124 protein-coding genes and 9 pseudogenes (1 of these 133 cut by a window edge) are annotated in these 201,866 nt (G+C 71.7%); 90 read left to right on the top strand and 43 right to left on the bottom strand.

The genetic code is table 11. The annotated features are described in order from the left end of the window. From ACFYY7_RS23705 to ACFYY7_RS23675, 7 genes and pseudogenes are all read left to right on the top strand, one after another. Window positions 1-3,171 (top strand): SDR family NAD(P)-dependent oxidoreductase (locus tag ACFYY7_RS23705; RefSeq protein ID WP_388664199.1); only part of this gene is annotated, 3,171 nt, incomplete at its 5' end. 116 nt (window positions 3,172-3,287) lie between these two features. Next, the gene (locus ACFYY7_RS23700) at window positions 3,288-18,956 is read left to right on the top strand and encodes a type I polyketide synthase (protein ID WP_388664197.1); all 15,669 of its coding nucleotides are present in this window, start codon (window positions 3,288-3,290) and stop codon (window positions 18,954-18,956) included. A 48-nt stretch (window positions 18,957-19,004) separates the two neighbouring features. Beyond that, a complete protein-coding gene (locus ACFYY7_RS23695; RefSeq protein WP_388664195.1) occupies window positions 19,005-29,912 on the top strand; it encodes an SDR family NAD(P)-dependent oxidoreductase in 10,908 nt (3,635 codons plus the stop codon). 105 nt (window positions 29,913-30,017) lie between these two features. Continuing rightward, the gene (locus tag ACFYY7_RS23690) at window positions 30,018-34,985 is read left to right on the top strand and encodes a type I polyketide synthase (RefSeq protein WP_388664193.1); all 4,968 of its coding nucleotides are present in this window, start codon (window positions 30,018-30,020) and stop codon (window positions 34,983-34,985) included. Between the two features lie 45 nt (window positions 34,986-35,030). After that, window positions 35,031-35,081: pseudogene (locus ACFYY7_RS23685) on the top strand (hypothetical protein); the annotation flags it as partial. A gap of 21 nt (window positions 35,082-35,102) precedes the next feature. Then, the gene (locus ACFYY7_RS23680; RefSeq protein ID WP_388664231.1) at window positions 35,103-44,558 is read left to right on the top strand and encodes a type I polyketide synthase; all 9,456 of its coding nucleotides are present in this window, start codon (window positions 35,103-35,105) and stop codon (window positions 44,556-44,558) included. A gap of 28 nt (window positions 44,559-44,586) precedes the next feature. Further along, a complete protein-coding gene (locus ACFYY7_RS23675; RefSeq protein WP_388664191.1) occupies window positions 44,587-48,606 on the top strand; it encodes a type I polyketide synthase in 4,020 nt (1,339 codons plus the stop codon). Between the two features lie 85 nt (window positions 48,607-48,691). Here the strand turns inward: ACFYY7_RS23675 and ACFYY7_RS23670 are convergent, their stop codons facing one another. From ACFYY7_RS23670 to ACFYY7_RS23660, 3 genes are all read right to left on the bottom strand, one after another. Next, a complete protein-coding gene (locus ACFYY7_RS23670; protein WP_388664189.1) occupies window positions 48,692-49,111 on the bottom strand; it encodes a hypothetical protein in 420 nt (139 codons plus the stop codon). A 317-nt stretch (window positions 49,112-49,428) separates the two neighbouring features. Then, window positions 49,429-52,452 carry an amino acid adenylation domain-containing protein gene (locus ACFYY7_RS23665; protein ID WP_388664187.1) on the bottom strand — a complete coding sequence of 1,008 codons (3,024 nt, stop codon included), beginning with the start codon at window positions 52,450-52,452 and terminating at the stop codon, window positions 49,429-49,431. Between the two features lie 41 nt (window positions 52,453-52,493). Continuing rightward, window positions 52,494-53,510, bottom strand: coding sequence for a TauD/TfdA family dioxygenase (locus ACFYY7_RS23660; protein WP_388664186.1), 1,017 nt, complete (start codon window positions 53,508-53,510; stop codon window positions 52,494-52,496). A 381-nt stretch (window positions 53,511-53,891) separates the two neighbouring features. Between ACFYY7_RS23660 and ACFYY7_RS23655 the strand changes: the two genes are divergently transcribed. Further along, window positions 53,892-54,806 carry a menaquinone biosynthetic enzyme MqnA/MqnD family protein gene (locus tag ACFYY7_RS23655; RefSeq protein ID WP_388664230.1) on the top strand — a complete coding sequence of 305 codons (915 nt, stop codon included), beginning with the start codon at window positions 53,892-53,894 and terminating at the stop codon, window positions 54,804-54,806. A gap of 167 nt (window positions 54,807-54,973) precedes the next feature. Continuing rightward, a complete protein-coding gene (locus tag ACFYY7_RS23650; RefSeq protein ID WP_388664184.1) occupies window positions 54,974-63,775 on the top strand; it encodes an SDR family NAD(P)-dependent oxidoreductase in 8,802 nt (2,933 codons plus the stop codon). Window positions 63,776-63,863: 88 nt separating this feature from the next. Here the strand turns inward: ACFYY7_RS23650 and ACFYY7_RS23645 are convergent, their stop codons facing one another. Then, window positions 63,864-64,124: a DUF5988 family protein gene (locus ACFYY7_RS23645; RefSeq protein WP_388664183.1), complete on the bottom strand. Its 261-nt coding sequence runs from the start codon at window positions 64,122-64,124 to the stop codon at window positions 63,864-63,866. 222 nt (window positions 64,125-64,346) lie between these two features. On the opposite strand from ACFYY7_RS23645, the gene ACFYY7_RS23640 reads away from it, so the two are divergent. The 6 genes and pseudogenes from ACFYY7_RS23640 (at window position 64,347) to ACFYY7_RS23615 (ending at window position 84,048) form a co-directional block, all read left to right on the top strand. Next, a complete protein-coding gene (locus tag ACFYY7_RS23640) occupies window positions 64,347-65,414 on the top strand; it encodes a helix-turn-helix domain-containing protein (protein WP_388664181.1) in 1,068 nt (355 codons plus the stop codon). Window positions 65,415-65,507: 93 nt separating this feature from the next. Then, complete coding sequence (locus ACFYY7_RS23635) at window positions 65,508-66,770, top strand: FAD-dependent oxidoreductase (RefSeq protein WP_388664180.1); 1,263 nt, start codon at window positions 65,508-65,510, stop codon at window positions 66,768-66,770. Window positions 66,771-66,916: 146 nt separating this feature from the next. After that, window positions 66,917-67,687, top strand: coding sequence for a thioesterase II family protein (locus ACFYY7_RS23630; RefSeq protein ID WP_383723892.1), 771 nt, complete (start codon window positions 66,917-66,919; stop codon window positions 67,685-67,687). A gap of 327 nt (window positions 67,688-68,014) precedes the next feature. Then, window positions 68,015-81,991, top strand: a pseudogene (locus ACFYY7_RS23625) (type I polyketide synthase); the annotation flags it as partial. 96 nt (window positions 81,992-82,087) lie between these two features. Beyond that, window positions 82,088-83,119, top strand: a complete 1,032-nt coding sequence (locus tag ACFYY7_RS23620) for an ABC transporter ATP-binding protein (protein ID WP_388664179.1) — start codon at window positions 82,088-82,090, stop codon at window positions 83,117-83,119. Window positions 83,120-83,202: 83 nt separating this feature from the next. Next, window positions 83,203-84,048, top strand: a complete 846-nt coding sequence (locus ACFYY7_RS23615) for an ABC transporter permease (protein WP_388664178.1) — start codon at window positions 83,203-83,205, stop codon at window positions 84,046-84,048. A 112-nt stretch (window positions 84,049-84,160) separates the two neighbouring features. Here ACFYY7_RS23615 and ACFYY7_RS23610 read toward each other — a convergent pair whose 3' ends face one another. Next, complete coding sequence (locus tag ACFYY7_RS23610) at window positions 84,161-84,907, bottom strand: ABC transporter permease (RefSeq protein WP_388664177.1); 747 nt, start codon at window positions 84,905-84,907, stop codon at window positions 84,161-84,163. Next, window positions 84,907-85,887: an ABC transporter ATP-binding protein gene (locus ACFYY7_RS23605; RefSeq protein WP_388664175.1), complete on the bottom strand. Its 981-nt coding sequence runs from the start codon at window positions 85,885-85,887 to the stop codon at window positions 84,907-84,909. The genes ACFYY7_RS23610 and ACFYY7_RS23605 overlap by 1 nt, the downstream gene beginning before the upstream one ends. 262 nt (window positions 85,888-86,149) lie before the next feature. Between ACFYY7_RS23605 and ACFYY7_RS23600 the strand changes: the two genes are divergently transcribed. Then, window positions 86,150-87,568, top strand: coding sequence for an FAD-dependent monooxygenase (locus ACFYY7_RS23600; RefSeq protein WP_388664173.1), 1,419 nt, complete (start codon window positions 86,150-86,152; stop codon window positions 87,566-87,568). A gap of 234 nt (window positions 87,569-87,802) precedes the next feature. Here ACFYY7_RS23600 and ACFYY7_RS23595 read toward each other — a convergent pair whose 3' ends face one another. Further along, a complete protein-coding gene (locus ACFYY7_RS23595) occupies window positions 87,803-89,251 on the bottom strand; it encodes an MFS transporter (protein WP_388664171.1) in 1,449 nt (482 codons plus the stop codon). 219 nt (window positions 89,252-89,470) lie between these two features. Here ACFYY7_RS23595 and ACFYY7_RS23590 point away from each other — a divergent pair, with 219 nt between their 5' ends. Next, complete coding sequence (locus ACFYY7_RS23590; RefSeq protein ID WP_388664170.1) at window positions 89,471-89,992, top strand: YbaK/EbsC family protein; 522 nt, start codon at window positions 89,471-89,473, stop codon at window positions 89,990-89,992. 25 nt (window positions 89,993-90,017) lie between these two features. Here the strand turns inward: ACFYY7_RS23590 and ACFYY7_RS23585 are convergent. Together ACFYY7_RS23585 and abc-f (ACFYY7_RS23580) are read right to left on the bottom strand one after the other, a co-directional pair. Next, window positions 90,018-90,321 (bottom strand): annotated as a pseudogene (locus tag ACFYY7_RS23585) (CGNR zinc finger domain-containing protein); the annotation flags it as partial. Between the two features lie 246 nt (window positions 90,322-90,567). Then, window positions 90,568-92,232, bottom strand: a complete 1,665-nt coding sequence (abc-f, locus tag ACFYY7_RS23580; RefSeq protein WP_388664168.1) for a ribosomal protection-like ABC-F family protein — start codon at window positions 92,230-92,232, stop codon at window positions 90,568-90,570. Window positions 92,233-92,672: 440 nt separating this feature from the next. Between abc-f (ACFYY7_RS23580) and pip the strand changes: the two genes are divergently transcribed. Next, a complete protein-coding gene (gene pip, locus ACFYY7_RS23575; protein ID WP_388664166.1) occupies window positions 92,673-93,632 on the top strand; it encodes a prolyl aminopeptidase in 960 nt (319 codons plus the stop codon). Between the two features lie 21 nt (window positions 93,633-93,653). On the opposite strand, the gene ACFYY7_RS23570 is transcribed toward pip, so the two are convergent. Then, window positions 93,654-94,505, bottom strand: a complete 852-nt coding sequence (locus ACFYY7_RS23570; protein WP_388664165.1) for an alpha/beta fold hydrolase — start codon at window positions 94,503-94,505, stop codon at window positions 93,654-93,656. A 77-nt stretch (window positions 94,506-94,582) separates the two neighbouring features. Between ACFYY7_RS23570 and ACFYY7_RS23565 the strand changes: the two genes are divergently transcribed. From ACFYY7_RS23565 to ACFYY7_RS23555, 3 genes are all read left to right on the top strand, one after another. Then, window positions 94,583-95,206 (top strand): sigma-70 family RNA polymerase sigma factor, encoded by a 624-nt coding sequence (locus tag ACFYY7_RS23565; RefSeq protein WP_388664163.1) that lies wholly within the window; start codon window positions 94,583-94,585, stop codon window positions 95,204-95,206. A 172-nt stretch (window positions 95,207-95,378) separates the two neighbouring features. Next, the gene (locus ACFYY7_RS23560; protein ID WP_388664228.1) at window positions 95,379-96,170 is read left to right on the top strand and encodes an NAD(P)H-binding protein; all 792 of its coding nucleotides are present in this window, start codon (window positions 95,379-95,381) and stop codon (window positions 96,168-96,170) included. 94 nt (window positions 96,171-96,264) lie between these two features. After that, window positions 96,265-97,260, top strand: a complete 996-nt coding sequence (locus tag ACFYY7_RS23555) for an AraC family transcriptional regulator (RefSeq protein ID WP_388664161.1) — start codon at window positions 96,265-96,267, stop codon at window positions 97,258-97,260. A 28-nt stretch (window positions 97,261-97,288) separates the two neighbouring features. Here ACFYY7_RS23555 and ACFYY7_RS23550 read toward each other — a convergent pair whose 3' ends face one another. Beyond that, entirely contained in the window at window positions 97,289-97,495 is a 207-nt protein-coding gene (locus ACFYY7_RS23550) for a DUF5988 family protein (RefSeq protein WP_388664159.1), read from the bottom strand. 139 nt (window positions 97,496-97,634) lie between these two features. On the opposite strand from ACFYY7_RS23550, the gene ACFYY7_RS23545 reads away from it, so the two are divergent. Genes ACFYY7_RS23545 through ACFYY7_RS23535 form a run of 3 tightly spaced genes read left to right on the top strand, consistent with a single transcriptional unit; the run spans window position 97,635 to window position 100,181 of the window. Then, a complete protein-coding gene (locus ACFYY7_RS23545) occupies window positions 97,635-97,967 on the top strand; it encodes a hypothetical protein (protein ID WP_351262368.1) in 333 nt (110 codons plus the stop codon). A gap of 51 nt (window positions 97,968-98,018) precedes the next feature. After that, window positions 98,019-99,611, top strand: a complete 1,593-nt coding sequence (locus ACFYY7_RS23540; RefSeq protein ID WP_388664157.1) for a helix-turn-helix transcriptional regulator — start codon at window positions 98,019-98,021, stop codon at window positions 99,609-99,611. After that, window positions 99,612-100,181, top strand: a complete 570-nt coding sequence (locus tag ACFYY7_RS23535) for a transcriptional regulator (protein ID WP_388664155.1) — start codon at window positions 99,612-99,614, stop codon at window positions 100,179-100,181. A gap of 58 nt (window positions 100,182-100,239) precedes the next feature. Here ACFYY7_RS23535 and ACFYY7_RS23530 read toward each other — a convergent pair whose 3' ends face one another. From ACFYY7_RS23530 to ACFYY7_RS23520, 3 genes are all read right to left on the bottom strand, one after another. Further along, the gene (locus tag ACFYY7_RS23530; RefSeq protein WP_388664153.1) at window positions 100,240-101,013 is read right to left on the bottom strand and encodes a methyltransferase domain-containing protein; all 774 of its coding nucleotides are present in this window, start codon (window positions 101,011-101,013) and stop codon (window positions 100,240-100,242) included. 97 nt (window positions 101,014-101,110) lie between these two features. Then, window positions 101,111-101,509, bottom strand: a complete 399-nt coding sequence (locus ACFYY7_RS23525; RefSeq protein WP_388664151.1) for a hypothetical protein — start codon at window positions 101,507-101,509, stop codon at window positions 101,111-101,113. 48 nt (window positions 101,510-101,557) lie between these two features. Then, the gene (locus ACFYY7_RS23520; RefSeq protein WP_388664149.1) at window positions 101,558-102,136 is read right to left on the bottom strand and encodes a YdeI family protein; all 579 of its coding nucleotides are present in this window, start codon (window positions 102,134-102,136) and stop codon (window positions 101,558-101,560) included. Window positions 102,137-102,429: 293 nt separating this feature from the next. Here ACFYY7_RS23520 and ACFYY7_RS23515 point away from each other — a divergent pair, with 293 nt between their 5' ends. Further along, complete coding sequence (locus ACFYY7_RS23515; protein ID WP_388664147.1) at window positions 102,430-103,809, top strand: MFS transporter; 1,380 nt, start codon at window positions 102,430-102,432, stop codon at window positions 103,807-103,809. 113 nt (window positions 103,810-103,922) lie between these two features. On the opposite strand, the gene ACFYY7_RS23510 is transcribed toward ACFYY7_RS23515, so the two are convergent. Beyond that, window positions 103,923-104,678: a helix-turn-helix domain-containing protein gene (locus tag ACFYY7_RS23510; RefSeq protein ID WP_388664145.1), complete on the bottom strand. Its 756-nt coding sequence runs from the start codon at window positions 104,676-104,678 to the stop codon at window positions 103,923-103,925. Between the two features lie 225 nt (window positions 104,679-104,903). Between ACFYY7_RS23510 and ACFYY7_RS23505 the strand changes: the two genes are divergently transcribed. The 4 genes from ACFYY7_RS23505 to ACFYY7_RS23490 all read left to right on the top strand — a co-directional run bounded on the left by ACFYY7_RS23505 (window position 104,904) and on the right by ACFYY7_RS23490 (window position 108,894). Next, window positions 104,904-105,572: a DUF4097 family beta strand repeat-containing protein gene (locus tag ACFYY7_RS23505; protein WP_388664143.1), complete on the top strand. Its 669-nt coding sequence runs from the start codon at window positions 104,904-104,906 to the stop codon at window positions 105,570-105,572. A 44-nt stretch (window positions 105,573-105,616) separates the two neighbouring features. Beyond that, window positions 105,617-106,426: an alpha/beta fold hydrolase gene (locus ACFYY7_RS23500; protein WP_388664142.1), complete on the top strand. Its 810-nt coding sequence runs from the start codon at window positions 105,617-105,619 to the stop codon at window positions 106,424-106,426. A gap of 256 nt (window positions 106,427-106,682) precedes the next feature. After that, entirely contained in the window at window positions 106,683-107,999 is a 1,317-nt protein-coding gene (locus ACFYY7_RS23495) for an amidohydrolase family protein (RefSeq protein WP_388664140.1), read from the top strand. A gap of 163 nt (window positions 108,000-108,162) precedes the next feature. Further along, window positions 108,163-108,894 (top strand): GntR family transcriptional regulator, encoded by a 732-nt coding sequence (locus ACFYY7_RS23490; RefSeq protein ID WP_388664138.1) that lies wholly within the window; start codon window positions 108,163-108,165, stop codon window positions 108,892-108,894. 96 nt (window positions 108,895-108,990) lie between these two features. Here ACFYY7_RS23490 and ACFYY7_RS23485 read toward each other — a convergent pair whose 3' ends face one another. Then, window positions 108,991-110,019 carry a GlxA family transcriptional regulator gene (locus tag ACFYY7_RS23485; protein WP_388664136.1) on the bottom strand — a complete coding sequence of 343 codons (1,029 nt, stop codon included), beginning with the start codon at window positions 110,017-110,019 and terminating at the stop codon, window positions 108,991-108,993. Between the two features lie 194 nt (window positions 110,020-110,213). On the opposite strand from ACFYY7_RS23485, the gene ACFYY7_RS23480 reads away from it, so the two are divergent. From ACFYY7_RS23480 to ACFYY7_RS23470, 3 genes are all read left to right on the top strand, one after another. Further along, entirely contained in the window at window positions 110,214-110,804 is a 591-nt protein-coding gene (locus ACFYY7_RS23480) for a cysteine hydrolase family protein (protein ID WP_388664134.1), read from the top strand. A 112-nt stretch (window positions 110,805-110,916) separates the two neighbouring features. Then, window positions 110,917-111,756: a DUF3626 domain-containing protein gene (locus tag ACFYY7_RS23475; RefSeq protein WP_388664226.1), complete on the top strand. Its 840-nt coding sequence runs from the start codon at window positions 110,917-110,919 to the stop codon at window positions 111,754-111,756. Window positions 111,757-111,884: 128 nt separating this feature from the next. After that, window positions 111,885-113,114: a PQQ-binding-like beta-propeller repeat protein gene (locus tag ACFYY7_RS23470; protein WP_388664132.1), complete on the top strand. Its 1,230-nt coding sequence runs from the start codon at window positions 111,885-111,887 to the stop codon at window positions 113,112-113,114. 54 nt (window positions 113,115-113,168) lie between these two features. Here the strand turns inward: ACFYY7_RS23470 and ACFYY7_RS23465 are convergent, their stop codons facing one another. Continuing rightward, window positions 113,169-114,164 carry a GNAT family N-acetyltransferase gene (locus ACFYY7_RS23465; RefSeq protein ID WP_388664130.1) on the bottom strand — a complete coding sequence of 332 codons (996 nt, stop codon included), beginning with the start codon at window positions 114,162-114,164 and terminating at the stop codon, window positions 113,169-113,171. A 52-nt stretch (window positions 114,165-114,216) separates the two neighbouring features. Here ACFYY7_RS23465 and ACFYY7_RS23460 point away from each other — a divergent pair, with 52 nt between their 5' ends. Next, window positions 114,217-114,825: a TetR/AcrR family transcriptional regulator gene (locus ACFYY7_RS23460; protein WP_388664129.1), complete on the top strand. Its 609-nt coding sequence runs from the start codon at window positions 114,217-114,219 to the stop codon at window positions 114,823-114,825. Between the two features lie 101 nt (window positions 114,826-114,926). On the opposite strand, the pseudogene ACFYY7_RS23455 reads toward ACFYY7_RS23460, so the two are convergent. Next, window positions 114,927-115,400, bottom strand: a pseudogene (locus tag ACFYY7_RS23455) (CorA family divalent cation transporter); the annotation flags it as partial. 166 nt (window positions 115,401-115,566) lie between these two features. Between ACFYY7_RS23455 and ACFYY7_RS23450 the strand changes: the two are divergent. Beyond that, window positions 115,567-116,988 (top strand): alpha/beta hydrolase family protein, encoded by a 1,422-nt coding sequence (locus ACFYY7_RS23450; RefSeq protein ID WP_388664127.1) that lies wholly within the window; start codon window positions 115,567-115,569, stop codon window positions 116,986-116,988. A 52-nt stretch (window positions 116,989-117,040) separates the two neighbouring features. On the opposite strand, the gene ACFYY7_RS23445 is transcribed toward ACFYY7_RS23450, so the two are convergent. Then, on the bottom strand, window positions 117,041-117,580 hold the full coding sequence (locus ACFYY7_RS23445; protein ID WP_388664125.1) for a L,D-transpeptidase family protein: 540 nt from the start codon (window positions 117,578-117,580) through the stop codon (window positions 117,041-117,043). 503 nt (window positions 117,581-118,083) lie between these two features. Here ACFYY7_RS23445 and ACFYY7_RS23440 point away from each other — a divergent pair. The 6 genes and pseudogenes from ACFYY7_RS23440 to ACFYY7_RS23415 all read left to right on the top strand — a co-directional run. Continuing rightward, window positions 118,084-118,743, top strand: coding sequence for a protein kinase (locus ACFYY7_RS23440; protein ID WP_388664123.1), 660 nt, complete (start codon window positions 118,084-118,086; stop codon window positions 118,741-118,743). Between the two features lie 24 nt (window positions 118,744-118,767). Then, entirely contained in the window at window positions 118,768-119,517 is a 750-nt protein-coding gene (locus tag ACFYY7_RS23435; protein WP_388664121.1) for a dienelactone hydrolase family protein, read from the top strand. Between the two features lie 250 nt (window positions 119,518-119,767). After that, window positions 119,768-120,178, top strand: a complete 411-nt coding sequence (locus ACFYY7_RS23430) for a VOC family protein (RefSeq protein ID WP_388664119.1) — start codon at window positions 119,768-119,770, stop codon at window positions 120,176-120,178. A 79-nt stretch (window positions 120,179-120,257) separates the two neighbouring features. Then, window positions 120,258-120,917: a glyoxalase gene (locus ACFYY7_RS23425; RefSeq protein WP_388664117.1), complete on the top strand. Its 660-nt coding sequence runs from the start codon at window positions 120,258-120,260 to the stop codon at window positions 120,915-120,917. A 55-nt stretch (window positions 120,918-120,972) separates the two neighbouring features. Next, the gene (locus ACFYY7_RS23420) at window positions 120,973-122,013 is read left to right on the top strand and encodes an aminoglycoside phosphotransferase family protein (protein WP_388664115.1); all 1,041 of its coding nucleotides are present in this window, start codon (window positions 120,973-120,975) and stop codon (window positions 122,011-122,013) included. A gap of 54 nt (window positions 122,014-122,067) precedes the next feature. Continuing rightward, a pseudogene (locus tag ACFYY7_RS23415) lies at window positions 122,068-122,241 on the top strand (TetR-like C-terminal domain-containing protein); the annotation flags it as partial. Here the strand turns inward: ACFYY7_RS23415 and ACFYY7_RS23410 are convergent. The 4 genes from ACFYY7_RS23410 to ACFYY7_RS23395 form a co-directional block, all read right to left on the bottom strand. After that, window positions 122,219-122,686 (bottom strand): BTAD domain-containing putative transcriptional regulator, encoded by a 468-nt coding sequence (locus tag ACFYY7_RS23410; protein ID WP_388664224.1) that lies wholly within the window; start codon window positions 122,684-122,686, stop codon window positions 122,219-122,221. The pseudogene ACFYY7_RS23415 and the gene ACFYY7_RS23410 sit on opposite strands and share 23 nt — an antisense overlap. Continuing rightward, window positions 122,626-122,928, bottom strand: a complete 303-nt coding sequence (locus ACFYY7_RS23405; RefSeq protein WP_388664113.1) for a BTAD domain-containing putative transcriptional regulator — start codon at window positions 122,926-122,928, stop codon at window positions 122,626-122,628. The genes ACFYY7_RS23410 and ACFYY7_RS23405 overlap by 61 nt, the downstream gene beginning before the upstream one ends. Window positions 122,929-122,942: 14 nt before the next feature. Further along, entirely contained in the window at window positions 122,943-123,125 is a 183-nt protein-coding gene (locus ACFYY7_RS23400; RefSeq protein WP_388664111.1) for a hypothetical protein, read from the bottom strand. Window positions 123,126-123,285: 160 nt separating this feature from the next. Continuing rightward, window positions 123,286-123,756, bottom strand: coding sequence for a hypothetical protein (locus ACFYY7_RS23395; RefSeq protein WP_388664109.1), 471 nt, complete (start codon window positions 123,754-123,756; stop codon window positions 123,286-123,288). A 142-nt stretch (window positions 123,757-123,898) separates the two neighbouring features. Between ACFYY7_RS23395 and ACFYY7_RS23390 the strand changes: the two genes are divergently transcribed. Continuing rightward, window positions 123,899-124,483 (top strand): GNAT family N-acetyltransferase, encoded by a 585-nt coding sequence (locus tag ACFYY7_RS23390; protein WP_388664107.1) that lies wholly within the window; start codon window positions 123,899-123,901, stop codon window positions 124,481-124,483. Window positions 124,484-124,506: 23 nt separating this feature from the next. Here ACFYY7_RS23390 and ACFYY7_RS23385 read toward each other — a convergent pair. Continuing rightward, window positions 124,507-124,671: pseudogene (locus ACFYY7_RS23385) on the bottom strand (arginine deiminase family protein); the annotation flags it as partial. 321 nt (window positions 124,672-124,992) lie between these two features. Continuing rightward, window positions 124,993-125,601: a TetR/AcrR family transcriptional regulator gene (locus ACFYY7_RS23380; RefSeq protein ID WP_388664105.1), complete on the bottom strand. Its 609-nt coding sequence runs from the start codon at window positions 125,599-125,601 to the stop codon at window positions 124,993-124,995. A gap of 162 nt (window positions 125,602-125,763) precedes the next feature. On the opposite strand from ACFYY7_RS23380, the gene ACFYY7_RS23375 reads away from it, so the two are divergent. The 3 genes from ACFYY7_RS23375 to ACFYY7_RS23365 all read left to right on the top strand — a co-directional run bounded on the left by ACFYY7_RS23375 (window position 125,764) and on the right by ACFYY7_RS23365 (window position 127,994). Then, the gene (locus ACFYY7_RS23375) at window positions 125,764-126,564 is read left to right on the top strand and encodes an alpha/beta fold hydrolase (protein ID WP_388664103.1); all 801 of its coding nucleotides are present in this window, start codon (window positions 125,764-125,766) and stop codon (window positions 126,562-126,564) included. Between the two features lie 76 nt (window positions 126,565-126,640). Further along, on the top strand, window positions 126,641-126,859 hold the full coding sequence (locus tag ACFYY7_RS23370) for a DUF4287 domain-containing protein (protein ID WP_388664101.1): 219 nt from the start codon (window positions 126,641-126,643) through the stop codon (window positions 126,857-126,859). Window positions 126,860-127,037: 178 nt separating this feature from the next. Further along, window positions 127,038-127,994: an N-acetylmuramoyl-L-alanine amidase gene (locus tag ACFYY7_RS23365; protein WP_388664099.1), complete on the top strand. Its 957-nt coding sequence runs from the start codon at window positions 127,038-127,040 to the stop codon at window positions 127,992-127,994. Here the strand turns inward: ACFYY7_RS23365 and ACFYY7_RS23360 are convergent. Next, entirely contained in the window at window positions 127,991-128,809 is an 819-nt protein-coding gene (locus ACFYY7_RS23360) for an SGNH/GDSL hydrolase family protein (RefSeq protein ID WP_388664097.1), read from the bottom strand. The two genes, ACFYY7_RS23365 and ACFYY7_RS23360, sit on opposite strands and share 4 nt — an antisense overlap. Beyond that, complete coding sequence (locus tag ACFYY7_RS23355) at window positions 128,796-129,365, bottom strand: PadR family transcriptional regulator (protein WP_388664095.1); 570 nt, start codon at window positions 129,363-129,365, stop codon at window positions 128,796-128,798. The genes ACFYY7_RS23360 and ACFYY7_RS23355 overlap by 14 nt, the downstream gene beginning before the upstream one ends. Window positions 129,366-129,461: 96 nt before the next feature. Between ACFYY7_RS23355 and ACFYY7_RS23350 the strand changes: the two genes are divergently transcribed. Together ACFYY7_RS23350 and ACFYY7_RS23345 are read left to right on the top strand one after the other, a co-directional pair. Next, window positions 129,462-129,911 (top strand): nuclear transport factor 2 family protein, encoded by a 450-nt coding sequence (locus tag ACFYY7_RS23350; RefSeq protein ID WP_388664093.1) that lies wholly within the window; start codon window positions 129,462-129,464, stop codon window positions 129,909-129,911. Window positions 129,912-129,948: 37 nt separating this feature from the next. Next, window positions 129,949-130,320, top strand: a pseudogene (locus tag ACFYY7_RS23345) (alpha/beta fold hydrolase); the annotation flags it as partial. A gap of 10 nt (window positions 130,321-130,330) precedes the next feature. On the opposite strand, the gene ACFYY7_RS23340 reads toward ACFYY7_RS23345, so the two are convergent. Beyond that, window positions 130,331-131,875, bottom strand: coding sequence for an FAD-dependent monooxygenase (locus ACFYY7_RS23340; RefSeq protein ID WP_388664091.1), 1,545 nt, complete (start codon window positions 131,873-131,875; stop codon window positions 130,331-130,333). Between the two features lie 121 nt (window positions 131,876-131,996). Beyond that, window positions 131,997-132,653, bottom strand: coding sequence for a TetR family transcriptional regulator (locus ACFYY7_RS23335; RefSeq protein ID WP_388664089.1), 657 nt, complete (start codon window positions 132,651-132,653; stop codon window positions 131,997-131,999). 354 nt (window positions 132,654-133,007) lie between these two features. Between ACFYY7_RS23335 and ACFYY7_RS23330 the strand changes: the two genes are divergently transcribed. From ACFYY7_RS23330 to trpD, 9 genes are all read left to right on the top strand, one after another. Next, on the top strand, window positions 133,008-133,310 hold the full coding sequence (locus ACFYY7_RS23330; protein WP_388664087.1) for a hypothetical protein: 303 nt from the start codon (window positions 133,008-133,010) through the stop codon (window positions 133,308-133,310). Between the two features lie 136 nt (window positions 133,311-133,446). Continuing rightward, window positions 133,447-133,644, top strand: coding sequence for an acyl-CoA carboxylase subunit epsilon (locus ACFYY7_RS23325; RefSeq protein WP_266737863.1), 198 nt, complete (start codon window positions 133,447-133,449; stop codon window positions 133,642-133,644). A gap of 10 nt (window positions 133,645-133,654) precedes the next feature. Next, a complete protein-coding gene (locus ACFYY7_RS23320) occupies window positions 133,655-135,274 on the top strand; it encodes an acyl-CoA carboxylase subunit beta (protein ID WP_388664084.1) in 1,620 nt (539 codons plus the stop codon). 351 nt (window positions 135,275-135,625) lie between these two features. After that, window positions 135,626-138,634, top strand: a complete 3,009-nt coding sequence (locus ACFYY7_RS23315) for a BTAD domain-containing putative transcriptional regulator (RefSeq protein ID WP_388664082.1) — start codon at window positions 135,626-135,628, stop codon at window positions 138,632-138,634. Between the two features lie 154 nt (window positions 138,635-138,788). Then, the gene (gene sbnB, locus ACFYY7_RS23310; protein ID WP_388664080.1) at window positions 138,789-139,823 is read left to right on the top strand and encodes a 2,3-diaminopropionate biosynthesis protein SbnB; all 1,035 of its coding nucleotides are present in this window, start codon (window positions 138,789-138,791) and stop codon (window positions 139,821-139,823) included. A 12-nt stretch (window positions 139,824-139,835) separates the two neighbouring features. Next, window positions 139,836-141,371 carry an anthranilate synthase component I family protein gene (locus ACFYY7_RS23305; protein WP_388664078.1) on the top strand — a complete coding sequence of 512 codons (1,536 nt, stop codon included), beginning with the start codon at window positions 139,836-139,838 and terminating at the stop codon, window positions 141,369-141,371. After that, window positions 141,368-141,958, top strand: coding sequence for an anthranilate synthase component II (locus ACFYY7_RS23300; protein ID WP_388664076.1), 591 nt, complete (start codon window positions 141,368-141,370; stop codon window positions 141,956-141,958). Before ACFYY7_RS23305 ends, ACFYY7_RS23300 begins: the two co-directional genes overlap by 4 nt. A gap of 198 nt (window positions 141,959-142,156) precedes the next feature. Next, window positions 142,157-142,579 carry a hypothetical protein gene (locus ACFYY7_RS23295; RefSeq protein WP_388664074.1) on the top strand — a complete coding sequence of 141 codons (423 nt, stop codon included), beginning with the start codon at window positions 142,157-142,159 and terminating at the stop codon, window positions 142,577-142,579. Between the two features lie 19 nt (window positions 142,580-142,598). Further along, window positions 142,599-143,702 (top strand): anthranilate phosphoribosyltransferase, encoded by a 1,104-nt coding sequence (trpD, locus tag ACFYY7_RS23290; RefSeq protein ID WP_388664072.1) that lies wholly within the window; start codon window positions 142,599-142,601, stop codon window positions 143,700-143,702. Between the two features lie 91 nt (window positions 143,703-143,793). On the opposite strand, the gene ACFYY7_RS23285 is transcribed toward trpD, so the two are convergent. From ACFYY7_RS23285 to ACFYY7_RS23275, 3 genes are all read right to left on the bottom strand, one after another. Continuing rightward, window positions 143,794-145,134: a cation:proton antiporter gene (locus ACFYY7_RS23285; protein ID WP_388664070.1), complete on the bottom strand. Its 1,341-nt coding sequence runs from the start codon at window positions 145,132-145,134 to the stop codon at window positions 143,794-143,796. Then, window positions 145,121-145,657 carry a flavin reductase family protein gene (locus ACFYY7_RS23280; protein ID WP_376313241.1) on the bottom strand — a complete coding sequence of 179 codons (537 nt, stop codon included), beginning with the start codon at window positions 145,655-145,657 and terminating at the stop codon, window positions 145,121-145,123. The genes ACFYY7_RS23285 and ACFYY7_RS23280 overlap by 14 nt, the downstream gene beginning before the upstream one ends. Before the next feature lie 86 nt (window positions 145,658-145,743). Then, window positions 145,744-147,357: a tryptophan halogenase family protein gene (locus ACFYY7_RS23275; protein ID WP_356086164.1), complete on the bottom strand. Its 1,614-nt coding sequence runs from the start codon at window positions 147,355-147,357 to the stop codon at window positions 145,744-145,746. A gap of 211 nt (window positions 147,358-147,568) precedes the next feature. On the opposite strand from ACFYY7_RS23275, the gene sbnA reads away from it, so the two are divergent. The 9 genes from sbnA (at window position 147,569) to ACFYY7_RS23230 (ending at window position 156,671) form a co-directional block, all read left to right on the top strand. Continuing rightward, window positions 147,569-148,618, top strand: a complete 1,050-nt coding sequence (gene sbnA, locus ACFYY7_RS23270; RefSeq protein WP_388664068.1) for a 2,3-diaminopropionate biosynthesis protein SbnA — start codon at window positions 147,569-147,571, stop codon at window positions 148,616-148,618. Window positions 148,619-148,740: 122 nt separating this feature from the next. Then, window positions 148,741-149,004, top strand: coding sequence for an acyl carrier protein (locus ACFYY7_RS23265; RefSeq protein WP_388591021.1), 264 nt, complete (start codon window positions 148,741-148,743; stop codon window positions 149,002-149,004). Beyond that, entirely contained in the window at window positions 149,001-150,293 is a 1,293-nt protein-coding gene (locus tag ACFYY7_RS23260; protein ID WP_266737841.1) for a beta-ketoacyl synthase, read from the top strand. The genes ACFYY7_RS23265 and ACFYY7_RS23260 overlap by 4 nt, the downstream gene beginning before the upstream one ends. 35 nt (window positions 150,294-150,328) lie before the next feature. Next, window positions 150,329-151,423: a beta-ketoacyl synthase N-terminal-like domain-containing protein gene (locus tag ACFYY7_RS23255; protein ID WP_388664065.1), complete on the top strand. Its 1,095-nt coding sequence runs from the start codon at window positions 150,329-150,331 to the stop codon at window positions 151,421-151,423. 56 nt (window positions 151,424-151,479) lie between these two features. Next, entirely contained in the window at window positions 151,480-152,223 is a 744-nt protein-coding gene (gene fabG, locus ACFYY7_RS23250; RefSeq protein WP_358944637.1) for a 3-oxoacyl-ACP reductase FabG, read from the top strand. Window positions 152,224-152,258: 35 nt separating this feature from the next. Continuing rightward, window positions 152,259-152,978: a 2-hydroxychromene-2-carboxylate isomerase gene (locus ACFYY7_RS23245; RefSeq protein WP_388664063.1), complete on the top strand. Its 720-nt coding sequence runs from the start codon at window positions 152,259-152,261 to the stop codon at window positions 152,976-152,978. Beyond that, window positions 152,975-154,438 (top strand): condensation domain-containing protein, encoded by a 1,464-nt coding sequence (locus ACFYY7_RS23240; RefSeq protein WP_388664062.1) that lies wholly within the window; start codon window positions 152,975-152,977, stop codon window positions 154,436-154,438. Before ACFYY7_RS23245 ends, ACFYY7_RS23240 begins: the two co-directional genes overlap by 4 nt. Continuing rightward, on the top strand, window positions 154,435-155,610 hold the full coding sequence (locus tag ACFYY7_RS23235; protein ID WP_388664060.1) for an FAD-dependent monooxygenase: 1,176 nt from the start codon (window positions 154,435-154,437) through the stop codon (window positions 155,608-155,610). The genes ACFYY7_RS23240 and ACFYY7_RS23235 overlap by 4 nt, the downstream gene beginning before the upstream one ends. A 152-nt stretch (window positions 155,611-155,762) precedes the next feature. Continuing rightward, window positions 155,763-156,671, top strand: coding sequence for an aminoglycoside phosphotransferase family protein (locus ACFYY7_RS23230; protein ID WP_388664223.1), 909 nt, complete (start codon window positions 155,763-155,765; stop codon window positions 156,669-156,671). A 164-nt stretch (window positions 156,672-156,835) separates the two neighbouring features. On the opposite strand, the gene ACFYY7_RS23225 is transcribed toward ACFYY7_RS23230, so the two are convergent. Beyond that, window positions 156,836-157,261, bottom strand: coding sequence for a hypothetical protein (locus ACFYY7_RS23225; protein ID WP_388664222.1), 426 nt, complete (start codon window positions 157,259-157,261; stop codon window positions 156,836-156,838). Here ACFYY7_RS23225 and ACFYY7_RS23220 point away from each other — a divergent pair. Further along, window positions 157,171-157,680: a transposase gene (locus ACFYY7_RS23220; protein ID WP_388664058.1), complete on the top strand. Its 510-nt coding sequence runs from the start codon at window positions 157,171-157,173 to the stop codon at window positions 157,678-157,680. The two genes, ACFYY7_RS23225 and ACFYY7_RS23220, sit on opposite strands and share 91 nt — an antisense overlap. Then, window positions 157,590-158,381, top strand: coding sequence for a class I SAM-dependent methyltransferase (locus ACFYY7_RS23215; RefSeq protein ID WP_388664056.1), 792 nt, complete (start codon window positions 157,590-157,592; stop codon window positions 158,379-158,381). Before ACFYY7_RS23220 ends, ACFYY7_RS23215 begins: the two co-directional genes overlap by 91 nt. On the opposite strand, the gene ACFYY7_RS23210 is transcribed toward ACFYY7_RS23215, so the two are convergent. Next, window positions 158,368-158,541 carry a hypothetical protein gene (locus tag ACFYY7_RS23210; protein WP_388664054.1) on the bottom strand — a complete coding sequence of 58 codons (174 nt, stop codon included), beginning with the start codon at window positions 158,539-158,541 and terminating at the stop codon, window positions 158,368-158,370. The genes ACFYY7_RS23215 and ACFYY7_RS23210 overlap by 14 nt on opposite strands. A 79-nt stretch (window positions 158,542-158,620) precedes the next feature. Further along, entirely contained in the window at window positions 158,621-159,205 is a 585-nt protein-coding gene (locus ACFYY7_RS23205; protein ID WP_388664052.1) for a DinB family protein, read from the bottom strand. A gap of 263 nt (window positions 159,206-159,468) precedes the next feature. Between ACFYY7_RS23205 and ACFYY7_RS23200 the strand changes: the two genes are divergently transcribed. From ACFYY7_RS23200 to ACFYY7_RS23180, 5 genes are all read left to right on the top strand, one after another. Beyond that, a complete protein-coding gene (locus ACFYY7_RS23200) occupies window positions 159,469-159,684 on the top strand; it encodes an MbtH family protein (protein WP_388664050.1) in 216 nt (71 codons plus the stop codon). A gap of 72 nt (window positions 159,685-159,756) precedes the next feature. Further along, window positions 159,757-164,832, top strand: a complete 5,076-nt coding sequence (locus tag ACFYY7_RS23195; protein ID WP_388664049.1) for an amino acid adenylation domain-containing protein — start codon at window positions 159,757-159,759, stop codon at window positions 164,830-164,832. Further along, window positions 164,829-171,506 carry an amino acid adenylation domain-containing protein gene (locus tag ACFYY7_RS23190; RefSeq protein WP_388664047.1) on the top strand — a complete coding sequence of 2,226 codons (6,678 nt, stop codon included), beginning with the start codon at window positions 164,829-164,831 and terminating at the stop codon, window positions 171,504-171,506. The genes ACFYY7_RS23195 and ACFYY7_RS23190 overlap by 4 nt, the downstream gene beginning before the upstream one ends. Before the next feature lie 4 nt (window positions 171,507-171,510). Then, window positions 171,511-172,515, top strand: coding sequence for an ornithine carbamoyltransferase (locus ACFYY7_RS23185; protein WP_388664045.1), 1,005 nt, complete (start codon window positions 171,511-171,513; stop codon window positions 172,513-172,515). Beyond that, entirely contained in the window at window positions 172,512-173,924 is a 1,413-nt protein-coding gene (locus ACFYY7_RS23180) for an MFS transporter (RefSeq protein WP_388664043.1), read from the top strand. The genes ACFYY7_RS23185 and ACFYY7_RS23180 overlap by 4 nt, the downstream gene beginning before the upstream one ends. Before the next feature lie 83 nt (window positions 173,925-174,007). On the opposite strand, the gene ACFYY7_RS23175 is transcribed toward ACFYY7_RS23180, so the two are convergent. After that, window positions 174,008-175,009, bottom strand: coding sequence for a hypothetical protein (locus ACFYY7_RS23175; protein WP_388664041.1), 1,002 nt, complete (start codon window positions 175,007-175,009; stop codon window positions 174,008-174,010). Between the two features lie 268 nt (window positions 175,010-175,277). Here ACFYY7_RS23175 and ACFYY7_RS23170 point away from each other — a divergent pair, with 268 nt between their 5' ends. The 11 genes from ACFYY7_RS23170 to ACFYY7_RS23120 all read left to right on the top strand — a co-directional run bounded on the left by ACFYY7_RS23170 (window position 175,278) and on the right by ACFYY7_RS23120 (window position 187,871). Further along, the gene (locus ACFYY7_RS23170) at window positions 175,278-176,069 is read left to right on the top strand and encodes a Tat pathway signal sequence domain protein (RefSeq protein ID WP_388664039.1); all 792 of its coding nucleotides are present in this window, start codon (window positions 175,278-175,280) and stop codon (window positions 176,067-176,069) included. 88 nt (window positions 176,070-176,157) lie between these two features. Further along, window positions 176,158-177,345 carry an inositol-3-phosphate synthase gene (locus ACFYY7_RS23165; protein ID WP_388664037.1) on the top strand — a complete coding sequence of 396 codons (1,188 nt, stop codon included), beginning with the start codon at window positions 176,158-176,160 and terminating at the stop codon, window positions 177,343-177,345. After that, window positions 177,342-178,373 carry an SCO3242 family prenyltransferase gene (locus ACFYY7_RS23160; RefSeq protein ID WP_388664035.1) on the top strand — a complete coding sequence of 344 codons (1,032 nt, stop codon included), beginning with the start codon at window positions 177,342-177,344 and terminating at the stop codon, window positions 178,371-178,373. Before ACFYY7_RS23165 ends, ACFYY7_RS23160 begins: the two co-directional genes overlap by 4 nt. Next, on the top strand, window positions 178,370-179,260 hold the full coding sequence (locus ACFYY7_RS23155; RefSeq protein ID WP_388664033.1) for a sugar phosphate isomerase/epimerase family protein: 891 nt from the start codon (window positions 178,370-178,372) through the stop codon (window positions 179,258-179,260). Before ACFYY7_RS23160 ends, ACFYY7_RS23155 begins: the two co-directional genes overlap by 4 nt. Next, a complete protein-coding gene (locus tag ACFYY7_RS23150) occupies window positions 179,257-179,916 on the top strand; it encodes an EboA domain-containing protein (protein ID WP_388664031.1) in 660 nt (219 codons plus the stop codon). The genes ACFYY7_RS23155 and ACFYY7_RS23150 overlap by 4 nt, the downstream gene beginning before the upstream one ends. Before the next feature lie 55 nt (window positions 179,917-179,971). Further along, window positions 179,972-180,829: a TatD family hydrolase gene (locus ACFYY7_RS23145; RefSeq protein ID WP_388664029.1), complete on the top strand. Its 858-nt coding sequence runs from the start codon at window positions 179,972-179,974 to the stop codon at window positions 180,827-180,829. A gap of 12 nt (window positions 180,830-180,841) precedes the next feature. After that, window positions 180,842-182,023 (top strand): metabolite traffic protein EboE, encoded by a 1,182-nt coding sequence (gene eboE / locus ACFYY7_RS23140; RefSeq protein WP_388664027.1) that lies wholly within the window; start codon window positions 180,842-180,844, stop codon window positions 182,021-182,023. Continuing rightward, complete coding sequence (locus ACFYY7_RS23135; protein ID WP_388664025.1) at window positions 182,020-183,396, top strand: alkaline phosphatase family protein; 1,377 nt, start codon at window positions 182,020-182,022, stop codon at window positions 183,394-183,396. Before eboE ends, ACFYY7_RS23135 begins: the two co-directional genes overlap by 4 nt. 35 nt (window positions 183,397-183,431) lie before the next feature. After that, window positions 183,432-184,220, top strand: a complete 789-nt coding sequence (locus ACFYY7_RS23130; RefSeq protein ID WP_388664023.1) for a 4'-phosphopantetheinyl transferase family protein — start codon at window positions 183,432-183,434, stop codon at window positions 184,218-184,220. 298 nt (window positions 184,221-184,518) lie between these two features. Beyond that, entirely contained in the window at window positions 184,519-185,304 is a 786-nt protein-coding gene (locus tag ACFYY7_RS23125; protein ID WP_388664021.1) for an ABC transporter ATP-binding protein, read from the top strand. Continuing rightward, window positions 185,304-187,871, top strand: coding sequence for an FtsX-like permease family protein (locus ACFYY7_RS23120; protein WP_388664019.1), 2,568 nt, complete (start codon window positions 185,304-185,306; stop codon window positions 187,869-187,871). Before ACFYY7_RS23125 ends, ACFYY7_RS23120 begins: the two co-directional genes overlap by 1 nt. Before the next feature lie 171 nt (window positions 187,872-188,042). Here ACFYY7_RS23120 and ACFYY7_RS23115 read toward each other — a convergent pair whose 3' ends face one another. Then, on the bottom strand, window positions 188,043-189,053 hold the full coding sequence (locus tag ACFYY7_RS23115; protein ID WP_388664017.1) for a TauD/TfdA family dioxygenase: 1,011 nt from the start codon (window positions 189,051-189,053) through the stop codon (window positions 188,043-188,045). Between the two features lie 244 nt (window positions 189,054-189,297). Between ACFYY7_RS23115 and ACFYY7_RS23110 the strand changes: the two genes are divergently transcribed. Next, window positions 189,298-190,137 carry a 4'-phosphopantetheinyl transferase family protein gene (locus ACFYY7_RS23110; protein WP_388664015.1) on the top strand — a complete coding sequence of 280 codons (840 nt, stop codon included), beginning with the start codon at window positions 189,298-189,300 and terminating at the stop codon, window positions 190,135-190,137. Next, entirely contained in the window at window positions 190,134-190,748 is a 615-nt protein-coding gene (locus tag ACFYY7_RS23105) for a hypothetical protein (RefSeq protein ID WP_388664013.1), read from the top strand. Before ACFYY7_RS23110 ends, ACFYY7_RS23105 begins: the two co-directional genes overlap by 4 nt. 35 nt (window positions 190,749-190,783) lie before the next feature. Here the strand turns inward: ACFYY7_RS23105 and ACFYY7_RS23100 are convergent, their stop codons facing one another. After that, a complete protein-coding gene (locus ACFYY7_RS23100; RefSeq protein ID WP_388664011.1) occupies window positions 190,784-192,622 on the bottom strand; it encodes a BTAD domain-containing putative transcriptional regulator in 1,839 nt (612 codons plus the stop codon). Between the two features lie 220 nt (window positions 192,623-192,842). Between ACFYY7_RS23100 and ACFYY7_RS23095 the strand changes: the two genes are divergently transcribed. Next, complete coding sequence (locus tag ACFYY7_RS23095; RefSeq protein ID WP_388590967.1) at window positions 192,843-193,496, top strand: cutinase family protein; 654 nt, start codon at window positions 192,843-192,845, stop codon at window positions 193,494-193,496. Window positions 193,497-193,581: 85 nt separating this feature from the next. On the opposite strand, the pseudogene ACFYY7_RS23090 reads toward ACFYY7_RS23095, so the two are convergent. From ACFYY7_RS23090 to ACFYY7_RS23075, 4 genes and pseudogenes are all read right to left on the bottom strand, one after another. Beyond that, window positions 193,582-194,641, bottom strand: a pseudogene (locus ACFYY7_RS23090) (BTAD domain-containing putative transcriptional regulator). Window positions 194,642-194,799: 158 nt separating this feature from the next. Next, window positions 194,800-195,159, bottom strand: a complete 360-nt coding sequence (locus tag ACFYY7_RS23085; protein ID WP_388664010.1) for a VOC family protein — start codon at window positions 195,157-195,159, stop codon at window positions 194,800-194,802. A 19-nt stretch (window positions 195,160-195,178) separates the two neighbouring features. Further along, a pseudogene (locus ACFYY7_RS23080) lies at window positions 195,179-195,619 on the bottom strand (ABC transporter permease); the annotation flags it as partial. 33 nt (window positions 195,620-195,652) lie between these two features. Beyond that, window positions 195,653-196,132, bottom strand: a complete 480-nt coding sequence (locus ACFYY7_RS23075) for a winged helix-turn-helix transcriptional regulator (protein WP_388664008.1) — start codon at window positions 196,130-196,132, stop codon at window positions 195,653-195,655. A gap of 115 nt (window positions 196,133-196,247) precedes the next feature. On the opposite strand from ACFYY7_RS23075, the gene ACFYY7_RS23070 reads away from it, so the two are divergent. Both ACFYY7_RS23070 and ACFYY7_RS23065 read left to right on the top strand, forming a co-directional pair. Then, window positions 196,248-197,465 (top strand): MFS transporter, encoded by a 1,218-nt coding sequence (locus ACFYY7_RS23070; protein WP_388664006.1) that lies wholly within the window; start codon window positions 196,248-196,250, stop codon window positions 197,463-197,465. Between the two features lie 97 nt (window positions 197,466-197,562). After that, window positions 197,563-198,249, top strand: a complete 687-nt coding sequence (locus ACFYY7_RS23065) for a lysophospholipid acyltransferase family protein (protein ID WP_388664220.1) — start codon at window positions 197,563-197,565, stop codon at window positions 198,247-198,249. On the opposite strand, the gene ACFYY7_RS23060 is transcribed toward ACFYY7_RS23065, so the two are convergent. Beyond that, on the bottom strand, window positions 198,240-198,929 hold the full coding sequence (locus ACFYY7_RS23060) for a TetR/AcrR family transcriptional regulator (protein WP_388664004.1): 690 nt from the start codon (window positions 198,927-198,929) through the stop codon (window positions 198,240-198,242). The genes ACFYY7_RS23065 and ACFYY7_RS23060 overlap by 10 nt on opposite strands. 153 nt (window positions 198,930-199,082) lie before the next feature. On the opposite strand from ACFYY7_RS23060, the gene abc-f (ACFYY7_RS23055) reads away from it, so the two are divergent. The 3 genes from abc-f (ACFYY7_RS23055) to ACFYY7_RS23045 all read left to right on the top strand — a co-directional run. Continuing rightward, window positions 199,083-200,702 (top strand): ribosomal protection-like ABC-F family protein, encoded by a 1,620-nt coding sequence (abc-f, locus tag ACFYY7_RS23055; protein ID WP_388664003.1) that lies wholly within the window; start codon window positions 199,083-199,085, stop codon window positions 200,700-200,702. Between the two features lie 154 nt (window positions 200,703-200,856). Then, window positions 200,857-201,447 (top strand): isochorismatase family protein, encoded by a 591-nt coding sequence (locus tag ACFYY7_RS23050; protein WP_388664001.1) that lies wholly within the window; start codon window positions 200,857-200,859, stop codon window positions 201,445-201,447. A 155-nt stretch (window positions 201,448-201,602) separates the two neighbouring features. Further along, window positions 201,603-201,866 carry the beginning of a DUF6879 family protein gene (locus ACFYY7_RS23045; RefSeq protein ID WP_388663999.1) on the top strand. It continues 801 nt past the right edge of the window, so the window shows 264 of its 1,065 coding nt (coding positions 1-264); its start codon is at window positions 201,603-201,605; its stop codon lies beyond the right edge, outside the window.

Genomic DNA, 201,866 nt, shown 5'->3' with positions numbered 1-201,866 from the left:
GTCTGCGCGGAGCTGGACCGGTATCTCGACCAGCCGGTCAAGGACATCGTGTTCGGTGGGTCGGAGCTGATCGACCAGACCGTCTACACCCAGGCGGGGCTGTTCGCTGTTGAGGTCGCTCTGTTCCGGCTGCTGGAGCACTGGGGAGTCACGCCCGACTACCTGCTCGGCCACTCGATCGGTGAGCTGGCCGCCGCCCACGTCGCGGGTGTCTGGTCCCTGGAGGACGCGGCAGCACTCGTTGCCGCCCGGGGCCGCCTGATGCAGGCGCTGCCGACCGGTGGCGCGATGGTTGCCGTCCAAGCGACGGAGAATCAGGTTCTGCCGTTGCTGGTCGACGGTGTCTCGATCGCCGCTCTGAACGGCCCGGACTCCGTCGTCATCTCCGGCGACGAGGACGCCGTACTCGCGATCGCGTCCGGTTTCGAGAAGACGAAGCGCCTCCGCGTCAGCCACGCCTTCCACTCGCCGCGCATGGAACCCATGCTCGCCGAGTTCAAGACGGTCGCGGAGGGCCTGACCTTCCAGGCACCGAAGTTCCCCGTAGTCTCCAACCTCACTGGGGAACTCGCCGGCGAGGAGCTGCTGAGCGCCGACTACTGGGTGGACCACGTCCGCCAGGCCGTCCGCTTCCTCGACGGGGTAAAGCAGTTGCAGACCCAGGGCGTGACCACCTACCTGGAACTCGGCCCCGGCGGCGTCCTCTCCGCCATGGGCCAGGACTGCGTCACCGACGACGAGGCCGACTTCGTACCCGCCCTGCGCAAGGACCGCGCCGAACCCGACGCCCTCACCACCGCCCTCGCCGAACTCCACGTCCGGGGCACCCGCATCGACTGGGCCGCGTATTACGCGAACACCGGCGCCCAGCGTGTCGACCTGCCCACCTACGCCTTCCAGCACAAGCACTACTGGCCCGAGGTGTCCTTCGGCAGCCCGGAAAGTCAGCAGAGCATCGGCAGCAGCACCGATGCCAATGCCGTCGATGCCGCCTTCTGGCAGGCCGTCGACCAGGCGGACCTGGCCGCGCTCACCGAGACGCTCGACCTCGGTGGCGACGACGCGCGGGTCTCCGCGCTCGGCGACGTACTGCCCCTGCTCTCCACCTGGCACCAGGAGAGCCGTGAGCGTTCGGCTGCCGACTCCTGGCGCTACAAGATCGTGTGGCGGCCGCTCACCGAGCTGACCGTGCCCACCCTCACCGGCACCTGGCTGCTCGTCGTCCCCGCTGCGGGCGCCGATGAGGAGCTGGTGCGGGCGTGTGCGGACGCGCTCACCGATCACGGAGCGGTGGTCGAGCTCCTCAGGCCCGCCGACGAGCCGGACCTCGCCGCTCGTCTTCGTACTGCGGCGGCGTCCGGGCAACCCCTCGGCGGTGTGCTTTCCCTGCTCGCCATGGACGAGCGCCCGCACACTGCGTACGAGGTGCTCCCGACGGGTCTCACGGAGGCCCATGCCCTGGTCAGGGCGATGGCCGAGGCGGAGTCGGTCGCGCCGCTGTGGTCCGTCACCCGGTCCGCCGTCGCGGTGACCGAGACCGATGGGCCCGCACGTCCCGTCCAGGCTCAGATGTGGGGCCTCGGCCGGGTCGTGGCCCTCGAACACGCCACGTTCTGGGGCGGACTCGTCGACCTGCCCGAGACGCCCGACGCGGGGGCCCTCGACCGGATGGCCTCCGTGCTGGCACAGCGCACGGCCGCCGCCGGTCCGCCGCGCGGCGGGGTCGAGGACCAGGTGGCCGTACGGGCCTCCGGGGTCTTCACCCGACGCCTGGTCCCCGCCTCCACCACAGGCGTGAAGGCGCGCCGTCAGTGGCGCCCCACCGACACCGTGATCGTCACCGGCGGCACCGGAGCCATCGGCGGGCACGTCGCCCGCTGGCTCGCGGCGAACGACGCCGAGCACATCGTCCTGACCAGCAGGAGCGGCGAACAGGCCACTGGTGCAAGGGAGTTGAAGGAGGAGCTGGAGGCCTCCGGTGGCAAGGTCACCGTTGCGGCCTGCGATGTGGCCGACCGGGATTCCGTCAAGGCGTTGCTGGACGGGCTGGCGGCGGACGGGTGCCACGTACGTACGGTCCTGCACGCCGCCGGTGTCGGCCTCCTGGCGCCGCTGACCGAATGCGGTCCGGAAGCGGCCGCCTACGTTGCGAACGGCAAGGTCTCCGGGGCCCGTCACTTCGACGAACTCCTCGACCCGGCCGGGCTCGACGCGGTGGTCTACTTCACCTCCGTCGCCGGTGTCTGGGGCGTGGGCGACCACGGAGTGTACGCCGCCGCCAACGCCTACCTCGACGCACTCGCCCAGCAGAGCCGGGCCCGCGGGATACCCGCCACGGCCGTGGCCTGGGGCCCCTGGGCCGAAGGCGGAATGGCCACGGGCGCCGACGAGAACAAGGGAGAGGGAGCGCTGACCCGGCACGGTGTGCTGGCGCTGCGGCCCGAACTCGCCATGATCGCCCTGCAGGAGGCCCTCGACCACGAGGATGCCGCGGTGGTCCTCGCGGACATGGACTGGGAGCGGTTCGCACCGGTCTTCACGATGAGCGGCGACCGCCCCCTCATCGGGGAGATCCCGCAGGTCAAGAGGGCCAACGAGCAGCAGGCAGCGGTGGTGTCCGAGGCATCGGGCTCGGTCCCCGCCCTGCGGGCGAAGCTCGCCGAGCTGCCCGAGGCCGAGCAGGACCAGCTGGTTCTGGACCTGGTACGGGAACACACCGCCGGGGTCCTGGGCCACGCGTCGGCCCAGGACATCGAGGCCCGCCGGGCCTTCCAGGACCTCGGGTTCGACTCGCTGACCGCCGTCGAACTGCGCAACCGGCTAGGCGCGGCCACCGGTCTCAAGCTTCCGGCGACCATGGTCTTCGACCACCCGACGCCGGTCGCGCTCGCGGCCCTCCTCAAGGCCGAGATCCTGCCGGCCGCCGCGGAACAGGTCCTTCCGGCGGTGGACGAACTCGACCGCCTGGAGCAGGCACTCGCCGCCCGCGACAGCGACGACATCGGCCGGGTCAGGGTCGTCATGCGGCTCGAAGCCCTGCTCTCGAAGCTCAGCCAGGACCGGCGTACGGACGAATCGGCGGCCGACCGGGACGGCGCTGTGGCGGGACTCGAATCTGCCACTAACGACGAGCTGTTCGATCTGATCGACAGGGACCTCGGGCTCTCCTGACCACACCGGACCACACCGGGCCGCGCCGGACCACACCGGACTGCTCCGGACCTCACCCTCCGACCCCGGCAGCACGCACTCATTTTTAGTTAGAACCCGACGGGAGCGACGTTTCGATGGCGGATGAAGAGAAGCTGCGGGAATACCTGACCCGTGTGGTTGCGGAGCTGCAGCAGACCCGCCAGCACCTGCGCAACGTCGAGTCCCAGGAAGCGGAGCCGATCGCGATCGTCTCCATGAGCTGCCGCTACCCGGGGGGCGTCGACACGCCCGAGGACCTGTGGGACCTCGTGTCCTCGGGCGGCGACGCCATCTCCGGCCTGCCGGCCGATCGCGGCTGGAACATCGAGGACCTGTACGACCCCGACCCCTCCGCCACGGGCAAGATCTACGCCCTCGAAGGCGGATTCCTGCACGACGCGGGCGAGTTCGACCCGGCCTTCTTCGGTATCTCGCCGCGCGAGGCCCTGGCGATGGACCCCCAGCAGCGGCTCCTGCTGGAGACCTCCTGGGAGGCGCTGGAGCGGGCCGGCATCGACCCGACGGCCGTCGGCGGCAGTGCCACCGGCGTGTTCGTCGGAGCGGCGGGCCAGGGCTACGGCGGCGACCTGAGCGGGGCCGCGGGCTCCGAGGGCTACATCCTCACCGGCACCGTCACGTCCGTGCTGTCCGGACGCATCTCGTACACCCTCGGCCTCGAAGGCCCGGCCGTCACGCTCGACACTGCGTGCTCCTCCTCCCTCGTCGCCCTGCACCTGGCCGCCCAGGCGCTGCGCAACGGCGAGTGCGCCATGGCACTGGCGGGCGGCGCCTCGATCATGCCGAGCCCCGCCGGACTCATGGAGTTCAGCCGTCAGCAGGGCCTCGCGCGCGACGGCCGCTGCAAGGCGTTCGCCGACTCCGCCGACGGCATGGGCATGGCCGAGGGTGTCGGCATGCTGCTGCTGGAGCGGCTCTCGGACGCCCGCCGCAACGGCCACGACGTCCTCGCCGTCATCCGTGGCTCCGCCATCAACCAGGACGGCGCCTCCAACGGCCTCACTGCCCCCAACGGACCGGCCCAGCAGCGCGTCATCCGTCAGGCCCTCGCCAACGCGAAGGTCTCGGCCGACCAGGTCGACGTCGTCGAGGCGCACGGCACCGGAACCTCGCTGGGCGACCCGATCGAGGCCCAGGCCCTGCTGGCCACCTATGGCCAGGAGCGGCCGACCGGACGGCCGCTGCTGCTCGGTTCGGTGAAGTCGAACATCGGTCACACGCAGGCCGCCGCCGGTGTCGCGGGCGTGATGAAGATGGTCCTGGCCATGCGGCACGGTGTGCTTCCCAAGAGCCTTCACATCGACGAGCCTTCCACGCACGTCGACTGGACCGCCGGCGCCGTCGAGCTCGTCACCGAGCACAGGGAGTGGCCCGAGACCGGCGCCCCGCGCATCGCAGGTGTCTCCTCCTTCGGAATCAGCGGTACCAACGCCCACGTGATCCTGGAGCAGGAGCCCTCTCCGGAGGCTTCGGAGGTCCCTGAGGCTTCGGATGCTGCGGGTCCGGTGGGGGTGGGGCTGTCGGCGGTTCCGTGGGTGTTGTCGGCGAAGTCGCCGCAGGCTCTGGCGGATCAGGCGGGGCGTTTGCTGGCTCGGGTTCGTGGTGATGCCGGGCTTTCGGTGGTTGATCTGGGGTATTCGTTGGCGTTGACCCGGTCTCGTTTTGAGTATCGGGCCGGTGTGGTGGCCGGTGAGCGTGGGGAGTTCGTTGCCGCGCTGGAGGCGATTGCTGCTGGTGGTCCGGCTCCTGGTGTGGTGCGGGGGGTTGCGGCGGACGCGGAGGTGCGTCCGGTGTTCGTGTTCCCGGGTCAGGGGGCTCAGTGGGCCGGTATGGCGGTGGGGCTGCTGGGGTCCTCGCCGGTGTTCGCGGCGCGGATGGCGGAGTGCGCTGCCGCGCTGGAGCCGTACGTGGAGTGGTCGCTGCTCGACGTCGTACGCGGCGCGGAGGGCGCGCCCGGTCTGGACCGGGTGGATGTGGTCCAGCCGGTGCTGTGGGCCGTGATGGTGTCGCTGGCGGAGGTGTGGCGGTCGTACGGTGTCGAGCCGGCGGCGGTGATCGGTCACTCGCAGGGTGAGATCGCGGCGGCCGCCGTCGCGGGCATCCTGTCGCTGGGTGATGCGGCGAAGGTGGTGGCGCTGCGCAGTCGGGCGATCATCGCGCTCGCGGGCCGTGGCGGCATGGTGTCGGTGGCCCAGCCCGCTGCCTGGGTGCGGGAGAAGATCGCGGCGTGGGACGGGCGGATCTCCATCGCCGCTGTCAACGGGCCTTCGTCCGTGGTGGTTTCGGGTGATCCGGAGGCTCTGGACGAGCTGGTCACCGACTGCCGGGCGAACGAGATCCGTGCCCGCAAGGTGGACGTGGACTACGCCTCCCACTCCGCCCACGTGGAAGAGATCGAGGCCGAGCTCGCGGAGCTCCTCGCGGGCATAGCACCGCAGACCGGTGGCACGACCCTCTACTCCTCCCTCACCGGGGGACTGCTCGACGGTACGGAGATGGGCGCCGGGTACTGGTACAACAACCTGCGCGAGACCGTCGAGTTCGAGCAGGCCACCCGCACCGCCCTCACCGACGGGCACACCGTCTTCATCGAGGTCAGCCCCCATCCCGTCCTCTCCCTCGGCCTCCAGGGCACCATCGGAGACGCCGACACGGACGCCGCCGTCCTCGGCACGCTCCGCCGCGACGAGGGTGGACTCGACCGGTTCCTGGCCTCGCTCACCGAGGCCCACGTCCACGGCACCACCGTCGACTGGACGGCCGTCTTCGCCGGCACCGGCGCCACCCGCACCACCCTCCCCACCTACCCCTTCCAGCGCACCCGCTACTGGCCCGAGTCCCCGGCCGTCGTGCTCGCCGAGACGGCTGCCCCGGATGATGCCGCCTTCTGGGAGGCTGTCGAGCAGGGCAACCTCGAAGCCCTCGTCGGCGCACTGGAGCCCGCCGACGCCGAGCCGCTGCGCGCAGCCCTTCCCGCGCTCGTCAGCTGGCGCCGCAGCCGCCAGGAGCGCTCGACCATCGACTCGTGGCGCTACCGCGTCACCTGGAAGCCCGTCGCCACACCTCTCGACGCCACCCTGTCGGGGCGCTGGCTGCTCGTCGTACCGGAGAACCCGGGCAACGCGGCGAACGCGGACGACGCCGCGACCGCCCTGGCCCAGACCCTCACCGCCGCCCTGACCCGGCACGGCGCCGAGGCCGTCCCCACCACCCTCGCGGAACTCGCCGACACCGAGGACCTCTCGGGCGCCGCGGGCTTCCTCTCCCTCCTTGCACTGGACACCGCGCAGCACCCGGGCCACCCGGGCGTGACCACCGGCCTGGCGGGCACGGTCGCACTCATCCGCGCCCTGGCCGACGCCGGGGCGACCGCACCGCTGTGGACCCTCACCCGGGGCGCGGTCTCCGTCGGTGCCTCCGACCGCAAGGTCGACCCCGCACAGAGCGCCGCGTGGGGCCTGGGCAGGGTCGCCGGACTCGAACTCCCCGAGGGCTGGGGCGGACTCGTCGACCTGCCCGCCGACCTGGACGACCGCGGCGCCTCCCGCCTCGCCGGCCTCATCGCGGGCGGTGACGAGGACCAACTCGCCCTCCGCGATTCCGGCGCGCACGCCTGCCGGCTGACCCGTGCCCCCCTCGGCAGCCGCCCCGGCACCCGCGACTGGACCCCGCACGGCACCGTACTGATCACGGGCGGCACCGGCGCCATCGCCTCGCACGTCGCCCGCCAACTGGCCGAGACCGGTGCCGAGCACCTCGTACTGACCAGCCGGCGCGGCCTCGACGCCCCCGGCGCGCCCGAACTGCGCGACGAACTCACCGCCCTGGGCGCCCGGGTGACCATCGCGGCCTGCGACGTCGCCAACCACGACAGCCTGCGACCCCTGATCGACGGGCTCCGTGCGGCGGGCGAGACGATCACCGCCGTCCTGCACGCCGCAGGCGTCGACCGCACCGGCGAACTCCTCACCCTCGACGCCGCCCAGCTCCACGAGGTCCTGGCCGCCAAGACCCTCGGTGCCGTCCACCTCGACGAGATCTTCGACGACGGATCGCTCGACGCCTTCGTCCTCTTCTCCTCCAACTCCGGCGTCTGGGGCAGCGGCGGCCACGCCGCCTACGCCGCCTCCAACGCCTACCTCGACGGCCTCGCCCTCAGCCGCCGCGCCCGCGGCCTGACCGCCACCTCCATCGCCTGGGGAGCCTGGGACGGCGGCGGCATGTCCGGCGGCGACGCCGGCGAGCAGCTCGCCCGCCGCGGTCTCGCCGCCATGCCCACCGGCCTCGCCATCGCGGCCCTGCGCCAGGCCGTCGAGCACGACGAAACCTGCGTGAGCATCGCCGACATGGACTGGGAGCGCTTCGCCCCCGTCTACGCCCTGTCCCGGCCGCGCCCGCTCATCGGCGACATCCCCGAGGCGGCACGCGCCCTCGCCGCGAAGGACGAGGCAGCAGACGGCACCGGCCAGGACGGCTCCGCGCTGCGCACCCAGCTCCGTGGACTCACCGCCGCCGAACAGGAGCAGCAGCTCCTCGACCTCGTACGCGGCGAGGCCGCGTCCGTACTCGGCCACCGGAGCACGGACGCCGTCCAGCCCGGCCGCGCCTTCAAGGAGCTCGGCTTCGACTCGCTGACCGCCGTCGAACTGCGCAACCGGCTCACCGAGGCCACCGGTCTCAAGCTGCCCACCACCCTCGTCTTCGACCACCCGAACGCTACCCGGGTCGCCGAGCTGCTGCGCACCGAACTCCTCGGCATCGACAGCGCCGCCCCGACCGTCGTGCGCGCGGCCTGGTCCGAGGACGACGAGCAGATCGCCATCGTCGGCATGAGCTGCCGCTTCCCCGGCGGTGTCGGCTCCCCCGAGGACCTGTGGCGGATCGTGTCCTCCGGCACCGACACCATGAGTCCCTTCCCCGCGAACCGCGGATGGGACATGGACGTCGTGTACGACCCCGACGGCCGCCCAGGCACCTCGTACATCAACGAGGGCGGATTCGTCGTCGACGCGGGCCACTTCGACCCGGGCTTCTTCGGGATCTCGCCGCGCGAGGCCCTCGCGATGGACCCGCAGCAGCGGCTGCTCCTCGAAGCCTCCTGGGAGGCCTTCGAACGGGCCGGCATCGACCCCGAAACGCTGCGCGGCAGCCTGACCGGTGTCTACGCCGGCACCAACGGCCAGGACTACGCACCGCTCCTGATGGCCTCCGCCGAGGCCGCCGACACCACCCTCACCAGCAACGCGGCCAGTGTGCTGTCCGGCCGCATCTCCTACACCCTGGGCCTGGAGGGCCCGGCGGCGACCATCGACACCGGCTGCTCCTCCTCGCTGGTGGCCCTCCACCTGGCGGCCCAGGCGCTGCGCAAGGGCGAATGCGACCTGGCGCTCGCGGGCGGCGTGACCGTCATGTCGACGCCGATGTCATTCACCGAGTTCAGCCGCCAGCAGGGCCTCGCCTCCGACGGCCGCTGCAAGTCCTTCGCGGACGCCGCCGACGGCACCGGCTGGGGCGAGGGCGTCGGCGTCCTGCTCGTCGAGCGGCTCTCTGACGCCCGCCGCAACGGCCACGAAGTCCTCGCGATCGTCCGTGGCTCGGCGATCAACCAGGACGGTGCGTCCAACGGCCTGACCGCCCCCAACGGCCCCTCCCAGCAGCGCGTCATCCGCCAGGCCCTCGCCGGCTCCGGCCTGAACGCCGCCGACATCGACGTCGTCGAGGCCCACGGCACCGGCACCCGGCTCGGCGACCCGATCGAGGCCCAGGCGCTGATCAACACGTACGGCCAGGAGCGCGCCGAGGACCAGCCGCTGTGGCTCGGCTCGGTCAAGTCGAACCTCGGCCACACGCAGGCCGCGGCGGGTGTCGCAGGCGTCATCAAGATGGTCATGGCCATGCGCCACGGTGTGCTCCCGAAGACCCTCCACGTGGACCGGCCGTCCACGAAGGTGGACTGGCAGGCGGGCGCGGTCGAGCTGCTGACCGAGCCCCGGGACTGGCCGGCCTCTGCCGAGCGACTGCGCCGTGCCGCCGTCTCGTCGTTCGGTGTGAGCGGCACCAACACCCACGTCATCCTGGAGGAGCCGCAGCCCGGACCCGAGTCGGCCGAAGCGGCGAATTCCCTTCTGCCGACGGTTCCTTGGATCCTGTCTGCCAAGTCGGAGAGCTCCCTCGCCGGCCAGGCCGAACGGCTGCTGGCGCTGGTACGGGAGAACGCCGCCCTGTCGCCGCTCGACATCGGCTACTCCCTCGCCCTGACCCGCACCGCTTTCGACCGCCGGGCGGCGGTCGTGGCCGGTGACACCGAGCACGTCCTGAGCCGGCTGGAGGCGATCGCCAACGGCACGGTGCGGGGTGTTGTGGGCGCGGCCGGTCGTTCGGCGTTCCTGTTCTCGGGGCAGGGTTCGCAGCGGTCGGGGATGGGCCGGGAGCTGTACGAGGCGTACCCGGTGTTCGCCGACGCCTTCGACGCGGTCTGCGCGGAGCTGGACCGGCATCTCGACCAGCCGGTCAAGGACATCGTGTTCGGCGGCTCGGAGCTGATCGACCAGACCGTCTACACCCAGGCGGGCCTGTTCGCGATCGAAGTCTCCCTCTTCCGGCTGCTGGAGCACTGGGGAATCACGCCCGACTACCTCCTCGGGCATTCCATCGGTGAGCTGGCCGCCGCCCACGTCGCGGGCGTCTGGTCCCTGGAGGACGCGGCAGCCCTCGTCGCCGCCCGGGGCCGCCTCATGCAGGCGCTCCCGACGGGCGGGGCGATGGTCGCCGTCCAGGCCACCGAGGCGGAAGTCCTGCCGCTGCTCACCGACGGCGTCTCCATCGCCGCCCTGAACGGCCCGGACTCCGTCGTCATCTCCGGCGACGAGGACGCCGTACTCGCCATCGCATCCGGCTTCGCGAAGACCAAGCGCCTCCGTGTCAGTCACGCCTTCCACTCGCCGCGCATGGAACCCATGCTCGCCGAGTTCAAGACGGTCGCCGAAGGCCTGACCTTCCACGCACCGAAGCTCCCCATCGTCTCCAACCTCACGGGCGAACTCGCCGGCGAGGAACTGCTGACCGCCGACTACTGGGTGGACCACGTCCGCCAGGCCGTCCGCTTCCTCGACGGCGTACGCCACCTCGAAGCCCAGGGCATCACGACCTACCTGGAACTCGGCCCCGGTGGCGTTCTCTCCGCGATGGGCCAGGACTGTGTCACCGAAGACGCCGTCTTCCTCCCCGCCCTGCGCAAGGACCGTACCGAGACGGAGGCGCTGACCACCGCCGTGGCGGAGGTGTACGCGCACGGCGCCTCCGTCGACTGGGCCGCGTACTACGCGAACACCGGCGCCCGGCGCGTCGACCTGCCCACCTATGCCTTCCAGAACGAGCACTACTGGCCCAAGAACTTCAACCGAACCGGTGACCTCACCAGTGTCGGTCTGAGCACGTCCGAGCACCCGCTGCTCGTGGGCTCGGTCGCGCTCGCGGGTGAGGACGTCTCCCTCTTCACCAGCCGGCTGTCACTGGACTCGCACCCGTGGCTCGCCGACCACGCAGTCCTGGGTTCGGTGCTGCTGCCCGGCACCGCCTTCGTCGAACTCGCGCTGCACGCGGGTGACCGGGTCGGCTGCGGAGTGCTGGAGGAACTGACCCTCCAGGCCCCGTTGGTGCTGGTCGAGCGCGGTGCCCGCATCCTGCAGATCGTCGTCGGCGCGGCCGAGGCCGACGGTCGCCGCACCGTCACCGTTCACTCGAGCGCCGTCGTCGCCGACGGCGACGACAACTGGATCCTGCACGCCTCCGGTGTCGTCGCCGAAGGCTCCGAGCGGGCCGGGGAGTCCGCAGCCGGACTCGTCGAATGGCCGCCGCGCGACGCGGAGGCCGTCTCCGTGGACGGCATGTACGAATTCCTCGGCGAGCTCGGCTACGGCTACGGTCCGGCGTTCCAGGGCCTGCGGGCCGTGTGGCGCCGTGACGGAGAGCTGTTCGCCGAGGTCGAGCTGGCGGGGGAGGCGGGGGAGCAGGCGGCCCGGTTCGGCCTGCACCCGGCGCTGCTGGATTCCGCCCTGCACGCGATCGGCCTCAGCGGCGGTCTCTCCGGCATGGAGGGGCCGGGTCTGCCGTTCGCCTGGACGGACGTCGAGCTGTTCGCCGTCGGATCGCCGGTCCTGCGCGTACGGATGACCGTGGGCGACGGCGGCAAGGTCTCGCTGGACCTCGCCGACGGCACGGGTGCGCCGGTGGGCCGGGTCGGCTCGCTGGTGCTCCGGCCGGTGTCCGCACAGCAGTTGGACGGTGCCGCGTCCGCGGAGGGCGCCGATTCCCTCTTCCGCCTCGAATGGGTCCAGACGACCGCTCCGGCCCAGGCGCCGGACGGTGCTGCCGAGCCGGCCGTTCTCGTCCTGGACGGTGCGGGCACGGACGTACGCGAGCACCTCACCCACGCACTGACCCGGTTGCAGGAGTGGCTGGCCGCGGAGCGTGACACGGATGCGCGTCTGGTCGTGGTGACCCGGGGCGCGGTGGCCGTGGGCGCCACGGACGGTGACCTCGATCGCGGGCCCGTGTGGGGTCTGGTCCGGTCGGCGCAGTCCGAGAACCCGGGGCGGATTGTCCTGGTGGACGTGGACGTGGACGTGGATATCGACGGTGATGGTGTCGATGTCGGTGGTGTGGCGGGGTTGGGTGAGCCGCAGGTTGTGGTGCGTGAGGGTCGGTTGTTCGTGCCTCGGTTGGTGCGGGCTGGTGCTGGTGGTGCTGGGGGTGGGTTGGTGGTTCCGTCGGGTGTGGCGGAGTGGTCGTTGCAGAGCACGGGCAAGGGCACGCTGGAGAATCTGGCGCTGTTGCCCGTCGAGGGGTCGGGGCTGGGGCTGGGCGAGGGTCAGGTGCGGGTGGATGTGCGGGCGGCGGGGGTCAATTTCCGTGATGTGCTGAACGCGCTGGGGATGTATCCGGGTCCTGAGGTGCCGATGGGTGCCGAGGGGGCGGGTGTGGTCGCGGAGGTCGGTCCGGGGGTGACGGATCTGCGTCCGGGTGACCGGGTGATGGGTCTGTTCTCCGGATCGTTCGGCCCGAGCGCGGTCACCGAACGCCGAATGCTCGCACCCATCCCCGACGACTGGTCCTACGCACAGGCCGCCGCCGTGCCGGCGGTGTTCCTGACCGCCTACTACGGGCTGGTCGAGTTGGCCGATGTGCGGCCGGGTGATTCGGTGCTGGTGCATGCGGCGTCCGGGGGTGTGGGGACGGCTGCGGTGCAGCTGGCCCGGCACCTGGGTGCCGAGGTGTACGGCACGGCGAGTGAGGCGAAGTGGCCGGTCCTGGCCGCGATGGGTATCCCAGCCGAGCGGATCGCCTCGTCCAGGACCCTCGACTTCGCCGAGGCCTTCGCCGCGGAGACGGGCGGGCGGGGCATGGACGTCGTGCTGAACTCCCTGGCCGGGGAGTTCGTCGACGCCTCGCTCGGTCTGCTGCCGCGCGGCGGCCGGTTCCTGGAGATGGGCAAGACCGACGTACGCCACCCCGAGCAGGTCGCCGAGACGCACCCCGGGGTCGACTACCGGTCCTTCGAGTTGCTGGATGCGGGTCCGGACCGGCTTCAGGGCATGCTGCTGGAGTTGCTGGGACTGTTCCGGGAGGGTGTGCTGAGCCTGCCTCCGGTGCGGGCGTGGGACATCCGTCAGGCCCCGGAAGCGCTGCGGTTCATGAGCCAGGCCCGGCACGTGGGCAAGGTCGTCGTGACGATGCCGCGCATCCCCGATCCCGAGGGTACGTACCTGGTCACGGGGGCCACCGGCACCCTGGGCGGCCTGGTCGCCCGCCACCTGGTCACCGCACGAGGCGTACGCAGCCTGCTCCTCCTCAGCCGCCGGGGCACCGCCGCCCCGGGCGCGGCCGAACTGGTCGCGGAGCTGGAAGCGGCCGGCGCCCGGGTCACGCTGGTGGCCTGCGACGCCGCCGACCGGGACGCACTGGCCGCCGCCCTGGCCACCGTCCCGGCCGAACACCCCCTCACCGGCATCGTCCACACCGCCGGAGTCGTGGATGACGGGGTGATCCCCGAACTCGACGCCGACCGCATCGACACGGTCCTGCGCCCCAAGGCCGACGCCGCCTGGAACCTCCACGAGCTGACCCGTCACCATCACGAACTCGCCGAGTTCGCCATGTTCTCGTCCACCGCAGGCATCTTCGGTGGTCCGGGGCAGGGCAATTACGCGGCGGCGAACGTGTTCCTCGATGTGCTGGCCCAGCACCGGCAGGCCCAGGGCCTGCCCGCCACGGCCGTGGCCTGGGGCATGTGGGAGGAGCGCAGCGGCATGACGGCGCACCTCGGCGACGCCGAGATCGCCCGCATGACCCGGGCCGGCATGCAGTCGCTGCCGAGCGCTCTCGGCCTCGCCCTGCTGGACGCGGCCACCGCAACCGGACAGGCCCTGCTGGTCGGCACCCGCCTGGACCTGACCGCCATCCGCAAGCAGGCGGACACCGAGGGCACGGGTGTGCTTCCGCTGCTGCAGGGCCTGGTCAAGGCCCCGGCCAGGAAGGCCCGGGGTGCGGCGAAGGCGGTCGAGGCGTCCTCGTTCGCCGAGCAACTCGTCGCCCTGCCCGCAGAACAGGCCGAACGCACCCTGCTCGACCTCGTCCGCAACCACGTTGCCGCCGTGCTCGGACACGCCTCCGCCGACACCATCGAAACCGGCAAGGCCTTCCGCGAACTCGGCTTCGACTCCCTGACCGCCGTAGAGATCCGCAACCGCCTCAACACCGCCACCGGCCTACGTCTCCCGTCCACTTTGGTTTTCGACTACCCGACACCCGAGGTGCTGGTCGACCATCTGCGCTCCGAACTGCTGGGGCTCGACGCGGGTGCGGCCACGGCCGGCGCTTCCGTCGCCGCGACCGCCGATGCGGACGACCCGATCGCCATCATCGGGATGAGCTGCCGGTTCCCGGGCGGGGTCCGTTCGCCGCAGGACCTGTGGCAGCTCCTCGCCGAGGGCCGCGACGCCATCGGCGGCGTACCGCTCGACCGCCAGTGGGACCTGATGGCCCCGCCCGTCTCCGACGACGAGCGGGCCGCGGCCCCCGTCCTCCAGGGCGGATTCGTCCAGGACGCCGGGGACTTCGATCCGGCCTTCTTCGGAATCTCGCCACGCGAGGCCATCGCCATGGACCCCCAGCAGCGGCTGCTGCTGGAAACCTCCTGGGAGACCTTCGAGAACGCGGGCATCAACCCGCGCAGCCTCAAGGGCACGCCCGCCGGAGTGTTCGTCGGCGTCAACACGCAGGACTACGTCACCCTGCTGGCCAAGGTCCCTGCGGGCGGCGAGGGCTACGTCGCGAGCGGCACCTCCGGCAGCGTCGCCTCCGGCCGTATCTCGTACACGTTCGGCCTCGAAGGCCCGGCCGTCACCGTCGACACCGCGTGCTCGTCCTCGCTGGTCGCCCTGCATCTGGCCGCCCACGCCCTGCGCAACGGCGAGTGCACGATGGCCCTGGCCGGTGGCGTCAACATCATGGCCACCCCCGGAACGTTCGCCGACTTCGACAAGCAGCAGGGTCTGGCGCCCGACGGCCGGTGCAAGGCCTTCGCGGACGCCGCCGACGGCACCGGCTGGGGAGAGGGAGCGGGCGTTCTGCTTCTGGAGCGGTTGTCGGAGGCGCGGCGTCTGGGGCATGAGGTGCTGGCCGTGGTGCGTGGTTCGGCGGTCAATCAGGACGGTGCGTCGAACGGTCTGACGGCTCCGAACGGTCCGTCGCAGCAGCGGGTGATCCGCCAGGCCCTGGCCAACGCGGGTCTGACCACCGCCGATGTCGACGTGGTCGAGGCGCACGGCACGGGCACGAAGCTCGGCGACCCGATCGAGGCCCAGGCCCTGCTGGCCACCTACGGCCGCGAACGTCCCCAGGACCAGCCCCTCCTCCTTGGCTCCATCAAGTCCAACATCGGCCACACCCAGGCCGCCGCCGGCGTCGCCGGCGTGATGAAGATGGTCCTGGCCATGCGCAACGGCCTCCTCCCACAGACCCTCCACATCGACACCCCCTCCACCCACGTCGACTGGACCGACGGCGACATCCAGCTCCTCACGGAGCACACACCGTGGCCCGAGACCGGCGCCCCGCACCGCGCGGGTGTCTCCTCCTTCGGGCTCAGCGGCACCAACGCCCACGTGATCATCGAGCAGGCCCCCGAGACCCCGGAGGCGAAGCAGCAGCCGAAGCCCGCCCCCTCCCGGGTCGCGGTGCCGTGGGTCCTGTCGGGCAAGTCGGAGACCGCGCTGCGCGCCCAGGCCGGGAAACTCCTTGACCGCATGCGCCAGGACACAAACACCTCCCTCACCGACATCGGCTACTCACTCGCCCTCACCCGAACCCACTTCGACCACCGCGCAGCCATCACAGCCACCCACCGGGACGACTACCTCACCGCCCTCGAAGCCCTCACCCACAACCACCCCACCACCAACACCACCACCGCCGAAACCCAGACCTCACCCCGCCCCGTATTCGTCTTCCCGGGGCAGGGAGCTCAGTGGGCCGGCATGGCCGTGGAACTCCTCGACACCTCACCCGCATTCGCAGCACGCATGGCCGAATGCGCCGCCGCGCTGCAGCCGTACGTGGAGTGGTCGCTGCTCGACGTCGTACGCGGCGCCGACGGCGCGCCCGGCCTCGACCGCGTCGACGTCGTCCAGCCCGTCCTCTGGGCCGTCATGGTCTCCCTCGCCGAACTATGGCGCTCCTACGGCGTCGAACCCGCAGCCGTCATCGGCCACTCCCAGGGCGAAATCGCCGCAGCCGCCGTCGCAGGCATCCTGTCGCTGAGCGACGCGGCCAGGGTGGTGGCGCTGCGCAGCCAGGCCATCACCGCCCTCGCCGGCCGCGGCGGCATGGTCTCCCTCGCCCAGCCCGCAACCTGGGTACGGGAGAAGATCACGGCCTGGGACGGCCGGATCTCCATCGCCGCCGTCAACGGACCCTCCTCCGTCGTCGTCTCCGGCGACCCCGAGGCCCTGGACGAGCTGGTCACCGACTGCCAGACCAACGAGATCCGCGCCCGCAAGGTGGACGTGGACTACGCCTCCCACTCCGCCCACGTCGAAGAGATCGAACCCGAGCTCGCGAAGCTCCTCGCAGGCATCGCACCGCAGACCGGCGGCACAACCCTCTACTCCTCCCTCACCGGCACCCTCCTCGACGGCACGGAAATGGGCGCCGGCTACTGGTACAACAACCTCCGCGAAACCGTCGAGTTCGAACAGGCCACCCGCACCGCCCTCACCGACGGCCACACCGTCTTCATCGAGGTCAGCCCCCACCCCGTCCTCTCCCTCGGCCTCCAGGGCACCACCGAGAACACCGGCACCGACGCCGCCGTCCTCGCCACCCTCCGCCGCGACGAAGGCGGACTCGACCGCTTCCTCACCTCCCTCGCCGAAGCCCACGTCCACGGCACCACCATCAACTGGACAACCGTCTTCGCCGACACCGACGCCACCCGCACCACCCTCCCCACCTACGCCTTCCAACGCACCCGCTACTGGCCCGAGCTGTCCGCCGAATCGGTCGGGTCGGGCACGGCCGCCATCGACGCCCGTTTCTGGGAGGCGGTCGAGCACGAGGACCTGGATGCGCTGTCGCAGGCGCTGGGTGGTGCCGACGCCGAGCCGTTGCGGGCGGCCCTGCCGACCCTGTTCAGCTGGCGGCGGCAGCAGCGTGAGCAGTCCGCGCTGGACAACTGGACCTACCGCACCACCTGGAAGCCGGCCGAGTCCGGCGGCTCCACTCCGCTGCTTCCGGGGCGCTGGCTGCTGGCCGTGCCGGAGAGCTTCTCCGTCGACGACAAGCTCGTCGACGCCCTTGCGACCGCGCTTGCCGAGCACGGTGCCGACGTCAGCCGGGTCGCGGTGGCCGAGCGTTCGGCACTCGCCGCCACCCTCGCCGGTCTGGAACTCGAGGGACCCGAGGGAATCGACGGAGTCGTCTCGCTGCTGGCGCTCGCGGAGACCGACGAGGCCGCTGCGGCCACGGAGCCGTTGGGTCTGCTGGGTACGGTCGTGCTCCTCCAGGCCCTGGGCGACGCGGGTGTCCAGGCGCCCCTGTGGTGCCTGACCCGGGGTGCCGTCTCGGTCGGTGCGGCCGATCGGCTCGTCAGCCCGGCGCAGGCGGCCGTCTGGGGCCTGGGCCGGGTCGCCGGGCTCGAACTGCCGCAGCGCTGGGGCGGTCTCGTCGACCTCCCGGCCGAGCTCGACGAGCGGGTCACGGCCCGCCTGTGCGGGATCCTGGCCGCGGGCGACAAGGCGGAGGACCAGCTCGCACTGCGCGAGCAGGGTGTGTTCGTACGACGACTTGTCCGCACCCGCCTGCAGACTGCCACCACCACTGCCACCGGCTCCGGCGGCTGGCAGCCCACCGGGACCGTGCTCGTCACCGGCGGCACCGGCGCCCTCGGCGGGCACGTCGCCCGCTGGCTGGCCGGTAACGGTGCCGAGCACCTCGTGCTGACCAGCCGGCGCGGTCTTGATGCTCCCGGCGCGGCCGAACTCCGCGACGAACTCACCGCCACCGGCGTACGGGTCACCATCGCGGCCTGTGATGTCGCCGACCGGGAAGCCCTGCGTGGCCTGTTCGACGGTCTCGACGTCGCCGGTACGCCCGTGACGGCGGTGCTGCACGCCGCCGATGCCACGGCCGACGGCCTCATTGACGGCCTGACCCCGGACGGGGTCGCGGAAGCGCTGAGGGCAAAGGTGACCGGCGCCGTTCACCTGCACGAGCTCACCGAGGACCGTGACCTGGACGCGTTCGTCCTGTTCTCCGCGTTCGCCGGCACCGTCGGCGGCATCGGCCAGGGCGGTTACGCCGCGGCCAACGCCCACCTCGACGCCCTGGCGGTCCACCGCCGGGCACTGGGCCTGGCGGGCACGTCGATCGCGTGGGGCCCCTGGGCCGAGGGCGGCACGGCGCACGGCGACCCCGGGTTCGCCGACCGCATGCGCGGTCGCGGGCTGCCGGTGCTGCCGACCGAGGCGGCCCTGACCGCACTCGGCCGCGTCGCGGCCGGCGCCGGGGCCCGCGACACGGCGGCCGTGCTGGTCGCGGACGTGGACTGGACCTCCTTCCTGAACGCTTTCCTCGCCGCCCGCCCGGCGGCCTGGCTGGGGGACATCCCGGAGGTACGGAAGTACGCCACGGAGTCCGCCGCCGGAGAGACGGAGGGCGGTTCCGCCGCCTTCACGGCCTCGCTCGCCGGGCTGTCGGACGCGGAGGCGGCACGGAAGCTGCTGGAACTGGTACGGACCGAGGCGGCCGTGGTGCTGGGCTACGAAACGGCGGAGCCGATCGGCGCCAAACGGCCGTTCCGGGACCTCGGATTCGAGTCGCTCACCGCCGTCAACCTGCGGAACCAGCTGAGCGCGAGGACGGGTCTAAGACTGCCCGTCACCCTGGTTTTCGACCACCCGACGCCCACCGCGCTGGCGGAATTCCTGCGCGGCGAGCTGGGGGGCGCGCAGGAGACGCCGGAAACGGCGGTGCTGTCGGAGCTGGACCGGCTGGAGTCGGGCCTGTCCGTTCTCGACGGCGACGAGGGAGCCCGCCAGCGGGTCACCTCGCGCCTGCGGGCCCTGGTGGCCCGGCTGGACGGGGCGCAGGCACCCGTCGAGGGGGGCGACAGCGTGGTGGACCAGCTGGATGCGGCGAGTGCCGAAGAAGTACTGGCCTTTATCGACAACGAGTTCGGAGAGGTCTGAAAAGCGTGTTCGTCGAGTGTGCGGAATTCTTGGAGGGGTTGGCGGGCCATGGCGGATGACAAGAAGGTCCTTGATTACCTGAAGCGGATGACCGCCGATCTCCACCAGACCCGGCAGCGCGTGCGCGAGCTGGAGGCGGGTGAGCACGAGCCGGTCGCCATCGTTTCGATGAGCTGCCGGTTCCCCGGGGGAGTGGGATCGCCGGAGGATCTGTGGCAGCTGGTGTCCGAGGGGAAGGACGCGATATCCGCGTTCCCCGAGGACCGGGGCTGGGACCTGGAGAAGCTGTACGACGCGGACCCCGACAAGCGCGGTTCGTCGTACGCGAGTTCAGGCGGCTTCCTCGGCGGGGTCGGTGACTTCGACCCGGCGCTGTTCGACATCAGCCCGCGTGAGGCGCTGGCGATGGACCCGCAGCAGCGGCTCCTGCTGGAGAGCACCTGGGAACTGTTCGAGCGCGCGGGCATGGCCCCGTCCTCGATGCGCGGCCGCCAGGTCGGTGTGTTCGCCGGTGCGTCCGGCGAGGACTACTCCACGATGCTCCAGTTCACCGAGGGCATCGAGGGCTACTACCTCACCGGCACCTCCGGCAGCGTGGTCTCCGGCCGCATCGCCTACACCTTCGGACTCGAAGGCCCGGCGGTCTCGGTCGACACCGCCTGCTCCTCGGCGCTCGTCTCCATCCACCTGGCGGCCCAGTCGCTGCGCCAGCGCGAGTGCACCCTCGCCGTCGCCGGTGGTGTGACGGTCATGTCCGCGCCCGGCATGTTCATCGAGTTCAGCCGCCAGCGCGGACTCGCCTCCGACGGCCGCTGCAAGGCGTTCGCCGATTCCGCCGACGGCACCGGCTGGTCCGAGGGCGTCGGCCTGGTCCTGCTGGAGCGGCTGTCCGACGCCCGCCGCAACGGCCACGAGGTCCTCGCCGTCATCCGTGGCTCCGCCGTCAACCAGGACGGCGCCTCCAACGGCCTGACCGCCCCGAACGGTCCGTCGCAGCAGCGCGTCATCCGCCAGGCCCTGGCAGGCGCCGGGCTGTCCGCCGCACAGGTCGACGCCGTCGAGGCGCACGGCACCGGCACGAAGCTGGGCGACCCGATCGAGGCCCAGGCGCTGATCAACACGTACGGCCAGGACCGACCGGAGGACCGGCCGCTCTGGCTCGGCTCGCTGAAGTCCAACCTCGGCCACACCCAGGCCGCCGCCGGTGTCGCCGGCATCATCAAGATGGTCATGGCCCTGCGCCACGGGGTCCTGCCGCGCACCCTGCACGTGGACGAGCCCTCCTCGCACGTCGACTGGACCGCGGGCAACGTCGAACTGCTCACCGAGGCCCGGGAGTGGCCCGGGACGGACGAGCCGCGCCGCTTCGGCGTCTCCTCGTTCGGCATCAGCGGCACCAACGCCCACACCATCATCGAGGAAGCGCCCGCCGTCGAGGAGGCGCCGGCTACGGAGCAGACGCCCGGCTCAGGTGAAGCGCCCGCCACCACGGCCCCCACCGGCCTCGCCTGGCTGCTCTCCGGCCGCACCGAGGCGGCCGTGGCCGCCCAGGCCGCCCGGCTCCTCGACCGGCTCGCCGCCGACCCCGCCGCCGGGGCGCTGGACATCGGCTGGTCGACCGCCGTCACCCGCTCCGCCCTCGACCACCGCGTCGCCGTACTCGGCAAGGACCGCGAGGAACTCATCGCCGGGCTGCGCTCCGTCGCCGACGGCACCGCCGCCCCCGGCGTACTCACCGGCACCGCCCTGGAAAACGGCCAACTGGCCTTCCTGTTCTCCGGCCAGGGCTCGCAGCGCGCCGCCATGGGCCGCGAACTGTACGCGGCCCAGCCGGTGTTCGCCGACGCCTTCGACGCCGTCTGCGCCGAACTCGACAAGCACCTCGACGAGCCCGTCAAGGACATCGTCTTCGGCGGCTCCGAGCTGCTGGACCAGACCGTGTACACCCAGGCCGGCCTCTTCGCCCTCGAAGTCGCGCTGTTCCGGCTGGTCGAGCACTGGGGCATCGCGCCCGACTACCTGCTCGGCCACTCCATCGGCGAACTGGCCGCCGCCCACGTGGCCGGTCTCTGGTCCCTGGAGGACGCCGCCGCCCTCGTCGCCGCCCGGGGCCGCCTCATGCAGGCCCTCCCCGCCGGCGGCGCGATGGTCGCCATCCAGGCCACCGAGGCCGACATCCTGCCGTTCCTCACCGACCGCACCGACCGCACCGACCGCACCGAGCGCACCGGTCGCGTCTCCCTCGCCTCCGTCAACGGCCCCGACTCCGTCGTCGTCTCCGGCGACGAGGACGCCGTGCTCGCCGTCGCCGCCCGCTTCGGGAAGACCAAGCGACTCCGCGTCAGCCACGCCTTCCACTCCCCGCACATGGACGGCATGCTCGACGACTTCGCCAAGGTCGCCGGAACCCTCACGTTCGACGAACCGAGGCTGCCGATCGTCTCCAACCTCACCGGCGACGTCGTCCCCGCCGACGAACTGCGCACCCCGGAGTACTGGGTCCGGCACGTCCGCGAGGCCGTCCGCTTCGCCGACGGGCTGCGCACCCTCGACGGCCTCGGCGTCACCACCTACCTCGAACTCGGCGCCGGCGGCACCCTCGCCGCCCTCGGCAGCGACACCGTCGAGACCGCCACCGCCGCCTTCGTACCAGCCCTGCGCAAGGACCGCCCGGAGACCGAAGCGCTGACCGGCGCCGTCGCCGAACTCCACGTACGCGGCGCCCACGTCGACTGGTCCGCCTTCTACGCCGGCAGCGGCGCCCGCACCGTCACCCTGCCCACGTACGCCTTCCAGCACGAGCGCTACTGGCCCAAGCTGCCCACCGGCTGGACCGGCGACATCTCCGCCATCGGCCAGCGCTCCGCCGGCCACCCGCTGCTCGGCGCCGCCGTCAGCCTCGCCGACGGCGACGGCATGCTCTTCACCGGCTGCCTCTCCCCGCAGACCCACCCGTGGCTCGCCGACCACGTCGTCCTCGGTACGACGCTGCTGCCCGGCACCGCCTTCGTCGAGCTCGCGATCACCGCGGGCGACGAGGTCGGCTGCGGCCAGGTCCGCGAACTCAACCTGGAAGCCCCCCTCGTCCTGCCCGAGCAGGGCGGCGTGGCCCTCCAGGTCTCCGTCGGCCCCGCCGACGACCAGGGCCTGCGCACCGTGACCATGCACTCCCGCCCGGCCACCGCCGACAGCGACGAGCCGTGGACCCGCCACGCCAGCGGCACCCTCGCCCCGACCGGCCCCGACGGGACGGCCGACGGCGACCTCACCGCCTGGCCGCCGCCCGGTGCCACCGCCCTGCCGCTCGACGGCTTCTACGAGAACCTCTCCGCGCAGAGCTACGACTACGGCCACGCCTTCCAGGGCCTGCACGCCGCCTGGCGCCGCGGCGAGGAACTCTTCGCCGAGGTCCGCCTCCCCGAGGACATCGCCGCCGAGGCCCGCTCCTTCGGCCTGCACCCGGCCCTGCTCGACATGGCCATGCACCTCAACGCCCTCAACGACTTCGACGGCGGCATGGGCGCGGGCCGCGGCAGGCTGCCGTTCTCCTGGAACGGCGTCACCCTGCACGCCGCCGGTGCCTCCTCGGTACGCGTCCGGCTCGCCCGCACCGCGGGCAGCGACGGCGTCACCGTCCGCCTCGCCGACGAGACCGGCGCACCCGTCGCCACCGTCGGGGAACTCATGTTCCGGCCCGTCTCCGCCGAACAGCTCGGCAACGGCCGGGGCAGCAGCGGCAACCAGTCCCTGTTCCGCGTCGACTGGACCGGGGTGCCCGCCACCGCCGCCCACGACACCGACGACTGGGTGCTGCTCGGCGACAACACCCTCAAGCTCCCCGCCGGCGCCCGCTTCGACAGCCTCGATGCCCTCGCCACGGCCGTCGACGAGGGGATGCCGCTGCCCGGCACCATCGTCGCGCCGCTGCACACCCGCCCCGGCACCCCACTCGCCACCGGCGCCCACGCCGCCGCGCACCGCGCACTGGAACTCGCCCAGGCACTCCTGGCCGACGAGCGGTTCGAACAGTCCCGGCTGGTCCTCGTGACCCGAGGGGCCGTCGCCGCCACCGACGACGAGGACCTCGACGACCTCGCCCAGTCCGCCGCCTGGGGCCTGATCCGCTCCGCGCAGAACGAGAACCCGGGACGCTTCGTCCTCGTCGACCTCGACGGGACCCAGCCCTCGCGCCGGGCACTGCCCCAGGCCCTCGCCGCCGGTGAGCCCCAACTCGCCGTCCGCGAGGGTGAGTTGTACGCCCCCCGCCTCGCCCGCGCCCCCCGCGCCGATGGCCCGGACGCCCCCCGCCCGCTGCTCGACCCCGAGGGCACCGTCCTGATCACCGGTGCCACCGGCGCCATCGGCACCCTCCTCGCCGAGCACCTCGTACGCACCCACGACGCCCGCCACCTGCTGCTGCTCAGCCGCCGCGGTGCCGACGCGCCGGGCGCCGCCGAGCTGACCGCCCGACTGGAGGAGCTGGGCGCCGACGTCACCTTCGCCGCCTGCGACGCCGGGGACCGCGACAGCCTGGCGCGGGCCCTCGGCACCGTACCGGCCGCGCATCCGCTCACGGCCGTCCTGCACGCCGCCGGCCTGTCCGACGACGGCATCCTCACCGCCCTGACACCCGAGCGCGTCGACGGCGTCCTCACCCCCAAGGCCGACGCCGCCGTCCACCTGCACGAACTCACCCAGGACCTGAACCTCACGTCCTTCGTGCTGTTCTCCTCCCTCGCCGCCACCTTCGGCGGCCCCGGCCAGGGCAACTACGCCGCCGCCAACCTCTTCCTCGACCAGCTCGCCCAGTGGCGCCGGCAGCGCGGACTGCCCGCCGTCTCCCTCGCCTGGGGCCTGTGGGCCGAACGCAGCGGACTCGCCGCCAACCTCGACGAGTCCCACCTCCAGCGCATCAACAGCTCCGGCGTCACCGCCATCGCCTCCGAGGACGGCCTCGCCCTCTTCGACGCGGCGACCGCCCGCCCCGAAGCGATGGTCATCCCCGCGCACATCAACCTGCCGTCGCGGGCCGAGAGCCCCGAGACGGTGCCGCCGATCCTGCGCGGCCTGATCAGGGCCACCGCCCGCCCGTCCGCCGCCACCGCCGGCACCACCGTGGTCTCCTCGCTCGTCCGGCAGCTCGTCGAACTGCCCGAGCCGGACCGTACGGCCTTCGTCCTGGACGTCGTACGCGACGCCGCGGCCGCCGTGCTCGGCTACCGCTCCGCGAACGACATCCAGGCCCAGCGGGCCTTCAGCGACCTCGGCTTCGACTCGCTCACCGCCGTCGAGATGCGCAACCGGCTGAGCCTGGCCACCGAACTGCGGCTGCCCGCCACCCTGGTCTTCGACTACCCGACCCCGGCCGTCCTCGCCGACCACCTCTGCGCCGAACTCCTCGGCAGCCCAGCCGCCGTCGCCGAGTTCGCCGCCGCCACCGCAGGGGACGACGACCCGATCGCCATCATCGGCATGAGCTGCCGCCTGCCCGGCGACGTCCGCTCGCCCGAGGACCTGTGGCAGCTGGTCCGCGACGGTGTCGACGCCATGGGCCCCGTACCGTCCGACCGCGGCTGGAGGATCAACGGCCTGCCCGGCGTCGAGACCGGCCCGGACGGCGGCCCCTTCGAACTGCGCGGCGGCTTCGTCGCCGACCCGGCGGGCTTCGACCCGGCCTTCTTCGGCATCTCGCCGCGCGAGGCCACCACCATGGACCCGCAGCAGCGACTGCTCCTGGAAACCTCCTGGGAGGCCTTCGAACGGGCCGGAATCGACCCGGCCACCGTCAAGGGCACCAGCGTCGGCGTCTTCGCCGGCTCCAGCGGCCAGGACTACTCCGCGCTGCTCAACGCCTCCGAGGGCAACGAGGGCTACCTCCTCACCGGCACCACCGCCAGCGTCGTCTCCGGCCGCGTCTCGTACGCCTTCGGCTTCGAAGGCCCCGCCGTCACCGTCGACACCGCCTGCTCCTCCTCCCTCGTCGCCCTGCACCTCGCCACCCAGGCACTGCGCCAGGGCGAATGCTCCATGGCCCTCGCCGGCGGCGTGATGGTGATGGCCACCCCGGCCGCATTCGCCGGCCTCAGCGGACAGGGCGGCTTCGCCTCCGACGGCCGCTGCAAGGCCTTCTCCGAGACGGCCGACGGCACCGGCTGGTCCGAAGGCGTCGGCGTCCTCCTCGTCGAACGGCTCTCCGACGCCCGCCGCAACGGACACGAAGTCCTCGCCGTCGTCCGCGGCTCCGCCATCAACCAGGACGGCGCCTCCAACGGCATCACCGCACCCAACGGCCCCTCCCAGCAGCGCGTCATCCGCCAGGCCCTCGCCAACGCCCGCCTGACCACCGCCGATGTCGACGCCGTCGAGGCCCACGGCACCGGCACCAAGCTGGGCGACCCGATCGAGGCACAGGCCCTGCTGGCCACCTACGGCCAGGACCGCACCGAAGGCCGCGCGCTGCGCCTCGGCTCCGTCAAGTCGAACATCGGCCACACCCAGGCCGCCGCCGGAGTCTCCGGCATCATCAAGATGGTCATGGCGATCCGGAACGGGATCCTGCCCAAGAGCCTCCACATCGACGAGCCGTCCACGCACGTCGACTGGACCGCCGGCGCCGTCGAGCTCCTCACCACGGAGCAGGACTGGCCGGAGACCGGGCAGCCGCGCCGAGGCGCCGTGTCCTCCTTCGGTGTCTCGGGCACCAACGCCCACATCATCCTGGAGCAGGCGCCCGAGCCCGAGCCGGCCGGCGACGACACCCCCGACCTCGCCGAGGGCCCGCTGCTCAACACCCCCGCCACCCCGTTCGTCCTCTCCGCGAAGAGCGAACAGGCCCTCCGGGCCCAGGCGGAGAGCCTGCTCCAGCACCTCACCGACCACCCCGAGCCCGCCCTCGCGGACATCGCCTGGTCGCTGGCCGCCACCCGCGCCCACTTCGACCACCGGGCCGCCCTCGTGACGCGCGACCGCGCCGAACTGCTGCGCGGCCTGGAATCCTTCGCGGCCGAGCTGGCCGCACCGGGCACGGTCTCCGCCCGGACCCGGCCGTCGGCCCGTCCGGTGTTCGTGTTCCCGGGGCAGGGTGCGCAGTGGTTCGGGATGGCGGTGGGGCTGTTGGAGTCCTCGCCGGTGTTCGCGGCGCGGATGGCGGAGTGTGCGGCGGCGTTGGAGCCGTACGTGGAGTGGTCGCTGCTGGACGTCGTGCGTGGCGTCGACGGCGCGCCGGGGCTCGACCGGGTGGATGTGGTCCAGCCCGTGCTGTGGGCCGTGATGGTGTCGCTCGCCGAGGTGTGGCGGTCGTTCGGGGTCCGTCCGGCGGCGGTCATCGGTCACTCCCAGGGCGAGATCGCGGCGGCCGCCGTCGCGGGCATCCTGTCGCTGGGTGATGCGGCGAAGGTCGTCGCCCTGCGCAGCCGGGCGATCATCGCGCTCGCGGGCCGTGGCGGCATGGTCTCCGTCGCCCAGCCTGCCGCCTGGGTGCGGGAGAAGATCGCGGCCTGGGACGGCCGGATCTCCATCGCCGCCGTCAACGGGCCTTCGTCCGTGGTGGTTTCGGGTGATCCGGAGGCTCTGAGGGAGCTGGTCACCGACTGCCAGGCCGATGACGTCCGCGCCCGCAAGATCGACGTGGACTACGCCTCGCACTCCGCCCATGTGGAGGAGATCGAGGCCGAGTTGGCCCGGCTCCTGGCCGGGATCGCTCCGCTGTCCGGTGACACTGCCCTGTATTCGTCGCTCACGGGCGGACTGCTCGACGGTACGGAGATGGGTGCCGGGTACTGGTACAACAACCTCCGCGAGACCGTGGAGTTCGAGCAGGCGACCCGTACCGCCCTCGCGGACGGTCACACGGTCTTCATCGAGGTCAGCCCCCACCCCGTCCTCACGATCGGCCTCCAGGGCACCATCGAGGACACCGAGACCGACGCCGCGACCCTCGGCACGCTGCGTCGTGACGAGGACGAGGCGCAGCGGCTGCTGACGTCCCTCTCCGAGGCGCACTGCCACGGTGTCGACGTCGACTGGACGACCGTCTTCGGGACCGGCGCCACCCGCGTCGCCCTCCCCACCTACGCCTTCCAGCACGAGCGGTACTGGCTGCCCATGCCGGGCGACGGTGCCGGGGACCTCGCCTCCGTCGGTCTCGGCGTCACCGAGCACCCCATGCTCGGCGCCGCCGTTCCGCTCGCCGACTCCGACGGGTACGTGTTCACGGGCCGCTTCTCCACCGGGAGCCACCCGTGGATGGCCGAGCACGTCGTGATGGGCACGGTCATCGTGCCGGGCACCGGATTCGTCGAGATGGCGACCCACGCCGCCCACCGGACCGGGTGCGACACCGTCGAGGAACTCACCATCGAGGCACCGCTGGTGCTGCCCGAGGGCGGCGCCCGCCAGCTCCAGGTCACCGTCGGCGCCCCGGACGAGACCGGCCGCCGCAGCCTCACCGTCCACTCCCGGCCCGCCGAAGCGGCCGCCGACACCGGATTCGAGACGCCCTGGCTCCGGCACGCCACCGGCGTACTGGCCACCGCCGAGGCCGGTGCCGCACCCGCGTACGACTTCGCGGCCTGGCCGCCCGCCGGTGCCACCGAACTGCCGATGGAGGGCTTCTACGAGCAGGCGCTCCTGACCGGCTTCGACTACGGCCCGATGTTCCAGGGCATCGTCCGCGCCTGGCAGCTCGGCGAGGACATCTACGCCGACCTCGCCCTCCCGCAGGACGGCCGCGCCGAGGCCGCCGACTACGGCCTGCACCCCGGCCTCCTCGACGCCGCCCTCCAGTCCATGGGCGTCGGCGACTTCAAGCCCGGCACCGGCCAGGGCGAGGACGCGGGCAAGCCGCGGCTGCCCTTCGCCTGGCGCGGGGTGACCGTGCACGCCACCGGCGCCTCGGTGCTGCGGGCCCGGCTGCTGCCCGTCGGCGCCAACGGCATCGGCTTCCAGATCGCCGACGCCACCGGGGCTCCGGTCATCACCATCGGCGAGCTCGCCATGCGGCCCGTCGAGCCCGAGCAGCTCAAGGCCGCTGGCCAGGACAGCGGCAACGACGCCCTGTTCACCCTCGACTGGACCCCCGTACCGGCCACCGTGCCCGCACCGGCCGGCACCTGGGCCTTCCTCGGCACCGGCCCGGCACCGTTCACCGTCGCGGGCAGCCGCCCCGGCGAGTACACCGGCCTGGCCGCGCTCGTCGACGCCGTGGACGCCGGTACCCCGGTGCCGGACTTCGTGGTCGCCGACATTCGCTCCGCCGCCGCCGCCTCGCTCGCCGAGGCGGCACACGCCACCGGACTCGGCGCCCTCGAACTGCTCCAGCAGTGGATCGGCGACGAACGCCTCGCGGACACCCGGCTCGTCCTCGCCACCACCGGGGCCCTGGCCACGGTGCCCGGCGAGGACGTCACCGATCTGGCCGCCGCCCCCGTGTGGGGTCTGGTCAGGTCCGCCCAGTCCGAGCACCCGGACCGCTTCACCCTCGTCGACACCGATGGCGGCGACGCCTCCTGGACCGCGCTGCCCGACGCGCTGTCCCTCGCCGAGACCCAACTCGCCCTGCGCCACGGCAATGTGCTCGCCCCGCGCCTGGACCGTGCCCCGGCCCCCGACGAGGACGCCGCCCTCGCCCTCGACCCCGAGGGCACCGTACTGATCACCGGCGGCAACGGAGTCCTCGGCGGCCACATCGCCCGCCACCTGGCGGCCGAGAAGGGCGTACGACGGCTCCTGCTGCTCAGCCGGCGCGGCGGCGACGCCCCCGGCGCTGCCGAACTCGTGTCGGAGCTGGCCGGCCTGGGCGCCGAGGCGACGGCCGTGGCCTGCGACGTCGCGGACCGCGACGCGCTCGCCCACGTACTCGACTCGATCCCTGCCGCACACCCGCTGACCGCGGTCGTCCACACGGCGGGCACCCTCGACGACGGTGTCATCACCTCCCTCACCCCCGAGCGGCTGGCCGCCGTGCAGCGGCCCAAGATCGACGCGGCCGTCCACCTCCACGAGCTCACCGGGGACAGGAACCTCGCCGCGTTCGTGCTCTTCTCCTCCGCCGCCGGAACCCTCGGCAGCTCCGGACAGGGCAACTACGCGGCGGGCAACGCCTTCCTCGACGCGCTCGCCCAGCACCGCCGCGCCCACGGCCTGCCCGCCACCGCGCTCGCCTGGGGCTTCTGGGCCCAGGCCAGCAGCATGACCGGGCACCTCGGCGACGCCGACGTACGCCGTATGAGCGGCGCCGGTGTCACCGGCCTCAGCAACGAGCAGGGCCTCGACCTCTTCGACCGGGCCACCGCGCAGACCGGCGCGCTGGTCCTGCCCATCCGGCTGGACTTCGCGGCCCTGCGGGCCCGCGCCGCCTCCGGCGGTCTCCCACCGATCATGCGCAAGCTCGTCCGGGCCCAGGTCAAGCGGGCGGGCGACACGGGCGGCGCCCCCGTCGTCCCGCTCGCGCAGCGGCTGGCGGGCCTCTCGGAGGAGGAGCGAGACCGGGTCGTCCTCGACCTGATCCGCACCCACGCCGCCGCCGTGCTCGGCCACGCCACACCGGACGCCATCGACCCGCAGGGGGCGTTCAAGAAGCTCGGCTTCGACTCCCTCATCGCCATCGACCTGCGCAACCGGCTCAACACCGTGACCGGGCTGCGGCTGCCCGCCACGCTCGTCTTCGACTACCCGACCCCCGTGGAACTCGCCGCCTACGTGCGTGGCGAGGTCGTCCCCGATGCCGCCGGCAACGCCGCCACCCCCGTCCTCGCCGAGGTCGACCGGCTCGCGGCAGTCCTGGCGGGCATCAGGGACGAGGACGCCCGTACCCAGATCACCGACCGGCTCAAGGGCCTGCTCGCCCAGTGGGCCCCCGCGCACACCACCGCGGGCGAGGACACCGCGGGCGGTCTCGACGAGGCCAGCGACGACGAGATCTTCGACCTCCTCGGCCGGGAGTTCGGCATCTCATGACCAGCCGCAGCCGCAGCCGCAGTCTTCGCCACTGCCGCTGCCGCAGCCTCCGCCGACACCGCCGGACCTCACCGACCCAGATCCGCTTCGAGGAGCGACCCCACCATGACTGACGAATCGAAGACCGACGAGCAGAAGCTTCGCTACTTCCTCAAGCGGGTTACGGCGGACCTCCAGGAGACCCGCGGCAAGCTCCAGGCCGCAGAGGCCAAGGAGCACGAGCCCATCGCCATCACGGCGATGAGCTGCCGCTTCCCGGGCAACGTCCGTTCCCCCGAGGACCTGTGGCAGGTCGTCCACTCGGGCACCGACGCCCTGTCCGCCTTCCCCGAGGACCGTGGCTGGGACTTCGAGGGCCTCTTCTTCAAGGACCCCAACGAGCCCGACCAGTCGTATTCGCTCGAAGGCGGATTCGTCTACGACGTCCCCAAGTTCGACGCCGAGTTCTTCGGGATCTCGCCCCGCGAGGCCCTCGCGATGGACCCGCAGCAGCGCATCGTCCTGGAGACCGCCTGGGAGGTCGTCGAGCGGGCCGGGATCGACATGGCGTCGCTCCGCTCCACCAAGACCGGTGTGTTCATCGGCACCAGCTTCCAGGGCTACGGCGCCTCCATCGAGAACCCGCCGGAGGGCACCGAGCTCTACCTGGGCATCGGCACCACCATCAGCGTGGCCTCGGGCCGGGTCGCGTACACCTTCGGACTCAACGGCCCCGCCGTCACCGTCGACACCGCCTGCTCGTCCTCGCTGGTCGCCCTGCACATGGCCGCCCAGTCGCTGCGGAAGAACGAGTGCTCCATGGCCCTCGTCGGCGGTGTGACGATCATGGCCAATGCCGGGGCGTTCACCGAGTTCAGCCGCCAGCGCGGCCTGTCCACCAGCGGCCGCTGCAAGGCGTTCTCCGCCGAGGCCGACGGCACCGGCTGGGGCGAGGGCATCGGCATGTTCCTCGTCGAGCGGCTCTCCGACGCCCAGGCCGCCGGACGCCAGGTGCTGGCCGTCATCCGGGGCTCCGGCATCAACCAGGACGGCGCCTCCAACGGCCTCACCGCCCCCAACGGCCCCGCCCAGGCCCGCGTCATCCGCGCCGCCCTCGACGACGCGGGCCTCTCGCCCGCCCAGATCGACCTCGTCGAGGCACACGGCACGGGTACGACGCTGGGTGACCCGATCGAGGCACAGGCGCTGCTCGCCGCGTACGGCAGGAGCCGCCCCGAGGGCCGGCCCCTGATGCTCGGCTCGGTCAAGTCGAACATCGGCCACACCCAGGCCGCCGCGGGCGCCGCCGGGCTGATCAAGACCGTCATGGCGATGCGCCACGGCGTGCTGCCGCCCACGCTCCACATCGACACGCCCTCGGAGCACGTCGACTGGAACGCGGGCGAGCTCGCCCTCGTCTCCGAGCCCACCCCGTGGCCCGAGACCGGTGCCCCGCGCCGCGCCGGTGTCTCCTCGTTCGGGGTCAGCGGCACCAACTCCCACGTCATCATCGAGCAGGCCCCGCCGGCCCCCGAGCAGGCGGCCGACCCGGTCCAGACCCCGCCCGGCCGCCTCCCGGCCGTCCCCTGGATCCTGTCCGCCAAGTCCCACACGGCACTGCGCGACCAGGCGGCGAACCTGCTGGCGCAGATCCGCGAGGACGAGGACACGGAGACGTACGCCACGGACATCGGCTACTCCCTCGCCCTGACCCGGTCCCGCTTCGAGCACCGGGCCGCGATCGTGGCCGGTACGCGGGAGGAGTTCGTCAACGCGCTGGAGACCGTCGCCGCGGGCGAACCCGGCTCCGACGTGGCCACCGGATCCGCCGCACGCGCCACAAAGCCTGTGTTCGTCTTCCCGGGTCAGGGTGCGCAGTGGGCGGGCATGGCGGTGGGGCTGCTGGAGTCCTCGCCGGTGTTCGCGGCACGGATGGCCGAGTGCGCCGCCGCGCTGGAGCCGCACGTCGACTGGTCGCTGCTGGACGTGGTGCGTGGCGTCTCGGGCGCGCCCGGCTTCGACCGGGTGGATGTGGTCCAGCCGGTGCTGTGGGCCGTGATGGTGTCCCTGGCGGAGGTGTGGCGGTCGTACGGTGTCGAGCCGGCGGCCGTCATCGGTCACTCCCAGGGTGAGATCGCCGCTGCGGCGGTCGCGGGCATCCTGTCGCTGGGTGATGCGGCGAAGGTGGTGGCGCTGCGCAGCCGGGCGATCATCGCGCTCGCGGGCCGTGGCGGCATGGTGTCGGTGGCCCAGCCCGCCGCATGGGTGCGGGAGAAGATCACGGCCTGGGACGGCCGTATCTCCATCGCCGCCGTCAACGGGCCTTCCTCCGTGGTCGTTTCCGGCGACCCCGAGGCCCTGGACGAGCTGCTGGCCGACTGCCGTACCGACAAGATCCGCGCCCGCAAGGTGGACGTGGACTACGCCTCCCACTCCGCCCACGTCGAGGAGATCGAGGCCGAGCTGGCGAAGCTGCTCGCGGGCATCGCCCCGCAGACCGGCGGCACGACCCTGTACTCCTCCCTCACGGGCGGACTGCTCGACGGTACGGAGATGGGTGCCGGGTACTGGTACAACAACCTGCGCGAGACGGTCGAGTTCGAGCAGGCCACCCGCGCCGCCCTGGCCGACGGACACTCCGTCTTCATCGAGGTCAGCCCCCACTCCGTCCTCGCGATCGGCCTCCAGGGAACCATCGACGACGCGGACGCCGAAGCGGCGACCCTCGGCACGCTCCGCCGCGACGAGGGCGGACTCGACCGGTTCCTGACCTCGCTCGCCGAGGCCCACGTCCACGGCGCGGCCGTCGACTGGGAGGCGGTCTTCGCGAACACCGGCGCCCGCCGCGTGGCCCTGCCCACCTACGCCTTCCAGGGCACCCGCTACTGGATCGCCGACGAGATCGCCCCGCTGCTCGCGGCAGCCGCCACGAACGAGGCCGACGCCACCGACAGCGCCTTCTGGGAAGCCGTCGAACGGGCCGACCTCCAGGGCCTCGCCGAGACGCTCCGGGTGGACGGCGACGACGCCGAGCAGACCCTCGGCACGATGGTTCCGCTGCTGTCCTCCTGGCGGAAGCGGCTGCGCGACAAGTCCGCCACGGACGACTGGCGCTACGAGGTCTCCTGGCGCGTCCACTCCCAGCCCTCGGCCGGCCGCCTCGCCGGCACCTGGCTGGTCCCCCTGCCCGCGAGCCTCGCCGACGACCCGTACACCGCCGACGTCCTGAACGCCCTCACGGCCCAGGGTGCCGAACCGGTCGTCCTCACCGTCGACGGGACCGCGACCACCGACCCCGAGCTGCTTGCCGACCGCATCGAAGCGGCCCTCGCGCCGGAACACCTCTCGCCCCCCACCGGCGTCCTGTCCCTGCTGGCCCTCGACGGCACCCCGCACCCCGACGGCCCAGCCGTCCCGCGCGGCTACGCCGCCTCCGTCACCCTGCTCCAGGCACTGGGCCGGGCAGGGGTACGCGCCCCGCTGTGGACCGCCACCCGAGGCGCCGTCTCGGTCAACATCGCCGACCCGCTCGACGCCCCGTACCAGGCCGCCGTCTGGGGCCTGGGCCGCGTCGCCGCACTCGAACACCCAGACCGCTGGGGCGGCCTGATCGACCTGCCGGCCACCTTCGACGAGCGCACCACCGCGCTCTTCGCCGGGGCCCTGGGCGACTCGGGCCCGGAGGACCAGCTCGCCGTCCGCCCGGCCGGCACCTTCGTCCGCCGGCTGCGCCGCCTCCCCCTCAAGGCGGCCACCGGCGACAGCTCCTGGCGCACCCAGGGCACCGTACTGATCACCGGCGGCACCGGAGCCCTCGGCGGCCAGGTCGCCCGCTGGCTGGCCGGCAGCGGCGCCGAGCACCTGCTGCTCGTCAGCCGCCGAGGCACCGACGCCCCCGGCGCCGACGCCCTGTACGCCGAACTCACGGACCTCGGCGCCCAGGTGACCATCGCCGCCTGCGACACCGGCGACCGCGACGCCCTGGCCGCCCTGCTCGGCTCCCTGCCCGCACACCAGCCGCTCACCGCGGTCGTGCACACTGCCGCGGTCCTCGACGACAGCGTCATCGACTCGCTGAGCCTGGACCAGATCGACCGGGCTCTGCACGCCAAGGCCCGAGCGGCGCTCAACCTCCACGAGCTGACCAGGGACCTGGACCTCAAGGCGTTCGTCCTGTTCTCCTCCTTCGGCGGCACCGTCGGAACCCCCGGCCAGGGCAACTACGCCCCCGGCAACGCCGTGCTCGACGCACTCGCCCTGCACCGGCGCGGCCAGGGGCTGCCCGCCACCTCCGTCGCCTGGGGCGCCTGGGGCGGCGGCGGCATGGCCGACGGCGACTTCGGCGACACGCTCAACCGCCACGGCCTGCGCGAGATGCAGCCCGACCTCGCCACCGGCGCCCTCCAGCAGGCGGTGGAGCAGAACGAGAGCAGCCTGCTCATCGCCGACATCGACTGGGAACGCTTCTACACCGCGTTCACCGCGATCCGCAGCAGCCCCCTGCTGGAGGACGTCCCCGAGGTCCGGGACATCGCCCGCGCCATGGCCGAGGCGGGCAGCGGCGCCGAGCCCTCCGAACTCGTCCAGCGCCTGGCCGGCCTGACCGAGCAGGAGCAGGAGAACGCCCTCGTCGAGCTGATCCGCGAGTGCGTGTCCGCGGTCCTCGGATTCTCCGGAAACGAGGCCGTGCCGGTCAAGAAGGCGTTCCGCGAGATGGGATTCGACTCCGTCACCGCCGTGGAACTGCGCAACAGGCTGTCCTTGCGCACCGGTCTGAAACTGCCGGTCACCACGGCATTCGACTACCCCACGTCCAAGACTCTGGCCGCGTTCATGCGCGAACAGCTACTCCAGGACGGTGAGGCCGCGGCGACCGCCGCCCTTGAGGAACTCGACCGGATCGAGGCCGCGATGGCGACAGTCGGTGCCGACAACGTCGGCCGTACCCGTGTCCTCCTGCGCATGCAGGCGCTCGTCGCCAGCTGGCAGGAGGAACCGCGCGGGGACGTGCCGGCCTCGGCAGCGGCGGAGATCGACTCCGCCTCGGACGACGAGATGTTCCAGCTGCTCGGCAAGAAGTTCGGCATTTCGTAACCGCTGCCCAGCGCGGCAAGGTCACGCCAAGGAAAGGACGTCAGGGTGGCGAACGAAGAGAAGCTCCGCTACTTCCTCAAGCGGGTCAGCACCGATCTCGACGCGGCGCAGGAGCGCCTGCGCGAGCGGGAGGCCCGTGACACGGAGCCGATCGCGATCGTCGGCATGAGCTGCCGGTTCCCCGGAGGTGTACGCACCCCCGCGGACCTGTGGCGGCTCGTGTTCGACGGCACCGACGCCATGGCGCCCTTCCCGACCGACCGGGGATGGGACCTCGGATCGATCATCGACACCGACTCCGACCAGACGGGAACCTCCTACGTCGCCGACGGAGGATTCCTCGACGGAGTCGCAGAGTTCGATCCGGGGTTCTTCGGGATCTCGCCCCGCGAGGCCCTCGCGATGGACCCGCAGCAGCGGCTCCTCCTGGAGACCTCCTGGGAGGCCTTCGAGCACGCGGGCATCGACCCCGAGACCGTACGGGGCAGCCAGGTCGGCGTGTTCGCCGGAACGAACGGCCAGGACTACCCGCTCCTCCTCGTCGGCAACCAGGCCGGCCTGGAGGGCTACCTCGGCACCGGCAGCGCGGCGGCCGTCGTCTCGGGCCGCATCTCGTACACGATGGGCCTGGAAGGTCCTGCGGTGACCGTCGACACGGCCTGCTCGTCGTCGCTGGTCGCCCTGCACCTGGCCGCCCAGGCACTGCGCAACGGCGAATGCTCCATGGCCCTGGCCGGCGGCGTGACCCTCATGGCGACCCCGGGCATGTTCATCGACTTCAGCCGCCAGCGCGGCCTCGCCACGAACGGCCGCTGCAAGGCCTTCGCGGACGCCGCCGACGGCACCGGCTTCTCCGAGGGCGTCGGCATGCTCCTCGTGGAGCGGCTCTCCGACGCCCAGCGCAACGGCCACCAGGTCCTCGCCGTCGTACGCGGCTCCGCGGTGAACCAGGACGGCGCCTCCAACGGCCTCACCGCCCCCAACGGGCCGTCGCAGAAGCGCGTCATCCTCAAGGCCCTCGACAACGCGAAGGTCTCCGCCGACCAGGTCGACGTCGTCGAGGCCCACGGCACCGGCACGACGCTGGGCGACCCCATCGAGGCCCAGGCCCTGCTGGCCACCTACGGCCAGGACCGGCCCGAGGACCGCCCGCTGTGGCTCGGCTCGCTGAAGTCGAACATCGGCCACACGCAGGCCGCCGCCGGTGTCGCCGGAGTCATGAAGATGGTCCTGGCCCTGCAGCACGGCGTCCTGCCGCAGACCCTGCACATCGACAAGCCGTCAACCCACGTGGACTGGTCCGAGGGCGACGTACGGCTCCTGGACGAACGCCGCGACTGGCCTGAGACCGGCGCCCCGCGCCGGGCCGGCGTCTCGGCGTTCGGCGTCAGCGGCACGAACGCCCACGTGATCCTGGAGCAGGCCCCCGAGGTCCCTGAGGCTTCGGATGCTGCGGGTCCGGTGGGGGTGGGGCTGTCGGCGGTTCCGTGGGTGTTGTCGGCGAAGTCGCCGCAGGCTCTGGCGGATCAGGCGGGGCGTTTGCTGGCGCGGGTTCGTGATGATGCCGGGCCTTCGGTGGTTGATCTGGGGTATTCGTTGGCGTTGACCCGGTCTCGTTTTGAGTATCGGGCCGGTGTGGTGGCCGGTGAGCGTGGGGAGTTCGCTGCCGCGCTGGAGGCGATTGCTGCGGGTGGTCCGGCTCCTGGTGTGGTGCGGGGGGCTGCGGCGGACGCGGAGGTGCGTCCGGTGTTCGTGTTCCCGGGTCAGGGGGCGCAGTGGGCAGGGATGGCGGTGGGGCTGCTGGAGTCCTCGCCGGTGTTCGCGGCGCGGATGGCGGAGTGCGCTGCCGCGCTGGAGCCGTACGTGGAGTGGTCGCTGCTCGACGTCGTACGCGGCGCGGAGGGCGCGCCCGGCCTCGACCGCGTCGATGTCGTCCAGCCTGTCCTGTGGGCCGTCATGGTCTCCCTCGCCGAGGTGTGGCGGTCGTACGGTGTCGAGCCGGCGGCGGTCGTCGGTCACTCGCAGGGCGAGATCGCCGCTGCGGCGGTCGCGGGCATCCTGTCGCTGGGTGATGCGGCGAAGGTCGTCGCCCTGCGCAGCCGGGCGATCATCGCGCTCGCGGGCCGTGGCGGCATGGTGTCGGTGGCCCAGCCCGCGGCCTGGGTGCGGGAGAAGATCGCGGCGTGGGACGGCCGGATCTCCATCGCCGCCGTCAACGGGCCTTCGTCCGTGGTGGTTTCGGGTGATCCGGAGGCTCTGGACGAGCTGGTCACCGACTGCCGGGCGAACGAGATCCGCGCCCGCAAGGTGGACGTGGACTACGCCTCCCACTCCGCCCACGTGGAAGAGATCGAGGCGGAGCTGGCGAAGCTGCTCGCGGGCATCGCACCGAGCGCAGGCGATGTGGCCCTGTACTCCTCCCTCACGGGCGGACTGCTCAATGGTACGGAGATGGGCGCGGGCTACTGGTACAACAACCTCCGCGAGACGGTCGAGTTCGAGCAGGCCACCCGCACCGCCCTCACCGACGGCCACACCGTCTTCATCGAGGTCAGCCCCCATCCCGTCCTCTCGCTCGGTCTCCAGGGCACCATCGAGGATGCCGAAGCCGACGCCGTGACCCTCGGTACGCTCCGTCGCGACGAGGGTGGACTCGACCGGTTCCTGGCCTCGCTCACCGAGGCCCACGTCCACGGCACGACCGTCGACTGGACGGCCGTCTTCGCCGGCACCGGCGCCACCGGCACCACCCTCCCCACCTATGCCTTCCAACGCGCCCACTACTGGCCGGAATCGCCCGCCGCGACACTGGTCGAGGCCATCGACCCGGACGATGCCGCCTTCTGGGAGGCCATCGAGCACCAGGACCTGGACGCGCTCGCCGAGACCCTCGGTCGTGTCGACGAGCCCACCGCGGCCTCGCTCGAAATCGTGCTGCCCGTCCTGGCCGCCTGGCGCCGCCACCGCCGTGAGCGCTCGGCCTCCGACTCCTGGCACTACCGGGTCACCTGGAAGCCCCTCCCGAGCGCACTCGAAGCCACCCTGACGGGCCGCTGGCTGCTCGCCGTACCCGCAAACCTCTCCGCCGACGACACCCTGCTCGTCGAGACCGTCGCCGAGGGCCTGGCCAGGCACGGTGCCCGGACCGCTCGTATCACCGTCTCCGGCGACGCTCCCGACCGCGAGGAGCTCGCCGGACTGCTCGCGGGCGACTGGAACCTGTCCGGTGTGCTTTCCCTGCTCTCCCTGGCCGACGGCACACACGGTGACCACCCGGCCGTTCCCGCCGGGCTGGCCGCCGAGCTCACCCTCGTCCAGGCGCTGAACGACGCCGGAGTCGACGCCCCCCTGTGGTGCGCCACCCACGGTGCGGTGGCCGTCAACGGCGCGGACACCCTGCTCGACCCCGCCCGCGCCGCCGTCTGGGGGCTCGGCCAGGTCGTGGCCATCGAGCAGCCCGCCACCTGGGGCGGTCTGGTCGACCTGCCCGTCGTCGTGGACGAGCGTGCCGCGGACCGGCTGGTGGGGCTCCTCGCCGGAAGCGACGGCACCGAGGACGAGTTCGCCGTACGCACCGCAGGCGTGCTGGCCCGCCGCCTGACCCGCGCACCGCTCGCCGCCGAGGCGGACGAGTGGTCGCCGCGCGGCACCGTCCTGATCACCGGCGGAACCGGCGCCCTCGGCGGGCACGTCGCCCGCTGGCTGGCCCGCAACGGCGCCCAGCGTCTCGTACTGACCAGCCGGCGCGGCCTCGAAGCCCCCGGCGCACCCGAACTGCGCGACGAACTCACTGAGTTGGGCGCCTCGGTCACCGTCGCGACCTGCGATGTCGCCGACCGCGACGCGCTGGCCTCCGTACTCGCGCAGGTCCCCGTCGAGTACCCGCTGACCGCCGTCGTCCACACGGCGGGCGTGCTCGACGACGGCGTGCTGCCCTCGATGAGCCCCGAACGCTTCGCGCAGGTCCTCGACGCCAAGGCGACCGCCGCGGCCCATCTGCACGAGCTGACCCAGGATCTCGACCTCGACGCGTTCGTCCTGTTCTCCTCGCTGGCCGGGACGTTCGGCAACGCGGGCCAGGCCAACTACGCCTCCGCCAACGCGCTGCTCGACGCCCTGGCCCACCACCGCGTCTCCCTAGGCCTCCCGGCCACCTCCATCGCCTGGGGCGCCTGGGGCGGCGGTGGCCTCGCCACAGACCCGCTCATCGCCCAGCGCATGGAGCGCGGCGGCATGCCCGCCATGGATCCCGAGGTCGCGGTTGCCGTCATGGCCAAGTCCGTCGCGGCCGGCGGTGCGTGTGCCGCCATCGCCGACGTCGACTGGGCCGTGCTCGCGCCGGGCCGGCTGGCCACCGGCCGGGCCGCGCTCATCGGCGACATCGACGACGTACGCCGGGCCGCCGCCACGTTCACCGCCCAGACCGCCTCCGCCGCCTCCGCCGACACCGGCAGCACCGGAGTCCTCGCCGCCCGGCTGGCCGAACTCTCGCCCGCCGACGGCACCCGGATGCTGCTGGACCTGGTGCGCGGCCAGGCCGCCGCGGTGCTCGGCCACAAGTCCGACGACAACGTGCAGCCCGGCAAGGCGTTCCGGGAGCTCGGCTTCGACTCCCTGACCGCCGTCGAGCTCCGCAACCTGCTCGCCGCCACCACCGGGCTCCGCCTGCCCGCCACCCTGGTCTTCGACTACCCGACCCCCAACGATCTGGCCGCCTTCCTGCACACGGAGCTGGCCCCCACGGCGAGCACCTCGGCCGCCGGGGCCGTCGCGGCCCCGGCCCTCCCGGCCGATGCCGATGATCCCGTGGTGATCGTGGGCATGGGCTGCCGCTTCCCGGCCGGAGTCAGCTCGCCCGAGCAACTGTGGGAGCTGCTCGCCGCGGGCACCGACGCGATCTCGCCGCTCCCGGGCGACCGCGGCTGGAGCCTGGAGCAGTACTACGACGCCGACCCGAACAAGCCCGGTGCCTCGCACGTCCGCGAAGGCGGATTCATCGACGCCATCAGCGAGTTCGACCCCGCCTTCTTCGGGATCTCGCCGCGCGAGGCCCTCGCCATGGACCCCCAGCAACGGCTCCTGCTGGAGACCGCCTGGGACGCCTTCGAACGGGCCGGCATCGACCCGACCTCGCTCAAGGGCAGCCGCACCGGCGTGTTCGTCGGCACCAACGGCCAGGACTACGCCAACCTGCTGATCGGCTCCACCGAGGGCGTCCAGGGCTACGTGGCCACCGGCAGCTCCGCGAGCGTGCTCTCCGGACGCATCGCCTACACCCTCGGCTTCGAGGGCCCCGCGGTCTCCGTCGACACCGCCTGTTCCTCCTCGCTCGTCGCGCTCCACTGGGCCGTCCAGGCGCTGCGGACCGGCGAATGCGAACTCGCCGTCGCGGGCGGCGTCACCGTCATGTCCACCCCGGGCGTGTTCCTGGAGTTCAGCCAGCAGGGCGTACTCGCCGCCGACGGACGGGTGAAGGCCTTCGCGGACTCCGCCGACGGCACCGGCTGGGGCGAGGGCGTCGGCGTCCTGCTCGTCGAACGGCTCTCCACCGCCCGCCGCAACGGCCACCAGGTCCTCGCCGTCGTGGCCGGCTCCGCCGTCAACCAGGACGGTGCCTCCAACGGCCTGACCGCACCCAACGGCCCCTCCCAGCAGCGCGTCATCCGCCAGGCCCTCGCCAACGCCGGCCTGTCCGGCAGCGAGGTCGACGCGGTCGAGGCACACGGTACGGGGACGACACTGGGCGACCCCATCGAGGCGCAGGCCCTGCTCGCCACGTACGGCCGTGAGCGCACCGAGGGCGGACAGCCCCTGCTGCTCGGCTCGATCAAGTCGAACATCGGCCACACCCAGGCCGCGGCGGGTGTCGCGGGCGTCATCAAGATGGTCCTGGCCATGCGCCACGGCGTACTCCCGAAGACCCTGCACGTCGACCGGCCCTCCACCCAGGTGGACTGGGAGGCCGGCGCGGTCGAGCTGCTCACCGGCAACCGGGACTGGCCGGAGACGGGCGATCGTCCGCGCCGTTCCGCCGTCTCCTCCTTCGGCATCAGCGGCACCAACGCGCACGTGATCCTCGCGCAGGCACCGGCCGAGCAGGAGCAGGCCGCCGAGCAGGAGCCGTCCGCCGATGCGGGCCCGACGCCCCTGACGCTGCCGCCGCTGGTTCCGCTGGTGCTGTCGGCCAGGTCGGACCAGGCCCTGGCCGGCCAGGCCGAGCGGCTCCTCGCCCGTATCCGTGAGGACGGCGGCTCCTCGCTCGTCGACATCGGCTACTCGCTGGTCACGCACCGGGCCCAACTGGAGCGCCGGGCCGCCGTGGTGGCGGCCGACCGCGCCGAACTCCTGCGCGGCCTGGAGGTCCTGGCCGCCGGAGCGACGGCCGCGGGTGTGGTGAAGGGCCAGGCGGCCACCGGCCGTTCGGCGTTCCTGTTCTCGGGTCAGGGTTCGCAGCGGGCCGGGATGGGGCGTGAGTTGTACGAGGCGTACCCGGTGTTCGCGGATGCCTTCGACGCGGTCTGTGCCGAACTCGACCGGCATCTCGACCAGCCGGTCAAGGACGTCGTGTTCGGTAGCTCGGAGCTGATCGACCAGACCGTCTACACCCAGGCCGGCCTGTTCGCGGTCGAGGTCTCCCTCTTCCGGATGCTGGAGCACTGGGGCATCACGCCCGATTACCTGCTCGGCCACTCGATCGGTGAGCTGGCCGCCGCGCACGTCGCGGGTGTCTGGTCCCTGGAGGACGCTGCAGCGCTTGTTGCCGCCCGGGGCCGTCTGATGCAGGCACTGCCCACCGGCGGAGCCATGGTCGCCATACAGGCAACCGAGGCGGAGATCCTGCCGCTCCTCACCGATGATGTCTCGATCGCCGCGATCAACGGCCCGAAGGCCGTGGTCATTTCGGGCGGCGAGGACGCCGTACTCGCGATCGCGTCCGGTTTCGCGAAGACGAAGCGCCTCCGCGTCAGCCACGCCTTCCACTCGCCGCGCATGGAACCCATGCTCGCCGAGTTCAGGGTGGTCGCGGAGAACCTGACCTTCCACGCTCCGCAGATCCCGATCGTCTCCAACCTGACCGGTGAGCTCGCGGGTGAGGAGCTGCTGAGCGCCGGCTACTGGGTGGACCACGTCCGCCAGGCCGTCCGCTTCCTCGACGGCATCCGCCACCTCGAAACCCAGGGCGTCACCACCTACCTGGAACTCGGCCCCGGCGGCGCGCTCGCCGCGATCGGCCAGGACTGCCTCGTCGACCCCCGCAAGAAGACGCTGATCCCCGCGCTGCGCAAGGCGCTGGACGAGCCACGCAGTGTCCTCGGCGCGATCGCCGCCGCCCATGTGCACGGGGCGCCCCTGGACTGGAGCCGCTTCTACGCCGGAACCGGTGCCCGGCGCGTGGACCTGCCCACGTACGCCTTCGACCGCCGGCGATACTGGCCGCAGGCCCCCGAGCAGCCGGTGCTCCCCGCCCCGGCCGCCGCCGCACCCGCCGAGCACGCGGTCGACACGGCGCTGTGGGAAGCCATCGACTCGGGCGACCTCTCGGCCCTCCTGGCCGGAATCGGCCTGACCGGTGACGTACCGCTCAAGGACGCCCTGCCCGCCCTGTCCACCTGGCGCCAACGACGGCGCCGGCAGGACATCGTGGACAACTGGCGTTACGAGGCGACCTGGCACCCCTTCGCCGCACCCGCCCCCACTCCCGCCTCCGGCACCGCGCTCTCCGGCCGCTGGCTGCTGGCCGTCCCCGCGTCGCTCGCCACCGACGAGCTCGCCGAGTGGGCGGAACAGGGCCTGAAGTCGGCCGGCGCCGAGGTGGTCCGGCTGGAGCCCGGCGCCGCGGACCTCTCCGCGTACACCGACGCCGTCGGCGTCCTCTCCCTGCTGGGACTCGACGGCACGACTCTCCACGACACGGCCCCCGATGGCACGGCCCACGACGACACGGCCCTCGTCCGGGGCGTGGCCTCCGGCCTGGCCGGAACGCTCGCCCTCGTTCAGAGGCTCGGCGAGGCGGGTGTCCAGGCGCCGCTGTGGGCCCTCACCCGGGGCGCCGTCTCCACGGGGCCGGCCGACCCGCTGCGCAGCCCCGCCCAGACCCAGGTCTGGGGCCTGGGCCGGGTGGTCGCCCTGGAGCACCCGAAGAGCTGGGGCGGTCTGATCGACCTGCCCGAGACCCTCGACACCACGGCCTGGGACCGGGCCGCCGCCCTCCTCGCAGGCTCCGACGGCGAGGACCAGGCCGCGATCCGCGCCGAAGGGACCTTCGTACGCCGCGTCGTGCGCGGCCGGACCGGGCCGGACGCCGGCTGGACCGTACGCGGCACCGTACTCATCACCGGCGGTACCGGCGGACTCGGCGCCAGGGTGGCCCGCTGGGCCGCCGCCGGTGGCGCCGACCGCGTCGTCCTCACCAGCCGCCGCGGCACGGATGCCCCCGGTGCCGCCGAACTGCGCGCACAGATAGAGGAGTTGGGCGCCCGTGCCACGGTCGTCGCCTGCGACGCGACCGACCGGACCGCACTCACCGAACTGGCCCGCTCGCTGGAGGCCGAAGGCACACCGGTCCGCTCCGTGGTCCACACCGCGGGAGTCGGACAGGCCACCGCCCTTGCCGCCATCACCCCTGAGGAGCTGGCCGGCGTACTGGACGCCAAGGTGACCGGCGCGGCCAACCTCGATGCCGTCTTCGCGGACGCCGACCTGGACGCGTTCGTCCTCTTCTCCTCCATCTCGGCCACCTGGGGCAGCGGCTGGCAGGGCGGCTACGCCGCGGCCAATGCCTACCTGGACGGCCTCGCCGAGGAACGCCGCGCCCGTGGCCTGGCCGCCACCTCCCTCGCCTGGGGCCCCTGGGCCGGGGGTGGTCTCGCCCAGGGCGAGGCCGTGGAACAGCTGGAGCGCCGGGGCCTGACCCTGATGGATCCGGACACCGCCATCGCGGCCATGGACCGGGCACTCGCCCTGGGCGAGGCATGCGTCACCGTGGCCGATGTGGCCTGGGAGAAGTTCGCCCCCTCGTTCACCGCCCTGCGCGCCAGCCGGCTGCTGAGCGAGCTGTACGACCCGCGGCCCGGCGGCCGGACCGCGGCGGACACCGACCAGGCTCCGGAAAGGTCCCAGGAAGCCTCCGCGGCCCTGCACGCACGACTGGTCTCCGCACCCGCCGACGAACAGCGGCGGATCCTTCAGGAGTTGGTGCGGGCCGAGGCCGCGCAGGTGCTCGGCTACGCGTCCGCCCACGCGATCGAACCGGACCGGGCCTTCCGAGACCTCGGATTCGACTCCGTGATGGGCATCGAACTGCGCAACCGCCTCAACGAGGCGACCGGGCTGGACCTCGAATCGACGATCGTCTTCGACGAGCCGTCGCCCGAGACGCTCGCCGAGCGCATCCGCCACGAACTGCTGCCGGAGACGGCCGCCGGGGCGGACGACGAGGACGGCGTCCCGGTCGCCGGGCAGCAGGCCGGTGACGACCGCGTGGACGGTGACCGCACCGACCGCAGCGACGAGATCAAGGCCATGGACGTCCAGGAGCTGATCCGCATGGCAATGGAGACGAAGAGCGCATGAGGGCTCGAACGTACAGGGGGAACAGCTGATGGATTCCGGTGCCGACCAGATCGTCGAGGCGCTCCGCTCCGCCCTCGTGGACAACGAGCGGTTGAAACTGCAGAACCAGCGGTTGGCCGACGCGTCGACCGAGCCCATCGCCATCGTCGGGATGAGCTGCCGGCTGCCCGGCGGTGCCGACTCCCCGGAGGCGCTGTGGCAGCTCGTGCTCGACGGCCGGGACGCCGTCTCGGCCGTCCCCACCGACCGGGGCTGGGATCCGGCGTGGCTGCGCGGCCCCGACGAACCGGCCGATGCACCGGTTTCGTTGGAGGGCGGCTTCGTCCACGACGCCCCGTGCTTCGACCCGGCCCCGTTCGGGATCAGCCCGCGCGAGGCCCTGGCCATGGACCCGCAGCAGCGCCTGCTGCTGGAGGCCACCTGGGAGGCCCTCGAACGCGGCGGATTCGACCCGACCGCGCTGAAGGGGACACCCACCGGCGTCTTCGTCGGCTGCTCGGCCTCCGGGTACAGCGCGACCATGTACGGAGACGCGCAGGGCAGCGAGTCGTACCTGCTCACCGGCACCGCCGGTGGTGTGCTCTCCGGCCGCATCTCCTACGCCTTCGGCCTGGAGGGCCCTGCCGTCACCGTGGACACGGCGTGCTCGTCGTCGTCCGTGGCGCTCCACCTGGCCGTCCAGTCGCTGCGCAAGGGCGAATGCACGCTCGCCGTCGCGGGCGGCGCCGCCGTCATCGCCACCCCCGGTGTCTTCTCCGAGTTCAGCAAGCAGGGCGGGCTGGCCGCCGACGGCCGCTGCAAGGCCTTCGCCGACTCCGCCGACGGCACCGGCTGGGCCGAGGGCACCGGCATGGTGCTCCTGGAGCGGCTCTCGGAAGCCCGCCGCAACGGCCACGAGGTACTGGCCGTCATCCGTGGCTCCGCCGTCAACCAGGACGGCGCGAGCAACGGCCTCACGGCCCCCAGCGGCCCGGCCCAGCGCCGCGTCATCCGGCAGGCCCTCGCCGACGCCCGCCTGACCACGGCCGATGTCGACGTCGTCGAGGCACATGGCACCGGCACCACCCTGGGCGACCCGATCGAGGCCCAGGCCCTGCTCGCCACGTACGGCCAGAACCGCCCCGAGGACCGCCCGCTGTGGCTGGGCTCCCTGAAGTCGAACATGGGCCACCCGCAGGCCACCGCCGGTGTCGCGGGCGTCATCAAGATGGTCATGGCCATCCGCAACGGCATCCTGCCGCGCACCCTGCACGCCGAGGAGCCCTCGACCCATGTCAAGTGGTCGGCGGGCGCGGTCCGGCTGCTCGACGAGCAGCAACCCTGGCCCGAGACCGGCCGGGCACGCCGGGCGGGCGTCTCCTCGTTCGGCATGAGCGGTACGAACGTCCACCTCATCGTGGAGGAGGCGCCGGAGGAGGAGCAGCCCGCGACGCCGGAGCGGGAGCCGGGGAAGGCAGCCTCCGTGGCCGGGCCCACCGTCGTCCCCTGGGTGCTGTCGGCCAAGACGGAGAAGGCCCTGCGCGCCCAGGCCGGGCGCCTGCTCGACCGCGTACGCGAGGACACGAACACGTCCCTCACGGACATCGGCTACTCCCTCGCCCTGACCCGGACGGCGTTCAACCACCGGGCGGCCGTGGTGGCCGGTGAACGCGCGGACTTCCTCGCCGCCCTGGAGTCCCTCGCCGAGGGCGCACCTGCGGCCACGGCCATGTCCGGCGTGGCCGGCCGGGGCTCCCGCCCCGTGTTCGTGTTCCCGGGGCAGGGCGCCCAGTGGACCGGCATGGCAGTGGAACTGCTCGACTCCTCCCCGGTGTTCGCGGCGCGGATGGCGGAGTGCGCGACGGCGCTGGAGCCGTACACCGACTGGTCGCTGACCGATGTCGTACGCGGCGCGGACGGCGCACCGGGCCTCGACCGGGTCGATGTGGTGCAGCCGGTGCTGTGGGCCGTGATGGTGTCGCTGGCGGAGGTGTGGCGGTCGTACGGTGTCGAGCCGGCCGCCGTGATCGGTCACTCCCAGGGTGAGATCGCGGCGGCCGCCGTCGCCGGCATCCTGTCCCTGAGCGACGCGGCGAAGGTCGTCGCCCTGCGCAGCCGGGCCATCATCGCGCTCGCCGGCCGTGGCGGCATGGTGTCGGTGGCCCAGCCCGCAACCTGGGTGCGCGAGAAGATCACGGCCTGGCACGGCCGGATCTCCATCGCCGCCGTCAACGGCCCTTCCTCCGTGGTCGTTTCGGGCGATCCGGAGGCCCTGGACGAGCTGGTTGTGGACTGCCGGTCCAACGACATCCGCGCCCGCAAGATCGATGTCGACTACGCCTCGCACTCCGCGCACGTCGAGGGGATCGAGGCCGAACTAGCCCGACTCCTGGCCGGCATCACCCCGCAGACCGGCGGTACGCCCCTCTACTCCTCCCTCACCGGCCGGCTGCTCGACGGTACGGAGATGGGCGCGGGCTACTGGTACAACAACCTCCGCGAAACCGTCGAGTTCGAACAGGCCACCCGCGCCGCCCTCGCCGACGGCCACAGCATCTTCATCGAGGTCAGCCCCCATCCCGTCCTCGCGATCGGCCTCCAGGGCACCGTCGAGAACGTCGGCGCCGATGCCGCGGTCCTCGGCACCCTGCGCCGCCAGGAAGGCGGTCAGGACCGGTTCCTGACTTCCCTGGCCGAGGCCCACTGCCACGGCACCACCGTCGACTGGCAGACCGTCTTCGCCGACACCGGCGCCACCCGCACCCACCTCCCCACCTACGCCTTCCAGCGCACCCACTACTGGCCGGCCCCGCCCGCACCCGGCACCTTCTTCCCGGCCCCCGCGCCCTCGGGCGAGTCGGCCGGGACGATCGACGAGGAAGAGGCGGCCCAGGCGAGCGAGGAGTTCGCCGCGCGCCTGCGGGACACGCCCGCCGCGGAGCGGCACTGGCTGCTCGTCGGCCTCGTGACGCAGCACGCCGCCGCCGTCCTCGGCCACGACTCGGCCGAGGCCATCGAGAAGGACACCAACTTCCTCGAGCAGGGCTTCGACTCCCTGACCGCGCTCAGGATGCGCAACAACCTTCAGCAGGTCCTCGGCGTCACCCTGTCGCCCACCCTGCTGTTCGACCACTCCACCCCGGTCCGGCTCGCCCGCCACCTCGCCGAACGTCTGCTCGGCACCGAGGCCGGCACCGAGGACGACGAGACCGCGGACGAGACCCCGCAGCCCGGCGCCAACGGCCTGCTCGGGCAGCTCTTCCGGCACAGCCGTGACATCGGCAGGCCCGTGGAGTACACGGAACTGCTGATCAACCTGGCCTCCTTCCGCCCGACGTACGAGGACCACACGAGCCTGGAGACACCGCACCGCGCGGTCCCGCTGGGCCGGACCGGCGGGGAGGAGGCACGCCCCGCGCTGATCAGCTGCTGCACCATGTCGATGCTGTCCGGCGCCCACGAGTACGCACGCCTGGCGGCGGGCTTCCGCGGGGTGCGGGACGTCTACGCCCTCCCGCACCCCGGGTTCGGAGCCGGCCAGGACCTGCCCGCGAGCCGCGACACACTGCTGCGCACCCACGCGGACACGGTCCTGCGGACCGTCGGCGACCGCCCGTTCGTCCTCACCGGCCACTCCGGCGGCGCCATGGTCGCCAACGTCCTCTCACTGGAACTGGCCCGCCAGGGCCGCGCCCCCGACGCCGTGGTCCTCATGGACAGCTACCCCGTCGACAGCGAGGTGCTCGTCAACTGGATCCCGCAGATGCTCGACGGAATGGTCGAACGGGACAGTGCGTACACACCGATGGACGACTACCGCACCACGGCCTGGGCGGCGTACCTCCAGTTCTTCTTCGACTGGAAGGCCCAGCCGCTCGACGTACCCACCCTCCTGGTCCGCGCGGCCGACCCGCTCGGCACCATCCCCGAGGACGCCGACTGGCGCGCCCAGTGGCCGTACGAACACGACGTGGTCGACGTACCCGGTGACCACTTCACGATGCTGGGCGACCACTCGGAGGACGTCGCCAAGCGCATCCAGGAGTGGCTGAACGACCAGGGTCTGTAGACGGTCCCCGACAATCCCGCCGCTCGGAGGCGTCCGTCCCACGACGGACGCCTCCGTGTCGGTGCCGCGTACGCGGCCCTGGCGGCTACGCCTGCCAGGGGGGCTGGGCAGGCGTGGGTGCCCCACCCGGGGCGGGATGGGTTACCCCGGTGCCGGTGGTTCGTGGCTCGGTCCGGCCACCCCTCTTGGACACCACGGCGCAGACCGCGAAGGTCACCCCGAGCAGGCCGAAGATGATGGCCAAGTTGCCCTTCGCCTGGATGTCCGCCTGCCGCGCTGCAATCTGCCTCTCCCAGAGCGCCGCATCCTTCTGCATGGTCGACTGGTGCTCGAAGAAGCACTTGAAGAAGAGCTGATCGGGCGGGGTATCTGCCTCGGTCTCGCAATCGGCATCCTCGAAAAGCTCTAGCGTGCTGCCGAATTCGCCCACCGGCTCATCGGGCACCCGAGAGCTCGCGTCCAGTGCGACCGCCGACAAGATCATCGCCGTGATCATGCTGAGCATCGCCAAGACGATACAAAAGACGGTTCCGGCACTGCGCTCTTGGGATGACATGACAGGGAGATTAACGGCATGCGTGAACCACTGTCAGCCCGGCTGTACTTCCTGACCAGTTCGCCGGGTGCGTCCGAATTCTCGGGGATGGGCCGGTGGTTTTCACATCGAGACCCAGATGGTTGTACGACCACGGCACGTACCGCGCCGACCGCTGGAAAGTGCTTTTGGCCTTTGCGTAACGAACTGCAGCCCCGCAGTGCCTGCGGGGCTGCAGACGGCGCCGAGCCGTTGCGGGTCGTGCTCCTCCACGCCGGGGGCGTACGTCAGCGCAGGCTCTCCGCGACCTCCGTGACGTGTCGGAGGGTCGGGCGGGCGATGAAGCGTGCCAGGTGGGACATGAACTCCTTCTCCCGGGCCGGGGGCACCAGTTGCGAGGCCACCCGGGCCAGCATCGTCAGCAGGGTCACCGAGTCGCCGCCCAGGGCGTGGAAGTCCGGTTCCTGGCCCAGCCGGGTCGCGGGCAGGCCCAGGGTGTCGGACCAGATCTCCGCCACCGCCGCCTCGATGCCCGAGCGTTCCCCGGCCGGCTCCGGTGCCTCCGACGGCTCCCCGGACGTCTCGAACGGGGTCGGCAGGGCGGAGACGTCGACCTTGCCGTTCGGGGTCAGCGGCAGCTCCGGGATCACCAGGGTCGTGCCGGGGACCATGTAGCGCGGCAGCCGCTCGGCGACGTACGCGGCGAGTGCGTCGGTCGGCACCTCCGCGTCGTCGAGCACGACCCACGCGTACAGCGCCTTGTCGGTCGTCCCCGGACGCGTCAGGCCCGCGACGAAGGCACTGGCCACCGCCGGGTGCTCCTCCAGGGTGTGGGCGATCTCGGCCGGCTCCACCCGGTGGCCGTGCACCTTGACCTGCTCGTCGGTGCGGCCCGCCGACTCCAGCTCACCGGACGGCAGCAGCCGGGCCAGGTCACCGCTGCGGTAGACCCGGGTGCCGTCGGCGAGGCGCAGGAAGCGCTCCGCGTTCAGATCGGGGCGGCCCCGGTAGCCGCGGGCGAGCTGGTCCCCGGCCAGGAACATCTCGCCGACCTCGCCCGGCTCGACGAAGCAGCCGCGCGCGTCCAGCAGATGGATGTGGGTGCCGGGGGTCGGCAGGCCGATCGGGACCGACGGCAGCTCGGCATCGCGCGCCGGGTCGAACTCCCGGGACATGCAGCCGATCGTCGTCTCCGTCGGACCGTACTCGTTGAAGATGTGGCACTGCGGGCCGAAGATCTCCTGCGCCCGCGCGGCGACCGAGCCGCGCAGCAGCTCGCCCCCCGCGACGACCGTACGGAAGCCCGTGGGCCGCAGCCCCAGCCGGCTGATCAGGTCCAGGTGGGTCGGCGTGAGCTTGAGCGCGTTGGCTCCCGAGGAGGTCAGCATCTCCCGCAGCACCACATGGTCGAGGTCGTCCGGGACCAGGGTGATGGAACCGCCGACCAGCAGCGGCAGGAACAGCGCCGTGTTGGACAGGTCGAACGCCAGCGAGGTGAACAGCGGGTAGCAGGTGGTGTCGTTCACGCCGTAGGTACGGATCGCCCAGTCGGCGAACACCGTCAGCTGGGCGTGCTCGATCTCCACACCCTTGGGGCGGCCCGTCGAGCCGGACGTGTAGATGATGTACGCGAGATCGCCTGGCCGTACGTTGTCATCGCCGCCGCCTGCGGCCGGGTGGCCCCCGCGGTCGGCGAGGTCCTCCAGGACCGCTGCCTCGCAGCCCACCGGCACCAGCTCGCGCTTGGCGAGCACCCGGTCGACCAGGCACACGCTCGCGCGGGCGTCCCTAAGCAGCCCGGACAGGCGCTGGTCGGGATGGGCCGGGTCCAGCGGCAGATATGCCGCCCCGGCCTTGAGCACGCCCCAGATGCCCGCCATCGCCGCGACGGTCCGACCCGCTGCCAGACCCACGACCGAACCGCGGCCCAGCCCCCGGTCCCGCAGCTCCGCCGCGATCGCGTCCGCCTTGCGGCTCAGCTCCGCGTAACTGACCGGCCCCTCCGGCCCGTTCAGCGCGATCGCGTCCGGTGTACGGGCCGCCTGCGCCTCGAACTGCTCCACCACCGTGCCGGTCCGGGCCGGCGGCAGGGCCGGGGCGTTGCCCGCCCACTCCCTGCGATGGGCGGGCGACAGCTCCTCCTCGATCGCGTCGAGAAGCGCCTCCGCCCGCTGGGCGGTCCCCGGGCCGTCGTGCCAGCCGATGGTGATCTCCGTACGGCCGTCGAACTCCAGCAGGTCCACCTCCGGAGGACCGACCGGACCGGAGTTCGGCAGCGCGAAGACGTCGGTGGCCCGGAAGGCCGGGGTGCTCAGCGCGTCCGGGGTGATCCTCCCCATGCTGGAGAGCGTCGCGAGAGCGGAGTACTTGTTCTGCGCGGCCGAGTACGCGTCGAGCTCGGAGATCTGACGGCGCAGGATGTCCAGCGGCACGGACGTCATGACGGTGTCGGCGCGGGCCGCCAGGTCGTGCCCCTCGGCCAGCAGCGTCAGCATCCGCTCATGAGCGTCCTCCCACCCCGCGTCGGCATCCACCTCGAACAGCGGATTGTGGGTGAGGTTGCCCGTCGAGCGCAGCTCGGGCGCGTAACGGCGCAGGTCCACCGGAACCATGAAACGCCCGGTCCGCACACCGCGGGCCCGGGCGATGGCGAGCGCGACCTTGGCGACCGCACCGGGGTGCGATCCGTCGATGGTGCGGCGGCGCCAGAAGAAGCCCCGGTTCTCTCCGCCGGCGGCCCGGGGGCCCAGCGCGGACGGCCAGTCCAGATCCGCCTGGATACCGGGGGAGGACTTCACGCCCGCCGCGTCGAGCCGGTCGAGCAGCTGCGCCTCGCTCACCGCGTCCGGCGCCCCGAGCAGCGGCTCACCGCGCAGCGCCCGGAACACCTCCTCGGCCCAGAACATCAGGCCCTTGCCGTCGAGCGCGCCGTGGAAGGCACGGAAGACGATGTGCGTACCACCGGAGTGCCCCGACAGCAGTACTTCGCAGGTGGGCCCGCCGTCGCCCATCAGCGGGCGGTGCAGGTCCGGTGCGTCGGCGGCAGGGTCCAGGCTGCCTTCGGGCAGCTCCCGTACGGCCGGTGCCTCACCGCTGTCCGTCCAGGTCATGCCCGTGCGGGTGAGCCGGGTACCGGGGCAGGAGCGCGCCGCCCGCCCGACGGCGGCGGCCAGCTCGGGCCGGCCGACGAGCCCGGTGCCCTGCACGAACAGATGCATGACACCGGGCACCGAGTCCGGATAGACCAGGAACCAGGCCTCCATGGGGGAGACCGGCCGACTGTAGATGGTGGGGTCCGCCCCGATGGGCATGGTCTGCTACCTCTCCTTGGTGTTCAGCGGTCCCGGAGTGTTCAGCGGGCCGGGGGTGCCGGTGCCGAGCTCTGCAGCACCTGGCCGCCGTCCGGCCGCGACGCGCGCGACCTCCGGTGGTCGATGTGTACGAAAATCCGCTGGAGCCAGCGGTCAGCGCCGTCATAGCGCGGCTGGAACGCGTTCCGGCCGTGCAACGCCATCCGGTTGTCGACCAGCGCGAGGTCGCCCGGAGCCAGCAGGAGTTCCTGGTAGCTGTGGTCGACCGCCTTCTCCAGCAGGATCAGAGCGTCGGCCGCGGTGTCGTCCAGCGCCGTCGTGCTGCTGAAATCGACCGTCAGATCCGGGTCGTCGACGCTGCCGGTCAGGACACCGCGCGGCTCCTCGCTGCCCGGCGGCATGGCGAACGACGCCGGTGCGGCGATCGTGAAACGCGGCTCGTGCAGGATCGCCCGGACCGGCTCCGGGAGCAGCGGCACGATGCGGCGGACCGACGCAATGCGCAGCTTCGCCACGTTCGCGTGGTCGTTGCGCACACACATCAGGCCGACGAAGTCCGGGCGCAGCGGGTGGAAGGCGTTCTCCGTGTGCATGTTGAGCTTGGTGGAGCCCGCGTTGCCCTGGAAGCTCTCCATGCCGGGCACCGGGACCACGTCCTGCACCAGGGCGCCGGACTTCTCCTTGTCGAAGGCGACCACCTCGCCCAGTGCCATGCCGATGAGGGCGAGAGCCGCGGCCGGCACCGTGGCGGTGCGCTGCACCGAGCCGGCGACGGACGGCGTGGCCGGTGTCCCGCCGGGCGCGTGCTGCGGCAGGTTGCGCAGCAGCAGCATCGCGTCGGTCCCCGGATCCCAGGTGAACTCCCGCAGCCGGGCCCGCAGCCTGGACGGCAGCTCGCTCGACAGCGAGCGCGCGGCGGCGATCCAGCGGGGGGCGTCGATCAGACGGGGAGCCGTACCGGACAGCTCTTCGGCCAGGGCGGTGAGTTCGGCTTTCTCCGCATCGTCCAGGTGCAAGACCGGATCGACGATGCTTGCCACCTCCGTATGGGAAGACATAAGTCTCCATTCGTTGTCGAGATGTCGTGAGCGAATGCCAAGTGCTTTTCGAGCAGGCTACGAGCGCCCAGAAACGTGGGCAACCCTTATCGGTAGGGGTGTCACCCCTACCGTTGAAGGACACTTGCTGCAAGGACACTTGGTGCCACTCCGGAAAGCGGAGTTCGCTCTCAGGGGCGCGCTACGGTGGCTGCTCTCACAGCTCTTTGGCGGCGGCCGATAAATGCATCAAAAACAAGTTCCGGCAGCCTGTCGGCCACGGTCAGGGATTCAGAATTCGAGCAATCGGAAGCGTTGATAACCTTGAGCGCACAGACGACGGAAATAGAACCTTCGCAGCTCTCCGGATCGCTGGAGTGCGCGGACCAGGAATTCGCCGGAATGGGGTTCGGTGAGTTCGGTGAATTCGGGCGGGCCGCGACGTTCAAGCGGAACCGCCCCCGTGTCGGCCACATCTCGTTCCTGAACTGCCTGCCCCTGTACTGGGGTCTGGCGAAGACCGGCAGCCTGCTCGACCTCGACGTCACCAGGGCGAGCCCCGAAATCCTCAATGCCGCCCTGGCCGAGGGCCGGCTGGACATCGGCCCGATCAGCGTCCTCGAGTACCTCAAGCACGCCGAGGACCTGGTCGTCCTGCCTGACATCGCGATCGGCAGCGACGGCGACGTGCAGTCCTGCCTGATCTTCAGCAAGGTGCCGCTCGATGAACTCGACGGCGCGAAGGTCGCCCTCGGTTCCGCCAGCCGCACCTCCGTCCGCCTCGCCCAGCTGCTGCTCGGCGAGCAGATCGGGGTGAACCCCCGGTACGAGGTCACCGAACCCGATCTCGACGTGATGATGCGCGATGCCCAGGCCGGTGTGCTCATCGGCGATGTCGCGCTGCGCGCCGCCCTGTACGAGGCCCCGGGGCTCGGCCTGCGGGTGCACGACCTCGGCGGAATGTGGCGGGACTGGACGGGACTGCCCTTCGTCTTCGCGGTCATGGCCGTCCGGCGGGAATTCCTGGCCCGTGAGCCCGGAATCGTCCACCGCGTCCACGAGGACCTCAGGATCGCGCGGGACCTCTCCCTCCAGGAGATCGACCTGATCTGCGAACAGGCCGCGGAATGGGAGACGTTCACTTCGGAGACGCTGAAGGACTATTACCTCAACGGCCTCGATTTTGATTTCGGGCCACGGCAGCTCGCTGCCCTCACCGAGTTCGCGCGCAGGGTCGGTGGGCCGGACGCCGGATTCCCCGCGGATCTGCGGATCGACGTCCTCGGACTGCATCCGCAGGGGCAAAACAGGGGGTGACAGGGGTTCAGCCCCGTATCCCGGCGGATCAAACTGTCCGCAACACTCCGGACCGGAGTCCGCCGCTCGGTGTGCGAGGCCAAGAGGGCGCAAGAGGGCCGAGCGGGCCGAGCGGGCCGAGCGGGCCCAGGCCAAGAGGGGCCGAATCGAGAGACGGATATGGTGACATGCTGCGTGCCGAGCTGATCCGCCCATTCCCTGAAATTCTGCGGGGGCACGCCGAACGGTCCGCCGGGAAAACGGCATTCCGCGACGCGCGCAGGGCCGTCACGTACGCAGACCTGGAGCAGCGCACCGGTCGGCTCGCCGGACATCTGGCGGCCCTCGGGCTGCAACCCGGGGACCGTGTCGTGATCCTGCTCGGCAACCGTGTCGAGACCGTCGAGAGCTACCTCGCGGCGATCCGCGCCGCAGCCGTGGGCGTCCCCGTCAACCCGCACTCCGCCGACACCGAGCTCGCCCACATCCTCGCCGACAGCGGCGCCCGCGCCGTCATCACCGACTCGGCGCATGTCGACCAGGTCCGGCGCGCGGGGAGGGGCGGGGGTGCCGGGGGTGCCGGTGGGGTCATCGGTGCTGGAGGTGCTGGAGGTGCTGGAGGTGCTGGAGGTGCTGGAGGTGCTGCGGGTGCCGGGGGCGCTGGGGGCCGGGCGCCGGTTCTGGTCGTCGTTCCGGACACCGGCTTCGCGGGATCCGCCGTCGGCCCCGGCACCGTCTGCTACGAGACGCTCGCCACCACCGAACCCGTCACCCCCGCCCGGGACTCCCTCGGCCTGGACGACATCACCTGGCAGCTGTACACCTCCGGAACCACCGGCAAACCCAAGGGCGTGCTCTCCACCCAGCGGAGCGCCCTGTGGTCGGTCGCCGCCTCGTACGCGCCGATCGCGGGGCTGTCCGCCGACGCCCGGGTCGTCTGGCCGCTCCCGCTCTTCCACAGCTTCTCCCACATCGCGTGCGTCGTCGGCGTGACCGCCGTCGGTGCCACCGCCCGTATCCTCGACGGCTTCTCGGCCGAGGACGTCTCGGCCGCCGTGCGCGAGGAGTCCGCCACCTTCCTAGCCGGCGTCCCCGCCCTCTACCAGCATCTGGTCGACGCCGCCGACGGACAGTCGCTGCGGGGCACCGGACTGCGCACCTGCATGGTCGCCGGAGCCATCACGACCGCCGCGCTCCAGACGGCCTTCGAATCGGCCTACGGCGTACCGCTGCTCAACCTCTACGGCAGTACCGAGGCCTGCGGCGCCATCACCATGAACACCGCCACCGGTCCCCGGGTCGAGGGCTCCTGCGGCCTGCCCGTCCCCGGCCTCGACGTACGACTCGTCGATCCCGACTCCGGACGGGACAGCGCACCGGGCGCCGAGGGCGAGATCTGGGTCAAGGGCCCCAACGTGATGGCCGGCTACCACAACCGGCCCGAGGCCACCGCCGAAGTCCTCACCGACGGCTGGTACCGGACCGGCGACCTCGCCCGCCGCGCCCCGTCGGGCCACATCACCATCAGTGGCCGACTGAAGGAACTCATCATCCGTGGTGGGGAGAACATCCACCCGACGGAGGTCGAGGACGTCCTGCGCGCCCTGCCCGGCGTCGCCGACGTCGCCGTCACCGGGAAGCCGGACACCGTCCTCGGCGAAGTTCCGGTCGCCTTCCTCGTGCCCGGCCCCGGAGGACTGCCCGCCCCCGCCGAACTCCTCGCCGCCTGCCGGACCCACCTCTCGTACTTCAAGGCCCCGCACGAGTTCCACGCCGTCGCCCGGATCCCCCGTACCGCCTCGGGCAAGATCACCCGCCACGCCCTGCTCGACCACCCCGCCCGCCTGTTGGCCGCGTCCACCGCCGACAACGTCCTCCACCGCCCTCGGTGGTCCCCCCGCCCGGCCACGTCCGGGGGCGGCCGGACCTCAGCGCAGGGAAGCTGGGCGGTGCTCGGAGGAGGTCGGGCCGGGCCCGCATCCGTGCCCGGGCCTGCATCCGTACCCGGGCTGGTGTCCGCGTTGCGGAACGCGGGGGCCACCGTACGGACCCATCCCGATGCGGCCTCACTCATCGCCGATCTGGCCGCCGGTGCCGCGCCGCCCGACCGGGTCCTGCTCCTGCCCGTCGCGCACAGCGATCCGGTCGCCGTCGTGGACGAGTCGACCGGAGCGGTCGACGAACTCCTCGCGTGCGGCGCCCTCCAGGCCGCCCGACTCGTCGTGGTCACCCACGGCGCGGTGTCCACCGGCCCCGGCGACCCGCTCCGCGACCCGGCCCAGGCAGCGGCACGCGGCGCCCTGCGCACCCTCGACGACAGCCACCCCGGCCGCTGCACCCGCATCGACCTGGAAGCGCCCGCCCCCGAGGACCAGGACCTGCTCGCTCTCCTCGACGCCGTCGACAGCGGCGTCGGAGAGGGAGCCGTCCGGCACGGCCGGGTTCTTGTTCCCGGACTGCGCGACATTCCCCACATCGGGTCCGGGGCATCCTCCGACAGCCCACTCGACCCCCGGGGAACGGTCCTGGTCACCGGCGCCGAGGACCCGGCCACGACCGACCTCGTCCGTCACCTCGTCAATGCCCACGAAGTACGACGCGTCCTGCTGCCGTACACCACCGAGGAGCACACGGCGACGGCCCTGAGCGCCGAACTGGCGGACACGGAAGCCGAGATCACCGCCATCGCCGTCGACCCCGCCGCCGTCGACCCCGCAGACCCGGCCGCTCTCGCCACCCTGATCCCGCACCCACTCTCCCTCGTGGTGCACACCCTTCCCGCCGGGCTGCGCGCGGCCGTCGACACCACCCTGCCCCTCCAGCACATCGCCGGGCCCGCCCGCCTGCTGCTGATCGCCCCGCCGGGCACGGATCCCGCCGCCGAGGCCTTCGCCCACGCCCTCGCAGCCCAGCGCCACGCACGCGGCCTGCCCGCTCTCGCCCTTACGACCGGAGCCGGCCTCACGGGCCGCGCACGCACGGCCGCGCTCGACGCCGCACTGCTGCTCGACGACGAACACTGCCTCGTCGCGGACCCCGACACCACTGCGACGGCCGAGCCCGCGCCGCAGTCCGCCGCACCCGAACCCGCAACCGTCCGGCGACTGCGCGACGAGCTCGCGGGCCAGAGCGAGGAAGAACAGCTGCGAAGCCTCCTCGAACTCGTCCGCACCGAAGCCGCCGAGGTCGCCCAACTGCCCACGGCACACGAGATCGAGCCGGACCGGGCGTTCAAGGACCTCGGCTTCACCTCCCAGGCGGCCGTCCGGCTCCGCAGCCGCCTCACAGCCGCCACCGGCCTCGTCCTCCCGGCCACCCTGGCCTTCGACCACCCCACACCGGAAGCCGTCGCCCGCCACCTCCACACACTCCTGACCAGCACGGGTACGGGTATTGGTACGGGACTCGCGGGCACTTCGACGGAGCACACCACCAAGACCGGTGCTACTTCCGACGAGCCGATCGCGATCGTCGCGATGGCCTGCCGGCTCCCCGGCGGCATCGCATCACCGGACGACCTCTGGAAGATGGTCACCGACGGCGGCCACGGCATTACGCCCTTCCCCGAGGACCGGGGCTGGGACCTGACCGCCCTCTACCACCCCGACCCGGAACACCCGGGCACGATGTACGTCCGCGACAGCGGATTCCTGCACGACGCCGCCGAGTTCGACGCCCACTTCTTCGGCATCAAGCCGCGCGAGGCCCTCGCGATGGACCCGCAGCAGCGCCTTGTCCTGGAGACCTCCTGGGAGACCCTGGAGCGCGCGGGCATCACCCCGCGCTCCCTGCGCGGTACCCGGACCGGCGTGTACGTCGGCCTCATGAACCACGACTACGCCGGCGACACCGGTGCCGCCCTCGGCGCGGCCGAGGGATACGTGTGCACCGGCACCGCAGGCAGCGTCGCCTCCGGCCGCGTCTCCTACGTCCTGGGCCTGGAGGGGCCGGCGGTGACGGTGGACACGGCCTGCTCGTCGTCGCTGGTCGCCCTGCACCTGGCGGCCCAGGCGCTGCGGGCGGGGGAGTGCGACCTGGCACTTGCGGGCGGTGTGACCGTCATGGCGGGGCCCGGCTCGTTCATAGAGTTCAGCCGCCAGGGCGGCCTGGCCGCCGACGGCCGGTGCAAGCCGTTCTCGGACGACGCGGACGGCACCGGCTGGTCCGAGGGCGTCGGCATGCTCCTCGTCGAGCGTCTCTCCGACGCCCGGCGCAACGGCCATCAGGTGCTGGCGGTCGTCGCCGGATCCGCGGTCAACCAGGACGGTGCGTCGAACGGCCTGACGGCTCCGAACGGCCCGTCGCAGCAGCGCGTCATCCGCCAGGCCCTCGCCAACGCTCAGCTCTCGGGCGTTCAGGTCGATGCGGTCGAGGCGCACGGTACGGGTACGAAGCTGGGGGACCCGATCGAGGCCCAGGCGTTGTTGGCCACGTATGGGCAGGATCGCCCGGAGGGCCGGCCGTTGTGGTTGGGGTCGTTGAAGTCGAATATCGGTCATACGCAGGCTGCGGCGGGTGTCGCGGGTGTGATCAAGATGGTTCTGGCGATGCGTCATGGTGTGCTGCCACAGACTCTGAATGTCGGTGTGCCTTCGTCGAAGGTGGACTGGTCGGTGGGTGCGGTGGAGTTGCTGGCGGAGGCGCGGGAGTGGCCGGAGGTGGGTGGTCGTCCGCGTCGGGCTGGTGTGTCGTCGTTCGGGATCAGTGGGACGAACGCGCACGTGATTCTGGAGCAGGCGCAGGAGGAGCCGGAGGCGGTCGAGTCTTCGGCTGTCGGGTCGGTGTTGCCGGTGGTGCCGTGGGTGCTGTCGGCGAAGTCGGAGGAGGCGTTGGCGGGTCAGGCGGAGCGGTTGCTCGGCCTGGTGGGTGCTGCTTCGGCGCTGGATGTGGGTTACTCGCTGGCTGTGACGCGTACGGCGTTCGAGCACCGTGCGGTGGTGGTCGGTGAGGACCGTGAGGCGTTGCTGCGGGCGGTGTCCGAGGGCCGGTCGGTGCCGGGTGTTGTCCGTGGCACTGTGCGGAGTGGTCGTTCGGCGTTCCTGTTCTCGGGGCAGGGGTCGCAGCGGGCCGGGATGGGCCGGGAGCTGTACGAGGCGTACCCGGTGTTCGCAGATGCGTTCGACGCGGTCTGCGCGGAGCTGGACCGGTATCTCGACCAGCCGGTCAGGGACATCGTGTTCGGTGGGTCGGAGCTGATCGACCAGACCGTCTACACGCAGGCGGGGCTGTTCGCTGTTGAGGTTGCGCTGTTCCGGCTGCTGGAGCACTGGGCTGTCACGCCCGACTACCTGCTCGGCCACTCGATCGGTGAGCTGGCCGCCGCCCACGTGGCGGGTGTGTGGTCGTTGGAGGACGCGGCGGCGCTGGTCGCCGCGCGGGGTCGTCTGATGCAGGCGCTGCCGATGGGCGGGGCGATGGTCGCCGTCCAGGCCACGGAGGCGGAGGTCCTGCCGTTGCTGGTGGAGGGCGTGTCGATCGCGGCTCTGAACGGTCCGGACTCCGTCGTCATCTCGGGTGACGAGGACGCGGTGCTGGCCATCGCGTCGGGCTTCGCGAAGACCAAGCGCCTCCGCGTCAGCCACGCCTTCCACTCGCCGCGCATGGAGCCCATGCTCGCCGAGTTCAAGACGGTCGCGGAGAACCTGACCTTCCATGCACCGCGGATCCCCATCGTCTCCAACCTCACTGGGGAACTGGCCGGTGAGGAGCTGCTGAGCGCCGATTACTGGGTGGACCACGTCCGCCAGGCGGTCCGTTTCCTCGATGGCGTACGTCAGTTGGAGGCTCAGGGCGTCACGACGTACCTGGAGCTCGGCCCCGGCGGTGTCCTCTCCGCGATGGGCCAGTCCTGCGTCACCGACGACGAGGCCGGCTTCGTACCGGCCCTGCGGAAGAACCGCGCCGAACCCGACGCCCTCACCACCGCCCTCGCCGAACTCCACGTCCGAGGCAAGGCCGCCGACTGGACGGCGTACTACGCCAACACCGGCGCCCAGCGCACCGACCTGCCCACCTACGCCTTCGACCACCAGCACTACTGGCTGGTGTCCTCAGGCGGTTCCGCGGGGGATCCTGGCAATCTCGGCCTCGAATCGGCCGGGCACCCGCTGCTCGGTGCAATGACCGAGATGGCCGGTGCCGGCTCGGCCCTCTTCACCGGGCGCCTTGCTGCCACCTCGCACCCCTGGCTCGCCGATCACGTCGTCATGGGCACGCGGATCGTCCCGGGCACCGCCCTGGTCGAGTGGGCCCTTCATGCGGGTCAGCGTGTGGGGGCCGCAGTGCTGGAGGAGCTGACCCTGCAGGCTCCGCTGGTCCTGCCCGAACAGGGCGCCGTAGTCGTGCAGATCGCCGTGGAGGCCCCGGCGGAGGATGGGCGGCGTGTCGTCCGCATCCACTCGCGTGTTGCCGCCGACATCGGTGGCACCTGGGTTTCGCATGCCTCGGGTGTGCTGGCTGACGCCCCGGCGGCGGGCGCCGAGTCGCTCGCGGACTGGCCGCCCACCGGGGCTGTCGAGGTCGAGGCCGACGCGGTCTACGAGGAGCTCGCCGGACTCGGCCTGGAGTACGGGCCGGCCTTCCGCGGCCTGCGCGCCGTCTGGCGGCGTGGCGACGAGATCTTTGCCGAGGCGGCCCTGCCGGAGGCGCTGCGCGGCGCCGCTGACGGCTTCGGGCTCCATCCCGCGCTCATGGACGCCGCCCTGCATCCCATGGGCCTGGGCACCAGTGCCGGGCTGCCCTTCGCCTGGAGCGACGTACGGCTGCACGCGGTGGGTGCCGAGCGGCTGCGTGTGCGGATCACCCGGACCGATGAGCCGGCCGACCCGGAGAGTCCGGGCGCCTCGGTCCTGCTCGCGGACGGTACGGGTGCTCCCGTGGCCTCCATCGGCTCGTTGGCGCTGCGGCCCGTGACGCGGGAGCAGCTGGCGGAACGGACCCACGGTTCCGGCGGGGGTGCCCGGTCCCTGTACCGGATCGGCTGGAGCGAGCTGGACGCGGCTCGGCCGGCCGCCGGCGCGGCCGCGGAGGTCGACGTCATCGAGGTGCCGGGCCCGGCCGACGGAGTGGACGCTGTGGCCGACGTTCACCACCGGGTGACGCGGGCCTTGGAACGGTTGCAGGTGTGGCTGTCCGAGGAGCGCCCCGAGGGCGAGCGGGTGGTCGTGGCCACTCGTGGTGCCGTTGCGATCGAGGGCGAGGAGGTGCGGGACCTCGGTGCAGCCGCTGTGTGGGGCCTCGTACGTTCCGCCCAGTCCGAACACCCCGGCCGCATCGTTCTCATAGATACGCACCCGGACCATGACCACGAACATGACCAGGAACATGATCACGACCATGACCACGAACATGATCACGACCATGACCGCGAACATGATCATGACCATCATCGCGACCGTCACGACCGCAGTCACGTTCAGGAACCGGAGCCCGATCCGGGCGCGCTCGTCGCCGTCGGAGAGCCGCAGCTCGCCGTGCGTGGCCGACAGCTCCACGCCGCCCGTCTGATCCGGACGACCCCCACCGGGACCGATGACGCCATCGACGGGCGCCCGGATGTCGAGGGCACGGTCCTGGTCACCGGTGCCTCCGGCACGCTCGGCGGCCTGATGGCCCGGCACCTCGCCGGAGCCTGGGGTGCGCGGGATCTCGTCCTGGTGAGCCGGCGCGGCGCGCAGGCACCGGGTGCGGCCGAACTCGTCGCCGAACTGGAAGCCCTCGGCGCCTCGGCCCGTTTCGAGGCGTGCGATGTGGCGGACGGGCAGGCCCTCGCCGCGCTCGTCGGCGGAATACGCGCCACGGGCCGGCTCGCCGGTGTCGTGCACACCGCGGGCGTCCTCGACGACGGGGTGTTCGGCTCGCTGACCGGGGAGCGCCTCTCGGGTGTGTTCCGCCCGAAGGCCGACGCGGCCTGGCAGTTGCACGAGCTGACCGCGGACCTGGACCTCTCCTTCTTCGTCCTGTTCTCCTCCGTCTCCGGCGTGGTCGGGCAGCCTGGCCAGGCCAACTACGCGGCGGCGAACACCTATCTGGACGCGCTGGCGCAGTACCGCAGGGCCCGAGGGCTGCCTGCCACCTCCCTCGCCTGGGGGCCGTGGGCCGAGGGCGGCATGTTCGGGAGGATGAGCGAGGCCGACGTACGACGGCTCAAGCGGTCCGGAATGGTGCCGATGTCGTCGGCCGAAGGGCTGGAACTGTTCGACAGCGCTGTTGCGTCCGGTGAGCCCGCCGTCGTCCCTGTCCTGCTCGACCTGCCCGAATGGCGCCGTGCGGCCTCGGACAGTGGCGTCGTCCCGCATCTGATGCGGTCGCTCGTACGTGTCACACCGCGACGGGCCGCGAACGACTCGGGCGTGTCTGCGCCGGAGGAGTCGCTGCGGACCCGCCTGGAGGCGCTCGCCCCGGAGGAACGCCGGGGCGCCATGCTGGAGGTCGTCACCACGGAGGCCGCCGCGGTGCTCGGACACGCGCCCGGGTACCGGATCAAACCGCAGCAGACCTTCAGCGAACTGGGCTTCGACTCCCTGACGGCCGTCGAGTTCAGGAACCGGCTCGGTGCCGCGACGGGCCTGCGGCTGCCCCCGACGCTGATCTTCAACTACCCGACGGCCGAAGCCCTGGCCGCTCACATCCTCGGCCTGGCGGCTCCGGCCGGTACCGGCACTGGTGCCAGTACCACCCCGGCACCGGCCGATCCCGGTGCGGAACTGCACCGGCTGGAGGCGGCGTTCGCCGCGCTCACCCCGGAACGGGTGCGGGAGCTGGCCCCCGACAGCGAGGCGATGGACGAGGTGGCGGACCGTCTGAAGGCCCTGGCATCGCAATGGCGCGAGGCCCGGGAGACGCTCGCCGCCATGGCGGAGAACCCCGACGCACCCGATGGGCCCCATGGAGCCGACGGGGCCGGCCCGGAAGACATGCGTGAGGAGCTGGACTCCGCGACGGACGACGAGCTGTTCGCCTTCATCGACCAGCGCTTCAGTGCCTCCTGAAAGACGGAACGGCAGGAGAGAACGACAAAGGGCCTGCCCCGCCGTCCGCGGCGGGGCAGGCCCGAAGGGGGCCGACGTGCGTGGTGGGCTACTCGGCGATCTTGGTGCGGCCGACCCACTGGAAGGTCTTGGGGCCCGGCCCGATCCCGGAGCCGGCTTCGACTGCGGCGTCGAGGGGCGTGTAGTGCTCGTACCCGTTGCCATAGCGGATCTTGATCTTCTCGTCGGAGAAGATCACCTCGTTGTTGTAGTCGGCCAGATTTACGGTCCCGGAAAGGTCGACAGGCCCTCCTTCGAGTCGGACGGGGTCCTTCGCCGTATCGGCGGAGATAGCGATGATATTTGGCATGGGAACACCTCTCGTCTCGATTTCGATTCTTCTTCGGGCACCCCGTTCCGGGCACCCCTGATTCCCCCCTATAGGGGGCCAGGGATTTGAGTAGGGGGCACCCTCTCCTGATCTCATGAGGGTAACTGTCGTTAATTCGTATGCCGTTCGGATCGGAATCCCGGACGCCGGAAAAGGCTGGAAGGGGATCTTCTGGTGGAAACCTTGGGGATAGACGCCCGAATGCAGCCCGTGTACCGCGCGCTCCTGGAACGGAACGGCCGGCGGGCGGCCGAACTCGCCGCCTGCCTCGGCCAGGAGGAGGACAGCGTCGACGAGGCGCTCGGCCGCCTCGCCGAACTCTCCCTGGTCCGCCGCCTGCCCGGCAGCCCCGCCGTTTGGACCGTCGTCGCACCCGAGCTCGGACTGGGCGCCCTCCTCGCCCGCCAGGAGGCCGACCTGGCCCGCCGCGCCCACGAGGCGCACGAGAGCCGTGCCGCCGTCATGTCGCTGCTGGCGGCCAACGAACCCCGCCGCACCGGGACAACCGACGCCGGAGTCACCCGCCTCCGAGGCCCCGAGGAGATACGGCTCGGTCTCGACCGGCTGTTCCGCCAGGCCGCCGGGGAGATCGCCTGCGCCCTGCCCGGCACCTCCGGACTCCAGCACGTCCTGCAGGGCGAACCCGACACCGCCGAACGAGCCCTGGCCCGTGGCGTCCGTATCCGCGCCCTGCACCTCACCGGCGCCCGCAACAGCGCGACCCGCAGCGCGTACGGCCGTCGGCTCGCCGACTCCGGCGCCGAGATCCGGACCGCCGCGACCGTGCCCGTACCCCTGACCGTCGTGGACCGTTCCGTCGCCGTCGTGCAGAGTGCCCCCGACGACGAGACGGGCACGTCCGGCGCCGCCGACCTCGTGACTTCCCCGGTCCTGGTGACCGCTCTGTACGCCTTGTTCGAACGCGAATGGGCTGCGGCGCTGCCCGGCGGCGCACAGCCGCAACGGCGCGAGAGCGGGCTCAACGACCAGGAACACGCGCTGCTCGAACTGCTCTGCGAAGGACTCACCGACGAGATGGCCGCCCGCAGGCTCGGCGTATCCCTTCGGACCGTCCGCCGCACCATGTCCGACCTGCTCACCCGCACCGGCGTCAGGAGCCGGTTCCAGATCGGCGTGGTCACCGGCGCCCGCGGCTGGACCGACGCCCCGTGCAGCGGCCTGCGCGCCGTACCGGGCCCCCGCGCGGCTCCGGACGGAATCCCGGACGGAATCCCGGACGGGGCCTCACCAAAGCGCCGGACCGCCTGACCTCCCGAACCCCCAGCACCTCCGGCCCCCCCAGCACCCCCGCACCCCGTACAGGAACCACCACCACCACCGACCGATTCAGAGGGCAGGGACATGGCAGAGAAGTACGACGTGATCGTGGCCGGCGGCGGGTCCGCCGGTGTCGCGGCGGCGGTCGCCGCCGCCAGGGCGGGTGCCCGCACCCTGCTCGTGGAGCGCGGACCGTGCCTGGGCGGCGCGGCCACCCTGCGCAACGTCCTCACGTACTGCGGGATCTACACCCGTGAGGACCCGCCCCGCCAAGTGGTCTTCGGCATCGCCGAGGAGGTCCTGGCGGCGCTGCGCTCCGAAGGCGCTGTCACAGCCCCCCAGCGCTTCAACGGCGTGTGCGTGGTCTTCGACCCCGAGGCCGTCAAACGCGCCCTCGACAGACTGTGCGCCGAGGCCGGTGTCGATGTGCGTCTGTACAGCCATGTCGCCGAGGCCCGCCGCGAGGGCCGTCGCGTCACATCCGTCCGTATCGCCGACCACCACGGCATCACGGAGGTCACCGCCGAGGCCTTCGTCGATGCCACCGGCGAGGCCGATCTCGCCGCCTTCGCCGGCTCCGCCGTCCGCTACGGCAATGACGGCATGGTTCAGAACGGCTCCCTGGGCGTCCGCTTCGGCGGGATCCCGCCGCACGCGGACGTCTCCCGCGCCCGCGTCTCCGCCGCAGTCCACGCGGCCCGCGAACGCGGCATCGGCCCGCTGGTCTCCGCCAACGGACTGGTGGCCCGGCTGCCGTTGTCCGGCGATGTCATCGCGTACATCGTCGACGAGGGCTACGACGCCCGGGACTCCGCCGAAGTCAGCCGCGCCGAGGCCAGCGCCCGGGTCCAGGCCCGCGCCTACCTCGACGTCATACGTACGCTCCCTGACTGCGAGAACGCCTACATCGTCAGCACCGGGCCCGAGATCGGCACCCGCGAGTCCCGCCACATCGCCGGCCGCTACCGGCTGAGCGTCGACGAAGTCCTCGGCGGCGCCCACTTCGACGACGCCATCGCCGTCGGTGCCTGGCCCATCGAGTACCACCCGGCCCCCGGCGTCCCCTCCCAGTGGCTCTTCATCGACGACGACGGATACTTCGAGATCCCTCTCCGCGCCCTGTGGAGCGCCGACACCGACAATCTGTTCGCGGCGGGCCGGAACGTGGACGGGGACCGCATGGCGGGCGGATCCCTGCGGGTCATGGGAACGGCCTTCGCCACCGGACAGGCCGCCGGCATCGCCGCCGCGCTCGTCGCCCGTGACGGCATCGCGCTGAGCACCGAAGACGTGCGCGGCGAGCTGTTCCGCCAGGGCGCCCGCCTTCCCGAGCCCGCTCTCACCTGACGACTGCCACCACTGAGCGGCCCCGACCCCTACCGGAATCCCGAATATAGGGGGAATAGCAAGGACCGGAGGGGTTGGGGGAGCGGCCTCCGCCTCCTACCGTCGTCATCAAGTGGCGGGAAAAGCGGAAAGGACCGATCTCTCATATGGCTGTCCCGGAGATAGACCGCGGACTGTGGATCCGCAATTTCCACGAAATGCCCGGCCGGAAGACCAGACTCGTTTGCCTGCCGCACGCCGGCGGTTCGGCTTCTTTCTTCTTCCCGGTTTCGCGAGCCCTTTCTTCCGAACTGGACGTCGTGTCGATCCAGTATCCGGGACGGCAGGACCGCCGCCAGGAGAAGTGCGTGGAGACCATCGGTGAGCTCGCCCGCCAGATCGTCGAGGTTCTCGACCCGCGGCCCGGCGGACAGCCGATCGCCCTCTTCGGCCACAGCCTCGGCGCCACCCTCGGCTTCGAGATGGCCCGCCTGATGGAGGAGCGCGACGCCGCCCCCGTCCACCTCTTCGCCTCCGGCCGCCGCGCCCCGTCGCGCTCCCGCGACGAGTCCGTGCACCTGCGCGACGACGAGGGAATCCTCACCGAACTGCGTGAACTCAGCGGCACGGACGACCGCGTCCTGGGCAGCGAGGAGGTCCTGCGCATGGCCCTGCCGGCCATCCGCAACGACTACCGGGCCGCCGAGACGTACGTGTACGAGCCGGGGCCCGCCCTGTCCTGCCCCATCACCGTCTTCACCGGCGACAACGACCCCAAGGTCACCCTGGACGAGGCACGCGCCTGGTCCACCCACACCTCCGCCGACTTCCAGATGCACACCTACACCGGCGGGCACTTCTTCCTCACCGACCACCAGCCGGCGATGCTCAGGACGATCTCCGGCCGACTGGCCCCCGTCGCGGTCGGCGCGACGTAGCAGCACAGCGACGTAGCAGCACAGCGACGAATCAGCACAGCGACGAAGTAGCGCAGCAACGAGGCAGCGCAGCGACGCACGCCGTGAGAAGCGCAACGACACACGCCACGACGGAAGCTGCGTCACACGCAACGACACAAGGCACCGGGACGGGCGGGCGGCGTGGCCGGACAGGCCGCTCTCCGCCCGCTTTCGCCGTCCCCGCCCAAGACCCTCAACACCCGTCGGCCCCACGGGTGTTGATCCATGAACTCCCAGCTCGTCGGTACCCGGACAGGTGACGCTCTGATGGCGAACGAAGACAAGCTCCGCTCATACTTGAAGCGAGTCACGGCTGACCTGCACGAGACCGGCGAGCGGCTGCGCCGGGCCGAGGCGAAGGACCGCGAGCCCATTGCGATCGTCGGCATGAGCTGCCGGTACCCGGGCGGCGTTGCCGACCCCGACGACCTGTGGCAGCTCGTCGCCACCGGCACCGACGCGGTCGGAGGTTTCCCCACCGACCGTGGCTGGGACACCGAGAACCTGTACGACCCCCAGGGCGCCCAGCCCGTCGTCCCCGGGATGAGCGCGGGCGGATTCCTCTACGACGCGGGCGACTTCGACCCGGACCCGTTCAGGATCTCGCCGCGCGAGGCGCTGGCCATGAACCCCCAGCAGCGCCTCCTGCTGGAAACCTCCTGGGAGGCCATCGAGCGTGCGGGCATCGACCCGGCCTCCCTGCGCGGCAGCCGGACCGGTGTCTTCGCCGGCCTCATGTACCACGACTACGCCGCCCAGCTCGCCGACACCGACATCCCCGACGGCGTGGCCGGCCTGCTCGGTATCGGGAACATCGGCAGCGTCGCCTCCGGCCGCGTCGCCTACACCTTCGGCCTCGAAGGCCCCGCCGTCACCGTCGACACGGCCTGCTCCTCCTCCCTGGTCGCCCTCCACTTCGCCGTCCAGTCCCTGCGCTCCGGCGAGTGCACGCTCGCCCTGGCGGGCGGCGCCACCGTCATGGCCACCCCCAGTGCCTTCGTCGACTTCCAGCGTCAGGGCGGCCTGTCGTCCGACGGCCGCTGCAAGTCCTTCTCGGACGGCGCGGACGGCACCGGCTGGTCCGAGGGTGTGGGCATGCTCCTGGTCGAGCGGCTCTCCGACGCCCGCCGCAACGGCCACCGCGTACTCGGCGTGATCCGAGGCTCCGCCGTCAACCAGGACGGCGCGTCCAATGGCCTCACCGCACCCAACGGCCCCGCGCAGGAACGCGTCATCCGCCAGGCCCTCGCCAACGCCCGTGTTCCCGCGGCCGAAGTCGACGCCGTCGAGGCCCACGGCACCGGCACGACCCTCGGCGACCCCATCGAGGCACAGGCCGTCATCGACACGTACGGCCAGGACCGTCCTGCGGACCGGCCTCTGCTGCTGGGCTCCCTCAAGTCCAACATCGGCCACGCACAGGCAGCGGCAGGCGTCGGCGGAATCATCAAGATGGTTCTGGCGATGCGCCACGGTGTGCTGCCGCGCACCCTGCACGCCGAAACGCCGTCCACCCGAGTGGACTGGTCGGCGGGCGCGGTGGAACTGCTGACCGAGGCCCGCGACTGGCCGGACACCGGAGATCGCCCGCGCCGCGCGGGTGTTTCCTCCTTCGGGGTCAGCGGTACGAACGCCCACGTCATCCTGGAACAGCCCGAGCCGGCAGCGGCTCCGGAGCCGGTCACCCCGCAACGCACCCTCCCGGCCGTCCCGTGGATCCTGTCGGCCAGGACCCCGCAGGCCCTGACCGGCCAGGCAAGCCGCCTTCTCGACCTGGTACGCGACAACCCCGCGCTCACCCCCACCGACCTGGGCCGGTCCCTGGCACTCACCCGAACCCGCTTCGACCACGGCGCCGCCGTCGTCGCGGGCGACCGCGAGAGCTTCCTGCACACCCTGGAAGCGCTGGCCGAGGGCCGCTCGGCACCGGGCGTGGTGCGCGGCTCGGTCACGGGCGGGGACACGGCGTTCCTGTTCTCGGGTCAGGGTTCGCAACGGGCCGGGATGGGGCGTGAGCTGTACGAGGGGTACCCGGCGTTCGCGGATGCGTTCGACGCGGTGTGCGCGGAGCTCGACAAGCACTTGGACGAGCCGGTCAGGGATGTGGTGTTCGGTGGGTCGGAGCTGATCGACCAGACCGTGTACACCCAGGCGGGGTTGTTCGCTGTTGAGGTTGCGCTGTTCCGGCTGCTGGAGCACTGGGCTGTCACGCCCGACTACCTGCTCGGCCACTCCATCGGTGAGCTGGCCGCCGCGCACGTTGCGGGTGTCTGGTCCCTGGAGGACGCGGCGGCGCTCGTTGCCGCGCGTGGTCGTCTGATGCAGGCGCTGCCGACCGGTGGAGCGATGGTTGCCGTCCAGGCCACGGAGGCGGAGGTCCTGCCGCTGCTGGTGGAGGGCGTGTCGATCGCGGCTCTGAACGGCCCGGATTCTGTCGTCATCTCGGGTGACGAGGATGCGGTGCTGGCCATCGCGTCGGGCTTCGGGAAGACGAAGCGCCTCCGCGTCAGCCATGCCTTCCACTCGCCGCGCATGGAGCCCATGCTCGCCGAGTTCAGGACGGTCGCCGAGGGCCTGGCCTTCCACGCCCCGAAGTTCCCCATCGTCTCCAACCTCACGGGTGAGGTCGCGGGCGAGGAACTGCTGAGCGCCGACTACTGGGTGGACCATGTCCGCCAGGCTGTCCGTTTCCTCGACGGAATGCGTCAGTTGGAGTCCCAGGGCGTCACGACGTACCTGGAGCTCGGGCCCGGCGGCGTCCTCTCCGCGATGGGCCAGTCGTGCGTGACGGAGGACGCCGGCTTCGTACCGGCCCTGCGCAAGGACCGTACCGAGACCGAGGCACTGACCACCGCCGTTGCCGAGCTCCACGTCCGAGGCGCCTTCGTCGACTGGACGACGTACTACGCGAACACCGGTGCCCAGCGCGTCGACCTGCCCACCTACGCCTTCCAGCGGCAGCGCTTCTGGCTCAACGCCGCGTCCCGTCCCCGCACGACCACCGACGGTCCCGCCATGGACTCCGTGTTCTGGGACGCCGTGGCCCAAGGCGACGTGGAAGCACTCGCGCAGGCCCTGGCCGTCGGCCCGGACGCGCCCTTCAGCGAGGTCCTTCCCGCACTCTCCGACTGGCGCCGCCGCCACCACGCGTCCGACACCGTGGACTCATGGCGGTACCGCACGACCTGGCAGCGCATCCCGGGCTCCGCATCCGCCGTACCGGCGCTGCCCGGCGTCTCGCTGCTCGTCGTACCGGAACAGGTGGCGAGCGGTCCGCTCGCCGAGGCATGCCTGCTCGCCCTCGGAGCCGACCGGACCGTGACCCTCCGGCTGTCGGCCGGACAGGCCCGCGAGGAAATCGCGCAGCAAGTCCGCGACGTACTCGCCGACCCCGACCAGCCGTCCGGGATCGACCGCGTACTCTCCCTGCTCCCGCTCGACGAGAGCGACCACCCCCGGGCCCCGGGGGTCCCCGCAGGAATCGCCGCTTCCGTCGCCCTCGTCCAGGCACTCGACGACACGGGCCTCGACGCACCCCTGTGGACCGCCACCTGCGGTGCCGTGGCGGCCCGGCCCTCCGAACCCGTCGTCAGTGCCGTACAGGCCATGGCCTGGGGCTTCGGCGGAGTCTTCGGTACCGAGTACCCGCAGCGCTGGGGCGGAATCGTCGACCTGCCCGAGGAACTCGACCGACGCGGCCGCGCGCAGCTGCGCCGGGTCCTGGCCCGTACCGAGGACGAGGACCAGATCGCGATCCGGGCCACCGGCGCCTTCGCCCGCCGTCTCGTCCGCGCCCCGCTCGACGACTCAGCCGCCGAGCGGCAGTGGATTCCGGGCGGGACCGTCCTGGTCACCGGCGGCACCGGAGCCCTCGGCGGACACGTCGCGCGCCGGCTGGCCCGCAGCGGTGCCGAGCAACTCATCCTCACCAGCCGCCGAGGAGCGGACGCGCCGGGCGCCGATGCCCTGCTCGCCGAACTCGAAGCCACGGGCTGCCGGGTGCGCATCGTCGCCTGCGAGGCCGACGACCGCGACGCCGTCGCCGAACTCCTCGCGTCCATTCCGGCCGACACTCCGCTCACCGCCGTCGTGCACGCGGCGGCGGCGCTCGACGACGGCCTCATCGACTCGCTGACCACGGACCGGATCGCGTACGCGCTGCGGGCCAAGGTCCAAGGCGCCCGCAACCTGCACGAGCTCACCCGCGACCTGGACCTGTCCGCGTTCGTACTCTTCTCCTCCCTCAGCGGCACGGTCGGCGCTCCCGGCCAGGGCAATTACGCCCCGGGCAACGCCTTCCTCGACGCACTCGCCCAGCAACGCCGTTCCCTCGGCCTGCCCGCCACGTCCATCGCCTGGGGGCGTTGGGCCGGCGCCGGCCTCGGTGAAGGGGACGCGGAAGAGCGCTTCGAGCGCATCGGTGCCGGGGCCATGGACCCCGAGACCGCCCTGACCGCGCTGGAGCAGGCGCTGGAACACGACGAGACCTGCGTCGTCGTCGCGGACATCCGCTGGGAGCGCATGGTCGCGCACACCGCGACCCGACGCCCGAGCCCGCTGCTCCGCGACCTCCCGGACTTCTCCGGCGGCTCCGACGCCACCGGCCGGTTCACGGCAGGCGCGGCCGACCGCGCACCCGGCGGCTCCGCCGCCCCCTCGCAGATCGCTCACTTGTTGTCCCTCTCCGCACCCGAGCGGGCCCGTGCCGTCCTCGACCTCGTACGCGGCGAAACCGCGACCGTCCTCGGCCACACCGACGCGGACAAGGTCCCGAGCGACCGCAGCTTCCAGGACCTCGGCTTCAACTCCATGAGCGCCGTGGACCTCCGCAACAACCTGGGCGTCGTCACCGGGATGACGCTGCCCACGACCCTGGTCTTCGACTACCCCACCCCGGCTGCCCTCGCATCCCATCTCCTCGCTGAGCTGAGCGGTTCCGACGACACCGCAACCCGTCCCTCCGGGACCCCGGCCGACGACGGCACGGGGGCCGACGACCCGATCGCGATCGTCGGCATGAGTTGCCGCTTCCCCGGCGGCGTCGACTCCCCGGAGGACCTGTGGCGCATGCTCGCCGAAGGCGCCGACGGCATCACCACCTTCCCCGCCGACCGTGGCTGGGACATCGATGCGCTCTACGACCCGGAGCGGCGAAGGCCGCATACCTCGTACGTCGACCGGGGTGCGTTCCTTCTCGACGCCGCCGGCTTCGACCCGGCCCTGTTCGGGATCAGCCCGCGCGAGGCCCTGGCGATGGACCCGCAGCAGCGGCTGATGCTGGAGACCGCCTGGGAGGTCTTCGAACGCTCGGGCATCGACCCGACCTCGCTCAGGGGCAGTCGCACCGGCGTGTTCGTCGGCACCAACGGCCAGGACTACGGCGACCTCGTCCAGAACGCCGACGATGCGCTCGCCGGACACGGAGTCACCGGAAGCCTCGCCAGTGTTCTGTCGGGCCGCGTCTCCTACGCCTTCGGCCTGGAGGGCCCGGCGGTGACGGTGGACACCGCCTGCTCGTCGTCGCTGGTCGCCCTGCACTGGGCGATCCAGGCGCTGAGGGCGGGGGAGTGCGACATGGCGCTCGCGGGCGGTGTGACCGTGATGTCCACCCCGGCCGGCTTCGTCGAGTTCAGCCGCCAGAACGGCCTGGCCACCGATGGCCGGGTGAAGGCATTCTCGGACGATGCGGACGGTACGGGCTGGGGTGAGGGTGTCGGGGTTCTGCTGGTCGAGCGGCTCTCCGAGGCCCGGCGCAGGGGCCACCAGGTGCTGGCGGTCGTCGCCGGTTCCGCCGTCAACCAGGACGGTGCGTCGAACGGTCTGACGGCTCCGAACGGCCCGTCGCAGCAGCGCGTCATCCGCCAGGCCCTCGCCAACGCTCAGCTCTCGGGCGATCAGGTCGATGCGGTCGAGGCGCACGGTACGGGTACGAAGCTGGGCGACCCGATCGAGGCCCAGGCCCTGCTGGCCACGTACGGGCAGGACCGCCCGGAGGACCGGCCGCTCTGGCTCGGCTCGATCAAGTCGAACATCGGCCACACGCAGGCCGCGGCGGGTGTCGCGAGCATCATCAAGATGATTCTGGCGATGCGCCACGGCGTACTGCCGCAGACCCTGCACGTCGATGCGCCTTCGTCGAAGGTGGACTGGTCGGCGGGTGCAGTGGAGCTGCTGGCGGAGGCGCGGGAGTGGCCGGAGGTGGGTGGTCGTCCGCGTCGGGCGGGTGTGTCGTCGTTCGGGATCAGTGGGACGAACGCGCACGTGATTTTGGAGGAGGCGCAGGAACAGACTGTTGAGGCGCCGTTTGTCGGGCCGGTGTTGCCGGTGGTGCCGTGGGTGCTGTCGGCTCGGTCGGAGGAGGCGTTGGTGGGTCAGGCGGAGCGGTTGCTCGGCCTGGGTGAAGCTTCTCCGTTGGATGTCGGCTGGTCGTTGGTGTCTTCGCGCAGTGTCTTCGAGCACCGTGCGGTGGTGGTTGGTGAGGACCGTGAGGCGTTGCTGCGGGCGGTGTCCGAGGGCCGGTCGGTGCCGGGTGTGGTGCGCGGATCGGTCCAGGGTGGCCGTTCGGCGTTCCTGTTCTCGGGTCAGGGTTCGCAGCGGGCCGGGATGGGCCGGGAGCTGTACGAGGCGTACCCGGTGTTCGCAGATGCGTTCGACGCGGTCTGCGCGGAGCTGGACCGGTATCTCGACCAGCCGGTCAAGGACATCGTGTTCGGTGGGTCGGAGCTGATCGACCAGACCGTCTACACCCAGGCCGGGCTGTTCGCGATCGAGGTCGCTCTGTTCCGGCTGCTGGAGCACTGGGACGTCACCCCCGACTACCTGCTCGGCCACTCGATCGGTGAGCTGGCCGCCGCGCACGTCGCGGGTGTCTGGTCCCTGGAGGACGCGGCGGCGCTGGTCGCCGCGCGGGGCCGTCTGATGCAGGCGCTGCCGACCGGTGGCGCGATGGTCGCCGTCCAAGCGACGGAGAATCAGGTTCTGCCGTTGCTGGTCGACGGTGTCTCGATCGCCGCTCTGAACGGCCCGGATTCTGTCGTCGTCTCCGGTGACGAGGACGCCGTACTCGCCATCGCATCCGGCTTCGCGAAGACGAAGCGCCTCCGCGTCAGCCATGCCTTCCACTCGCCGCGCATGGAGCCCATGCTCGCCGAGTTCAGGACGGTCGCGGAGAACCTGACCTTCCACGCCCCGAAGCTCCCGATCGTCTCCAACCTCACGGGTGAGGTCGCGGGCGAGGAACTGCTGAGCGTCGATTACTGGGTGGACCATGTCCGCCAGGCGGTCCGTTTCCTCGATGGCGTAAGGCAGCTGGAGTCCCAGGGCGTCACGACGTACCTGGAGATCGGGCCCGGCGGTGTCCTCTCCGCGATGGGCCAGTCGTGTGTGACGGAGGACGCCGGTTTCGTACCGGCCCTGCGCAAGAACCGTACCGAGACCGATGCGCTCGTGGCGGCTGTGGCCGAGCTTCACGTGCGGGGCACGGCTGTCGACTGGGCCGCGTACTACGCGAACACCGGCGCCCGGCGCACCGACCTGCCCACCTACGCCTTCCAGCACGAGCGGTACTGGCCGGCACCGCCCAAGGCGGCCCCCGAAACCGCCGCCGCCGACCCGGTCGACGCGGAGTTCTGGGAGGCTGTCGAGCGGGCGGATCTGTCCGGGCTGGCCGGTGATCTGGAACTGTCGGCCGATGCTCCGCTGGGCGAGGTTCTGCCCGCGCTGTCGTCCTGGCGGCGCCGGCAGCAGCAGCGTTCCGAGGTCGACGGATGGCGATACCGCGTCACCTGGAAACCCACACAGCCCGCGCAGCCCAAGACGGCCGCGTTGTCGGGCCGGTGGCTGCTCGTCGCACCGCAATCGGGTCCTGCGGATGTCACGGGTGTCGCGGAGTGGTGCGAGTCCGGTCTGCGTGCGGCCGGTGCGGAGGTCGTCCGCACGGACGGCACCGACCTGCCCTCCGACCTCGACCTTGCCGGTGTCGTCTCCCTGCTGGGCATCGACGACAGCGTTCTCGACCGGGGTGTTTCCCCGGGTCTGTCCTCCACGCTGCATCTGGTGCAGCACCTGGCTTCGGCCGGGGTGGAGGCGCCGTTGTGGTGCCTGACCCGGGGCGCCGTCTCGACCGGTCCCGCCGACCCGCTGCGCAGCCCCGCTCAGGCCCAGGTCTGGGGTCTGGGCCGGGTCGTGGCGCTGGAGCACCCGAAGAGCTGGGGCGGTCTGATCGACCTGCCCGAGACCCTGGACGCCCGTGCGTTCGACCGCACCGCCACCATCCTGGCCACCCACATCGACGGGAACGAGGACCAGGTCGCCGTCCGGTCCTCGGGCGTCTTCGTGCGGCGTGTCGTGCGGGCCGCCGCAGGCCCGCACAGCGACTGGAAGGTACGGGGCACGGTCCTGATCACCGGCGGTACCGGAGGTCTCGGTGCCCGGGTCGCCCGCTGGGCCGCCGTCAACGGAGCCCAGCACCTCGTCCTCACCAGCCGCAGAGGACCCGACACCCCCGGCACAGCAGAACTCCGCGACGAACTCACTGCCCTGGGCGTACGGGTGACCATCGCGGCCTGCGACGTAGCCGACCGCGCAGCTCTGGCGCGCCTCGCCATCGGTCTTCAAGCCGACGGAACCCCGGTCCGTACCGTCGTCCATGCCGCAGGTGTCGGTCAGCTCACTCCGCTTTCCGAGATCGGGAGCGCTGAGCTGGTCGACGTACTGCATGCGAAGGTCACCGGCGCGGCCAACCTGGACTCCGTCTTCGCGGACACGGAACTGGACGCGTTCGTGCTCTTCTCCTCGATCGCCGCGGTGTGGGGCAGTGGCGGGCAGGCGGGTTACGCCGCGGCCAACGCCTACCTCGACGCCCTGGCCCAGGAGCGCCGGACCCGTGGCCTGGCCGCCACCTCGATCGCCTGGGGCCCCTGGGGCGGCGGCGGCCTCGTGACCGCGGAGGGCGAGGAACAACTCGGCCGCCGTGGCCTGCCCGCCATGGAACCGGACAACGCCCTGATCGCGCTCGCGCAGGCGCTGACCGGCGACGAGACCTGCCTGGCTGTCGCCGATGTGGCCTGGGACCGCTTCGCACCCGCCTTCACCGCGCTGAGGCCCAGTGCGTTGCTCGGCGACATCCCCGAAGTCGCCCGCCTGTACGCGACGGACACCGCCGACCAGGGCGACGCGTTGACGCGTACGACGGGGAACGGTCGGCCGGAGCTGGTCGACCGGCTGCGGGACCTCGATGCAGCGGAAGCTCACACCGTCCTCCTCGACGTGGTCCGCACGCACGCGGCGGCAGTGCTCAACCATGGTGACCCGTCCGCCATCCCCGCCACGACGGCCTTCCGCGATCTGGGCTTCGACTCCCTCACGGCGGTCGAACTGCGCAACCGCCTGGTCCAGGAGACCGGACTCCAGCTCCCCGCCACCCTGGTGTTCGACTACCCGGACGCCCACGGCCTGGCCGACCACCTCGTCGACGGGATCCTGGAGCGGGAGACCTCCCACGGAGCCCCCCGGTCCCAGCAGACCGGGTCCGACGACGAGCCGATCGCGATCGTGGGAATGAGCTGCCGCCTGCCGGGCGACGTCCGGTCCCCGGATCAGCTGTGGCAACTCGTGAGCGCGGGCGCCGACGGCATCACCGGCTTCCCGTCCGATCGCGGATGGGAGGACGCACCCTCCGGAGGCCGCGATACGGACCTCGGGTTCGCCCGCGCCGGCGGCTTCCTGCACGACGCCGGAGACTTCGACCCGGAGTTCTTCGGGATCTCGCCGCGCGAGGCCCTCGCGATGGACCCGCAGCAGCGACTGCTGCTGGAGACCTCGTGGGAGGTGTTCGAGCGGGCAGGGATCGACCCCATGTCCGTACGCGGCACCCGTACCGGTGTCTTCGCCGGTGGCTGCAGTCAGGGCTACGGTGCCGGAGCTCTCGCCCAGGGTGAGGAAGGTGTCAGCGGACAGCTGTTGACCGGTACGGCCACCAGTGTCCTGTCGGGCCGCGTCTCCTACGCCTTCGGCCTGGAGGGTCCGGCGGTGACGGTGGACACGGCCTGTTCGTCGTCGTTGGTCGCCCTGCACCTGGCGGCCCAGTCGCTGCGCTCGGGCGAGTGCGAGATGGCCCTCGTCGGCGGTGTGACCGTGATGGCCGGGCCCAGCGGTTTCGTGGAGTTCAGCAAGCAGGGCGGCCTGGCCGCCGACGGTCGGTGCAAGTCGTTCTCGGACGATGCGGACGGTACGGGCTGGGGTGAGGGTGTCGGGGTTCTGCTGGTCGAGCGGCTCTCCGAGGCCCGGCGCAGGGGCCACCAGGTCCTGGCGGTCGTCGCCGGTTCCGCGGTCAACCAGGACGGTGCGTCGAACGGCCTGACCGCCCCGAACGGCCCGTCGCAGCAGCGCGTCATCCGCCAGGCCCTCGCCAACGCTCAGCTCTCGGGCGATCAGGTCGATGCGGTCGAGGCGCACGGTACGGGTACGAAGCTGGGTGACCCGATCGAGGCCCAGGCGTTGTTGGCCACGTATGGGCAGGATCGCCCGGAGGGTCGGCCGTTGTGGCTGGGTTCGTTGAAGTCGAATATCGGTCATACGCAGGCTGCGGCGGGTGTCGCGGGTGTGATCAAGATGGTTCTGGCGATGCGTCATGGTGTGCTGCCGCAGACTCTGAATGTCGGTGTGCCTTCGTCGAAGGTGGACTGGTCGGTGGGTGCGGTGGAGTTGCTGGCGGAGGCGCGGGAGTGGCCGGAGGTGGGTGGTCGTCCGCGTCGGGCGGGTGTGTCGTCGTTCGGGATCAGTGGGACGAACGCGCACGTGATTTTGGAGGAGGCGCAGGAACAGCCTGTTGAGGCGCCGACTGGTGAGTCGGTGTTGCCGGTGGTGCCGTGGGTGCTGTCGGCTCGGTCGGAGGAGGCGTTGGCGGGTCAGGCGGAGCGGTTGCTCGGTCTGGGTGAAGCTTCTCCGTTGGATGTCGGCTGGTCGCTGGTGTCTTCTCGCAGTGTCTTCGAGCACCGTGCGGTGGTGGTCGGTGAGGACCGTGAGGCGTTGCTGCGGGCGGTGTCCGAGGGCCGGTCGGTGCCGGGTGTGGTGCGCGGGTCGGTTCAGGGTGGTCGTTCGGCTTTCCTGTTCTCGGGTCAGGGTTCGCAGCGGGCCGGGATGGGCCGTGAGTTGTACGAGGCGTACCCGGTGTTCGCAGATGCGTTCGACGCGGTGTGCGCCGATCTCGACCGGCATCTCGACCAGCCGGTCAAGGATGTGGTGTTCGGCGGGTCGGAGCTGATCGACCAGACCGTGTACACGCAGGCCGGCCTGTTCGCGATCGAGGTTGCGCTGTTCCGGCTGCTGGAGCACTGGGGGGTCACCCCCGACTACCTCCTCGGCCACTCCATTGGCGAGCTGGCCGCCGCGCATGTGGCGGGCGTCTGGTCCCTGGAGGACGCGGCAGCCCTCGTTGCCGCTCGGGGCCGCCTGATGCAGGCACTGCCCACCGGCGGAGCGATGGTTGCCATCCAGGCCACCGAGGCAAAGGTCCTGCCGCTGCTGGTCGACGGTGTCTCGATCGCCGCTCTGAACGGCCCGGACTCCGTCGTCATCTCGGGTGACGAGGACGCCGTACTCGCCATCGCGTCCGGCTTCGGAAAGACGAAGCGCCTCCGTGTCAGCCATGCCTTCCACTCGCCGCGCATGGAGCCCATGCTCGCCGAGTTCAAGACCATCGCCGAGAACCTGACCTTCCACACACCGAAGTTCCCCATCGTCTCCAACCTGACCGGTGAGGTCGCAGGCGAGGAACTGTTGACCGCTGGCTACTGGGTGGACCATGTCCGCCAGGCGGTCCGTTTCCTCGACGGAATGAGTCAGTTGGAGTCCCAGGGCGTCACGACGTACCTGGAGCTCGGGCCCGGCGGAGTCCTCTCCGCCATGGGCCAGTCCTGTGTCACCGACGACGAGGCCGACTTCGTAACGGCCCTGCGCAAGAACCGCGCCGAGACCGAAGCGCTCGTCGCAGCCGTGGCCGAACTCCACGTCCGAGGCACCCGCATCGACTGGATGACGTACTACGCGAACACCGGCGCCCAGCGCACCGACCTGCCCACCTACGCCTTCGACCACCAGCACTACTGGCTGAAGGAGACCTCGGCACCCCGCACCGCAGACAAGAACTCGACTGTCGACGCGGAGTTCTGGGAGGCTGTCGAGCGGGCGGATCTGTCCGGGCTGGCCGGTGATCTGGAACTGTCGGCCGATGCTCCGCTGGGCGAGGTTCTGCCCGCGCTGTCGTCCTGGCGGCGCCGGCAGCAGCAGCGTTCCGAGGTCGACGGATGGCGATACCGCGTCACCTGGAAGCCCACACAGCCCGCGCAGCCCAAGGCGGGCATGCTGTCGGGCCGGTGGCTGCTCGTCGCACCGCAATCAGGTCCTGCGGACGTCACGGAGTGGTGCGAGTCCGGTCTGCGTGCGGCCGGTGCGGAGGTCGTCCGCACGGGCGGCACCGGCCTGCCCTCCGACCTTGACGTGTCGGGGGTCGTTTCCCTGCTGGGTATCGACGGCAGCGTTCTCGACCGGGGTGTTTCCCCGGGTCTGTCCTCCACGCTGCATCTGGTGCAGAACCTGGCTTCGGCCGGGGTGGAGGCGCCGTTGTGGTGCCTGACCCGGGGCGCCGTCTCGACCGGTCCCACCGACCCGCTGCGCAGCCCCGCCCAGGCCCAGGTCTGGGGTCTGGGCCGGGTGGTGGCGCTGGAGCACCCGAAGAGCTGGGGCGGTCTGATCGACCTGCCCGAGACCCTGGACGCCCGTGCGTTCGACCGCACCGCCACCATCCTGGCCACCCACATCGACGGGAACGAGGACCAGGTCGCCGTCCGGTCCTCGGGCGTCTTCGTGCGGCGTGTCGTGCGGGCCGCCGCAGGCCCGCACAGCGACTGGAAGGTACGGGGCACGGTCCTGATCACCGGCGGCACCGGAGGTCTCGGTGCCCGGGTCGCCCGCTGGGCCGCCACCAACGGAGCCCAGCACCTCGTCCTCACCAGCCGCAGAGGACCCGACACCCCCGGCACAGCAGAACTCGTCGCAGAAATACAGGAGCTGGGGGCCGGAGCAACCGTCGTCGCCTGCGACGCGACCGACCTGACCGCCCTCACCGCCCTCGCCCGTTCCCTCGAAACCGACGGAAGCCCGGTCCGTACCGTCGTCCATGCCGCAGGTGTCGGTCAGCTCACTCCGCTTTCCGAGATCGGGAGCGCTGAGCTGGTCGACGTACTGCATGCGAAGGTCACCGGCGCGGCCAACCTGGACTCCGTCTTCGCGGACACGGAACTGGACGCGTTCGTGCTCTTCTCCTCGATCGCCGCGGTGTGGGGCAGTGGCGGGCAGGCGGGTTACGCCGCGGCCAACGCCTACCTCGACGCCCTGGCCCAGGAGCGCCGGACCCGTGGCCTGGCCGCCACCTCGATCGCCTGGGGACCCTGGGGCGGCGGCGGCCTCGTGGACGTCGAGGAGGAGGAGATGCTGCGCCGCCGTGGCCTGCCGGTCATGGAACCGGACAGCGCCCTGGCCGCGCTCGCGCAGGCGCTGACCGGCGACGAGACCTGCCTGGCTGTCGCCGATGTGATCTGGGACCGCTTCACACCGGCATTCACGGCCATGCGGCCGAGCCCGCTGCTCGGCGATCTGCCCGAGAACCAGCGACTTGCCGAGACGGCCGCCCTGCAGGAACAGGCCCCGGCGGCCGGCACCGGCGATGCTGCCGCTGCCCTGCGGGAGCGTCTCGACGCTGCCGGGGACGAGGCGGCCCGTGACGAAATTCTGTTCGAACTCGTACGTGGTGAGACCGCCCGGGTGCTCGGAATCACGACGCCCGCGCAGATAAAGCCGCGGCGTGGGTTCGTCGAGATGGGCTTCGACTCCCTCATGGCGGTCGAACTGCGCAACGGGCTCACGAAGCAGACCGGATTCCGGCTTCCCGCAACTCTGATTTTCGATTTCCCGACATCCGTCGATCTCGTCCGTCATCTCGGTGAGCAATTCGCTCAGCAGAACACGGGCCGGGCCGGCGGACCCGTGAACGAATCCGAAGCCGTTGCGGAGATCGAGAGGCTTGAGCGCGTTCTCACGTCCATTTCGACACAAGGCGCGGACGGGGCCGGTATCACCAAGCGACTGGAAGCGCTCCTGTCCCGCTGGAACGCGACACAAGGGGCGAACCGGAGCGATCCGGAGCCCGTGGTAGACGACCTGCTCGAGACCGCGACGCCGGACGAGCTGTTCGATCTCATCCAGCGCGAGTTCGGAAAGTCCTGACCGCGAACAGCGGTCGAGCCAATGGCTGATTGACGGCTGATCAACGGCCGATCAATGTCTGAGATTTTTCTTTCGATTTCGATGAGGAGGCACAAAGTGCCAGAAACGGACACAGCCGCGCCTGACGCGGTGATAGTCGAGGATCTCGTCAAGGAGTACCTGCCCGGCATGCCCCGGGCGGTCGACGGGCTGAGCTTCACCGTGGCGCGCGGCGAGGTCTTCGGCCTCCTCGGCCCCAACGGAGCGGGCAAGACCACCACCATCCGCATGCTCACCACGATGGCCAAGGCCACGTCGGGCCGGGCCACCCTCGACGGTATCGACGTGATCGCCCACCCCGACCGGGCGCGCGGCGTGCTGGCGGTCGTCCCGCAGCACAACAATCTGGACCGCTCGCTGACGGTCAGGCAGAACCTCACGTTCCACGCGGCGTACCACGGCCTGAGCCGCTCCGAGCGGCGCCGCCGCGCCGACGAGCTGCTGGAACGGATGCAGCTCACCGAGAAGGCCGACTCGCTGGTGGACCAGATGTCCGGCGGTCAGGCGCAGCGCGTGATGATCGCCCGCGCCCTGATGCACGACCCGAGCGTGATGTTCCTCGACGAGCCGGCCACCGGCCTGGACCCGCAGGCACGGCTCTTCGTGCACGACCTCGTCGAGGAGCTGGGAAAGCAGGGCGTGACCGTCGTGATCACCACGCACGACATGGACGAGGCCGCCAAGGTCTGCGACCGCATCGGCATCGTCGACCACGGCAAGCTCCTGACCGTCGACACGCCCGACGGCCTGATCCGCTCGCTGCCGGGCGGCACGGTGCTCACCCTCAAGCTGAACCTCCTGGACGAGACCCCGGAGTCCGTCACCGAGGCGCTCACCGCTGTGCCGTGGGTCGCGGCCGCCGAATTCGTGACGGGCGGCGCACCCGCTGCGCCCTCCTTCCCGGGCATGCCGGCCCCGGAGCCGGAGGAGGACCGCTTCGTGATCAGCGTCGAGTCCGGCGCCGGTGACGTGCTGCCCGGCGTGTTCAAGGTGCTCGGCGAGCTGAACTGCGAGGTCAGAGACCTGACCGTCCGGGAGGCAAGCCTTGAGGACGTCTTCATTCACATGACTGGTAGGGGACTTCGGTGACTGTCACAACTTCCACGCCCGCCACGGCCACAGACACAGGCGCAGACGCAGGCGCAGGCGCAGACACAGCCGCAGACGCGACGGTGGCCACCACGTCCTCCGCGCTGCCCACGCGCTCCGCGCCGACCGTGCCCTCCGCGTCCACCGGGCCGCGGAAGGTGTCGCAGAGTCGCATCCTCGGGTCCATCCTGTGGCGCGACATCCTGGTCACCGCCCGCCAGCCCTGGCTGTTCCTCGCGGAGGCGCTGCTCCAGCCGCTCTTCATCCTGTTCATCTTCGGCAAGGTCCTCGCCGACATGGACTACGTCGACAGCTCCTACGTTCCGCTGCTCCTGCCCGGCATCGTGGGCCTGACCGCCTTCATCAGCGCCCTCCAGGCCACCGCGCTGCCCCTGGTCATGGACTTCTCGTACTCGAAGGAGATCGAGGACCGGCTGATGGCCCCGGTGGGCATCCGGCTGGTGGCCCTGGAGAAGATCGTCTTCGGCGGCATCCGCGGCTTCATCGCCGCCGCCCTCATGATCCCCGTGGGCATCCTCGTGCTGGGTGTGTCCTGGTGGCCGGCCGCCGCCCTGCCGCCGATCCTGGCCGTTCTCGTGCTCGGTTCGCTCCTCGGCGGCGCCCTCGGCCTCGTCCTGGGCACCGTCGTCCCGGCCCGTCGCGTCGGTGTGGTCTTCGGCCTCGCCCTGACGCCGCTGATGTTCACCGCGGCCGCACAGTACTCGCTGCTCAGCCTGCACGGGCTGAAGTGGTTCCAGGTGGTCGTCGGCATCAACCCGATCACGTACATCAACGAGGGCCTGCGCGCGGTCCTGCTCGACAAGGTGGACTCCGTGCCGCTCGGCATCGACCTCGCCGTCCTCGCGGCCGCGATCGTGGTGGCCTCGGTGGTCGGCATCCGCGGCTTCACCCGCCGCGCCGTCGACTGACCCGCACCGCACCCCGTACGACACATGGCTGTGGGCGGCACCCGAACCGGGTGCCGCCCACAGCCATGTGTGCAGAGGGGGATACGAGCCCTTGCACCTTGCGCCCTGTGCCTTAGGCCTTACGGCCCGAACGGCTGTAGGCGAAGGCCGCGTACGCGCCGAAGACCAGCAGCCAGACCACCAGCACCACGATGCCCGTCATGCTCGGCGCCTCGCCGTCCGTCGTGTTCCAGCCCAGTTCGCCGAAGCGGTAACCCGGCGTCCACTTGGCCACCGAAGCCATCCAGCCCGGGAACTCGCTGATGGGGAACCACAGCCCGCCGACCAGTGCGAGCGCCAGGTTGCAGACGATGTTCGTGACGTTCGTGGTCTGGGACGAGAGCTGGTAGCCGTTGGCGATCCCGAGCATGGTGAACGGCAGCGAACCGACCCACAGCAGCAGCGTCAGCACGAGCCACTGCCAGGCGTCCAGCCGCACACCATTGACGATCATGGCCGTGAGCAGAACCACCACGATCGCCGGCAGCACCATCAGCGAGCCGGTCACCGCACGCCCGAAGACCACCTGGGCCGGAGACAGCGGCGTGATCCGCAGCTGCCGCAGCCACCCCACGGCCTTGTCCTCGGCGACCGCCGTGCCCGAGCTGAGCCCGGCGCTCAGCGCACCGTACGCCGCCAGACCCACCATCGCGGTCACGGCCCATTCGTCCGTCCCGCCGGAGCCGCCGCCGACATTGGTGAACATGATGTACATCAGCACCGGAGTGCCGATGCCGAAGATCACGAAGCCGGTGTCACGGAACGTACGACGCAGCTCAAGATTTACGTAGTTGGAAACGAGGGCGATCGAACTGGCCATCACGCGCCTGCCTTCGGGGTCTGGACAGCGGAATCGGACGAGGCGGAGGGGACGAACGGGCGGCCCCCGTCACGACCCGAGTGGTGCGCCGTCAGGGCCAGGAACGCGTCCTCCAGGCCCGCCGGGGCGACTTCGAGACCCCGCGGCGTCACCACACCCGGCAGGGCGCTCACCGTCGCGTCCGAGTCCGACGTACGCAGCCGCACCCGGCCGTCGACGACCTCGACCGACAGCACACCGGGCAGCGCGGCCAGGCCGTCCGGCACCGGTCCGTCCGGCACGGTGAAGGAGACCATGCTGGACCCCACCGTGTGCTTGATGTCGGCGCTGCTGCCGTCGGCGATCAGCTGGCCGCGGTCGATGACGACGATCCGGTCGGCGTTCTGGTCCGCCTCCTCCAGATAGTGCGTGGAGAACAGCACCGTCTTGCCACGGTCGGTGAAAGCGCGCATCGACTGCCAGAACAGCCGTCGGGCCTCCACGTCGAGCGCCGCCGTCGGCTCGTCCAGCACCAGCAGATCGGGGTCCCCGGCCAGCGCGATGGCGAAGCTGACCCGCTGGGCCTGGCCTCCGGAGAGCTTGTCCGCGCGCCGCCCGGCCAGCTCGGTCAGGCCCGCCAGCTCAAGCGCCTCGTCCACCGCCATCGGGTTCGGATACGTACGGGTCACGAAGGACACCAGCTCACGCACCGTCACCCGGGAAACCGGCTTGGAGTCCTGCAGCATCGCGCCGACCCGGCCCTCGCCCACCGCATGGCTCGGGGCCTGCCCGAACAGTTCCACCGTGCCGGTGGTCGGGTCGTCCAGACCCAGCAGCAGGCTGATGGCCGTCGACTTGCCCGCGCCGTTGCGACCGAGCAGGGCGACTCTCTCGCCTGGTCCGATGGTGAGATCGAGTCCGTCGACGGCGCGCACCGCGCCGAACTCCTTGACAGCGCCGGTGAATCCAACCACCGGTGTCGCCCTGTGTGTTGTCGTCATGGGCGGAACTCTAATGAGGATGACCAGTCATTCGGTAGCCAGAGATGTAGGGATTTCAGTCGTACAGAAAACATCTTGTGACCGGCCGCTGCCATGGTGATCTGCGATTTCCCCGTACGTCCCGGAAATTATCCCGGTTACCCCTACACATACCCCTAGACACCCCTGTCTCTGGAGGGGTACGGGGTGAACGGATCACCGCGCCCCGATTCACCGTACGGTAGTTGGCGATTCCACACAGCGGGAAAGGACCGGGTGACCGATGACTGGAAATCGACGTGCCGTGGTGTTGGGCGGTGGTTTCGCCGGCGCACTCACCTCTTCGATGCTGGTCCGGTATGTCGACGACGTGACAGTCATCGACCGGGATGAATACCCGCACGGACCAGAGCTCCGCAAGGGCGTTCCACAGGCCCGCCACTGCCACATTCTGTGGTCCGGCGGCGCCCGAATCATGGAGTCGCTCCTCCCGGGGACGACCGACCGCCTGATCGAGGCCGGCGCGCACCGTATCGGAATTCCGAACGGCCTCGTTTCCTACACCGCCTTCGGATGGCAGCACCGCTTTCCGGAGTCCGAGTTCACCATCGCCTGCAGTCGCGCGCTGCTCGACTGGACCGTGCGCGATCAGGCGCTGCGCAACCCCCGGATATCGGTCCTCGACCGGACCGAGGCACTCGGACTGACCGGCACCGCCGAACGCGTCACCGGAGTCCGGGTACGCGACAGCGCCTCCGGCGAGGAACGCGTGCTGGAGGCGGACATCGTCGTCGACACCACCGGCCGCGGCTCCGCCATGAAGCGATGGCTGGGCGGCCTGGGCATCGCGGCTCCGCAGGAGGAGTCCGTCGACACCGGCATGGTCTACGCGACCCGGATCTTCCGTGCCCCCGCGACTGCCGGCGGCACGTTCCCGCTCGTCAGCGTGCTCGCCGACTCGCGCCAGGGCGGGCCCGGCCGCAACGCCGTGCTGATGCCCATCGAGGACGACCGCTGGATCGTCACGCTCTCCGGCACCCGAGGCGGTGAACCGCCCGCGGACGAGGCCGGGTTCATGGCGTACGCCCGGGAAAGCGTCCGGCACCCCCTGATCGGGGACCTGATCGCGGGCCTGGAACCGCTCACCGGCGTGCAGCGTTCCCGCTCCACCATCAATCGGCGCCTGCACTACGACCGTCTCCCGGCCTGGCCCGCGGGACTTGTGGTGCTCGGTGACGCGGCAACGGCCTTCAACCCCGTCTACGGGCACGGCATGAGCGCCGCCGCTCGCAGCGTGGCGGCCTTCGAGAAGCAGATACAGCTGCGCGACCTGGATCCGGGCCTCGGCCGTGCCGTTCAGCGCGCCGTCGCCAAGGCGGTCGACGACGCCTGGATGCTGGCCACGTCCGGCGATGTGAACTACCCCGACGTCGAGGTCGACAGCCGCGACCCGCGGCTCACCGACGACGACGGCACCCGGCGCCGCGATTCGGACGTGATGAGCAGTGTGGCGACCCGCAACCGCGAGGTCAGCCGTGCCGCCGTCGGTCTGATGACCCTCTCCACCACCGTCGCCGAGATCCAGACCCCGTGGCTTCTCGCCGCGCTGCGCCGCGGCTTCGAGGTCCCGGCGCTGACCGAGCCGCCACTGCGCCCCGAGGAGCGCGCCGTACTGCCCGTACTCAGCCACGCCACACGCTGAGCCGGCGGTCCTGACTGCCCTGTCCGCCCGGCCGCCCCACCCCAGCCGCTCCCCTCCGGCCATCACCGGAGCGGGGGTCGTCCGGACCCCCCACGCCGTCTCGGTCATCCCCCGTCCGGGACGGTGTCGGGCACCCGGCACCGCGCCTCGCCGGCGCGCGCGAAGCGCAGCCGGCGAGGCGCAGCAGTATCCGCTTGTCCGCCGCGTATCACCGTCACCGGACGTCACCGGACGTCACCGGGACAGGCGTGAGATCCAGGACCGGCGTGCGGTGGCCGTGGGGCCGGGGCGCAGGGCCAGGGCTATCAGGAGCCCCGTTGCCGCGAACCCGGAGCCGGTGGTGAACCCGGCGGACATGGTGTCGGCGAAGTCGGAGTACCCTGCCGACGCGGTGACCAGCAGCGCGATGCACAGTGAACCGCCGATGGCCTGGAACGCGTTGAGGACGCTGCCCGCCGAGCCGAGCTCGTGGGGCCGCAGCCGGGAGGTGGCCAGCACGGTCGCCGGAACCACACAGAACGTCATGCCGGCGCCGAGCAGGACCAGCGAGGGCAGAACCCCCGTCAGATACGCATCCCCGTACCGCAGGCGCGACAGCCACAGGTTCTCGACGGCGAGCGCGGTGGCACCGATGGCCATCATCAGCTTCGGCCCCAGGCTCCGTTCGATGCGCGGGGCCACCGCCGCGGTGGCGGCCATCGCCAGCGGTACCGGCAGTAGCGCGAACGCGGCCGTGAGCGCCGACCAGCCGTGGTGCTGCTGGAAGAACTGGCTGAGGAAGAAGTACGCGCCGATCAGCGCGCCGGGCAGCACCAGCATGCTGCCGAACGCCAGTGCCCGGTCACGGTCCTTGAACAGCGCGAGCCGCACGATGGGCTGGTCCGTACGGCGCTGCGAGCCGATGAACAGCGACAGCAGTGCCAGTCCGGCCAGCAGCGGACCCGCCACCCGAGCGGAGCTCCACGGATGTTCGCCGGCCTGCGACAGGCCGTACACCACCGCGCCGACGCCGGTCGCGGAGAGCAGCGTGCCGCGCAGGTCGAAGCGCCCGCGGACCCGCTCCGTCTCCTCGATGACGCGCGGTGCGAGCAGGACGATCGCCAGCCCCACCGGCACGTTCAACAGCACCAGCCAGCGCCAGGATCCGACCGAGCCCAACGCCCCCGCCAGCAGCAGGCCGCCGGCCGTGGAGGACGCACCGACCGCCGTGCAGAGGGCGATCGCCCGCTTGCGGGCGGGACCTTCGGGGAAGGTGGCGAGCATCAGTACGAACCCGTTGGCCGCGGCGAACGCGGCCCCGGCGCCCTCCACCGCGCGTACCGCGATGAGCAGCTCGCCACCGGTGACCGCGGCCCGTGCGGCGGCCGCGGCCGTGAACAGCCCCACGCCCGCGACGAACATCCGGCGCCGCCCCAGAATGTCTCCGGCCCGGCCGCCGAGCAGCAACAGCCCGCCGAAGGCCAGCAGATAGGCGCCGATCACCCAGGACGCGGTGAGTGTCGAAAGCCCCAGGTCCGCCCTGATCCCCGGCAGCGCGATGTTCATGATGGGGTCGTCGAGCTGGATCATCGCGTTGCAGCCGGCGATGACAGCGAGCGCGAGCCCGGGCCTGGCGCGCCGGCCGGGTTCCGTCGGGACGGCCGCCGCCACCTCCAGCGGGGACTCGGACACAGACGCGGACATGAACTGCCTCCCGTGGTACCTGGACCCAATGACCACGGCACGGTCTCAGGAATCGCTGGAGCAGCGTTCGAGACCCGAAGGAGGGAGAGCCAGAAGGAAAGAAGCCGAAGAGGAGAGAGGGTGCGTTGTGTGGCACCGGGAGCGTCCGGATAGCGGTGAGCCGACGTCCCGAGCTGGTCACCACCGCGAGCTGAGCGCGCACTCACACACTCAGTGGCCATGACCACCACGACCTACCAGAGGCTGATCGACCTGCTGGGCGAGAACGACGCCCGCTACCGCCTCGTCGACCACGCCCCCGAGGGCCGCACCGCCCCGGCCAGTGTGCTCCGCCGCCATCCCCTCGCCCAGGCGGCCAAATGCCTGGTCGTACGGGTGGCCCTGGGCCGGAAGGCGCGCCGCTACGTGATGGCCGTGATTCCCGGCGACCGCAGGGTCGACCTCGACGGCCTGCGCGATCTGTACGACGGCACCGAGGCGTCGTTCGCCGCCCGCGATGTCGCCGAGGAACTGGCCGGCAGCGTGAGCGGGACCATCATCCCGTTCGCCTTCCATCAGGAGCTCGAACTGCTCGCCGACCCGGACCTCCTGGCCCACGACGAGATCTACTTCAACGCCGCCCGCCTCGACCGCTCGGTGGCCCTGGCCACGGCCGACTACCAGCGACTGGCCGCGCCCCGGGTGCTCCCGATCGCCCAGCCTCGGGAGCCCCGGGAGGCGCCCGCCATCCTCCCCGCCTGAGCCCCGGAGGAACCGGGCGCGCCCGCTACTGCGCCGCCGCGGTGTGCGCGCTCTCCTTGCGCGCCCGGTAGGCGGCCGCCTTGATCTTGTTCCCGCAGGACTCCATGCCGCCGCATGCCCCGGGAGCGGTCGATGTAGATACGGGTGCACTCGGGATTGCCGCACTCCTTGAGCAGGGGTACGTCCGGCCCGCTCAGGAGCTCGATCGCAAAGCGTGCCACGGTGGACAGGGCTTCGTCCGGCGTCGCTTCCGTCCAGCGTCCCGAGGTGGTGAGCTGCGGTGCGGCGGGCGGTTCGCGCGCCGCACCGTTCAGCACGTCCAGCGCCTCGTCGCCCCCCGCCGGACAGCCCCCCGCCGGACCGTCGGCGGCCAGCTTGATCTCGCGGCCCTGCCAACGTCTGCGCAGCCAACGGTCGTGGCTGGCCAGGACGATCGCGCCGGGGCCGGTACCCAGGGCGGCCTCGTGGGCGAGCAGGGCCGGTCGGGACATGGTGTTCCACCTGATGCGATCGGTGTTCGGCTCGCCGGGTGGGTGACCCACCTCGGGCGCGGGCCCGGTCAGCACATCAGCGGTTCACACCTCCGGCACTCCCGTCCCCGGCGTTCCCGTCTCGGGCGCTCCGGTCTCCCTCAGCTCACCGCCGGCCAGCCGCAGCCACCGGTCCACGCCGATCCGGGCGAGGAAACGCTCGTCGTGGCTGACCACCACGAACGCTCCCCGGTACGAGCCCAGCGCGCCCTCCAGCTGGCTCGCGCTCACCAGGTCGAGGTTGTTCGTCGGCTCGTCCAGGAGCAGCAGCTGCGGAGCCGGTTCGGCGCACAGCACGCAGGCCAGCGTGGCGCGCAGCCGCTCACCGCCGGACAGCACCCCGACCGGGAGATGGGCCCGGGGACCCCGGAAGAGGAAGCGGGCGAGCAGATTCATCCGCTCCGCCTCCGTCCGGTGCGGTGCGAACGCGGCGAAGTTCTCGGCGACCGTTCGGTCGAGGTCCAGCAGGTCCAGTCGCTGCGAGAGGTAGGCGATCCGGCCGTCGGCCCGCTTGATCTGCCCGCTGTCCAGCCCCAGTTCACCGTTGAGCAGCCGCAGCAGTGTGGTCTTGCCCGAGCCGTTGGGACCGGCCAGCGCGATGCGTTCGGGGCCCCGGACCGTCAGGTCGACGCCCGCTTGGGCGAACTGGGCCCGCCCGCCGTGGCGTACCTGCATCTGCTCGCCGAGGACGAGTGTGCGTCCGGCGGGCACATCGGTGTCCGGCAGGTCCAGCGTGATGCGCTGCTCGTCGCGCAGGGCGCGCCCCGCCTCGTCCAGCCGGGCCTTCGCCTCGCTGACCCGGGACGAGTGCAGCTGGCCCGACCGGCCCGCGGACTCCTGGGCGCCGCGCTTCATGTTTCCGGCGAAGATGCGCGGCAGGCCCGCGCTCTTGAGGTTGCGGGCGGCATTGCTCGCCCGGCGCTCGGCGCGTTCGCGGGCCTGCTGCATCTCCCGCTTCTCCCGCTTCAGCTCCTGTTCGGCGTTGCGGATGTTCTTCTCGGCGACCTCCTGCTCGGCCCGCACGGCCTCTTCGTATTCGGTGAAGTTGCCACCGTAGAAACGCAGTTCGCCGCGTTCGAGTTCGGCGATGCGCTCCATGCGGTCGAGCAGCGCCCGGTCGTGGCTGACCAGCAGCAGGCAGCCGTTCCAGTCCTCCAGCACGTCGTAGAGCTTGTGCCGGGCGTCGAGGTCGAGGTTGTTGGTCGGCTCGTCGAGCAGCAGTACGGCGGGCCGCTTCAGCAGCTGGGCCGCCAGGCCGAGCGAGACGACCTGGCCGCCGCTGAGTGTGTTCAGGCTCCGGTCGAGGGCGAGACCGGCGAGGCCGAGCCGGTCCAGTTGGGCCCGGGTGCGTTCCTCGATGTCCCAGTCGTCACCGATGACCGTGAAGTGCTCCTCGCCCACGTCCCCGGACTCCACGGCGTCCAGGGCCCGGATCACCTCCGCGACGCCCAGGACCTCGGCCACCGTGAGATCACCGGTCAGGGGCAGGCTCTGCGGGAGATAGCCGAGCGTGCCACCGACGGACACGGAACCGGTGCCGGGCCGCAGCTCGCCGGCGATCAGCTTGAGAAGGGTGCTCTTGCCGGAGCCGTTGGGCGCGACCAGGCCCGTCCGGCCGCTGCCCATGGCGAAGGAGAGGTCGTCGAAGACCGGGGTGTCGTCGGGCCAGGCGAAGGACAGGTTCGAGCAGATGATGGCGGCGTCGGACATGGAGAGACCTCGAATGAGATACGGGCAGGCACGGACTGCTGCCCGGGACATGGAAGAAGGGGACGACTGAACGGCCACGACGGCGATGCTCCTGGGCATCGGCCGGTGGCCTGACAGAACGGGGTCTCACCCCGAGATGTCGTCGTCACCCACCATGTCTGGTCTCCTCAAAACGTGATCAACGCTCTCGCGAGCTTAGCAGCCGCCCCTCGGCGGCCCCTCGCAATTTCTTGCCGTACGACGGCCGTACGACGGCCGGACGGCCGACTGCAGACCGAGGTCGGCGGCCAGGCAGGAGAAGGGCATCCACGAGCCCTCCGGGTCTTACGCATCCCTCGCGGATTCCTTCGGCGAGGTGGGGGACGATCACGCGGTAGTGCGTATGGTGTTCGGCTTGTGCCTTCGACGAACTCGACGAACTCGATGTGGGAGAACCGGACATGACAGCCCCGTATCCACCGATCGATCCCTACGACCACGGGATGCTCGACACCGGCGACGGAAACCTCATCTACTGGGAGACCTGCGGAAACCCCGACGGGAAGCCCGCCCTCGTCGTCCACGGCGGCCCCGGTTCGGGCTGCTCGACGGGCCCGCGCAAGTCCTTCGACCCGGAGCGCTACCGGATCATCCTCTTCGACCAGCGCGGCTGCGGCCGGAGCACACCCCATGCCGCCGACCCCACCACCGACATGAAGCTCAACACCACCGAGCATCTGATCGCCGACATGGAGCAACTGCGCGAACACCTCGGTGTCGAGCGGTGGTTGCTGTTCGGCAGCTCCTGGGGGTCCACGCTCACTCTCGCGTACGCCGAACGGCACCCGGAGCGGGTGTCGGAGATCGTCCTCGCCGCTGTCACCAGCACCCGCCGCTCCGAGATCGACTGGCTCTACCGGGGCGCGGGCCGGTTCTTCCCGGATGCGTGGGAGCGATTCCGCGACGGTGTCCCCGAGGCCGACCGCGGCGGCGACCTCGTCGGGGCGTACGCGCGTCTCATGGGCAGCCCCGACCCGGACGTACGGGCCAAGGCCGCGACCGACTGGTGCGCCTGGGAGGACGCGGTCCTGTCCGCGGAGCCGAACGGCTCGCCCAACCCGTACGGCAGCAGGCCGCCCCGGGCCATGCTGGCGCTCGTACGGATCTGCTCGCACTACTTCGCGCACGGAGCCTGGCTGGAGGAGGGGCAGTTGATCCGCGATGCGGGACGCCTGGCGGGCATCCCCGGCGTCCTGATCCACGGCCGCCTCGACATCAGCGGACCGCTCGACACGGCCTGGGAACTCGCCCGGGCCTGGCCCGGCTCGGAACTCGTGGTCGTCGAGGACTCTGGCCACAAGGGCAGCGCCGCCATGGGCGAGGCCCTGTACGAAGCGTTCGAGCGGTTCGCGCAGGAGTAGCCGGCAGGAGGGGTGCGGGCGTCAGCCCAGGAACGCCGCGACGGTTGCGGTGAACCGGTCCGCGTCGTCGAGCCAGGGGTAGTGACCTGCCCCTGGCTGTACGACGAGTTCGGCATCGCGGAACGACTCGCCCGCCTCGGCCACCGACCGGGGCGGGCTGTTCACGTCGAACTCACCGGCGAGCAGCAGGACGGGGGCCCCGAAGCCGGCGAGCGCCGCACGGGTGGCGTCCGGAGCGAAGGCGCCCTCGGCCGCGAAGAGGGCGACGGCCTCCTCATTGTCCGGCCGGCTCGCCGCCAGGTGCTGCCGCACCGTGTCGTCCCACCGGCCGTAGAAGAAGGGGCTGATGGCCTCCCAGTCGCTGCCGGTTCCCCCGGTGACCGCCTCCAGGGCGGCGTACGCCGTCGGGAACCACGGTTCGTCCCTGCGAAGCCGGGCGAGCTCACGCCGCGCCTCCCCGGTGATCGTGATTCCGAGGGCCCGGGTGCCCGGGGCGATCAGGGCGAGCCTGCCGACGTTCTTCGGGTGACGTGCCGCGTACTGCGTCGCGAGGTTCGCTCCGGCCGAGTGGCCGAGCAGATCGATCCGGGGGAGTCCGAGGTGGATGCGCAGGGCCTCGACGTCCTCGACGAGGCGGTCGCAGCGGTAGGAGGAGGTGTCGTCGGGGACCGCGGACCGCCCGGTGCCGCGAAGGTCCAGGACGATCAGCCGGCGGTGCGCGGACAGGCCGCCGAGGTCGCCGAGGTAGCGGGAGTCCGCGGGACCTCCGGGGATGCAGACGACCGGGTCGCCGTCGCTATTGACAGAGCCGTCTCCGCCTCCGTGTATGCGGTAGGCGAGCCGGGTTCCGTCAGGGGCGCAGAAAGTGGGCATGGCAAGGACCATGCCAGTCATAACCAAGTTGTACAACCTGGTTATGGTTGGACAGGTGCGAGGTGTATAACCGATACATGGCAGGCGAAGAGAGCGCGCACCGGGTCCCCGAGACGCTGACCGAGGAGCAGGCAGGGCGGATGCTCGCCGACATGAACGAGGTCATCCGCGCGGGCGAGGAGATGCGGAAGCTGCGCGCCGAAATGATCAAGCTGTTCATCGGCTTCGGCTGGACGCAGGAAAGGATCGCCCGGCTTGCGGCCATGAGCCAGCCCGCCGTGTCCAAGCAACTGGCGAAGTACCGGCTGGACGACGAACCGCCGCCCCCGATGGTGCTCTCCCTCGACCAGCACGACATCCCATGGCTCGAAGGACGCCTGTGGGCCCTTGCCGAGGAGATCTCGGAGACCCTCGGTGACGCCGCCCGCTGCACCCGCTACGTCAACGACATCGCCCGGGGGAAGAAGCGCTTCACCCCCGAGAACGTCGACGAGCTGCGACGCCTCGTCGAGGAGGACCTGAGACGGCACCGGGCGACGATGCCCGGCAGCTACCAGGAGGCGTACGACAGGATCAGCCGAGGCCTCGACGTCCCCCCGAAGGCGACCACCGCCACCCCGGCCTCCGCCACCGCATCGGCCTCCGTGCGCCGCACCCTCGCGCACCGGATCCAGCGAGACCGGCTCAGGGGCGACGCCTGACTGACGGGATCCGACTTTGGACGCACGCGTATGGAATTGAGCGTTGTGGCTATGGTTCGTCTCGCCGGGGCAGCGTTGACTGATCGGTATGACGAACGAACAGGACATCCAGCAGAGCACTCAGCAGGACATTCAGCAGGACATTCAGCGGGCCGACTCGAAGACGATTCTCGTGCTCGGCGGCACCGGAAAGACCGGGCGCCGTGTGGCGGAGCGGCTCACCGCGCAGGGGCTGCCGGTGCGCGTGGGATCCCGTAACGCCGAACCGTCCTTCGTGTGGGAGGACCCCGACACCTGGGAGGCGGCGCTCGACGGAGTCGGAGCCGTCTACGTCACCTACTACCCCGACCTCGGGTTCCCCGGAGCCGCGGAAGCCGTCGGCGCCTTCTCCGAGCTCGCCGTGAAGAAGGGCGCGCGCCGGCTGGTACTGCTCTCCGGACGCGGTGAAGAGGACGCGGTCAACAGCGAGAACAAGCTCAAGGAGTCGGGCGCCGACTGGACCGTCGTGCGGGCCAGCTGGTTCAACCAGAACTTCAGCGAGAGCTTCTTCCTGGAGCCCGTCCTCGCCGGTGAGCTCGCACTGCCGACCGCCGACGCGGTGGAGCCGTTCGTGGATGTCGAAGACATCGCCGACGTCGTCACCGCCGCACTCACCGACGACAAGCACATCGGCAGGACGTACGAGCTGTCCGGGCCCCGGTCGCTGAGCCTCGGTGATGTGGCCGCCGAGCTGTCGCAGGTCACCGGCCGGGACATCACGTACACCCCGGTCGCCCTCGACGACTACCGGGCGTTTCTGCGGGAGAATGAGCTGCCCGTCGAGTTCGCCGACCTGTTCGTCCTGATCCTCGACGGGCGCAACGCCGACGTCGTCAACGGCGTGGAGGAGGTCCTCGGCCGCAAGCCGCGCGACTTCTCGGCCTTCGCGAAGGATGCCGCCGCCACCGGCGTCTGGAACGTCTGACACTGACAGCGCCAGGCGGCACCCGGCAGCATCTGAGGTGCCCGGTACGGATTCGGCCCGGTGCCGGGCCCTCGAGCCGAATGGGGATCACCACATGGACGTACTCACCGGACTCCTGGACGGGCCGAAGGCGCGCGGCGCGTTTCTGTTCAAGTCGGTCTTCGACCCGCCCTGGTCGCTCCGCGTCGAGGACCGCGCTCCGATCTCCCTCGCCACCATGGTCCGGGGCAGCGCCTGGGTGATGCCCGACGGCGGTGTTCCGGCCCTCATCGGTCCCGGCGACATCGCCGTGCTGCGCGGCCCCGACCCGTACACGATCGCCGACGCGCAGGACACCCCCGTCCAGGTCACCGTCGGCCCTGATCAGCGCTGCAGCACCACCGTCGGCGAGGACGTCACCGACACCATGGCCCTGGGGGTGCGGACCTGGGGGGACCCGCTCGGGCAGGGCTCGTCCGTCATGCTCAGCGGTACGTACCAGGCGCCCGGGGAGATCGGCCGCCGGCTGCTGGGCGCCCTGCCCACCCTCCTGGTGCTGCCCGCCGCCCTCGTCGCCACCCCGCTCGTACCCCTGCTGGCCGAGGAGATCGGCCGCGATGAGCCGGGACAGGAACTGGTCCTCGACCGCCTCCTCGACCTGCTCTTCGTCAGTGTGCTGCGCGCCTGGCTCGCCGAGCCGGACGCCGGTGCGCCGGCCTGGTACCACGCCCGGTCCGACCCCGGGGTGGGGCCCGCACTGCGACTTCTGCACGGTGATCCGGCCCATGCGTGGACGGTGGAAACGCTGGCCCGCAAGGTCGGTGTCTCCCGGGCGGGCCTCGCCCGCCGCTTCACCGAGGTGGTGGGGGAGCCGCCGATGACCTACCTGGCCACCTTGCGCCTCGCCATGGCCGCCGACCTGCTGCGCGAATCGGACATCACGGTGGCCACGGTGGCGCACCAGGTCGGCTACAGCAGCGCGTTCGCGCTGAGCTCGGCGTTCAAGAGGGTGCGGGGGGTCAGTCCGCAGGAGTACCGCAGGAGCGGCGCCTCGCAGATCGTCCTGCCCTCGGCGACGCCGTCCCGGACCGTGGTGCTGGGCGGGGCGTGACGTCCCGATCCGCCCGAGGAGAGGGGCCCTACCCGGGAACCTCCGTGCGCTCCCACCACTCGTAGACGGGCAACTGCCCCTCGGCCGTTTCCCGGTGGCGTGCCGTGGCCCTGAAGTGCTCGTACCCGCCACGGAACGGGATCTTGATGTCGGGCCCGGGTGCGGTGAGGGGGACGACCCGGTCGGGGAGATCGTCCGGTCCGCCTTCGAGGACTGCTTTCGCTGCGTCGGTCATGGCGAGAGTTTCTCCGGGTGGTGGTCCGGCTCCTCCGTGACGCGCCGAAGGGCTCACCGCAGCCTGCCGCGCCCCACTCCGACGGCGTGCATGGTAACTTTCCAACAAGTTGAACAGTATGGCGCCGGGAGGTGGGCGGGTGCTGCAGATCCAGATCGGTGCCGAGCGCGCGGCGGACCCGGACGACCGCCTGATGCGGACCACCCTCGGGTGGCGCCGGGGCATGAGCGAGGACGAGGCATGGGAAGCCGGCCGGGGCATCTGGAAGTTCAACGCCGACCGGGCCCTGTCGCAGGACGAGGTGCAGATCATCAACACCGAAGGCACTGTCCTCGCGGTCGCCAGGATCATCGGCATCTCCAAGCACGGTGACCGTTACGCTCTCGAAGGTGAACTCCTGCGCGCCGACCCCCGTGTCGGCCGCCCGACCGGTAGCCCGCATCTGTCCCGTAACCCCGTCACCTACATCTGATGCGTCCGACAGGTCTCATGACACCCCGGTCGCCGCGAAAGGAGCGCTCCGGTGAGTGACTTCGACGCCATCGACGCGCTGCTCGCGGACGTCGGTCCGCAGGCCGAACTCCCGCCGCCGGACGTCCGGCGCGAGCTGCGGGAGCAGGCCAGGCTCTCCAAGGCCCAGGTGGCCCGAGCGCTCGGAGTGAGCCCCGGCACGGTCGGCGCGTGGGAGGGCGGCCGCGAGCCGTCGGACGAGATCCGCGCCAAGTACGCGTATCTGCTGGACGGACTGGCCGCCAAGTTCCCCGCCGGGACGGGGCAGGAATCGGCGCCCGCGGAGGATGAGGCCGGGGCCGGGGCCGGGGCCGGGGATGAGGCCGAGGGCGCGGGCTCGGGCGAAGACGGGAGCGCGGGCGAGACCGGGGACGAGGTGGAGTTCCTCGCCGCCGCCGAGCCGTGTGTGCTGTGCGGAGCACCGGCCAGGCACCGGGTGGCGGGCTTCGCCCAGCACCTGGACCCGTCCGACTGCCGACTCGCGACCGCGACACCGTCCACCGTCGAGCAACCGGCTGCTCGGCAGCCGACTGCCGCGCCGTCCACTGCCGAGCAGCCGACCGCCACGCAGCCCACACCTCCCACCGCCCGGCCCGCCCGGGGCCCGGCCAAGCGTGCGTTCCAGGTGCAGTCCGGGCCCGGGGACCTGATCGGGCAGACGGTTCAGGCGGCGCTCGCCGAGCACCGGGGCGATGTCGAAGCGGCCCTCGCGGCGCTGCTGAAGCGGGCGATCCCGGACGCGATGCGGCTGCTCGACGAGACCCGCAAGGGCGCGCGGTACGACATCGTCGCGCACCCGTGGATCCCGGACATCCTGCGCAAGCAGACCTCCAAGGGCGCGGACCGGATCTGGGAGGCGCGCCCGAAGTGGACCCGCCATGAACTGCCGCCCGGCCGCCACGAGGTGACCGCACTCGACATCAACGGCGCCTACCTCTCCGCCCTGAAGACCCACCTCCCGCTCGGCCAGCTGGAACACAGCGCCGGATTCGCCCACGACCGCCGCCGCGCCGGCGTCCACCTCATCACCCCGCCCGAGTGGGAGCACGGGGCGGTGCTGCCCAACCCGATCGGCAACCGGGACGAGCCCGGCCCGCTGTGGGTCACCGAACCGACCCTGCGCCTCCTGCTGCGCCTCTCCGGCCCCAAGCACGCCCTGTGCGCGCCCCCGGAGATCCACGAGTCCTACACGTCCGGGGCTACGGAGAACCTGCTGGAGAAGTTCCGCGTCGCCCTCAAGGAGGCCAGGGACACGGCGATCGCCGACGGCGACGAGGTGACGCTGGAGTACGTGAAGGCGATGTACTCGAAGTTCGTCTCCACGATGGGGGAGTCGAACTACAACCGCGAGCTCTACCGCCCGGACTGGATGCACATCATCCGCAGCCAGGCGTTCGCCAACCTCTGGATGAAGGCCCTCAAGGCCCACGACGAGGGACTCACCGTCGTACGCGCGATGGGCACCGACGAGCTCCACGTGATCGGTGACTGGCACCGTGTCTTCCCCGAGGGCCGTGGCGTGACCGAGGTCAAGACGAAGGACACCTACACCGCGGGCAGAGACGACTCCGAGGACACCGGGGTCATGTCGGGGGAGGAGGAGTAGATGCCCGAGAGGACCATCGACTTCGGGAAGTTCGGCGCCCGGGGCATCAAGGGCAGCGACGCCGTCGCACGCAAACTCGACGAGCTGGCGGACGGCGTCGTCACCCCGGTGACCGTGAAGCGTGGTCTGATGGCGCGCCTGCACTACCTGACCAGGACGGAGCACAGCCGCAGGGCGGCCAGGGACGCCGGGCTGACGGTGACCGACCGCACGCTGAAGGCGTGGCTGGAGGAGCGGCGTCGGCCGTCGAACGCCAACCTGGAGCGCATCGACGCCGCCTACCGTCAGGTGCGCCGCCAGAACGTCGCCCGGTACCTCCTGCGGCGCCTGAACGCCGGTGGCGGGACACGGGTGGAGATCCACCCGCTGAACCAGTCGCAGGTGCCGCGTCCGCTCCAGCGGATGGTGGAGTACCGCACGATGAACGTCCGCCGCTGGGACCGCATCGTCGAGGCCTGGGCGGCCGGCGACCACCAGGGCCTGGACGACGCCTGGGAGGACGTCATCGTCGACCTGGGGTCGCAGTGGGGGCAGTACGAGTACGTCACCAACATCGGCTTCGCCGCGTAGCCGACCGGCCCCGACGCCTTGCGGGAAATGCCCGGCCCGCCCGGTCCGCTGAGCCCGCTCAGCCCGCTCGGTCCACGGGGACCAGCGTGAGGTAGGCCATCCCGAGCACTCCCCGGTAGCCCCGCAGCCAGCTCGCCCGGTGCCGGTCGACCCGCTCGCGCGTCTCCTGCGCCAGCGGGTGGTCCGGGTGAGCGGCGAGCCACTCCTCCACGTCCGACTGGTAGCCGGACTCGAAGTCCTCCCACTCGTCCTCGCCGGCCGTCTCGATCCAGGCGGGCCGGAATCCGGCGGCCGCCGCGACTTCGACGAGTCCGGCCAGGTCGTGGAGTTCGTCGGCACGGGCGTCCGGCCACATCGCGGCCAGTTCGGCGGAGGTGGGGGAGCGCTGCCAGAAGGTCTCGGCGAGCAGTACCCGCCCCCCGGGCGCGACGATCCCGCGCAGCGCACGCAGCGCGTCGGCACTGTGCCGGGGCGGTTCCTCGTCGCTGAGGGCGTGACTGGACCCGAGACACAGGACGAGGTCGGCCGGCCCGTGGAACGTTTCGGCGGCGGACCCCTCGACGAACTCCACACGGCCGGTCAGCGCACGATCCTCGGCGTTCGCGCGTCCCCGGGCGAGGTCCTCGCCGTTGAGGTCGATGCCGATCCCGGTCGCCCCCGGCACCGCGTCGAGGACGCGGAGCATCAACTCCCCCCAGCCGCAACCGATGTCCAGGACCCGCGCCGGGGCGGCCCGGCCGAGCCGGTCGACGATCCGCGCGGCTCGCGCCTCGGAGAGCGGACCATGGAAGGTGAGCCGGGTCAGGCGCGGCGGAAGATCGTTCTCAGTCATGCGGCGCAGGCTAGCTCCGAAAGGTCCGCCATGAACACCGAGTTATCGCCCCGCCGAGTCGGACCGGTCAGAGCCGACATGGTCAGAGCCGACATGGTCAGAGCCGATACGGCCACAGACCGACGTTCTCCTTCCCGACCCGGACCTCGACCCATGCCGCGTCGACGCCGTCCGGCGGTGGCGGAACCGCGAGTTCGAACAGGAGCAGCGCGCCACTCACGTCCAACAGCGCCGTGCCGTCCCCGGTGGGACTCAGCCGGCCCCGGAAGACGATGTGTTCACCGTCCTCCCGGAATCCGGGCGGGCCGGAGGCGGCCGGCCGGGTGTTCGCCGCCCAGACGATGTCCTCGTCGACGGTCCACTCGACATGGTGCTCGCGGCCCACTTCCTCGGGGGCACCGTGCCAGAGCACCACGGCGGTGCCCACCGCGCAGCGCACTCGGACCCTCGCGGGCTTCGACGGGACCTGCCGCACCGCCTCTGTCCGGACCAGCATCCCGCCATCATCGGCGAAGCCGCCGCTCAACCGGACACCGCCCTCGGCTCATTCCGGCGGATCCGCGTGCGCCAGCCGGTGCAGGGCCTTGTCGAGCCGGGCCTTCCGGGTCTCCGGGGTGAGCGCCTGGAGCAACGGCAGGATCAGCTGGTAGCGCCCCGACCGGTCGAGAGCCTCGAACGCCTTCCTGGCCCCGGGATCCGCATCGAGCGCCGCCACCAGGTCCGGCGGTGCCGTCGCCGTCCGCTGCGACTCGTACGCTGCCGCCCACCGCCCGTCCTGCTGGGCTCTGCGCACCTCGGCCAGCCCGGGTTCACGCATCCGTCCCGCGGCCGTCAGCTTCGCCACCTTGTCCACGTTCACCTGCGACCACAGGCTCCTGGGGCGGCGCGGCAGGTACTTCTGGAGGTAGTACTGCTCGTCGAGCGACCGGCGTTGTCCGGAGATCCAGCCGTAGCACAGCCCGATGTCGACCATCTCGTCGTCGGTGACCGTCGCGATGCCGGACTTCTTCTTGGCCACCTTGATCCATATGCCGGTGCTGTGTGTGCCGTGCTCGGACAGCCAGCTCTCGAACGCCTCGGCGTCCGTGAACGCGATGACCTCCACCCCGTTGATCTCGTCCATGCGGCTCAGATTATCGGCCGGCGGACTGTACCGTTGGGGCCGCCCGATGCCGGGGCAGCGAACGACCCATGAGGAGCCAGGACATGCCCGGTCGCCCGAGCACGCGTTGACACCGTAGGCCGTGACCGGCCTGTCATCGCGTGCTGCCTCCGATGTGCGGCACAGCGAGCCTTCCCCCGCCCGAACCGTCGGCGCAGCCGTCGTACGCCGGGTGGCGGGCACCTTCTTCGGCGACCCGAGGGATTCCTGTGCCGTCCGCTTCCTCCTCCGTTCCTTCCCCCGTTTCCGCTTCCGTGCCCGATTCCGGGCGCTCCGATCCGTCCGGCCTGTGGCGGGACGCTGATTTCCGCAGGCTCTGGGTGGGCCAGACGGTCTCCCAACTCGGCGAACACGCAAGCCTGGTGATCCTTCCGCTGATCGCCGTTCTGACCCTCGACGCGGACGCCGGCCGACTGGGTACCCTCCGCGCAGTGGGGCAGATGCCGATCCTGCTCTTCTCGCTCCTGGCCGGCGCGTGGGTGGACAGATGGCGGACCCGTACGGTCATGGTCCTGGCCGATCTCGGCCGGGCCGTGGCGCTGGGATCGGTCGCCGCGGCCGGTCTCCTGGGCCTGCTGGGGCTGCCGGTCCTGTTCGTGGCAGCCTTCGCCATCGGGACCCTGTCCGTGTTCTTCGACGTGGCCTACCAGGCGTCCCTCGTACGACTGGTGGGGCGCGATCAGCTGGTACGCGGCAACAGCGCGCTGGAGGGCAGCCGTTCCGCGGCCCAGACCGGCGGCCCCGCCCTCGGCGGCATGCTGGTCTCCCTGCTGTCGGTGCCGGTCGCCGCCGCGTCCGGCACGTTGTTCTTCACGCTGTCGTTGCTGTCGATCCGGCGGATCCGCCGCGACGAACCCGTCCCGCGGCGCCTGAAACGTCCCGATCGGGTCCGGCGGCGGATCAGTGAGGGGCTCCGCTTCGTCGCCGGCGATCCGGTGCTGCGGAGGGTGGGGCTCGCCTCGGCCGCCTTCCAGTTCTCCTTCGCCGCGATGATGACCGTCCACCTGCTCTTCCTGACCCGCGAACTCCACCTCTCGGGCACCGCCGTCGGGACGGCGCTCGCGGCGACGGGGCCGGGAGCGCTGCTGGGCTCGCTGCTCGCCGCCCGGCTGCCGGCCCGGTTCGGCCACGGCCCGGTGCTCGTGTCGGCGGCGGTACTCGGCGACGGCGTGATGCTGTGCGTGCCCGCGCTGCACGGGCCCGCCGGGGTGACGGTCCCTTCGCTCATCGCGGTCAACCTCGTGTTCGGGGCCTCCGGCCAGTTGGTGAACGTCACGGTCATGGCCGTGCGGCAGGCCGTCACCCCGGACGGGATGCAGGGCCGCGCGGCCGCGACGATCACCTTCGCCGGCATGGGCCTCACCCCGGTCGGCTCGCTGCTCGGCGGGTTCCTCGCGCAGGAGTGGGCGCCGCGCACCGCTCTCCTGGTGACGGCCGCGGGGCTGATGGTGTCCCCCGCCCTGATGGCCCTGTCCCCGCTCGCCCGCCTGGGCCGGACCCTTCCGGCCCCGCGCACGCACCGTTGCGGACCACGTCGCAGCGCCCCGGAACGGGGGAGTGCCCGGGGCGCTGCTGCATGTGGTGCGGCGGTTGGTCTGCTCCTAGCTTTGACCCTCGTACTGTCGTTCTGCTGATGTCCGGCTGATGTAGCACTGACGCCACGACGTCCCCGTCAGGGAACCAGGACCAGCCGGCCGCGGATGGGCCTGACCCGGCAACCGGACGCGACGGCCCGACCCGGGGCTGCTCATCCGCGGTCCGAATGGGGCGTGGCCGCGTCGCCCGAAGCAGGTTCGGGGTTCGTGTACAGGATCTCGCGGGCCTGCTCCGCGGCGCGGGCGATGCTCTCGCCGACGAAGTCGACGAAGCGGGCGATGTTCTCCAGGCGGACGGCGGCCGGGGTGTCGGGGCCGAGGACGCCGACCCCCTGCCGGGCGGTCTGGGCGAGTTGGGCGTTGGCTTGCGCGGCGGCGATCATCGACCGGTACCAGACCTCGTCGTCGACGAGGTAGCGCTCGCGGCGGCGTTCGTCCCGTTCGCGGCTGATGAGGCCCTGGCTTTCGAGGTACGCCATCGCTTTGGAGATGGACGCCGGGCTGACCTGGAGGCGCTGGACGAGCTCGGACGCGGTGAGGCTGCCGGCGTCGCTGGTGAGCAGGCAGGTCAGCACCCGGGCCATCATCTGGGGCAGGCCCTGCTGCATCAGGAGGGTGGTGAACACCTCCTCGTACTCGCGCACGGCTTCGGTGTCGCGTCCGTGGGCCTGCTCGGGCGCCTGCGGCCCGCGGGGGGTGGCCTGCCTGCGCCGGTGGGCGCGGCGTTCGGTGGCGCGGTGGGCCAGGTCGGCGCGGTAGGCGGTGGGGCCGCCGTTACGCATCACCTCGCGTGTGATCGTCGAGGTGGGGCGGTCCAGGCGTCTGGCGATCTCCGCGTAGGCGAGCCCGTCGGCCACCCCCAGCGCGATCTGCTGGCGTTCCTGCTGGGTGAGTCTGCCTCCCGGCACCGCGATCTCCCTTCACGCTTCCTTGATGCCCCCAGCATAGCGTTCACTCTCCATTCAATGCAACGAACGGAGGGCTGACGTTGCATTAAAATCTGAATCGTTGCAACGATAATTGGCCTCTCACCTGCATTGATACTCATCGAGTGCAATACAAATGTTGCTCGATCCTCGAACGCAACGTAGCGTTTGCGATGTCAGAAACGACGAACGCAAAAGGAGAGCACGATGCAGAACTTCGACACCGCCACCCCGATCTCCGCCGTCCTGGACATCCCCGCCGGGCGCGTGCAGTTCATCGCCGCCGACCGGACCGACACCACCGTCGAGGTCCTGCCGGCGAACGCCTCGAAGAGCCGCGACGTGAAGGCGGCGGAGCAGGCCGAGGTCGCCTACGCCGACGGCGTGCTGCGGATCGGCGCCCCGGCGGCGAAGAACCAGTACTTCGGCCCCTCCGGATCCATCGAGGTCACCGTCCAGCTGCCGGCCGGATCCCGGGTCGAGGTGAAGTCGTCCTGCGCCGAGTTCCGGGGCGTCGGACGGTTCGGCGACGTCGCCTTCGAGGGCGCGCAGGGCGTGATCAAGGTCGACGAGGCCGCGGGCGTCCGCGTCACCACCTCCGGTGGCGACGTGTCGATCGGCCGTCTGGGCGGCCCGGCGGAGATCAGCACCGGACGCGGTGACATCCGGATTGCCGAAGCCGTGCGCGGCGCGGTCGTGCTGCGCACGCAGATGGGCGACGTGTCGGTCGGAGCCGCCGCCGGGGTCTCCGCCTCCCTGGACGCCGGCACCGGCTACGGCCGGATCCACAACGCGCTCAAGAACACCGACGGCGACGCCGGCCTGAGCATCCACGCGACCACCGACCACGGCAACATCGACGCCCGCAGCCTCTGAAAGCACCGTTCCCGATCCACTTCCAGCCCGGAGAAAGAGGAACCATGACCACCATCGAGCAGTCCGCCTGGACCGGCATGGTGCCGGTGGACGACACGGCCCTGGCCGTCACCGACACCGGCGGTCCCGGAATCCCCGTGCTCTACCTCAACGGTCAGTTCGCCACTCAGGGTTACTGGCGGCGGACCATCGCCGAGCTGGGCACGGGGTGGCGGCACATCACCTACGACGAGCGGGCCCGCGGCAGGAAATCGAGGCGTTCGGCGGACTACTCCTTCGCCGCCGCCGTGAGGGACGTCGACGCCGTTCTCGCGGCCAGGGGAGTGGACCGGGCGCTGGTGGTGGGCTGGTCCTACGGAGCGTTCGTCGCGGCGCACTGGGCCGGCCGGAATCCGGACCGCGCCCTGGGCGCGGTCCTGGTCGACGGCGCCTTCCCGCACGACTGGCTCGACGAGGCCATGGAGCAGCGGATCCGGAAGCTGTTCCGGCGGATGGGCTGGTTCACACCGCTGCTGCGCCCGACGGGCCTGACCCCGCGGATGACCGCCGAGCAGCAGGCGGACAGCAACATCGAACTCGGCAGGCTCTCCCGCGAGCGCGAGCTGGGCCCCGTGCTGGACGGCATCACCGTTCCGGTGCGGTACGTGGTCGCTTCGGGGACGTCGCTGGGAAGCCGCGGTGACGAACAGGAGCGGATTCGGGCCAGCCTCGACGGGGTGACCGCCCGCAACCCGAACATCAGGATCAGTGCGAAGGTCGCCAGCAACCATGGTGCGATCCTGAGAAAGGACTTTCTGGCCATCGCCGATGCCGTACGCGAAACCAACTCGATCAGCCGCTCCACGGCGCCCTGACCGTGACCGGTCAACGAGCACCTGGACCGGTCGATGACGCCCTGACCGGTCCAGGCGCAGTGGCAGTCGGTGTGCTCCCGGCTCGATGCGCACTTGATGGACGAAATATTCGTATACCAACACCTGTACAGCGAGAGATTCATTGGGGGAATTCCGGACGAATGCTGCGATGAACTCACGGGAGCCTTGCTCGGCCCGCCGTGTTGGTATACAAACTGGTTTCCGTTTGCATCCCGCGTCAAGCCGAAGGAGTCCCATGACGCCCCCTCCCTCCACGCCGTCCCGACGCGGTGTCCTCGCGGGCGCCGCATCCCTGGCGGGTGCCGGTGTCGCCATGTCCGCCGGTATCTCGCCCGCGGTGGCCGACTCCCGCGGCGATTCACGCCGTGAGCCCCGCAACGCGGTGGTCTTCCGCGACGTGCGGCCCATGGGTGCCGCGAAGCCGGTGGACCTCACGGTCGTCGACGGCCGCATCACGCGCGACCCGGCGCCCCGGGGCGCCAAGGTGATCGACGGCGGCGGGCGCATCGCCCTGCCGTCCCTGGTCGACGCGCACATCCACCCCGACAAGACGACGTGGGGCGGTGAATGGGTGTCACGCAAGCCGGCCGACACCATCGCCGAACTCGCCCAGCAGGACGCGGAGTTGTTCCGCAGCCAGCGCCGACCGGTGTCCGAGCGCGCGTACGCGCTCATGTCGCACGCCGTGACCCGCGGCACGCGCGCCATGCGGGCGCACGCCGACATCGCCCCGGCCTACGGCCTGGCCTCCGTGGAAGGCGTGGGGCAGGCGCGCGAGCGGCTCAAGCACGCGCTCGACGTACAGATCGTGGCCTTCCCGCAGCACGGCGTCATCCGCACCCCCGGCACCGCGGAACTGCTCAGGGATGCCGCCCGCAGCGGACTCATCGACATGGTCGGCGGACTCGACCCGATCAGCTTCGACCACGCCATGGACGAGCAGCTGGACCTGCTCTTCGGTCTCGCGGACCGGTACGGCGTCGGCGTCGACATCCACCTCCACGACCGGGGTGTGAACGGCACGACGGTGCTGCGCGCCATCATCGACCGCACCCGGGCCCTGTCCCTCAAGGGCAAGGTGACCGTCAGTCATGTCTTCTGCCTGCCCGGCCTCTCCGACGCCGAACTGGCGAAGACCGCCGCGGACCTGAGCGATCTGGACATCGCCCTGACCACCGTGGCGCCGAGCGCGTCGCTGGTCCTGCCGATCGAGAAGCTGCGCGAGCACGGCGTACGGGTCGGGCTCGGCTCGGACGGCGTGCGTGACTCCTGGAGCCCCTTCGGCAACGCGGACATGTTCCACCGGACGCACCTGCTCGGCTGGGTCACGGACGTCCGCCTCGACAAGGAACTGTCCGCCTGTTACGAAGCCGGCGCGCACGGCGGTGCCGATGTCATGCGGCTGCCCCGCGCCGACCTCTCCCCGGGCTCGCCGGCCGACTTCGTCCTGCTCCACGCCGAGTGCCTGCCGCAGGTCGTGGTGGACATGCCCGCGCGCGACATGGTGGTGCACGGCGGACGCGTGGTCGCCCGCGACGGCCGACTGGTCTGACGGCCGACCGGCCTGACAGGTGCCGGTTCTCGGCTCCCGAGCCCGGACCGGGTGACCCCGGTGGAGTCCCGTCGCCCCAGCGTACGCATAAGGTGACGGGACGCCCCGGAGACCAGGCTCGGGCGCCGGGACAGGCCGGGAAGGCACAAGGAGGACGGCACACGTGACGGCAGGCACCGGCCGGAAGGGCGACGGAGAACAGCCGTCCGCCCCGGCGACGCGCACCCCGCTGAGCGAGGTCGCGCGCCAGGCCGTCAGGGACCGCATCATCGACGGCAGCTACGCCCAGGGCACCCGGGTGGTGGAGCGCGAGATCGCCCAGGACCTCCAGATGTCGCGGGTGCCGGTGCGCGAGGCACTGCGGGCCCTGGTGGAGGAAGGGCTGCTCGACCTGTTGCCGCACAGCGGCGTACGGGTGCGCCGGCTGGAGCGCGCCGACGTCGAGTACCTGTACGACGTGTGGGAGCCGCTGGCCATCCAGGCGTCCCGCCTCGCCGCCCGCCGCGTGGCCCTGTCCGTACCGGGTGAGCACGGCGCCCTGGCGGAGCTGCGGGCCGTACTGGAACGGGCGGAGGCGGCCGCCTCGGCCGGGGACCGGACCCGGGAGAACGGAGCCGGGACCGCCTTCCACGAAGGGATCGTGGCCCTCGCCGACAACCCGCTGCTGGCCCAGCTCATGCAGCGGCTGAACGGTCAGCTGCGACTGCTCTTCGGCCTGAACACGGAACCCGCCCCCATGCGCGCCCAACACGGTGAGATGTACGAACGCATCGCCGCGGGAGACGCCGACGCGGCGGCGGCGATCACCCTCCTCCACGTACGCAAGAGCCGGGAGCTGGCCCTGCGCGCGGTGACGGGGACGGGCCCGGACGTGGGCCGCTCGACCGAGGTGTGAGAGCCGGGGTGTGAGAGCCGGGGCGGAGGAGGAGCCGCATACGGCTGCCCGCCCCCACCACGCACGTCAACCTGTACGGGCTGTATGGGACGGCTCTCAGCTCCTGCGTCGTCGGCCGCCCCGTGGTGACAGGCCGTCGGAGCCGGCCCGGAACCGGAGCCGGTACTCCGTCGGTGTGGTGTCCAGCGTCCGGCGGAACGCCCGGATGAGGGTGTCGGTCGTGCCGAACCCGCAGGTGGACGCGATGCGTTCGAGGGTGGCGTCGGTGGATTCGAGCTGGTTGCGCGCCCTTTCGACGCGGACCGACTCGACGTACGCACTCGGCGTCATGCCGAGCTCGGCCTTGAAGATCCGGGTGAGCTGCCGCTCGCCGACATGGGCGAACGCGGCGAGGTCCGCGACGGTGAGCGGTGCGCCGATATTGCCCATGACGTGGTGGCGGAGGTCCTCGATGCGGCGTGTCGTGGAGACGGGTTCGAGGGGAACGCTGAACTGGCTCTGTCCGCTCGGCCGCTTCAGATACATCACGAGCTGCCGGGCGACGCGCAGCGCGACGGTCTCGCCGAAGTCGTCGGCGACGAGGGCGAGCGACAGGTCGAGACAGGCGCTGATGCCCGCGCCGGTCCACACGTCGCCCTCGCGGATGAAGATCGGGTCCGCGTCGACCTCGACCTCGGGGTGGTCGGCGGCGAGTTGTTGCGCGGTCGACCAGTGGGTGGTGGCGCGCTTGCCGTCGAGCAGCCCGGCGGCGGCGAGGATATGTGCTCCGACGCAGACGGAGGTGACCCTCCGCGTCCTGGCGGCGAGTGTCTTCACCCAGCCGACCACGGCGGGGTCGGTGAGGGCGTGCACCCGGCGCCGGCCGTCGACCTCGACCGACCCGGGCACCAGGAGGGTGTCGATGCTCCTCGTGGACACCTCGTGGAACGTGGCGTCGGGGAGGATGCGCACGCCGGCGGAGGTGGTGACGGGGTCCATGGTCTCGGCGGCGAGGACGACGGTGTAGCCCGCCTCGTCGTCCGTCTCGCGCCGCAGGAGGGCGAACACCTCCGGCGGTCCGGTGACGTCGAGCAGGTCGACACCTTCGAAGAGGACGATGACGACGAGCCGTTCGACGGCGTTCATGGGGTCTCCGCGTTCATGGGGTCCGTGTCCGGCCGGCCGGACACCGCGATGTCGGTATCTGCATGTTAGATGGCATTGCCGACATGCTCCGGCCGACCGTAGCGTTCTGGAGTCGGCTCACCGCGTCGGTGGGCGACAGATCCTGGCCCGGTGCGCGGCACGCGATACGGCACAAGACCCGAGGCGGTAATTCCATGGCTACGACGACTCTGCGCGAACTCAACGGCTTCGACGAGACGCCCGCGTCGCTCGCCGATTCGACCCTGATCCTGGTCGACTACCAGAACACCTATGTCGGTGGCGTGATGGAGCTGGAGGGCTGGCAGGCCGCGCTCGACTCGGCCGCCGCGCTGCTGGGCCGGGCCCGCGAGGCGGGCACGAAGGTCATTCACGTCATCAACGACGGCGGCGAGGGCACCCCGTACGACATCCGTGCGGAGATCGGCCGGATCCACCCGGGCGTGGCGCCCATCGAGGGCGAGCCCGTCGTCGTGAAGAAGGCCCCGAACGCCTTCGTCGACACCGACCTGGCCGAGCACGTCGACGCCGCCGGCAACAAGGACGTCATCGTCGCGGGCTTCATGACGCACATGTGCGTGACGTTCACGACCGAGGGCGCGTTCCTGCGGGGAAACCGGCCCACCGTGGTCGCCGACGCCTGCGCGACGCGCCCGCTGCGTTCGCTGGGCACCGAGCTGACCGCCGACCAGATCCATCGCAGCGCGCTCGCCACGATCTCCGACCTCTACGGGGTCGTCGTCGAGACCGGGAAGTCCCTGGTCTGAGCGCCGTGCCGGCCGCGACGGACCGCGGCCGGCGGGAATCCGGGTGTGCCGGTCGAGCGGCCCGGGGCACACTGCACGGATGATCTCCGACGCGTCCCGGACACCGCAGGCCATGGCCATCCGCCACGTCGCCGGGTTTGCGTCGGGTCCTGCGCTGGACCCGGCGCTGCGGGTGACCCTCAACTTCCACCCGGACCGCCTGCTGCAGGGCAAGCCGATCCTCGAAGCCCTGGCCGAAGACGGTGTCTACCGCTCCCAGTTCGTCACGGGGACCAGCAACGGCGGACTGACCGCGCATCCCGGCGGGGACCGGTGGCGCTGGGAGAGCCGGATCTTCGGTGGGGCGTACGACGCGGTGTCCGCTCATGAGCGACCCGTCTACGGGGCGCTGAACTTCCGCCGCAAGCCGGTCGGAGGTGCGCCGCGGTTCGGCTCCGCCCACTTCCGGCTGACCGCACGGACCCTGGCGCGCACCACGTTCTGCTACCCGGACAGCTTCCTCGACCCCTCGGACTTCGGTGTCGCGGCCCGCATGGGGCTCGTGGCCCTTGCCCTGGCCGACAGCCAGGACGAGCTCGACGACTACGTCGAGGCCCAGGTGCACGGACCGGTTCTGCTGGACCGTCATGTGGAGGCGCTGGTTCTGGACCCGTGCTACCGAGGCACGGCTGTCGAGGCCGCGGCACGGCGTCTGGGCTGCCCCGTCGAGTGGCACCCGGGATTCCGCCTCGGGGTCGAGACGCTTCGCCTGCACCCCGGCTACCGGGGGCAGGAGTACGTCGAGCTGGGCACGCGGATCGCCGTCGGCGGCGTACTCGATCCCCGCATCGTCGGGGACGCGGCACGCGACGGCCGCCACGACCCCCAGGCGGTCAAGAAGGTGTGGCACTGCCTGGCCCGCTTCGGGGCCCCCGGTGCGGGTGGTGCCGGTGGTGCGACGGTTGCCCTGTGACGGGACCTTCACGGCTGTGTCCCGGCTGTGTGCCATCCGTCGGTCGGCCGGAAATCGATGGTTAGCCTGGCGGCGCTCAAGGGGTCCCTGGGGGACGTCGGAACAGCCGGACGGAAGTGGGAACAGACATGGGCGGTCGTGACGGGCACGTGGTGTCACGCAGGCGGATACTCGGGCTGGCCGGGACCGGGCTGGGGCTGGCCGTGTTCGGGGCCGGTGTCGTGGGGTGCGGTCCCGAGGAGGAAGCGGATGCCTCGGGCGGGGGTTCGAAGCCGGGCGGGGGCAGGAGCGGTGACACTTTCACCACCCCGCCGCCGGGCACCGCGCCCGAGCCGCTGTGGCGGGCGGCTGCCGCGAACACCAGCCTGTCCGGCAACGAGGCGCTCGCGGTGATCGGGAACGTGGCTCTGGTGTCGGGCGACCCGCTGGTGGGACGGGACATGGCCACCGGCAAGGAGAAGTGGTCGCGCCGCGGCGTCACCACACCCGGTGCCAAGCTCATCCTCGGCGGCGGCACGCTCTACCTCGCCGGCGCCGAGTACGACGGCGACGTGGTGGGACTGGATCCGGCGACCGGCAAGGAGACCTGGCGCAGCCGCCTGGGCAAGCAGTTCGAGCAGCCACGCCCGATCGCGGCCGACGACCGCCATGTGTACGTGATCGCCGGCATCCTGGAGAAGGACTTCACGACGCCGAACAACGTGATCGCCGCGATCGACACGACGTCCGGCAGGATCGCCTGGCGCGAGCAGCGCGACGCGGGGACCGAGGAGTTCGGCATCACCGCCGCGGCCGTCGACGGGCGCCTGGTCTACACGGACTACCGGGAGAACGTGACCGTCCGCGACACGGCGACCGGCCGGCAGGTGTGGACGAAGAAGATCAGCCGGTCCAACAACCGCCACTTCGCCATGCACAAGGATCTGGTGATCGTGGCGGACGGCCGGCGGCTGCGGGCCTTCGAACTGGCCGGGGGAAAGGAACGCTGGTCGCTGCGGACGGAGGAGTTCAGCTCGTTCAACGACCCGCACGTCCTGGACGGGGTGCTCTACGCGGCCGACAGCGCGCGCGGCCTGTGGGCGGTGGATCCCGGTACGGGCAAGCAGATCTGGCACAACGAGGACCTGCGGGAATCGGCGACGCAGGCGTGGCAGTTCGCCAAGGTGAAGGGCACCCTGTACGGCGCGACCGAGTTCGACAAGGACGGCGGCGTGCACGCCTTCGACGTGGCGACCGGGAAACTGCGCTGGACCTACAACGACAGGACCGGCGACATCCAGCAGTGGTACGTGGTGGCGGGGGGCGACCGGCTGGCAGTGATGCACGGGAAGCGGATCTACGCGCTCCCCGCCGTGTGATCCGGACACCCCGGGTGGAGCGTCCAGGGGGCCGGGCCCATGGCTTCGAAGCACCTACATGTCTTCCCAGGCCATCGAGCTCATCCGCCAGCCGGTGGGCGTCCGTACGAACTGGACCGTCTTGCGGCCGGATCCCTCGAATCGCTCGCCGTCGCGGATTCCGGACTTCCGGTATTCGCTGGACCGGTGCGCGATGGACCCGAGGATTTCGGTCCGCTCGGCGACCTCCCATTCGGAGAACTCGGTCAGCGTCCCGTCGGTGAGCATTTTCTCCCGGGGGCCGATGAAGGAGTCGAGGTCGTAGACCACCGGCTCGGCCCCGACGCCCGCGGCGCCACCGGTGTTCGCGATGATCGTCGCCTGCGGGATGAACACCTCACGGACGGCATCGAGGTTCGGCCGGCTGCCGCCGGTGTTGGTGAACGCGCCGAGGAAGGCGTGCATCAGCCGGTCAAGTTCGGCCTTGACGTCGGACGAGCCTTCGGCTGCGGGTTCGGCCCCGGCTTCCTGTGAGGGCCACTCCTCGGAGAGGACCGACCAGACCTCGATGTCGCGCCGCTCGCCCCGGTACTCGGTGTGCTTGCGCAGCACCCCGTCACGGGTCATCCCGAGACGGCGCGCGACTTCGACGCTCCGGGTGTTGCCCGCCGCGACCCACCATTCGACCCGGCTCATCCCGCGCTCCGCGAAAGCCCAGTCGATCAACGCCTTGCACGCCCGGGTCACCAGCCCCCGGCCCTCCCCGGCGGCCTCCAGCCAGCAGCCGACCTCGCACACTCCGGAGGCGCTGTCGAAGCGCGTGAACATGACGCCGCCGACCAGCGTGCCGTCCAGCCAGATCCCGTAGATCCGGGCGGCGTCCTGGGCCTGCTTGTCGGCGTAACGCTGGAGGACGGCGGTGGCGGAGGCGCGGTCCGTGCTGAAGGTCGCCCAGGGTATCCAGGGGTCCACATGGGGCCGTGCGCGGTCGATGTGGGCGAGGAACTCCGGCGCGTGCCAGGGCTCCAGAGGGCGGAGTCGAGCGGTGTCGCCGAGCGGCAGTGTGAACACGGATACCTCGTCCCTGGGTACGTAACAAGCGTTCGGTACGTAAGGTAGCAGCATGCCGCCCGCACCCGGAGACCGTGAAGCACGCCGCGACGATGTGTCCCGGGCGGTGTGGGACGTACTCGCCGACAAGGGGTTCGGCGGGCTGACGCTGCGTGCCGTCGCAGCCGCGATGGGCGTCTCGACCGGGATGCTCATGCACTACTTCCCGACCAAGCGGGCCTTGATCGCGCATGCCCTGGACCTGCTGGAGAAGCGCACCGCGGAACGTCCGCGCCGCGAGCGTCCGGCCGAGGGCCTGGCCACCGTGCGGGCCATGCTGCTGGACATCCTGCCGCTGACCCCGGGCGACACCGCCCGCAACCGCATCTGGGTCAGCTCCTGGGATCTGGCCCTCGCCGACGAGGGGCTGGCCACGGACCAGGCCGGCCGCTACACCCGGCTGCGCTCGACGCTCAGTCCGCACTTCGAGGCCGCGCGGGGCCTGGGCGAAGTCCCCGAAGCCGCCGACCCGGAGCAACTCGCCGCCACGGCGGTCGCGTTCACCCACGGGCTCGTCGTCCAGGCCCTCTTCGACCCCGGCCGCTTCCCCGAGGATGTACAGATCGCCATGCTCGACGGCTTCCTCGCCTCGGTCGCACCGCTGCGGCCCGCACGGCGATGAGCCCATGCCCGGTGGTTCCGGGCGCGCACATCGCGCCACAGGTCGTCGACGCCCTCGCCGTCGCGCAGCTTCCGCCGGATGCGGGTGCGGTGCAGCGCGTAGAGGGCGATGAGCAGGAACACCGCCTGCAGTCCCACGGCGAGCAGCCAGAAGACGTCCCTGCTCTCCAGCTCGTCGGTCAAGTAGCTGAAGTCCATGCCGAAGAACCCGGGCAGGAAGGTCAGCGGCAGAAAGATCGTCGACACGATCGCCAGCCGGTTGATCACGCTGTTCTGTTCGCCCGACACCAGTGAGGAGTATGAGGAGTAACTGGCGAAGGCGCGGCGGGCGGAGTTCTGCAGCGACTCGATGTCCGTGAGCACCAGCCTCGCCGTGTGCTGGTAGTCGCGGGCGAGCTTCTGGCGCTCCTCGGGGAACCCGGGGTTCATCATCCGGCGTGTGAAGATCTCGTCCGTCACCTGGAGGTAGGGCAGCAGCGCGTGGTGCAGGAGCGCCCCGCGTCGGCGCAGCCGTGCCAGACGGTAGACGTGCTGGGGGACCCGGTGCTGGAACATCTCGTCCTCCAGGTCCTCCACCTCCAGCAGGGCCTGCACGGCGGACCTGCGGCGGCGCGGACCACGGACCGAATCACGCCCGCGCAACCACCGTTTCCCACCCGGCGGACGGGCGTCCGGGCTGTTCGGGGGAACGGCCTGTGTCGTGCGGGGCGGTGCGGGCGTCCCGGCTCCTACGGTCGCCGGTATGACGTACGTATCGCAGGAGGAGTCCCGGCCGAGCCGGCGCACCGCGCTCACCGGACTCACCGGGCTCGTCGGTTGGGGCGGGGCCGCACTGGCCGCCGGTTGCACTCCCGCGAACAGAGCCCCCTCCGCGCAAGGGCCCTCGCCCGCGCCCACGGCATCGGCCACCCGTTCGCCGGCCGGCACCACGCCCGGCGCGATGACGCTCTTCCAGGACCCGGCGTTCAACTTCAACGGCCTGTGGGCGCTCGGCGGGGCGGGGTTCGGCGGCAGCGAGGTGGGCGAGGTACTCACCGCCGTGAACACGATCAACAAGGCCGGCCTCTCCTCGCAGACGTACGTCGAGACCTTCAAGAAGCTCGGCGACCGGCTGATGGGGGCGCCCCAGGGCAGCCGGCCCGACCGGCAGACCAGGCGCTTCCGTGCACTGCGCGCCGCGCAGTACTACGCCCAGGCGCTGTTCTTCGTACTTGGCTCCGACGCCCCCGCCGGTGAGGAGCAGCTGTACAAGTCGGGGCGCGGCGCCTGGGACACGTTCTGCGAGCTGTCCGACCCGGCGCCGGTGACGTCGGACGTTCCGTACGGGCAGACCCCGCTGCCGGTGTGGTTCTTCCGCCCCGACGACTCCGGCAGGCAGCGCCCCACCGTGATCCTCACCAACGGCAGCGACGGGCAGAACGTCGACATGTGGGCCTACGGTGTCTCGGCCGCGGTGGAGCGTGACTGGAACGCCCTCGTGTACGACGGGCCGGGCCAGGGGCAGTTGCTCTTCGTGAACCGTGTGGTCTTCACGCCGCGCTGGGAGACGGTGGTCACCCCGCTCGTCGACTGGCTGGTCGCCCGTTCCGACGTGGACCCCGACCGGATCGCCCTGACCGGGCTGAGCATGGCGGGCAACCTGGCTCCCCGGGCCGCGGCCTTCGAGAAGCGGATCGCCGCTCTGGTGGCGATGCCCGGATGCCTGGAACCCTGGCTGGGCTTCCCGCCGGAGATCCGGAAGATCCTCGCCCCGGGCAAGGCCGAGACCAACGACATCTGGAACAAGGAGGTCGTCCCCGGACTGTCCGCGGCCGATGCGGCGACGATGAAGAAACGCTTCGAACCCTTCTCCGTACCGGCGATGCTCGCCGCCCGCGAGGGCAAGGTCTTCACCGACTTCTACACCCCCGCCAAACGCATCGAGTCACTGACGCTCACGAGTGTCGTGGACCGCATCACGATGCCGACCCTGGTCCTCGACTACGAGTACGAGCAGTTCTATCCCGGACAGCCGCGCCGGATGTTCGACAGGCTGACGTCCCCCAAGGACTACGTGAGACTCACCGCGGCCACCGGAGCACAGCTGCACTGCTCCCCGATGGCTCCGCAGCAGCACTGCGATGTCGTCTTCGACTGGCTGCAGGAGAAGCTGGCGGGGCGCTGACAGCCGTGGGCGCGCCCAGGGCCGAGGCCCGGAGCACGCCCACTCCCCGGTGTCAGACGACGACGAGATGCTTGGGGGCCGCGCCCCGGTCGAGGTTGCGGAACAGCTTCTTGATGTCCTCCGGGGCGAGCTTGATGCAGCCCGCGGACTTGTAGTCGCCCACGCCGTCCCAGCGCCGGCTCTCGGTGCTGCCCTGCCCTCCGGTACGGGTCATCTCGCTGTGGATGAAGAGTTCCGTGCGCGTGGTCCGGCCGTTCTTGCACGTCTTGTTGCTCAGGGGGATGGCATAGCCCTTGATGAGGTTGCCGTTGTAGCGGGTCTGACGGGAGCCGACGGTGTAGGTGCCCGCGGGCAGCCATCCCTTGGCCGAGGCGCATTCGTCGCGCCCCTTGGCGTGGTTGCGGCCGAGTCCGGAGCCGGCGCGGAAGACGGCCTGCGTCTTGTTGTTGCGTACCACCAGCAGCCGGGAGTTCTGCGGGTCGGCGGAGTTCCGTACGAACTTCAAGGTGGTGACGGCGGCGGCAGCGGTCGGCCGGCCGCCGGCCGCGGGGGCGGCCTGACCGCTCGGGGCGGTGACGGCGGCAACGGTCATCAGGGCCATGGCACTCAGGCCGATGGCGGCGGCACGGACACGCAGGGGAGAGGCAGAGGTTGAGGCTGAGGTAGAGGTTGAGGTTGCGGACATGGGTGACTGCTCCTTCGACGGGTGGTGGAGCGGCAGGCCCCGGGAGTCCGGGGCGCCGTGGACCAACCATGGGCCCTCGGGGAGGCGGTACGGAACGCCCGGCGGCGATGCGCCGATGGGCGGTCATGCATGCCCTCATGCGCACCCCATGCACCGCTCCTGCCTGCGCTTATGCATGCCGGATGAATATCGGACGCGGTGCGGTCGAGCCGTGGGCAGGCAGTGGGCACGGGGCGGGTCCGGGGCGGGAGCAGGACCGCGCACCCGTGCCGGGCATCTCGGGTTCGAGTCGATTCCGTTCTGCTGCCGGTGGGCGCGGCGCAGGCGTGGGATCTTCGACACGGTCCCGCGAGGGCGGGGCCAACCCGACGCGGGTGGCGTGGCGGGTGTCCGAGCGGGGTGGGGCGGCTGTGAGGGTTCTGGTTGGCCGCTACGAGTTGGTCGCGTTCATCGGCCGGGGAGGAATGGGGGAGGTCTGGGAGGGGCACGACCGTGTGATCGAGCGCCGCGCCGCGGTCAAGCTGCTGCCGCACGACCGGCGGGACACCTCCGGCGCGGAGCTGTTCTTCCACGAGGCGCGGACCGCGGGCGGTCTGAGCCACGCGGGCATGGTGACGATCTTCGACCTGGGGCAGGACCCCGACGACGGCACCTTCTATCTGGTGATGGAGTTCCTCGCCGGACGGGACCTGGACACAGTGCTCCGCGAGGACGGTCTGCCCGAGGTGGCCACCGCCGTGGACTGGGTGGCCCAGACCGCCGAGGCGTTACAGGCCGCGCATCCCGCCGGGGTGGTGCACCGGGACCTGAAACCGGCGAACCTCATGCTCACCCGGGGCGGCCGGGTGAAGGTCCTCGACTTCGGGATCGCCCGGTACAGAGCGTCCACGCACAAGTCGAGCAAGGTCATCGGCACGCTGGCCTACATGCCCCCGAGCGTTTCGGGGACTTCCCGGCGGACGCCCGCTCGGCCCGACGGGGTCGTGTACGTCGGCAGCGACGACAAGAAGGTGTACGCACTGAGCGCCACCACCGCCAAAGACGGCCGGGCGCAGCCGCGTTCGGACTGATCACCGCTGCTACGGTTCGTACCCATGCCCACCATGACACTGCAGATTCCCACCGAAGACGGCCAGGCCGACGCGTTCGCCGCCTACCCCGATGGTGGCGGGCAGCACCCCGGAGTGCTGCTGTACATGGACATCTTCGGAGTGCGTCCGGTGCTTGAGGAGATGGCCCGCGAACTGGCCGGCCACGGGTACTACGTGCTCGTCCCCAACGTCTTCTACCGGAACGGCACGGCACCGGTGGTCGAACTTCCCGAGCACATCGGAGCAGAGGCCCGGCCCACGGTGTTCAGCCGGCTGAAGCCCCTGATGGAGGAGCACACCCCCGAACGCGTCCTGCGTGACGCCGACGCCTACCTCGGGTTCCTCGCCGACCGCCCCGAGGTCGGCGTCGGACCGGTCGCCACGATCGGCTACTGCATGGGTGCCGCCCTGGCGATGCGCACCGCGGCGGCCCACCCCGACCGGGTGGCCGCCGCCGCCGGATTCCACCCCAGCGCCCTGGTCACCGACGCGCCGGACAGCCCGCACCGCCTCGTCCCCGGACTCAAGGCCCAGGTCCACCTCGGACTCGCCGAGGGCGACATGACGCCCGAGGCCATCAGTGAGTTCGAACAGGCCCTGGACGCCGCAGGCGTCGCCCACACCTGCGAGATCTACCCCGGTACCGTCCACGGCTTCACCATGGCCGACACCGCTGCCTTCGACCCCGCCGCACTGCAACGCCACTGGGACCGCCTGCTCCCCCTCCTCGACCGCACCCTGGCCAAGGGCTGAGGCTCCGGCCCGGGGGTGAGCGGCGCGGCCGGGCCGGGCGGGAATCGCGAGGTGCGGTTCGCGGAGCCGCGCCTAAGGGCTGTCCCGTAATCCCTGGTGGATCAGCGTGCGGCGTCAGACGCGGTGCATCGCAAGGCGGAGGGACGCCCGAATACTGGATGTATTCGGGCGTTCCGACAACGCGGCGAGGTGCCGTGACTGTCGTCGCACGCCCACCAGGGATTACGGGACAGCCCTTAGCATGATCGTTATGGACATCTCCATTCACACGAGCTTCCTTCCGCACGACGACCCGGAAGAGTCCCTGGTCTTCTACCGCGACGTCCTCGGCTTCGAGGTACGCGGCGATGTCGGCCAGGGCAAGATGCGCTGGATCACGGTCGGTCCCGCCGACCAGCCCAGCACCTCCATCCTGCTGGCACCGCCCGCCGCCGACCCCGGGATCACCGAGGACGAGCGCCGCACCATCGCCGAGATGATGGCCAAGGGCACGTACGGCTGGATCCTGCTGGCCACCCGCGACCTCGACGGCACCTTCGAGCAGGTGCGGGCCGCCGAAGCCGAGGTCGTCCAGGAACCGACCGAGCAGCCGTACGGCATCCGCGACTGCGCCTTCCGCGACCCCGCGGGCAACCTGGTGCGCATCCAGGAAGTGCGCTGAGCCGTCCGGCGGCGGCCCGGCCCGAACCGATCAGGAATCGAGAAGCACCGGTCGCCGGGCCGTAACTAGCGTGAGGGACATGGCAACCATCGAAACCGTGACCCTTGAAGTGGCCGACCCCGCGGCCGCCGACCGCTTCCACGCCACCGCCTTCGGCCTGGACACCCGGATCCGCCTGCGCGCCTCGGAGGCCCCCACCACCGGCTTCCGAGGATTCACGCTCGCACTCACGGTGTCCCAGCCGGCCGACGTGAACGGCTTCATCGACGCCGCACTCGACGCGGGCGCCACGTCGCTGAAGCCTGCCGCGAAGTCCCTCTGGGGCTACGGCGGCGTCGTACAGGCCCCGGACGGGACGATCTGGAAGATCGCGACCTCGGCGAAGAAGGACACCGGCCCCGCCACCCGGAAGATCGACGAGATCGTGCTCCTGCTCGGAGTCGCGGACGTGATCGCGAGCAAGCGGTTCTACGCCGGCCGGGGCCTTGCCGTGGCGAAGAGCTTCAGCCGTGTGTACGTCGAGTTCGCGGCCGGGGAGAGTCCCGTCACCGGCGAGAGTCCCGTAAAGCTGGCGTTGTACCGGCGCCGCGCCCTGGCCAAGGACCTCGGCGTCTCTCCCGAGGGCACCGGAACGCACGGGCTCCTGATCGGCGGCGACGCCGGCCCGTTCACCGACCCGGACGGCTTCGCATGGGAGGCCGCCTCGCTGGCCGGTTCGGCCGATCACCACCGGGCGTGACTTCGCCTGCCGGGGGCCTGCCTGCCGCGCCCCCCGCGTGGAAGGATGAGCCCCCATGTGGTCGCGAGTCCCGTTCGGGGACGGATTACGGGCAGAGCTGGGCGCTCCCGGGCGCTCCCGGCGTCTGGAAAGCAGCCCGCGCTCACGTGTGTGGCGCGTGAAGCTGGCCGGGGGACCGGTGGTGGTGAAACAGATCGTCGGCGGTCCCGATGCCGAGGAGCGGTACGCCCGCGAGCTGACCGCATTGCGGCTCGCCGCCCGGTCCGACGCACCCCTGGTGCCCGCCCTGCTGGGCATCGATCCGGGCGAGCGGGTGATGGTCCTGGAGCAACTGGACCACCGGCGCCCGTCCGGCGACTGGATCGTCGGCTACGCCTCGGCACTGGCCCGGCTGCATGCCGTCGCCCGCCCCGAGGACGCCGGATCACTTCCCCGCTGGCAGGGTCCGGACGGGGCCGACGTCGAGTCCTTCCTCGGGCTGGCCGAGGCGCTCGGTGTCCCCGTCGCGACTGTCGCGCCCGGTGTGTCCGGCGAGCTCGACGAGCTCGTGCACCGGCTCGGCCGGGCCCCGGGGCATGCCCTTCTGCACGGGGATCCGTGCCCCGGCAACGACCTGCACACCGCCGGCGGGGTCAGGTTCATCGACCTCGAACAGGCCTCGTTGGGCAGCGGACTGATGGAGCTCGCCTACCTGCGCATCGGCTTTCCGACATGCTGGTGTGTCACCGAGGCCCCCGCCCCGCTGCTGGACCGGGCCGAGACCGCCTACCGCACGGCATGGCACACCGCGACCGGCACCGAACTCCACGACGACGACCTCGCCGACGCGTGCGCGGGCTGGCTGCTGCGGGGCGACGCGCTGGTCGAGAAGGCCCACCGGGGAACAACCGACCACCTGGCCCGGATCCCGGACCGGAACTGGAAGTGGGGCAACGCGACCGCCCGGCAGCGCCTCGTCCACCGGCTCGGAGTCGTCGGCCGGCTGACCGCCGACCGCGCCGACCTGTCCGGCCTGAGCAGGCTCAGCACGGACATGCGGCGCCGCATGCTCGCCCGCTGGCCCAGGCTCCGGCCGGTCCCGTCGAAGCGCCGGTAGACGACTTCTGCCCATGTGGCCGCGTATACAGCCGCCATCGGCAGCCGGGGCGCCCCGGACGTCCCCGCGACACCGTTCCGCACCCATCTGGAAGACCACCGGGCCTGGGCCGGCGACCACCCGGCCCCGCCCGCGGCGCTCCACCGGGCCCTGACCTTCTGGACCCGGCTGCACGGCGTCCTGTCCCTGGAACTGGCCGGCCACTTCACCGCAATGGGCTTTGATCCCGTGCCCCCTCGGACGGCTGCGAATCGGGCCGGGGCAGGGCCCCGCGCTCGGGTCGGTTCCCGGTCCCGGCCCTGGCCCCGGTCCCGGTCTCAGCCTCAGCCTCAGCCTCAGGTTCAGGGTCAGGTTCAGGGAGGTCGAGCCGGGGGTCGCCGCGCAGCATGCGCAGTTGCAGATCGCACAATGGGGCGGACGGCTCGATGCTCAGCTCGCCGACCAGCAGCCGGTGCACCTCCCGGTAGGCGTCGAGCGCCTCCGCCTGCCGCCCCGACCGGTACAGCGCCAGCATCAGCTGACCCCACAGCCCCTCCCGGAGCGGGTGCTCACGCACCGACTGCCGCAGCTCCGGCACCAGCGCGGCATGCCGGCCGCAGGCCAGGTCGGCTTCTACGCGGGACTGAAGGACGTCGAGCCGCTGCTCGGCCAGCCGCGCGGCCTCCGCCTCCACCAGCGGCCCGGTCGGCACATCGGCGAGCGCGGGTGTCCGCGCCACAGCGCGAGGGCCTGGGCCAGCAGACCCGCCGCCCGTTCCGCATCGCCGACCGCGAGCGCCGCGCGGCCCGAGTCGCCGAGCCGGGTGAAGGCGGCGGCGTCCACATCGTCCTCGTCGGCCGGCACCATCTGGTAGCCGGGCGGCCGGGTGACCAGCAACCGGCCCTGCCGGTCCCCGAGTTCACGGCGCAGCCGCATCACGTACTGATGAATCAGATTGGTGGCGGCCTTGGGCTCGCACTCACCCCACAGCTCCGCCCCAGCCGGTCCGCCGGCACGGGGACATCGCGCTGGACCAGCAGGGTGGCGAGCAGCGTGCGGGGCTTGGCGGCGGAGATCCCCCGCCAGTGGGTGCCGTCGAACACTTCGAGCGGCCCGAGGATCCGAAAGCGCATCGCACCCCCCCCCGTGTTCTGGACCTGTGGCAGGTGATCCTGCCACTGGCGGGAGCAGGTGACCGGCCCCTTCCCGACGCGTGGACCGGCGGACGGCACGGGACGACACGGGCATGGGCCCGGACGGTTGTCCGGGCCCCTGCCGTACGCGGAACGTCGCTCAGTCGCCGGTGTTGGTGGCCCAGACGGGGCGGTTCGCGCTGTCGTAGACGACGACGTTGCCGTCGTCCTGGACTGCGAGGTACCGGCCCTTGTGCCAGGTGCCGGCGGCCCAGAGCGGATCGCCGGACCGGTTGTAGACGACGAGGTTGCCGTCCTCCTGCATGACCAGGCGGTCGGCGTTGGGGTAGACGTCGGGGGCCTGCCAGACGGGACGGCCGTCCTTGTAGACGACGACGTTGCCGTCGCTCTGGACACGCAGGATGGTACGGCCGTTGCCGGAGGTCCAGGCCTGGTTCCTGAAGAGGGTGGCGGGCGGGTAGAAGTGGGCGTCGCTCCGCAGCGCGTGGGTCTGCGTGCTCCGGACGGCATGGCCGGTTCCCACGGCGTCAGCGGCGGGAACGGCGGCCAGGACGGGCAGGGCTGCGAGGGCGAGCGCGGGAAGACCGCGCCGCACGAGGTTCTTGATCACAACCCAGGTTTTAGGCAGCCCGCAGGTACCCGCGCCAGCCTCGCGGCCAGGAACCCACCCGGACGGCCCAGCGACTTCATTGCTGAAACGACACTGCTTACGCCGGACGCGCGGCGCCCGCACGAGCCGGACAATGGATCCCATGAACGCATCGCCCACGCTGTCCGCCACTGAGATCACCACGGATCGCCTCCGGCTGCGAAAGGCGCACGACGCCGACATCGACGGCCTCATCGAGCTCCAGACCGATCCACAACTCCGTGCGCACCTCGGTGGCCCGCGGCCCCGTGGCGTCGTCGAGCAGTACTTCGACACGCACGGCATCGGTGCCATCGCGGGCAGGCCCGGTACCTACGTCATCGCCGACAAGGAAACCGACCGGTTCATCGGGACACTCGCGCTCGACCGCCGCTCCGCCGACCTTCCCGGACACGTCACCGAGGAAGGCGGGGAGCTGGAGCTGAGCTATCTGCTCCGGCGCGGAAGCTGGGGCGCGGGGCTGGCATTCGAGGCCGCCACGGCCGTGTTGCGCGCCGCCGCCGGCGAACTGCCCGACCAGCCGGTCCTGGTGGTGACCCAGACGGCCAACGCGCGTTCCCTCAAGCTCGCCACCCGTCTCGGCTTCGAGTACAGGGGCACCTTCGAGGCGCATGACGCGGAGCAGACCCTCGCCGCGGTCGACCTGCACTCGTTCAAGGCCCGGTCCCCGCTGTCCGGCCCACGCTGAAAGCAGGAGCAGGAGCAGGGCCGTCAGTACGACACGGGTTCGCGGATGATCGGGCAGGTCATGCAGTGGCCACCGCCCCGGCCGCGGCCCAGTTCGGCGCCGACGATGGTGATGACCTCCACACCCGCCTTGCGCAGCTGGGTGTTGGTCTGGGTGTTGCGGTCGTAGGTGAAGACCACACCGGGCTCGAACCTCCGGCCCCGCCCTGCCGGGCCCGGCCTCGACGAGTACGAGCGCGCGGATCAGGCCGGGGTGCGCGGCAGCGGTGAGCATGGCGCCGTGGCCTCGCTGGTCGACGGCGATGACCGGTACCGAGGACTCAGGCCACGGGCCACGACGTCCCATTCGCCCGCGTGGCCGGCCAGACCGTGCAGAAGGACGAGAGGGTGTCCGGTTTCCGCCCCAGTCGCGGCAGGAGATGCGGACACCCTCGCGTACGACGGTGCGCTCGGACCAGTTCGTGTGTTTTCTCCCGGTTCGCGGACGGTCGGGCCAGGCGCTCCGCCGGATCAGCGGTGGGCGGCGAGGAAGGCGCGGACGCCGGCGGTGGCGTAGTGGTCGAGGTCCGCCTCGGTGTGCTGGGCACTGCCGTGGAACATGGCCTTGTTCACGGGGATCCACAGCAACAGACCGGCGAAGTGATGGGCCGCCAGCATCGTGTCGTCGGTCCGGAGCAGACCCTCGTCGGCGAGATGCCGGAAGGTTTCCGACAGGGTGACCAGAACCCTTTCGAAGCCCTGCTCGTACCAGGCGGCACCCAGCTCGGGGAAGGTATCGGCATTGGCGATGATCAGACGTCGCAGCTGAAGGACCTGGGGCCGGGTGAGGGCGGCCAGGAACTGGCGGGCGAGCCGGGTCAGGTTCTCTTCCAGGGCATCGGCGTCCGCGGGGACGGCGGCCACCAGGTCGATCATGCCGTCGATGCGATCGGTGGTGGCCAGGACGATCTCGGAGAACAGCTTCTCCTTGTCCGCGAAGTGCTTGTAGACCGTCTGCTTGGACACCGCGGCCAGTTTCGCGATGTCGTCCATGCTCGTTCCCGAGTAGCCCTTGCTCAGAAACACCGTGGTCGCGGCCTCCAGGATCGCCTGGTGCTTGCGCGCTGAACGGTTGTCCATCGCCAACAACTTCCTTCCTGTCTGCCCTGCCTCGGTTCGCCCCCACTGAAGAGTACTGGACTGATCAGTACTCATGTGGGTACCGTACCGTCCAGTTCCGAAAGTGCCGGGGTTCCGTCCCGGTGCGTGTGCACTGCGTATGAATGGGATTGGGGATCTCGCATGGACAAGGTGTTCTCGTCCGACGGCACGGCCATCGCCTACGAGCAGCAGGGCTCGGGTCCCGCGGTGGTGCTCGTCGGCGGCGCCTTCATGACCCGTGGCGACTCCGCCGCACTCGCCGGCCTGCTGGCCGAGCGGTTCACCGTGATCACGTACGACCGCCGGGGCCGCGGCGACAGTGGGGACAGCGCGGCGTACGACGTGCAGCGCGAGGTCGAGGATCTGGACGCGCTGATCGAGCGCGTGGGCGGCGAGGCGATGGTCTTCGGCATGTCCTCCGGCGCTGTTCTGGCGCTGGAGGCCGTGGCCCGGGGCAGCGCCGTCTCCCGCCTGGCCCTGTACGAACCGCCGTTCATCGTCGACACCACCCGTCCTCCGCTGCCCGCCGACTACGTCGACCACCTGAAGGCGCTCGTGGCCCGGGAGGCATTCGGCGATGCTGTCGCCTACTTCATGACCGCGGCCGTCGGCATGCCCGCCGAGGCCGTCGCCGGGATGCGGCAAGCCCCCTTCTGGGCCGGGATGGAGGCCACCGCCCGCACCCTGCCGTACGACGGTCAGGTCATGGGCGACACCATGTCAGGCCGCCCGCTGCCCGCCGACCGCTGGCAGTCCGTGACGGTCCCCGTCCTCGTCGGCAGCGGCGATGCCGACGAGCACATGCTGAAGGGGGCGCGGGAACTCGCCGCGCTGGCGGACAACTTCACCCTGCACACCTTTGCCGGCCAGGACCACAACATCGACCCGAACTCCCTCGCTCCCGTCCTGGACGGTTTCCTCGCCGCCGGGCAGAAGGCCTGAGCAAGGCCCCGCCGGCCCGGCAGGTGACCGTACGGCTTCCACGACCACCACGTACGCACACAGGAGAGACAACGACATGACCGCCCCGGTGAACGGCCCCGCCAGCTACTTCCCCTCGATCGAGAAGAAGTACGGCCGCCCGATCGAGGATTGGAAGAACCTCATCCGCACATCGCCCCTGACCAAGCACATGGAGCTCGTCGCCTGGCTCAAGGCCGAGCACGGCCTGGGCCACGGCCATGCCAACGCCCTCGTCGCGCACACCCTGGCCGAGGCGAAGTCCGGCGCCGAGTGACGGTCCGTGCACACTGCCGGTCGCGCGGTCGAGTCCGGCAGTTGTTGTGCGGGTATGGATCTCTTATGAAATGGTCGTCACCGCAACCCGGTTCGCGTTCACGCGGACGGCGGCGGACGGTGGCGAACCGTACGTAAGGTCCGCGACGTCCCGTACACCCCGGGCTGAAGGGAAACGAATGGCTAGTCCTCTGTCCGCCTCCGCTGTGCTCAAGGCGCTGCGCGCCGAGGGCGTGCGCGTGGTCGAGGTCGGCAACTGGCGTACCCACAACCGCAATTCGAAGGGTCCATGGGGCCCGGTCAACGGCAGCATCGTGCACCACACCGTGACCAAGGGCACCGCGGCGACGGTCCGGATGGTCCGCGACGGCTACGCGGACCTGCCCGGCCCGCTGTGCCACGGGATGATCGCGAAGGACGGCCGGGTGCACATGGTCGGCTGGGGCCGCGCGAATCATGCCGGTGGCGGCGACCCCAAGGTGCTGGAGCAGGTCATAGCGGAGTCGTACGGCACCCGTCCGACTCCGCCGACCCGCGGCAACAGCAACGGGATCGACGGCAACGCGCGGTTCTACGGGTGGGAGTGCGAGAACCTCGGCGACGGCAAGGACCCCTGGCCCAAGGCCCAGTACGACGCGATCGTCCGCGTCCAGGCCGCCCTGTGCCGGGCGCACAAATGGTCGGCGAAGTCCGTGATAGGCCACCTGGAGTGGTCGAACGACAAGGTCGACCCCCGCGGCTTCACCATGCCCAAGCTCCGTGCCGATGTTTCCGAGCGGCTCAAGCATCCCGCGAGCTGGAACCCCGGCTCGGATCAGGAGGAGGACCCCATGGCAGGCATCACCAAGCGCGACATCTTCGACGCCGTGTGGAAGACCGACGCGATCGGCGGCCCGGCGGACGCGGCGGACCACTCGACGAATCCGACGTGGCAGCCGCAGTCCATCCTGAAGGACATGCAGGCCCGCATCCGGTCCATGGACAGGCGGATGGCCGCCCAGACCGCCGCGATCACCGCGCTCGCCGGTCAGGTCGGCACGGGCGCCGACACACGGACCGTCGTCGCCGCGGTCGAGGCCGCGATCGAACGGGCCGTCATCGAAACCGACACCGACACCGAAACCGCGGACGCCTAGGCTCCCGCCGGTCGGCCTCCCGTCGCGGAGCAGCCGGGCGGGGCGCTCACGGGCAGCAGCTGGGGACGCTTCGCGGTGCGGCCGGCGCCGGAGGAGCGGCCGCGAAGGCGGCGTCCGAGCCAGGGGCCGAGGAACGCGGCCGCCCAGCGCAGTTCGGCGGCCGCGGCCTGACGGCCCGTGAGGACCCTCCGCGGCGGCAGGGGGAGAGTCCAGGCGTCGTCGCTGTCGGGCAGCTGGATCGCTTCGGCAACGGCTGCGGCGATCCGCTCGTGGCCCAGGGGACTGGCGTGGAGCCGGTCCGCGCTCCACAGCCGGGGATCGGTGGCGATGGCCGCCCGGCCGGTTTCGGCGACCGCGACCCCGTGCCGGGCGGCCGCGGCACGGATGCGGGTGTTGAGGTCGAACACGCGTGACCTGATCGGCCGGGCGAGGGGCACGATCTTCCCCACGTCGGGGAAGGTCAGCGTCACCACATGGGCCCCGGCCGCGGTGAGCGCGGCGAACATCTCCTCCATGTGCCCGGCCACCGCCGAGGCGTCGAACCGGGGCCGGAGCAGATCGTTGACCCCGGAGACAACGGTGGCCAGGTCGGGGCGCAGAGCCAGGGCGGGCTCCAGCTGTTCGGCGCGGACCTGTTCGGCGACTCGGCCGCGTACGGCAAGGTTGGCGTACCGAAGGCCCGGGTCGAGGGCCGCGAGGTGCTCGGCGAGCCGGTCGGCGAAGCCCCGCAGCCCGACGGTGTCGTCACCGTCGCCGAGCCCCTCGGTCTGGCTGTCGCCCAGGGCGACGTAGCGCAGGTACTCACCGTTCGGCATGCGTCGACTGCCTTTCCTGGAGGACGGCCGCGATCCGCCGGCACCAGTCCCGGTGCTCCTGCTCGAAGGCCAAGCCGCGCAGACAGGTCAGATACGGCCCGATCCGCTCGCCCCGGAGGAGGAACTCCTCCTCGTCCGCGTCGCCGCGCAGTTGCCGCAGCAGCTTGCCGAGAAGCTCGATCTTGGCCTCGGCCGCGGACGCCCGCTCCTGGAGCTGCTCGATCACCGAATCCGTGCCGATGCGGTCGGCGACCTGGACCTTGACGAGCAGATCGTCGCGGATGAACGAGGGCTTCGACACGGCTGCGGCGAACTTCTCCAGCTCGGCGCGACCGGCGTCGGTGACCTGGAACAGACGCTTGTTGGGCCGGGTCTCCTGGACCACCTGCCGCCCCGCGACCAGTCCTTCCTTCTCCAGCTTGGCCAGCTCCGCGTACAGCTGCTGCGGCAGGGCGTGCCAGAAGTTCGCGACGCCGATGTCGAACGTCTTCGCCAGTTGGTATCCGCTGTACTCACCGTCCAGCAGCGCCGCCAGCACGGCATGTCGCAAGGCCATCGAAGCGACCCCTTCCCTTTCCTCGTCCGCCACTGCATCATACTCAAGAAAATTACTAATCATATTCTTGAGTACTGCTGAGCATCAGGAGGAGCTATGGAGGCCACGAAGACCGTGGAGACCACCGAACGTTTCCGCACCGCGATGGAGAAGGGCGAACTGGCCGCGCTGAGCGACCTGTTCACCGAGGACATCCGCCTCTACAGCCCCGTGAAGTTCACCCCCTTCGAGGGCAGGCCCATGGTGCTGGGGCTCTTCGGCGTACTGCTGCGCACCTTCGAGGACTTCCGCTACGTCGGACATTTCGAGGGCACGGCCGAGACGAGTGCCGACGGCGAAGAAGCCCCGTCGACGGTCCTGCTCTTCCGGGCCACCGTGAACGGCAAGCAGATCCACGGCATCGACCTGCTCCAGTTCGACGGGGCGGGCCGGATCAAGGAGTTCACCGTGATGGTCCGCCCCCAGTCCGCCGTGCACGCCCTGGGCCAGGCGGTACTCGACGGACTGGTCGCCGACGGCCTCGTCCCCGGGGCCGTCGATCGCTAGGTGTCTGTTCGGTGCCGAACCGGGATGCGGGGGTACATCGCGGCCGGCGGAGAGGGACCTGGTGTGGGGCTCCAAGCGGTACGGCGACCCGGCACCCCTGCGTGAGCCGGCTGCCCGGAGCTACGACCGCGCCCACTACCCGGCCGGAGTCGGGCGGCAACTCGCGGCAATGATCCTCAGCGGTCCGCGCACCGACGCACTGCGCGGGCTCCGAGTGCCGACCCTGGTGATCCACGGTCTGGACGACACGCTGACCGACCCCAGCGGGGGCAGGCGCACCGCCGAGCTGGTGCCCGGTGCGAAGCTCCTGCTGCTCGCCGACATGGGGCACGACCGCCCCCGCGAACTCTGGCCCGAGATCATCGAGGCCCTGGAGACCCACACCCGCGCCGGCACCGACACCCGCTGAGCGGCCGTGTTCAGACCGTGAACCAGCGCTCGACCGCCGCCCGCAGCCCGGCCAGTTCGGCCGGGTCGGGGACGGGCGAGCCGCTGGCCCAGGCCACGTATCCGTCGGGGCGGATCAGCAGGGCGGAGAGGCCGGCCGGGCCGCCACCCCGTGCGACAACGGGATCGACGGTGTCCTGGTCCTTCGCCAGTACGGCGGCCGCCGACCGGTCCTCGGTCAGGTCGATCAGCAACGGCCGGGCGCTCCGGGCGAGTTCGGCGAGCCGGACCTTCTCCGTCCCGGTGATCAGCTCCAGCTCCGGTGCGAAGTGGCCGACCGCGGGGTGGGGATCGGCGATGCCCATCTCGTAGCGCACATCGGTGCCCGCGGTGAGGTCGGCGAGGCGCTGGACGACCTCCTTCCCGGTGAGCAGCTCGGTGAAGAGTTCGCGCAGGGCCGTGGTGTCGCTCCCCGGTGCGGTGAGCGCGGACTGCGCCTCGGAGTTGAGCACCATGCGGCGGGCGGCCAGGCGGCGCTCGGTGTCGTAGCTGTCGAGCAGGCCGGGCGGGGCGGTGTCGCGCAGCGCGGCGGCAAGCTTCCAGCCGAGGTTGGCGGCGTCCTGCAGGCCCAGGTTCAGCCCGGGGCCGCCGCCGGAGGCGTACACGTGGGCGGCGTCGCCGACGAGGAAGACCCGGCGGTCGCGGAACCGGTCGGCGACCCGGGTGTTGCCGCCGGCCAGCCGCCGCAGCACATGCGGGCCCGTGCCGTCCGGCGGGCCGAGCGGCAGGTCGACGCCGAGGACCCGGCGGACACTCGCCTCCATCTCGGCCAGGGTCATCGGCTCGTCCGTCGCGGGCTGGTCCCACTCGGTGGTGCTCACCAGCGGCGGCTGCCCGGGGAACGGCGCGTAGGAGAAGCCGCCCCGGTCGGTGCGGTGGGGCAGGAAGGGCAGGACCGGCCCGTGGCCGGGAACGGTGAGGGCGCCGTTGCCCGGATCGACCCAGTCGGCCGGGACGGTGGCGTGGGCGGTGCGGTTGGTCCGGCGGTCGTGGCTGACGCCGGGGAACCCGATTCCGGAGAGCTTGCGGATCACGCTGTGCGCGCCGTCCGCGCCGACCACGTAGCGGGCGCGGAGCTGCCGGTCGCCGTCGGGGCCGGTGACGTCGAGGATGACGGCGTCCTCGTCCTGGGCGACGGCAGCGACCCGGTGCCCGCGCCGCAGATCGACGCCGAGCGAGCGGGCGCGCTCCTCCAGGACCTGGACGATGCGGTGCTGCGGGGCGGCCAGGCCGAAGACCGGACTGGCGTCCAGCAGGCCGAGATCCAGGCCCATGGCGGCGAACATGAAGTAGGCGGTGTTCGGCTGCGGGGGCTCCGGGCTGCCGCTGAGCGGCTCGTACAGACCGCGGTGGTCGGCCAGGCGCACCACCTGGCCGAGCAGGCCGTTGGCCTTGGGCTCGGTGCTGGGCTCCGGGAGTTGCTCAAGCACGATCGGGCTGATCCCGGCCAGGCTCAGCTCGCAGGCCAGCATCAGCCCGTTCGGGCCGCCTCCCACGATGATCACGTCGGCTGTCACGGTCGTGCCTCCTTGGTACGGAAAGGGGAAAGGGAGGGGAAAGGGGCGGCGCCGGGCATGCGGCGGCTGCCACTCCTCGTTGCGGAAGTGGAGAGGGCGGCGCCGGGTGTGCGGTGGGTGGTTACCGCTCTTCGTTCGGGACCGGCAGGCCGGCGGCGAGCTGCTCGAAGACCTGTGCCAGGACCGCGCCGAGCGGCGCGGGTTCGTCGGCGCGCAGGCTGTGCTCGACGGCCGTCGCGCTGCCGGCCGCCACCACGGCGGCGACCAGCTTCGGGTAGACGTCGCGTTCGGCGTCGGTGCCGGTGCGCCGTGCGACGGCCTCGGCCAGCGCCTGCTGGGCGGCGGCGTTGGCCTTGACGATCTCACCGGCCAGCGCGGGTTCGCCCAGCATCAGCCGCACCCCCTCGCGCCACCGCTCGTTCTGCGGTGCGTTCCGGGACGCGGGGGTCTCCGGCGGTACGAACCGGCCGACGACGGCGTGCAGCAGCGAGTCCCAGAGCGGTTCGCCGGCCGGGCGCGCGAGCAGGTCCTCGGCGACCTGGAGCATCCTCTCCAGGTGGCTGGCGGCGATCGCCTCGGCCTTGCCGGCGAAGTAGTTGCGGAAGGTGCGGACGGAGACGTTGGCCTCGGCCGCGATCTGATCGACCGTCACATCGGCCCAGCCGTGCAGGACGCAGAGCCGGATCGCCGCCTGGCTCAGGGCGACCCGGGTCTCCCGCTTCTTGCGCTCACGGAGTCCGGGCTGCCCGGCCGTACGGGCCTCGTCTGCAGGTGTCATGCGAGCAGCGTAGAGCAAATCTTGCCGTCACGGCAAGATTGCAAGAATGGAAAGATTGCCAAAACGGAAAGATTATCCGATGGTGGCCCGCCCGGGGCAGTGACGGTGCCGCCGTGACGGCGCCGGGGGCCGGTGCGGTGGCTGACGCCCCGCTTCCGGCCCCCGGTGCTGCTCGGGCTCAGCGGATGGAGAGCCCGTACTCGCCCGTGCCCGGCCTGTTCACGCACTTCCATTCGGACCAGCCCTCGCGCTGGTACTGCTGACCGGCGTCGACGCACCGGGACTTGCTCGCGTACATGCCGATGTACGTCCAGTCCGCCGCCTGGGCGGACGGTGCGACCTCGCGCCCGGGACGTGGTCAAGTTCGAGGACTTCCCCGGAACCGCCGTGTGGCAGACCACCGACGGCGAGCAGATGTGGGAGCAGCAGGACGGCGAACACGCCCTGGACCCGGTCCGCTTCACGGCCGACGGATCGGTGCTGTACGGGGTGACGGACGACGAGAGCGCCACGAATACCGGCATCGCGGTGGACAGCCGGACGAAGAAGGTGCTGGCGAAGAACCTGCCCGAGGAGAACATCCCCTCCGTCGAAACGGCCACCGGTTACGGCTACGTCGGCACGGAGGCGGGACTGTTCGTCTTCGCGCCGGCGTGAACCGGACGGGGTGCCGGTCGGTTGCCGACCGGCACCCCGGCATAGGAGCCGCGTAGTCCCTCGCAAGGAATTCGTCGTCCCATGAGGGGCCGTGGGGTTCTCCGCAGTGAGCTCCCCGGAGGCGAAGGAGGGTGAGATGGGCAGTCCGGAGAGCTCCGGGATCGCGCTGAGCGTCGAGCGGGGGCAGGCCACCGAAGAGGAACTGGCCGCGCTCACCGTGGTGTTGCTCGCGTTGCGGGCCGATCGCGCGGAGCCGCCGCAGCGGCAGTCCGTCGCTGGGTCGCGGTGGTGGCGGCACGCGGACCGGTACGACGCCCCGCTCAGCTGGCAGTGAGGGGGACGCCATGACGACGACGATCGATCCCTCCGCCTCTGCTTCCGCCTCCGCTTCTGCCGATGGCGCAGGCGCCCCGGCCGACGTCCGGGGGCGTGTCGTGGAACTGCACGCCCTGCGTGAGCTGGCCCGCAGCGGGCCGAGCGAGAAGGCGACCGAGGCCCAGCACGCCAAGGGCAAGCTGACCGCGCACGAGCGGCTGGCGCTCCTCTTCGACGAGGGCACCTTCTGCGAGGTCGAGCAGTTGCGGCGGCACCGGGCCACCGGCTTCGGGCTGGAGGACAAAAGGCCGTACACCGACGGCGTCATCACCGGCTGGGGGCTCGTGGACGGCCGGACCGTCTTCGCCTTCGCCCACGACTTCCGGATCTTCGGCGGTGCGCTGGGCGAGGCCCACGCCACGAAGATCCACAAGATCATGGACATGGCCATAGCGGCGGGTGCGCCGCTGGTGTCGCTGAACGACGGCGCGGGCGCCCGTATCCAGGAGGGCGTCAGCGCGCTGGCGGGTTACGGCGGGATCTTCCAGCGCAACACCCGGGCCTCGGGTGCGATTCCGCAGATCAGCGTGATGCTCGGCCCGTGCGCGGGCGGCGCGGCCTACAGCCCCGCGCTGACCGACTTCGTCTTCATGGTCCGCGAGACCTCCCAGATGTTCATCACCGGGCCGGACGTGGTCAAGGCGGTGACCGGTGAGGAGATCACCCAGAACGGGCTCGGCGGCGCGGACGTGCACGCCGAGACCTCGGGCGTCGCGCACTTCGCGTACGACGACGAGGAGACCTGCATCGCCGAGGTCCGCTACCTGATCGGGATGCTGCCCTCCAACAACCGGCAGGACCCGCCGGTCCAGCCCACCCGCGACCCCGCCGACCGGCGCAACGACGGTCTCCTCGATCTCGTGCCCCTCGACGGCAACAGGCCGTACGACATGCGCCAGGTCATCGAGGAGCTCGTCGACGACGGCGACTACCTGGAGGTCCACGAGCGCTGGGCCCGCAACATCATCTGCGCGATGGCGCGGCTCGACGGACAGGTCGTCGGCATCGTCGCCAACCAGCCCCAGTCGCTGGCCGGGGTGCTGGACATCGGGGCGTCCGAGAAGGCCGCGCGCTTCGTGCAGATGTGCGACGCCTTCAACATCCCCATCATCACGCTGCTGGACGTACCCGGCTTTCTGCCCGGCGTCGACCAGGAGCACGGCGGGATCATCCGGCACGGTGCCAAGCTGCTGTACGCGTACTGCAACGCGACCGTGCCCCGGATCTCGCTGATCCTGCGCAAGGCCTACGGCGGTGCGTACATCGTGATGGACAGTCAGTCCATCGGTGCGGATCTGACGTACGCCTGGCCGACCAACGAGATCGCGGTGATGGGCGCCGAGGGTGCCGCCAACGTCATCTTCCGCCGGCAGATCGCCGCCGCCGAGGACCCGGAGGCGATGCGCGCCCGCATGGTCGAGGAGTACAAGGCCGAGCTCATGCACCCGTACTACGCCGCCGAGCGCGGGCTCGTGGACAACGTCATCGACCCGACCGAAACCCGGGAGGTGCTCGTCAAGTCACTGGCGATGCTCCGCAACAAGCACGCCGACCTGCCGTCCCGCAAGCACGGGAACCCGCCGCAGTAGACGCAAGCGCCGGAACGTGCGGGAGACGGGATCCCGCCGAGCCCCGGCGACCCCGGCCCCGGCCCCGGCCCCGGTCCGGCTCTGGTTCCGGCCCTGGTCCCGCCGGTGGTCCCACCCGTGGCGGGTCCGATCGTCGCCGATCGGACCCGTACGGATGTGACCGCATATGACAGGTAACCGGTCCCCGGCGGTATGTCCGCGCCCGGCACCGGAAATCGGTCATCGAGAGTTCGTCCCCGATCACCCGTTTCGAACTCCTGGACGGGTAATGTGATCCCGGAATTCCTCGGGGTGGGGGAAACGGGAGGCCCGGTGGGGGAACGGTTCTTATTCAAAATCCTTGGCCCACTCATGGTGACGTCGGGCGAGCGAAAGGTGGTCATCGGCGGGGCACGTCAACGGACCACACTCGCTCTGCTGTTGCTCAATCCCGGTCGAACAGTGCCGGTGGACACTCTGGTGCACGAAGTGTGGAACGGGAACCCGCCCGCCACCGCCCGTACCCAGATCGCCATCGTCATCGCCGCGCTCCGCAAGACGTTCAAGGCGCAGGGCGCGGCCGACGACACCATCGTGACCACGCATCCGGGATACCTCCTCGACGCCGAGAGCCACTACATCGACTCGGTGGAGTTCACCGCCCTCGTCGCGCAGGCGGAGACCGACGTGCGGGAGCAGCGCCTGGAGGACGCGGCGGGCCGGTACCGGCGCGCCCTCGACCTGTGGCGCGGGCCCGCGCTCGCCGGGGTGTCCGGGCTGCTCGTCGAGGAGGAGGCCGGCCGACTCGGTGAGTACCGGCTCAACGCCTACGACGACGCCACCGCCGTCCAGCTGGCGTTGGGGCGCCACTACGAACTGCTGCCCGAGCTCGGCGGGGTCGTGCAGGAGAACCCGCTGCGCGAGCGGACCCGGTACCACCAGATGCTCGCCCAGTACCGGGCGGGACGGCGCGCCGAGGCCATGGAGTCCTACCGGGAGGCGCGCGAGCAGTTCATCGAGGAGCTCGGGCTCGAACCGGGCCCGGACCTCCAGGAACTGCACGACCTGATCCTGCGCGACGACCCCTCGCTGACCCCGGCCGACGGACCGGTCTCCGTCGCGGCCGAGGCCGCGGTGCCCGAGGTCGTCGTGGTCCCGTCCGAACTTCCGCCGGACGTACCTGGGTTCACCGGCCGCGAGAGCGAACTCGCGGCCCTGGACGCGTTGATGATCGAATCCGGGGCCACGCTCCAGACCCCCACCGTCGGCCTGATCACCGGTGTCGCCGGGGTCGGCAAGTCCGGTCTCGCCCTGCGCTGGGCGCACCGGGTCGCCGACGACTTCCCCGACGGGCGGCTCTTCGCCGACCTGCGCGGTTACGACGAACAGCACGAGCCCGCATCCGTCGCCGACGTCCTCGGCCGCTTCCTGCGCTCGCTCGGCGTGCCGGGGCAGCAGATCCCGGAGGCGCTGGAGGAGCGGATCGCGCTCTACCGCAGCCTGCTCACCGAGCGCCGCGCGCTGATCGTCCTGGACAATGTGCGCACCCACGCCCAGGTCGCCCCACTGCTGCCGGGCAGCGGCGCCAGCTGCGTGGTCGTCACCAGCCGCGACCAGCTGGAGCAGCTGGTGACCTGGCCGCAGGAGGCCCGCGTCCACCTGGGCGTCCTGCCGCCCGACGCGGCCGTCGAACTCGTCGCCAAGATTGCCGGTGAGGAACGGATCGCAGCCGCCCGAGCGGACGCGAACCGGCTGGTCGAGCTCTGCGACCGGCTGCCGCTCGCCCTGCGCATCGCCGCCGCCCGCCTGGCGTCCAAGCCGCACTGGACGGTACGGCACCTGGTGACCAGGCTCAGCGACGAGCGGCGCAGGCTCGACGAGCTGAGCCAGGGGGAGTCCCGGGTACGGGCCGGGTTCGAGCTCAGCTACCGCTACCTTTCCCCCGACGCGGCCCGCCTCTACCGGCGCCTCGGCCTCGCCGACGTACCGGACTTCACCTCGTGGGTGGCCGCCGCGCTGCTCGATGTCGACGTGATCGACGCGGAGCTGCTCCTGGAGGACCTGGTGGACACCCAGTTCCTGGAGGTCGTCGGCGTCGACGCGACCGGGCGGCTGCGCTACCGCTTCCAGAACCTGCTGCGTCTGTACGCGGGGGAGCGCGCCCGGGACGAGGAGTCGGACGAGGCCTGGCGGGAGGCCTGCCGCCGGGTCTTCCGCACCGCCCTGACCATTGCCCGCGAGGCCCACCGCAGGGAGAGCGGCGGGGAGTTCAGCATCGTGCACAGCGGCACCGAGCCGGCCACCATCGACACGGACCTGCTGGAGGAGCTGCTCTCGGACCCGCTGGCCTGGTTCGAGGCGGAGCGGCTCTGCCTGGTCGGCATGGTCGAGCAGGCGGCCCGGATGGGCATGGCCGATCTCGCCTGGGACCTCACGGGGTCCGCGTCCGTGCTCTTCGAGACGCGCAGCTACGTGGAGAACTGGGAGAGCTGCGCGGAGCACGCCCTGGACGCGGCCCGCGCCGCCGACGACCGCCTGGGCCAGGCGGTCATGCTGCACCACACCGGGGCCGCCGCGCTGATGCGGCAGAGCATGGACGAGGCGAAGGCGCGCTCCGAGGAGGCGCTCGAGCTGTACGGAGACCTGGACGAGCGGCTGGGCCGAGCACTGGTTCTGCGTAACCTCGCGGTCGTCCACCGCCTTCAGGGCGACCCCGACGCGGCGGCGGACCGGCTGCGCGGGGCGCTGCCCATCTTCCGCGAGGCCGGTGATCTGTCGTCGGAGTCGTCCGTCCTCCAGAACATGGCCCAGCTGGAGCTGGACCGGGGCAACTACGAGGCCAGCCTCGGCCACGCCCGGGACGCGGTACGGGTCGCGGAGTCCATGGACCCGGGCGCCTCGCGCAGCCTCGCCCAGTGCCTGTACCGGCTGGGCAGCGCGCAGCTGCTGTCCGGGCGGGCGGAGGAGGCCGAGGAGTCGTACCTGCGGGTGGAGGAGCTGTCCCGGGCGAAGGCCGACGCCCACGGCCTCGCGCACGCCCTGTACGGACTCGGCCAGGCCCGGGTGGCGCTCGGGGCGCTCGAATCGGCCGAGACCGCGTACGTCCAGGGCCGCAAGGTCGCCCGCGAGCTCGGCAGCCCCGTCGTCGAGGGATCGATCAGGCTGAAACTGGGCGTACTCCTGCGGGGGCTGGGCCGGGAGGAGGAGGCCCGCGCCGAACTCCTGGGCGCCAAGGAGCTGTTCACCCGGAGAGGGGCCACGCACTGGCAGGAGGAGGTGGCCCGGGAGCTCAGCGGATCCCCGGATGTCTCTGCGGAAGTCCTGCCGGAGCTCCCGCCGGTCTCGCCGGAAGTCGCCCCGGAGGTGGGAATCGGCGAATAGGAAGAAAGGGGCCGGCCATTTTTCCGGGGCCGGAAACGGGCGGTGGGACGGGGTCCGCTTTGCGGACGGGCTTAATCCGGCGATATCACGCCGATAAGGCCGATGGCTAGCGTCATCACAGAAATTCGGTTTCCCGAGAGCTGTGGAGTCTGTGATGCCGCCAACCCCCGGGGTGCCCTCGTTCGCCGTGATTCCCGGCGCGCAGGTGCACCGAGTCCTCGACGGCCGGCACGAGGAAGTGGTCCGGCTGATCGAGTCGGCCTACCGCGTGCACGGCGGCGGTGACACGGTCAACCCGCCCTCCTACTTCCTGCGCTTCCCCGACCGCCCCACCTCACGCATCATCGCGCTGCCCGCCTCCCTCGGCGGCGCCGCACCCGTCGACGGCATCAAATGGATCTCCAGCTTCCCCGAGAACGTGGCGGCCGGGATTCCCCGGGCCTCCGCCGTGCTCATCCTCAACGACCCGGCCACCGGCTACCCGCTGGCCTGTCTGGAGAGCTCCATCATCAGCGCGGCCCGCACCGCCGCCTCGGCGGCGCTCGCCGCGGACCGGCTCACCGAGGGGCGTGACCGGCCGCGCCGGATCGGCTTCTTCGGCACCGGCCTGATCGCCCGGTTCATCCACCAGTACCTCGTGGGCACCGGCTGGAGCTTCGAGGAGACCGGGGTGTACGACCTGTCGGAGGAGCACGCCCGGGGCTTCGCCGAACACCTGGAGCGCGAGGGCGACAACGGCACGGTCACCCTGCACACCGGCCCCGAAGAGCTGATCCGCTCCAGCGACGTCGTCGTCTTCGCGACCGTCGCCGGAGCCCCGCACGTCACCGACCCGGCGTGGTTCACCCACAACCCGCTGGTCCTGCACGTGTCGCTGCGCGACCTGTCGCCCGAGGTGATCCTCGCGGCCACCAACGTCGTCGACGACATCGACCACTGCCTCAAGGCCGACACCTCCCCGCACCTCGCCGAACAGCTCAGCGGGAACCGGGAGTTCATCGACGGCACCCTGTACGACGTACTCACCGGCGACCTGAAGATCCGCGACGACCGGCCCGTCGTCTTTTCACCCTTCGGGCTCGGCGTCCTGGACCTCGCGGTCGGCGGACACATCTACGAAACCCTGCGCGCCGACGGCCAACTCGCCGTCGTGGACGACTTCTTCCACGAGATGCGCCGATACGGCTGAGATGAGACGACCGTGACCACTCTGCTCGACAGCCCGCCCCGGCCCGCAGGGCCCGGCCCGGGTTCCATCACCGTACGTGTGGAGGAGACCGCCCTCGCCCCGCACGAACCGCTCGACCTCTACGCCGCGCTGCGCGAGCAGTCGGCGCACGACGTCTTCCTGCTGGAGAGCCGTGAAGGCCCCGGACAGTCTCCCGGAGCCACCGTCGTGGGCCACGGACTGCTCGCCGAGATCCGGGTGCACGCCGACCGGATCTGTGTCGACGGCGCCGAGGCCGTCGTCGCCGCGGCCCTCGCGGCCGCCGACGGACTCGGCCTCGCCCCCCGGCCCGGCAACGAACGCGGCCACCTCCACGGCGACCAGCTCTGGCAACTGCTGCGCACCGTCCAGGACCTGTTCACCGTGGAGACCGGCCGGCCCCACGACAGCTACGCCTTCGGCTTCCTCGCCACCTTCGGCTACGGCTCCGCCTGGCACATGGAGACCCTGCCCGACCGGGGCGAGCGGGACCACGGCGAACCCGACATCGTGCTCGGCCTGTTCCGCGAGACCGTCTGGTACGGCCCCGAACCGGGCACCGTGCGCAGACTCACCGCGCACAGCGACGCCTTCCCCGACCCGGAACCCCTCGACCTGAGCGAGGAGACCGTCGCGGCGGTCGCCGCCGTCGGCCGGGTACCCGAGGTCCTGCCCGAGGCGCCGAAGCCGCACGCCGTACGGGACACCTGCGACGAGCAGACCTTCCTCGCGCGGGCCCGGCGCTGCCTGGAGCACATCGGCGTCGGCGACATCTACCAGATCCAGATCGGCCACCGCATCGACGTCGAATCGGACCTCGAACCCTTCGAGGTCTACCGGCGGCTGCGCGGCCGCAACCCGTCCCCGTACATGTACCTCGTCCCGCGCGACGGGCGCACCGTCATCGGCGCCAGCCCCGAAGTGCTCTTCCGCACCGAGGGCGGCAAGGTCGTCATGCGGCCCATCGCCGGGACCGCGCCGCGCAGCGGCGACCCCGGCATCGACGAGCCCCGGGTCGCCCGCCTCGTCGCCGACGAGAAGGAACGGGCCGAGCACGTCATGCTCGTCGACCTGTGCCGCAACGACATCGGCCGGGTCTGCCTGCCCGGCACGCTGGAGGCGCACGGGCTGATGACGGTCGAGACGTACTCGCACGTCTTCCATCTCGTCTCCACCGTCGAGGGCACCCTCGCCCCCGAGGACGACACCTGGTCCGTGCTGCGCGCCACCTTCCCGGCGGGCACCGTCACCGGCGCGCCCAAGATCCGCGCCATGGAGATCATCGAGGAGCTGGAGAGCGAGCCGCGCGGCATGTACGCGGGCGCCGTCGGCCTCGTCGACCTGCGCGGCTGGAGCCAACTCGCCCTGTGCATCCGCACGATCGTGCACGACGGCCGCAGCGGCACCTACTCCACCCAGAGCTGCGCGGGCATCGTCGCCGACTCGTCCCCCGGGGCCGAGTGGCGGGAGACCCTGCACAAGATGGGCGCGGCCTACTGGTCGCTGACCGGTGAGGAGCTGCTGCCGTGAAGGTCCTGCTCGTCGACGCGTACGACAGTTTCACCCACATCATCGACCAGTACCTGCGCACCCTGGGCGCCGACACCGACGTCGTCCGGTCGCACACCCGCACCCCGCAGCAGCTCGCCGGCATGAGGCCCGACGCGGTCGTCCTGGGCCCGGGGCCCGGCCACGCGGCCGAATCGGGCCACGTCGAGCTGGTGCGCACCTTCGCCGGGTCCGTACCGCTGCTCGGCATCTGCCTGGGCCACCAGGCGATCTGTCTGGCCTACGGAGGGCGGGTCACGGTCGCCGAGCGGCTCAAGCACGGCAAGACCAGCCTCGTGCGCCACGACGGCGCCGGGGTGTTCGAGGGGCTGGAACCGGTGATGACCGCCACGCGCTATCACTCGCTGATCGCCGACGAACCGCTGCCGCCCCCGCTGATCGCCACCGCGCACGCCCAGGACGACGGCTATGTGATGGGGCTGCGGCACCGCACGCTCGCCGTGGAAGGGGTGCAGTTCCACCCCGAGTCCATCACCACCGTCGGCGGCCTGCGGCTCCTGGACAACTTCCTGACGGCCGCCGGACGGAAATTGAAATCGATCCCCTGAGGCTGGGGACCGTCCCGTGGGACACACCCTCCAGATGGCTGGAATATTCGCGTCCGGATGGTGCTGATCAGCGGTTATATCAAATATATTGCTGCTTCTGATGGGCGGAAGTCCCGGTGATAATGATTCGAAACAGGTCCTTCCTAATGTTCTGGATGTCGGAACGAACCGCAACAGTTCATAGGGGGAAAAGGAATCATGAAGCTCAATGCGATCACCGGGAAGATCCAGCAGACCGTCGTCGTGACGCTCGCCGGTGCGGCGATATTCGCCACCGTGCAGACCGTCTCGGAGGCCGGCCGGACGGACCGCGTCGGCTCCTACATCACCGCCGCCGCCACGCCGCTCGACGACCCGTGGCACCCGAGCCCCGTGGCCGTCCGGGCATCGGCGCTGGACGACCCGTGGCACCCGAGCCCCGTGGCCGTCCGGGCATCGGCGCTGGACGATCCGTGGCACCCGAGCCCCGTGGCCGTCCAGGCATCGGCGTCGGACGACCCGTGGCACCCGAGCTCCGCGACCGTCCAGGCATCGGCGCTGGACGACCCGTGGCACCCGAGCCCCGTCGCCGTCCAGGGACCGGTTCTGGACGACCCGTGGCACCCGGCGCCGAGCGCCTGACCGAAGAAGGAGAAGACCAGTGAGCGCCACGACACCCGAACAGGACCGCTCCTGGCCCCCGTTGCTGGGGCAGGTGCTCGACGGCCGGGATCTCTCCGCCGTCGACACCGCCTGGGTGATGGACCAGGTGATGCGGGGCCGCGCGACCGACGCACAGATCGCCGGCTTCCTGGTGGCCCTGCGGGCCAAGGGCGAGACCGTGGGCGAGCTCGAAGGGCTCGTGCACGGGATGCTGGCCCATGCCGTACACATCGACGTGCCGGGGAGGACCGTCGACGTGGTGGGCACCGGGGGCGACGGCGCACGCACGGTCAACATCTCCACGATGTCCGCGATCGTCGCGGCGGGAGCGGGGGCACGGGTCGTCAAGCACGGCAACCGTGCGGCGAGTTCGGCCTCCGGCTCCGCCGACGTCCTCGAAGCACTGGGCGTCACCCTGCGGCTGCCGCCCGAGCGGATCGCCGCCGTGGTCGACGAGGCGGGCATCACCTTCTGCTTCGCGCCGGACTTCCACCCGGCGATGCGCCACGCGGCGGGGCCACGCAAACAGCTCGGCATCCCGACCGTCTTCAACGCGCTGGGCCCGCTGACCAATCCGGCGGCGCCCACCGCCCAGGCGGTCGGGGTCGCCGACGCCCGGCTGCTGCCGCTGATCGCCGGAGCACTGGCCCGGGCCGGCGGCCGGGGCCTGGTCTTCCGGGGCGACGACGGGCTCGACGAGCTCACCGTCACCACCACGTCGACCGTGCTGACCGTGGACGACGGTGACATCAGGCAGGAGCGGTTCGACCCGCGCGACGTGGGGATCGCGCTCGCACCGCTGGAGGCGCTGCGCGGGGAGGACGCCGCGTACAACGCGGCCGTCGCCCGGCGGATCCTCGACGGCGAGCGCGGCCCGGTGCGCGACGCGGTGCTGCTCTCCGCGGGCGCCGCGCTCGTGGCGGGCGAACCCACCGGGGGGCGTACCGTCACCGAACGCCTGGGCTGGGCGGTGGAAGCGGCGGGCCGGGCGATCGACTCAGGCGCCGCGGCCGAGACCCTCGACCGGTGGGTACGGGCCACCTCGGCCCCGCATGCCCCGGTCGCCGAGACCCCGGTCACCCGGGTCGCCACGGCGGCGTGACCGGGCACCCGGGACGGACGCGGACCGAGGACGGCGCCATGGCGGTACTTCCCGGGAGACCGGTGGGTACGGCCATGGCGCGTCCGCGCGGTCACCTGGCAGCGGTGGGTTCGAGAGCCTGGTCCCGCTCCAGGTCCGCTCCGCCGGCCGTCGCCGGCTCCGCGTCGTCGCGGGCGGCCACCTCGGACCCCGTCCGCCCGGAACCGCGGAACTTCTCGCGCCGGATCCAGGAGAGGGCCGGCGACGTGAGGCCCGTGGTGATCAGCGCCATCAGCACCAGCATGGTGAACAGATCGGGCCCGATCACACCGAGTTCGAGCCCCAGGTTCAGCACCACCAGTTCGGTCAGGCCCCGGCAGTTCATCAGCGCCCCGATCGCCAGGGAGTCGCGCCAGGACTGACCCGACAGCCGGGCCCCGGCCGTGCTCCCGCCCCACTTGCCGAGCATCGCGACGGCGAGCACCGCCAGCGCCCACAGCCACTGGACCGGGTCGCCGGCCAGCAGCGAGACATCGGTGCGCAGCCCGGTGGCGACGAAGAACAGCGGCAGCAGCACCGGAACCGAGAACGCGCGCAGCCGAGCCGTGCAGCGCTCGATGACCCTGGATCCCCGAGGAGTGACCAGACCGAAGACGAAGGCGCCGAACAGCGCGTGCACACCGATCCTGTCGGTGGCCAGTGCGGAGAGGCACAGGCCGCTGAAGAGGACGACGAGGACCACACCGTCCACGGTCCGCTCGGCCCGCTTCGCCCAGTGGGCGAGCAGCGGACGCAGCGCGTAGACCATGACGGCGAGGAAGACCGCGGCGAGCGCCGCCGTCGTCAGCGCCTCGGCCGGCGAACCGCTCGTCGACACCGCGACCACCGCCGCCAGCAGGCACCAGGCGGTCACGTCGTCGACCGCCGCGCACGCCATGGCCAGCGAGCCGATCCGGGTACCGATCAGGCCCCGGTCGGTGAGCACCCGGGCCAGGACGGGGAACGCGGTGATGCTCATCGACACGGCGATGAACAGCACGAACGGCAACCGGCCCACGCCCGGCGGCGCGAACGAGCCGAACATCGCGAGGGCCAGCAGCGAGCCCAGGACCAGTGGCAGGACGATGCTGGCCTGACTGACCGCGACCGCGGTACCGCGATGGCCGCGCAATGTGCCGAGGTCCAGTTCGAGGCCGATCAGGAACATGAAGGCCAGCAGGCCGATGTTGCCGAAGGCGCTGATGTACGGCAGCACCGACTCGGGGAACAGCCAGGTCTGTGCCGCGGGCGAGATCCAGCCCAGCAGTGACGGCCCCAGCATGATGCCGAGGGTGATCTCGCCGATGACCGGCGGCTGGCCGAACCTGCGGAACAGCTGGGCGCCCGCCTGGCACACCAGGATGACCACGGGGATGGCGATCAGGAGATCGGGCAGGGGGTCACGTGCCGACACGGCCGGCTCCTTCCTTGGCGGTCGCCGTGGCGTCCGACCAGCGTGCGTAGCGGCGCCGCCCGTACAACAGCGGCTGGGCGGACTCGTCGGCGGTGAACCGCCGTACCTGGGCGAAGACGGTGGTGTGGTCCCCGACCTCCCGCGTACCGACCACAGCGCAGTCGGCGATGGCGTGCGCGGCCTCCGTCAGATGCGGGCCGCCCGCGCCCAGCGGCAGCCGCCACTCGCTCAGCGCGAACCGGTCGGGGTTGCCGGAGCTGAAGAGGTCGGAGGTGCCGTGCGCGTCCTCGTGCAGCAGGTTGAGCGCCAACTGCCCACTGGACAGCACGGATTCGGTGGTGGGGCTCGCCGTGCGCAGGCAGATCACGAGCGTCGGCGGGGAGAGCGCCACGCTCGCCAGTGAGCTGCAGGTCATCCCGCGGGGCGTGCCGTCGGCGTCGAGCGTCGTCACCACGGAGACGCCGGAGGGGAAACTGCCCATCAGCGGGCGTATGTCGGCTTCCGGAACGGGCCGGTCGGTCATGGTTTCTCCTGTCGAAGACGTGTGCCGCGCGCCCGGCAGCCGGCCGGAGAGGAGTCCCGGCTGCCGGGCGGCGCGGTGCGGCACGACTACTTGCCGTGCAGCTGGCGGAGCGCCTCGTAGGTGCTCGGCAGGGAGTTGAGGAGTTCCTGCTGCTCCTTCTTGACCTTGGTGAACATGGCCTGCGCGGCGGCCACGGACTCCGGCTTGTGGTAAAGGATCGGCAGCGGTGCGTCCGGCTCCAGACCGAGGCCGGCGAAGATGCAGTAATAGCGCTCGTTGGTCCAGAAGTTACGGAATTCCGCCTCGAAATTCCCGTAGTAGGTCGTGTCGTCGGTGGCCGCGGGATTGACCGGAAGGCCAGCCTTGTACGCGTCGATCTTCTCGCGGATGCTCGGGGCGAGTTTCAGTTCCTTGTTGGCGCGCCAGAAGGGCGAGTCGGTGCGCGGCGCGAAGTAGAAGTGGGTCTGGATGAAATCGCGGGTGTCGTCGAACATCACCTCTATTTCCTTGTTGAAGTTGTCGACCAGGGCCTGGTTGAACGTCTTGTCCGGGAAGTGCTTCGCCAGCTGGTAGGCAGCGGCGGTGATGAAGTAGATGCCGGTGGACTCCAGGGGCTCCAGGAAGGCGCTGGAAAGGCCGATGCCGATGACGTTCTTCACCCAGGCGCGGCGGTTGCGGCCGACCCGGAACTTCACGTGGTTGAACTGGGTGGTCTCGGGGTCCAGGCCCCACAGCTCGCAGAACTCGGCGGTGGCCTCCTCCTGCGTGGTGAAGCGGCTGGAGTAGACGTAACCGGTGCCGAAGCGGCCCAGCATCGGTATCTTCCAGGTCCACCCGGAGGACATCGCGATCGCCGAGGTGTACGGCTCCACGCCGTTGGCCTCGTCGTCGTGCGGCACGGCCGTGGCGACCGCGCGGTCGCACAGCAGCTGGTCGCTCATGTCGACGAAGGGCTCCTCCATCGCCTGGTTCATCAGCAGGCTGCGGAAGCCGGAGCAGTCCACGAACAGGTCCGCGTCGAGGACCCGGCCCTCCTTGGTGTGCAGGGCCTTGACGAAGCCCCGCTCGTCCTTCTCGACGCGCGTCATCTCGTCCTGGATGTGGTGCACGCCCTGCTTCCCGGTGGCGAACCGGCGCAGGAAGTCCGCGACGAGCGCCGCGTCGAAGTGCCACGCGTACCGGGTGGGCGAGGTGCCGTCCAGGTGCCGCGGCGCCTTGTTGGCGTCCATCAGCGGCGCCTCGCGGAAGCAGGCGTAGTCGTACGGCTCGTCCGTCTTTCCCTCGTACTTGTTCTTGAACCAGTAGTGCGACATCGGGGTGTTGTCGTGCTCCGGGCTGATGCCGAACGGGTGGTAGAAGTGGTCCGGACCGCCCTTGTCGAGCTCACGCGGACTGCTCTGGCCCTTGCCCGGAGTACGCCAGTTGATGAAGCGGACCGCCATCTTGTAACTGGCGTTGCACTCGCGCATCCACTCCTCCTCCTCGATTCCGAGGAAGTCGAAGAGAACGCGGTGCAGATTGGGCACGGTGGCCTCTCCCACACCGATGCGCGGAATGCTCGGCGCCTCCAGGACCGTGACGTCGACCGTGCTCTGGAGGGCCTTGCCGAGATAGGCGGCGGTCATCCAGCCGGCCGTACCGCCGCCGAGGATCACGACCTTCTTGATGGCGTTGTCTGTTGCGGTGGAGGTGCCCGTCATATCGAATTTCCTCTTCTGGCGGAGTTGTGGTGGCGGAACTGTGGGGATGGCCAGAGTCGGCAGCAGCTCTACGGCACTTCTATAACCCGGCGGAAAAGGCCGAATGAGATCGCAGGGTGTCGGGATTTATGGAGGGCGTATAGCGCGCGGGCACAGCCTGGGACCTGTTGATTCCGCACTCGTATCTCCCAGCAGAGGATGGCCGCATCACATGGCGAGCACAGAACGGGAGCCGGAGACGGGGCTGAAAGGCATCCTTTCCACTGTGGGAGGAACCCCGCTCGTAGAGCTCGAACGGTTGATGCCGGGTTTCACCTCGCGGGTGTTCGCCAAGGTGGAGCGTTTCAACCCCGGCGGTAGTGTCAAGGACCGCTCCGCGCTGAACATGGTGGCCACGAAGATCCGGTCCGGGGAGCTCGTCCCGGGCCGTTCGACGGTCATCGAGTCCAGCTCGGGAAACCTCGCGATCGGGCTCGCGCAGATCTGCGGCTACTACGGCCTGCGGCTCGTCTGTGTGGTGGACACCCGCACCACCCGGCAGAACATCGCGATCCTGCGGGCCTACGGGGCCGAGGTCGAGATCATCACCGAGCCCGACCCGGCCACCGGGGAACTGCTGTCCGCCCGGCTGCACCGGGTCGCCGAACTCATGGCGACCACCCCCGACGCCTACTGGCCCGACCAGTACGCCAATCCGCTCAACCGGCGGGCCCACGAGACCACGATGGGGGAGATCGCCGAAGCCCTCGACGGCAAGGTCGACCAGCTCGTCGTGGCCGCGGGCACCAGCGGCACGCTCGGCGGCTGCGCCGAGTACATCCGCCGGCACCACCTCGGCACGACCGTCAACGCGGTCGACGCCCTCGGCAGCGTGCTGTTCGACTCACCCGTCGACTGCGCCCGTCTGGTGCCCGGCCACGGCGCGTCCGTCGCGCCCAAACTGCTGCGGCGGTCCGACGCGGACCGGGTGGTGCACGTCGGTGACCTGGACTGCGTGGTGGGCTGCCGCACCCTGGTGCGCCGCGAGGCGATCCTCGCCGGCGGCTCGTCCGGCGCGGTCGTCGCGGCCCTGACCCGGCTCGCCCCCGGCATACCGCCCGGCTCCAACGTGGTGATCGTGCTGCCCGACGGCGGCGACCGCTACCTCGACACCATCTACGACGACACCTGGGTGCAGCAGCACTTCGGGGACGTCGCCCACCTGTGGGACGGGCCGTCGGACGCCGGGTTCGTGGGCCAACTGGCCGATATAGCCCAGTAATAGCGCGTCACCGCAGGCTTTCCTCACCAGCGGACAGCTCCAGCGAGCAGCACCGGTGAGCAGCTCCAGCGAACAGCACCACAGACCCCGAGAAAACCCGAACCGAGACCCGGAGGCACCACATGACCACCCAGATCGCCGACCTCAGCACCGAGCGCAAGGCCGAGATCAAGGAGATCGTCTGCGACATCCTCGAACTCGAACTCGACGAGGTCACCGACACCAGCCTCTTCAAGGAGGAGCACGACGCCGACTCCCTGCGCACCATCGAGATCCTCGCCTCCATGGAGCGCAACTTCGGCCTCGTCCTGGAGCAGGCCGAGCTCAGCCGCATGATCAACCTGGCAGGCGTGTACGCCGTGGTCGCGGAGGCCGAGGGAAAGTGAGCGGAGCGACGGGCGGCACGGCGCCGCGCACGGCCCCCCGGCACCGGGTGGTGATCACCGGGCTCGGCGTGGTGACCAGCATCGGCACCGGGGTGGACGCCTTCGCCGACGGCCTGCGGGCCGGGCGCAGCGGCGCCAAACCGATCGGCGCCTTCGACACCACCGGATTCGCGTACTCCAACGCCTGCGAGATCACCGATTTCGACCCCGAGGCGTGGCTGCGCGACATGGCCGCCGACGAGCTCGGCCGGGCAGCGCAGTTCGCGGTGGCCGGCAGCCGGATGGCGGTCGCGGACGCGGGACTCACCGAGGACGACGTACGGGCCAGGCGCACCCTGGTCTCGGTCGGCACCACCGACGGCGAGTCCCGTGACCTGGACCACCTGATCGGCCTTCAGGTCGCCGAGGGCGAGGACCGGCTCGACGCCACCGTCGCCCGCCGGGTGTGGCCCGGCCGGCTCTCGGCCGGCATCGTCCGCGAACTTGGCCTGGAGGACGTGGAGACGGTCACCGTCCCCACCGCCTGCGCGGCCGGCAACTACGCGGTCGGCTCCGGCTACGACGCGATCAGCTCCGGTGACGTCGAGATGGCGCTCTGCGGCGGGGCCGACGCCCTGTGCCGCAAGACCTTCACCGGCTTCTACCGGCTCGGCACCATCGCCCCCGACGTGTGCCGCCCCTTCGACGCCGACCGGCAGGGCATCCTGACCGGCGAGGGCGCCGGGATCCTCCTGATGGAGTCCCTGGAGTCCGCGCTGGGACGCGGCGCCCGCATCTACGCGGAAGTCCTCGGATACGGGCTGTCCTGCGACGCGAGCCACCCGGTCGCGCCCGACCGGGACTCCATCGCACGGTGCATCACCGCCGCCCACCGCAACGCCGGCATCGAGGCGTCCGACGTCGACTTCATCTCGGCGCACGGCACCGGCACCAAGGCCAACGACGTCACCGAGGTCGGGGCGATCCGGCAGGTCTTCGGCGACGAACTGCCGCGCACCGTGTCGATCAAGTCGATGATCGGCCACACCATGGGCGCCGCGAGCGCGCTGGCCGCCGCGGCCTGCTCCCTGGCGCTGCGGGAGGGCTTCATCCCGCCCACCATCAACCACCGCACGACCGACCCCGAGTGCGCGGTCGACTGCGTACCCAACGAGGCGGTCGAGGCCCGGCTGCGGGTCGTGCAGAACAACGGCCTCGCCTTCGGCGGGAACAACGCGGTCCTGATGCTCGGCCACTGGGACGAGAACGCGGCCGAAACCCTGCCCGCCGACGCGACAGCGGCGGCCTGAACCGGCCCGACGCGGCCTGAGAGGAGTTGGACGGAATGTCAGCCGACGCGGTCACCACCGCGCAGGACCTGGTCGTTTCGGGCTGGGCAGTGTCCTCCCCGTACGGGCTGGGCCGGGACGGATTCACGGCCGGACTGCGCGAGGGGCGGCGCGCCGTCGCCGCCCTCGACAGCGAACAGTGGCCGGTGCCCTACGACGAGGCCGGACTCATACCCGGCTTCGACATCAAGGCCGTCCTCGGCCGCAAGGGCACCCGCTCCATGGACCGGGTCACCGCCATCGCCGCCACCACCGTGGGCATGCTCCTGGAGGAGTACGGGGCCGGCCTGGCCGCCGACCCCGAGAGCACCGGCCTGGTGCTCGGCACCTCCGGCAGCGTCCAGTCGATCATGGACTTCACCCGGGACGCCCTCACCGGCAAGGCGCCCTACCTGGTCGACCCCGCCAGGTTCCCCAACACCGTGATGAACTGCCCCACCGGGCAGAGCGCCATCCGGCACACGCTCAAGGGCCCCAACGTCACCGTCTCCGGCGGCGCCGCCACCGGGCTGCTCGCCCTCAACTACGCCTCCCGGCTGCTGCGCGGCGGCCACGCCACCGCACTCCTCGCGGGCGCCGCCGAGGAGTTCTCCGTACAGCGCGCCCGGCTGGAGCACGTCGCCGACCACGGCGGCAGCGCCGCCGAACCGCTCGGCGAGGGCGCGGCGCTCTTCCTCCTGGAGAGCGGAGCGGCGGCCCGCGACAGCGGACGCACCGTCCTGGCCACGGTGCTCGGCTGCCGCTTCCGGGCCTTCAGGAACACGGGCCGTGCCTCCGCCGTGCTGAGGAGCTGCGCCGACGAGGTCCTGGCCGCCGCCGGGGCGACCCCCGACGACATCGCGATCGTCGCCCCCGGCACCCCGCCCGGCGTCTTCGGCAAGGAGGAGACGGCGGCCCTGGACGGCCTCGCCGCGCCTCGCCTCGCCGTCCGCCCCCTCATCGGCGACGCCACCGCGGCCGGTGCCGCCTTCCAGCTCGCCGCCGTACTCGCCGAGTCGGCCGCCCGCCCCGAACTGGTGGACCGGATCGCCCTGGTCACCGCCGTCGACCGGGACGGCACCGTCGGCGCGGCCCTGCTCCGCCTCGGCTGAGAGCCCTCCGCAAGACCCCACCCTCCCGCGCAGCACTCGCAGAAAGGGCACGCACCATGTCCGACACTCCCAGGCCGGTGGCCCTCGTCACCGGTGGATCGCGCGGTATCGGGCGGTCCGTCGTGGAGGTCCTGGCCCGCGACGGATACGACGTGGCCCTGTGCTACCAGTCCCGGGCGGAAGCGGCCGAACTCGCCGCGAAAGCGGCCCGGGAGCACGGCGCCCGCACGCTGGCCGGCCGCGTCGACGTCACCGACCGGGACGCGGTGCGCGCCTTCGTCGCCGAGACCGAGAACACCCTCGGCCCGGTCGACACCCTCGTCACCGCCGCCGGAATCGTGCGGGACAGCAACCTGGCCACGCTCACCGACGACGACTGGGACGCCGTGGTGCGCACCAACCTCGACGGCACGTACAACTTCGCCAGGGCGCTCGTCTTCCCGATGATGAAGCGCCGCCGGGGCACCGTGATCACCCTCTCCTCGGTCGCGTCCCAGGGGCAGGCCGGCCAGACCAACTACTCGGCCTCCAAGGCCGGGATCATCGGCTTCACCAAGGCCCTCGCCAAGGAGGGCGGCCGGGCCGGGCTGCGCGCCAACACCGTGGCCCCCGGCTTCATCCGTACCGACATGACCGGCGGACTCTCCGAGAAGTACGCCAAGGACATGACCAGGAGCATTCCGCTCGGCCGGTTCGGGGAGCCCGAGGAGGTCGCCGAGCTGGTGTCGTTCCTCGCCTCCGACCGTGCCTCCTACATCACCGGACAGGTCTTCTCCATCGACGGCGGCCTGGTCGTCTGACACCCCGGTCCTCCCGTGATCCCAAGGAGTTCGCCATGACCGCCCGCACCACCAAGCCGCCCCGGTTCTATTTCAACCTGCGCAGCCCCTACAACTTCTTCGCCCTCGCCGACCTGGAGCGCGACCACCCGGAGCTGCTGGACCGCGTCGAGTGGCGCCCGTTCTGGGAGCCGGACCCGACCAGCGAGAAGCTCCTCGCCGAAGTCTCGCCCGGCGCCGAGTTCCCGTTCCACCCGATGTCCCGGGCCAAGCAGTTCTACATCCTGCGCGACGTGCGCAGGCTCGCCGCCGACCGCGGCCTGGCGCTGACCTGGCCGGTGGACCGCAAGCCCTGGTGGGAGCCGGCCCACCTGACCTGGTTCCTCGCCGAGCGCGAGGGGCTCGGCCGCGCCTGGGTCGAGCGCGCCGGGCGGGCCCGCTGGCTGGAGGGGCGCGACATCTGCGACCCGGACGTGGTGCGTGAACTGGCCGAGGAGATCGGCCTGGACGGTGCGGAGGTCGCCCAGGCCCCCCACCACCCGCTCGTGCGCGAACAGGGCGTACGGGCGCTGCTCGACGTGCACCGCGACGGCGTCTTCGGCGTGCCGTACTTCATCAACGGCAGCGAGCCGTACTGGGGCCTGGACCGCGTCACCGACTTCGCGGCGTCCTTCGCCCCCGCCACCACCGCCCCCGCGTCCACCGCCGCCGAGCCGCCCGCCGTGCCCGCCGCGGGCCGGACCACCGACATGAGCCACGCGGGAGGCTGCGGATGACCACCGCGACCGGCACCGACGAGCGCGCCACGGCCGGGGGAACCCTGCCGCTGACCGCCATCCAGGAAGCGATGTGGACCGCGTACCGCGTCGCACCGGAGAGCGCCTCCTACAACATCGTGATGCCGCTGCTGCTGCGCGGACCCGTCGACCCGGCCGCCATGGCCGAGGCGGTCACCGCCGTCGGCGACCGGCAGGAGCTGCTGCGCTCCGTCTTCACCGAGCAGGACGGCACCCCGGTCCGCACCGCCGCCGAACGGGCCCTGGTCCACATGGAGTTCAGGGACCTCGACTCCATCGACGAGGAGGGCCTGCGACGGGCCGCGGAGGAGGCGGGCGCCCGCCCCTTCCGCCTGGAGTCCGGCGCCTTCCGGGTCGTGCTGCTGCGCCGCTCCGACGAGGAGTGGGCACTGGTGACCGCCGCCCACCACATCGTCAGCGACTTCACCTCGCGCTGGCTGCTCGTCCGCGACCTGCTCGACGCCTACGCGGGCATCTCCACCGGCACCGCGCCTGCCTGGCGGCCCATCCCCGGCTCGTACGCCGACCACGCCGCCGAGGAACTGCGCCACATCGCCTCCGAGGCGGGGCGGCGCGGCGCGGACCGGTGGCGCGAGTCGGTAGCCGGGGCGCCCGCCGCGGAGCTCCCGCTGGACCGGCCGCGACCCGTCGTGCGCTCGCTCCGGGGCGGCACCGTGGTCCGCGTGCTCGCCCCGGCCACCGCCCAGGGGCTCGACGCGGCGGCCGACGACGCGGGCGTCACCCCGTTCGCGTATCTGCTCGGCGTCTTCCAGGCACTCACCCACCGCTGGACCGGCCAGGAGGAATTCGTCCTCGGGGTGCCCGCGACCAGCCGGATGGGCAAGGCGCAGCGGGACGTGATCGGCTGCTTCCTCAACACCATGCCGGTACGGGCCGAGTTCGACGCCACCAGCACCTTCCGGGGCACCGCCGCGCTGGCCGGCGAGCGGGTGATGCGGGGCATGGTCAACGTCCGCTACCCGTGCGCCCTGGCCTTCCCGCAGGCCACCGTCTTCCGTACCGCGCTGTTCCTGGTCCAGATGGACCGGATGGACCCGCCGGTGCCCAACGTCCCGCCGGGGCAGATCATCGGCCCGTCCGTCGCGTACAAGGGGCTGGACATCGCCCTCGTCGACGTCCCGCAGCAGGAGGGCCAGCTGGACCTGCTGCTGCGCATCGAGCAGACCCCCGACGGTGTCACCGCCGTCTTCTCGTACGACACCGACCTGCTCGACCGCACCACGGTCGAGCGGTTCGCGGACGGCTACGAGCGGATGCTCGCCGCAGCAGTCGCCGACCCGGGCACCCGGATCGCCGACGTGGAACTGGCCGGACAGGACGAGACGGCCGCACTGCTCGCCCTCGGCACCACCTCCTTCGACGACGTCGCCGACTTCGACGACTTCGAATCCTTCGAGAACTCCTGGGAACACCGATGACCATGCGCATCGCGATCGTGGGTGCGGGACTCGGCGGTCTGACGGCCGCCGCCGCACTGCACCACCGGGGCCTGGACGTCCAGGTCTACGAGCGGGGGGAGGAGCTGCGCGAGCAGGGCGTCGGCATGCACCTCGGCCCCAACGGCACCCGACTGCTCCAACGGCTCGGTCTCGGGCCGGAGTTGGAGCGGTGCGCGGTGCGCCCCGAGGCCCTGGAGGTCCGGGCCTTCCACAACGGCGCCACCGTGGCCCGCCAGGAGATGGGCGAGGCGTGGCAGGAGCGGTTCCGTGCCCCGTACTACACCGTGCACCGCGGTGACCTGCACCGGATGCTGTCCTCCCGGGTCCCCGCCGATCGGGTGCACACCGGCAAGGAGCTGGTCCGGTACGAGGAGACCGTGTACGGGGTCGTCCTGCACTTCGCGGACGGCACCGACGCCCACGCCGACGTGCTGATCGGCGCGGACGGCGTGCACTCGGCGGTCCGCCGCGCGGTCGCGGGCGCCGACGCCCCGGTCTACTCCGGCAACAGCGCCCTGCGCGGTGTGGTCGACGCCGCCGACCTGCCGGACCTGGACCCCGCGCTGATGTACATGTACGCGGGCCCCACCGCGCGCGTCCTGCTCTACCCGGTCGCCGGGGGCCGGCAGTTCACCTACGTCGTGGTGACCCCGGCCGCCGAGGGCGCCGCCGAGTCGTGGACCAGCGCGGGCGACCGCACCGACCTGGACGCCGTCCTCACGGGCTGGGACCCGGCCGTGCGCGCGCTCGCCGACGCGGCGGGCGAGGTGCGCCGCTGGGCGCTGTACGACCGCGAGCCGCTGGAGCGGTGGAGCACCTCCCGCACCACCCTGGTCGGCGACGCGGCCCACCCGATGCTCCCGCACCACGGACAGGGCGCCAACCAGGCCGTGGAGGACGCCGTGGCGCTCGCCGTCTGCCTCGAAGGCGCGGCGCCCGGCGCGGACGGCATCGCCGCCGCACTGCGCCGCTACGAGGAGGCGCGCCGGCCGCACACCACCCGCGTGCAGCTCGGCTCCCGGACCGGGCAGCAGCCGAAAGACGCCGCCGCGCAGCGCCGCATCGACGCCGAGAGCGTCGACTGGGTCCTCGACCACGACGTCGAGGCGGCCCTCGGAGGGTCGCGGGACCGCCTTCCCCAGGCGGCCTGACGTGTAGTCGGACCGCGTGCGAATGGACCAGGGGCCCCTGGCGCTCTCCCCGCGTCAGGGGCCCCGCCATGCGTCTCACGCGCGTGTCCCGTCGCCTGCCTCGTTCAGAAAGTCACTGGCTTCCCGTTCGCTCCTGCGGTGAGATTTCCGACGTGACACTTCACGAGGATGAGATCCCGGTCGACGAGACGCTGGTCCGGTCACTGCTGAAGGCCCAGCGCCCGGAGTGGGCCGACCTGCCGTTGTCGCCCGCGGGCACGGGCACGGACAACACCATGTATCGGCTGGGCGATGACCTGCTCGTGCGACTTCCACGAACTACCGAGAAGGGACAGTCCGTGCGGAAGGAGCAGGAATGGCTTCCTCGCCTGGCGCCCTTCCTCGCATGTCCGATTCCCGAGGCCGTCCACGCCGGGACGCCCACCGACGTCTTCCCTCTGACCTGGTCGGTCTACCGCTGGATTGACGGTGTCGAGGCCGGCCCGGACACCGTCCGGGACTGGGCCGCCTTTGGAGCCGATCTCGCGGCGGTCGTGCGGGAACTCCACAGCATCGACCTCATGGGAGCGACTCGCGCGGATGGCCTCAGCTGGTACCGGGGAGGCAGCTTGGGGCCGTGCGACCAGTGGATCGCTGGGTGTCTCGACGATTGCCGAACCACCGTGGGTTCTGAGCTCGACGTCAACTCTCTGGAACAGTTGTGGCGAGCCGCGCTCGCACTGCCCGAGCCCTCCGGACCTCACGTGTGGCTCCACGGCGACCTCAAGCCGACCAACCTCTTGGTCCGGGAAGGCAAGCTCCACGCAGTCATCGACTTCGGAGGACTCTCGGTCGGCTTTCCCGACGCCGAGCACTCCACACTCTGGGACCTGCCGCCACAAGCACGACAGACCTACTGGGACACATTGAGCCTCGACGATCTGACCTGGGCCCGTGCCCGCGCCTGGGCGATCGCGGTGGGCGTCAGCGGAATCTCCTATTACTGGAACACCTTCCCCTCCTTCGTCGCCGAGTGCCGAGCACGACTTGGGGCAATCCTCACCGACGCCGCTGCGCGTTGAGTGGCCTCCCGCGCATCGGGCGCGGGGAACAGGCTCGCTCGTGGCCGGCCGACGCGATGCAACCACGAGCGGGAGATCGGTGCTTCCGCTCGCGCGGGTACGGTACAGCGCAAACACAGGGGCGCAGGCAGACCCGTACCTCGCGCTCAACCGCCTTGACCGCCTTACAACTGGTCCCCCGTGCCGGCTGGTTCCGGGGGATGCGGTCCGCCACCGTCCTTGATGTCCGTCTCGCAGGTTCGTCCGTCGTAGGACTGGTCATTGGGGATCAACAGCACTCCGGCAACCTGCTCAGGATGCTCGACGGCGAGCCATTCGTCGCCCGTGAGGGCACCATCCGGCCCGAACGCCTGGGACGAATAAACCGTCTGACACCCCAACGCCATGCGCTTCTTGTCGACTGCGCAGGCATCCACTGCCGGGCCGGATCTCTCGTCGGCGCTCTCCTCGACGAGCTGTCCAACCTGCCCAGGGTGATCGGCGCGCCGATCACCGTCGCGTGGAACGCCAAGGAAGACTTCCTGGACCTGCTTGCCACCGCCCGGACCGGGAACAGGTCCGCGATCTGCTGTGCCGGTTCTACCGCCGATGCGCCGACGCCGATCTTCCCGAACTGCAGCGCCTAGCCACAACCGTCGAGACATGGTGGCCAGAGATCCTTGCGTTCCTGCACACCGGGATCACCAACGCCGGCTCCGAAGACACCAACCGGGTCATCAAGACAATCGCCCGCGACGCCTACGGCTTCCGCAACCCGGCAACCAGCGCTTACGCACCCGCTGCGCGACCACCCGTCGAGCCCGTGGACACCTTGATGCCCGCTAATTTCGTTGAGCCCGCACCCTGCAATCGTGTTGGCTGGCGGCACCGAACTGTCAGTACCGCAGGTGTCCGCTTGGCTGTAGCAGGGAGTTCAACGTGCAGGACATTGTTGTCGACCCGGTTGCCCACAATCGGGCAGCCTGGGACAAGTGTGTCCAAGAGGGCAACGAGTGGTCGAGGCCGGTGAGTGCTGAGGATGTCGAGCGCGCCCGCAGGGGCGACTGGTCGATTGTTCTCATCGGGCGTGAGGCAGTCGACCGCTCCTGGCTGCCGACGGAGCTGACCGGCAAGGACGTGTTGTGCCTGGCCTCCGGCGGTGGCCAGCAGGGTCCGATCCTCGCCGCCGCAGGGGCGCGGGTCACCGTATTCGACAACTCACCCCGCCAGCTCGGCCAGGACCGGATGGTGGCGGCGCGCGACGGACTCGAGCTGCGCACCGTCCTGGGCGACATGCGCGACCTCAGCGCCTTCGGCGACGCAACATTCGACGTTGTATTCCATCCGGTCTCCAACCTGTTCGTACCGGACTTGGCAGCGGTGTGGAGTGAGTGCTTCCGTGTCCTGCGACCGGGCGGAACTCTGCTCGTGGGCTTCCTCAACCCTGATGTGTACTTGTTCGACCACGAGGCGCTCGACGAGCGCGGCGAGCTGATCGTCGTGCACAAGCTGCCCTACAGCGATGTCACGCAGTACTCCGCCGAGGAACGCGCCACGAAGTTCGGCGCGGATGCCCCCCTTGAATACAGCCACACCCTCACCGACCAGATCGGCGGGCAACTCGCCGCGGGGTTCGTCCTCACCGCCTTCGCGGAAGCGCCGCACCAATCCAACGCATCCGCTCAATATATGTCGCACTATTTCGCGACGCTGGCGGTCAAGCCGGGCTGACCCAGCCGTGGGGCCGGCCGAGACGGCCGTGACGGATCGGCGCCGCCGTGGTCCCCGGCGGGACCTGACGGGCGGGTATGCCGCGGATGAGCGGCTTGAGGGCGAGGCTGTCGTGCATGTTCGCGCCGGACACGGTGACGGCGAGCGGGACAGAGTTCATCAGGAACCAGACGCTTCGACAGATCAGCGCCCACGACCGGCAGCATGCCGCACGGACATCAAGACACGTGAGGCAACCTCTAAGCCTTGATTGGTGCGGCCGTCCTGGCGGCCTGCTCGATCTTCGCGCAGTAGGCCGCACGGGCTTCCTCGTCGATCTGCGTCTCGTGTTCGGGGCGCACCCCGGTCCGGCCGTCGAGGCCCTCGCGCAGGATGTCGGCGTGCCCGGCATGCCGGTTGGTCTCGCCGAGGACATGGACCAAGACGGCGAACAGGTTCGTGTTGGGACAAGGCTCCGGCCACCACGGCACGTGGCCGGGGGCGTCGAGGGGAAGCTCGTTGATCGTCGCGTCAGAGTGTTCGCACGTGCGCCGGTAGAACCCGATGATCTGATCGCGGGTCTCGTCCTCGGTCGCCCACAGATCGCTGCCGTTGTAGTCCTGCCACCGGGGCAGCGGTTCCGGGGAAGGGCGGTCGAAGACCTCGCCGAAGTACCTGGCCTCGACGGTGGCCACGTGCTTGACCAGGCCGAGGAGGTTGGTCCCGGTCGCTGTCAAAGGCCGGCGGGCGTCGTATTCGGACAAGCCGTCGAGTTTCCAGAGCAGCGCCTTGCGGTCCTGCCGCAGTCTCCCGTGCAGGTTGTCCTTCGCGAATTCATCGATCATGCGGCATGAACCTTCCATGGGCTGCTCGCGGTCTCAAGATCCCGTACGTGGACCGCAACGACCGGCAGAGCCCAGGCCTGGTCATGGCCGCTGCCCTGACCTGCTGCGGGAAGCTCGCGAAACTTGCCACGTGAGACAACCTCCAAAGCAACTGCATTGGCCCGCCACGCCCCGGGCTCGATGAATACATGGCCGGCATAGGGCCCGGATAGGACGCCCTTCAAACATGGCCATAACCGACCACACGAAGGGGCGTCGAACTGATGAGCGAGCAGCAGACCGAAGAGACCCTGTACCGCGTCGTGCTCAACGACGAGGAGCAGTACTCGATCTGGTGGGCCGACCGCGCCCTGCCGGCCGGCTGGCACGCCGAGGGCACCGAGGGCACCCGCGAGGAGTGCCTCGCGCGCATCACCGAGATCTGGACCGACCTGCGCCCGCTGAGCCTGCGCCGCCGCATGGACGCCACCGCCGCCTGACCGAACTGGCCGCCGGATCCGAGGCCGGGCCCGACCCCCACCGCGCCGCCCGATCCCGATGGAGGAGAGACTGTGAACGACCGCACGCTGTCGGGTTCGTACACCGGTGCAACCATTGCCCGGCCCAGGACCGCGCCCCTGCTGCCCGCGCTGTTCGCCGCCCAGCGCACCCGTACGCCCGACGCGCCCGCCGTGATCGGCGCCGACGGAAGCGTGGTCACGTACGCCGGACTCGGCGCGCGCGCCGCTCTGTTCGCCACCCGGCTGCACGCTCTGGGCGTGCGCCCCGGTGATTTCGTGGGCGTGTGCCTGCGCCGCGGGCCCGACCTGGTCGCCGGGCTCCTCGGCGTCTGGCTGGCGGGCGGTGCCTACGTACCGCTCGACCCCAACCACCCCGAGAGCCGCATCGCCCTCGTCCTCGACGACGCGCGGGCACCGGTGGCCCTTGCCGAGCGGTCCACCGCCGACAAGCTGCCCGCGGCCACCCGGGTACTGCTCGTCGAGGACGTCACCGGCGAACAGGCCGCCTCAGCACCGGAGTTCGTCGCCGAACCGGCCCGGCCCGCCTACGTCCTGCACACCTCCGGCTCCACCGGCCGCCCCAAGGGCGTCCTCGTCCCGCACGAGGGCATCGCCAACCGGGTGCGCTGGCTGGCCCACCGCCACCGGCTCGGCCCCGCCGACCGGGTGCTGCTCAAGACCACCGTCGGCTTCGACGCCGCCGGACTGGAGCTGTTCTCCCCGCTCATCAGCGGTGCCGCCCTCGTGCTCGCCCCCGAAGGCGCCGAGCGCGACCCCGCGACCCTGCTCGCCGCCGTCGCCGACCACGGCGTCACCGTCCTGCAGGGCGTCCCCTCCGTCTACCGCCGCCTCGTCGACGAACCCGGCTGGGAGCGCGCCACCGCCCTGCGCCTGGTCTTCAGCGCCGGCGAACCCCTCCACGCCGACCTGTGCCGCCGCATCCTCGAACGCGCCCCCGGCGTACGGATCTGGAACACCTACGGACCCACCGAGGCGTCCGTCGACATCACCGAGCACCAGTGGGACCCGGCCCAGGACACCGGCGCCGTCCCCATCGGACGACCCATCGGCAACATGCGCGTGGTCGTCCTCGACCCGGAGGGACGGCCCGTGCCCGTCGGCGTCCCCGGCGAACTCCACGCGGGCGGCATCGGGCTCGCCCTCGGCTACCTCGGCCGCCCCGACCTGACCGCCGAACGCTTCGTGCCCGACCCGCACAACGAGGGACAGCGGATCTACCGCACCGGCGACAAGGTGCGCTGGCGCGCCGACGGCGTCCTCGAATACCTCGGCCGCCTCGACCAGCAGGTCAAGGTCAACGGCGTACGGATCGAGCCCGGCGAGGTCGAGGCCGCGCTCGCCGCCCACCCCTGGGTGCGCACCGCCGTCGCCGCCGCCGTGCCCGACCCCGCCGGCGGCGGCCACCGCCTCGCCGCCTGGGTGCAGCCGCGCGGCGAGGCGCCCCGCCCCGACGAGCTGCGCGCCTTCCTGCGCCGCACCCTGCCCGACGTCCTGGTGCCCTCGGTGTTCGTGACCGTCGACGAGTGGCCGCTCACCGCCAGCGGGAAGATCGACCGGGGCGCGCTGCCCGACCCGGCCGAGAGCCGCACCGAGACCGCGTACGTACCGGTGCGCGACGCCACCGAGCGGGCCGTCGCCGAGATCTGGGCGCAGCTGATCGGCATACCCGCCGGGGAGATCGGCGCCACCCACGACTTCTTCCAGCTCGGCGGCTCCTCCCTGATGCTGACCCGGCTCTCCGAGCTCCTGTCCGCGTCGGCGGGCACCCGCGTACCGCTGCGCGCCCTGTTCACCGCGACCACCGTCGAGACCCAGGCCGCGCTGGTCGGCCGCCCCGTCGACCCGACCGGCGACGAGCACATCGCGGAAACGGTCCTTCCCGTACCCCGCAAGCCCGAGGGGCTGCCGCTCTCGCCCGGCCAGCAAGGCATGTGGCTGCTCGACCGGCTGCGCCCCGGCAGCAGCGAGTGGAACGCCCCCGCCTTCCTCACCCTGCCGGCCGAGTACAGCGACGCCACCGTCGCCGCCGCCCTCGGCGCACTCGCCGACCGGCACGAGATCCTGCGCACCCGGTACGTGCTGAACGGCACCGAGCCCGTTCAGATCGCCGATGCGCCCGGCATCCGCCCGCCCCGGCTGCGCACCGCGCTCGCCGCGACCGCCGACGAGCTGAACGCGCTGGTGCAGGAGGAGTTCGCCCGCCCCTTCGACCTGGAGAACGGCCCCGTCTGGCGGGCCCTGACCGTACGCCGGGGGACTGAGCACCTGCACGTGATCCTCTCGCTGCACCACATCGCCTGCGACGGCTGGTCCTCAGTCGTCCTGGAGCGCGACCTCAAGGCGCTCGCCGAGGCCGCGCACACCGGCACCGAGGCCCGGCTGCCCGAACTCCCGGTGCAGTACGCCGACCACGCCGCCCACCGGCGCGCCCGGCTCACCGACGCGTTCCTCTCGCGCGAACTCGACCACTGGAAGCGGGTGCTGGACGGCATCGTCCCGCTCGACCTGCCCACCGACCGGCCCCGGCCCCCGGTGCGCGACGCGCACGGCGCCGTCCACCTCTTCACCGTCCCGGCCGCGCTCACCGAGCGCGTCGCGGCCCTCGGCCGCAGCTGCGGGGCGACCCTCCAGCAGACCCTGCTCACCGCGTTTGCCGCGCTCGTCGCCCGCCTCACCGGCCGCTGGGACGTCCCGGTCGGCATCCCGGTGGCCGGCCGCGAGCGGCCCGAGACCGCCGATGTCGTCGGGTTCTTCCTCAACACCCTCGTGCTGCGCTGCGCCGCTGCCGCCGACGACACCTTCCGCGACGCCGTCGTCCACGTCCGCGACACCGCCCGCGAGGCCTTCGCCCACCAGGAGCTGCCGTTCGACCGGCTCGTGGCCGAGCTCGACGAGAGCCGGGACGCCGCCCGCACCCCGCTCTACCAGGTGATGTTCGATCTGCACGAGGAGGGCCGCACCGGCACCGCGACCTCCTCCGGCGACCTCGACGCCTTCCGGGGTGCCTGGCAGGCCGCCCGCACCGACCTCACGTTCGTCGTGCAGCGCCAGGGCGACGGCTCCCTGCTCGGGATGGCCGAGTACGCCACCGCCCTGTTCGACCCGGCCACCGTCGAACGGTTCGCCGACTGCTGGACCCGCCTGCTGGAGGCGGTCACCGACGACCCGTGGGTACGGCTGGGCACCGCCGACATCCTGCCCGCCGCACTGCGCGCCGAACTCGTCGCCCACGGCCCCGGCCCCACCGGCGCGGGCGACACCATCACCGGAGCGTCCGAAGGGGGCGTGCACACCGCGATCGCGGAGGTGGCCCGGTGCTCCCCGCAGGACCCGGCCGTCGTCTGCGGCGACGAGACCTGGACGTACGAAAGGCTGACCCGGCGCGCCGAATTCCTCGGCCACCGGCTGCGCGGCCTCGGCGCCGGCCCGGAGACCACCGTCGCCGTGCTGCTAGGCCGCACCCCCGACCTGCTCGCCACGATCCTCGGCAGCTGGCACGCGGGCGCCGCCCATGTGCCGCTCGACCCGGGCGCCCCCGACGACCGGATCGCCCATGTGCTCGCCGACTCGGGGGCGGGCGTCCTCGTCACCGACACGGCGGGCGCCGCACGCCTGGCCGGGATCCACCGCGGCGCCGTCCTCACCCTGGACACCGAACCGGACGCCGCACCGCCGGCGGACGCCGAGCCGCTGCCCGCCGGGGACGGCACCCGCCTCGCCTACCTCATGTACACCTCCGGCTCCACCGGCCGGCCCAAGGGGGTCGCCGTCGAGCACCGCACCCTGCTGCCGACGCTGCGCGCCTTCCAGGCCCACCTGGACTTCGGGCAGGGCCCCGACGACGCCTACCTCGCCCTGGCCCAGCCCACGTTCGACATCTCCTGGACCGAGCTCGTCATGCCGCTCGTCGCGGGCGGTCGGGTCGTCCTTGCCCAGGACCACGAACTGCGCGACCACCGCGCCCAGCTGGCGCTGCTCGACCGGCACGGCGTCAGTCACCTCCAGGCCGCCCCCGCGCACTGGCAGATGCTGATCGACGCCGGCTTCGGCCGCCGCCCGCTGGTCGGCAAGACCGGCGGCGAGGACTGCCCGCCCGCCCTCGCCCGCGACCTCTCGCGCCGACTGCGACGGTTCATCAACGAGTACGGGCTCACCGAGACGACCATCGCCTCCACCCGGTGGGACGCGCACGACACCGCGCAGTCCACCCCGATCGGCCGCCCCTACCCGCACTGCACGGTCCGGGTCCTGGACGAGAACCTCACGCCCGTGCCGTACGGGGTGACCGGCGAGCTGTGCATCGGCGGGACCGCCCTCGCCCGCGGCTACCACGGCAGGCCCGGCCCGACCGCCGCCGCGTTCGTGCCCGACCCGTACGGCGAGCCCGGCGCCCGCCTCTACCGCAGCGGCGACATGGCCCGCATGCTGCCCGACGGCACACTGGAGTTCGCCGGGCGCGCCGACGGCCAGGTCAAGATCCGCGGCAGGCGGGTGGAGACCGGCGAGGTCCAGGGCGTCCTGGCCGAGCACCCCGCCGTCGCCCAGGCCGTGGTCACCGTCCACGGCACCGGCCCCGACGCCGCGCTCGTCGCCTACTGGGTGGCAGCCGACGACCTGCCCGTGCCCGGCGACAGCGCACTCCTGGACCACTGCGCCCGCAGCCTGCCCGACTACATGGTCCCCGCGCTGCTCGTGCCGATCACCACCGTGCCGCTCACCCGGCACGGCAAGGTCGACACCGCGGCCCTGCCCACGCCCGACCTCGCTGCCGCGCTCGCCGACGAGCCGTACACCGCGCCCGAAGGCCCCGTCGAGGAGATCATCGCCGGGATCTGGGCCGAGGTGCTGCTCGGCCCCGACGCCGTCGCGGGCCACCGGATCGGCTCCCGCCAGGGGTTCTTCCGCAGCGGCGGGAACTCCGTGCGCGCCGCCCAGGTCATCGCCCGCATCCAGGAGGAGTTCGACGTCGAACTGCCCCTGCGCGCCGTCTTCGAACGCCCCACCGTCGCCCGGCTCGCCGAAGCCGTGGAAGAGGCCGTGACGGCCGAGATAGAGACGCTCACCGAAGCCGAACTCGCCCTCGCCCACAGGGAGTACCAGTCGTGACCGCACCCACCGCGCCGACGCAGCCCACGCAGGAGGAGCTGCGCGCCGAGCTCCTGCGCCGCCGCCTCGCCGGGCGTGCCGGGCGAGGCGCCGAAACCCCCGTCCGCAGCGCCGCGATCCCGCGCGCCGACCGCACGAAGCCCCTCGAACTCTCGGCCGGACAGCGTCAGTTGTGGTTCCTGCACCAGCTCGACCCGCAGAGCCCCGAGTACCTGCTGCCGATGGCGTACCGGCTGCGCGGCCCCCTCTCGCCGGGCACCCTCCAGCAGGCCTTCGACTCGCTCGCCGCCCGCCACGAGATCCTGCGCACCCGCTACGTCCTGGACGCGGCCGACCCCCGCCAGGTCGTCGACCCGGCCGGGCCCGTCGACCTCGCCGTCACCGACCGGCCCGGCCTGGACACCGCCGCCCGCGACGCGGCCGCCGTCGCCTTCACCGAGGCCCGCGCCGCCGAGACCTTCGACCTGGCCGCCGACCACCCGCTGCGGGTACGGCTGCTGCGCTTCGCCCCCGACGACCACGTCCTGCTCGTCGTCATGCACCACATCGCCTGCGACGCGCTGACCCGCCCGCTGCTCCTGGCCGACCTCGCCGCCCTCCGCCGGGGCGAGGAACTGCCCGAACTGCCCGTCCAGTACGCCGACTACGCGGCCTGGGCCGCCCGCCGGCAGAGCGGACCCGAAGCCGACCGCGGCCTCGACCACTGGCGCCGGGAGCTCGCCGGCGTCGAACCGCTCGCCCTGCCCACCGACCGGCCCCGCCCCGCCGTACGCACCTGGGGCGGCGCCACACACGGCTTCGACGTCCCCGCCGCCACCGCCACCGCCCTGCGCGGGGTCGCCCGCGACGGCGACGCCACGCTCTTCATGGTCCTGCTCACCGCCTACCAGACCCTGCTCGGCCGCTACACCGGCAAGCGGGACGTCTCCGTCGGCACCGCCGTCTCCGGACGCACCCGCCCCGAACTGCGGCAGATGGCCGGATACGCGTACAACACCCTGGTGCTGCGGGCCCGCTGGGGCGCCGACCCGGCCTTCCGGGACGTCCTCGCCGCCAACCACACCACCGTGCTGGACGCCTTCGACCACCAGGAGACGCCGTTCGACCGGATCGCCGACGAGCTGGAGCCCGAGCGCGACCTGTCGACCACACCGCTCTTCCAGGTCATGTTCGACCTCGCGTCCGGGGAGGGGGCGGACGGACCCGATCTGCCCGGCATCACCGCGGAGCCCGTCCCGGCCGCCGGTGCCATCGCCCGCTTCGACCTCACGCTGCACCTCACCGAACGCGCCGACGGCACCCTGCACGGCAGCCTCGAATACGCCACGGCCCTCTTCGACGCGGCCACCGCCGCCCGGATCGCCGGGCACTACACCCGGCTCCTCGCCCGGATCGCCGCCGCCCCCGACGCCCCGCTCTCCACCCTCGACCCGATCGGCCCCGAGGAGCGCGCCCTGCTCCTCGACGGGCCGGCCACCCCCGTCGGCACCGACCACGCTCTCGACGCCACCGCCCTGCGCCCCGTCCTGGAGACCATCCTGGAACAGGCCGCGGCCACCCCCGACGCCACCGCCCTGCGCCACGGTGACACCACGTACACCTACCGCCGGCTCGTCGAGGAGTCGGAGCACCACGCCCGCCGGCTCGCCGGGCTCGGCGTCGGCCCCGAGGACACCGTCGCCGTCCTCCTGGACCGCTCGCCGGACCTGGTCGCCGCCCTGCTGGGCATCTGGCGCGCGGGCGCCGCGTACGTACCCATCGACCCCGGCTACCCGGACGAGCGCATCGGCCACATGCTGGCCACCACCGACACCAGGACCGTGCTCACCGAGACCCGCTACGCCGACCGCTTTGCTGGTTCAGCCGTCCTGGTCAGCGACGAAGACGGCCCCGCCGCCCTGGTCAGCGACGAAGACGGCCGCACCGTCCTGGTCACCGACGACCCCGTCGAGCAGGCCGCCCGCGCGGCCGCCACCGCCGCCCTGCCCACCGGCTACGACCTCGACGCGCTCGCCTACGTCATCTACACCTCCGGCTCCACCGGCCGCCCCAAGGGCGTCCTCGTCACCCACCGCGGCCTGGCCAACTACCTCGGCTGGACCGTCCAGGCCTACGCGGGCGCCGGCCCCGGCGGCGCCCCGCTGTTCTCGTCGGTCGCCTTCGACCTCGGCGTACCCGACCTGTACGCGCCGCTGATGACCGGCCGGAGCGTCGACCTGCTCCCGCAGGACTTCGACACCGCCGACCTCGGCGCCCTGCTCGCCGCAGGCGCCCCGTACGCCTTCATCAAACTCACCCCCGGCCATCTCGACCTGCTCCAGCAGCAGTTGACGGACGAGCAGATCAAGGGCCTGGCCGGTCTCGTCATCGCCGCCGGGGACTCCTTCACCGCCCGGCTCGCCGAGCGCTGGACCACCTCGGCGGGCCCCGACGGCACCCGCCTCGCCGCCGAGTACGGACCCACCGAGATCACCGTCGGCAACTCCGCGTACTTCCTCGACGGGCCCGTCACAACCGAACTCGTCCCCATCGGCCGCGCCGTCCCGCACACCACCATGTACGTCCTCGACGAGCACCTGCGCCCGCTGCCCGTCGGCGTGCCCGGCGAGGTGTGGATCGGCGGCATCGGCGTCGCCCGCGGCTACGCGGGCCGCCCCGACCTGACCGCCGAGCGCTTCGTGCCCGACCCCTACGGCCCGGCCGGCGCCCGGCTCTACCGCACCGGCGACATCGCCCGCGTACTGCCCGACGGCAACCTCGACTTCGTCGCCCGCGCCGACCACCAGGTCAAACTCCGCGGCTACCGCATCGAGCCCGGCGAGATCGAGTCCGCGCTCACCGCGGACCCGGCCGTCGCCGAAGCCGTCGTCCTGGTCCGTGAGGACAGCCCCGGCGCCAAGGAACTCGTCGCCTACGTCGTCCCCGCCGAAGGCGCAGGACCCGACGACCTCACCCCGGCCGCGCTGCGCGCCCGCGTCGGCGAGACCCTCCCGTCGTACATGGTGCCCGCCGCCTACCTCACCCTCGACGCCCTGCCGCTGACCGCCAACGGCAAGCTCGACCGGCGCGCGCTGCCCGCCCCGGGCCGCGACGCCACCGCCGTCGGCGCGTACGTCGAGGCCCGCGACGCCACCGAGGGCGCCATCGCCGGGATCTGGGCCACCGTCCTGGGCCGCGACACCGTCGGCGTCCACGACAACTTCTTCGAACTCGGCGGCGACTCCATCCGCGCCGTCACCCTCGTCGGCGCGCTGCGCGAGGCCGGCTGGGAGACCAGCGTCCGCGACATCTTCGCCCACCGCACCGTGGCCCGGCTGCGCGCCGCCCTCGGCGACGCCGACGGGGCCGGACCGGGCGGCACCGTCGCCCGGTTCGCCCTCATCGGCGAGGCGGACCGGGCCGCACTGCCCGCCGACGTCACCGACGCCTACCCCGTCTCGCTCACCCAGGCCGGGATGCTCGTCGAGATGTACGGCGAGAGCACCGAGAACCGCTACCACAACATCACCTCCTTCCGGATCCGCGACGAACTCCCCTTCGACCAGGTGGCGTTCCAGCGGGCCGCCGACCTGATCGTCGAACGCCACGAGGTCATGCGGACCTCCTTCGCCCTCGACGGCTACTCCCGGCCGCTCCAGCTCGTCCACGCCGCCTCGCGGATGCCCTGCGTCTTCGACGACCTGCGCCACCTGCCGGCCGCCCGCCGTGAACTGGCCCTCTGGGAGTTCGCCGACCGCGACCGCGAAGAGCTCTTCGACCTCACCCGCGCACCGCTCATGCGGATGGCCGTCCATCTCCTCGACGACGAGAGCTGGTGGCTGTCCATCACGGAGTGCCACCCCGTCATCGAGGGCTGGAGCTACCACTCCCAGCTGATGGAGATGCTCCGCGCCTACCGCGCGCTGCGCTCCGGCGCCGAGCCCGAGCCCGCCCCGCCCGTGCCCGCCGTTCGCTACGCCGACTTCGTCGCCGGTGAACTGCGCTCCCTGGACGACCCGGCCGACCGCGAGCACTGGCGCCACGTCGTCGACACCTACGAGCGGTTCAGCGTCCCCGCCGGATGGCAGGGCGACGACGAGGGCGACGAGCGCTACCGCATCGACATCCCGCTCGGCGACGTCGAACCGGGCCTGCGCGCCCTCGCCACCGCCGCCGAGGTCCCCTACAAGAGCGTCCTGCACGCCGCGCACAGCAAGGTCCTCTCGCTGCTCACCCGCGCCGAGCGGTTCCGCGGCGGCATGGTCGCCGACGCGCGCCCCGAGGAGGCGGGCGCCGAACGCGTCTCCGGCATGTACCTCAACTCGGTGCCCTTCCCGTACGAGCGCACCGCCGCGACCTGGGGCGAACTCGCCCAGCAGGTCTTCGCCCGCGAGGTCGAGCTGTGGCCGCACCGCCGCTACCCGATGCCCGCCATGCGCAGACCCGGCGGCGAATCCCACCTCATCGACGTCCTCTTCCACTACCTGGACTTCCACCAGGTCGACACCGAACTCATCGACATCATGGCCAGCCGCGACGACAGCCCCAACGAGTTCCGGCTCGTCGTCGGCACCCCCGTGCGCGGCCACCTGTCCATCGCCTCCCGCACCCGCACCCTCTCCCGGGGCCGGGCCAAGCGCCTCGCCGCGCTCTACACCGCCGTCTTCGCCGACATGGCGTGCACCGGCGCCGACGGCGACGCCCGCGGCGCCTACCCGGACGCGTACGAGCGCGGCGCCCTCGCCGCACCCGCCCTGCCGCACTCCGACACCCCCGCCGACATGCTCGGCGCGTTCGAGGCACAGGCCGCCCGGACCCCGACGGCCCCCGCCCTCGCCTTCGGGTCCACCAGCCACTCCTCCACCAGCCACTCCTCCACCAGCCACTCCTCCGCCAGCCACTCCTCCACCACCCTCTCCTACGCCGCGCTCGACGCCCGCGCCGAGGCCGTCGCCCACCGGCTGCGCGCCCTCGGCGCCGGGCCCGAGACCCGGGTCGCCGTGCTCCTGGACCGGGGCCCCGACCTGGTGGCCGCGCTCCTGGGCGTCTGGAAGGCGGGCGCCGCGCAGGTGCCCGTTGACCCCTGCACCCCCGACGCCCGGATCGCCGGCACCGAGTTCACGCTCGCGGTCACCGAACGCCGCCACGCCGCCCGCCTGGGCGACGTCCCGCTCGTGGTCGCCGAGGACCTCACCGACGCCCCCGTACCCGCCCGGCCCGCCACCGCCCACGACCCGGACCGGCTCGCGTACGTCCTGCACACCTCCGGCTCCACCGGCACCCCCAAGGGCGTCGAGATCAGCCACCGCTCCCTCTCCCACTACCTGCACTGGGCGGTCGAGCAGTACGCGGCGGCGGGCACCGGCGGCGCGCCGTGGTTCACCTCCGTCGGCTTCGACCTCGGAATCCCCGCGCTGTACGCACCCCTGATGACCGGGCAGACCGTGCGGCTGCTCCCGCAGTCATACGGGCCGGGGGAGTTCGGCGCCGAACTCCTCAAGGGCGCGCCCTACTCCTTCGTCGGGCTCACCCCTGGCCATCTGACGCTCCTGGAAGCCCAGTTGACCGACGCCGAACTCGGCTCCCTGGCCGCGCTCGCCGTCTGCGCGGGCGACGCCTACCCGGCCGCCCAGGCCGACCGCGTCGCCGCCCGCATCGGGTCCGGCGGCATGGTCCTCGCCGCCGAGTACGGCCCCACCGAGGCCACCGTCGCCGCCACCGCCCTGCGGGTCCTGCCCAGGCACCGGAACCGGCACCGCAGCGCACCGCGCCCCGCCGCGGCAGCGGCCGGCGTCCGGGCCGGACTCCAGCACGCCGACGCCCTGCACGCCCCCGAGCGGCCCCGCGCCCCGCGCACCCTCGTGGCCCTCGGCTCCCCGCTCCCGGGCGTCACCCTGCGGCTCCTGGACAGCGCGCTGCGGCCGGTCCCCGACGGCATCGCCGGTGAGGTGTACCTCGGCGGCGACGGGCTCGCCCGCGGCTACGCCGGACGCCCCGGCCTGACCGCCGCCGCGTTCCTGCCCGACCCCTACGGACTGCCGGGCGCCCGCCTCTACCGCACCGGGGACCTGGCCCGCCGGCTTCCCGGCGGCGCCCTGGAGTTCCTCGGCCGCGCCGACGACCAGGTCAAGATCCGGGGACACCGCGTCGAACCCGGCGAGGCCGAGGCCGCGCTCGCCGCCGACCCCTCCGTACGCGAAGCCCTCGTGGCGGCCGTCGACGCCGCCGACGGAGGCAAGCGCCTCGCGGCCTGGGTGGTGCCCGCCGAGGGGCACACCGTCTCCGTGCCCGCCCTGCGCGACCGCCTGCGCGCGGTGCTGCCCGCCGCCGTCATCCCGGCGACCGTCACGGCCCTGCCCGCGCTCCCGCTCGGCGAGAACGGCAAACGCGACCGGTTCGCCCTCGTGGCCCGCGCCGCCACCGCCGCCGACGCCCCCTACGTGGAGCCGCGCACCGACACCGAGCGACGGCTCGCCGCCGTCTGGGCCGAGGTGCTCGGCCTCGAACAGGTCGGTGTGCACGACGACTTCAGGGACCTCGGCGGCGACTCCCTGCTCGTACCGCCCCTGCTGCTCGCCGCCCGCAGGGCCGGGCTCCCGCTCGACCTCGCGACCGCGCTGCGCCATCACACGGTGGAGCAACTGGCCGCCGCACTCGACGTCCGTACGGCCCACGACCCGGCCCAGGAAGGCTGACCCCATGCGTCATCTGATCTCCATCGACGACCTCACCGACGCGGAGCTGCGGCGGATCGTGGACCGCGGTGCCGAGTTCTCCGCCGGTCTCGCCCGGCGGCCCGCACCGCTGGACGGCCAGGTGGTCGGCGTCTACTTCGCCAAGACCTCCACCCGCACCCGTACCGCCTTCTCCTCCGGCTCGCTGCGGCTGGGCGGCTCCCTCATCGCCTACGGACCCGGCGACCTCCAGCTCAACACCGGCGAGACCACCGAGGACACCGGCCGGGTGCTGTCCGGGATGCTCGACGTCCTCGTCGCCCGGACCGCCGGGCCCGAGGCCGAACTGCGCGGCTGGGCACAGCAGGGGACCATGTCCGTGGTCAACGCCATGACCGCCGAGGAACACCCCACCCAGGCGCTCACCGACCTCACCACGCTGGTACGCCACTTCGGCCGCATCGACGGCCTGCGCATCCTGTACGCGGGCGAGGGCAACAACACCGCGGCGGCGCTCGCGCTCGCCCTCACCCGCTTCCCCGGCGTCCACTTCGAGGTCCGCACCCCGCCCGGCTACGGCCTCGGCGAGTCGATCGCGCACCGGGCCCGCGCCCAGGCCGCCCGCACCGGCGCCACCCTGGTCGAGCGGCACGACATGGACGGGCTGACCGGCGGCTACGACGTGATCTACACGACCCGCTGGCAGACCACCGGCACCAGCAAGCCCGACCCCGACTGGCGGAACGTCTTCGCCCCGTTCCGGATCACCCCCGCCCTGTGGGAGACCAGCCCGGACGCCGTGTTCATGCACGACCTGCCCGCCCACCGGGGCGAGGAGGTCGTGGCCGAGGTGCTGGACGGACCGCACAGCATCGCCTTCGCCCAGGCCACCAACAAGATGCACAGCGCGATGGCGGTACTGGAGTTCGTCCGCACCGCCGCGAAGGCCGAGGAGCCCGCGAAGGCCGAGAAGCCCGCGGAGCTCGGGGCGACCCCCTCCGGGGACCGCACCCTGGTGGCCGCGCGATGAGACCCGCGACCGACACCGCGACCGATACCGCGACAGACTCCGCGCCCGACTCGGTGACCGACCCGGCGGCACTGCCGTGGCTGCTGGCCGCCGAGCAACGGGACGACGCCGTACCGGAGGAGAAGCACCGGACGACCGCGCAACCCGAACCGGTGGCCGAACCGGTGACGGATCCTGACGGGGAGGCCGCGGCGCCGCCCGTGCCGCTGCGGCGCAACCGTGACTACCGCCTGCTCTGGGGCGGCGCCGGCCTCTCGCTGCTCGCCGGGCGCGCCACCGCCGTCGCGTATCCGCTCGCCGTCCTGTGGGCGACCAGGTCACCCAGCGACGCCGGGCTCGTCGGGACCGCGCTGCTGCTCCCGCAGCTCGTGGTGCAGCTGCCCGGCGGCGCGCTCGTCGACCGCTGGGACCGGCGGCGCGTCATGCTGGGGGCCGGACTCGGCCAGGCGGTGGTGGCCGGTGTGATCGCCGCGCTCCTGCTGAGCGGGCACATCTGGCTGTGGGCGCTGCTGGCCGCCGCGTTCGTCGAGGGCACCCTCGGCGTGCTGTTCCAGCTGGCCGAGCGGGCCGCCGTGCCCGCCGTGGTGCCGCCCGAGCAGATCGGCGCCGCGATGACCGGCAACGAGGCCCGTACCCGTGGTGCCGCCATCGCGGGCCAGCCGCTGGGCAGCGGACTGGTCACGCTCGGCTCCGCCCTGCCGTTCGTTGCGGCGGCCGCCGGGCAACTCGCCGCCGTGGCCTGTCTGTTCGGGGTACGTGGGAAGCTTCAGCAGGACCGGAAGGACGCGCCCCGGACGGCGCTCGCCGCCGAGGTCCGCGCCGGTCTCGTCTGGATGTGGCGCCAGCACTTCCTGCGGGCCGTGATGGCCGCCGTCGCCGTCTCCAACATCCTCTTCCAGGGCCTGAACCTGGCGGTGATGTCCGGCATCCAGTCGGCGGGCGGCACCGAGTTCCAGGTGGGCGTCGTGCTCTCGCTCAGCGGGGCGGGCGGCCTGGTCGGGGCGCTCAGCGGCGGCCGGTGGACCGAACGCCTGTCGATGCGTGCCCTGGTGATCGGCGGGCTGGCGGTGTGGGCGGTGCTGATGGTGCCCGTCGCCGTGCTCCGCGACCCCTACGCGCTGGGCGCGATCTTCGCGCTGAGCGGCTACGTGGGCGGTGTGTTCAACGTGGCGGGCGGCGTCTATCTCGTCCGGATCGCACCGGACAGCATGCGGGGCCGGGCCAACTCCCTGGCCATGCTGGTCGGTGGCGGTGCGATGGCCGCCGGCCCGGTCGCGGCCGGCTTCGCCCTGGAGGGCCTCGGCCCGACCCGTACGGTCCTCGGGCTCAGCCTCGCGATGGCCCTGACGGCCCTCGCCGCGCTGATCTCCCCGGCCCTGCGCCGGGGCCCGTTCGCGGCGGCCGACTGACGGGACGCTCCCGGGCGCCCGGCATACGGAGGAGGGGGCCACCGCAGCCGCGGTGACCCCCTCCTCCGTGTGCGCCGGGAGCATCAGCCCCCGGGTGAGTCACGCCGGTCGCGCGACGCCGTCGCGAGCACCACGGCGATGGCCACCGCGACCGCCCCGACGAGCCAGGCGGCGGTGGTGAGCGTGAGCCGGTCGGGTTCGAGCAGCGGCTGACCCCGCTCCGCCTGCCACAGCAGCAGCGCGGTGAGCCCGGCATGGCCGGCACCGCCGACGACGATCAGGGCCGTACGCGTACCCTCGCCGCGCAGCAGCGGCAGCCGTCCCGCGAGCATCCCGAGGCCCAGTGCGGCGAGCGGCAGCAGCTGCAGCGCGTGCAGGCCCACGAAGTGCGCCACCCGCAGGTCCCCGCCACCGGTCGCCCAGTCGGTCAGCGGCAGACCGGCACCACCGTCCAGCACCCCGACGCTGTGCGCGCCGAGCGTGGACGGATGCTCCCCGGCGTCCATGGCCCGTTGCTGCGCGGCCGTGGGGGTGGTCATCAGATAGCCGATCGACATGCCCGCCAGGGAGACGAACAGTCCGATCGGGATGGCCCAGGCCAGCGGCCGGTCCACCTTGCGCTGCCACAGGAGGAAGACCCCGAGCAGCAGCGTCATGGTCCAGCCGATGTACGCCGCGCCGCCCATCGCCTTGACCAGTACGTCGTTGAACGTGGACGACACGTTGAAGTGGCTGCGTTCGCCCCGTACGGCCTGGAACGTGATGATCGATATCTCCGGGACGATGAACAGCACCACGGTGACGGTGCCGAGTCTGCGCAAGGTGCGCTGCCAGCGCTCCGTCCGGCCGATCATCCATGCCAGGGTGATCGTGTAAAGGCCGAAGGAGACCGCGAACTTCAGGGGTTTGAGCCACACCCCCTCACCCAGCACGGTGCGTCCGTCGAGGAACAGGCCGCCCGCGGCCACGACCGCGAGCAGTGCCATGGCCCCCGCGCACCAGGTGAGGGGGCCGTGTAATCGGGGGATGCCCCCGTTGTCGTTGGTGTCCTTCCGTTCGACCCGGGCGCTTGTGATCGTGACCACAGTGACTCCTTCACTGGTGGGGGCAGTGACCGGTACCGGCCGCCTGTATGGCCGAAAAACGATGTAGGGATTCGTACATCCGTTTCCGGAAGAACGTAATCCGTTGCCATATCGTCCCGGCATCGCAGCGGTTTCGGTGCCTCTCGCACCCCCTTTGACCAGGCAATACGCCCTGCAAGCGGCGTTATAGGACGCACATAGTCCGGGCCGCGAGAGTCGTCCCATCACCGAAGTCCTCCGCACCGCCACTGACGAAGGAGATCCACCGATGCCGCAGAACACCATGGACCGCCGGAGCGTCCTCAGGGCCGCCGCCGGTATCGCCGGGGCGGCGGCCGCGGTGACGGTGGCCGGCGCTCTGCCGGCAGCCGCCCACGGCCGGTCCCGCAGCGAGTTCCCCGAGATCCCGGGCATGGTCGGCGACCGTCGCGCCAACGAGTTCTGGTACGAGTACGACGAGCGCTTCTACTTCAACCCGACGCCCGAACTCGTCGAGGCAGTCGATGTCATCGTCAAGCCGTTCGGCGGCTTCACCAAGGTCGACTCGGCCTGGGCCGCCACCCGCTCCGGCGGACGCTACCCGCGCAGCTTCCTGGAGCTCATCCAGCCCAACCGCGACGCCTTCGTACTGCTCTCCGACGCCCAGCGCGACGTCTACCGCGAGTTCTACGGGAACGACCCGGCGGGACTGGTCCGCGCCTTCCAGGACTTCGGCCAGGGCGTCCTGTTCGACCCGCGCCGCTCGGAGGGCAACAAGGTCCACATGATGAACTTCACGCCGCCGGACTTCACCCACGCCTACCACCGCTGGCACCCCTTCCTGGCCGGCTTCCGGCTCCTGGACATCGACGTGAAGTGGTGGACGCACATCAACCGGCTCGCGGGCGTCTCCTGGGAGCTCCAGTCCATCGGCCAGCCGGCCATCGACGCGAACGACAACAAGCGCCTGGCCCCGCGGACCGTGGACGGTGTCACCCGCAAGTGGCTGCGCCGCAGCGCGAACCAGCTCGACACGGCCTTCGACACCTACCCGTACCCGGTCGACCTGGGCAAGTTCTAGAGCCTGCCCGACCTGCCCGACCCTGGTCCGCCGGACAGGCCACAGGACCGCAGCTCACCCCCGTAAGACTCAGGAGGCACAGCCCATCATGCGAGCCACGACCGGAACTTCACCCCGCATCGGCGTCTGGATGATCGGCGCACGAGGCTCGGTCGCCACGGCCGCGACCGTCGGCGCCACCGCGATCGCCGCGGGCAGCGCCTCCTGTGACGGATGCGTGACGGACCTTCCCCCGTTCCGTGACGCATCGCTCCCGGCCCTCGCCGACCTCGTGTTCGGCGGGCACGACATCGTGTCCGTCCCACTGACGGCGAGGGCCGGGCAACTCGCCCTGGCGGGCGTCCTGCCCGCCAACCTCCTCGACGGCGTGCGCGGCGCCCTGGAGGCCACCGACCGCGAGATCCGCGACGGCTCGCAGCGGCCCGGCGAGCCCCAGGCCGAGGCCGCCGCGCGCTTCGCGGCGGACATCGTCTCCTTCCGCGAACGGCACGCCCTGGAACAGGTCGTCGTCGTCAACGTCTCCTCTACCGAGCCGCTGCCCGACCCCGACCCGGCCTTCCTCGACCTCACGGAGCTCGACGAGGTCCTGGCCACCAGCACCGACCTGCTGCCGCCCAGCTCCCTGTACGCGTACGCCGCCTTCCGCGCCGGCTGCGCCTACATCAACTTCACCCCGTCCGCGGGCGCTTCGCTGCCCGCCCTGGAACAGCTCGCCCGCGCCTGCGGCGTCCCGCACGCCGGGCGCGACGGCAAGACCGGCGAGACCCTCGTCAAGAGCGCGCTCGCCCCGATGTTCACGCAGCGCGCCCTGCGCCTGCGCTCCTGGTCCGGCACCAACCTGCTCGGCGGCGGCGACGGCGCCACCCTCCAGGACCCCGAGGCCGCCCGCAGCAAGACCGAGTCCAAGCAGCGCAGCCTGGAGGAGACCGTCGGTCACCCCGTCCAGGGCCAGGTCCACATCGACAACGTCCCCGAGATGGGGGAGTGGAAGACCGCCTGGGACCACATCTCCTTCGAGGGTTTCCTCGGCGTCCGGATGTCCATGCAGTTCACCTGGCAGGGCTGCGACTCCGCCCTCGCCGCCCCGCTCGTCCTCGACCTCGTACGGCTGGCCGCCCACGGCCGCCGCCGCGGCGAATCCGGGGCGCTCACCGCGCTCGGCTTCTTCTTCAAGGACCCGGCCGGCTCCCGCGAGCACAACCTCACCCTCCAGTACGAGGCCCTGACCGCCTGGGCGAACGCCCCGGTCCCGGCCGCGATCGGCACCCCGCGATGAACACCACCCTGCGCACCTACGCGGAACTGGTCCGGGCCCCGGCCGCGATCACGGTCCCCGGCGACGTCGTCGCCGGGGCACTCGCGGCGGGCCGCCCCGGCATCCGCCGCACCACCGGCCTCGCCGCTTCCTCCGTCGCCCTGTACTGGGCGGGCATGGCCCTCAACGACTGGGCGGACCGTGCCGAGGACGCCACCGAGCGCCCCGAACGCCCCATCCCGTCCGGCCGCCTCACCCCGCGCGCCGCCCTCGCCACCGCCATCGGCCTCACCGGCGCGGGCCTCGGCCTCGCCGCCCTCGCCGGTGGCCGGCGCACCCTGCTGCGCCGCACCCTGCCGCTGGCCGCCGCCGTCTGGGCGTACGACCTCGGCCTCAAGTCGACCCCGCTCGGCCCGGCCGCCATGGCCGCCGCCCGCGCCCTGGACGTCCTGCACGGCACTGGTCCCGGACGCGCGGCCGCCGCCCTCCCGGCCGCCGCCGCGGTCGCCGCGCACACCTTCGCGGTGACCCGCCTCAGCCGCCACGAGGTCGACGGCGCGCCCACGAGCGAGCCGAAGCTGTCCCTCGCGACGACGACCGCGATCGCCGGAGCGGGCGCGGCCCACCTGCTGGCCACCGCCGGCCCGCGCGCCGCAACCGCCAGCGCCGCCCAACTGCCCACCCCCGCCCGGCTGTTCTCCGCCGCGGCGGACGGCTCCCACCTCGGCGCCCCCGCCGCGTCCTCCGTAGCCGCACTGCTCGCCGCTGCCGGGACACCGGACGCCCCCGCCGCCCGCAAGTCCGCCCGCGACCTGGTCACCGGAGCGGCCCTCGCCACCTACGCGGGCACCTGCGCCCGCGCCCAGACCGCCGTCGTCCGCGACCCCTCCGCCCCGCGCGTCCGCGCCGCCGTCGGCGCGGGCATCCACGCCCTGCTGCCCCTCCAGGCCACCCTGGTGGCCCGCGCCGGAGCCCCCCTGCTCGCCCTGCCGCTGGTCGCCGCCCTGCCCCTGGTGGGCCGGCTCGCCCGGAAGGTGTCCTCGACATGAGCCACCGCCCGGACGCCCCGCCCCCCGGACTGCGCTTCGCGTACGGCACCAACGGCTTCGCCGACCACCGGCTGCCCGACGCGCTGCGCGTCCTCGCCGACCTCGGCTACCAGGGCGTCTCCCTCACCCTGGACCACCAGCACCTCGACCCCTACGCCCACGACCTGCCCCGGCGGATCGCCGAGACCCGGCGCGCCCTGGCCGCCACCGGCCTCGCCGTCGTCGTCGAGACCGGCGCCCGCTACCTCCTCGACCCCTGGCGCAAGCACCGCCCCACCCTGCTCTCCGCCGAGCCCGAGGGCCGTGAGCTGCGCCTCGGGCTGCTGCGCCGCGCCATCGGCATCGGCGCCGAACTCGGCGCCGGGGCCGTCCACTTCTGGAGCGGCACCCCGGACCCCGGCACCACCCCGGAACAGGCCTGGCAGCGGCTGGTCGACGGCTGCGCCGAGACCGTGGCGCACGCCGACGCCACCGGGATCGACCTCGCCTTCGAACCCGAGCCCGGCATGCTCGTCGCCGACCTCGCCGGCTACCGCAGGCTCCACCGCGAGCTCGGTCTCCCCGACCGCTTCCGCCTCACCCTCGACATCGGCCACTGCCGGTGCCTCGAACCCCACAGCGTCCCCCGCTGCGTCGAACTGGCATCCGACCGCCTCGCCCATGTCCAGATCGAGGACATGCGGCGCGGCGTCCACGAACACCTGCCGTTCGGCGAGGGCGAGATCTGTTTCCCGCCGGTACTGCGCGCCCTCGGCGCGGCCGGGTACCAGGGACTGGTCTCCGTGGAACTGCCCCGGCACAGCCACGCGGCAACCGCGACCGCCCGCCACAGCATCGAATTCCTGCGTACCGCAGCAGTCCTGTCGAAGGAGGCCGAACCCGTATGACAGCACCGACCATCACGGCGGCACCGACCACCGTGCACCACACCCTCACCCTGCGTGCCCTCACCGAGGGGCTGGGCTCCGCCCTCGGCCACGAGCACCGCGCCCGCCTCGCCCAGGACCTCGCGGCCGTCGCCGAACAGGGCCCGGCCGCCCTCGACAGCCGCTTCCCCGCCGCCGGCCGCGTCTACGGCCGGGGCAGGCTGCCCGGCTGGGCGGGCTGGAGCGTCGAGGACGGCGTACGCACCAGGCTCCTCGCCCAACTGAAGGCCGAAGGACAGGAGCTGGCGCAGGAGATCACGGAGCGCTACCGCAACGGCGACGCGGCTGAGCGGCGCGGCGTCCTGTGCGCCCTGCCCTTCCTGCCGCTGGGACCGCACGCCGTCCACCTCACCGACGACGCCCTGCGCACCAACGACAACCGGCTCATCGCCGCCGCACTCGGCCCCTACGCACGGGTCCACCTCGACCAGTACCGCTGGCGCCAGGCCGTCCTCAAGTGCCTCTTCACCGGAATCCCGCTGGCCAAGGTGGCCGGACTGCACGAACGCCGGGACGCCGAACTGGCCCGGATGGCCATCGGCTTCGCGACCGAGCGCCGCGCGGCCGGCCGCACCGTACCCGCCGACCTGTGGCTGGTCGCCACCCACGACAGCTGAGCACCGCCCCCGGCCCGCGACGGAGCCGGGCCACACACCCCGACGGAGATCGGCCATGCGTATATTCGACCCGCACATCCACATGACGTCCCGGACCACCGACGACTACCGGGCCATGTACGACGCAGGTGTACGCGCCCTGGTGGAACCGGCCTTCTGGCTCGGCCAGCCACGTACCCACCCGGCCAGCTTCGCCGACTACTTCGACGCCCTGCTCGGCTGGGAGCCCTACCGCGCCGCCCAGTTCGGCATCCGGCACCACTGCACCATCGGACTCAACCCGAAGGAGGCCAACGACCCGCGCTGCACCCCCGTGCTCGACCTGCTGCCGCGCTACCTCGCCAAGGACTCCGTCGTAGCGGTCGGGGAGATCGGCTACGACACCATGACCGACGCGGAGGAGCACGCGTTCGCCGCGCAGCTCGACCTCGCCGTCGAGTTCGGGCTGCCCGCACTCGTCCACACCCCGCACCGCGACAAGGCCGGCGGCACCGCCCGCTCCCTGGCCGTCATCGAGGAGTCCGGGATCGAACCCGGCCACGTCGTCCTCGACCACCTCAACGAGGTCACCGTCACCGAGGTCATCAAAACCGGCTGCTGGATGGGGTTCTCCATCTATCCGGACACCAAGATGACCCCGCAGCGGATGGTCGGCATCCTCAAAAAGTACGGAACGGAGCACATGCTGGTGAACTCGGCGGCGGACTGGGGACACAGCGATCCCCTGCTCACGAGGATCACCGCGGAAGCCATGCTCGAAGCCGGTTTCGACGAGGATGATGTCGACCGTGTCATGTGGCGCAACCCGGTCACGTTCTACGGGCAGTCGGGCAGGCTTGACCTGGACGGTTACAACGATGTGCAGGCCGCGGGGCTGTACGCCGGAAATTCGATCGCCCGCGGCGGCAGTTGAGGTCGATACATCATGCGTCTGCACCACTCGGACTCCACCACCATCCACCTCGCCTACTGCACCAACGTGCATCCGGCGGAGACCCTCGACGGGATCACGGCCCAGCTCACCGACCACGCGGAACAGGTGCGCCAGCACCTCGGCACCGACCTCGTCGGCCTCGGCCTCTGGCTTCCCGCCGACGTGGCCCACCACCTCGCCGACCACCCTGCCGACACCGCCGCGCTGCGCCGGGCCCTGACCACCAGGGGCCTGGAGACCGTCACCCTCAACGGCTTCCCCTACCGGGGCTTCCACACCCCCGTCGTCAAACGCGGCGTGTACTTCCCCGACTGGTCCGAGCCGTCCCGCCTGACCTACACCCTCAACCTCGCCAAGGTGCTCGCCGGACTGCTCCCCGACGACGCCGCCCGCGGCTCCATATCCACCCTGCCGCTGGCCTGGCGCACCCCCTGGACCGGTGTGCAGCGCTCCACCGCCGCCCGGCACCTCGACGACCTCGCCGCCGGACTCAAGCAGATCGAGGCCGAGACCGGCCGCACCATCCGCGTCGGCCTGGAACCCGAACCCGGCTGCGTCGCCGAGACCACCGCCCAGGCATCCCGGGCCATCGCCGGCGCCGACCACGACTGGATCGGCCTGTGCCTGGACGCCTGCCACCTCGCCGTCCAGCACGAGGACCCGTCGAGCGCCGTCGCCGCCCTCGTCGCCGAAGGCGTGCCCATCGTCAAGCTCCAGGCGTCCTCCGCCCTCGTCGCCGACACACCCGCCGACGCCGAGTCCCGCGAGGCGCTGCGCCCCTTCGCCGAACCCCGCTTCCTGCACCAGGTCCGCGAACAGCGCCCCGACGGCACCCTGCACGGCTCCGACGACCTCGCCCCCGCCCTCGCGGGCGCCCTGCCCGGCGACGCGCCCTGGCGCATCCACTACCACGTACCCCTGCACGACCAGCCCGAGCCGCCGCTGCGCAACACCAGCGACTCCCTCCAGGAGACCCTGCGGGCGACGTTCGGCGGGGAGCACGCCCTCACCGACCACGTCGAGGTCGAGACGTACACCTGGGACGTCCTGCCCGCCGGGCTCCGGCCCTCCGGGGCGGCCGGCATCGCCGCCGGGATCGCCACCGAACTCGAATGGACGCACGGCGAGTTGATCCGGCTCGGCCTCACCGAGCACGGGGGAGGCACCCCATGACCGACCATCAGGTCGCGGTCCTGTGCACCGTCGGCCTCACCCCCCGCCTCCTCGGCGAGATGCCGCACGTCGCGGCCATCGGCCAGGAGGGCTTCACCGCCCGGCTCGACACCGTCTTCCCCGCGGTCACCGCCACCGTCCAGGCCACCCTCACCACCGGCCTGCTGCCCCGCGACCACGGGGCCGTCGCCAACGGCTGGTACCACCGCGACCACGGCGAGGTCATGATGTGGCGGCAGCACAACGCCCTGGTCCAGGGCGAGAAGGTGTGGCAGGCCGCCCGGAAGCAGGACCCCGGACACAGCACCGCCTACCTGTGCTGGTGGTGGGCCATGGGCGCGGACGTCGACACCGTACTGACGCCGCGACCCGTCTACCACTACGACGGCCGCAAGTCCCCCGACTGCTACACCAAACCCGCCGGGCTGCGCGATGAACTCACCGCCCGCCAGGGCGAGTTCCCCCTCTTCAACTACTGGGGACCGACCGCCTCCATCGCCTCCACCCGGTGGATCGCCGGCGCCGCCCGCCATGTCGCCGACACCCGCCGCCCCGACCTTTCGTTCATCTACGTGCCCCACCTCGACTACGACCTCCAGCGCTACGGCCCCGACAGCCCCCAGGCGGTGCGCGCCGCCCGCGAGGCCGACGCCGCGCTCGCCCCGCTCCTCGGCGACCTGCGCGACCGGGGGACCACCGTCGTCGCCCTCAGCGAGTACGGGATCAGCCCCGTCTCCAGGCCCGTCGACATCAACCGCGCCCTGCGCCGCGAGGGACTCCTCTCCGTCTACAGCCAGCGCGGCATGGAGTACCTGGACCCCTGCACCTCCCGCGCGTTCGCCGTGGCCGACCACCAGGCCGCCCATGTGTACGTCGCCGACCCCGCCGACATACCGCGCGTCCGCGACGTGCTGAAGCACACCGAGGGCGTCGACGAGATCTGGGACCGCACCGAACAGGCCACGTACGGCATCGACCACCCCAACGCGGGCGAGCTGGTCGCCGTCGCCGAACCGGACGCCTGGTTCACGTACTACTACTGGCTCGACGACACCCGCGCCCCCGACTTCGCACGCGGCGTCGAGATCCACCGCAAACCGGGCTACGACCCGGCCGAACTCTTCTTCGACCCCGCCGACAAGGCGGTGAAGGCGAAGGCAGCACTCACCCTGTTGCGCAAGAAGGCCGGGATGCGCGCACCGCTCACCGTGGTGCCGCTCGACCCGGCCCATGTCAAGGGCAGCCACGGACGGCTGCCCCAGGACCACCGGGACGGGCCGCTGCTGCTGTGCTCCGACCCGGGACAGGAACGGGACCGCTACCACGCCACCGAGGTGAAGGACTTGCTCCTGCGCCTCAACGGACTGGCCTGAGACCGGCCGTATCGAAAGGATCGAGAGGAGGCCAGATGACACCTCGGCGGAATACCGCGATCAGCGAGGTGCGCATACCCCGACCGGCGCTCGAAGCGGTTCGCCGGATGCAGGAGTCGGGCGAGATCCACGTGTGGTGGTGGCCGCTCGGCGCACGGACCGACCCGGCGGACTACGCCGTTCTCGACGAGGTGGAGCGGGGCCGGGCCCAGCGCTTCCACGCCGAGGCGGACGCCGCCGCGTTCACCGCCACCCGGGCCGGTGCCCGGCGGGCCGTGGCCGGGCTGCTCGGCGTCGAACCGGGAGAGGTCGGCTTCGGCCGGCGGATCTGCCCCGGCTGCGGCGACCGGGAGCACGGCCCGCCGGCCGTCACCGACCCGCCGGTCCCGCTCGCGGTCAGCCTGTCCCGCACGGCGGGGGCCGGAGCCCTCGCGGTACGGGCGGGCAACTGGGTGGGCGTCGACGTGGAGGCCCTGCGGCCGGTCGAACCGGCCGGCCTGGCCGAGGTGGTCCTCACCGCCCCGGAGAGCGCGTACGTCCTCGGCCTGCCCCCGGGCCCGGCCAGGGACGCCGCCTTCCACCGGGCCTGGACCCGCAAGGAGGCGGTGGTCAAGGCCGTCGGCCTCGGCCTGCTGGGCATGCCGCTCAACACGCTGGACGTCGCTCCGGCGCAGGACGGCCCCGTGCGGGTGGTGCACCGCTACCGAGGTGAGGAAACGCGGTGGCAGGTGACGGACGTCGACATCGGCGACCGCTGGGCGGCCTCCGTGGCCCGCCCGGAGACCAGCCCCGCGGGCCCGGTCCACACCCACGCCCCGGCGTGACGGCGGGCTTCGCGCCGCAAGATCCCCTTCTTGCGGCGCGAAGCCATGCCCGGACCCCGCCGCACACTCCCGGCCCCCGGAGTCCCGGTGGCCCGCACCGGACACAACACACTCGCCCGGCGTCGCCGGGCCGGCGCGGCGGCCCCGGCCCGGCGACGATTGCCTGGTCAACTGGCCGAAAAAGCCACTAAGTAGATCGAATATAGAACTACGGGCCACGCTCGACCCGATGCCATATACGCTCGAAAATCATCCCCTTGAGACCCGGAACCGCACTACGGAGAGGACAGGTCGCAACATGGTGACCGAGACGAGCCGCCCTTCCCTCGACAACGGCTACAACACGGTCAACCGGGGGCACGCCCTTCGTCTGGCCGACGTGACCAAGGTGTACGGCAAGAACGGCCGCGGCGTGCGTGCCCTGGACGGGGTCTCCGTGGGGATCGAGCGAGGCTCCTTCACCGCTGTGATGGGCCCGTCGGGTTCCGGCAAGTCGACGTTCCTGCACTGCGCGGCCGGCCTCGACAAGCCGACCACCGGCCAGTCCTACATCGGTGACACCCAGCTCAACGACATGAACGAGACCCAGCTGACGAAGCTGCGCCGCCAGCGCATCGGCTTCGTCTTCCAGGCGTTCAACCTCATCCCGTCCCTGTCGGTCCGCCAGAACGTCGAGCTGCCCCTGCGCCTCGCGGGCGAGAGCCTCGACAACAACTGGCTCGACGAGATCCTCGGCCGCGTCGGCCTGGGCGGCCGGGCCGCCCACCGGCCCGCCGAGCTCTCCGGCGGCCAGCAGCAGCGCGTCGCCATTGCCCGCGCCCTCATCACCCGGCCCGACGTCATCTTCGGCGACGAGCCGACCGGCGCCCTCGACACCGTGACCGCCAAGGAGATCCTCTCCCTGCTGCGCGACTGCGTGAACGAGACCGGCCAGACCGTCGTCATGGTCACCCACGACCCGGTCGCCGCCTCGTACGCCGACACCGTCCTCTTCCTGGCCGACGGCAGGATCGCCGGAAAGATGGACTCCCCGACCGCCGACCGCGTTGCCGAGCGCATGACACACCTGGGAGCGTGGGCCTGATGCTGCGCTACGCACTGCAGACGCTCAAGGCCAGGAAGGGCGGCTTCATCGGCGCCTTCCTCGCCCTGTTCTGCGCCGCCGCCCTGGTCACCGCCTGCGGCATCCTCCTGGAGACCGGGCTGCGCGGCACCATCGCCACCGAGCGCTACGCCGCCGCCCCGGTCATCGTCGGCGCCGACCAGAACGTCCACCAGACCACCATCAAGAAGAAGAAGGGCAAGGTCAAGGAGAAGCACAAGGCGAAGCCGCTGGCCGAGCGGGTCTGGCTGCCCGAGGGCACCACCGCGAAACTCGCCGCCTTACCCGGTGTCCGCAAGGCGGTCCCCGAGACGAACTTCCCGGCGTACGCGGTCGGCCCCCAGGGCCAGATCGTGCCGGGCATCGACGGCAAGCCGTCCTACGGCCACGCCTGGACCTCCGCCGCGCTGACCCCGTTCGAGCTGACCGACGGCAAGGCACCCGCGGGCGCCGACGAGGTCGTCCTCGACCGGGAACTCGCGGCCCGTACCGGCCTCAGGACCGGCAGCAGCCTCGTCATCCAGTCGACCGGCGCCCCGACGACGTACAAGGTCAGCGGCATCGCCGCGGCCCAGGGCGGCGACCTGCACCAGCAGACCTCGCTGTTCTTCTCCGACGAGACCGCCCGCGAGCTCTCCGGACGGGCCGGCCAGATCACGACCGTCGGCCTGCTGCCCAAGCCCGGCGTCTCGGCGAGCGAACTCGCCGACCAGGCCGAGAAGGCCCTCGACGGCGACGGCCGCAAGTACGCCATCGCCACCGGCGGCGAGCGCGGCCCCATCGAGTTCCTCGACGCGGGCAAGGCCCGGGTCAAGCTCGTCTCCATGGGCGGCGCCATGGGCGGTACGTCGCTGCTCGTCGCGATCCTCGTCGTCGTCGGCACCTTCGCGCTCTCCATCCAGCAGCGCTACCGCGAACTCGCCCTGCTGCGTGCCATCGCCGCGACCCCCAAGCAGGTCCGTCAGCTGATCGGCCGCGAGGCCCTGATCATCGGCGGCCTCGCGGGCGGCCTCGGCTCGGTCGTGGGCCTGCCCATCGCGTACTGGCTGCACAGCAAGTTCATCGACTTCAAGGCCATCCCCGACACCCTCGAACTCACCTTCAGCTTCGTGCCGTTCACCGCCGCCGTCGGCGCCGCCCTGCTTGGGGCGTGGGTCGCGGCCCGCATCTCCGCCCGCCGCACCGCCCGCATCCGCCCGGCCGAGGCCCTGTCCGAGGCGTCCATGGAACAGCGCCACTTCGCGTGGGGGCGGCTCGGCGTGGGGGTGCTCGTCCTGGCCCTCGGCATCGGTGTGGTCGTCCTGCTGGGCTTCCTGCGCACCGAGCCGGCCTCGCAGCCCGTCACGTTCCTGTCCGTCGTGGTCCTCGCCGTCGCGGTCTCGCTGCTCGGCCCGGTCATCGCCCGCATCGCCGTCGCGATCCTCGGGATCCCGCTGAAGTTCTCGCGCGTCGGCGGCCACCTCGCGACCGCCAACGCCCGCGCCAACGCCAAGCGGATGGCCGCGGCCGTCACCCCGCTGGTCCTGCTCATCGGTATGGCCTGCACCGTCCTGTTCGTGCAGACCACCATGGGCGACGCCGCCTCGGCCCAGGCCAAGGCGGGCAACAAGGCCGACTGGGTGGTCGCCTCGAACGGCCCCGGCGTCCCCGCCGAGGCGACGGACGCGCTGCGCGCCGTACCGGGCGTCACCCAGGTCACCGAGATCGTCCGGACCCAGGTCCGCATCGGCCTCGACAAGTACCCGGCGCAGGGCATCTCCGCGCAGGGCCTCACCACGAACTGGGACCCCGACGTCTCGCAGGGCAGCCTCAAGGGCTTCGGGGACAAGAGCGTCGCGATGAGCGACGTCTCCGCCGACCACCTCGGCAAGAAGCCCGGCGACACGCTCAAGGTGACGCTCGGCGACTCCACCGTGGTACAGCTGAAGGTCGCCGCCGTCTACGAACGGGGCCTCGGCTTCGGCGACCTGACCATGTCGCACGACCTGGTCGCCCAGCACGTCGACAACCCGCTCGCCTCCTCCGTCCTCGTCAAGACGGCCGGCGACGGCAAGGCGGGCCGTGAGCAGCTGACCAGCGCCCTCAAGCGCTTCCCGGGCATCGGCGTCCTCGACCGCACCCAGGTCGACGACGTCCAGGCCGACGTCCAGCAGTCCAACGCCGAGGTCAACTACCTCGCGATGGGCCTGATCATCGCGTTCACCGCGATCGCCGTGGTCAACACCCTGGCCATGTCGGTATCGGACCGCAGCCGCGAGTTCGCCCTGCTGCGGCTCGTCGGCACGACCCGCCGCCAGGTGATGTCGATGCTCAGGATCGAGTCCGCGCTGATCGTCCTGGTCGCCGCGGTGCTCGGCACGGCCATCTCGCTCGCGGTGCTCACCGCCTTCAGCGTCGGCATGACGGGCGCCGCCCAGCCGTCCATCGACCTGCCGATGTTCCTCGGGGTCCTCGGCTTCGCCGCGGTGCTCACCGCGCTGGCGACGCTGGTCCCCGGCCGCTTCGCGCTCGGCGGCCGCCCTGCGGACGTCATCAGCGCCCGCCAGTAGGCCGAAGCGGCACGCCAACACCCCAGGGGTGTACGGGAGTTCAGCTCCCGTACACCCCTGATTGCGAGCCGGGCGGGACTTCACGGACACGGCCGAGGGGCCGGCCCCCCGGTGCGGGGGCCGGCCCCTCGGCCTGCCTGGCGGATACGCACGTCGCGTGCGCGGGCCCGCTCAGCCGAGGACCGCACCGTTGCCCGCCCGGTCCACCCGGCTGCGCCGGTGGTCCAGGTGCGCGTAGACCCGGTGCAGCCAGCGGTCCGCACCGTCGTAGGCCGGAGTGAACGACGTACGGCCGTGCACCGCGAGGCGGTTGTCGACGACGGCCAGGTCGCCGACGCGCAGCGACAGCGCCGACATCGTCTCCATGAACGCGTCCCGCAGCTCGGCCATGGCGTGCCGGGCCTCGTCGTCCAGCGGATGCGTGGCGGAGAAGTCCACCAGCACATTGGGGTCCTCCGGGTCGCCGTTCAGCACCGCGTGGGCGGGCGTCACGCTGTCCAGGGTGCCGAAGGACGGAGGCGGCTCGGTCAGGAACCGCGGCTCGGAGAGCACCGCCCGCGTCTTCTCGGAGAGCAGCGGAAGCGCGCGGCGGATGGAGGACGTGCACAGCTTCGCATCGCCCGTCGGGTCCTCCCGCACACACAGCAGACCCACGAAATCCGGGCGGTTGTCATGGAATGCGTTCTCGATGTGGAGTTCGAGGAGAACGGAACCCGCATTGCTCTGCGAGGACTCGCTCCCCGGAACGGGAACGACATTCTGCACTAGCGCGCCGGTCTTTTCGTTACGGAATGCTATGACCTCTCCGAGATGCAGCATCGCGGTGGTGATGACGGAAGCGGCGACCGTGGGAAGACGCTCCACCGACCCCTTCACGGCCGGCGTCGGACGCAGCGGGTCGTCCGCCACCACCGGCAGGTTGCGCAGCAGCAGGACCCCGTCGGGGCCCGCGTCGTGACGGAACGCGCGCAGCGCCGAGAGCAGCCTGCGAGGAAGCTGTACGGAGGCCTCACGCGCGGCGTCCAGCCAGCGGAGATCGTCGATCCTGCCGTCCGCGGACCCCTTCGGGATCAGCTGCTCGGCGACGGCGACGAGTGCGTTCTGCTCGGCCTCCGTCAACTCCACGACGGTGCCTGCCGCCACTGCCGAAAGCGGCAGGGAAAGCGTATGGGTCTCGGACATGTGGACATCCTCGGGTCGGTCGGAAATTACCGTCCCAGTCTCCGAGTGAGTGCTATCGCGACCCTACGGGGAATTCGGGCCCAGGCACCTGCCCGGACACATATAGACGACCCGTAGCCGCCGGGCGGACGATCGCACCGTGGCATTTCTGTCCGCACGGTCGGCCGGGCGGAGGAACCGGAGGCCACGGGAAGACGCGAGAGGTCGACAAGGACCGTGAAGGAATAAGGAATGGGGGCAGTCCATGGCGTTCGTACCCGGAACACCGAAGAGCACCGGGACCCAGCAGCCTTCCCGGGCAGCGCCCGGGACACCGGATCTCGCCGGTGCGGCCCACGTCTGGTGGTGGCATCCGCCGCAGCGGGTCGTCCCCGACGATCTGGCGCTGCTCGGCACCGACGAATTCCACCGCGCGCTCACCCTGCTGGCCGAGCGGGACGTGGCCGCCTTCGTGCACACCAGGGCCGGGGCGCGCCGCGCCCTGTCCGAACTACTGCTCGTGGCACCGCAGTCCATCGAGCTGGGCCGGCGCCAGTGCCCCGGCTGCGGGGACCTCGGGCACGGCCCGCCGGTGATCGAACACCCCGAGGTGCCGTGGGCGATCAGCATGTCCCGTACCGCGGGGTGCGGTGTCTTCGCGCTCGGTGAGGGCCACGCCATCGGAGTCGACGTCGAGGCCGTACGGCCCATGCGCCAGCCCTCGTTGTACGACTCGGTGCTGACCGACAACGAACGCGCACACCTGCTGACGCTGCCGCCCGGACCGGCACGCGACGCGGTGTTTCACCGCGTCTGGACGCGCAAGGAGGCCGTCGTGAAGGCGGCCGGGCTGGGACTGGTGGGCACCGCGCTGAATGAGCTGGAGACCTGGCCGGCCCGTCACGGACCGGTCCGCGTACTGCACACGCACTCCGGCCGCACCACCGTCTGGTCGGTCCAGGACCTGCGGCTCGACGACCGGGTGGCCGCCGCCATCGCCCGCCCGCCCGGTGGCGCTCCGCCCGGTCCCGTTCACATCCACTCCGTACTCGGCCCGCCCGGGGAAACCGATGCGCCCGACACCGAAGGAAGCCGACCGTCATGACGACGCAGCCCCTGGAGACCGCCCCGATGGCTCCGGCCGCTCCGGCCCCCCGGGCCGCCTACGCCGATGAACTCGCCGACCGCAGCACGCTCGCCGCCGACATCGGGGAGCTCGACGGCAACGCCGGGCAGCTCGACGCCGGCCTCGGGGCGCTCGACGACACCGAACTGACCGGATACTTCGCCGAGCTCGCCGCCGCCGTCGAGCAGGCGGACCCCGGGCCCGCCGCACGCGGCGGCTGGGAGGAGCGCGAACGCGTCCGGGTCTCCGTCTGGGTGCGTACCGCCTACGAACACCCCCTGTCCGCCGCCGTGTTCGGCCGCCCCGGCGGCCCGGTCGCCCACGAGGTGCGGGCCGCCCAGGCCGCCGAGCTCGGCTTCCGTATCGATGTCGGCCGGGGCCGCGCCGTACCGGCCAAGCCCTCCGCCGAGGTCCGGGCCGTCGCCGCCGTCGCCGCGATGTGGGCGGTCACCGCGACCGCCTTCGGCACCGCCGCCCGGCCGCCCCGCGAACGCGTCGTCGCCGACGCGTGGACCGTGGTCCGCGAGACCATCACCCCCGCGCTCGTCCCCGAGATCCCGACGTACTCCTGGACCCGCGGGACGTGGTGACACCACGGACGACGGCGACTTCCCGGCCACCGCGGTCACCCGACCGCGGTGGCGCTGTCGTGCGCGGCGGGCGAACGCCGGGCGGGGGAGACCGGGCCGAAGGCCGCCGGGTCCAGCGACGCCGCGTACAGGAGGACCAGCTCATGGCACCGGTACAGCGGCAGCCCCTGCGGATCGAGCCCCGAGAGGTCGAGCAGCGCGGTGTCCACCAGCGACTCCAGCACCCGCTCGGTCTCGTCTTCCGACACCGCGAGCCGCACCGAGGCGTCCCGGGCCGAGAACGGCTCCGTACCGGCACCGGACAGCGCCCTGAGCGCCTGCGGGGCCCCGGCGGCCATGCGCCGTACCGAAGGCAGCAGCGCCGCCCGCACGTCCAGATCACCGAAGGACAGCTCGGCGAGCCGCTCCGCCGGATCGGCGAGCCGGTCCGCGAACCGGCGGGCCGGCCACGACGGCCGCGCCGCGAGCCGGGCTCCCACCACGGCGAGCGCCAACGGCAGCCCCCCGCAGTACGCGACCAGGTCGTCGGCCGAGTCCGGATCGTCCCTCAGCCGCTCCTCACCGGCCGCCGCCGCCAGCATCGCCAGGGACTCGTCGCCGTCCAGCGGCGCGAGCGCCACGGTGTCCGCCCCGGCCACCCGGGCCAGCCGGGCCCGGCTCGTGATCAGCACGGCCGCCTGCGGACTCGCGGGCAGCAGCGGCGCCACCTGGAGGTCGCCGACCGCGTCGTCGAGCACGACGAGGAGCCGCTTGCCGGAGGTCCGGGCACGGTAGAGCCGGACCAGCTCGTCGCGGTCGAAGGCGCGCGAGTTCCCGTCGAGACCGGGCTCGCCCAGTGCCCGCAGCAACCGCACCAGCACCTCGCCGGCGTCCTTGGGCGTGCCGTCCTGATCGCACAGCTCGGCGAAGAGCTGACCGTCGGGGAAACGACCGGCGCTCTCCTCGGCGGCCCGCACGGCCAGCGCCGTCTTGCCCACCCCGGCCATCCCGGTCACCAGCAGACGCCGGGGCCGGTTCGTCCCGGCCGCCAACCGCGAGGTCAGCAGGGACAGTTCCGCGGACCGGCCGACGAAGCCGCAGTCGGCGGCCGGAAGCATGGTGGGCACATCGGACCGCCCCCGCGCTGCCCCTGCACCTCGCAACCCCAACTCCCCGCCCAGCACCGCCTGGTACGTCGCCCCGAGCACCTCGCCCGGGTCCACCCCCAGCTGATCGACGAGCACCTTGCGCCCCTCGTAGTACGTCTGGAGGGCATCGGCCTGCCGCCCGCACCGGTACAGCGCGGTCATCAGCTGGGCGCGCAGCCGCTCCCGTACGGGATGTTCGGCGACCAGGCCCGTCAGCTCGGCCGTCACCTGCTCGTGCATCCCCAGCGCGAGATCCGCCTCGATACGGTTCTCCAGCGCCAGCATCCGCGCCTCCTCCAGTTGCGGCAGCTCCGCCTCCAGAAGGAACTCGGTCACGTTCGACAGGGCCGGACCACGCCACCACCCGAGCGCCTCGGTCAGCAGCGCCTGGGCATCGGCGTGACGCCGCTCCCGCAGCGCCTCGCGGCCGAGCCGGTCGAGCCGCTCGAACTCGACGACATCGATCCGGGCCCCGGGCGCCCGCAGCACGTATCCGGGCTGCCGCCGCACGATCTCGACCTCGTCACCGAGCAGCTTGCGCAGCCGCGACATGTACGTATAGATCTGCGCGCTCGCGGTGACGGGTGGGTCCCACCCCCACAGCAGCGCGCCGAGTCTGGAGTCCGAGACGACCCGCCCGTGTGCGAGCAGCATCGCGGCAAGGACCGTGTGCACCTTGGAACCGGACAACGCGATCCAGTCCCCGTCACGCCGGGCCTCCACCGGCCCGAGAATCCGGAAGTCCATGCGGCAAACCCCTTTCAGGTCTGAGCCTCCTGCATGGAACCCGAAGGTAGGCGGCGCCCTTATCCATGGGTTATCGCCGTCGGCCGGACACCGATACCGCCCGCCGGAGCCCGGTTTCATCGCGATGTCATCGACCGCTGCCACTGTCTTCCTCGACCCGGGCCGGCCGCGTACCGCACCGGAATGCGGCCGCGTCGGCCAACCACATGCGGAGGACGGAATGCGAACAAGAAGGATCGCGGCCGCGGCAGCCGGTCTGCTGATGACAGCCGGGCTCTCGGTGGCACAGGGGACCACGGCACAGGCGGCGGCTCCGTGCGACGGCACCTACACGATCGTGGTCGGGGGCACGGGCAGCTCCTGGAACAACGACGGCTTCTACGGCAACATCCAGCAGCACGTCGGGTACCCCACCACGATCCCCAACGGCGCGAGCGCCCGCGCGGGCGTCAACGAGCTGAACCGGCTGGTCCGCGACCAGCGCGCTGCGTGCCCCGGCCAGCACGTCAAGATGGGCGGGTACTCCCTGGGTGCCGCGGTGGTGCACATCTGGGTCACCGAGAACTGGCAGACGTTCGACAACGTCAACGCCATCCTCATCGCTGACCCCAAGCGCCAGGGCAACCCCGGTGCCAACGGCGGATCCGTGCCCTTCGGCGGAATCGTCGGCGCACCGCTCGCCGGTGCCGACAAGTTCTTCGGCAACATTCCGGTCAAGACCATCTGCCACTGGGACTACGTCTGCGACGAGTCCGCCGGCATCTGGACGTACCCGGCCAACCACGTCAACAACTACCCCGAAGACTTCAACATGGACCACCACAACGACAGCGCCAACGAGCAGTGGTACAACGGCGCCTGGTACCCCGCGTAACCACGGACGCCCTTCACCGTCTGTCGGTGGCCGGGACAACCGGCCGCCGACAGACGGTGATCCGCCGCCGACGCCCCGGGCCCTATCACGGCGTGATAGCTCTGAGCCCGGCCTCGTCCCCGCACAGAATCATCCGGTACGTCTGCCGCAGCAGTCGGCCGGGACGAACCCCCAGGTCATCGGCGAGCCGCCGACGGGTGCGAGCGAACACGGCCACCGCGTCGGCCTGCCGCCCGTCGCGGTAGAGCGCACGCATCAGCATCGCCGCCACCGACTCGTTCAAGGGATGCGCAGCGAAGAAGGCGGACAGCTCGGCGACCGCCTCGGAGTGCCGGCCCAGCCGCAGCTGCCACTCCGACTTCCGCTGCACGACGGCGATCCTGCGCTCGGTGAGCCGCAGCCGTTCCAGTTCGGCGAACGGTCCGGGCAGACCGGCCAGCGGTTCCCCGCGGAACAGCTCCAGCGCCCGGGAGCACAGCCGGACCGCCTCGGCCGTCTCTCCCGCCCGGTCGGCCGCCCCGGCCTCGGTGACCAGCGCCTCCATCCGCGCCACGTCCACCTCGACCCCACCGGCGGCCAGCCGGTAGCCGCACCGGCCGTGCTCGATCAACGGGTCGGGGCCGCCGTCCCCGAGACGCAGCTTCTTGCGTAACCGGTAGATGTACACCGGCACCACATTGGTGACCGGCGGCTCCAACCCCCAGACCCCGTCGAGCAGTTCCTGCTGACTGACCGCCCGGCCCGTGCACAGTGCCAGCGCCGCCAGTACGGCCTGCTGGCGCAGATGCCCAGGATCCAGGGTCCCGCCCGCCCCGCCGCACCTCCAGCGGCCCGAGCACGGAGATCTCCGCCTTCGGCCCGCCCGCCGCCCGCAGCACCGGGCCCGCCGCCTGCGGACGGGGACCGCAACCGGGCACGACCAGGCCGCAGTCGAAGGCGTGGACGATGGCGGCGGCCCGGTCCCGCAGCCCGAGCTTCACGAGGATCCGCGCCAGATACCCGGCCACGGCGTCCTCGGAGACGGCGAGAGCGGCAGCGATCTCGTCGTTCCGCAGCCCGCAGCCGACCGCGTGGAGCACTCTTCGCTCCTGACGCCCGAGCAGTGCGGCGATCGGCCGGCGGCGGGTCGTGGCGGTCGTCGGCATCGCTGCTCCCCGGGCTCCGGACTGGTCGTTCTGGCGGGCGCCGTCGAAAAGCTAGTGGCGGGAGTGCCGAACGAGGCATCCGGAACGATCCGGAGTGACAGGCGCCGGGCGCAGCGAGCCGGGCGGGACTTCACGGAACGGACACGGCCCAGGGGCTCTCAAGGGCCCTCGATGCCGACGACGGTCCCGAACGGGTCGCGCAGCTGGGCGATCCGTCGCCCCGGTTCGATGACCAGCGGGCCCCGGTGGTGCTCGCAGCCGGCCGCCAGCAGCCGCTCGCGTACCCGGTCGAGGTCGTCCACTCCCCAGTACACGACCGGGCTGCCGCCCCGGGGGTTGCGCTCGTCGTCGGCGGGGTGGAAACCGACCTCGACCCCGCCGATCTCCACCCAGGCGTAGACGTCCCCGGCGTCGCTGACGTCCATCCTCATGGGGACGTCCAGCAGCTCACCCCACCAGCGGGCCGACGCCTCGGGGTCCAGGGCGAAGGTCATCACGGTACGTACGCTGTGGAACAAGGCCCACCTCCACCACCGATTATCGGTCGAGCCTCCGGAACCGCCGTACGGCCAGGGGCAGGAAGACCGCCGTCAGCAGCACCGGCCGCGCCACCGCCATCAGCATCGCGTGCTGCTCGATCCAGGAGCCGCCGCCGACCGGTGTGCCGAACAGTTCCCGGGTGGCCGCGGACGTGGAGGAGACGGGGTTCCAGGCCGCGACCGGGCCCAGCCGGCCGGGCATGAGCTGCGGGGCGACGAAGATACTGGAGACCATCGTCAGCGGGTACGCCACCGCGAACAGCCCGCCCGCGGCCTCGGGGTTGGGCACGAGCAGCCCGAGCCACACCCCGATCCAGATCAGCGCGAACCTGAACCACAGCAGCAGTCCGAAGGCGGCGAGGAAGCCCCAGCCCCCGTCCGGCCGCCGGCCCATGGCCATCGCGGTGAGCATCATGATCCCCAGCTCGGCACTCGCGACGCGCACGGCACATGCGGCGCGCGCGAAGACCGCTCACCGGCCCGGCGAGCGGTGGGGCGTCGTGGAGCCATCGAGTTTGGTGACGACCGTCTCGTCCGGGGTGAGGAGCCGTCCGTCCTGCGCGCGGACCTCCAGCGGGAGCAGGGGGAGGCCTTCGCGGCGATCGGTCAGTTCCGAGTGGGGCTCACCGGGTTCGAAGAACCGTGCCTCGCCCCACTGACGCAGCGCGACGATGACGGGGAAGAGCTCCCGGCCCTTCTCCGTCAGCTCGTACTCGTGGTGGGCGCCGCCGTCGGGCGCCGGTACCGAGACCAGGATCCCGCCCGCGACCAGGGTACGCAGCCGGGCGCTCAGGATGTTCTTGGCTACCCCGAGACTTCGCTGGAACTCGCCGAAGCGCCGGCTCCCGTCGAAGGCGTCGCGCACGATCAGCAGCGACCACCAGTCGCCGATCGCGTCGACCGATCGCGCGACCGGGCAGTCGCTGTCGTCGAACCGGGTCCGTTTCACCACGTCGTCCTCCTTCGCGGCCGACCGGCCGTCCATGACGGTTGCAACATGCTACCAGTCACCTCTACGGTCACAGGTAGCAACATGCAACCGAAACCGGACTGCTGGAAGGGCCACCATGAACCAGGCGACATCCACCGCCGTACTGCCCCGCGGCGCCACCGCACTGTTCGCGGTCGCCTGCGGAACCGCGGTCGCCAACGTCTACTTCGCCCAGCCACTCCTGGTGGCCCTCGGCAACGAGTTCGCGATCTCCCCGGCGGCACTCGGCACCATCGTCACCCTCACGCAGATCGGCTACGGCCTGGGCCTCTTCCTCATCGTTCCGCTCGGCGACCTGCTCGCCCCCCGACGGCTGATCACGACGCAACTGCTCCTCCTGGCCGCCGCGCTCCTCTTCGTCGCAACCACGACCACGGCCACGGCGCTCCTCGTCGGGATGGCCGCCCTGGGGATGCTCGCCGTCGTCACACAGTCCCTCGTCGCCTGCGCCGCCTCCTTCACCGAGCCCGCCCGCCGCGGCCGTGTCGTCGGCGTCGTCACCAGCGGCGTCGTCACCGGCATCCTGCTCGCCCGTACCGTCTCCGGACTGCTCGGCGACCTCGCGGGCTGGCGCTCGGTCTACCTCACCTCCGCAGCGCTGACCTGCGTGTCGGCCCTCGCGCTACACCGTGTCATTCCCCCGCGCGGCACACCGGCGCCCGCACTGGGATACGGGCGCCTGCTCACCTCCACCGTCCGCCTGTTCACGCGCGAACGCCTGCCGCGCCTGCGCGCACTGTTCGCGCTCCTCGTCTTCGCCGCCTTCAGCACCCTCTGGAGCAGCGTCACCCTGGTCCTCAGTGATCCCCCCATGTCCCTGCCGTCGACCGCGATCGGCGCGTTCGGGCTGCTCGGCGCCGCCGGGGCCCTCGCCGCCAACGTCGCGGGCCGCCTCAACGACCGCGGCCACGCGAACCGGACCACCGGCTTCGGCCTGGCCCTGCTGACCCTCTCGTGGCTGCCCCTCGCTCTCACCCGGCAGTCGCTGTGGGCCCTCGCGGCGGGAGTGATCCTTCTCGACCTCGCCGTACAGGCCGTACACGTCACCAACCAGAGCCTGATCCACGCGCTGCACCCCGACGCGGGAAGCCGGCTCATCGGCGGATACATGGTCTTCTACTCGATCGGAAGTGCCGTCGGGGCCCTCGCCGCGACGACCCTGTACGCCGCGGCGGGCTGGAGCGCGGTGTGCGTACTCGGTGCCGGATTCAGCGGCCTCGCCCTCGTCCTCTGGGCATTCACCAGGAACGGTGCCGCCCGACCGGTGGAGAGGCGGGAACGATGCATCGCCTGAAGCCAACAGGATCCGAATATGAGTACGACGACTCAGGCCCCGGCCGTACCCGGTCCCGACGATGAGGACCAACACCGCCGAGACCGGGAGACCCTTCATGCTCAGCCCCTTCGCCGACGTCCTGGTGCCCGCGTTCGGCCGCCTGACGGTGACCACCGACCCCGGCACCGAACTCGCGCCCGGCAGCATCATCGCCGCGAACCACACGTCCTTGGCGGACCCCGCGATCGTGACCGCCGCCCTGCACCGGCTCGGCGCCGAGCCGGTCATCATGGCGGCCGCGGGGCTGTGGCGCGTCCCGCTGCTCGGCCGTGCGCTCGCCCGCGAAGGACACATCCCGGTCATCCGCGGAGACCGGCGCGCCGCTGCCGCGCTGGACGCCGCTGCAAAAGCCCTGGAGCAGGGGCGGCTGCTCCTCATCTACGCCGAGGGTGGCCTGCCCCGCCGCAGGGACGCCGCGGAAGCGGCACCCGGCGCCTTCCGCAGCGGCCTGGCCCGGCTCGCCGAACGCACCGGCGCCCCCGTCATACCCGTGGGCCAGGCCGGAGCCCGCCGGATCACCTCGGGCAGCACCGCCAAGCAGCTCGCCGGTCTGGTCACCGCCCCGCTGCGCCGACCGGACCTTCATGTGCACGTGGGCGCGCCGCTGGAGTTGACCGGCGACCGAGCCGCCCGGACGGCACGGGCCCGGACCGCGGTGACCACCGCGTGGCGCACGGCCGCCGCCCACCTGCGCGAGCCCGCCGCGCGCGGCAGCCGCGCCCGGACGGGGTCTCAGGTGTGAACCTCCGGCGGGGGCTCGGCGAAGGCGCCGGCGGCTGCGGCGAGGGCGGCGGTTCTGGCCGCGTGGCCCGGCAGTTGCGGGTCGTACGGCGTGCGGAGAAGCACCAGCTGGTGGTAGAGCGGCGCGGTGGCGGCGATGAGCAGTCGCCGGGCGTCGGTGCGCGGCGGGAGTTCGCCGCGCCGGACGGCCCGGCCGACGACGATCTCGCAGCGGGCGTACCGGTCCTCCCACAGCCGCCGCTGGGCCTTTGCGGCCTTCTCGGAGCGGAACGAGGCGGCGATCAGGGCCGCCATGACCGGTGGCTGTGCGCTCATGCCCGTCTGGATCTCCTCGTTCAGCGCTGTCAGGTCGCCTTCCAGCGAACCGGTGTCCGGCGGCTGCCAGTCGTCGTCACCCGCCGCGTCGAGCACGTCGGCGAGCAGGCCGCCGACGTCCCCCCAGCGCCGGTAGACAGTGGTGCGGTGCACCCCGGCGCGGGCGGCGACGGCGTCCGTGGTGAGCCCGTCGTAGCCGTGTTCGGCCAGCTCCGCGAGGGCAGCGTCGAGCACCTGCGCACGGATACGGGCGGTGCGGCCCCCGGGCCGGCGCCGGGGCGCCGGTGGTGGCCGGGTGCCGTTCGGTCCCGTTTCCGGCTCTGGTTCCGGCTCCGGTTCCGGCTCAGGGGCTGCGGGAGGCGTCATGGGTAAATCCGATTGCTCCAGGGGTGAAGGTATGGCAGCATCTTAAAGCATCAGTTGTCGCACTAGTGGAGTGATCGATGTTCTTCCAAAGCATTCGCCCGGCCACGCGGCCCCTCGCGGCCGCCTCATTCCCGAATGCTCTGGAGACCCCGTATGCCCACACAGATCACCGCGCTCGCCGTCAGCAAGTCCTTCGACGGCAGGCCCGTCCTTGATGCGGTGACCTGCTCGCTCGCCGCCGGCGAGCGCACCGGGATCATCGGGGAGAACGGATCCGGCAAGACCACCCTGCTGCGCCTGCTCGCCGGGCACGAACAGCCCGATGAGGGCGAGGTCGTGGTCCAGGCCACCGGCGGCGTCGGCTATCTCTCCCAGGACGAGCGGACAGACCCGCGGGCAACCGTCCAGCAGATCATCGACCGCGCCCTGAGCGACCTGCGCGCCGTCGAGCGGCGCATGCGGCGACTTGAGGCCGCGATGGCCGACGGCGACGCGTCGGGCCTGGCCGAGTACGGCGAACTGATGACGCTCTTCGAACTGCGCGGCGGCTACGACGCCGACGCCCGGGTGGAACGTGCTCTGCACGGCCTCGGCCTGGGACTGGTCGGCCGTGACCGCAGCGTGGGCAGCCTGTCCGGCGGCGAGCGGGTCAGACTGCGGCTGGCGGCCCTGCTGGCCGCCGCGCCGGAGGTACTGCTGCTGGACGAGCCGACCAACCACCTCGACGACGGCGCCCTGACCTGGCTGGAGGAACACCTCCGCACCCGCCGGGGCACCACGGTGGCGGTCTCCCACGACCGGGTCTTCCTCGAACGTGTCGCGACCAGCCTGCTGGAGGTGGACGCCGACCGGCGCCGCGTCGTCCGGTACGGCAACGGCTACTCCGGCTACCTCGCCGAGAAGGCCGCCGCCCGGCAGCGCTGGGCCCAGGCGCACGACCAGTGGCGGGCCGACACCGACCGGCTCCGCGAGGCCGCCGCGACCACCGCCCGCCAGGTGGCTCCGGGCCGTCCGATGAAGGACGGCAACAAGATGGCCTACGACCGGGCGGGCGGCCGGGTACAGCAGTCCCTGGCCAGTCGGGTGCGCAACGCCGAGGAACGGCTGCGCCGCCTGCTCGCCGACCCGGTCCCGCCTCCGCCGGAGCCGCTGCACTTCACCCCGGTACTGCGGACCCGCCGCCTGGTGGGTACCGTCCTCGACGCCGCCGGCATCGGCGTCACGGACCGGCTCGACCGTACGAGCCTCACCGTCGCGGCGGGTGAACGCCTGCTGATCACGGGGCCGAACGGAGCGGGCAAGAGCACTCTGCTCCGCGTCCTGGCCGGGGACATCGCTCCCCACAGCGGGAGCGTCACCCGGCGCGGCAGGATCGGCTACCTCCCCCAGGAGCCACAGCCCGGGGAACCGGACGAGACGGTGCTGGCCGCCTTCGCCCGCGGCCGGGCCGGGCACCCCGCCGAGCACGCCGAACAGCTGCTGTCCCTGGGCCTGTTCGACCGCGACCAGCTCACGGTGCCGGTCGGCCGGCTGTCCACCGGGCAGGCGCAGCGTCTGGCCCTGGCGCGACTGCTCAGCGAGCCGTCCGAGGTCCTGCTGCTCGACGAACCCACCAACCACCTGTCGCCCGCTCTCGTCGAGGAGCTGGAGACCGCCCTGGCCGACTACGACGGCGCCCTCGTCGTCGTCAGCCACGATCGCCGGCTGCGCCGACGCTGGCGGGGTGCCCACCTGGCCATGCGGGCGACCGAGACGTCCGCCGCCAAGGCCTGACGCCCCCGGCTCCACCGACCGCGTTGCGGTGCGTGCCGCGCTGGTCGGGTGAATGACCGGCGAGTGGTGCGCCCCGTCCGACGGCGGCAGGGCGACCATCGAGTGAATCGCCGTGTCCGATGAATCGCTGTATCCGAAGGGAAAGGCTCTTCCCATGCGTCGTGCACTGATCGTCGTCGATGTGCAGAAGGACTTCTGCGAGGGTGGCAGCGTTCCGGTGAAGGGCGGTGCGGACCGGGCCGCCGCCATCGCCGAGCTGCTCGGGCACTCGGACGGGCAGTACGCCTTCGTGGTCGCCACCCGTGACCACCACATCGACCCCGGCACCCACTTCTCCGAGAACCCCGACTTCCAGGAATCCTTTCCCGTGCACTGCGTCGTCGGCAGTGAAGGAGGCGAGTTCCACCCGGACTTCGCGCCCGCCGTCGAATCCGGGCACGTCGACGAGGTTGTCTTCAAGGGCGCGAACTCCGCCTCGAAGAGCGGTTTCGAAGGCTTCACCCAGGACGGTACGACGTTGTCCGACTGGCTGAGAGCCCGCGATGTCACCGATCTCGACATCGTGGGGATCGCAACCGATCACTGCGTGAAGGCCACCGCGCTGGACGGAGCACGAGCGGGCTTCACGGTGCGGGTCCTGCTCGACTACACCGCTGGTGTCGCCCCCGGCACCACGCGCACCGCACTCGACGAGCTACGCCGGGCCGGTGTCGCGCTGAGCGGCGAACCTGTCGTCCATGCCTGATCGGGTCGGCGCACCCGCCCCGAGCCGAGGGCCGGGCCTCGGGGGCCCGGCGTCGAGCGGTCTGATCTTGAAATAGGCCCACCCATAGAATTCGGACGACATCCCACGCGAAGTGGGCTTCGCGTGGGAGATGTTCATCCGAGGGGGGCTACGCGGTGACCGCTGCCAGAGCGAGCACGTCGGGGACACGCCCCGACGACCCGGCACTCGCGCTCTACCAGGAACTGCGGCTCCGTGGCGCGGCCAGCTTCGACGAGGCCGTCGCCGAACTGGACCTCGGCCCGAGCGAGCGTGAGCGTTGCCGTCGCGATCTTCTGAACCTGGGCCTGATCGTGCCCACGGGCACCGAGCACGACAACGGGCTCGCGCTCGCCTCCGGCAGCGCACCCGAAGCGGAGTCCGACACCGTGGCCGTGGTC

It is taken from the genome of Streptomyces sp. NPDC001933, assembly GCF_042890955.1.
In the GTDB taxonomy this organism is placed as follows: domain Bacteria; phylum Actinomycetota; class Actinomycetes; order Streptomycetales; family Streptomycetaceae; genus Streptomyces.
Note: the sequence above shows the minus strand (reverse complement) of the source record. Positions and strands in the feature narration are given on the sequence as shown.

Coding starts and splice junctions, on each gene's coding strand:
- ACFYY7_RS23700 (WP_388664197.1), top strand. CDS start 3,288: ATGGCGGATGAAGAGAAGCTGCGGGAATACCTGACCCGTGTGGTTGCG.
- ACFYY7_RS23695 (WP_388664195.1), top strand. CDS start 19,005: ATGGCGGATGACAAGAAGGTCCTTGATTACCTGAAGCGGATGACCGCC.
- ACFYY7_RS23690 (WP_388664193.1), top strand. CDS start 30,018: ATGACTGACGAATCGAAGACCGACGAGCAGAAGCTTCGCTACTTCCTC.
- ACFYY7_RS23675 (WP_388664191.1), top strand. CDS start 44,587: ATGGATTCCGGTGCCGACCAGATCGTCGAGGCGCTCCGCTCCGCCCTC.
- ACFYY7_RS23670 (WP_388664189.1), bottom strand. CDS start 49,111: ATGCTCAGCATGATCACGGCGATGATCTTGTCGGCGGTCGCACTGGAC.
- ACFYY7_RS23665 (WP_388664187.1), bottom strand. CDS start 52,452: ATGCCCATCGGGGCGGACCCCACCATCTACAGTCGGCCGGTCTCCCCC.
- ACFYY7_RS23660 (WP_388664186.1), bottom strand. CDS start 53,510: ATGTCTTCCCATACGGAGGTGGCAAGCATCGTCGATCCGGTCTTGCAC.
- ACFYY7_RS23655 (WP_388664230.1), top strand. CDS start 53,892: ATGGGGTTCGGTGAGTTCGGTGAATTCGGGCGGGCCGCGACGTTCAAG.
- ACFYY7_RS23650 (WP_388664184.1), top strand. CDS start 54,974: ATGCTGCGTGCCGAGCTGATCCGCCCATTCCCTGAAATTCTGCGGGGG.
- ACFYY7_RS23645 (WP_388664183.1), bottom strand. CDS start 64,124: ATGCCAAATATCATCGCTATCTCCGCCGATACGGCGAAGGACCCCGTC.
- ACFYY7_RS23640 (WP_388664181.1), top strand. CDS start 64,347: ATGCAGCCCGTGTACCGCGCGCTCCTGGAACGGAACGGCCGGCGGGCG.
- ACFYY7_RS23635 (WP_388664180.1), top strand. CDS start 65,508: ATGGCAGAGAAGTACGACGTGATCGTGGCCGGCGGCGGGTCCGCCGGT.
- ACFYY7_RS23630 (WP_383723892.1), top strand. CDS start 66,917: ATGGCTGTCCCGGAGATAGACCGCGGACTGTGGATCCGCAATTTCCAC.
- ACFYY7_RS23610 (WP_388664177.1), bottom strand. CDS start 84,907: ATGGCCAGTTCGATCGCCCTCGTTTCCAACTACGTAAATCTTGAGCTG.
- ACFYY7_RS23605 (WP_388664175.1), bottom strand. CDS start 85,887: ATGACGACAACACACAGGGCGACACCGGTGGTTGGATTCACCGGCGCT.
- ACFYY7_RS23600 (WP_388664173.1), top strand. CDS start 86,150: ATGACTGGAAATCGACGTGCCGTGGTGTTGGGCGGTGGTTTCGCCGGC.
- ACFYY7_RS23595 (WP_388664171.1), bottom strand. CDS start 89,251: ATGTCCGCGTCTGTGTCCGAGTCCCCGCTGGAGGTGGCGGCGGCCGTC.
- ACFYY7_RS23590 (WP_388664170.1), top strand. CDS start 89,471: ATGACCACCACGACCTACCAGAGGCTGATCGACCTGCTGGGCGAGAAC.
- abc-f (WP_388664168.1), bottom strand. CDS start 92,232: ATGTCCGACGCCGCCATCATCTGCTCGAACCTGTCCTTCGCCTGGCCC.
- pip (WP_388664166.1), top strand. CDS start 92,673: ATGACAGCCCCGTATCCACCGATCGATCCCTACGACCACGGGATGCTC.
- ACFYY7_RS23570 (WP_388664165.1), bottom strand. CDS start 94,505: ATGCCCACTTTCTGCGCCCCTGACGGAACCCGGCTCGCCTACCGCATA.
- ACFYY7_RS23565 (WP_388664163.1), top strand. CDS start 94,583: ATGGCAGGCGAAGAGAGCGCGCACCGGGTCCCCGAGACGCTGACCGAG.
- ACFYY7_RS23555 (WP_388664161.1), top strand. CDS start 96,265: ATGGACGTACTCACCGGACTCCTGGACGGGCCGAAGGCGCGCGGCGCG.
- ACFYY7_RS23550 (WP_388664159.1), bottom strand. CDS start 97,495: ATGACCGACGCAGCGAAAGCAGTCCTCGAAGGCGGACCGGACGATCTC.
- ACFYY7_RS23535 (WP_388664155.1), top strand. CDS start 99,612: ATGCCCGAGAGGACCATCGACTTCGGGAAGTTCGGCGCCCGGGGCATC.
- ACFYY7_RS23530 (WP_388664153.1), bottom strand. CDS start 101,013: ATGACTGAGAACGATCTTCCGCCGCGCCTGACCCGGCTCACCTTCCAT.
- ACFYY7_RS23525 (WP_388664151.1), bottom strand. CDS start 101,509: ATGCTGGTCCGGACAGAGGCGGTGCGGCAGGTCCCGTCGAAGCCCGCG.
- ACFYY7_RS23520 (WP_388664149.1), bottom strand. CDS start 102,136: ATGGACGAGATCAACGGGGTGGAGGTCATCGCGTTCACGGACGCCGAG.
- ACFYY7_RS23505 (WP_388664143.1), top strand. CDS start 104,904: ATGCAGAACTTCGACACCGCCACCCCGATCTCCGCCGTCCTGGACATC.
- ACFYY7_RS23500 (WP_388664142.1), top strand. CDS start 105,617: ATGACCACCATCGAGCAGTCCGCCTGGACCGGCATGGTGCCGGTGGAC.
- ACFYY7_RS23495 (WP_388664140.1), top strand. CDS start 106,683: ATGACGCCCCCTCCCTCCACGCCGTCCCGACGCGGTGTCCTCGCGGGC.
- ACFYY7_RS23485 (WP_388664136.1), bottom strand. CDS start 110,019: ATGAACGCCGTCGAACGGCTCGTCGTCATCGTCCTCTTCGAAGGTGTC.
- ACFYY7_RS23480 (WP_388664134.1), top strand. CDS start 110,214: ATGGCTACGACGACTCTGCGCGAACTCAACGGCTTCGACGAGACGCCC.
- ACFYY7_RS23475 (WP_388664226.1), top strand. CDS start 110,917: ATGGCCATCCGCCACGTCGCCGGGTTTGCGTCGGGTCCTGCGCTGGAC.
- ACFYY7_RS23470 (WP_388664132.1), top strand. CDS start 111,885: ATGGGCGGTCGTGACGGGCACGTGGTGTCACGCAGGCGGATACTCGGG.
- ACFYY7_RS23460 (WP_388664129.1), top strand. CDS start 114,217: ATGCCGCCCGCACCCGGAGACCGTGAAGCACGCCGCGACGATGTGTCC.
- ACFYY7_RS23450 (WP_388664127.1), top strand. CDS start 115,567: ATGACGTACGTATCGCAGGAGGAGTCCCGGCCGAGCCGGCGCACCGCG.
- ACFYY7_RS23445 (WP_388664125.1), bottom strand. CDS start 117,580: ATGACCGTTGCCGCCGTCACCGCCCCGAGCGGTCAGGCCGCCCCCGCG.
- ACFYY7_RS23435 (WP_388664121.1), top strand. CDS start 118,768: ATGCCCACCATGACACTGCAGATTCCCACCGAAGACGGCCAGGCCGAC.
- ACFYY7_RS23430 (WP_388664119.1), top strand. CDS start 119,768: ATGGACATCTCCATTCACACGAGCTTCCTTCCGCACGACGACCCGGAA.
- ACFYY7_RS23425 (WP_388664117.1), top strand. CDS start 120,258: ATGGCAACCATCGAAACCGTGACCCTTGAAGTGGCCGACCCCGCGGCC.
- ACFYY7_RS23420 (WP_388664115.1), top strand. CDS start 120,973: ATGTGGTCGCGAGTCCCGTTCGGGGACGGATTACGGGCAGAGCTGGGC.
- ACFYY7_RS23405 (WP_388664113.1), bottom strand. CDS start 122,928: ATGCGGCTGCGCCGTGAACTCGGGGACCGGCAGGGCCGGTTGCTGGTC.
- ACFYY7_RS23400 (WP_388664111.1), bottom strand. CDS start 123,125: ATGCGCTTTCGGATCCTCGGGCCGCTCGAAGTGTTCGACGGCACCCAC.
- ACFYY7_RS23390 (WP_388664107.1), top strand. CDS start 123,899: ATGAACGCATCGCCCACGCTGTCCGCCACTGAGATCACCACGGATCGC.
- ACFYY7_RS23380 (WP_388664105.1), bottom strand. CDS start 125,601: ATGGACAACCGTTCAGCGCGCAAGCACCAGGCGATCCTGGAGGCCGCG.
- ACFYY7_RS23375 (WP_388664103.1), top strand. CDS start 125,764: ATGGACAAGGTGTTCTCGTCCGACGGCACGGCCATCGCCTACGAGCAG.
- ACFYY7_RS23370 (WP_388664101.1), top strand. CDS start 126,641: ATGACCGCCCCGGTGAACGGCCCCGCCAGCTACTTCCCCTCGATCGAG.
- ACFYY7_RS23365 (WP_388664099.1), top strand. CDS start 127,038: ATGGCTAGTCCTCTGTCCGCCTCCGCTGTGCTCAAGGCGCTGCGCGCC.
- ACFYY7_RS23360 (WP_388664097.1), bottom strand. CDS start 128,809: ATGCCGAACGGTGAGTACCTGCGCTACGTCGCCCTGGGCGACAGCCAG.
- ACFYY7_RS23355 (WP_388664095.1), bottom strand. CDS start 129,365: ATGGCCTTGCGACATGCCGTGCTGGCGGCGCTGCTGGACGGTGAGTAC.
- ACFYY7_RS23350 (WP_388664093.1), top strand. CDS start 129,462: ATGGAGGCCACGAAGACCGTGGAGACCACCGAACGTTTCCGCACCGCG.
- ACFYY7_RS23335 (WP_388664089.1), bottom strand. CDS start 132,653: ATGACACCTGCAGACGAGGCCCGTACGGCCGGGCAGCCCGGACTCCGT.
- ACFYY7_RS23325 (WP_266737863.1), top strand. CDS start 133,447: ATGGGCAGTCCGGAGAGCTCCGGGATCGCGCTGAGCGTCGAGCGGGGG.
- ACFYY7_RS23320 (WP_388664084.1), top strand. CDS start 133,655: ATGACGACGACGATCGATCCCTCCGCCTCTGCTTCCGCCTCCGCTTCT.
- ACFYY7_RS23315 (WP_388664082.1), top strand. CDS start 135,626: ATGGTGACGTCGGGCGAGCGAAAGGTGGTCATCGGCGGGGCACGTCAA.
- sbnB (WP_388664080.1), top strand. CDS start 138,789: ATGCCGCCAACCCCCGGGGTGCCCTCGTTCGCCGTGATTCCCGGCGCG.
- ACFYY7_RS23295 (WP_388664074.1), top strand. CDS start 142,157: ATGAAGCTCAATGCGATCACCGGGAAGATCCAGCAGACCGTCGTCGTG.
- ACFYY7_RS23280 (WP_376313241.1), bottom strand. CDS start 145,657: ATGACCGACCGGCCCGTTCCGGAAGCCGACATACGCCCGCTGATGGGC.
- ACFYY7_RS23275 (WP_356086164.1), bottom strand. CDS start 147,357: ATGACGGGCACCTCCACCGCAACAGACAACGCCATCAAGAAGGTCGTG.
- sbnA (WP_388664068.1), top strand. CDS start 147,569: ATGGCGAGCACAGAACGGGAGCCGGAGACGGGGCTGAAAGGCATCCTT.
- ACFYY7_RS23265 (WP_388591021.1), top strand. CDS start 148,741: ATGACCACCCAGATCGCCGACCTCAGCACCGAGCGCAAGGCCGAGATC.
- ACFYY7_RS23255 (WP_388664065.1), top strand. CDS start 150,329: ATGTCAGCCGACGCGGTCACCACCGCGCAGGACCTGGTCGTTTCGGGC.
- fabG (WP_358944637.1), top strand. CDS start 151,480: ATGTCCGACACTCCCAGGCCGGTGGCCCTCGTCACCGGTGGATCGCGC.
- ACFYY7_RS23245 (WP_388664063.1), top strand. CDS start 152,259: ATGACCGCCCGCACCACCAAGCCGCCCCGGTTCTATTTCAACCTGCGC.
- ACFYY7_RS23240 (WP_388664062.1), top strand. CDS start 152,975: ATGACCACCGCGACCGGCACCGACGAGCGCGCCACGGCCGGGGGAACC.
- ACFYY7_RS23235 (WP_388664060.1), top strand. CDS start 154,435: ATGACCATGCGCATCGCGATCGTGGGTGCGGGACTCGGCGGTCTGACG.
- ACFYY7_RS23210 (WP_388664054.1), bottom strand. CDS start 158,541: ATGAACTCTGTCCCGCTCGCCGTCACCGTGTCCGGCGCGAACATGCAC.
- ACFYY7_RS23205 (WP_388664052.1), bottom strand. CDS start 159,205: ATGATCGATGAATTCGCGAAGGACAACCTGCACGGGAGACTGCGGCAG.
- ACFYY7_RS23200 (WP_388664050.1), top strand. CDS start 159,469: ATGAGCGAGCAGCAGACCGAAGAGACCCTGTACCGCGTCGTGCTCAAC.
- ACFYY7_RS23185 (WP_388664045.1), top strand. CDS start 171,511: ATGCGTCATCTGATCTCCATCGACGACCTCACCGACGCGGAGCTGCGG.
- ACFYY7_RS23180 (WP_388664043.1), top strand. CDS start 172,512: ATGAGACCCGCGACCGACACCGCGACCGATACCGCGACAGACTCCGCG.
- ACFYY7_RS23170 (WP_388664039.1), top strand. CDS start 175,278: ATGCCGCAGAACACCATGGACCGCCGGAGCGTCCTCAGGGCCGCCGCC.
- ACFYY7_RS23165 (WP_388664037.1), top strand. CDS start 176,158: ATGCGAGCCACGACCGGAACTTCACCCCGCATCGGCGTCTGGATGATC.
- ACFYY7_RS23160 (WP_388664035.1), top strand. CDS start 177,342: ATGAACACCACCCTGCGCACCTACGCGGAACTGGTCCGGGCCCCGGCC.
- ACFYY7_RS23155 (WP_388664033.1), top strand. CDS start 178,370: ATGAGCCACCGCCCGGACGCCCCGCCCCCCGGACTGCGCTTCGCGTAC.
- ACFYY7_RS23150 (WP_388664031.1), top strand. CDS start 179,257: ATGACAGCACCGACCATCACGGCGGCACCGACCACCGTGCACCACACC.
- ACFYY7_RS23145 (WP_388664029.1), top strand. CDS start 179,972: ATGCGTATATTCGACCCGCACATCCACATGACGTCCCGGACCACCGAC.
- eboE (WP_388664027.1), top strand. CDS start 180,842: ATGCGTCTGCACCACTCGGACTCCACCACCATCCACCTCGCCTACTGC.
- ACFYY7_RS23135 (WP_388664025.1), top strand. CDS start 182,020: ATGACCGACCATCAGGTCGCGGTCCTGTGCACCGTCGGCCTCACCCCC.
- ACFYY7_RS23130 (WP_388664023.1), top strand. CDS start 183,432: ATGACACCTCGGCGGAATACCGCGATCAGCGAGGTGCGCATACCCCGA.
- ACFYY7_RS23125 (WP_388664021.1), top strand. CDS start 184,519: ATGGTGACCGAGACGAGCCGCCCTTCCCTCGACAACGGCTACAACACG.
- ACFYY7_RS23120 (WP_388664019.1), top strand. CDS start 185,304: ATGCTGCGCTACGCACTGCAGACGCTCAAGGCCAGGAAGGGCGGCTTC.
- ACFYY7_RS23115 (WP_388664017.1), bottom strand. CDS start 189,053: ATGTCCGAGACCCATACGCTTTCCCTGCCGCTTTCGGCAGTGGCGGCA.
- ACFYY7_RS23110 (WP_388664015.1), top strand. CDS start 189,298: ATGGCGTTCGTACCCGGAACACCGAAGAGCACCGGGACCCAGCAGCCT.
- ACFYY7_RS23105 (WP_388664013.1), top strand. CDS start 190,134: ATGACGACGCAGCCCCTGGAGACCGCCCCGATGGCTCCGGCCGCTCCG.
- ACFYY7_RS23100 (WP_388664011.1), bottom strand. CDS start 192,622: ATGGACTTCCGGATTCTCGGGCCGGTGGAGGCCCGGCGTGACGGGGAC.
- ACFYY7_RS23095 (WP_388590967.1), top strand. CDS start 192,843: ATGCGAACAAGAAGGATCGCGGCCGCGGCAGCCGGTCTGCTGATGACA.
- ACFYY7_RS23070 (WP_388664006.1), top strand. CDS start 196,248: ATGAACCAGGCGACATCCACCGCCGTACTGCCCCGCGGCGCCACCGCA.
- ACFYY7_RS23065 (WP_388664220.1), top strand. CDS start 197,563: ATGCTCAGCCCCTTCGCCGACGTCCTGGTGCCCGCGTTCGGCCGCCTG.
- ACFYY7_RS23060 (WP_388664004.1), bottom strand. CDS start 198,929: ATGACGCCTCCCGCAGCCCCTGAGCCGGAACCGGAGCCGGAACCAGAG.
- abc-f (WP_388664003.1), top strand. CDS start 199,083: ATGCCCACACAGATCACCGCGCTCGCCGTCAGCAAGTCCTTCGACGGC.
- ACFYY7_RS23050 (WP_388664001.1), top strand. CDS start 200,857: ATGCGTCGTGCACTGATCGTCGTCGATGTGCAGAAGGACTTCTGCGAG.